Annotated in this window: 189 protein-coding genes, 5 tRNA genes and 13 pseudogenes (2 of these 207 running past the window's edge); 110 read left to right on the forward strand and 97 right to left on the reverse strand. The window is 43.8% G+C overall.

Going from position 1 to position 230,686, the window contains the following annotated elements; all coding sequences use genetic code 11:
* A protein-coding gene (locus tag MADE_RS09740) for a response regulator (protein WP_023559705.1) crosses the window boundary here: on the reverse strand, window positions 1–1,176 show its 5' portion. Its footprint begins 360 nt before the window's first position; 1,176 of the gene's 1,536 nt are visible here — the first part of the coding sequence; the start codon lies at window positions 1,174–1,176; the stop codon falls past the left edge of the window.
* Between the two features lie 305 nt (window positions 1,177–1,481).
* Between MADE_RS09740 and MADE_RS09745 the strand changes: the two genes are divergently transcribed.
* The 4 genes from MADE_RS09745 to MADE_RS20865 all read left to right on the forward strand — a co-directional run bounded on the left by MADE_RS09745 (window position 1,482) and on the right by MADE_RS20865 (window position 5,496).
* Entirely contained in the window at window positions 1,482–2,636 is a 1,155-nt protein-coding gene (locus tag MADE_RS09745; RefSeq protein WP_012518393.1) for an acyl-CoA dehydrogenase family protein, read from the forward strand.
* 84 nt (window positions 2,637–2,720) lie between these two features.
* The gene (locus tag MADE_RS09750) at window positions 2,721–3,851 is read left to right on the forward strand and encodes an enoyl-CoA hydratase/isomerase family protein (protein WP_012518394.1); all 1,131 of its coding nucleotides are present in this window, start codon (window positions 2,721–2,723) and stop codon (window positions 3,849–3,851) included.
* A 194-nt stretch (window positions 3,852–4,045) separates the two neighbouring features.
* Complete coding sequence (locus MADE_RS09755) at window positions 4,046–4,918, forward strand: putative RNA methyltransferase (RefSeq protein WP_012518396.1); 873 nt, start codon at window positions 4,046–4,048, stop codon at window positions 4,916–4,918.
* Window positions 4,919–4,980: 62 nt separating this feature from the next.
* On the forward strand, window positions 4,981–5,496 hold the full coding sequence (locus MADE_RS20865) for a D-glycero-alpha-D-manno-heptose-1,7-bisphosphate 7-phosphatase (protein ID WP_080597402.1): 516 nt from the start codon (window positions 4,981–4,983) through the stop codon (window positions 5,494–5,496).
* A gap of 114 nt (window positions 5,497–5,610) precedes the next feature.
* Here the strand turns inward: MADE_RS20865 and MADE_RS09765 are convergent, their stop codons facing one another.
* The gene (locus MADE_RS09765; RefSeq protein WP_012518398.1) at window positions 5,611–7,137 is read right to left on the reverse strand and encodes a DUF3413 domain-containing protein; all 1,527 of its coding nucleotides are present in this window, start codon (window positions 7,135–7,137) and stop codon (window positions 5,611–5,613) included.
* A gap of 8 nt (window positions 7,138–7,145) precedes the next feature.
* Window positions 7,146–7,364 carry a YejL family protein gene (locus tag MADE_RS09770; protein WP_012518399.1) on the reverse strand — a complete coding sequence of 73 codons (219 nt, stop codon included), beginning with the start codon at window positions 7,362–7,364 and terminating at the stop codon, window positions 7,146–7,148.
* Between the two features lie 159 nt (window positions 7,365–7,523).
* On the opposite strand from MADE_RS09770, the gene yejK reads away from it, so the two are divergent.
* The 3 genes from yejK (at window position 7,524) to MADE_RS09785 (ending at window position 10,580) form a co-directional block, all read left to right on the forward strand.
* Window positions 7,524–8,630, forward strand: coding sequence for a nucleoid-associated protein YejK (gene yejK / locus MADE_RS09775; protein ID WP_012518400.1), 1,107 nt, complete (start codon window positions 7,524–7,526; stop codon window positions 8,628–8,630).
* A 115-nt stretch (window positions 8,631–8,745) separates the two neighbouring features.
* Complete coding sequence (locus MADE_RS09780) at window positions 8,746–9,621, forward strand: 6-carboxytetrahydropterin synthase (RefSeq protein ID WP_012518401.1); 876 nt, start codon at window positions 8,746–8,748, stop codon at window positions 9,619–9,621.
* Between the two features lie 41 nt (window positions 9,622–9,662).
* Entirely contained in the window at window positions 9,663–10,580 is a 918-nt protein-coding gene (locus MADE_RS09785) for a M23 family metallopeptidase (RefSeq protein ID WP_012518402.1), read from the forward strand.
* A gap of 80 nt (window positions 10,581–10,660) precedes the next feature.
* Here MADE_RS09785 and MADE_RS09790 read toward each other — a convergent pair whose 3' ends face one another.
* On the reverse strand, window positions 10,661–12,463 hold the full coding sequence (locus MADE_RS09790) for a M61 family metallopeptidase (RefSeq protein ID WP_012518403.1): 1,803 nt from the start codon (window positions 12,461–12,463) through the stop codon (window positions 10,661–10,663).
* A gap of 192 nt (window positions 12,464–12,655) precedes the next feature.
* On the opposite strand from MADE_RS09790, the gene MADE_RS09795 reads away from it, so the two are divergent.
* The 4 genes from MADE_RS09795 (at window position 12,656) to MADE_RS09810 (ending at window position 15,925) form a co-directional block, all read left to right on the forward strand.
* Window positions 12,656–13,339, forward strand: a complete 684-nt coding sequence (locus MADE_RS09795; RefSeq protein ID WP_012518404.1) for a PilZ domain-containing protein — start codon at window positions 12,656–12,658, stop codon at window positions 13,337–13,339.
* Window positions 13,340–13,411: 72 nt separating this feature from the next.
* Window positions 13,412–13,873, forward strand: coding sequence for an Mpo1 family 2-hydroxy fatty acid dioxygenase (locus MADE_RS09800; protein ID WP_012518405.1), 462 nt, complete (start codon window positions 13,412–13,414; stop codon window positions 13,871–13,873).
* A gap of 149 nt (window positions 13,874–14,022) precedes the next feature.
* A complete protein-coding gene (locus MADE_RS09805) occupies window positions 14,023–15,096 on the forward strand; it encodes a sensor histidine kinase (RefSeq protein ID WP_012518406.1) in 1,074 nt (357 codons plus the stop codon).
* A 1-nt stretch (window position 15,097) separates the two neighbouring features.
* Window positions 15,098–15,925 (forward strand): LytR/AlgR family response regulator transcription factor, encoded by an 828-nt coding sequence (locus tag MADE_RS09810; protein ID WP_012518407.1) that lies wholly within the window; start codon window positions 15,098–15,100, stop codon window positions 15,923–15,925.
* A 74-nt stretch (window positions 15,926–15,999) separates the two neighbouring features.
* Here the strand turns inward: MADE_RS09810 and MADE_RS09815 are convergent, their stop codons facing one another.
* Window positions 16,000–17,010, reverse strand: coding sequence for an ATP-dependent 6-phosphofructokinase (locus MADE_RS09815; protein ID WP_041703295.1), 1,011 nt, complete (start codon window positions 17,008–17,010; stop codon window positions 16,000–16,002).
* Between the two features lie 201 nt (window positions 17,011–17,211).
* Between MADE_RS09815 and MADE_RS09820 the strand changes: the two genes are divergently transcribed.
* Window positions 17,212–18,054: a DUF6279 family lipoprotein gene (locus MADE_RS09820; protein ID WP_012518409.1), complete on the forward strand. Its 843-nt coding sequence runs from the start codon at window positions 17,212–17,214 to the stop codon at window positions 18,052–18,054.
* 434 nt (window positions 18,055–18,488) lie between these two features.
* Here MADE_RS09820 and MADE_RS09825 read toward each other — a convergent pair whose 3' ends face one another.
* The 7 genes and pseudogenes from MADE_RS09825 to MADE_RS09855 form a co-directional block, all read right to left on the reverse strand.
* Window positions 18,489–18,944 carry a PaaI family thioesterase gene (locus tag MADE_RS09825; protein WP_012518410.1) on the reverse strand — a complete coding sequence of 152 codons (456 nt, stop codon included), beginning with the start codon at window positions 18,942–18,944 and terminating at the stop codon, window positions 18,489–18,491.
* A gap of 27 nt (window positions 18,945–18,971) precedes the next feature.
* Window positions 18,972–19,196, reverse strand: coding sequence for a GNAT family N-acetyltransferase (locus MADE_RS20780; protein ID WP_012518411.1), 225 nt, complete (start codon window positions 19,194–19,196; stop codon window positions 18,972–18,974).
* 244 nt (window positions 19,197–19,440) lie between these two features.
* A complete protein-coding gene (locus tag MADE_RS09835) occupies window positions 19,441–20,544 on the reverse strand; it encodes an ISAs1-like element ISAma3 family transposase (protein ID WP_012518412.1) in 1,104 nt (367 codons plus the stop codon).
* A gap of 119 nt (window positions 20,545–20,663) precedes the next feature.
* Window positions 20,664–21,080: pseudogene (locus MADE_RS09840) on the reverse strand (transposase); the annotation flags it as partial.
* A gap of 180 nt (window positions 21,081–21,260) precedes the next feature.
* On the reverse strand, window positions 21,261–22,268 hold the full coding sequence (locus MADE_RS09845; protein ID WP_012518414.1) for a zinc-dependent alcohol dehydrogenase family protein: 1,008 nt from the start codon (window positions 22,266–22,268) through the stop codon (window positions 21,261–21,263).
* A gap of 22 nt (window positions 22,269–22,290) precedes the next feature.
* Window positions 22,291–23,298 (reverse strand): zinc-dependent alcohol dehydrogenase family protein, encoded by a 1,008-nt coding sequence (locus MADE_RS09850; protein WP_012518415.1) that lies wholly within the window; start codon window positions 23,296–23,298, stop codon window positions 22,291–22,293.
* Window positions 23,299–23,372: 74 nt separating this feature from the next.
* On the reverse strand, window positions 23,373–24,131 hold the full coding sequence (locus MADE_RS09855; RefSeq protein WP_012518416.1) for an SDR family oxidoreductase: 759 nt from the start codon (window positions 24,129–24,131) through the stop codon (window positions 23,373–23,375).
* A 155-nt stretch (window positions 24,132–24,286) separates the two neighbouring features.
* Here MADE_RS09855 and MADE_RS09860 point away from each other — a divergent pair, with 155 nt between their 5' ends.
* Together MADE_RS09860 and MADE_RS09865 are read left to right on the forward strand one after the other, a co-directional pair.
* Window positions 24,287–25,180, forward strand: coding sequence for a LysR family transcriptional regulator (locus tag MADE_RS09860; RefSeq protein ID WP_041912891.1), 894 nt, complete (start codon window positions 24,287–24,289; stop codon window positions 25,178–25,180).
* Between the two features lie 91 nt (window positions 25,181–25,271).
* On the forward strand, window positions 25,272–25,733 hold the full coding sequence (locus MADE_RS09865; RefSeq protein ID WP_012518418.1) for a site-specific integrase: 462 nt from the start codon (window positions 25,272–25,274) through the stop codon (window positions 25,731–25,733).
* A 508-nt stretch (window positions 25,734–26,241) separates the two neighbouring features.
* On the opposite strand, the gene MADE_RS09870 is transcribed toward MADE_RS09865, so the two are convergent.
* Together MADE_RS09870 and MADE_RS09875 are read right to left on the reverse strand one after the other, a co-directional pair.
* Window positions 26,242–26,655 carry a hypothetical protein gene (locus MADE_RS09870; protein WP_012518419.1) on the reverse strand — a complete coding sequence of 138 codons (414 nt, stop codon included), beginning with the start codon at window positions 26,653–26,655 and terminating at the stop codon, window positions 26,242–26,244.
* A 171-nt stretch (window positions 26,656–26,826) separates the two neighbouring features.
* On the reverse strand, window positions 26,827–27,618 hold the full coding sequence (locus MADE_RS09875; protein WP_023559708.1) for a S1 family peptidase: 792 nt from the start codon (window positions 27,616–27,618) through the stop codon (window positions 26,827–26,829).
* A gap of 387 nt (window positions 27,619–28,005) precedes the next feature.
* Between MADE_RS09875 and MADE_RS09880 the strand changes: the two genes are divergently transcribed.
* Complete coding sequence (locus MADE_RS09880) at window positions 28,006–29,517, forward strand: ISNCY family transposase (protein WP_012518421.1); 1,512 nt, start codon at window positions 28,006–28,008, stop codon at window positions 29,515–29,517.
* 87 nt (window positions 29,518–29,604) lie between these two features.
* On the opposite strand, the gene MADE_RS09885 is transcribed toward MADE_RS09880, so the two are convergent.
* From MADE_RS09885 to MADE_RS09900, 4 genes are all read right to left on the reverse strand, one after another.
* Entirely contained in the window at window positions 29,605–29,991 is a 387-nt protein-coding gene (locus tag MADE_RS09885) for a hypothetical protein (RefSeq protein ID WP_012518422.1), read from the reverse strand.
* Between the two features lie 313 nt (window positions 29,992–30,304).
* Window positions 30,305–31,102: a TIGR03915 family putative DNA repair protein gene (locus MADE_RS09890; RefSeq protein ID WP_012518423.1), complete on the reverse strand. Its 798-nt coding sequence runs from the start codon at window positions 31,100–31,102 to the stop codon at window positions 30,305–30,307.
* A gap of 16 nt (window positions 31,103–31,118) precedes the next feature.
* Entirely contained in the window at window positions 31,119–32,360 is a 1,242-nt protein-coding gene (locus MADE_RS09895) for a putative DNA modification/repair radical SAM protein (RefSeq protein WP_012518424.1), read from the reverse strand.
* Window positions 32,361–32,680: 320 nt separating this feature from the next.
* Entirely contained in the window at window positions 32,681–34,321 is a 1,641-nt protein-coding gene (locus tag MADE_RS09900; RefSeq protein WP_012518425.1) for a tetratricopeptide repeat-containing response regulator, read from the reverse strand.
* 121 nt (window positions 34,322–34,442) lie between these two features.
* Between MADE_RS09900 and MADE_RS09905 the strand changes: the two genes are divergently transcribed.
* The 3 genes from MADE_RS09905 (at window position 34,443) to MADE_RS09915 (ending at window position 36,460) form a co-directional block, all read left to right on the forward strand.
* Complete coding sequence (locus MADE_RS09905; RefSeq protein ID WP_012518426.1) at window positions 34,443–34,997, forward strand: VC2046/SO_2500 family protein; 555 nt, start codon at window positions 34,443–34,445, stop codon at window positions 34,995–34,997.
* A 166-nt stretch (window positions 34,998–35,163) separates the two neighbouring features.
* The gene (gene trhO, locus MADE_RS09910; RefSeq protein WP_012518427.1) at window positions 35,164–36,159 is read left to right on the forward strand and encodes an oxygen-dependent tRNA uridine(34) hydroxylase TrhO; all 996 of its coding nucleotides are present in this window, start codon (window positions 35,164–35,166) and stop codon (window positions 36,157–36,159) included.
* A 52-nt stretch (window positions 36,160–36,211) separates the two neighbouring features.
* The gene (locus MADE_RS09915; protein ID WP_039220280.1) at window positions 36,212–36,460 is read left to right on the forward strand and encodes an EF-hand domain-containing protein; all 249 of its coding nucleotides are present in this window, start codon (window positions 36,212–36,214) and stop codon (window positions 36,458–36,460) included.
* A 241-nt stretch (window positions 36,461–36,701) separates the two neighbouring features.
* Here MADE_RS09915 and MADE_RS09920 read toward each other — a convergent pair whose 3' ends face one another.
* From MADE_RS09920 to MADE_RS09930, 3 genes are all read right to left on the reverse strand, one after another.
* On the reverse strand, window positions 36,702–38,027 hold the full coding sequence (locus tag MADE_RS09920; RefSeq protein ID WP_012518429.1) for a DEAD/DEAH box helicase: 1,326 nt from the start codon (window positions 38,025–38,027) through the stop codon (window positions 36,702–36,704).
* 209 nt (window positions 38,028–38,236) lie between these two features.
* On the reverse strand, window positions 38,237–38,890 hold the full coding sequence (locus MADE_RS09925; RefSeq protein ID WP_012518430.1) for a CoA transferase subunit B: 654 nt from the start codon (window positions 38,888–38,890) through the stop codon (window positions 38,237–38,239).
* Window positions 38,890–39,597: a CoA transferase subunit A gene (locus MADE_RS09930; RefSeq protein ID WP_012518431.1), complete on the reverse strand. Its 708-nt coding sequence runs from the start codon at window positions 39,595–39,597 to the stop codon at window positions 38,890–38,892. The genes MADE_RS09925 and MADE_RS09930 overlap by 1 nt, the downstream gene beginning before the upstream one ends.
* 122 nt (window positions 39,598–39,719) lie before the next feature.
* On the opposite strand from MADE_RS09930, the gene MADE_RS09935 reads away from it, so the two are divergent.
* Entirely contained in the window at window positions 39,720–40,604 is an 885-nt protein-coding gene (locus tag MADE_RS09935) for a LysR family transcriptional regulator (protein WP_023559709.1), read from the forward strand.
* A gap of 70 nt (window positions 40,605–40,674) precedes the next feature.
* On the opposite strand, the gene MADE_RS09940 is transcribed toward MADE_RS09935, so the two are convergent.
* Together MADE_RS09940 and MADE_RS09945 are read right to left on the reverse strand one after the other, a co-directional pair.
* The gene (locus MADE_RS09940) at window positions 40,675–41,433 is read right to left on the reverse strand and encodes a hypothetical protein (protein ID WP_015067249.1); all 759 of its coding nucleotides are present in this window, start codon (window positions 41,431–41,433) and stop codon (window positions 40,675–40,677) included.
* A 95-nt stretch (window positions 41,434–41,528) separates the two neighbouring features.
* Window positions 41,529–42,233: a sensor histidine kinase gene (locus tag MADE_RS09945; RefSeq protein ID WP_012518434.1), complete on the reverse strand. Its 705-nt coding sequence runs from the start codon at window positions 42,231–42,233 to the stop codon at window positions 41,529–41,531.
* 209 nt (window positions 42,234–42,442) lie between these two features.
* On the opposite strand from MADE_RS09945, the gene cysB reads away from it, so the two are divergent.
* A complete protein-coding gene (gene cysB, locus MADE_RS09950) occupies window positions 42,443–43,417 on the forward strand; it encodes an HTH-type transcriptional regulator CysB (protein ID WP_012518435.1) in 975 nt (324 codons plus the stop codon).
* An 83-nt stretch (window positions 43,418–43,500) separates the two neighbouring features.
* On the opposite strand, the pseudogene MADE_RS09955 reads toward cysB, so the two are convergent.
* The 3 genes and pseudogenes from MADE_RS09955 to pabB all read right to left on the reverse strand — a co-directional run bounded on the left by MADE_RS09955 (window position 43,501) and on the right by pabB (window position 47,187).
* Window positions 43,501–44,873, reverse strand: a pseudogene (locus tag MADE_RS09955) (L-serine ammonia-lyase).
* Between the two features lie 232 nt (window positions 44,874–45,105).
* Window positions 45,106–45,678: a CoA pyrophosphatase gene (locus MADE_RS09960; protein ID WP_012518437.1), complete on the reverse strand. Its 573-nt coding sequence runs from the start codon at window positions 45,676–45,678 to the stop codon at window positions 45,106–45,108.
* 48 nt (window positions 45,679–45,726) lie between these two features.
* Window positions 45,727–47,187 (reverse strand): aminodeoxychorismate synthase component I, encoded by a 1,461-nt coding sequence (pabB, locus tag MADE_RS09965; RefSeq protein ID WP_023559710.1) that lies wholly within the window; start codon window positions 47,185–47,187, stop codon window positions 45,727–45,729.
* 287 nt (window positions 47,188–47,474) lie between these two features.
* Here pabB and MADE_RS09970 point away from each other — a divergent pair, with 287 nt between their 5' ends.
* A complete protein-coding gene (locus MADE_RS09970; protein ID WP_012518439.1) occupies window positions 47,475–49,004 on the forward strand; it encodes a fumarate hydratase in 1,530 nt (509 codons plus the stop codon).
* A 224-nt stretch (window positions 49,005–49,228) separates the two neighbouring features.
* The gene (rmuC, locus tag MADE_RS09980) at window positions 49,229–50,518 is read left to right on the forward strand and encodes a DNA recombination protein RmuC (RefSeq protein WP_012518441.1); all 1,290 of its coding nucleotides are present in this window, start codon (window positions 49,229–49,231) and stop codon (window positions 50,516–50,518) included.
* Between the two features lie 44 nt (window positions 50,519–50,562).
* Here rmuC and MADE_RS21100 read toward each other — a convergent pair whose 3' ends face one another.
* Both MADE_RS21100 and MADE_RS09990 read right to left on the reverse strand, forming a co-directional pair.
* Window positions 50,563–54,528 carry a S8 family serine peptidase gene (locus tag MADE_RS21100; RefSeq protein WP_012518442.1) on the reverse strand — a complete coding sequence of 1,322 codons (3,966 nt, stop codon included), beginning with the start codon at window positions 54,526–54,528 and terminating at the stop codon, window positions 50,563–50,565.
* A gap of 248 nt (window positions 54,529–54,776) precedes the next feature.
* Window positions 54,777–55,538, reverse strand: a complete 762-nt coding sequence (locus MADE_RS09990; RefSeq protein WP_012518443.1) for an IS5 family transposase — start codon at window positions 55,536–55,538, stop codon at window positions 54,777–54,779.
* A gap of 406 nt (window positions 55,539–55,944) precedes the next feature.
* Between MADE_RS09990 and MADE_RS09995 the strand changes: the two genes are divergently transcribed.
* The 29 genes and pseudogenes from MADE_RS09995 (at window position 55,945) to rmf (ending at window position 96,120) form a co-directional block, all read left to right on the forward strand.
* Complete coding sequence (locus MADE_RS09995; protein ID WP_012518444.1) at window positions 55,945–57,132, forward strand: thiamine pyrophosphate-dependent dehydrogenase E1 component subunit alpha; 1,188 nt, start codon at window positions 55,945–55,947, stop codon at window positions 57,130–57,132.
* Window positions 57,132–58,109, forward strand: a complete 978-nt coding sequence (locus MADE_RS10000; RefSeq protein WP_012518445.1) for an alpha-ketoacid dehydrogenase subunit beta — start codon at window positions 57,132–57,134, stop codon at window positions 58,107–58,109. Before MADE_RS09995 ends, MADE_RS10000 begins: the two co-directional genes overlap by 1 nt.
* Before the next feature lie 17 nt (window positions 58,110–58,126).
* On the forward strand, window positions 58,127–59,788 hold the full coding sequence (locus MADE_RS10005) for a dihydrolipoyllysine-residue acetyltransferase (RefSeq protein WP_012518446.1): 1,662 nt from the start codon (window positions 58,127–58,129) through the stop codon (window positions 59,786–59,788).
* Between the two features lie 168 nt (window positions 59,789–59,956).
* Entirely contained in the window at window positions 59,957–60,835 is an 879-nt protein-coding gene (locus MADE_RS10010) for a 23S rRNA (adenine(2030)-N(6))-methyltransferase RlmJ (RefSeq protein WP_012518447.1), read from the forward strand.
* Between the two features lie 93 nt (window positions 60,836–60,928).
* Window positions 60,929–62,803, forward strand: coding sequence for a protein kinase domain-containing protein (locus tag MADE_RS10015; RefSeq protein WP_012518448.1), 1,875 nt, complete (start codon window positions 60,929–60,931; stop codon window positions 62,801–62,803).
* Window positions 62,796–63,658, forward strand: a pseudogene (tesB, locus tag MADE_RS10020) (acyl-CoA thioesterase II). Before MADE_RS10015 ends, tesB begins: the two are co-directional and overlap by 8 nt.
* 10 nt (window positions 63,659–63,668) lie before the next feature.
* Window positions 63,669–64,193 carry a gamma carbonic anhydrase family protein gene (locus tag MADE_RS10025; RefSeq protein WP_012518484.1) on the forward strand — a complete coding sequence of 175 codons (525 nt, stop codon included), beginning with the start codon at window positions 63,669–63,671 and terminating at the stop codon, window positions 64,191–64,193.
* 501 nt (window positions 64,194–64,694) lie between these two features.
* Window positions 64,695–65,816, forward strand: coding sequence for a pyridoxal-phosphate-dependent aminotransferase family protein (locus MADE_RS10030; RefSeq protein ID WP_012518485.1), 1,122 nt, complete (start codon window positions 64,695–64,697; stop codon window positions 65,814–65,816).
* A 319-nt stretch (window positions 65,817–66,135) separates the two neighbouring features.
* Window positions 66,136–66,852 carry an SIMPL domain-containing protein gene (locus MADE_RS10035; RefSeq protein WP_020743614.1) on the forward strand — a complete coding sequence of 239 codons (717 nt, stop codon included), beginning with the start codon at window positions 66,136–66,138 and terminating at the stop codon, window positions 66,850–66,852.
* 12 nt (window positions 66,853–66,864) lie between these two features.
* Window positions 66,865–67,320, forward strand: coding sequence for a GAF domain-containing protein (locus MADE_RS10040; RefSeq protein ID WP_012518487.1), 456 nt, complete (start codon window positions 66,865–66,867; stop codon window positions 67,318–67,320).
* 2 nt (window positions 67,321–67,322) lie between these two features.
* Window positions 67,323–67,613 carry a hypothetical protein gene (locus MADE_RS10045; RefSeq protein ID WP_012518488.1) on the forward strand — a complete coding sequence of 97 codons (291 nt, stop codon included), beginning with the start codon at window positions 67,323–67,325 and terminating at the stop codon, window positions 67,611–67,613.
* Between the two features lie 16 nt (window positions 67,614–67,629).
* On the forward strand, window positions 67,630–68,298 hold the full coding sequence (gene proQ / locus MADE_RS10050) for an RNA chaperone ProQ (RefSeq protein ID WP_012518489.1): 669 nt from the start codon (window positions 67,630–67,632) through the stop codon (window positions 68,296–68,298).
* Window positions 68,299–68,300: 2 nt separating this feature from the next.
* A complete protein-coding gene (gene prc, locus MADE_RS10055; protein ID WP_012518490.1) occupies window positions 68,301–70,343 on the forward strand; it encodes a carboxy terminal-processing peptidase in 2,043 nt (680 codons plus the stop codon).
* Between the two features lie 82 nt (window positions 70,344–70,425).
* On the forward strand, window positions 70,426–71,760 hold the full coding sequence (locus tag MADE_RS10060) for a sodium-dependent transporter (protein WP_020743615.1): 1,335 nt from the start codon (window positions 70,426–70,428) through the stop codon (window positions 71,758–71,760).
* A 71-nt stretch (window positions 71,761–71,831) separates the two neighbouring features.
* The gene (nhaC, locus tag MADE_RS10065; protein ID WP_012518492.1) at window positions 71,832–73,307 is read left to right on the forward strand and encodes a Na+/H+ antiporter NhaC; all 1,476 of its coding nucleotides are present in this window, start codon (window positions 71,832–71,834) and stop codon (window positions 73,305–73,307) included.
* A gap of 46 nt (window positions 73,308–73,353) precedes the next feature.
* On the forward strand, window positions 73,354–75,963 hold the full coding sequence (gene pepN, locus MADE_RS10070) for an aminopeptidase N (RefSeq protein ID WP_012518493.1): 2,610 nt from the start codon (window positions 73,354–73,356) through the stop codon (window positions 75,961–75,963).
* A gap of 73 nt (window positions 75,964–76,036) precedes the next feature.
* A complete protein-coding gene (locus tag MADE_RS20885) occupies window positions 76,037–76,192 on the forward strand; it encodes a DUF2835 family protein (protein ID WP_014976595.1) in 156 nt (51 codons plus the stop codon).
* A 332-nt stretch (window positions 76,193–76,524) separates the two neighbouring features.
* Entirely contained in the window at window positions 76,525–78,585 is a 2,061-nt protein-coding gene (locus MADE_RS10080; protein ID WP_023559712.1) for a DUF1302 domain-containing protein, read from the forward strand.
* 11 nt (window positions 78,586–78,596) lie between these two features.
* Complete coding sequence (locus MADE_RS10085; protein ID WP_023559713.1) at window positions 78,597–79,964, forward strand: DUF1329 domain-containing protein; 1,368 nt, start codon at window positions 78,597–78,599, stop codon at window positions 79,962–79,964.
* A gap of 79 nt (window positions 79,965–80,043) precedes the next feature.
* Window positions 80,044–80,703, forward strand: coding sequence for a WD40/YVTN/BNR-like repeat-containing protein (locus tag MADE_RS20890; protein WP_232363054.1), 660 nt, complete (start codon window positions 80,044–80,046; stop codon window positions 80,701–80,703).
* The gene (locus MADE_RS20895; RefSeq protein ID WP_232363055.1) at window positions 80,636–81,088 is read left to right on the forward strand and encodes a beta propeller repeat protein; all 453 of its coding nucleotides are present in this window, start codon (window positions 80,636–80,638) and stop codon (window positions 81,086–81,088) included. The genes MADE_RS20890 and MADE_RS20895 overlap by 68 nt, the downstream gene beginning before the upstream one ends.
* 15 nt (window positions 81,089–81,103) lie before the next feature.
* Entirely contained in the window at window positions 81,104–83,422 is a 2,319-nt protein-coding gene (locus MADE_RS10095) for an efflux RND transporter permease subunit (protein WP_023559714.1), read from the forward strand.
* 196 nt (window positions 83,423–83,618) lie between these two features.
* Window positions 83,619–88,457: an NAD-glutamate dehydrogenase gene (locus MADE_RS10100; protein ID WP_020743621.1), complete on the forward strand. Its 4,839-nt coding sequence runs from the start codon at window positions 83,619–83,621 to the stop codon at window positions 88,455–88,457.
* A 69-nt stretch (window positions 88,458–88,526) separates the two neighbouring features.
* The gene (pyrD, locus tag MADE_RS10105) at window positions 88,527–89,534 is read left to right on the forward strand and encodes a quinone-dependent dihydroorotate dehydrogenase (protein ID WP_020743622.1); all 1,008 of its coding nucleotides are present in this window, start codon (window positions 88,527–88,529) and stop codon (window positions 89,532–89,534) included.
* A gap of 71 nt (window positions 89,535–89,605) precedes the next feature.
* Window positions 89,606–91,705, forward strand: coding sequence for a bifunctional 23S rRNA (guanine(2069)-N(7))-methyltransferase RlmK/23S rRNA (guanine(2445)-N(2))-methyltransferase RlmL (gene rlmKL / locus MADE_RS10110; protein WP_012518498.1), 2,100 nt, complete (start codon window positions 89,606–89,608; stop codon window positions 91,703–91,705).
* Window positions 91,702–91,935, forward strand: coding sequence for a glutaredoxin family protein (locus tag MADE_RS10115; RefSeq protein WP_020743623.1), 234 nt, complete (start codon window positions 91,702–91,704; stop codon window positions 91,933–91,935). The genes rlmKL and MADE_RS10115 overlap by 4 nt, the downstream gene beginning before the upstream one ends.
* A complete protein-coding gene (gene uup / locus MADE_RS10120; protein WP_012518500.1) occupies window positions 91,932–93,872 on the forward strand; it encodes an ATP-binding cassette ATPase Uup in 1,941 nt (646 codons plus the stop codon). Before MADE_RS10115 ends, uup begins: the two co-directional genes overlap by 4 nt.
* Before the next feature lie 12 nt (window positions 93,873–93,884).
* A complete protein-coding gene (locus MADE_RS10125; protein WP_015067274.1) occupies window positions 93,885–95,642 on the forward strand; it encodes a DUF3466 family protein in 1,758 nt (585 codons plus the stop codon).
* Window positions 95,643–95,943: 301 nt separating this feature from the next.
* Entirely contained in the window at window positions 95,944–96,120 is a 177-nt protein-coding gene (rmf, locus tag MADE_RS10130; RefSeq protein ID WP_015067275.1) for a ribosome modulation factor, read from the forward strand.
* Between the two features lie 94 nt (window positions 96,121–96,214).
* Here the strand turns inward: rmf and fabA are convergent, their stop codons facing one another.
* Window positions 96,215–96,733, reverse strand: a complete 519-nt coding sequence (gene fabA / locus MADE_RS10135; RefSeq protein WP_014998413.1) for a bifunctional 3-hydroxydecanoyl-ACP dehydratase/trans-2-decenoyl-ACP isomerase — start codon at window positions 96,731–96,733, stop codon at window positions 96,215–96,217.
* Between the two features lie 206 nt (window positions 96,734–96,939).
* On the opposite strand from fabA, the pseudogene MADE_RS20900 reads away from it, so the two are divergent.
* Window positions 96,940–97,228: pseudogene (locus MADE_RS20900) on the forward strand (hypothetical protein).
* Here MADE_RS20900 and MADE_RS10150 read toward each other — a convergent pair.
* Genes MADE_RS10150 through MADE_RS20910 form a run of 3 tightly spaced genes read right to left on the reverse strand, consistent with a single transcriptional unit; the run spans window position 97,225 to window position 100,174 of the window.
* A complete protein-coding gene (locus MADE_RS10150; protein ID WP_020746012.1) occupies window positions 97,225–98,856 on the reverse strand; it encodes a cryptochrome/deoxyribodipyrimidine photo-lyase family protein in 1,632 nt (543 codons plus the stop codon). The pseudogene MADE_RS20900 and the gene MADE_RS10150 overlap by 4 nt on opposite strands.
* Window positions 98,857–98,867: 11 nt before the next feature.
* Window positions 98,868–99,698 carry a DASH family cryptochrome gene (locus MADE_RS20905; protein ID WP_023559715.1) on the reverse strand — a complete coding sequence of 277 codons (831 nt, stop codon included), beginning with the start codon at window positions 99,696–99,698 and terminating at the stop codon, window positions 98,868–98,870.
* On the reverse strand, window positions 99,662–100,174 hold the full coding sequence (locus MADE_RS20910) for a deoxyribodipyrimidine photo-lyase (RefSeq protein WP_023559716.1): 513 nt from the start codon (window positions 100,172–100,174) through the stop codon (window positions 99,662–99,664). The genes MADE_RS20905 and MADE_RS20910 overlap by 37 nt, the downstream gene beginning before the upstream one ends.
* A 112-nt stretch (window positions 100,175–100,286) precedes the next feature.
* Between MADE_RS20910 and MADE_RS10160 the strand changes: the two genes are divergently transcribed.
* The 4 genes from MADE_RS10160 to MADE_RS10170 are packed head-to-tail and all read left to right on the forward strand — an operon-like array spanning window position 100,287 to window position 104,739.
* Window positions 100,287–101,711, forward strand: coding sequence for a cryptochrome/photolyase family protein (locus MADE_RS10160; protein WP_012518505.1), 1,425 nt, complete (start codon window positions 100,287–100,289; stop codon window positions 101,709–101,711).
* Window positions 101,712–101,714: 3 nt separating this feature from the next.
* Window positions 101,715–103,253, forward strand: coding sequence for a cryptochrome/photolyase family protein (locus MADE_RS10165; protein ID WP_012518506.1), 1,539 nt, complete (start codon window positions 101,715–101,717; stop codon window positions 103,251–103,253).
* On the forward strand, window positions 103,240–103,377 hold the full coding sequence (locus tag MADE_RS20240; RefSeq protein WP_012518507.1) for a DUF2256 domain-containing protein: 138 nt from the start codon (window positions 103,240–103,242) through the stop codon (window positions 103,375–103,377). The genes MADE_RS10165 and MADE_RS20240 overlap by 14 nt, the downstream gene beginning before the upstream one ends.
* Before the next feature lie 54 nt (window positions 103,378–103,431).
* On the forward strand, window positions 103,432–104,739 hold the full coding sequence (locus MADE_RS10170) for a DUF2254 domain-containing protein (protein ID WP_012518508.1): 1,308 nt from the start codon (window positions 103,432–103,434) through the stop codon (window positions 104,737–104,739).
* Between the two features lie 1,019 nt (window positions 104,740–105,758).
* On the opposite strand, the gene MADE_RS10175 is transcribed toward MADE_RS10170, so the two are convergent.
* Window positions 105,759–108,818 carry a Tn3 family transposase gene (locus MADE_RS10175; protein ID WP_012518510.1) on the reverse strand — a complete coding sequence of 1,020 codons (3,060 nt, stop codon included), beginning with the start codon at window positions 108,816–108,818 and terminating at the stop codon, window positions 105,759–105,761.
* 199 nt (window positions 108,819–109,017) lie between these two features.
* On the opposite strand from MADE_RS10175, the gene MADE_RS19995 reads away from it, so the two are divergent.
* Together MADE_RS19995 and MADE_RS10180 are read left to right on the forward strand one after the other, a co-directional pair.
* Window positions 109,018–109,197 (forward strand): hypothetical protein, encoded by a 180-nt coding sequence (locus tag MADE_RS19995; RefSeq protein ID WP_012518511.1) that lies wholly within the window; start codon window positions 109,018–109,020, stop codon window positions 109,195–109,197.
* 2 nt (window positions 109,198–109,199) lie between these two features.
* Window positions 109,200–109,817, forward strand: coding sequence for a SprT-like domain-containing protein (locus MADE_RS10180; RefSeq protein WP_080663234.1), 618 nt, complete (start codon window positions 109,200–109,202; stop codon window positions 109,815–109,817).
* 273 nt (window positions 109,818–110,090) lie between these two features.
* Here the strand turns inward: MADE_RS10180 and cadR are convergent, their stop codons facing one another.
* The gene (cadR, locus tag MADE_RS10185) at window positions 110,091–110,507 is read right to left on the reverse strand and encodes a Cd(II)/Pb(II)-responsive transcriptional regulator (RefSeq protein WP_012518513.1); all 417 of its coding nucleotides are present in this window, start codon (window positions 110,505–110,507) and stop codon (window positions 110,091–110,093) included.
* Between the two features lie 82 nt (window positions 110,508–110,589).
* Here cadR and MADE_RS10190 point away from each other — a divergent pair, with 82 nt between their 5' ends.
* The 11 genes and pseudogenes from MADE_RS10190 to MADE_RS21200 form a co-directional block, all read left to right on the forward strand.
* Complete coding sequence (locus MADE_RS10190; RefSeq protein WP_012518514.1) at window positions 110,590–111,207, forward strand: cation efflux transmembrane domain-containing protein; 618 nt, start codon at window positions 110,590–110,592, stop codon at window positions 111,205–111,207.
* A 451-nt stretch (window positions 111,208–111,658) separates the two neighbouring features.
* Complete coding sequence (locus MADE_RS10200; protein ID WP_012518516.1) at window positions 111,659–112,978, forward strand: TolC family protein; 1,320 nt, start codon at window positions 111,659–111,661, stop codon at window positions 112,976–112,978.
* A gap of 14 nt (window positions 112,979–112,992) precedes the next feature.
* Window positions 112,993–113,928 (forward strand): efflux RND transporter periplasmic adaptor subunit, encoded by a 936-nt coding sequence (locus MADE_RS10205; RefSeq protein ID WP_012518517.1) that lies wholly within the window; start codon window positions 112,993–112,995, stop codon window positions 113,926–113,928.
* 60 nt (window positions 113,929–113,988) lie between these two features.
* On the forward strand, window positions 113,989–117,123 hold the full coding sequence (locus tag MADE_RS10210) for an efflux RND transporter permease subunit (RefSeq protein WP_012518518.1): 3,135 nt from the start codon (window positions 113,989–113,991) through the stop codon (window positions 117,121–117,123).
* 215 nt (window positions 117,124–117,338) lie between these two features.
* Window positions 117,339–118,241 carry a cation diffusion facilitator family transporter gene (locus MADE_RS10215; protein ID WP_023559718.1) on the forward strand — a complete coding sequence of 301 codons (903 nt, stop codon included), beginning with the start codon at window positions 117,339–117,341 and terminating at the stop codon, window positions 118,239–118,241.
* A 22-nt stretch (window positions 118,242–118,263) separates the two neighbouring features.
* On the forward strand, window positions 118,264–118,641 hold the full coding sequence (locus tag MADE_RS10220) for a hypothetical protein (RefSeq protein ID WP_012518520.1): 378 nt from the start codon (window positions 118,264–118,266) through the stop codon (window positions 118,639–118,641).
* 69 nt (window positions 118,642–118,710) lie between these two features.
* The gene (locus MADE_RS10225; RefSeq protein WP_012518521.1) at window positions 118,711–120,075 is read left to right on the forward strand and encodes a TolC family protein; all 1,365 of its coding nucleotides are present in this window, start codon (window positions 118,711–118,713) and stop codon (window positions 120,073–120,075) included.
* A gap of 4 nt (window positions 120,076–120,079) precedes the next feature.
* Entirely contained in the window at window positions 120,080–121,387 is a 1,308-nt protein-coding gene (locus MADE_RS10230) for an efflux RND transporter periplasmic adaptor subunit (RefSeq protein WP_012518522.1), read from the forward strand.
* A 15-nt stretch (window positions 121,388–121,402) separates the two neighbouring features.
* Complete coding sequence (locus MADE_RS10235) at window positions 121,403–124,612, forward strand: efflux RND transporter permease subunit (protein ID WP_012518523.1); 3,210 nt, start codon at window positions 121,403–121,405, stop codon at window positions 124,610–124,612.
* 565 nt (window positions 124,613–125,177) lie between these two features.
* Window positions 125,178–127,247, forward strand: coding sequence for a TonB-dependent receptor family protein (locus MADE_RS10240; protein WP_012518524.1), 2,070 nt, complete (start codon window positions 125,178–125,180; stop codon window positions 127,245–127,247).
* A gap of 305 nt (window positions 127,248–127,552) precedes the next feature.
* Window positions 127,553–127,815 (forward strand): annotated as a pseudogene (locus tag MADE_RS21200) (efflux RND transporter permease subunit); the annotation flags it as partial.
* Window positions 127,816–127,869: 54 nt separating this feature from the next.
* Here MADE_RS21200 and MADE_RS10245 read toward each other — a convergent pair.
* The 4 genes from MADE_RS10245 to MADE_RS10260 form a co-directional block, all read right to left on the reverse strand.
* On the reverse strand, window positions 127,870–128,094 hold the full coding sequence (locus tag MADE_RS10245) for a hypothetical protein (protein WP_012518526.1): 225 nt from the start codon (window positions 128,092–128,094) through the stop codon (window positions 127,870–127,872).
* Window positions 128,095–128,103: 9 nt separating this feature from the next.
* Window positions 128,104–128,817 carry a transglutaminase-like domain-containing protein gene (locus MADE_RS10250; RefSeq protein ID WP_012518527.1) on the reverse strand — a complete coding sequence of 238 codons (714 nt, stop codon included), beginning with the start codon at window positions 128,815–128,817 and terminating at the stop codon, window positions 128,104–128,106.
* On the reverse strand, window positions 128,817–130,181 hold the full coding sequence (locus MADE_RS10255) for an MBL fold metallo-hydrolase (RefSeq protein ID WP_012518528.1): 1,365 nt from the start codon (window positions 130,179–130,181) through the stop codon (window positions 128,817–128,819). Before MADE_RS10255 ends, MADE_RS10250 begins: the two co-directional genes overlap by 1 nt.
* Before the next feature lie 93 nt (window positions 130,182–130,274).
* Window positions 130,275–130,979: a helix-turn-helix domain-containing protein gene (locus tag MADE_RS10260; protein ID WP_015067768.1), complete on the reverse strand. Its 705-nt coding sequence runs from the start codon at window positions 130,977–130,979 to the stop codon at window positions 130,275–130,277.
* A 156-nt stretch (window positions 130,980–131,135) separates the two neighbouring features.
* Between MADE_RS10260 and MADE_RS10265 the strand changes: the two genes are divergently transcribed.
* The 7 genes from MADE_RS10265 to MADE_RS10295 all read left to right on the forward strand — a co-directional run bounded on the left by MADE_RS10265 (window position 131,136) and on the right by MADE_RS10295 (window position 137,889).
* Complete coding sequence (locus MADE_RS10265) at window positions 131,136–132,374, forward strand: tyrosine-type recombinase/integrase (protein ID WP_012518530.1); 1,239 nt, start codon at window positions 131,136–131,138, stop codon at window positions 132,372–132,374.
* A 92-nt stretch (window positions 132,375–132,466) separates the two neighbouring features.
* A complete protein-coding gene (merR, locus tag MADE_RS10270) occupies window positions 132,467–132,856 on the forward strand; it encodes an Hg(II)-responsive transcriptional regulator (protein ID WP_015067767.1) in 390 nt (129 codons plus the stop codon).
* A gap of 123 nt (window positions 132,857–132,979) precedes the next feature.
* The gene (locus tag MADE_RS20250) at window positions 132,980–133,327 is read left to right on the forward strand and encodes a mercuric transporter MerT family protein (protein ID WP_015067766.1); all 348 of its coding nucleotides are present in this window, start codon (window positions 132,980–132,982) and stop codon (window positions 133,325–133,327) included.
* A gap of 50 nt (window positions 133,328–133,377) precedes the next feature.
* A complete protein-coding gene (gene merP, locus MADE_RS10280; RefSeq protein WP_012518533.1) occupies window positions 133,378–133,656 on the forward strand; it encodes a mercury resistance system periplasmic binding protein MerP in 279 nt (92 codons plus the stop codon).
* Between the two features lie 3 nt (window positions 133,657–133,659).
* Window positions 133,660–135,099: a mercury(II) reductase gene (merA, locus tag MADE_RS10285; RefSeq protein WP_012518534.1), complete on the forward strand. Its 1,440-nt coding sequence runs from the start codon at window positions 133,660–133,662 to the stop codon at window positions 135,097–135,099.
* A gap of 1,029 nt (window positions 135,100–136,128) precedes the next feature.
* Window positions 136,129–137,319, forward strand: a complete 1,191-nt coding sequence (locus MADE_RS10290) for a tyrosine-type recombinase/integrase (protein WP_023559719.1) — start codon at window positions 136,129–136,131, stop codon at window positions 137,317–137,319.
* A 219-nt stretch (window positions 137,320–137,538) separates the two neighbouring features.
* A complete protein-coding gene (locus MADE_RS10295) occupies window positions 137,539–137,889 on the forward strand; it encodes a hypothetical protein (RefSeq protein WP_012518536.1) in 351 nt (116 codons plus the stop codon).
* A gap of 23 nt (window positions 137,890–137,912) precedes the next feature.
* Here the strand turns inward: MADE_RS10295 and MADE_RS10300 are convergent, their stop codons facing one another.
* Complete coding sequence (locus tag MADE_RS10300) at window positions 137,913–138,266, reverse strand: diacylglycerol kinase (RefSeq protein ID WP_012518537.1); 354 nt, start codon at window positions 138,264–138,266, stop codon at window positions 137,913–137,915.
* A gap of 68 nt (window positions 138,267–138,334) precedes the next feature.
* On the reverse strand, window positions 138,335–138,544 hold the full coding sequence (locus MADE_RS20920; RefSeq protein ID WP_012518538.1) for a universal stress protein: 210 nt from the start codon (window positions 138,542–138,544) through the stop codon (window positions 138,335–138,337).
* A 407-nt stretch (window positions 138,545–138,951) separates the two neighbouring features.
* On the opposite strand from MADE_RS20920, the gene MADE_RS10310 reads away from it, so the two are divergent.
* The gene (locus tag MADE_RS10310; RefSeq protein WP_012518540.1) at window positions 138,952–139,425 is read left to right on the forward strand and encodes a c-type cytochrome; all 474 of its coding nucleotides are present in this window, start codon (window positions 138,952–138,954) and stop codon (window positions 139,423–139,425) included.
* 92 nt (window positions 139,426–139,517) lie between these two features.
* Here MADE_RS10310 and MADE_RS10315 read toward each other — a convergent pair whose 3' ends face one another.
* Window positions 139,518–141,149 carry an FMN-binding glutamate synthase family protein gene (locus MADE_RS10315; protein WP_012518541.1) on the reverse strand — a complete coding sequence of 544 codons (1,632 nt, stop codon included), beginning with the start codon at window positions 141,147–141,149 and terminating at the stop codon, window positions 139,518–139,520.
* 399 nt (window positions 141,150–141,548) lie between these two features.
* On the opposite strand from MADE_RS10315, the gene MADE_RS10320 reads away from it, so the two are divergent.
* The 3 genes from MADE_RS10320 to bfr (MADE_RS10330) all read left to right on the forward strand — a co-directional run bounded on the left by MADE_RS10320 (window position 141,549) and on the right by bfr (MADE_RS10330) (window position 144,197).
* Window positions 141,549–143,120, forward strand: coding sequence for a cation:proton antiporter family protein (locus MADE_RS10320; RefSeq protein ID WP_015067287.1), 1,572 nt, complete (start codon window positions 141,549–141,551; stop codon window positions 143,118–143,120).
* 133 nt (window positions 143,121–143,253) lie between these two features.
* Complete coding sequence (gene bfr / locus MADE_RS10325; RefSeq protein ID WP_014949586.1) at window positions 143,254–143,730, forward strand: bacterioferritin; 477 nt, start codon at window positions 143,254–143,256, stop codon at window positions 143,728–143,730.
* Window positions 143,730–144,197, forward strand: coding sequence for a bacterioferritin (gene bfr, locus MADE_RS10330; RefSeq protein WP_012518543.1), 468 nt, complete (start codon window positions 143,730–143,732; stop codon window positions 144,195–144,197). Before bfr (MADE_RS10325) ends, bfr (MADE_RS10330) begins: the two co-directional genes overlap by 1 nt.
* A 69-nt stretch (window positions 144,198–144,266) precedes the next feature.
* Here bfr (MADE_RS10330) and MADE_RS10335 read toward each other — a convergent pair whose 3' ends face one another.
* Window positions 144,267–144,746 carry a hypothetical protein gene (locus tag MADE_RS10335; RefSeq protein WP_023559720.1) on the reverse strand — a complete coding sequence of 160 codons (480 nt, stop codon included), beginning with the start codon at window positions 144,744–144,746 and terminating at the stop codon, window positions 144,267–144,269.
* A 229-nt stretch (window positions 144,747–144,975) separates the two neighbouring features.
* On the opposite strand from MADE_RS10335, the gene ccoN reads away from it, so the two are divergent.
* From ccoN to MADE_RS10395, 12 genes and pseudogenes are all read left to right on the forward strand, one after another.
* Window positions 144,976–146,409: a cytochrome-c oxidase, cbb3-type subunit I gene (gene ccoN / locus MADE_RS10340; protein WP_012518545.1), complete on the forward strand. Its 1,434-nt coding sequence runs from the start codon at window positions 144,976–144,978 to the stop codon at window positions 146,407–146,409.
* Window positions 146,410–146,424: 15 nt separating this feature from the next.
* On the forward strand, window positions 146,425–147,030 hold the full coding sequence (ccoO, locus tag MADE_RS10345) for a cytochrome-c oxidase, cbb3-type subunit II (protein ID WP_012518546.1): 606 nt from the start codon (window positions 146,425–146,427) through the stop codon (window positions 147,028–147,030).
* Between the two features lies 1 nt (window position 147,031).
* Entirely contained in the window at window positions 147,032–147,193 is a 162-nt protein-coding gene (locus MADE_RS10350) for a cbb3-type cytochrome oxidase subunit 3 (protein ID WP_012518547.1), read from the forward strand.
* Window positions 147,194–147,209: 16 nt separating this feature from the next.
* A pseudogene (gene ccoP / locus MADE_RS10355) lies at window positions 147,210–148,157 on the forward strand (cytochrome-c oxidase, cbb3-type subunit III).
* Window positions 148,158–148,425: 268 nt separating this feature from the next.
* The gene (locus tag MADE_RS10360) at window positions 148,426–148,905 is read left to right on the forward strand and encodes a FixH family protein (protein ID WP_012518551.1); all 480 of its coding nucleotides are present in this window, start codon (window positions 148,426–148,428) and stop codon (window positions 148,903–148,905) included.
* Window positions 148,905–151,295 (forward strand): heavy metal translocating P-type ATPase, encoded by a 2,391-nt coding sequence (locus MADE_RS10365; protein WP_012518552.1) that lies wholly within the window; start codon window positions 148,905–148,907, stop codon window positions 151,293–151,295. Before MADE_RS10360 ends, MADE_RS10365 begins: the two co-directional genes overlap by 1 nt.
* A 1-nt stretch (window position 151,296) precedes the next feature.
* The gene (ccoS, locus tag MADE_RS10370) at window positions 151,297–151,527 is read left to right on the forward strand and encodes a cbb3-type cytochrome oxidase assembly protein CcoS (RefSeq protein ID WP_012518553.1); all 231 of its coding nucleotides are present in this window, start codon (window positions 151,297–151,299) and stop codon (window positions 151,525–151,527) included.
* Window positions 151,514–152,173 carry a sulfite exporter TauE/SafE family protein gene (locus MADE_RS10375; protein ID WP_012518554.1) on the forward strand — a complete coding sequence of 220 codons (660 nt, stop codon included), beginning with the start codon at window positions 151,514–151,516 and terminating at the stop codon, window positions 152,171–152,173. Before ccoS ends, MADE_RS10375 begins: the two co-directional genes overlap by 14 nt.
* 45 nt (window positions 152,174–152,218) lie before the next feature.
* Entirely contained in the window at window positions 152,219–152,959 is a 741-nt protein-coding gene (fnr, locus tag MADE_RS10380) for a fumarate/nitrate reduction transcriptional regulator Fnr (RefSeq protein ID WP_012518555.1), read from the forward strand.
* A 250-nt stretch (window positions 152,960–153,209) separates the two neighbouring features.
* On the forward strand, window positions 153,210–154,133 hold the full coding sequence (gene uspE, locus MADE_RS10385; RefSeq protein WP_012518556.1) for a universal stress protein UspE: 924 nt from the start codon (window positions 153,210–153,212) through the stop codon (window positions 154,131–154,133).
* Window positions 154,134–154,247: 114 nt separating this feature from the next.
* The gene (gene ttcA, locus MADE_RS10390; protein WP_012518557.1) at window positions 154,248–155,201 is read left to right on the forward strand and encodes a tRNA 2-thiocytidine(32) synthetase TtcA; all 954 of its coding nucleotides are present in this window, start codon (window positions 154,248–154,250) and stop codon (window positions 155,199–155,201) included.
* Window positions 155,202–156,227: a patatin-like phospholipase family protein gene (locus MADE_RS10395; RefSeq protein ID WP_012518558.1), complete on the forward strand. Its 1,026-nt coding sequence runs from the start codon at window positions 155,202–155,204 to the stop codon at window positions 156,225–156,227.
* A gap of 3 nt (window positions 156,228–156,230) precedes the next feature.
* Here MADE_RS10395 and MADE_RS10400 read toward each other — a convergent pair whose 3' ends face one another.
* From MADE_RS10400 to MADE_RS10450, 11 genes are all read right to left on the reverse strand, one after another.
* Window positions 156,231–156,878 (reverse strand): DUF2987 domain-containing protein, encoded by a 648-nt coding sequence (locus MADE_RS10400; protein ID WP_012518559.1) that lies wholly within the window; start codon window positions 156,876–156,878, stop codon window positions 156,231–156,233.
* Complete coding sequence (locus MADE_RS10405; RefSeq protein ID WP_041912893.1) at window positions 156,875–157,666, reverse strand: glucosaminidase domain-containing protein; 792 nt, start codon at window positions 157,664–157,666, stop codon at window positions 156,875–156,877. The genes MADE_RS10400 and MADE_RS10405 overlap by 4 nt, the downstream gene beginning before the upstream one ends.
* Complete coding sequence (locus MADE_RS10410) at window positions 157,659–158,390, reverse strand: hypothetical protein (RefSeq protein WP_023559722.1); 732 nt, start codon at window positions 158,388–158,390, stop codon at window positions 157,659–157,661. Before MADE_RS10410 ends, MADE_RS10405 begins: the two co-directional genes overlap by 8 nt.
* Window positions 158,391–158,472: 82 nt before the next feature.
* A complete protein-coding gene (locus tag MADE_RS10415; protein ID WP_012518563.1) occupies window positions 158,473–159,099 on the reverse strand; it encodes a LysE family translocator in 627 nt (208 codons plus the stop codon).
* Between the two features lie 12 nt (window positions 159,100–159,111).
* Entirely contained in the window at window positions 159,112–159,843 is a 732-nt protein-coding gene (gene cobB / locus MADE_RS10420) for a Sir2 family NAD+-dependent deacetylase (RefSeq protein WP_012518564.1), read from the reverse strand.
* 96 nt (window positions 159,844–159,939) lie between these two features.
* The gene (locus MADE_RS10425) at window positions 159,940–160,770 is read right to left on the reverse strand and encodes a sulfurtransferase (RefSeq protein WP_012518565.1); all 831 of its coding nucleotides are present in this window, start codon (window positions 160,768–160,770) and stop codon (window positions 159,940–159,942) included.
* A gap of 72 nt (window positions 160,771–160,842) precedes the next feature.
* Window positions 160,843–161,343 carry a thiol peroxidase gene (gene tpx, locus MADE_RS10430; RefSeq protein ID WP_012518566.1) on the reverse strand — a complete coding sequence of 167 codons (501 nt, stop codon included), beginning with the start codon at window positions 161,341–161,343 and terminating at the stop codon, window positions 160,843–160,845.
* A 74-nt stretch (window positions 161,344–161,417) separates the two neighbouring features.
* Window positions 161,418–162,110, reverse strand: a complete 693-nt coding sequence (locus MADE_RS10435; RefSeq protein ID WP_012518567.1) for a tRNA-uridine aminocarboxypropyltransferase — start codon at window positions 162,108–162,110, stop codon at window positions 161,418–161,420.
* A gap of 284 nt (window positions 162,111–162,394) precedes the next feature.
* A complete protein-coding gene (locus MADE_RS10440; RefSeq protein WP_012518568.1) occupies window positions 162,395–163,183 on the reverse strand; it encodes a hypothetical protein in 789 nt (262 codons plus the stop codon).
* A 985-nt stretch (window positions 163,184–164,168) separates the two neighbouring features.
* A complete protein-coding gene (locus MADE_RS10445; RefSeq protein ID WP_012518569.1) occupies window positions 164,169–167,108 on the reverse strand; it encodes a DUF927 domain-containing protein in 2,940 nt (979 codons plus the stop codon).
* The gene (locus tag MADE_RS10450; RefSeq protein ID WP_012518570.1) at window positions 167,108–167,494 is read right to left on the reverse strand and encodes a hypothetical protein; all 387 of its coding nucleotides are present in this window, start codon (window positions 167,492–167,494) and stop codon (window positions 167,108–167,110) included. The genes MADE_RS10445 and MADE_RS10450 overlap by 1 nt, the downstream gene beginning before the upstream one ends.
* Before the next feature lie 256 nt (window positions 167,495–167,750).
* Here MADE_RS10450 and MADE_RS10465 point away from each other — a divergent pair.
* A protein-coding gene (locus MADE_RS10465; protein ID WP_085929700.1) for an IS3-like element ISAma1 family transposase occupies window positions 167,751–168,919 on the forward strand; the annotation gives its coding sequence in 2 pieces (ribosomal slippage) (window positions 167,751–168,000 and window positions 168,000–168,919; 1,170 coding nt in all).
* 125 nt (window positions 168,920–169,044) lie between these two features.
* Here MADE_RS10465 and MADE_RS10470 read toward each other — a convergent pair.
* From MADE_RS10470 to MADE_RS10540, 15 genes and pseudogenes are all read right to left on the reverse strand, one after another.
* Window positions 169,045–169,257, reverse strand: a complete 213-nt coding sequence (locus MADE_RS10470) for a helix-turn-helix transcriptional regulator (protein ID WP_012518572.1) — start codon at window positions 169,255–169,257, stop codon at window positions 169,045–169,047.
* A 155-nt stretch (window positions 169,258–169,412) separates the two neighbouring features.
* Entirely contained in the window at window positions 169,413–170,141 is a 729-nt protein-coding gene (locus MADE_RS10475) for a hypothetical protein (RefSeq protein WP_012518573.1), read from the reverse strand.
* A gap of 90 nt (window positions 170,142–170,231) precedes the next feature.
* A complete protein-coding gene (locus tag MADE_RS10480) occupies window positions 170,232–170,696 on the reverse strand; it encodes a hypothetical protein (RefSeq protein WP_012518574.1) in 465 nt (154 codons plus the stop codon).
* A 42-nt stretch (window positions 170,697–170,738) separates the two neighbouring features.
* Window positions 170,739–171,977 carry a tyrosine-type recombinase/integrase gene (locus MADE_RS10485; protein ID WP_012518575.1) on the reverse strand — a complete coding sequence of 413 codons (1,239 nt, stop codon included), beginning with the start codon at window positions 171,975–171,977 and terminating at the stop codon, window positions 170,739–170,741.
* Window positions 171,978–172,194: 217 nt separating this feature from the next.
* A tRNA-Leu gene (locus MADE_RS10490) sits at window positions 172,195–172,281 on the reverse strand.
* Window positions 172,282–172,340: 59 nt separating this feature from the next.
* A tRNA-Cys gene (locus MADE_RS10495) sits at window positions 172,341–172,414 on the reverse strand.
* 41 nt (window positions 172,415–172,455) lie between these two features.
* Window positions 172,456–172,530 (reverse strand) — tRNA-OTHER (locus MADE_RS10500).
* A 169-nt stretch (window positions 172,531–172,699) separates the two neighbouring features.
* Window positions 172,700–173,272 carry a CDP-diacylglycerol--glycerol-3-phosphate 3-phosphatidyltransferase gene (gene pgsA / locus MADE_RS10505; RefSeq protein ID WP_023559723.1) on the reverse strand — a complete coding sequence of 191 codons (573 nt, stop codon included), beginning with the start codon at window positions 173,270–173,272 and terminating at the stop codon, window positions 172,700–172,702.
* Between the two features lie 122 nt (window positions 173,273–173,394).
* Complete coding sequence (gene uvrC, locus MADE_RS10510; RefSeq protein WP_023559724.1) at window positions 173,395–175,212, reverse strand: excinuclease ABC subunit UvrC; 1,818 nt, start codon at window positions 175,210–175,212, stop codon at window positions 173,395–173,397.
* A gap of 31 nt (window positions 175,213–175,243) precedes the next feature.
* Window positions 175,244–175,888, reverse strand: a complete 645-nt coding sequence (uvrY, locus tag MADE_RS10515) for a UvrY/SirA/GacA family response regulator transcription factor (RefSeq protein WP_015067302.1) — start codon at window positions 175,886–175,888, stop codon at window positions 175,244–175,246.
* A 418-nt stretch (window positions 175,889–176,306) separates the two neighbouring features.
* Window positions 176,307–177,857, reverse strand: coding sequence for an aminotransferase class I/II-fold pyridoxal phosphate-dependent enzyme (locus tag MADE_RS10520; protein WP_023559725.1), 1,551 nt, complete (start codon window positions 177,855–177,857; stop codon window positions 176,307–176,309).
* Between the two features lie 119 nt (window positions 177,858–177,976).
* Window positions 177,977–180,089 (reverse strand): annotated as a pseudogene (gene ovoA / locus MADE_RS10525) (5-histidylcysteine sulfoxide synthase).
* A gap of 542 nt (window positions 180,090–180,631) precedes the next feature.
* A tRNA-Ser gene (locus MADE_RS10530) sits at window positions 180,632–180,723 on the reverse strand.
* A gap of 143 nt (window positions 180,724–180,866) precedes the next feature.
* Window positions 180,867–181,727: a DODA-type extradiol aromatic ring-opening family dioxygenase gene (locus MADE_RS10535; protein WP_012518588.1), complete on the reverse strand. Its 861-nt coding sequence runs from the start codon at window positions 181,725–181,727 to the stop codon at window positions 180,867–180,869.
* A gap of 11 nt (window positions 181,728–181,738) precedes the next feature.
* A complete protein-coding gene (locus MADE_RS10540) occupies window positions 181,739–182,194 on the reverse strand; it encodes a DoxX family protein (RefSeq protein ID WP_012518589.1) in 456 nt (151 codons plus the stop codon).
* A 192-nt stretch (window positions 182,195–182,386) separates the two neighbouring features.
* Here MADE_RS10540 and MADE_RS10545 point away from each other — a divergent pair, with 192 nt between their 5' ends.
* Window positions 182,387–183,292: a LysR family transcriptional regulator gene (locus tag MADE_RS10545; protein ID WP_012518590.1), complete on the forward strand. Its 906-nt coding sequence runs from the start codon at window positions 182,387–182,389 to the stop codon at window positions 183,290–183,292.
* Between the two features lie 48 nt (window positions 183,293–183,340).
* Here the strand turns inward: MADE_RS10545 and MADE_RS10550 are convergent, their stop codons facing one another.
* Both MADE_RS10550 and MADE_RS10555 read right to left on the reverse strand, forming a co-directional pair.
* Window positions 183,341–184,807: a DUF3360 family protein gene (locus MADE_RS10550; protein ID WP_012518591.1), complete on the reverse strand. Its 1,467-nt coding sequence runs from the start codon at window positions 184,805–184,807 to the stop codon at window positions 183,341–183,343.
* Window positions 184,808–184,949: 142 nt separating this feature from the next.
* A tRNA-Ser gene (locus MADE_RS10555) sits at window positions 184,950–185,041 on the reverse strand.
* Between the two features lie 239 nt (window positions 185,042–185,280).
* Between MADE_RS10555 and MADE_RS10560 the strand changes: the two genes are divergently transcribed.
* The 7 genes from MADE_RS10560 (at window position 185,281) to MADE_RS10585 (ending at window position 188,236) form a co-directional block, all read left to right on the forward strand.
* Window positions 185,281–185,946, forward strand: coding sequence for a Bax inhibitor-1/YccA family protein (locus MADE_RS10560; protein ID WP_015067308.1), 666 nt, complete (start codon window positions 185,281–185,283; stop codon window positions 185,944–185,946).
* Window positions 185,947–186,001: 55 nt separating this feature from the next.
* Window positions 186,002–186,154 (forward strand): hypothetical protein, encoded by a 153-nt coding sequence (locus MADE_RS20925; protein ID WP_232363056.1) that lies wholly within the window; start codon window positions 186,002–186,004, stop codon window positions 186,152–186,154.
* Entirely contained in the window at window positions 186,132–186,389 is a 258-nt protein-coding gene (locus MADE_RS10565; RefSeq protein WP_232363057.1) for a DsrE family protein, read from the forward strand. The genes MADE_RS20925 and MADE_RS10565 overlap by 23 nt, the downstream gene beginning before the upstream one ends.
* Window positions 186,389–186,757: a DsrE family protein gene (locus MADE_RS10570; RefSeq protein WP_012518594.1), complete on the forward strand. Its 369-nt coding sequence runs from the start codon at window positions 186,389–186,391 to the stop codon at window positions 186,755–186,757. The genes MADE_RS10565 and MADE_RS10570 overlap by 1 nt, the downstream gene beginning before the upstream one ends.
* A complete protein-coding gene (locus MADE_RS10575; protein WP_012518595.1) occupies window positions 186,757–187,101 on the forward strand; it encodes a hypothetical protein in 345 nt (114 codons plus the stop codon). Before MADE_RS10570 ends, MADE_RS10575 begins: the two co-directional genes overlap by 1 nt.
* Window positions 187,098–187,445 carry a TusE/DsrC/DsvC family sulfur relay protein gene (locus MADE_RS10580; protein WP_012518596.1) on the forward strand — a complete coding sequence of 116 codons (348 nt, stop codon included), beginning with the start codon at window positions 187,098–187,100 and terminating at the stop codon, window positions 187,443–187,445. The genes MADE_RS10575 and MADE_RS10580 overlap by 4 nt, the downstream gene beginning before the upstream one ends.
* Before the next feature lie 353 nt (window positions 187,446–187,798).
* Complete coding sequence (locus tag MADE_RS10585) at window positions 187,799–188,236, forward strand: host attachment protein (RefSeq protein ID WP_020746042.1); 438 nt, start codon at window positions 187,799–187,801, stop codon at window positions 188,234–188,236.
* 76 nt (window positions 188,237–188,312) lie between these two features.
* Here the strand turns inward: MADE_RS10585 and MADE_RS10590 are convergent, their stop codons facing one another.
* The 10 genes and pseudogenes from MADE_RS10590 to lrp all read right to left on the reverse strand — a co-directional run bounded on the left by MADE_RS10590 (window position 188,313) and on the right by lrp (window position 199,936).
* Window positions 188,313–189,059 (reverse strand): SOS response-associated peptidase family protein, encoded by a 747-nt coding sequence (locus MADE_RS10590; protein ID WP_012518598.1) that lies wholly within the window; start codon window positions 189,057–189,059, stop codon window positions 188,313–188,315.
* A 110-nt stretch (window positions 189,060–189,169) separates the two neighbouring features.
* Window positions 189,170–191,800, reverse strand: coding sequence for a TonB-dependent receptor domain-containing protein (locus MADE_RS10595; protein WP_335334134.1), 2,631 nt, complete (start codon window positions 191,798–191,800; stop codon window positions 189,170–189,172).
* A gap of 81 nt (window positions 191,801–191,881) precedes the next feature.
* The gene (locus MADE_RS20930; RefSeq protein WP_023559726.1) at window positions 191,882–192,070 is read right to left on the reverse strand and encodes a hypothetical protein; all 189 of its coding nucleotides are present in this window, start codon (window positions 192,068–192,070) and stop codon (window positions 191,882–191,884) included.
* A gap of 499 nt (window positions 192,071–192,569) precedes the next feature.
* Window positions 192,570–193,862 (reverse strand): serine--tRNA ligase, encoded by a 1,293-nt coding sequence (gene serS, locus MADE_RS10600; protein WP_012518600.1) that lies wholly within the window; start codon window positions 193,860–193,862, stop codon window positions 192,570–192,572.
* Window positions 193,863–193,872: 10 nt separating this feature from the next.
* Window positions 193,873–194,256, reverse strand: coding sequence for a fluoride efflux transporter CrcB (gene crcB, locus MADE_RS10605; RefSeq protein WP_012518601.1), 384 nt, complete (start codon window positions 194,254–194,256; stop codon window positions 193,873–193,875).
* A 102-nt stretch (window positions 194,257–194,358) separates the two neighbouring features.
* Complete coding sequence (locus MADE_RS10610; RefSeq protein ID WP_015067316.1) at window positions 194,359–195,666, reverse strand: replication-associated recombination protein A; 1,308 nt, start codon at window positions 195,664–195,666, stop codon at window positions 194,359–194,361.
* On the reverse strand, window positions 195,653–196,411 hold the full coding sequence (gene lolA / locus MADE_RS10615; protein ID WP_015067317.1) for an outer membrane lipoprotein periplasmic chaperone LolA: 759 nt from the start codon (window positions 196,409–196,411) through the stop codon (window positions 195,653–195,655). The genes MADE_RS10610 and lolA overlap by 14 nt, the downstream gene beginning before the upstream one ends.
* Before the next feature lie 16 nt (window positions 196,412–196,427).
* Window positions 196,428–196,631 (reverse strand): annotated as a pseudogene (locus MADE_RS21205) (DNA translocase FtsK); the annotation flags it as partial.
* A gap of 74 nt (window positions 196,632–196,705) precedes the next feature.
* Window positions 196,706–199,189 (reverse strand): annotated as a pseudogene (locus MADE_RS21210) (DNA translocase FtsK); the annotation flags it as partial.
* Window positions 199,190–199,450: 261 nt separating this feature from the next.
* On the reverse strand, window positions 199,451–199,936 hold the full coding sequence (gene lrp / locus MADE_RS10625; protein ID WP_015067319.1) for a leucine-responsive transcriptional regulator Lrp: 486 nt from the start codon (window positions 199,934–199,936) through the stop codon (window positions 199,451–199,453).
* Between the two features lie 186 nt (window positions 199,937–200,122).
* On the opposite strand from lrp, the gene ald reads away from it, so the two are divergent.
* Window positions 200,123–201,256, forward strand: a complete 1,134-nt coding sequence (gene ald, locus MADE_RS10630) for an alanine dehydrogenase (RefSeq protein ID WP_023559727.1) — start codon at window positions 200,123–200,125, stop codon at window positions 201,254–201,256.
* A gap of 174 nt (window positions 201,257–201,430) precedes the next feature.
* Here ald and pyrF read toward each other — a convergent pair whose 3' ends face one another.
* From pyrF to gyrA, 10 genes and pseudogenes are all read right to left on the reverse strand, one after another.
* A complete protein-coding gene (gene pyrF, locus MADE_RS10635) occupies window positions 201,431–202,129 on the reverse strand; it encodes an orotidine-5'-phosphate decarboxylase (RefSeq protein WP_012518606.1) in 699 nt (232 codons plus the stop codon).
* 6 nt (window positions 202,130–202,135) lie between these two features.
* Complete coding sequence (gene lapB, locus MADE_RS10640; RefSeq protein ID WP_012518607.1) at window positions 202,136–203,305, reverse strand: lipopolysaccharide assembly protein LapB; 1,170 nt, start codon at window positions 203,303–203,305, stop codon at window positions 202,136–202,138.
* Complete coding sequence (locus MADE_RS10645; RefSeq protein WP_020744765.1) at window positions 203,305–203,565, reverse strand: LapA family protein; 261 nt, start codon at window positions 203,563–203,565, stop codon at window positions 203,305–203,307. Before MADE_RS10645 ends, lapB begins: the two co-directional genes overlap by 1 nt.
* Window positions 203,566–203,645: 80 nt before the next feature.
* A complete protein-coding gene (locus MADE_RS10650) occupies window positions 203,646–205,988 on the reverse strand; it encodes a PilZ domain-containing protein (RefSeq protein WP_023559728.1) in 2,343 nt (780 codons plus the stop codon).
* Between the two features lie 205 nt (window positions 205,989–206,193).
* Window positions 206,194–206,481, reverse strand: a pseudogene (gene ihfB / locus MADE_RS10655) (integration host factor subunit beta).
* A gap of 76 nt (window positions 206,482–206,557) precedes the next feature.
* A pseudogene (gene rpsA, locus MADE_RS10660) lies at window positions 206,558–208,225 on the reverse strand (30S ribosomal protein S1).
* 119 nt (window positions 208,226–208,344) lie between these two features.
* Window positions 208,345–209,016 carry a (d)CMP kinase gene (gene cmk / locus MADE_RS10665; RefSeq protein WP_015067326.1) on the reverse strand — a complete coding sequence of 224 codons (672 nt, stop codon included), beginning with the start codon at window positions 209,014–209,016 and terminating at the stop codon, window positions 208,345–208,347.
* A gap of 172 nt (window positions 209,017–209,188) precedes the next feature.
* The gene (gene aroA, locus MADE_RS10670) at window positions 209,189–210,472 is read right to left on the reverse strand and encodes a 3-phosphoshikimate 1-carboxyvinyltransferase (protein ID WP_020743699.1); all 1,284 of its coding nucleotides are present in this window, start codon (window positions 210,470–210,472) and stop codon (window positions 209,189–209,191) included.
* 1 nt (window position 210,473) lies between these two features.
* The gene (serC, locus tag MADE_RS10675) at window positions 210,474–211,559 is read right to left on the reverse strand and encodes a 3-phosphoserine/phosphohydroxythreonine transaminase (protein ID WP_015067327.1); all 1,086 of its coding nucleotides are present in this window, start codon (window positions 211,557–211,559) and stop codon (window positions 210,474–210,476) included.
* Window positions 211,560–211,703: 144 nt separating this feature from the next.
* Window positions 211,704–214,404 (reverse strand): annotated as a pseudogene (gene gyrA, locus MADE_RS21215) (DNA topoisomerase (ATP-hydrolyzing) subunit A).
* A 302-nt stretch (window positions 214,405–214,706) separates the two neighbouring features.
* On the opposite strand from gyrA, the gene ubiG reads away from it, so the two are divergent.
* From ubiG to yfaE, 4 genes are all read left to right on the forward strand, one after another.
* Complete coding sequence (gene ubiG, locus MADE_RS10685; protein ID WP_012518614.1) at window positions 214,707–215,411, forward strand: bifunctional 2-polyprenyl-6-hydroxyphenol methylase/3-demethylubiquinol 3-O-methyltransferase UbiG; 705 nt, start codon at window positions 214,707–214,709, stop codon at window positions 215,409–215,411.
* Between the two features lie 548 nt (window positions 215,412–215,959).
* The gene (gene nrdA / locus MADE_RS10690; protein WP_012518615.1) at window positions 215,960–218,281 is read left to right on the forward strand and encodes a class 1a ribonucleoside-diphosphate reductase subunit alpha; all 2,322 of its coding nucleotides are present in this window, start codon (window positions 215,960–215,962) and stop codon (window positions 218,279–218,281) included.
* A 122-nt stretch (window positions 218,282–218,403) separates the two neighbouring features.
* Entirely contained in the window at window positions 218,404–219,534 is a 1,131-nt protein-coding gene (nrdB, locus tag MADE_RS10695; RefSeq protein ID WP_012518616.1) for a class Ia ribonucleoside-diphosphate reductase subunit beta, read from the forward strand.
* Between the two features lie 12 nt (window positions 219,535–219,546).
* Window positions 219,547–219,819, forward strand: a complete 273-nt coding sequence (yfaE, locus tag MADE_RS10700) for a class I ribonucleotide reductase maintenance protein YfaE (RefSeq protein ID WP_012518617.1) — start codon at window positions 219,547–219,549, stop codon at window positions 219,817–219,819.
* Between the two features lie 30 nt (window positions 219,820–219,849).
* Here yfaE and MADE_RS10705 read toward each other — a convergent pair whose 3' ends face one another.
* Complete coding sequence (locus MADE_RS10705; RefSeq protein ID WP_012518618.1) at window positions 219,850–220,092, reverse strand: DUF2164 domain-containing protein; 243 nt, start codon at window positions 220,090–220,092, stop codon at window positions 219,850–219,852.
* 275 nt (window positions 220,093–220,367) lie between these two features.
* On the opposite strand from MADE_RS10705, the gene MADE_RS10710 reads away from it, so the two are divergent.
* Both MADE_RS10710 and MADE_RS10715 read left to right on the forward strand, forming a co-directional pair.
* The gene (locus MADE_RS10710; protein ID WP_012518619.1) at window positions 220,368–220,682 is read left to right on the forward strand and encodes a hypothetical protein; all 315 of its coding nucleotides are present in this window, start codon (window positions 220,368–220,370) and stop codon (window positions 220,680–220,682) included.
* 277 nt (window positions 220,683–220,959) lie between these two features.
* Window positions 220,960–222,057 (forward strand): NADH:flavin oxidoreductase, encoded by a 1,098-nt coding sequence (locus MADE_RS10715; protein WP_012518620.1) that lies wholly within the window; start codon window positions 220,960–220,962, stop codon window positions 222,055–222,057.
* Between the two features lie 45 nt (window positions 222,058–222,102).
* Here the strand turns inward: MADE_RS10715 and MADE_RS10720 are convergent, their stop codons facing one another.
* The 5 genes and pseudogenes from MADE_RS10720 to dapA all read right to left on the reverse strand — a co-directional run bounded on the left by MADE_RS10720 (window position 222,103) and on the right by dapA (window position 228,471).
* A complete protein-coding gene (locus MADE_RS10720; protein WP_012518621.1) occupies window positions 222,103–224,487 on the reverse strand; it encodes a sensor domain-containing phosphodiesterase in 2,385 nt (794 codons plus the stop codon).
* A 193-nt stretch (window positions 224,488–224,680) separates the two neighbouring features.
* The gene (locus tag MADE_RS10725) at window positions 224,681–225,556 is read right to left on the reverse strand and encodes a DMT family transporter (RefSeq protein WP_023559730.1); all 876 of its coding nucleotides are present in this window, start codon (window positions 225,554–225,556) and stop codon (window positions 224,681–224,683) included.
* A 189-nt stretch (window positions 225,557–225,745) separates the two neighbouring features.
* Entirely contained in the window at window positions 225,746–226,459 is a 714-nt protein-coding gene (gene purC / locus MADE_RS10730; RefSeq protein ID WP_012518623.1) for a phosphoribosylaminoimidazolesuccinocarboxamide synthase, read from the reverse strand.
* Between the two features lie 12 nt (window positions 226,460–226,471).
* The gene (gene bamC / locus MADE_RS10735; protein ID WP_012518624.1) at window positions 226,472–227,575 is read right to left on the reverse strand and encodes an outer membrane protein assembly factor BamC; all 1,104 of its coding nucleotides are present in this window, start codon (window positions 227,573–227,575) and stop codon (window positions 226,472–226,474) included.
* A 12-nt stretch (window positions 227,576–227,587) separates the two neighbouring features.
* Window positions 227,588–228,471, reverse strand: a pseudogene (gene dapA, locus MADE_RS10740) (4-hydroxy-tetrahydrodipicolinate synthase).
* Window positions 228,472–228,649: 178 nt separating this feature from the next.
* Between dapA and MADE_RS10745 the strand changes: the two are divergent.
* Window positions 228,650–229,213 (forward strand): glycine cleavage system transcriptional repressor, encoded by a 564-nt coding sequence (locus tag MADE_RS10745; protein WP_012518627.1) that lies wholly within the window; start codon window positions 228,650–228,652, stop codon window positions 229,211–229,213.
* Window positions 229,191–229,655: a thioredoxin-dependent thiol peroxidase gene (gene bcp, locus MADE_RS10750; RefSeq protein ID WP_012518628.1), complete on the forward strand. Its 465-nt coding sequence runs from the start codon at window positions 229,191–229,193 to the stop codon at window positions 229,653–229,655. The genes MADE_RS10745 and bcp overlap by 23 nt, the downstream gene beginning before the upstream one ends.
* Before the next feature lie 154 nt (window positions 229,656–229,809).
* On the opposite strand, the gene MADE_RS10755 is transcribed toward bcp, so the two are convergent.
* Window positions 229,810–230,686, reverse strand: the 3' portion of a protein-coding gene (locus MADE_RS10755) for an AI-2E family transporter (protein ID WP_012518629.1). 197 nt of this gene lie beyond the right edge of the window; the window shows 877 of its 1,074 coding nt (coding positions 198–1,074); the start codon falls outside the window, past its right edge — the gene reads right to left on this strand; the stop codon is at window positions 229,810–229,812.

Raw genomic sequence — 230,686 nt, forward strand, 5'->3', positions numbered from 1 at the left:
ATTCTTTTGCTTTGCCATTAATAACAGTTCACCCGCCTTACGTTCATCACCCAAGCCGTGATGCACTTTAGCAGCAATAACCAAAACAGACGGTTCAGTACGCAAATAATTATCGACATAGTCACCTTCAAGCAGGTGTATGGCTTTTTCTACATCGCCGTCAAGGACTGCGGAGAACGCTAAAAGGTAATCCCGTTTTTGCAAGGCTTGCGGGTCTCCTTGGCTTCTTCCTGCAATACCCACCAATTTTCGCGCTTGAGATAAACTTTCTGAACGATTTGTTTCAGGCGATTCTTCTGCAAGGAAAAGATAGAATTCCGCAAGTTCAAAGGTAAAGTCATTAAACCTGTCTTTTGCACTGCGGTGCATAGCGCGTTTCCTTTGTAGCAGATCTATGGCTTCAACAACCTTGTCCTGCTTTTGAAATGCTATTGTTTTCATCTTTGCTGCGGGTAAACTTAACTCGCTAAAGTTGATTTCATCTAAATACTTTTCAACTTGATCATAAGCGTTTTGCTCAAATGAAATGGACGCCAACCATTCGAATGCTTTATCTCGAGCAAGGCTTGAGTTAACCATATCGCCTAAATGATCTTTGCATTCGGGCCACTGTCCAGACGCATACTGACATTTGACTTTACCCCATTGGGCCCATAAAACTTTGTCTGAACGGGTCAATACATCATCGTAAATACTAAGCGCACGGCGGATTTCTCCGCTTTCAAAAAGAAGTCGGGCGTAAAGCTTTCTTATATCACCAACTAAACGCGGCGGTATGCCATCTTTAATTTTGGCGCGAACAATACTGACTGCGCGTTCTACTTGTTTGTTGTCTAATGCATGCAGTACGTTTTTTACAAAGTCGCGATATGAGAGGTAATGATTGACTTGGCGTGTTAACGACGCAATGGTGTATGGCTTTATTAGTAATACGTCTGGTTGTAAATCCATGACCCGACCAATGGTCTGGGGAGAGCGGTCAGAGGTAAGAAAAATAATGCCGGTACTGGGTCTAATAAAACCCGATTCCCGTAAAATTTGAACCCATTCAACGCCCGATTTTCCTTCGCCTAAATGATAGTCCATTAGCAGTAATTCGAAGTTTTGTTTCTTGAGGGCGGCTTTTAGCTCTACGCCTGATGCAAAACTGCTCACTGATAAATTTGCGATAGACATTAAATGCCCTCGAAGCGCAGTTCGAGCGGTCGCATTGTCCTCTACAATCGCTATTCTAAATTCCACGGTAACCTGACGGGTTATTGTAAAGTAACTAGATTATCAGCAGCAGAATAAAAGTGCATTATTAATAAGGCTAAGATTCCCCCCCAATCGTGCGCACAATTCCCTACCTGACTCATCTCGTCACAAAATATTTACGTTATAGATTATAATATTTAAACAAATATTTACCTTTACGTTTACGTAAGGGGTAGGTATTGGGTATGGTTACCGAAAAGTCCAATATATTAAAGGTAAGAAAAATGAACTTTGATTTAACCGATGATCAGTTAGCCTTTGAAGAAACCGCCCGCCAATTTGCTCAACAAGAGCTTGCGCCAAACGCTGCGATGTGGGACAGAGAGCACCACTTTCCCGTTGATGCTATTAAAAAAGCAGGTGAATTGGGTTTTTGTGGATTGTATGCACCAGAAAGTGCCGGAGGCCTTGGTCTATCGAGGCTCGACTCGTCTATTATCTTTGAGCAGCTTTCTATGGGGTGCACCACCACGACAGCAATGTTAACCATACACAATATGGCAACATGGATGATTGCGACGTGGGGTAGCGACGACGTTAAAGATGCATGGTGCGAGCAGTTGGTAACAGGCAATAAACTAGCGTCTTACTGCCTTACCGAGCCAGGCGCAGGTTCAGATGCGGCTTCACTTAAAACTAAAGCTACAAAAGAAAACGGTGGCTACGTACTAAATGGGGCAAAAGTATTTATTTCTGGCGCAGGCAGTACAGATATCTTAGTGGTTATGGCCAGAACAGGTGAAGACGGCCCTAAAGGAGTATCTGCATTTGCCGTTCCTGCGAATACAGACGGTATTGAATATGGAAAGGCAGAAGAAAAAATGGGCTGGAATGCCCAGCCGACCCGGATGATCACCTTTGATAATGTAAAGTTAGATGAAAGTTGGTTATTAGGTGAGGAAGGGCAAGGCTTCAAAATGGCCATGCAAGGCTTAGATGGCGGCCGTATTAATATTGCCACGTGTTCAGTTGGGACTGCGCAGCAAGCGCTGAATGTAGCGCGCGACTACATGAATGAGCGAGAGCAGTTTGGTAAACCAATTGCCGGGTTTCAAGCGTTACAATTTAAACTTGCAGATATGGCAACGGAGTTAGTTGCGGCGAGACAAATGGTGCGTATGGCGGCTTGTAAATTAGATAATAATGATGCAGATAAAACTACCTACTGCGCTATGGCTAAACGCTTTGCCACCGACGTAGGCTTTAACGTGTGTAACGACGCGCTTCAATTACACGGCGGTTATGGCTATATAAAAGAGTACCCTCTAGAACGACACTTTAGAGATGTTAGAGTGCATCAGATCCTTGAAGGTACAAATGAGATTATGCGCGTTATTATTGGAAGACGTTTGTTGGCGGATGAACGCAGCGTATTGTAGTGCGCTTTTAGTAGCTATGTTAGACGTGGTTTTAATGGAACGTGTTTATGGTTGTAAACACGAAGAAGGAGGCGAGAAATAACGATGATTAATGCCGATTCAGTTGTAGTGGTTGATGAAATTACTACAGCAAGTAAAGACTACAAAATAGGCCGGTTAACGCTTAATAAACCCAAAGCACTGAATGCGTTAGATTTGGAAATGGCAGGTATAATGCTGGACGCACTTCGGCAATGGCAAGCGCGCAGCGACATTGTCGCTGTTGTCATAGACGCTGCAGGTGAGAAGGCGTTTTGTGCAGGTGGCGATATCGTCTCTATGTATAATTCGATGGTAGAGGCCCATGGAGAGATTCCCGCATTCCTCGAAACCTTCTTTGAAACCGAATACACCCTCGATTACACCATTCATAACTACAACAAGCCTATTATTGTTTGGGGCAGCGGCATTGTTATGGGGGGCGGTATGGGGTTACTTTGTGGCGCCAGCCATCGCGTTGTGACAGAAAATTCTCGTTTGGCGATGCCTGAGATTTCTATCGGATTGTATCCTGATGTGGGTGGCAGTTACTTTCTTCCCCGTCTGCCCGGTAAATCGGGTTTATTCTTAGGTTTAACCGGCGGTCAAATGAATGCAGCAGATGCTATGTACGTTGGGCTCGCTGATGTAATGGTTAGTAGTGCTGAAAAAGAAAATTTGCTGCAGGGCCTTGTAGACTACGCGTGGAATGAAACAAGCAGCTCAACCCTTGCAGAAGCAGTAAATACGGTGTTAAGCCGCCTACAAAAGCCTGAAACGGAAGTGCAGAGCAACATAGAGCCCAACATGCCCCTTATCAACGAATTGTGTAGTGCCAACAATGTAAGTGAGGTTGTAAATGCCATATTGACCGCCGATATGCAGGGCGACAAATGGCTATCTAGAGCGCAAAGTACCTTGGCAAAGGGCTCGCCTATAACGATGCACTTGGTATTCGAACAATGTAAAAAGGGCGCTACTATGTCGTTAGCAGACTGCTTTAGAATGGAGGCTGATATGTCCTGTCGATGCGGCGAAAGTGGTGAGTTCCAAGAAGGGGTAAGGGCGCTGTTAATTGACAAAGATATGACGCCCCAATGGAAATTTAAAAAGGTTGAAGACGTACCTGAAGCCGAGATAGCGCATTTCTTCACGTCTCCTTGGTCTAAAGAAGCACACCCGTTGGCTGCTTTGTAGTACAAAGCTTACTAAACGCGAGCGGCAACCAGTTCGGGCAAATTTGTGCATACATAAAGCCGCTACAACCGTGTAAGCGTCATATTTCTATGACTATGCATTAGAAAAGTATGGCGCCAGTCGCACCGCTTATTGCCGTAAAGCTATCGGTTTTGGTATCCTTTACGGCAAATTCAAACACATAAGTACCCGTCATGTGGCACTGCCCACTTTGTAAAGCACCGATATCATTAATAGCCTCTCCAATTCGTTGTCAAAATAGCCACAGCTTCGACAAAGCGAAGTCTGGGTATGTAAATTTGCTCCCTGTTCAGTTCAAAAAGTCGAAAGCGCCTGGTGACGATAAGGAGATGGTTAAAGCGAGACGGGAATTCCATCAGCTAAATGCGTATGGTCCGTTAAAAGAGAAAATGGTGTCGTTGTTGCAACGTTCTCTAAAAGACCTATACGCGGGGCAAGCTACTGTTAATGATCAAGGAAAGCACGGTTGTATCAATATCTTTGACGCAGGTTGCGGTGAGGGGAGTTACCTCGACGCGATAACTCAAGGACTATCGGTACACGGTTTTGATGTACAAGGTGCAGGAAGTGATATCGCCAAAGTTGCGGTTGAACTAGCGGCCAAAGCGTTCAAACAGGCACAATTTGTGGTGGCAAGTAGCTTTGAACTTCCCCTTGAAACAGGTAGTCAGGACGTGATGCTGCAGGTCTTCGCGCCGGGAAGCGACAAAGAATATTTTAGGGTGCTTAAAGATAACGGCCTTTTACTCACCGTTGACCCGGCACAAAAGCATCTATTCGAGCTTAAGCAACAGGTTTACGCTAATCCAAGACCGCATGAGCTGAACGATAGTGTAAAGGAAGGGTTTTCTCGTATAGAAAACGAAACTTTTTCATTTCCTATTGCGTTTGAAAGCCGCGAACATGCCCTTGCGTTAATTAAGATGACGCCTTTCTATTGGAAATTACCCAAAGGTAAAATTGATGAAATTGTCGAAGCCCTAAAAAGCGTTACCGCCGATTTTCACATCCAGCTTTGGAAAAAGCACAGCGATGCAGAAGCGTGATGGCATATATAGTTGAATCTGCCCCAGCGGCAAAAGCATTGTTTTAAGACCGTGACGGCGTAATAAACGTTGACCATGGCTACGTAGGAACGTATGCGGACTTTGAATATAAAAACGGCATATTCGATGTCATCAAGCAGTTTCAGTTAAAAGGCTATCAGCCTGTTATTGTAACGAACCAAAGCGGTATTGCCCGAGGGTTTTATACTGAAACTGAGTTTCAATCGCTCATGAAAAGAGTTCAAAAAGACTTTACTGCAAACAATATAAATAGCATACCTGTGTATTTCTGCCCTCATCATAAACAGGGCTCGATATCACGCTATGCTATTTCCTGCGAATGTAGAAAGCCAGCGCCAGGAATGCTATTAAAAGCTGCAAAAGATTTAAACATAGACCTTTGTAACAGCGTACTTATTGGGGACAGCTGGCGTGACATACAAGCCGCTGATGCAGCGGGCCTTAAACAAAGCATATTCTTGTCAAAAGAGGTCGTCACACCTGAGCAGGCTGAAGGGCTTAGTGAAGGTCACAAAATTAACATCGTTACTTCACTATCAGAAATTTCGCCACCATAATTCACCGCTTAATCTGGTTACGCGTAACGAAGCAGGTAGCTGAAATTAAAGAGTTTTTAAAAACATGATATGAAAAGGCTGCAGTAACTTATGTTGCTGCAGCCTTTTTGAATGCTAATTTTGTGTTGAAAATCGCGAAAGATGCTTAATCGCTTGGCTTAATAAATCAACGTTTAGCGCGTCTTTACTGCGTTTTCCTGTTTCCATATCGCTTATCTCATAGCTGCCGTTACTTAACACATCAGTACGTTTATTATCGTGGAATACGACAATACGTTCGCCTGATGTGCTTACTAGCCACGCTCTAGAAGGGGCTAATAGGCTTTGGCCCGTAGAATAAAAGGTTGCTGGTGCATTACAGCCTAGCGCATTTAAAATGGTCGGCGCTAAGTCTTCAGTGCTGGCTAAATTGGCCTTCAGATTGAGCGTACTGTACAACGCGCCTTTACCTTCCTCACTTCCAAAACCTGTGGCTACGATTACGTCGTGATTGCGTTTAAGCGTATTCTCTACATAACGTGCAATATCATTGCTTTTCATAAACGCAATATGTAGGCCGTCGTGATTATTCGTAATGGGTTGTAAGTACCCAGACAGCTGCGGCAGTGGCAGTGTTTCATCGCTATGAATAGACACAGGCATACCCGAACCTAACGGAAGCGCAAGAAGAACAGGGCGCTTTTTCGATAACGCGTCTTGATAGATTTCCGGTACGCCAAACAGTGTTGACGTTATTAAGCCTTCAATGCTGCTAGCAGTAGAATAATAATTACTCACTTTATTTAAGCTTTTAGCGCCCACGCTAAGTAAATCTACCGACTGCTCGTTGTCTATTTGAACCACTACGGTTAGGTTCTTGTTTGTTTCCACTGAGCAGTAAACCGGTTGTGCTGGATACGTAATGTTGTGAATGTCTGGGCTAAACTGCAGCTGTTTTCGCTCCTCATAGGCCGCGAGGTCAAGAAGCCCGTAACGAGACATAGTCGTCTTAGCCGTAGCAGGATATGAAAGCGGAAACATATTGTCTTGTTTGATTATAGGCTGATAGAGCTTGGCGTCTGCCCATACGTGTATCGCGTGGCTCAGTACAAAGCAGCTTACGAAGAAAGTAGTAACAGGTACGCCGACCTTATAACGAGTGAAGCGCTCAACTCGCTTCCAAATTGCATTGGCTAGCACTAATTGAAAGCCTAACCACACAATAAACAGCAAGAATAAAAACGCCCACTGTTGCCAGCTTTCAATGGTCATACTTGACTGGGCTTCGCTTCTCAATAAGTCTGCAGCGTGAAAACTAATGTGAAAGCCTGTGCGGTTAAATAGAAGGGCATCGAACGCCAGCAGCGCCAAACCGACAGCGGCAATAATCGAGGCGCTGCCTTTTATAACCCTGGGGTTATTGACCAAATAGCACAGGGGGAGAATAAAAATAACGAAGCCAAAAAAGGTCATAAACCCAATATGACCAAACCAATTGGCTAGTAGATACAAAGTGCCGACACCGGTGCCTGGCATAGGTGAAGAGAAAACAAAAATTGAGGCAATAACAATGGCGATAATAATATTCGCCAAGGCAAACCAGTGCCCCCAATTTACCAGTTTAGTAACACGCTGGCGACGAGGTGATTCGGCAAGTATCATGCAGTCCCTTAGCTATTTTTTACGCTTTTCTTAAGAACATCGGCAAACTGCGTTGCCATGGCTTCGCGATCTTCAGGGGCTACCTGAGTGTTTAAAATGTGCGTAATTACGTTTCCTAACACCATAAGTGAAAGATCACGGTTTGCACCGCCTTCTTCAAGCGTTAGAATGACGTTATTCATTAGCGTTTCGAACTGGTCGTTGCTATAGCGGCTCTGTTGGGGCATTGCTACGCCTCTTTTTTATGATTTCTTTGATAAAAAGAATGGTTTTACACGTAAAATGATTATAATCGTTGTTTGAGTGAGTACAATCATTCATTCTAAAATCCCGCAATTCTTTGGATATTTCTGACACTTTTTAAGCAACAGGACACCCGATACTCTATGAGTGCACTGATTCACCACTTTGTTGTACATCGATTGATTGTAAACAAAGAAGAGAAAATTGAAGCGATTCCCCGCGATAACTGCTTAGCAGTGACACCGGAAATCGAGCTTCTTGCCCATCAAATTAACCACAGCTTTAATGCTAAACCAGGCAAAGGTGTGGGGCATTTTGTTAGTGAAGTAACCCGTGAAGCAAAAATAGAAAATGAAGAGGGTGAAACCACCACCGAAAAAAGCACGGAAAATGTGGCAGAGTTTGCTGAAGGTCTAAAGCAATATTTAGAAGTTCAAAAAGAAGCAGGCGATAACGTAGAAGATGCTTTCCATGCTTTTTCGGTGTCTGCTACTCAGCGTTTGGTTCGCACATTAGCGGAAACTGGCACGGTTGAGACAGGTTTTCTAATTTTTTGCCAGTACGAATACCTAGCAACCCAGTATTTAATGATTGCGCTATTAAATACTCGCTCTCATGTAGAGGTTACGAACTCATTAGATTTATCTGCTCGCGAGCATTTAGATTTAGCGAAAATGCAGCTTGCTGTACGTTTTGATTTAACTCAGTGGGATATTCAACCCGAGCAACAGCGCTACGTTAGTTTTATTAAAGGAAGAATGGGGCGCAAGGTATCAGACTTCTTTATGCAGTTTGTTGGCTGCGAAGAGTTGGTTGATGTTAAACAGCAAAATAAGCAACTTATCTCTTCGGTAGATGCGTATCTTGCTAGTGAGTCATTAGACCCACAGGAACAGCATCAACATCGTGAAGAGGTGAAATCTTACTTTAAAGAGAAGATTGATGCGGGCGAAAGCTTGTCTGTTAATGAATTAGCCAACCGTCTACCTCAAAATGAAGAGACCAGCAGCAACTTCAAGGCGTTTACAGAGTCTTTGGAAGTGCCATTAGAAAATGAAATTCAGCCCGATCCTGCTGCGCTTAAACAATTGGCGAAGTTTACTGGTCAGGGTGGCGGCGTGTCTGTGAGCTTTGAGCGCAAACTTATGGGCGATAGGGTATTTTATGACCCAGCGACAGATACACTCACTATCCGTGGAATTCCACCGAATTTGAAAGATCAGCTGAATCGACAATCTTCAATGGACTAGTCGCTGCTAAGGCAAGATAAAAAACGTATACTAGGGGCATAGCTGTTGCTTGCGTGTTAATCAAGCACACACGCCAGCCTCACTTTATAGTAAATAAACTCGACTCAAGGGTGTTATGCAATTATTTGTAAATGATTTGACAGTGATGGACTTTTCTTACCTGTGCCCACAGCGTGGTATGGTAGGAGAAAGTTGGATTGTCGATGTAGTTTTGGACGGAGAGCTCAACGAAGAGAGCATGGTTCAGGACTTTGGTCACGTGAAGAAGAACCTTAAGCGTTTGATTGATGAATATGTCGATCATAAATTGCTAGTGCCTGCAGAGTACAGCGGCTCAGAGGTACTTCACGACGATGAAACCGAACAGGTAGAAACCCGCTTTACCTGCACAGATGGCCGCAGCATTATGTTGCACTGTCCGGCAGAAGCTTATGCTTTTGTCTATTCTGATGAAATTAACATGGATTCAGTAGGTGTTTACCTTAAAGAAGTGCTTGCTACACATCTTCCTGAAAACGTCGAAAACATTACCCTTAATTTACGTGAAGAAGTAATAACCTCGCCGTTTTATCACTATACTCACGGCCTGAAAAAGCATGATGGCAACTGTCAGCGTATTGCCCACGGTCATCGTTCGCGTATTGATATCATTCTTGATGGTAAAGTTAGTGTGGAAAGTCAGCAATATTGGGCAGACCGCTGGGAAGATATTTACATTGCAACTCAAGAAGACGAAATTGCCTACAGCGATAGAAAGTTAAAGGGTACGGTAGACAATGCAGAAGATTACTATTGTTTCGCCTATGAATCGTCTCAAGGTTACTTTGAATTATTAATTCCTAAATCTGATTGCGAAGTGATCGACACCGACTCAACGGTAGAGTGCTTAGCGCAATACTTGCTTGAAGAGCAAAAGAAGCGCACACCAGAAGGTATTTGCCAAGTGATTGCCTATGAAGGCGTAGGTAAAGGTGCCACGGTAAAAGGCTAAACCGCCAAAGCTCGAACGCAGTTAAAGCTAAGGAATAGACCATGAGACTCTCCCAATCAGGTAATGCATTGATAAAAAAAACCGCAAGCTTAGTTATCTCGGCCATGGCATGCACGTTAGCTTTTGGCTTATTGCCTTCGCCATCTGTGGCGACGACAACTGAAGCATCCAATGATTTACGTAACAAAGCTTCGAATGATATTGCTGTTTCTCTTAACGGTAAATTTACCCAGGGGGCACTTTTACGCGGCCAGGCGCCGGTTGAGTCAAAAGTTTTTCTAAACGGTAAGCCGGTACCTACCAATAAAGATGGAAAATTTGTCGTTGGGTTTGAAAGAGAGGCGCCGCTTCAACAAACCCTTACCGTTGAGTATGGGGGTGGGAAAACGTGGCAACGAGAAATTACACTAGAAAAGCGCGAATACAATATCCAACGCATCGACGGTTTAGCGCAAAAAATGGTAACGCCGCCTGCTGAAGTCACGGCGCGTATTAAACAAGATAATATAAACGTGGCTAATGCGCGCAGCGTTAATTCGGATCTCGACGCGCTTTTTACTCGGTTTGAGTGGCCGGCGAAAGGCGTTATCTCAGGGGTTTATGGTAGCCAGCGCATTTTAAACGGGGTACCTAAGTGGCCACACTATGGGCTGGATATAGCGAACGAAACAGGAACGCCTGTGTATGCACCAGTAGACGGCGTTGTGACCATGGCAGACGACCTTTATTATTCAGGCAATACACTTATTCTTGATCATGGCATGCGTGTGTTTTCTACATTTCTGCACATGGATACAATAACAGTAGACGTGGGTGAAAAGGTTAAACAAGGCGAGCAGATCGGTACTATCGGGACAACAGGACGCTCTACAGGTCCGCACTTAGATTGGCGTATAAACTTAGGTAAAATGCGCCTTGATCCTCAAACGATTATCTCTGGCTCCCCTGAAACCCAATAATATTGTCGCTTAAAAGCGTACATTCGAAGTAAATAGAAAGGCTCCACAAGGAGCCTTTTTTACTATGCCAAGATGATAGCTTACCGGCCTAGCCACTGGTTAAGTGTTTGCACATCTTCGATATTAAAATACGCCATTTCAGCGCGTGCTTTAACCACGTTAAGGGGCAGGGTAAGTAGTTTGCCATCCCTAATAAGGGTAACGTCTACAGCTGATTTTTGCGCAGTATCAAGCAGGCGCTGCAGCTTTTGCGCATTAACAATGTGCCCATCAAGGGCAATGATAACGTCGTTTAACAAAATGCCGGCTTGCATAGCGGCCAACCCTTCAAACACCTGTACTACCGTTAAGCCTAGGCTTGCTGGTTTCAATGTCGCCCCAAGTTGATTACGTATTGCTGGCAGCTGCGTCAAACCACCTTTATCTTCAGCAGATACACGAGCACGGGTGTTAAAGCGCACGCCCATTTCACTTACGAAAGAAATTAAGTCAACATCTTCTGTACCGTAAACCACGCGGTTTAGATAATCTGACACATCGATGTCAAAGTGGGTTTTACACAGGTTTTGAATGACGTCATCGGGCGTACCTTTTTCGTCAACACCATAGTGTTCCCAAAGTAGCCTCATTAGCGTATCGAGGTTTACTGAATTATTTGACGCTTTGCGAAGTAAAAGGTCCAGGCCAAGGGCGATTACGCCGCCCTTGGTGTAATAGCTAACAATATTATTAGTAGCACTAGCGTCTTGCTTGTAAAACTTAGTCCAGGCATCGAAGCTACTTTCAGCGGCACTTTGCTTTAATCGCCCAGTGTTTTGGAGTAGCCGGCTGACGTTCTGTGCAACAATATCAAGGTACTTTTGCGGCTCGATAACCCCGGCTCTGGCAAGAGTGACATCGTCATAGAAGCTCGTAAAACCTTCGTATATCCAAAGTTGGTTAGTATAAGTTTCCTGAGATAAATCGGGATTGACCATAACCCTCGGTTTAATTCGTTTTACATGCCAGGTGTGGAAGAATTCGTGGCTACATAAACTTAAAAATGTAATATAGCCATCGGTTTTGTTCTCATTATCTCCCACTTGCGGCAGATCAAAACGCGGGTAGAGCAACGCGGTAGAATATTTATGCTCTAACCCTCCAAAACCGTTGTCGGCAAGCAATGTCATAAAGAGATACTTGTCGATGGGGGGCGGCGCTCCAAATAAGTCAAGGTGGTGCTTGCAGATAGGTGTTAAGTCGTTTGCTATACGCTGATAATCGATATTGTTATTACCCGAAAACAGCAAGGTAAACGTCACGCCATCAACATCAAAGCTATGGGTGTCGGCAATTCCCACATAAATAGGGTGGTCGATAAATGCATCGTAGTTGTCTTCAGCAAAATGCCATTTTGATACGCTTGTGCTATTGCCGTGAGCAGGCATCGATGTATAGGCTTGCCATTTAGCCGTAGTTTCGTCGTTTTCATCTAACTGAATATCAAGCTCACAGCGCGATTGCTCAAAACCAGCTACGCGTAAAAACGCACTTGTGCCGTTAATAAAAGCGTATTCATGGTTCATAAACGCCGAGCGAATAGAGAGGTCGTTGGCATACACGGTATAACGAATGGTACAGGCACTACCGTTCGTTTTAACACGCCACGTTTGTTTATCTAATTTAGTAACTGGAAAAGCGTTTTTGGCATTACTGTTGTCAACCGCGCTTAGGGTGATGATGCTTTTAGCAAAATCTCGCACCATATAACTACCCGGGATCCAGCTAGGTAGTGAAAGCTCAAGGTCAGTTTGCTCGTGTTTTGGCACTGACAAGGCAACAGTGAACTGGTGAGAACGCCAATCAGAAATGGTTAACGCGTAATGAAGAACAGAAGAGGGCATAAACATCCGTTAATATAAACAATGATATCGGTTAACTATAACAACCTATAGGCGTAAGCCCAATAGTAGGTAAGGCTACATAGCGTAATTAGTAAGAAAAACGCTACCACGTTAGAAGCATAAAGTTGATCAAAGTTAAATTGATGCGTACATTGAGGCAATCAACAATATTTCCAGCAATAACAAATACAAATGGCTGAAAAAATACAAAGTAATTTACTCAGTGCAGAAGGCTTGGCGTCGCTTCGTACTCTGGTACCCGGCGATACGGTAGATTTACAAATTGCTATGCCTGCAGCGCCCAAGCGTGTAAAAACTGATTACACAGGCATGCTAATTGATGAATGCATGCTGTTCCATATTCCCACGACCGCGAAGTGGATCACCGTGCGCGATGCGCTGACCGTAGGTAACGATATTGTCGTACGTTCTGTACTTGAAGGTGATACGGGCCAGGTTATTGCATTTAAAGTAAAAGTACTCAAGCTGCTCTCAAAGCCCTCCGGGTTGCTTATAACGTCTTTTCCTAAACGCATTGAAAGCATAGGGCTTCGCGCTGTCAAGCGAGCGCAGCTTGGCGTTTCAGTTTCTCTTGATGCCGAGGTTTACCCCGATGATGAAACAGTCACCGGTATCATTATTGATTTGAGTGAAAAAGGCTGCAAGGTCGCACTACAGGTTAAACCTAACTGGCCCGTTATGCTCGATGAAGCAGATGTTAAGCTAAACTATTCAATAGACGGTAAAGAAGTTGCGCTTACCGCAAAGGTAAAAAATCACAGGTTAGAAAGTGACGTGGTCTACTATGGTCTTGCCTTTACCTGCGATGAAAAATTGATAAAAACGCTGCTGTCCCGACACACGCTATTAACGTAACAATAAACTGTTTTTAAGGCGTGCCGGGTGCTCTTTAGATAATAATCAAAATAACGAGCTAAGGGGAATAATATGAGAAGCATTGAACGACTCTTAATGCAATACGGCGAAAGTCATCAAAATAGAACAAATGTCATCATTCATGCGATAGCGGTACCAAGTATCTATTTTGTTTCACTGGCGTTACTGTGGAGTTTGCCAGTACCCGAATTTATTGCGCAGTTTGACATCACGTGGGCGCATATTATTGCTGTTCCTGTGTTGTATTACTATTTTATGTTATCTGGCCCTATTGGGGCCGCAATGACGTTACTCACCATTTTATGCTTTGGGGCAGTTAATGCCTTAGCTCACTTCAACGTTTCTGTGTGGCTGTTTTCGCTTGTGCTTTTTGTCGTCATGTGGGTACTCCAGTTTATTGGGCACCACATAGAAGGAAAGAAACCTTCGTTTTTTGAAGATTTACGTTTTCTGCTTGTTGGTCCGGCGTGGTGGTGGGTTCACTGGCTAAAACGTATGAACATAAGTTACTAGATGCGTGTAACAAATTAACGCGCTGTTAAAACAACGCTGTTTTCAATATGTTGTCCTGCGACCAGAAGCATAAGGGGCACGACCAAGCCGCTTGGGTCGCAACAAGGCTTGCGTATAATCGTTGTATAAGTTTTTAAATTGGTAATATTGTGAGTCGCTTTCAGCGTGTAATAGAAAGTAATGAACGTTTATTTTGGACGCTCCACAGCGCTGGCTGGGCAGGGTTCGCGATAATTTATTACATTGGTTCTTTCCTACATGATGTGCGCCCAATTTGGGTTTTTATCATCATGCTCAATGCCTATGCAGGGTGGTTATTAACCATTCCTCTTCGCTACATCTACCGGTGGGCAAGAAAACAATCTCCGCTCAACATGATCATTATTGTGATTGTGTCATGCTACTTGATAGCTCTGCTTTGGGCCGTGGTGAAAAACATTAACTACTGGGAAATCTACAAGCACGGCTACCGCCCAGATGAATGGTACATGTACTTTACCAACACCATTAACTCACTCATCATGGTAGGTTGCTGGAGCGGCGTATATTTTGGTATTAAAAATTTCCAGATGCTGCAAAAAGAAAAACAGAATGCGCTAAAAGCCAGCACCATGGCTCATCAGGCACATATAAAGATGCTGCGTTATCAGCTCAACCCACATTTTCTGTTTAATACCCTTAATGCAATTTCAACGTTAGTTTTGCTTAAGGAAAACGACACAGCTGAAGCCATGGTGTCTAGGCTAAGTGACTTTCTGCGCTATTCCTTAGACAATGACCCCATAAAGCGCGTGCCGCTAGGGCAGGAAATTAAAGCGCTTCGCCTTTATCTAGAGATAGAAAAAGTAAGATTTGATGACCGTCTAGAGGTGCTGTGGGACATTGATGAGCAGTGTGAAAGTGCCCTTGTACCTAGCATGATATTGCAGCCCATTATTGAAAATTCGATAAAACACGCCATATCAAAAATGGAAAACGGTGGCCGCATTTCAATTACTGCTCGTACATTTGGCAATGATTTATTAATGGATGTTGCCGACAACGGCCCAGGCGCTGATATCAAAGACGGTACGCTCAGCCGGGAAAACGGTGTAGGGTTAGCCAATATTAAAGAACGCCTGCAGTCGCTCTACCATCGTAATTTTGCATTTTCTATAGAACACAATCAGCCGTCAGGTGTACGAGTGAGAATTCGTATTCCTTACGAAGTTAAGGACGTATAACATGACAAAGCAAGTGATTAAAACCATTGTAGTGGACGACGAACCTTTAGCACGCAAAGGGCTTCGTGCCAGGTTAGAACGTCATGATGATGTACAGGTTCTTGCCGAGTGTCAAAATGGCCTTGAAGCGGTGAGTAGTATCTCTCAGCATCGCCCCGATTTAGTGTTTCTAGATATCCAAATGCCGGGCTTAAACGGGTTTCAGGTAATTCACAAACTGCGTGAACTAAAGCAACCCATCCCAATGATAGTATTTGTAACTGCGTACGATAGCTATGCGATTAAGGCATTCGATGTTCATGCTTTAGACTATCTACTAAAGCCGGCAGACGACGAACGTCTTGGCGCGGCGCTTAACAAGGTTAGAGAATACTTCTCTACTCAACATCAAGATGAGCAATCGCAAAAGCTTGTTAGCCTTGTTGCTGAATTAACCGGTGACGACTGCGAAGAAATCTTGCGCAAGCTTGCTAACGGTGAACCAGTGGAAACTAATCCATACCCAGATGTACTGGCCATTAAAGATGGCTCGGAAGTGACCCGTGTTAATGTTCAGGATATTCAATGGATAGACGCCGCGGGCGATTATATGTGTGTACATGCCCTAGATGGTATGCATATTATGCGTAAGACAATGAAAGAATTAGAGCAAGAACTAAACCCGCAGTTCTTCGTGCGTGTTCACCGTTCGGCTATTGCTAATATCCGCTTTGTCAAAAAGCTAGTTAGCCACATAAGCGGCGAGTATCACTTGATACTGCAAAACGATACTGAACTTAAAGTAAGCCGCAGTCACCGCGACAAAGTAAAAGCGGCAATGAAAATGTAACGGGCGTTACAAAAACGAAAAGCCCTGAGTCGTTTGCTTAAACCGCAACTCGCCACAGGGCTTTTTAATGCACGCTAGTTATCTGCTTGGTTATAACGCTCGTTCATAAGCGTTCGCATGGCGCCGACACGGGCCTCGTTAAGCGGTTTAGTATTTTTCCACGTTTCAGACAATGGCACGGTAACTGGACGCTGATTAACCTCACCAACCATAACATTACTTATGTCTTTTCCCACCAATCGAATGGCCGCTTCTCCGAGCGTAGTCGCTAAAAGTCGGTCTTGCGCTACCGGGGAACCACCGCGCTGAACGTGACCTAAAGTAACCGGCCTTACATCTTGTAGATTTCGTTGTTGAAGGGCATCAGTTAAGCCCGCTAGTCCGTTGGGCCATACGTTCTCTGCAACCACAACAATAAAACTAACAGGGCCTTTCAGCGTTCGCTGAGCGTTGATTTGTGACACGAGTTTTTCTATTTCAGATTCAGCTGAAGAGAAAAATTCTGGAACAATAACATAGTCTGCAGCAGAGGAGAGGGCAGCATTAAGGGCTAAGAAGCCAGCATTGCGCCCCATTACCTCAACTAAAAAGATACGTTCAAAAGCGTCGGCAGTATCGCGTACTTTATCGATAGAGCTCATGGCCGTATCAATAGCCGTGAAATAACCGATAGTTGCGTCTGTTCCCGCAATGTCGTTATCGATAGTGCCAGGGATACCTATAATTTGCCCATCCCAATGCTCGCTTAATTTAGCAGCCCCTTTAAACGAGCCGTCGCCGCCGATAACAATTAATGAATCTATGCGCGCTTTCTTTAAATTATGAGCTGCTTTTAACAGCCCCTCTTCGTGCATAAACTCTTTGCACCTTGCGCTATGTAAAATTGTACCGCCTTGCTGAATAAGGTTATGCGTAGAGTCTAAGGACAATGAAATATATTCTTGCTGCAGTAGCCCATTGTACCCATGCTTATAGCCCAACAGTGTATAACCGGCTTTTTGACAGGCAATGATAGTGGCCCGAATACATGCATTCATACCTGGTGCGTCGCCACCAGATGTTAAAATTGCGACACGTTTTGACACATTAAAGTCCTTCTTTTTACAGGCAATACGGTTAAGGTAAAGTAAAGGGTACGCTACGTAAAGTGGACGTTTGTAATGAAGCATTGAACACCCAAATGATTAAAAAAGTTTTACAACGGTGTTCCATTTTATTTCTCTATTTTTTTAATTGCAGTAAGCGGTTTGACTGCAAGTAACGTAAACAACAAAAAAGGATTGATTATGCGCACGTTGTTTATACTGGTATTCGTTGTCTTTCTCTCTGCCTGTAGTTCAAAACTGGCCTACAACAACCTTGATTGGTGGGTGTATTGGTATTTAGACGACTACATCGAACTCAAAGAGGGACAAGAAGAAAAGTTTGATGACCACCTTCAGAACTGGTTGCGTTGGCATAAAACAACAGAGCTTAGGCGGTATAAAGCACACCTAAGTGAAATTAAAGCCGAAATAAATGAAGGCACGTTAGACTCTAACACAGTGTACAGCCACTTAGTTAAAGCGAGGTCACACTGGGAACGGGTTCGTGATGAAATAAGCCCGGAACTGGCAATTCTCGCTAAGACCTTAGATGACGAGCAAGTTGTTTCGCTTTTTGCCGCGTTAGAAAAAGATAACAAAGAGGAAGAAGAAGAGCGTAAAGAGGCGCTTGAAAAAACAAAAGAAGCGCGCTTAGAGGACCGTATCGAGCGTATTGAAGAAGCGATTAGTGAACGCATTGGCAAACTTAGTCATGAACAAAAACAAATTGTAAGTACTTATGCTACGCAGTTTATCCCTACGGGGGAAGAGTGGCTTAAATATCGCAGAGACATCCAAAACGCGGCAAGAAAGTTATTTGTTACTCGAAGTTTCAACAACAATTTTGAAACAGACTTAATCGAACTTATGCAAAACCCCGACAGCTATAAGAGTGACATATACAAACAAAGCAGTGCGCACAATATGACGGTGACCGCCACATTAATATCAGAAGTGTTTTCCACCCTTAGCCGCAAGCAGCGCGAAGCGCTAATTGAAAATATAGATGAATTGATCGAAACCGTTGAGGACTTTAAAGGCTAACCTTGTTTTCGGTAAAGGTACGTTAAAGTCGACCTTGCAATGGATTAAGTATCATAGAAACTGCGTAAAGTATTTATTGTTAATAGTGAAGGGGGAGTGAAGGAACTACTGTTTATTTCGTGCATAACATTGATTTCTTCAGGTGGGCGGCGGCTTAGTACGTATTGCTGAAGTTTGCACTTTTAGGGACAGAGGTCAGCTATGAGCGTAAAGCGGACATTGGAAGTTACTGACGCGCTTGTCCGTTGTAGACAAGGGACGAACGTTCTACGCCCAAAGCAGCGACAGCGTTAGCTGTCCGACTGACTTTGTTTGTTAGCCTCGAATTGCTTCAATGCCTCCGCTGCAGGCCTGAAGTAGGCGTTTATATTAGATTGCAATTGGTAACCACTAATCTTCCCCTCAAATAACTGCCTATTTTCTTTTAAACGGAGTCAAGCTTTCAGAGAGTTAATTGTTTTAATATTCTCACTTCGTTTCGATGTATAGGGCGGTATAGAGTATGTACCCACAACATGTGCTACTAAATCACTCACCCCCTCAGAGTACAGAGAAACCTCCCCAACCACGAGAGTACGGCCGACTTTTATCAGAGAACATTCCGCAATGATTCGCTCATTTGCCGATGGCTTACGTAAGAAGTTGATGTTAAGGCTAGTTGTTACTGCCAATGGCACGATGCCAATTTTACCAAGTATCGCCACATAAAGTGCCACATCAGCCAGACTCATTAAAACAGGCCCCGAAACCGTTCCGCCAGGACGTAATTCATCCTGACCTACATGATGAGATACAGTCGCTCTACCGTTGCTCACTGCTTCCACAACGCATTTGCTTTGTGGAAACTCCGATTTCATGAAAGCGATAACTTCTTCTTTTGTAGCTGTCATTGAGACTCCTTAAATATTTATTCACGTTTATAGGCACCTGGTGAAGCGTTGCTCCAAGACTTCTATACCCCGTTGTAAGCCTAGTTTCTCTTCCACCAGTGCAAAGCCCTGACTTTCGTAAAGATATCGAGCTGCATTAAACCCTGAGAAAGTCCATGAGTTGATTTGGACGAAACCCTGAGCATCGGCAAAAGCTAATGCAGAATTGAGAAGCTGTTTACCTAGTCCGAAACCTCTTAAAGAGTCGTCCACAATGAACCATCAATGGCAACAGATGGATTTTATCGTCCCGTTTGATCGTCCAAATCTCATTGCTTGGGTTATCTAGCCTTCCAATAAATTCCGCCATGTTACTCGCCACTGAAAATGCAAATTCCCGACCAAAATCAGCCACTGTAGCGTAATAATGGGCATGCATCTCCCTAACACGTGCAATCAACCGGCTTTGTTGCGGAATTCAACTTGAGAGCAGGGCAAAATCATACTTGAATGAAATTTAAGCAAACAAGAGTTTTTCTCTGACTTCATCAGACCACGCCGCCTGCTTTAGCTTACCTTTCATACTGTCTTTAATAGGACTCAAGCGTGCTAAATTCATTGCAAAGCGGCGGAAGGTTGCCATATTTTCGGGCGCATCGCCGCGTCTGATGCGGGAGTCGTCCTCTCGATACGTCATATCCAGTACCCAATGTGATGCATTTTCTATCGACCAATGGCTGCGAATGGCTTTTGCAATTTGAGGTAAGTTAACCTCCAAGGAACTGATGTAATAAGCGGTCTCACTCGTTTCCTTATCTTTAAGGTAGCGTTTTCGGGTGACTTCAATGACCGGCTTAATATTCGTCCAGCCTTGGCTTTGCGTCAACCAAGGCGTAATGGGTAGCTGAACGTAGGTACGCTCCTCGATGCGTCCATGACCATCATTGGTTAAGGTTAAACTGTTTGTTTTGATATCTTGTGGGGTATCACGCCGTGTCTTGTGGAAGTAAGCCGCTATTTCCGTTGCAAGTTTACCTTGGTTATTCTTGACTTGCAGAACATAGTCGCCTCCTTTTGCATTAATGGCTTTAGCGACCTTCTTCAGGCAATGCATGGCATCGGCAGTGACAATACTGCCTTTTAACTCCAGTAATTCAATCAATTCCAGTACCGTCGACACTTCATTTTTCTTACCCTTCGATTTACATTGTGCGAGGACTAAACCTTGTTCCACCGCGTAGGCCGACACGCTGTGAAGGGCGGTTTTCCTATCACCATCGAATGAATGGCGAAGCGTTTTACCATCAAACGCAATCACGGGCTGCCCTTGGTCTTCACGGATTTCATTCACCCAGCTAATGAAGCTCGTTAGCAAGGCGTTGGGCTCTAGCGAGCTGATAATACGGGCAATAGTATCGTCGACGGGTACACCCTCTTTAAAGGCCCTGAACTTACGCAACCAATCCAGTTTGCTGTCCCCAAATTGCTTAATGTCTTTCCATCCTTCAGCACCAGAAAGAATGGCCACCACGGTGAGAAAAATCACATCAAGTAGGTCATGCTTCTTATTGATATGAGAGCGTTTATCTTCAAGTGACTCAAAATGGGTAATAAATGACATCTGTGCTAGCCTAAAAAGCTAGATTTGATCACAGATGCGCTAGTTAACGCAAGTTAGAGTATGATCTTGCCCTGAACTTGAGAGCGAATACTAGCAAAATTGTTTGCATTTTAAACGATTTACTGAGTTTCGGGCATACCTATCTCTGTTAGCTTGTTGAGTGCTTTGATTATGGCGTATGTCTCCCCAACTTGTGCATTGTAATTTCGAAGAGTGAATGAAGCGCCTAGTAGTTGTTTTGCGCGATACTTAGCGGTCTCCGACAATGAACGACTGTGGTAACCATATTTTCGTTTCCACTTTTTGTTCGAACCATAGAGCTTTTGGCAACCAACCGCCAGATTACGTGGATGACCTTTTTCCCAGAAGGCGACTCCTTCACGTGGAGGGATTAGAGGTATTGCTTTCTTAACCCTAATCGCCCTGTGGCACTCCCTTGTATCGTAAGCGCCATCTCCCGAAATTTCCTTGATGGATCGGCGTGTTTGTTTGAGTAAATTTGGGAGTACTTCCGCATCTGTCACGCCTGAAATATTGTACTTGCGCCAGTTTGTGGTTTTGTAGCGAGACTTCGGCATGTAGTCAAAGTCAGTGAATGAATGTCCCTGATCTGATCGTAAGATTCTGATTTAGTTCATTCGATTTCCGCAACAAAGCCCACGCTAATTATTATCAGGCACTGACTGAGTTGAGATACTAGCGGAAGCTACGAACTGTTAATCAAGTTCGACCACTATTTTACCAATCTGCTGATTGGACTCCAGATAGTGATGCGCTGCTACTATCTCTTCAAATTTAAAGCTTCGATCAATGACAGGCTTGAGTGTTCCTTCGGATAAACCCGAGAGGATAAATTGCTTTGCTCTGCGAAAACGCTCGATGTCTTTTATAACTTCAGTAAACACATACCCCCTAACAATCAGACTTTTACGAAGTGCTATTTTTAAGGGAAAAGGAGTTATTTCGGGACTTAATGCTCCGTGTACTATTATTGTTCCTTCAGGGCTCATTGCTTCAGCAATTTCAGCTATCTGCGGCCCACCGACAGCATCAAATGCGATTTTTAAATTGTTTTCTCCCAAGATACTTCTCAAGCTATCCAGCAGCGGTTCTTCTTGGGTTGCAATCACATGGGCCGCGCCAGCCTTGAGCACAGCAGCCTTTTTAGCTCCTGTTAGAGTTGTAGCGATAGGGATACCCCCCCGGGAATTCACAATTTGAATCGCAGCCAATCCAACACTGCTCGATGCGGCGGTTATCAGTACTGCATCGCCTTTTTGCACGTTAGCAATTTCGACCAAAGCGCCATAAGCTGTCAGGTACTGCATCCAAGCTGCTGCGCCTTCAGCAAAGGTTAGCCCTGCTGGTTTGAGTGCCACATATTCACTTGGTACGACAATCTCTTCTGCGTAGCAGCCGTTCTGAGAAAGCCCCATCTGAGGGACAATACAAACCTCGTCCCCAAGGCGTAAATGATTTACCTCTTCCCCGACTTCAATGACTATCCCGGATGCTTCATAGCCGATTCGCGAAGGGAAGTCAGCCTTTTCTATATAGCTGCCTCGCCTAAACATGGCATCAGCACGATTGAGCCCAACAACTTTGACCGCAATACGTACATCAGTGGCCTGCAAACTTGGACTCGCCAGCGAGTCAATAGTTAATACCTCGGGGCCACCTAATTCATGGAAACGAACAGTTCGAATTAGTTTTCTTGGGCTCATATGCATCCTCAACAATGACTTTTTAAGCAATTACATCAATAACGACTTTACCCATGGACCCCAACTCTACGGCATTATGTGCATCCATTGCCGTGTCTAGGGAAAAGCGTAACGGATCGAGTAGTGGCTTAATTTGTCCAGCTTCAACAAGAGCCGTAATTTGCCGCAAAATGTCACCATGATGTTTGCGTCCCTCTCCGCTGAGCTGTGGGTGTAACACAAAAATTCCTGACAATGTTGCAGAACGTATTGACGACGGTGCGAGGTTATGTGAGCTGAATGCAGCACAGCTTAAAATATGGCCGTAATGTGCAATGATACCTAATGAGGCATCGAGTGCAGAGCCACCGACAGTGTCGTAAATGATATCGAATCCTTTGCCTTGGGTGTATGCGTCCATGTAGTCAGCAGGGCTTGCAATGTGATAATCAATTGGCGTGGCACCAAGGGCCTTGAGCAGTTGTTGTTTTCCAGTCGATGCAGTGGCATAAACGTCGGCACCTAAAGCTTTAGCAATTTGCACGGCTAAATGCCCAACTCCGCCAGCTCCACCTTGGATAAGGATTTTCTGGCCCGCTTTAACATTCGCCTTGTCAACCAAACCTTCCCAAGCGGTAAGTGCAACCAGAGGTAAAGCCGCAGCTTCACGCATGGACAAATTTTTCGGTTTGAAAGCAAGTAACTCAGCATCTACGTTGGCATATTCAGCCAATGAGCCTTGCAATCCTCGCACTCCGCCAGTCAGACCATAAACGGCATCGCCTATTGCAAAGTCGGTGACGCCATCGCCGACAGCAACAATTTCTCCAGCTAAATCGGTGCCAAGTACTGCGGGCAATTCCGGCATGGCGTAAGGAGCGATACCTTGGCGGATCTTGTAATCAATAGGATTGACTCCACTTGCAAATATTTTTACTTGCACCTGACCTGCTGATGGAGAGGGTAAGTTAATCAGGGCATCTCGGAATACTGTACCCTCTTCATAGCTATCTAATACCAAAGCACGCATTTGTCTGTTTAACGCTGTCATCAATAACCTCACATACTGAATATTCAGCGGGTGGTTAAATCACCCGCTGGTTAATAGATCTTTTATTAAACGAATTAAAATTCTTGAACTGTTGGGCGCAGAACAATCTCGTTAATATCCACATCCGCAGGCTGCTCAATTGCGTATGCGATAGCACGAGCTACAGATTCAGATGGAATTTCATTTTGCTGATAAAAATCTTTTACAAAGGCTGCACCCTGAGTATCTGAACTTCCATGTTTTAATTCAGATTCGACTGCACCTGGTGAAATGATTGTTGAACGAATTTTACCCCCAACTTCATGGCGCAAGCCTTCGGCAATAGCGCGAACAGCGAATTTGGTTCCGCTATAAACCGTGCCGCCGGGACTGAATACTTTGATACCCGCTACGGACGAAATATTGATAAAGTGGCCGGATCCCTGTTCCTGAAAGATCGGAAGCGCTGCGGCTACTCCATACAGCAGACCTTTAACGTTGATGTCAATCATGCGATCCCATTCGTCAACTCGAGTCTCAGCTAACGGTGCAATCGCCATTAACCCTGCATTGTTGATAACCACATCAACTTTACCGAAGCGCTCTTGTGCAAGATTTACAAGGGCCTTCACTTCGTCCTGGCTAGTCACATCTGTCGCTTGAACCGCAACTTCTCCGCCCGCTGCGCGTATGTCAGCAGCAATAGCTTCAAGCTTGTCGATGCGTCGGGCACCTAAAACAACAGATGCGCCAAGGCTGGCTAAATGTCTTGCCGTGGTCTCGCCTAAACCGCTGCTACCACCAGTGATAACAACGACCTTACCGCTGATGTTATTTGCTAAAACACTGCTCATATTTAATATCCTCAAATAAGTTGAATGACGTTGTCTAAATAACAAGCAAAGTATCTCTTACCTTCAAAAACCAATAAATGGAAATGTTTTAATTTCACAATTCCATATTTTGGAATAATATTTATGTATTCATTTCAAACCTGAATATGACCGTGATGCTTAACAGATTGGAAATGCTCCGGATATTTTGTACTGCTGCTGAGTCTCGCAGCTTTAAAGAAGCGGCTAACCGTCTGGGAATTTCTCCTCAGGCAGTGACGCGAGCAGTGAAGGAGTTAGAGCGATTGCAAGGGGAGCTTTTATTTCATCGAAATACTCGACACATACAAGTGACCCTAGTTGGAGAAAAATTTGCTTTGATAGCAAAAGAACGCCTGCGCGCTGTAGATGAATTGTTTCAAACAAGCGCCCCTAACTCGGGTAATGAATTACAAGGGCGGGTTCGTATCGCAGCGCCTGTTGGCTTTGGTCATAAGTGCTTAATGCCAGTATTACTGGAACTTTCAACAATACATCCTCAACTGGATATAGACCTGACACTCAGTGACGAGCGCGTGGATGTAGTTGACGAAAAAATAGATATTGGGATTCGTATCGGCTTCATGAGAGATAGTCGATTTATTGCCCGCCAGCTCACCAAAATTAATATGTATGTCGTGGCTTCGCCTGACTTAATAAATAGAGTGGGAAGGCCTGCGTCTATTGAAGAACTAAACCACTTGCCGGTTACAGGGTTAGTAGATCGCAATACGGGAAAGCTTTGGCCGTGGGTTTTTTCCATGGACAGACAGTGGACGCCATCCATAACACGTTTTCGAAGTGCCGACACCGAAGCTGAATTAATGGCTATACAAAATGGACTAGGTTTTGCTCAAATTCCTGACTTTTTGGTCCAAGACTTATTACGCCAAGAGAAACTTGTGAGAGTGTTAGAAGAGGTCGAGCCGGTGCCTTGGGATTTATATATTTATCGCCCTCAACGTGGTCCAGTACCACAACGTATTCGATTGGTTTTTGATCACTTGGTGTCAAGATTGAGTGTCCGCTAATGGCACAATTCCGAAGTTTTTGCTCATTTTATTATTATGCTATTTAAACTGACTGTCATACTTTTGGTTCCTACTGAGCAGGAGACAGCTTATGGCAATTCGAATTCATACACCTTGGAATAAAGATCGCATAATTGGGCAGAAGAAACCTCTTCAGATATCGCATATATGGGGCATCCGAATTCGATTAGAAATTGAAGGTCGGACGCGTGATCTTGCACTGTTCAATCTTGGTCTAGATAGCAAGCTACGGGGTTGTGACCTCGTTAAACTAAAAGTTTCAGACGTCGTTTGCGGACGTTCTGCGCTGAGGCGTACAAATGTTGTTCAGCAAAAAACAGATAGCCCCGTCCAATTTGAGATAACACCAACACAAAACACTGGCGAATCGATTTTGGCTTGGGTGAAGAAAGCAGAACTAAAAGCGTCCGACTACCTTTTTAAATCTCGTATACACGGTGCTGAGCACATATCAACTAGACAATATAATCGCATTTTCCACGGATGGATTGACAAACTTGGACTGAATACCTCGCTGTACAGTACCCATTGACTGCGCAGGACCAAACCCTATTTAATTTACAAGATGACTAAAAACCTTCGAGTAGTTCAACTCTTGCTTGGATACAAGAAATTAGAGAGCACAGTTTGTTACTTAGGCATCGAAGTTGATGACGTTTTGGAAATATCGGAGTCTATTGAAATCTAGGCTGTACGGGGCTGCTTGTGCAGCCCCTGTGAGCGTGAAGCGGACATTGGATATAACTTTTTCGCAAGTCCGCTAAAGACAATGAACGGACGTTCGAAGCTTGAGAAATAGGACTAAGGTTATGGTCTACATTAGCCAGCCACGAGTTGAGCCCACAGTGTTAGTCCTATTGACTTGCGAGTTACCTTTTTACAGGGATTTCCCAAGTTCTTTTTATACTTTGCATTGATTCAACAAACTCGAAACTAGCCTCCCAAAAATATTTATTTTTTGAAAAGAACCATTGGGTTTGTGGCTCCTTATCATGCGGGATTACAAACTAAAATCTAAGATTGTTTTACCGTCTACATGATTAATGTTCGGAGTCGCACTCGACTCCCAAACCTATATCGTTTCGGTATTCATCGTCAGCTATCTTTCTTCTTTGCCAAAGAGTAATTGAAATTTCTTTTACACTATTAAAATCTGGCTTTGTAATTTCAATAGAGCCTTTAAATTCCTCGCCAATCGTGCAGACTGACGGGTTTAGTGTTAACGGAGTTTTACCCAGTTTAGAAAATTTCCGTCTCTGATAAGAACCAATCACCCATAGAAGAATTGAGAACGAAAAAAAGCCCGCAAAAAATAAGTATAGAGCAGGCGAGTTTGATTTAGTTGATGTGTGAAGAAGAGGAATTGCAGCGAAAAAACAAACTACGCCAAAAATTTGAATGGCAACACCAGTTTTACTCTCTTTGCTGAATATAACTTTATTAAGTTTTTCCATTTGCATACCTCCGTTGTAAGAAGCCGGTTTACGCTCGTTTCAGTCCCTAAGTGCTAGCTTTATATTGAGACAAAGAGCCGCTGTTCACGCTTTACCTATGGGAATATGAATGCTTGATCAAAATAGGCAAAAAGAAATAGAAACTGAACGATTAGTATTTTGTGGGCTGGCTCACGAGTTGCCCAATACACTTTCAATCCAGCCTCGGTAATTTGACACCCTAACTTGATAAGCGGTAGTACCATATAAACCGCCTTTAAAATTAGCAATATCTCCACGCCAAACTTGCCAACTCGATAAACCAACCAAATAAGCCTTACCGTTTTCAATTATTACTGAAGCTCCGCCACTATCACCAGCAGCGTGCATTCCTTCAAGAGGCAATGCATCAGGCGGCTTATTAAATTTGTATGAGAGCCAGTTTCCTTTTGAAGATTCAATAATGTTTCTAAAATGGTTTAATTCTCGCAATGATTTAGTTTCGAGGTTTTCACCAATTTCTCCGTTACCTGTTGCTCCACGACCAAATACTGTGATCTCTTTACCCGCTTGATCAATGTTTGGGTAGATATCAATTGGTTCACTCGTTGTAACAGGGGAAGATAGCTTTATTAAAGCAATATCACTTCTAGATTCTAAAAACTTCATTAAGGGAGCTGCATCACCTTTAAAGAGAACCTCACCTGGTTCAATATAAAGTGGGTGTATGTGAACCTCTTCTATTTCAAAGACTTTATCGCCAACCCGTAATTTTTTACCTATGTAATTATAAAAAATGGTATGAGCGACTGTCACAACCCATTGAGGTTTTATCAATACCCCATGACCCTCATGAGGTAGATCAATTAAGTATTCGGGTACTTTTTCTAAGACATAATTTCGGGAGGGTATATCGTGCCGTTTCACTACAGCATTACTACTAGTTGCAATGAAAACAGCGAAAAATAAAACCAAAATTTTCATATTACATCCATGTAGATTTAGGGCTAACTAAAAGCTGCCTACCAAGACACCATACTAACACTCGTTTTGCCTGAAATACCACCTAACATTTACTCATGGAGAGGATATTAGACGTCCGCTTTACGTACTTTTCCGCCGTTTAATTACAAATATTCGAACGACTGCTAATGGAACATATGCGACTGTCAGATTTGTTTAAGTCCTATTATTCGAATCTGACAGATCAAGTCGAGACTGATTCAATTGATGCGTGTTAACACCAAGCGATTTTGTCGTACTTTAATTACCACGCGATTCTGTCGTAGTCGCTAATTACCAAGGGAAATTGACGGTTATCTTTAACCGTGTTCTTTAAATGTTTTTTTGTGCATTTGAGGAACGCTAAGGATGATTGTGTTGAATTCCAAAGCTCAATTGACAGTTGATGTCATTGCAAAAGTGGCTGAACGTAAAATTACGATAGCCAATGCCACTAAGCTCCTCAATAAATCCAGACGTACTGTTGAACGTTATTTACAGCGTTACCGAAGCCAAGGGTTACAGTTTATCGTTCACGGAAACACAGGCAGCGAGCCAGTTAATAAAACGCCTGACAGCCTTAAGCAGCAAGTTCAGTCGCTAATCCGCGAGAAATATTATGACCTGAACTTGTTGCACCTCGCCAAGATGCTTGAGACTCACGAACACATTGTTGTTAAGCGCGAGACACTGCGTAAATGGGCACATGATATCCATCATGTAAAACGGGCTAAGCGCAGGCGTAGCCGTGTTCACAAACGCAGAGAGCGAATGGATGCGCCCGGATTAATGCTACAAATGGACGGCAGCACACATCGTTGGTTCGGCGATAAGAAGTCATGTTTAATCGCCATGATTGATGATGCCAATAGCGATATTCATGCTGAGTTCTTTCCGTCAGAAACGACTGAAGGCTGTATGAAAGTCATGCGCTCAGTCGTTGAGAAATACGGTGTATTTAAAACCCTATACGTTGATCGTGCCGGAATATTTGGTGGTCCTAAACGCTGCAACTTCTCCCAGATGCAGCGGGCCTGCGAAGAGTTGGGCATTGAAATCATCTTCGCCAGCTCTCCTCAAGGTAAAGGGCGTATTGAACGTGCCTTCGATACCCTACAGGATAGACTGATACCGGAACTGCGGCTCAGCAATATTACTGACATGACAGGAGCAAACAGCTACTTACAACACGTTTTTATTCCGCAGTTCTGGCGTAAAAATCTGGTTGTAAAAGCAAGAACGCCGGACACTGAATATACGCCTGTATCGCGTCATACTAACCTTGACGATATCTGTACAACAAAGGTCTACCGGAAAATCCGTAACGACCATACGTTTAGTTACAGAAACAAATTCTACTTCATCGAGTCTCCATTGAAGCACTCTATCGCAAAACAAAAAATTGAAATCCGTGCAGGTAAAGATAAGCAGTTTGATGCCTACTTCGCCGGACGAAAGCTACAGGTAACGGAAGTCACTGAGCCTGTTAAGATATCGATGGAGGACAATGATATCCAGACGAAGCTTGAGGTATTAGCTTTGGCTGATAGGCTTGGAAATGTAGCTGAAGCCTCTCGTCTTAGTGGGGTTTCCCGCGAGACCATTTACCGCCATCGTAAGTTGATTAAAAAGGGCGGAACTGAAGCGTTAAAACGTCAGGAAACACCCGCTCTTCATCACAAAAATCGCACAGACAAAGCTATCGAGGAAATCGTCATCGAGTTCTCACTAGCTAATCCACACCTTGGACAGGCGAAAGTGTCTCGGCTGCTTGAGGCTGAAAGAAACGTGATCATACACGCTAGCGGCATCCGCAATATCTGGCTTAGGGAGAGAATGAATACGATCGCATTACGTTTGGCGAAGTCTCAGTCGACATAAAAAGACCTTAATATTTAATAAGTTAAGAAGAGAATTAATCACTTGCGTGATTAATTCTCATGCACATATATAGTGCTGTTGGCGGCGTCAATCTATTATTTTTTTGATTCTCAAAAAGGAGTAGGTTAAGTCTCGACTATTGTTCTGGAATATGACTTGAGGTGCTAGCAAAGCCCTTATTTGCACGGAAAGCGGTGATGTATCAACCCCTACTGCAATATGTTGCGTGCGCCAAATTCCATTCAGGATATATTGTACATCTTTCTGTGAAGCGGTCTGTTTACCTGATTTAGGATGAAGTTCTAAGACCCAGTCGATAGCTAATAGAACAACCCAAGGAGCTGAGATTTCACCTGCTTTTTTCATATTAGGTGTTTGTTGTAAGTATGAAATCAACTCACCAAATAAAGAAATAGTATTGAATTTGCAGATTCTTGATCTGATGGGCATTGCTGCTTCTTCAAAAGTTTTCATTCGCCTGAATCTAACTCCTTACTCAAATTCGCTACATCTCAACCGTAATAATGATGCAACTAGCATAAAGATGAAGTGCAAAAATTGAAAGGTAATGAAACTATTTTCAATCGTACAGATCCCCCTCGTTATCTTTTAGCTTTAGCATTTTCATTTTGACCAATATCAGAAGTAGAAAATCACAAAATTGAATGTCCGTTGTTTGCCTAAAGCAGTCCTCTAATACTCATTTATAAAGAGGTCTGGTTTACGCTTACTTATGCCGAAGAGTCTTAAAAATTTAAAGGGCAGTGGCACACAGTTAACGGGCGTTTTATTTGCGCTTATTCCCATCAGTGATCATTTTGCGAGCTCTAGTGTCTGACTGTTTTATCATATCGTCAATCAGTGACGTTTCAGGCATGTTCTTCCAATATTTTTTGGGCATTGAACTTAGCATGGCGTCTTTTTTGATGCGTGCCGGATTGAAGATGTTAGCGTAATAAGTAAGCCAGTATTTTTCAATATGATCGTTATCTGGAAGCACACTCGAATCAGGGTTGTCTTCTAAAATAAGTGTTTCTGTATCCCAGTGAGCCGCCCGATAAGGCGTGAGTATAGACCATCGCATATTCTTAAAACGGGTTTGAAAGAAGTCGAGCTTTAACTCTAGGCTAAAATGTTCAGGCTCGTACCAAGCGATAAAGTGTTCATTGCCACCGAGGTTAACCTCTCTAAATCTTAAAAACGCGCTCATTTTATACGCGTCTCGCTTTACCGCTTTAGCTAGTGCCATAAGCTGCAATATATCGTCATCAGTTTTTAACCGAACTAGGTTTTTGTTTTCAAACGTAACGCGCCATAACACCCTATAACACAATGCGAAGCGGTGAGCATCGCTATGACACAATGCATATTTGAAAAGCATTAAGACAGATTTAGGAATAGCATGCCTTTTTTGTGGCGTTGTGACCGTAATAGAGGGTTGGCTGTGGCCGAATAGGTCGTCCTGTACTGATTGTGCACTTTGCCAAATGATATTTTCAGGGGGGATAGATTGTGCTAAACACGCTCTTGCAGCCATGCGCCACTCATCAAACCCCGGTACTGAGTTAATTGTAATTGTTTCCATCTCACAGCAACTTCATTTAAGCGCTAAATAGTTCAAACTGCTTCGGCTGCTTGAACTGAAGTTCAAAATTATTACTATCGAGTAAGTGAATATCAGGGGCATAGTCGCCTACGCTAATAAAAGGTTTTAGCTTTTTAAGTGGTAAACGCATTTTAGTCAGATCTATCCAGTTTAGCTTTGTGTGCCGTCTAATCGCCAGAATTTTTTGCACCGTTCGAGCGCCAAGCCCCGGTACTCGTAACAACAGCAATTTGTCCGCCTTATTTAAATCAATCGGAAAGACATGGCGATTGCGTAATGCCCACGCAAGTTTAGGGTCATAATCCATATCAAGCATGTCATCGTGAACAATTTCATCAAGGGTAAACCCATAAAAACGCAACAGCCAATCAGCTTGATAAAGGCGGTGCTCGCGAATTAACGGCGCAGGCTTTAGCGGCAACACTTCAGATGCATCGGGTATTGGCGAGAACGCCGAATAATAAACTCGGCGAAGTTTTTGTTGGTTATAAAGTTTAATGCTGGTCCCTAAAATAACTTTATCATTAGAGTCATCTGCGCCTATGATCATCTGTGTAGACTGCCCACCAGGTGCAAAGCGTGGCAGGCGTTTACCGGTATAGGTTTTATCTGCCTTGTGCTCTGCAATTTTGTCTTTTAGCGTGTTCATTGAGCCATGGATAGCACCGAGATCTTTTTCTGGCGCGTATTTATTTAAAGAGGGTTGAGTCGGCATCTCGACATTAATACTTAACCTATCTGCGTATAAACCAGCTTCTTCTTGTAACTCAGGTGAGGCATTTGGAATGGTTTTGAGGTGTATATACCCTTTAAAACCGTGGTCAAGGCGCAAAGATTTGGCAATACGTACCATACTTTCCATTGTAAGATCGGGTGAGCCTACAATGCCTGAACTAAGAAACAAACCTTCAATGTAGTTGCGCTTGTAAAAATTCAGCGTCAGGTCTACGGTTTCTCTAACGGTGAATCGTGCGCGTCGAACATTGCTAGACACTCTATTTATGCAGTAGTGACAATCGTAGATACAGTAATTAGTCATCAAGATTTTTAGTAAAGAAACACACCGACCATCAGGCGTGAAGCTGTGACATATACCCGAACCGCCGGTAAGCGAACCTATCCCCGTTTTTTCGGTTTTGCCTGCCTTTCGTTTACCCGCCGAACCGCTTGCACAGGAAGCGTCATACTTGGCTGCATCTGAAAGAATTTCGAGTTTTTGTATCAGTTTGTCGTGCATAGCAGATTACTACTTTCTCTAAGCATTTACTTAACATCGGTCAATTTTAAGCGGGATGCTTAAAAGGACCTGTATATTTAGTTTGTGTAGCCATGTGATTTCTGCTCGTTATATCATGTATATATATACAGTACAAATGAGCGTTGGAAGATTTGTGCACTCAATATACGAAATTCAGCTACATTTTCGTATTGAGAAGTTAGAGCGTGTAAGGTTTGATACGAGTAAAAAGCGCTTAATTAAAATAGCCCGGTTTCGCTGACTGTTTCGAATATTTTATTGGAGCAAAGATGAGCCATATAACGGTTAAAGGGGGGGAATCAAAAACCGATGTACTTAGAAAGTTCGTCACGTAGATTAGTATACTTTTCGTTATACGGCGCTTTAAGCGACATATCGTCTATTAACTTAAACAAACGCTTACATTCATTGGTAAGCTTCATTTCTGCTTTATCTTCTTTTATCACTATCTGCAGTAGACACTGAAGTAAATTAAGCGCTACACCCGTATTAACCGGTGCAAAACCTTGTGCTAAGGCAAAGGACGCTTTTGCACGTTCGTAATCTTTTTGCTGATAGTGTTGAATGCCTTCTCGATTAAATTGCTGATAGCTAGCAAGACTTTTCCGTGCATTGTGGGCTTGCGTTTCTAACATATTTGCACTGTTTTGATCGAGCTCGTCGTGACGTGACTCGAGAAATGAAGTTAGCTGCAACGCATCATCAAATTCACCGAGTTTGTACATCACGTTGATACTGTCTGGAATAAAAGCAGTGGGAACCTCGGTGTATTTTTCATCCAGCATGGTTTGTGACGTTGATAAATGCCGCTTCGCGTCAATTAATTTGCCGTCAATGGCGCTAATTCTGGCATTAACAATCGTACCGAAGATATCTACATCAAAGTCCCGGTCCATTTTTTGAAGGTGTTCGTCAAACTTTCCGCGTTGAAGTGTAAGTAGGGCTTCTTGTTGGTATTTATTGCGCTGTTTTTTATCTTCAGCGCACTCAGCTACATCTAATAGACTGCGAATAATACCGCACCAGTGCAGGCTCGTTTTATGAACCGACCGCTTAGACAAATCCCATATAGCTAAACTTGAATTAGCCGCGAGCACTAAGTCATCGTTTAACCTGCCAATTTCGCACGCTTTAAAGTGTCTCGGTAGAGAATAAGGCGAAAGCTTGATAGCTTCTTTAATGGCGTCTAGTGCTTTTTCGCCGTCGTCTAATTTCTGCTGTGCTTGGGCAAGTATGTCATAGGCATCCGCATTAAACCGGTTTCGTTTTAACGTTCGTTTCGCCGTCGTTATTGCTTTGTCGAATTCGTTTAGTTGAAGGTAAGTTTTTGCAATTGCGATCTGTGCCCAAAGCACAGGTTTGCCGTCAATGTAGTCGCTCAATACGTCAAGGGCTTTCTCTGGCTGACCTATACGCCAATAGAGTTCAACCAAAAGTTGCTCGCAGTGCCCTTTGTAATGTGAGGGTGAATCGAGCAAAGACTCGATATGGTCGATTGCACTGTTACATTCACCTTGCTCAATGAGGCTGTACGCCTGTTGCAAAAACTGTCGTTTTTGCCAAGCGCGAATAATCCTGGATTTTAACTGAACCTGAGAGAAGGGCTTAACAAGAAAGTCATCAGGTCGGCGTTCAATAGAGCCTAGCACGATAGGTCGGGCGCTATCAGCGCTTATAAGGATAAAAATAGAAGTAGGGTTAATAAGCCTTCTGGTACGAAGCTCTTCGATTAACTCATACCCACTTTTATTATCTGCTCCTAAATGCAAATCACAGATAATGACATCGAACTTATGTTTTTTGCATAGGGAAACGGCTTGTTCCGCCGATGACTTTGTTACCACGTCACTGGCCCCCATAGAATGCATAAGCCCTTTGAGTAGCAAAAGAAAGGGGCGTTGATCTTCAACAATCAGTACTTGTTTATTGCTAAATTGCATTTCGAATCCATGAATAGGGGCGCTATGGCTTTATTGAAGTATATCTAACTTTAAAAAATAAGCTTAAGAAAAACATTATCTTGCCGACAACATAAGTATACAAATCAAGTAATCAGAATGCATGTCTGTAGACGCTACATCCCAAAATGAGCAAACGCATATTGACCCCAGTATTTATTGGGAGCGCAGCGGTGTGCTTGCGCGTGCATCAACGCAAGGGGCGCTATTTTCACTCTATCTTGCCATGCAGCAACATAGTACAGCAGCGCCCTTTGAGATAGAGGCGGCAGATAGCGAATTATCTCAAAAAGCGGGCATTGATACTGAGCTTACTTCCCTGAGTCACTACCGTCGTTCAAGTCTTGCTGCAAACGAAAGTGAATGGAAAAACATGGACGTAATGTCGGCTTTGGTTGCTGAAGACTTTTCCACGGCGCGACTATATTTAAATATGAATCCGGCACCCTTAGCACAAACCGATGATGCGAAACGGCTGCCTGACGATGTGATAGATAACTGCAGTTTGGCAGCGCAGAAACGTATTAAAAAGCAATATAACAATACGATGAAGGAAGACAACACGCTGCTTTACGATATGCTTGCCGTGAAAGAGACACAAAACCCCGGAAGTAATGCAGATGCTGTTCACACCTCACCATTTGAAAACATCGCTTAGCCGAGCACTGGTTAGTTTACTGCCTATCAACGTACTGAAGCGAATTGTAAAACAGGGCTACTCAATGCGCCAAATACAGCAGGCCTAGTTTTTACCCTGAAGTTTTGTTATATTGCGCGCCGCATTTTTGCACTGGTCTTACGCTCCAATCAGCAAAGGTTAAAATATGTCTAAATATATTGTATGCGCAATGTATAAGTTTGTTGCGCTTGAAAACTATAAAGAAATTCGCCAGCCCCTTCTAGAAGCTATGGAAGCTAACGGTATTAAAGGGACACTTCTTCTAGCCAGCGAAGGTATAAACGGCACGGTATCCGGTACCCGAGAAGGCATAGACGCGCTGTTGGCCTACTTAAACAGCGACGCGCGCATTAACCCCATCTCTTTTAAAGAATCGCTCCACGACGAGCAGCCTTTCTATCGCACGAAAGTAAAGCTTAAAAAAGAAATTGTGACCATGGGTGTAGAGGGCATAGACCCACGCGAAACCGTAGGCACTTACGTTAAGCCAAAAGATTGGAATGCGCTAATTAGCGATCCAGAGGTAACGGTTATCGACACGCGAAACGGCTACGAAATTGAAATTGGTACGTTCAAAAACGCCATCGACCCTAAAACAGAGACTTTCCGCGAATTCCCTGAGTACGTGTCTAAAGAACTCGACCCGTCTAAAAACAAAAAGGTCGCGATGTTTTGCACCGGTGGTATCCGCTGTGAAAAATCTACCGCTTATTTGAAAGAGCAAGGGTTTGAAGAGGTATATCATCTTGAAGGTGGTATTTTGCAATACTTAGACGATGTGCCTAAAGAAGAGTCTATGTGGGAAGGTGATTGCTTTGTTTTTGATAATCGTGTGGCAGTAAACCATGATTTGGAAAAGAGCCATTACGAGCAGTGCTACGCATGTCGACTACCAATTACCGCAGAAGACAAGCAAAGTGATAAATACGAGCCGGGTGTTAGCTGCCCGCATTGCTTCGGCACCCACACTGATGATCAAATTGCACGCTTTAGAGAGCGCGAAAAACAGGTTCAATTAGCCAAAGAGCGCCAACAGGAACACGTGGGTACTGGAGCGCGTTTAACCATGGAACAAAAGCGTAAAGAAAAAGCAGAAGCTCAACGTTTACGCGCACTCAAAGCAAACGAAAATCAGGCATAGACAGCCAGAAAGAAGGGCGTTACACTCGTGTTTATTGCAGTTGATATAAGGAATGCGAGTGAGCACTCAACTTTCAGAATCTAAAATTGAAGAAATTAGGAAGGACTTTAGCTTTTTCGATCGTGATGGCAATGGCCAAATCGATTTGCCGGAGTTCATCGAGCTTCTAACCGTAATTTCACCAAAAACAAAAGCTAGCCACGTACAAGAAGGCTTTAAGCTTATCGATAGTAACGACGATGGTTACATCGACTTTGAAGAGTTTTTGGAGTGGTGGCAAGAAGGGTGGTGGGAATACTAAGCGCTAGCTTGTTTTAACCATCTTTTAATACCGTATGCCCGTGTAATCGTTATTGACGAGTGATTACACCGAAGCAAAAAAACGAGTGACTTTTTAAGCACTCGTTTTTTTATGTCTGCCATTAGTCGGTGAGTATAGTCGATTTAGTTTGAATAAAAGCCTGAAAATCGAACCACCGCGAAGATGCCTTATCTAATTAAACCGGTAAACTAGAAGGGAAAGAGCCCAATAGTTGTTGGTCTTACTCGTCGTCATCCGAGAGCGTTTTGCGTGGTTTGCGTTTCACTGGGACCATACCGATATCTTCACCAGACATGGTATCAACACGCTTTTTAACGTTTGCTTTAACAGGTTTCGCTACGCGCTTTTTGCCATTTTGGGCAGTTGCGCCTTTCGACACTTTTTTCTTAGGCTTGAAACCTTTAAACGAAGCAGAAAATTCGTCGTGCGGGGAACACTCTAAAGCATATTGAAGGTGATTTTTAAGCCCTTCGAAGCTATTCCAATCACGAGGGCCTATTAGTGAGAAAGCTTCGCCTTTTTGCCCCGCGCGTCCGGTACGACCAATACGGTGAATATACTCATCGGCGTTTTTGGGTAGGTCGAAGTTAACTACCAGGCCAACTTTTGACAGATCTAGACCGCGCGAGGCGAGGTCGGTGGTAACTAAAATACTGTGCTGTCCACGAGCAAACGCGCTCATAACCGCTGCACGTTGGCTTTGTAACATGTCACCACGTAGCGCTATGGCTTCTAAGTTTTGTTCGTTAAGCAATGCTGCAATTCTGTCTGTGTCTTCACGGGTCGCAGTAAAAACAATAGCTTGGTTGTAAGTACGATTAGCCAACTCAAACTGTAAAATCTGATCTTTGTTATCAACATTGTCTGCAAAGAAACACTTCTGCTCGATATCGCCATGCTCTGCAGTTGAGTCTCCTACCGCTACGCGTACCGCCCCTTTGGTCAGCTGTGTTGTCATATGCTTAAGCTCAATATTGTCGAGCGTGGCAGAAAACAGCATGGTTTGGCGCTTTCTGTGATCAGCATAGTCGTTGATCATCTTAAGCTGAGCAGAGAAGCCTAAATCTAACATTCGGTCGGCTTCATCAAAAATAAGCAGCTCTAAACCGTTTAGATATACGCTTTTGTCTAAGAGATGGTCGGCAACACGGCCAGCTGTGCCTACAATAATATGAGGGTTACGGCGAAGCGCTTTAACCTGGTCGTTGTAGTTTTCGCCGCCCACAATCAGTGAACACGTTAAGTTCAACCCAGTGCACATTGACTTAGCTTCTATGAAGACTTGTTTCGCAAGTTCCCGCGTGGGCGCTAAAATCAAGGCGCGAGGGTCTTGTCGGCTTAATGCTTTTTGTGCCATTAGCCTGTTGATGGCGGGCACTAGAAAGGCGAAGGTTTTACCTGAACCCGTTTTAGAAGACGCAATAATATCCTTTCCTTGAATAGCAGGAAGCATAGTGCGCTCTTGAATTTCCGTTAGCGTCGAAATATTTTTAGATTCGAGCTTTGAAATAATTTTGTGGTGTACAGGTAAATCAGAAACTAGCAAGAAGGTATAGCCTTTATAAATGAACAGTCGAGCGCATTATCCCTTAATGCAAAACGTATTGAAAGGCTTATCGCAGTGGTTAGTCGATGGGTGAATGCTAGGGGATGATAAAGGCGTACGTACGGCAGCAGTTTTGCTAAATACCGCTTAAGTAACAGGTACGCCTTTTGGTTGGCTTTTTAATTATCTCAGCATTATTTTCTCAAATATTAAAACTGCATTTCGGGCACGCTGTCTGGTGCAACGAGTTTACCACCGGTTTTTTCTTTTATTTCATCAATGGTGACACCAGGTGCACGCTCTTGTAATACAAACGCACCATTTTCAACGCTTAATACCGCTAAGTCGGTAATAATCCGCGTGATACAGTTAACGCCCGTTAGCGGCAGCGTGCACTCCCCAAGCAGTTTAGGGTTACCGTGTTTGTCGGTGTGGGTCATGGTAACAATGATGTTTTTTGCGCCAGCCACTAGGTCCATTGCGCCGCCCATGCCTTTTACTAATTTTCCAGGTATCATCCATGATGCAATATTGCCCGATACATCGACTTCAAATGCGCCTAGCACGGTGAAATCGACATGGCCGCCGCGTATCATTGCGAAGCTTTCTGCGCTACTGAAAATCGATGCCCCGGTGATGGCGGTAACGGTTTCTTTACCCGCATTTATCATGTCTGCGTCTACTTCGCTTTCGGTGGGGTAACGACCCATACCTAATAGCCCGTTTTCTGACTGTAGCATTACGCTAATATCATCCGGTACATAACTTGCCGCAAGGGTAGGGATGCCTATACCTAAATTCACATAGTCGCCATCTTTAAATTCTTGAGCTACGCGCATGGCAATTTGTTCTCTGCTAAGCATTATACTGACTCCTCACTAACTACACGGCGCTCAATTCGTTTTTCAAAAGTCCCTTGAATAACGCGGTTAACATAAATACCAGGAGTATGAATTTCGCTTGGGTTAAGCGTTCCTGGCTCGACAATCTCTTCAGCTTCCACCACGGTAATCTTACCGGCAGTTGCGGCCATAGGATTGAAGTTTTGCGCCGTGTGTCGATATACACAGTTGCCGAACGTATCCGCTTTCCATGCTTTTACGATAGCAAAGTCGCCGGTAATGGCTTCTTCAAGAATATAGGGGCGCCCATTGAATGATTTTACCTCTTTGCCTTCACCTACCGGCGTCCCATAGCCTGTGGCCGTGTAGAAAGCTGGGATACCCGCACCACCTGCACGCATTTTTTCCGCTAGCGTGCCCTGTGGCGTTAACTCTACTTCTAGTTCACCATCAAGTAATTGCTTTTCAAATAGAGCGTTTTCGCCTACGTAAGACGATACCATTTTGGCAATTTGTTTATCTTCTAACAGAAGACCCAAACCGAAGCCATCAACGCCACAATTGTTCGATACTACCGTGAGATTTGAAACACCCAGCGTTTTGATTTGGGCAATTAGCCCCTCAGGTATTCCGCAAAGACCAAACCCACCTGCAATAACGGTCATTCCGTCTTTCAGACCCGCCATTGCGTCTTCATACGACGAAACGACCTTATTAAATCCTGCCATTTATACTCTCCAACCCATTTTGTTAAAAATAAGTATCAACATTGTTGCTTGATTTGTAAAATCGAATTAATCTTTCTATTAATAAATATTATTTATTAATAGCGAGGTCAGAGGGAATAAACGTGGACGTATCCTACCGACAAATGAAAGCGTTTGTAGAAGTGGCGAAATCTTCGACATTTGCTGAAGCTGCAGTTAATTTACACCTTACTCAGCCAGCACTGTCTTCTGCCATTAAGAAAATGGAAGAGCAATTGGGCGGCAAACTCTTTAAGCGTAATACGCGTAATGTAAGCCTGACACCGGAAGGTGAAGTGTTATTCCCAAATGCCTTACGACTGCTTCACGATTGGGATAACACGTTTTCAGACATACAGAACTTGTTTGCCATGGCCAAAGGTCAGCTGACCATTTGCGCAATGCCCTCATTTGCAGAGTCACATTTACCCAGTATTCTATCTGCTTTTCACAAGAGAACGCCAAACGTCAACTTGCGTATCGTCGATGTAGTGATGGAGCAAGTTATTCACGAAGTCACTACAGGTCGAAGTGAAATAGGGTTTTCCTTCGAGCCAGAGCGAAAAGATGGGCTAGTGTTTAAAAGTCTGTTTGCTGACCAGTTTGTTGTAGTGGCTAATTCTTCTCAGGCCAAGTATTTAAGCAACGCGCCAAGCTGGCAAGACTGCTTGCTGCACCCTCTGGTAATGATGAACAGAGGCTCCGCGGTTCGGCATTGGACACAATCTCAATTAGCGCGTTTTGGAGAATTGAACATTATTGCCGAAACGGGTCAGCTATCAACGCTTGGCAAATTAATTCAAAATGGGTTGGGCATTTCAATTATGCCGGCTATTTGCCAATCTCAAATGGAGGGGTTAGGGCTGGTAGTGAGACAAATAACAATCAACCCGTTGATAAAAAATATCGGTATTATAAAGCATGCGCGAAAGGGTTTGTCGCTACCTGCTCAATCTATGTGGGACTTAGCTATCGCGCATTACGCCTAAATTGTAAAACCAAGTACTATGCGACGGAGTCAGTTAACCCACAGGGATAAGCAGGCTAACTAATAGGCCTTTACCACTTTTTCTTAGGGGCGAATAATTCGTCCAGTTCGTCGCGCTCTTCTTCTTGCTTCTTGGCCCGATCTTTCTCGTTTACGCTCTTAAGGTTACTTTGTATTTCGTGAAGCCATTCGCCTAATGTAGCTAGGCGAGACGTGGAATATTCATCTTGTTGTGTTTGGTTTTCCAGCGCATTTTTGGCTTTTTCAAAATACTGTCTGGCCGAGCCTAACATGTTAGTTTGAAGCGCAGCGCGGCCTCGCTTGATCAAGGTTTCTACGTTGACTTTTATCTGTAGTCGCTCTAACTGTTTATCTTCATCCATAAATACTTTCGAGTCTATTTGACCTTTACTGTGCTCTGAGCGCAGCACAATTCGCAGCTTTTTAACTGCTTGTATATATTGAATGATCATTTTGTCGTTATCAGGTAGAGAAAACTCTGACAATGCACCGCTTTTATCAGAAAGCGCTGCCGCCGTCGCCTGTTCGCTACTTGCAATTCGCTGTTTAAGTTCAGCGGTACTCGATAGTTCATTCATCGCTTTAAGCGCGTTGAGAATTCGATTGTGTAGAATCCCCATGATGCGAGAAGAAACTGGGATGTTAACGCAAGCGGCAATAACGTTTTCTGTCTCATCGACAATGGTGCGCTGCTTTGCTAATTCTGTTCTGCGCTCAGCTTCCTGCTTTTGTCGATGCTGTTGTATTGCGTTAATGAATATGGCCGCGATGAGCAAAACAACAATTAATATGATAATAATCACGTACATGCGTGTCTTTCCGTCTGTTTTATATTTTTTACAACGTCAGTGTATTCTTACTTACGGGCGTTACTTTCTGAATTACTTAAGGTTATCGGTCAATACTACGGTATTTTTACTTCAAATACACTTCCACCGAGCAATCCGCCATTAGAAAGTGCGATTGTTCCTTCCATGTCCTCCTGCGAATGGGCCCGTGCTATCAATTTTGCAAAAAACAAACCGAGTCCCGTTCTGCCCTGACTCAGCTCGAAATCAGAGAGAGCTTCGTGACTCTTAGACAACATAGACTCAGGGTAGCCGACACCGTCGTCTTCTATCTTTATCGATAAGTAGGAAGATGCGTCTATGGTTGCACTGACCTGTATTTTAGAAGTGCCGTAACGCATAGCATTAATGATTACGTCATTTAACAGCAAATAAATGAGTTCACTGTCTAAGTACCAGCTCAAGTCATCCTCAATATCAGTGGTTATGGTTATATTTTTTTGCGCTACATAAAGTGCATTTGACCCTACAACGTCTTCCACTAAGTCTTTGATAAAACTCTCGTCAACAGTAATAGGAAGGCTTTCTAACTCTGCCCGATACAGGGAAAGAATTTGGACAAGGTTGGTATTTAGCCGAGACGCTTCGTAGTGAACACTGGCTACTTGTTCTTTCGCTTCAATATTTGTTGGAGACAACGTCTCACTTAATGTTTCGATAGATTGGATAAGAAGAAATAATGAGTTTTTCATATCGTGCACTGCAGCGGCAAGCACAGAAGAAAAATCGATTGTGGAAGAAACCTGTTTACTGCTACTCATTATTTATTAAACGCCGTGCATCTTATTTGCCGTAACCTTAATGTAGTTCAATTTCATTAAGGCCGAAGCTTTACCGAGTAAAATGGTAAAAAATGAATTATTTTCAACTTTATAATGGCATTTTCGTAATAGCAACTAGTAAAAACGAGTAGTTTTGGTTATAACGGTGGGAGTACAGTGTCAGACTATCCCATTTAACGGTGTAAACTATGAAGCTACAGCAACTACGATATATCGTAGAAGTTCTTAACAATAATTTGAATGTTTCAGCTACCGCTGAAAGTTTGTATACCTCACAACCGGGTATCAGTAAACAAGTGCGCATGCTAGAAGATGAATTAGGCGTTCAAATTTTTGGTCGTAGTGGAAAGCACCTTACGCACGTCACTGATGCTGGTAATGATGTAATCAATATCGCGCGAGAAATTCTTGCGAAAGTTGAAAGCATTAAAGCTGTTGCTAGAGAGCATACACTGCCTGACCAAGGCAAATTAAACATTGCTACTACGCATACACAAGCCCGCTATGCATTGCCAGATGTAATACAAGGCTTTATGAGTAAGTACCCAAAGGTATCGCTTCATATGCACCAGGGTACGCCATCTCAAATAAGTGACCTAGCAGCAAAAGGTGAAGCAGATTTTGCCATTGCCACTGAAGCACTTCACTTATATAACGATCTGGTCATGCTGCCTTGCTATCACTGGAATCGCAGTGTCATCGTTAATAAAGATCATCCGCTTTCTAAGAAGGGCACCATAGACATTTCGGATATAGCAAAGTATCCCTTAGTTACTTATGTGTTCGGTTTTACAGGTCGCTCAGAACTCGATCAAGCGTTTGAAAGAGCAGAGCTTACACCTAAAATTGTCTTCACTGCGACAGACGCCGATGTAATTAAAACGTACGTTCGTCTTGGTGTAGGTATAGGCGTTATAGCCTCTATGGCGGTAAGTGAAGAGCTTGATGATGATTTAGTTAAAATAGACGCAAGTCACTTATTCGATTACAGCACAACAAAGATTGGTTTTAGAAAAGGGTCGTTCTTACGAAGCTATATGTATGACTTTATCGAGCGATTTGCACCTCATTTAACTAAAGACAAGGTGGAAAAAGCCATGATGCTGAAAAACAATGACGAAGTAGAAAAAATGTTCAAAGGCGTAACGCTTCCCGTGAAGTAGCGTTGTGAAAAACAAGCATGAATGAAAAAAGGGGCTGTTGCCCCTTTTTTGTATTTTAGTCTTTGTTTACTGCGGGCTAACGATCAACACTCTATGATATTTACTGCCAGTCCGCCTCGTGCCGTTTCTTTATATTTGGTTTTCATATCGTTGCCGGTATCGCGCATGGTCTTAATTACCTTGTCTAACGATACTTTCTGATCGCCCGTCCCGCGTAGTGCAAGTCGCGAAGCATTAATCGCTTTAATCGCGCCCATGGCATTTCGTTCGATACACGGGACTTGTACAAGCCCACCAACCGGGTCACACGTAAGCCCTAGGTTATGCTCCATACCAATTTCTGCTGCGTTTTCTACCGACGCTGCGGTACCGCCCATTATCTCTGCAAGTGCGCCCGCAGCCATTGAACAGGCTACCCCAACTTCGCCCTGACAGCCGACCTCTGCGCCAGATATAGAAGCATTTTCCTTATAAAGAATACCTATTGCACCGGCGGTAAGAAGAAAACGGCTTGCGACTTCTTCATCTACAGGGCGTATAAATTTATCTACGTATTGAAGCACAGCGGGAATAATTCCGGCAGCGCCATTTGTAGGGGCAGTCACCACACGCCCGCCGGCTGCATTTTCTTCGTTAACAGCTAGCGCAAATAAGTTTACCCAGTCCATGGTCTGCATGGGGTCGTTAGTATGCTCCGTTTGAAGGCGGCGATATAAGCCAGGTGCGCGACGGACTACTTTTAGACCGCCAGGTAAAATACCTTCACTTTCAATGCCGCGTTGAATACAGGCTTTCATTACCAGCCATATATTATGCAACTGCTGCTTTACTTCATGCTTCGACCTAAACGTAGACTCATTACGCAGCATTAGCGAGCTAATACTTAACCCATTGGTTTTACATAAAGCAAGTAGCTCCTCGGCTGTTTTAAAGGAAAGGGGACCGAAGCTTGTAGGGTAGCAGCGTGCGCTTTAGTCGCATCAAAGTCTTCGTCTTTTATAATGAAGCCACCGCCGATACTGTAGTATGTTTGCTGTTTTAACAACGCATCTTTGGCGTACGCGTAGAATGTCAGCGCGTTAGCATGTTTAGGTAGCGATTTACGGCGGTGGAAAATGATTGCGTTCTTGTTTGGGAAGCGCACTAGCTGCTGACCATTGAGTCGAAGTTGCTCGCTGTTGCGAATTTCCTCTAGTCTCGATTCAATGCTGTCTACATCAATCACATCGGGGAGTTCGCCGAGTAAACCCAAAATCACTGCTTTTCCTGTACCGTGTCCGATACCTGTTTGACCAAGAGAGCCAAACAATTCCACTTTTACACTATCTACAGTTTCAAAAAGCGCATTATCTTGTGCTAATTCGCCTACAAATTCAGCACCAGCTTTCATTGGACCTACCGTATGCGAACTAGAAGGGCCAATACCCACGCTAAACATATCAAATACACTAATCATAAACTTTCAAAATTAAAACAAAGTAATAATTAGATCATGCATCTACTAGGTAAAAACCACAATACAGAAATGCTAATAGCGAGATTAGTTTTGCTAATACACTGTAAAGATTAATTTATAGCGCAGTAAAGTTTTGAGATACGTTTGGGCATAGAACGTATTGTTAGCGGTATAACCACGTGTGTTTATACGCAGTGCTACGGGCTTAACCTGAAGTATGAATGTACGTGACCTAGGGGTGGATATGATGGGAAAGGTTACGCAGCATCGCTGCTGTCGCCCCCCATATCATTCTTTCTTGCCAAGGAATAAAGTAAATAGGGAAGGCTTTTTTATCTCGGTGGGTTGTATGAACAAGGTGGTTTTTGCGATTTAACACATGAGCTAGGGGAACTTCGAACACGCTCTCTACCTCGTTTTTATCGATAACGGGGGTAAAGTCGGGGTTAACAAAGCCTACTACTGGCGCAATTTCATAGCCGCTGATGGTGCGGTATCTTGGTAGCATGCCTACCACATCAACGTGGCTTGAAGGAAGGCCAACTTCTTCTTCTGCTTCCCTTAGTGCAGCATCGAACAGCGTGTTGTCTGAGCTATCTACCGCGCCGCCTGGGAAGCTTATTTGTCCAGGGTGGTGTTTCAGGTGATGGGCCCGTTCTGTAAGTAATAGTCGAAGTGAATTTCCGTAATCAATCAGTGGGATTAATACCGCAGCCGGACGACCTGTTTTTTGTAAAGGAAAATCAGGTTCAATGTGAGGCTGCCTAAAGTGATGAAATTGAGATAGAAATTCGTTTCGTGTCATGGCCTTCTAATAATAGTTGTAAACAAGGTTGCTTGTATACCCTTTCAATTATTGGTTTATCGATTCAAGTACCGGCAGTATCTTCGAGACTTTGTCGAGGGTTTCTTGGTATTCTTCAGTGGGTACTGAATCTAAAACAATACCACCGCCGGCCCAACAATGTAATCGGTTATTCTCTGCCAATACTGTTCTAATACAAATGCTTGAGTCCATGTCCTCACGGTAACCCATGTAAAAAACACTACCGCAATAAATATTACGTCGGTGTGGCTCTAGTTCATCAATGACTTCCATTGCACGAATTTTAGGGGCGCCAGTAATAGAGCCGCCGGGAAAGGCTGCCGCTAACAACTCAAGTGGTGAGGCGGTTTCGTTTAGCTCTCCGGTAACCGTACTGACTAAATGATGAACCGCTTCATAGCTTTCAAGGGCAAAGAGTGCAGGTACTTTTACCGAATGGGGCTTACAGTGCTTCGAAATGTCGTTTCGCAGCAAATCGACAATCATCAGGTTTTCAGAGCGATCCTTTTCTGCTGATAGCAGACTATCAGCACTCGCTTTATCCTTTAACGGGTTCTTAAATCGTGGACGCGTGCCCTTAATCGGCTTAGTTTCAACTATGCCATCCTTAACCCGCAAAAACCGCTCCGGTGAAATAGAAGCAATACAGCCGTCCGGCAGGTTGAAATACGCAGAGAACGGCGCTTGGTTTTGATTGCGTAGTTCACAGTACGCTTGCCAAATATTACCTTCATATGATGCAGTAAAACGTTGCGCCATATTAACTTGGTAACAGTCCCCAGCACGCAGATAGCCCTCGATGGTGGCTAAACTTTTTTTATACTCATGCTTAGACAGGTTTGATGTAAACGGCGTTGTTAACTTGAAATCTGAAGGCACAGTATCAGTGGCAACTTTTTTACTGCTGTCAGGGGCAGCAAAAAATGATGTTAAGGGGGCGTTATCTACTGAGCAGTAGTAGATATGGCCAGTTTGGGTATCTTCGATAAGCGAACGTAAGTATAGCCCAACGGTAAAGTCAGGCGTCGCGTAGTCGGCTTTCGCAACACTTGGCAATGCTTCATAGAAACGCCCTGTGTCATAACCCGCCATGCCCGCCACACCAACGATAAAGGGTAGGTGGGATGTATCGAAGTCTGCATCTGCATTTATTACTACATTATTTAACTGTGAGTGCAAGTGTTGTTCGACGGCCTCGAAAGGGCGCTGCAGAAGGGCCTCACGCATCGACGTAGAGACATCCACCAAGGTTACTTCATCGCCCTTAGCTTCAATAACGGATACAGGCGAAAATGCCATTATGTTGTAACGACCATCACTTTTTAAAGAGCCTGATGTGTCAAGCAGAAGGGAATAAGGTAGCGATGCCACCTGTTCAAAAAGCGTATTGAATGGCTCATGTGTGTTGTGATGTAAACCAACAATATTTAAGAGCGCTTCTTTCGTATAGCGAGACACATAGACGTGTAAGGGATATGCGTGTGACATAGGTAAATACAATACTTCTTTTTAAGGTCGTGACATTTCTTCAAACGCTTTGTTGAGAACCATTTTTAACTCAATTACAAAGCATTTTACGTGTACAACTACATAACGTTATGTTAATAATCCAGCGCGTCTAATACCGTTTTAGAAAGGCAAGGCGACATAGCTTTTAAAAATAGCTGGAATTAGCATTATGCGTATGGTTTTACATGGTGCGATGCCTTTAGATGCGCTAGTATACGCTTTTTTAGATAGCTAAGACCACGAAAGCCAAATAAAAAGAGGATGTCATGACCGTTATCCGTCAACAAGACTTCATTGACAGCATTGAAGATGCCCTGCAGTTCATTTCTTACTACCACCCACTCGATTACGTAAAAGCCGTAGAAGAAGCGTATAACAAAGAACAGAGCCAAGCTGCGAAAGACGCTATGGCGCAAATTCTTATCAACTCTCGCATGTCAGCAGAGGGCAAACGCCCACTTTGTCAAGACACGGGTATTGTAACCTGCTTTGTTAAAGTGGGGATGGGTGTAATGTGGGATAAAACCGACATGACCGTTCAGGAGATGGTTGATGAAGGTACCCGTCGTGCCTACCTTAATCCAGATAACCCGCTGCGTGCGTCAATTGTGGCAGACCCTGCTGGAGCCCGTAAAAACACCAAAGATAACACGCCATCTGTGGTTCACATTGATATGGTGGCAGGTGAAAAAATTGAGGTGATGATCGCGGCAAAAGGTGGCGGCTCTGAAAACAAATCTAAAATGGTAATGCTTAACCCGAGCGATGATATTGCTGATTGGGTGGTTAAAACGCTACCAACAATGGGGGCGGGCTGGTGTCCACCCGGTATGCTTGGAATAGGTATAGGCGGTACAGCTGAAAAAGCAGCGGTACTTGCTAAAGAAAGCCTGATGGACCCTGTCGATATACAAGAGTTGATTGAACGCGGCCCACAAACTACCGATGAAAAGCTTCGCTTAGAAATTTTTGACCGCGTAAATAAACTCGGTATTGGCGCGCAAGGTTTAGGGGGTTTAACAACGGTAGTGGATGTGAAGATCAAATCCCTGCCTACACACGCCGCTTCTAAGCCTGTAGCCATGATTCCTAACTGCGCTGCGACACGTCATGCACATTTTTATTTAGACGGTTCAGGCCCGGCAGAGCTAACGCCACCTAAGCTTGAAGACTGGCCAGAAGTAACATGGGAAGTGAGTGAAAATACCCGCCGTGTAAACCTTGATGAAGTGACCAAGGATGATATTCAAGAGTGGAAAGTAGGCGAGACCGTATTACTATCGGGTAAAATGCTTACAGGTCGTGATGCAGCGCATAAACGTATTCAAACTATGATGGAAAACGGCGAAGGGCTTCCCGAAGGCGTTGACCTAACCAACCGCTTTATTTATTACGTTGGCCCAGTTGACGCTGTAGGCGATGAAGTTGTAGGCCCTGCTGGCCCCACGACGGCGACGCGTATGGATAAATTCACCGATATGATGTTAGAAGAAACCGGCCTAATCGGCATGATTGGTAAAGCAGAGCGCGGCCCTGCTACGGTTGACTCAATCGCTAAACACAAAGCGGTGTATTTAATGGCAGTGGGTGGTGCAGCTTACTTAGTGTCTAAAGCAATTAAAAACGCGCGCGTTGTCGCTTTTGAAGATTTAGGTATGGAAGCCATCTACGAGTTTGACGTTGTTGATATGCCAGTAACGGTCGCTGTCGATAGTACAGGTGCCAATGCGCATAAAAATGGTCCAGCCATTTGGAAAGCAAAGATTGAAGAGTTAGACGCGTCGCTATCTAAATAGAGGCCAGCTTATGTTGAGCGACTGCATTATATTCGCTTAACTCATGCTCTAGTTCATAAAAAACAGGTGCGTATGCACCTGTTTTTGTATCTTTTATTAACCTTACCGTTAAGAGTGCGTACCAAAAATTCGCACCCTTAGTAGATAACGCGACCGCTGATGTTGGTAAACGCAGTAAGATTTGTTTATAGTGCTGTACAAAATAACAGTATGAAGTTAGCACTATGTTTTCCAACCTTATTTCCAGCGAACCCACTGCATTTTTAATTGCGTTTCTTAGTCTTGGCGTACTCGCGCTCTATTTATTCATTCGTAGCCAGACAGTGGCCGCGAGAATGAAGCATGTCACTAAACAATGTGAACAATTACAAACTGAATTAAATAGTGAGCGAATCGCTAGCGCCAAGTTACACGCACAAAATGAAGCGCATCAAGCACGCATCCAGGCGCTTCACACCGCGCATGAAGATAAACTTGCTGCGATGAACGCGTCTGAGCAGCGCTTACATACCCAGTTTGAAAACCTCGCAAACCGAATATTTGAAGAGAAGCAGCAGCGTTATACACAGCAAACTAAACACAATATTGAAGCGGTGCTTGCACCGTTTAAAAACGAATTAGACGGGTTTAAGCGCCAAATCTCTGAGCAGCATATCCGCGAAGGTCAAGAGCGCGCCTCGCTTAAAACAGAAATATTAAGTCTTAAAGCACTTAATCAGAAAATCACTGAAGAAGCCGCCGCATTAACCAATGCTCTAAAAGGCGACAATAAAAAACAAGGTAATTGGGGCGAGGTAGTATTAGAGCGAATTCTAAAAGAGTCAGGTTTACGAGAAGGTCACGAGTTCGAAACGCAAATGTCTGCTACCTCTGAACAAGGCAAACGCTTCCAGCCTGATGTTGTCGTGCACTTACCCAATGATAAAGACGTCATAATAGATTCGAAAGTGAGCCTCGCCGCTTATGAGCGCTACTTCAACTGTGAAGATGATACAGAAAAAGCCCAACACCTTGCGCAACATGTTGCGTCTATTAAAGGCCACATCAAAGGCCTAGGAGCGAAAGACTATCAAACGTTACAGGGCATTAAAACGCTAGACTATGTGTTGCTTTTCATTCCTATTGAGCCTGCATTTCTTATTGCAGTTGAAGAAGAGCCAGAGCTTGTTACCACCGCGCTTAATCACAATATTATGCTGGTTAGCCCTACAAACTTATTAGTTGCTCTTAGAACGATTAATAACATCTGGCAATACGAATACCAAAACCAAAACGCACAGCTTATCGCCGACCAGGCAGCTAAACTTTATGACAAGTTTGTTGGCTTTGTCACTGATATGGAAAAAGTAGGGAAGTCAATGGACAGTGCCCATACCAGTTACGAACAGGCAATGAATAAACTAACCAGTGGAAGAGGGAATATTGTAAGACAGATAGAGAAGTTTCGGGAGCTAGGGGTGCAGCCTAGTAAACGAATGTCACAACATTTGCAGCAACTTTCTCAAGATGATTAAAAAAGGCCGCTTTAAAAGCGGCCTTTCTAGTTTAACGTAAAACGTTACGAACGTTTCATGCGTCTACGTAGGTATACCGCTGGCGCTAGAAGCAATGCAATCCAGCCCATAGAACCACCAGACTTATCGTTAACTATAATAGTCACGCTGTCTGTTGTCGTATCGATACCGTCTGTTGCTGTTACTTGTACCGTAACACGATTTGCTTGCTCGTGACTTGGTGCAGTACCAGTAAATGACGTTGTTTCAACACCGTCGATAGTAATAGTAACGTCATCACCATCTGCGTCAGTTGCTGAAGCAGTTACAGTAAATGATTCACCTTCATCAACGCTTGATGGCGCAGAGATTGAAAGTACAGGAGCATCTTGTACGCCTGCAACCGCTACTGATACCGTGCCTTCGCCAATGATGTCACCTTCTACCACTTCGCCTTCATCTGTAGTAGTACCCTCTACCTGAACTGTGTAGGTAAATGAGTCTTCACCGAAGAAGTCTGCGTTTGGCGTGTAGGTTACCGTACCATCGTCATTAACCGTCACTGTGCCGTTTGCTGCTTCAGTAGTTACTTCAACAGTTGACGGGTCTAACTCTTCTCTATCAACTTCAATAGGCGTATATGTCCTAAAGTCACCTGATAGTGAATCCATCTCAAACGTATTGAAGATGATATCTTCCTTCTCGTTTGCCAAGATGTTAGCTGTAATAGAGGCATCCTCGTCAACTGAAAGCGTGTCATCCATTAGCTCACCCGCTGGCTTTACTGAACCGCTATAGCTCACTGTAATTTGATCACCCGGGATGGTAACGATACCAAATTCATCACCCTCTACTGGTAGAGAACCTGTAACGCCAGTGCTTAACTGTGCAGCATGAGTATAACCAACGGTACCTGTCGCATCTTCAAAACCTACAACAGCAGGGGTGTTGTTAGGGCTCATAGGTCCATATGCAAACGAGAATGTTTCAGCACTCGCATCGTACCAAATTTGGAAATTTACGCTTGTACCCTCTTGCCCCCATAGCATCGCATTTTCCCATTCAACTACGAAATAGCTATCAGTACCGGCACTCAAGTTTTGAGCATATATATTGCCGGTGCCTATATCATTATCGGCAGTGCCTTTAAGGTTGAGGTCCGTCCAGTAAGGAGCAATAACATTATTAGGCTCTTGAGAACCAGGTAACTCATGGGGTCTGTATTCGGTAACGCTACCCGATGCAGTCCCTAAAGAAATAAATCCATTTGAAGAAATTTGCACACTTGTATACGTTTGACCCATATATTCTATGCCCACAAGTGGTTCAACAGTTATCACTGTATCATCACATTCTGAACTACAGACTAAAGGCTGTGCAAAAGATAGGTTCCGCATTGGAAAATAACCAAACGGCGCTGCTGTTTCAACGAGTTCAAGCGTTGCAGTGTTCAATGCCCCTTCCCAGCGAACTTCACGTTTTTCTGCATCGTAAGTTACTGGCTCTTGGTTGCCGTTTTTAACTGCTGAAATACTAGAAACGTCGATATCGTACTTTTCATCAACGGTTGAAGTTACGCCGATTAGGCCTGTCACACCTTGGTTAGTGACTGATGCAGATGTTCTAACCACTTCATTCTCTGATGCAAACTCATTGCTAACCGAGCTGTTGAATAACTCAGGCTCGTCGGTGTTAATAGGATAAATGGCAATAGGGATGAAGTAATCCGTTGTTTCATCGTTAGTATCCGCCCAGTTAATACCACCAAATAACCATTCTCCAGAATCTACAAGTGATACATCTACCGAAACCATGATCTGTGCAGATGCACCAGCAGGTAAGGTTGCCAATGAAGGCGTAACCGTTGCAACAATATTCTCATCATCAAACATTGTGGTCGCATCAACGGTCACATCAGCGTCGCTTGTATTAGTAACAGTGACAGACATGTCGCAAGTAATATAACACTCAGATGAAACGAGACTTAAATCGCTGTACGTTAGCTCAACTGATGTCGCACGTGGCAAGTCTAGGCGGCCCGCACCCATGTCAAAGTTGTCAGCTTGTGTAGCAGCGTCTTCTTTTAATACGTCACGAATAGATGAAGTAACAAGCGCGCTCTTAATTTGCTGTGCAGTCCAATCTGGGTGCATCTGCTTAATGAGTGCCGCTGCACCAGCCACGTGTGGTGACGCCATAGACGTACCGCCTTTAAACGAGAAGCTCTCGCCTTCGTGATTAGGTGCATCTGGAGATTCACCAGAGAAAATTCTAACGCCAGGCGCAGCAATGTTAGGCTTCAAGAACGTAGGGTCGCCATTAGGACCACGTGAGCTAAAGTCGGCCATGATATCTGCCAAACTATCAGATACAACGCGAACTACTTCAGCACCAATTGTAATGTTAACCGCTTCTTCAGACTCTGAGATCAGTGTTGCTAACTCTTGACCCGGGGTTGCAGGGATCATGAATGAAGGAACCGTCTGGTCTGGGCTAAGGCCGCCCATTAAGATTGGGGCTTCTCCGCGACCATCCACATTGTGAACAACGACCGCAACAGCACCCGCAGCTTCAGCGTTTTCGATCTTTGTTACAAAACCACAAGTACCGCGGCTAACTAGAGCAATCGCTCCTTCAAACACAGAATCATCGGCAAAAGGCTCACATGCTTCAACATTTTCTGCATTAACTGCACCAGCGTAAACAACAGGGGCTGTTAGTGCAGTGTCAAAAACGATGTTAGGGTTTCCAACAGAGTAAAGCGCTGGAATGGTACCAATTGAAGTGTCTCCTTCAATCGTCAACTCGTTAGCAAATAGGCGGGCTGTGGTTGTTGCCGCCACAGTAATAACGTCGTCAGAGCAACCAGGACAACCGATTGAGGTTTCGAGTGGGCCATCGTTACCCGCTGCAAATACCGTAACAACACCGGCATCGTGCATGGCTTCTAATACATCTTCATAAACAGAGCCGTTAGGGTTGCCGCCAGCGCCGCCGCCCCATGAGTTATTTACAACATCAGCGCCGTCTGTCAGTGCAGCTTCAAGCATTGAAAGCAACATAGACGATGCGCCGCTTGAAGACGCGGGGTTTGCAGGCGTTGCATACAGGCCTTTATAAGCCATCAAGTAAGCCGCTGGCGCAACTCCTGAAATTTCTGCCTCTGCGCCATCGCGTTCTGCCATAACGCCGTAGTTACCTACTGCAGTACCGGCTACGTGGGTGCCGTGACCGTTAAAACCTAGCGGGCTTTCATATTCTTCTTCTACAACACTAAAGCCTTCAACGATTTCAGCAGCACGAGCAACGATTAGTTTATTGTTACAAAAGTCAGGAACTTCTGAACAGTAATCATCAGTTGGAAGGGTGTCTGCGGCAGGAGCCGTAAAGTTCTCACCGCTAAACAAAGGGTTCTCTGGGCGAATACCACTATCGATAATGGCTACTTTAACACCAGCACCGGCGCTTTCTTTACCGCCAAACTGTTCCCACGTCTCAACGGCACCAATTAGATCCAAACTTGCGTCCATTTGGGCATGATGAATTACATCAGGATATACCGCTTTTACCGTTGACAGGCTTGAAAGTTTATCAAGCGCACTTTTCGATACGATACCCGCAAAACCGTTGAACGCCGCTGTATAAGACAAATCAGCTTTAAAGGATTTGTCGAATGCTTTAATTGTTTGGATAACAGATTGCTGTTGCGTTTCCAGGAACGATTTATATTCTTTCGCTGCGTTAGACTCAAAGTTAACTTTCTGCCCCTTGTGCGCAGACATACTGTTTACGCTTGGGTTTACTGCGCTGAATTGCGCCATTGGTACGTCATGTAACTGAACGATAACACGTACACTGTCACTGCTAGCTTGAATTGCATTGGCTAGAATATTTTTCTTATCGAAAGAGGCTTCGATTGCATTGCGTTGCTCAACGCTATGGCCGGAAATTTGGTTGGAAATTGCTAACGCGCCAAAAGCAGAACCTGCTAATGCCGTAGCAACTACGGTACTGATTAATGTTTTTTTCATAATTATTCTCGTGTGAATAGTTCCCTGGAGTCCGGCGGCTTTTTAGGTCGATTTTAAAGGTCATTCGCCTTTATTTATGTGCCGTTTGTCGCCGTGACTATCTATTACTAGCACACTTTTATTTGTTTTGTAACGTGTGTTTCAGTAATACACACTTTACACACTTTACACATTTTGTTACATTTGAAGAGGGAATATAATTTTGAAATTTAACTAAGGCCTGTTGATCTTTGCTGTACACATTTCGCTCAGCAATACATCGGCAGCCACATCATTGAAAATGCCAGTGATACCATACTGGCATAGTTTCTCGCTAACTTTTCATATCTAGTTGATACTGAACGATAATGCTTTATTCGAGCAAAGGCATTTTCAACTAAGTGTCGATATTTATAAAGACACCAGTCGACACTCTCTTTGTCTATATCTTGGCCATAATTACGTTTTGGTATGACTGAAATACCGCCTCTGGCTTCAATATATTCCCTTAATGCATCACTATCGTAGCCTTTGTCGCCTACGAAAATATTTACTTCCTGTAAGTGGTCAACCAAACTTTGAGCACGAGCAATGTCATTTCTCTGGCCTTCTGATAGCTCAAAATAAATGGGAAGCCCCCCACTATCCACGGCTAAATGGATTTTTGTCGAATTGCCACCACGGCTCTTTCCTATGCACTCATTGTCTGAAGTCGCAGCACCTGTACTATGCTGATGAGCTTTGACAATCGAACCATCAGCAAAGACCCAGTCATAATCAGCCAGTTTTGCTAACTCATTGAATAAATTATTTAATAAACCTTTCTTCGACCATAAATTGAAGCGTCGATAGATGGTACTCCAGCCTCCAAACTCTGTGGGTAAATCTCGCCACGGGATACCGGTTCTCAACCGGTAAAGTATCCCTTCAAAGGTCATTCTGTGTTCTGGTTTGTTATAAATGCGGCCTGTGCTCTTCATTACTTGAAGTAGCTTTTGCCACCGCTGATCAGTTAGCATTAGTCTCGGCATGGTAGTGAGTTGTTCTTTTACTTTTGGCGAAGCAAATTATAACTCTTTACCATGCCGGTCAAAAACTAATCACGAAAGATCAACAGGCCTTAGATTAGTAAGTGAAAAACGCGGTTCTTTTTGCATTAAATTGTAATTTAATTACATGTTTTCTCTGTCTAATAGAAGAGATAGAACGAAGACGCTCCCTTCAAATGAAACATTTATCCTAACTATTTATCAATAATTTTACATAGCATTTACTTTATTAGGATAGTTATCCCCACAAGAGCACATCATTGAGTATGGCTATCTCATGCATTTGATAAATCGTTGGCGAATAAAAAGGACGCTCCTGCTTCCTCTCTACTAGCATAGTCATTCACTATAAAGTCGCTATTAGCCCTCAGTTTTAAGGGGAACAAACGTGAAAGACAGAAACCATTTGGCCGAAGTAAAAACAACAAATAAGGTCGAGATTATTTCTAAAGGGGTGGTTGATATCCCTATGTTGCAGGTTCTTTCTGAACAGGGAGAACTTATTAAAAACGCCCAAGAGCCTAACATCGACAAGGAAGAGGCATTAAAAATTTTTAATACCATGCATTACATCCGAGTATTAGATGAACGCATGGTAGGTGCACAGCGCCAAGGTCGTATTAGTTTCTATCTCGCCAGTACGGGTGAAGAGGCGGCTTCGGTAGCGAGTGCGGCTGCGCTTTCAAATGATGACATGATCATGTCTCAATACCGCGAACAGGGTGCGCTTGCCTATCGCGGTTACACTACAGATCAGTTCATGAATCAAATGTTCAGCAATAAAGACGACCCAAATAAGGGACGTCAAATGCCTATCCATTACGGAGACAAAACCCTTAATTTCATGACAATTTCTTCGCCCCTAGGGACGCAGATTCCCCAAGCATCCGGTTATGCTTACGGGCAAAAAATGTCGGGTAAAGATGTTGTCACTATATGTTACTTCGGTGAAGGTGCTGCATCAGAGGGAGATTTTCACGCGGGGTTAAATATGGCTGCGGTACTTAATTGCCCGGTTATATTCTTCTGCCGAAATAACGGCTACGCCATTTCAACACCAGCAGAAGAGCAGTTTGCTGGCGACGGTATTGCGTCAAGAGGGCTAGGCTATGGAGTAAAAACCATTCGCGTAGATGGAAACGATGCTCTTGCGATCTATGCGGCAACCAAAGAAGCCCGTCGCATCGCTATAGAAGAAAAATGCCCTGTACTTATCGAAGCAATGACATATCGCTTAGCTGCACACTCTACGTCGGATGACCCGACAGGGTATCGCTCTCGTGAAGAAGAAGACAAATGGCGAGCCAAAGACCCTATTGCTCGAATGGCGAAATGGTTAGAGAGCAAAGGGTGGTACAACGAAGCCGACAATCAAAAACGCGTAGAGAAAGCGCGTCAAGATGTATTGGCTGCAATGAAAAACTGCGAGAAAACCGATATATGTGCCGTTGAGGACATTGTTGAAGACGTGTATGACACACCACCTTGGCACCTAAAAGAACAAATAAACGAGCTTAAGTCACATATCAAAAAGTACCCGAAGATGTACCCTAAAACCGCAGGGAGAGTGAAGTAATGGCGAAGATGAACTTACTACAAGCTATCAATAACGCGCTCATCACAGCCATGACCGACGATGAAAAAGTCATGGTTTTCGGTGAAGATGTAGGCCATTTCGGCGGTGTTTTTCGTGCAACGAGTCATCTACAAGAGAAGTTTGGTAAAGCCCGCTGTTTCAATACGCCGCTAACCGAACAGGGCATCATCGGATTTGCCAATGGTTTGGCATCCCAAGGCTCGGTGCCTGTGGCCGAAATTCAGTTTGGTGATTATATCTTTCCCGCTTTCGATCAAATAGTAAACGAAACCGCAAAATGGCGATATCGCTCTGGTGGACAGTTCGATGTGGGCACGTTAACTATTCGTACTCCTTATGGTGGTGGGATTGCTGGCGGTCATTACCACAGTCAATCGCCGGAAGCCTTTTTTGCCCATTGCCCGGGTTTGAAAATTGTAATCCCACGTAACCCTTACCAGGCCAAGGGGCTGTTACTGGCGTCAATCCGTGATAAAAACCCGGTGTTGTTTATGGAGCCTAAGCGTTTGTACCGCGCTTCGGTGTCTGATGTACCAGAAGAAGATTATGAGTTGCCGTTAGGTAAAGCCGACATAGTACAAGAAGGTAGCGATATTACGTTACTAGGGTGGGGTGCTCAAATCGAAATACTGCAAAAAGCTGCTGAGATGGCGTTAGAAGATGGCGTGTCATGCGAAATAATCGACTTGCGCAGTATTTTACCGTGGGATGCTGAAACCGTTATGCAGTCGGTAATGAAAACAGGACGATTACTGGTTAACCATGAAGCACCGCTTACAGGGGGCTTTGCTAGCGAAATAGCTGCAACCATACAAGAACGCTGTTTCTTGTACCTTGAAGCACCTATAGCTAGGGTCTGTGGTCTTGATACGCCATATCCATTGGCACATGAAAAAGAATATATGCCAGATGAAACTAAAACCTACGAAGCAATTAAGCGTACGCTTCATTATTAAAACCGGGAGACGATGATATGACAATTGAATTTATCTTACCGGATATTGGTGAAGGTATTGTTGAATGTGAACTGCTTGAGTGGTTAGTGTCAGAGGGAGAGCACATAGAGGAAGACCAGCCTGTTGCTGAAGTTATGACAGACAAAGCTACGGTTCAAATTCCTGCTATGCATGCAGGTGTAGTGAACAAACTTCATTACGCCGTTGGCGATATAGCGAAAGTTCACGCGCCGCTTTTTTCCATGACGCCGGATGCAACGGATATAGCGCATAATGAACAGGCATCAGCCGATACTGCTGTAGAAACCACCGATGTGGTTGTAGACCTGCCAACTTCGACTTCAAACGCGAATGCAAATAAACAGGTTGAAGATTTTATCTTACCAGACATTGGTGAGGGAATTGTTGAATGTGAAATCGTTAAGTGGAACGTATCTGAAGGCGATGTCATAGAAGAAGACCAGGCTGTCGTTGAAGTAATGACAGATAAAGCGGTGGTTGAAATACCGGCAAAGAACGCGGGAACGGTACATCGACTGTATTACGCACAAGGTGATATAGCTAAGGTCCATAGCGCGCTGTTTTCATTAGAAGTAGAGGGAGGCACTGACCAGTCAGAAAGTCATTCGACTTATCAAGGCACGAGCGCTGAAAAAGCACGGTCTTCAGAAGCAACAACTAAGCAACAGACGTCAACTACGGTTGAGCTGTCAAAATTTAAAGAAGGTGAGTTTGAGGCTCCGGTTGCGATACCTGGGAAAGTGTTGGCAAGTCCGGCTGTAAGACGGGTTGCTCGAGAAAATAACATCGATTTGAATACCGTTAAGGGTTCCGGGAAGAAAGGCCGTATTCTAAAAACTGATGTTATAAACCTTGATAGCAACAGTAATGAGACGTCGAAAGAGCAAGCAGCACATAGCACAGCAACGCCTAACGCGTCAGCTAAGCGGGACATCAACACAATAACGCCTGGTGACGTAAGAACTGAAAAAGTGCGCGGTATTCAAGCGGCCATGGCGAAACAGATGTCGGCGTCTGTGTATACCATTCCGCACTTTACGGTAAGCGATGAGCTTGTCATGGACAGCTTAATGGCACTACGTAAACTGCTTAAACCCGAGTTTGAAGCAAAAAATATCAAACTTAGCTTTATGCCATTTTTTGTTAAAGCGATGTCGCTTGCGCTGAATGAATTCCCAGCTATCAACAGTCAGCTAAACGAAGATGCTACCGAGATCAGTTATTTTAGCGATCACAATATTGGTTTTGCAGTAGATTCTAAAATTGGCCTACTGGTTCCCAACATCAAACGGGTTCAAGATTTGTCGCTGCTAGATATTGCAGAACAAATGCAAGACATTATTGAGCAGGCAAGAGCAGGGCGCGTTGCGGGCGAACACTTAAAAGGTGGCACAATTAGTATCTCAAATATCGGTGCTATTGGTGGCATTACCGCTACGCCGGTTATCAATAAACCAGAAGCTGCAATTGTAGCGTTAGGGAAAACGCAAAAGTTACCGCGTTTTGATGAAGAAGGAAACGTGAGCGCACAACACATTATGGCTGTGAACTGGTCTGGCGATCACCGCATTATTGATGGTGCGACTATGGTTCGCTTCAATAATTTGTGGATGAGCTACTTAACGCAACCTGAAAAAATGCTGATGCATCTAAGGTAAACCGCGTAAAAATCGCAACCGCTATGGCCTTGGTCAAGTACCAAGCAAATTGCATTAACAACAAAAGGGTTGATACATAGGCGTATTAACCCTTTTTTGTTTTGTGTACCTCGTGCGGCTATGGCGTTATCATAGGCTATATATGAAAAACAATGTTTCAGAGGTTTTGTGCTTAGTTATCAACACGCATTTCACGCTGGTAATCATGCCGATGTTATAAAGCACCTATGTTGGATAGGCGTTATCAATTCACTAAAGAAGAAAGATAAGCCCTTTACTCTTTTCGATACCCATGCAGGTGCTGGTACGTACGACTTAAACGATGCAATGTCATCGAAAAACAAAGAATACGAAACAGGCATTTCGCGAATTATAAACACGGGCGCTGAACATGATTCGCTACCAGAGCTTTTGAAAAATTATCTGACGTTATGTGAACCCTTCTTAGCAAAGCATCAATACCCCGGGTCACCTGCAATAAGTGCGACAGCGAAACGCGCTACCGATAACTTACACTTAATGGAGCTTCACCCCGCCGAGTTCGATAAGTTAGAAGCCAATATGGGTAAATTGCATTTGCGTAAAATGCATGTTCACAAGCGAGATGGCTACGAAGGTTTAAGAGCGCTTACGCCACCTAAACCTAATCGAGGCGCTATTTTAATAGATCCACCCTACGAGCGCGCATCCGAATATGGCGAGGTAATAAAAGGTGTAGAACAAGTTTTCAAACGTTGGCAACAAGCGCAAATCGTAGTTTGGTACCCCCTATTGTCTGAAAGGGCTGGCGCTAAACATGGGGCAAGCGAACTTATGTGCGATAAGCTTGCCGCCTTAGGAAAGCCCTGTTTTAAAGCCGAGATTTGTGTAGAAAAAAATACGCCAGAAGCGGGCATGTATGGTTCTGGGGTTTTTGTTTTGAACCCACCATGGCAGCTTGATAGCCAACTTGAATCAGCGTTACAGAACGTTGTACTGCAATTAGGCGCAAAAAGCAGTGACAGTAGTGCATCAACCCATGTGAGCTGGATAAACGAAGATCACTGATGGTAGTTCGCCCATGCAGCTAGCGCTGAGTATAGCAAAATTAATGCATGGTCACGCTCGCAGGCAGTGAAACGTTAAAGTGAAAATAACACGATGTCGCAACTTAAAGGCCTAAAACACTTTTATATACCAGATGAACAGTCAATTTATCTGCTCTCTCACGCCGACGCAAAAAAGCTGAAAGACTGGGTGAATTTATGTATTTCTCAGTTAGAAAGCTTGGGCTATAGGGATATTGAACTGTTAGGTAAAGGGGCCTTTGGTTTCGCGTTTGCAGGCAGCGACCCAAGCGGTGAAGCAAGGGTTTTTAAATTTTCACGAATAACGCTACCTCAGCACGTACAAGACAGACTAGAAGAGGAAGCGTTTATGCTTTCTCACATCAATCACGAGTTTGTCCCTCGCTTTATCGAATACCAACAAATCCGCAAGCAGTCTATCTTAGTAATGGGCTTAGCCCCAGGTGAAGATTTAGAGAAAGTAAGCCTTAAAACCGGGCCTTTACCGCCGCGTATCATCGTAAAAATTGCCGTTCAGGTGGGAGAGCTTTTATCTAACTTCAGGCAATACAGCGAAAACGGCGAAATAAAACCCATTGTTCATGGAGATATTAAACCGTCAAATTTAGTATGGGATAAAGCTACTGAGACGGTTGGGCTTATAGATTGGGGGTCGTCGGTGTTCGCTCAAACAGACATTTCCGGTCAATATGTTGGCAATAATGTCATGGACTTGATGTCTGGTGAGCTTCACCAAACTAATGCGCGACTTGGTGATGTTTATTTTATTGGCGAGGAGCAGCTAAACGGCGCACTTTCAAGCCCACGTTTTGACGAACAGGGGTTAGCCAGTACCCTTTACGCACTAGCATCGGGTCAATCCTGCCGTTATGGCAGTAAGGTCATTACACCATCGTCGTTAGGCCTGCCTAAAATGTTAGCCAATATATTGGAATATATGCTTAGTGAAGACCCGGTAAAACGGCGCCAGGGCGGTGACTATTTGTTTAATCATCTTCACGTTTTAAAAAACATGGTATTTACCGATGATACGCCTCATCAATACACACCGTTAATTCCTACATGGCTGACTCACACTCGAGCAGATATAGAAACCGTTGTATACAGCTCGAGGAAATCCTATTTAAGGCAGCAAGCGCGTTTAACGGATGGCTTTGATGAAAAAGGTGCAGAGGAATTACGCTATATCGACGATGCTCAGTTCGATCGCTACTATAAAAACTATCTTCAAGGTATGGGCGATACTGAGAAAGCGTTTGTATCTGCAATTAGTAGATTAGGCCGCTATCCTGTTGTTGGCGGCATAGCCGTGCGCTGGGAGCCCGAAGGCATATATGTTGATTCAAGCCTTAATTTATACGATGAAACGTTGAAGGCAGCGTTTGAACTGGCTGTTAATAACGTTATTAACCTGGCTAGCGCCATTCACAAACCCGCCGTCTTTAAGTGCTGTATGTTTAACGCTAAAAATACGCTTCATATTGAGCGTGAGAGCGAGGAAGAAAAATTTATTCCTTCAAAAGCTATGGCTATTCCCTATGAACTATCAAAAGTGTCAGCGCAAAAAGATGAAAGTAGAACTCACTCTTATTTTGAAGATGGCGACGACCCGGATGAGCTACTAAAGCTACCACAAGATATCATTGATACCATTATTCAGCTTAACTCCATACATCACACAGGGTGTATAATATTTGAAGCATTGCCAACTCACCTCAAAATTCACAATTACTATACGTTGCTCGATCATAGTCAAGAGCAGCGGTTTAAAACCCTATTAGCAAAGCTTGTCAAACAAATTCCTAACATAAAAGGGCTAGGCATATCAGGGTTTATGAAGTTACCCTATAAAGATACACGCTTTTTTGAGCACAAAGCAAAATTGCCCGAGAAGTATTATCCGCGAAACCCCAAAGCAGTTATTGAAGAGAACGTACAACATGTCTGAAATTAAACTATCGTCACTATTTGAACTCGAAACAGTGGAAGCTGGCATCTATCGGGGTCAGAGCTGGGATTTAGGCTTTAGAGCTTTATTTGGCGGGCAGGTTTTGGGGCAAGCACTGGCGGCAGCCTATGAGACAGTATCACCAGACAGAGTGGCGCACTCATTTCATACCTACTTCTTATTGCCAGGCGATGCTAAAAAACCGGTTGTTTACGATGTTGAAATAGTACGCGACGGAAGAAGCTTTTCAGCGCGTCGAGTGAAAGCGATACAAGATGGCAGAAATATTTTTTACATGACGGCATCTTTCCAGGTGCCACAAGATGGTATGGAGCATCAAAACCCCACCATGCCAGACGTTCCGGCGCCTGAAGACGTTCAGTCTGACATAGAGTTTTACGAAGCGAACTTCAACAAAATTGCGCGTCCTATGCAAGAAGCATTGAGCTACCATAAACCGGTAGATATTCGCACTGTAGATGCTGCTAATTCATATCACTCAGCTAAGCGTGAGCCTACTCGTTATATTTGGCTAAAAGCAAGAGACACAATGGATGCGCAATTAGCCGTGCACCAAGCTGCACTTGCTTACGCGTCAGATTACCACTTTCTTAGCACATCGCTACAGCCACACGGCGTTGCAGTGACCGATAAGTCTCTTCGAATTGCAACCATTGATCATGCTATGTGGTTTCATCGCCCAATTAGCATGAATGAATGGATGTTATATGCAATGGGAAAGTCCTTTTTAGTGGTGGTTCTAGAGGCTTGGTTAGAGGTCAAATATTTAACCAAAGTGGTGAACTTATTGCCTCAACCATGCAAGAAGGGTTAATGAGAAAAGTAGATGAATAGGGAGATAGGCATGCGTTATAAGTTAGGTTCAGAAACACCTGATGTTCATAAAAGCGTATTTATTGCGCCGGGCGCCCACGTTATTGGTAATGTTGAACTGAAAAAAGGCGCTAGCGTCTGGTTCAATGCCGTAATACGCGGGGATATGGACAAGATAACAGTGGGTGAAAACACTAATGTACAAGACGGTAGTGTGCTTCATACAGACGCGGGTATTCCACTAACTCTTGGTATCGGTGTAACTGTTGGGCACAAAGTCATGCTTCACGGGTGTGAAATTGGCGATTATTCGCTGGTGGGTATCAGTGCTGTTGTGCTGAACGGCGCTAAAATTGGCAAGTATTGTATTATTGGCGCGAACGCACTAATCACCGAAAACATGGAAATTCCCGATTACAGTTTAGTTGTTGGCTCACCCGGAAAAGTAATCAGAAGTTTCGATAGTAGCGTAGAGCCTAAACTACAAGCGTCGGCGGCGCATTATGTTGAGAACGCTAAAAACTATCTAGCGTCACTAACGTTAATAAACGAGTAGTATCTTTTAACTTAACTTTCGCGTACCCCATAAAAAATGCCCAGAACAAACGTTCCGGGCCTAGGGGAATGGCTCATTGCTGAGCCGTGCGCTAACTTTTACTGGGAGAGTTATAACAAAATCTTCCAAACAGAATTTAATTATAGAATACGGTTGGATATTTTTTAAACAATTTTTGTGTGAATTTTATCTTACACACCTTAACTTAGGCTAATTGTAGTACTAAACCTATGCTTATCAAGTGACTACAATCTGGTCGGATGTGCTTCGCTCAACGGCTATTTCACTACCCATTTGCTATCTACTTTTATTTAGCGCTTCTTACTTAGTGTTCTATATATACGATTTAGAATCTATAACCAATTTCCCATTCATGTTATTTATCTTGGGAACAGGTGGTTGTTCCTTTTTATTAACATTGTAGTATGTCGAAAGTTATCGTAACTATGGATTACGATATTAATATTATAAACACGCCTTACATCGCTAAGAGGATGGATTATGCAATCGCTATCTACTTTTATTCCCCCTGAACGCACCTTGATGGGACCTGGACCGTCCGACGTTAACCCTCGCATACTGAATGCTATGGCAAGGCCAACACTTGGTCATTTAGACCCGTTGTTCATTGAATTAATGGACCAGACCAAACAACTACTTCAGTACGCTTTTAAAACCGAGAATGCGTTAACAATGCCAATTTCCGCACCTGGTTCGGCGGGAATGGAAGCGTGTTTTGTGAACCTTGTAGAGCCAGGCGATAAAGTCCTGGTTTGCATAAACGGCGTGTTTGGCATGCGCATGGTCGAAAATGTTGAACGCTGTGGCGGGGTAGCGATAACCGTCAACAATACATGGGGCGAGCAAACCGATTTAAATGCAGTAGAAGATGCGTTAAAAGCAGACCCTGCTATCAAGGTACTTGCTTTCGTACACGCCGAAACGTCCACTGGCGTACGTAATGAAGCCCAGGCACTTTGTGCTCTCGCTAAACAGTACGACTGCCTAAGTATCGTTGATGCCGTTACTTCGTTAGGTGGTATTGAGTTAGATGTAGACGGTTGGGAAATTGATGCAATTTATTCAGGTTCACAAAAATGTTTGAGCTGCGTTCCAGGTATTTCACCTGTTTCATTTAGTGAAAGAGCAGTGAACGTTATACAGAACCGGAAAACCAAAGTACAAAGCTGGTTTTTAGATATGAACCTTATTGTTGGCTATTGGGGGCAAGGCGCTAAGCGCGCTTATCACCACACGGCACCAGTAAATAGTATGTATGCCATGTATGAAGCGCTTCTTATTTTAAGAGAAGAGGGGTTAGAAAATGCGTGGAAACGCCATGCCGATGGCCATGAGAAGCTGGCTGCTGGTTTGCATGATTTAGGATTAGAATTAACCGTAGATAGCAACTACCGTTTACCTCAGTTAAACGTAGTAAAAATTCCAGAAGGCATAGACGATGCTTCGGTTCGCAAGCAACTGTTGGAAGACTTCAACCTAGAAATAGGCGCTGGCTTGGGTGAACACGCAGGCAAAGTATGGCGCATTGGTTTAATGGGATACGCGTGCAAGCCGCGTAACATCGACCACTGCCTTGCTGCGCTTCGAGCTGTATTAAAGTAAAGCCCCAATGCACAGGCTTTTGTCTCGTAAGCTTAAGCGTCGGTGTTCACCCGCTTGTGAACACCGACGCTAGGGCCAGTTGGTTGCCTAAGGGGCAACTATTTTCATCGCTTCCCGGCGCCCTTACCGTGTAAAAACTACGTTTCACCGACGTATCAGATAACCTAGCTCATATTCAGTGCTACTATGCAGTTAGCTCGAGTATTCATAAACTATTCAGTTATAAACGCTTATCCTTGGTATTTAGTAATCATTGTCATTTAAGTCTGATGAGACCTAAGATGATTACATTAAATAACACCATCAATAAGGAAACCCTATGAAACGACTCTCGCTTAATAAAAATGCAATACCTTCAAAAGCGCTTATAGCATCAGCGTTCTTGGCGTTATCAACGCCATTTGTCTGTGCGCACGCCGCCGAGAGCGCTAGCATAAGTGTACAAGGGGTAGGTGCCATAGAGGTGACGCCCAACGCTTACTCTGTAACGCTTGTTGTTGAAGAGCAGGGCAACACCGTAGGCAAACTCAATACCCAGCTCGATTCAGATTTGCGCGCTATTGTTACGTTCCTGCTTGAGCAAGGCATTGAACAAAAGCATATACAAAGTATGCAAGTTCGCTTACAACCGCGCTATATAAATACGCCTCAAGGTAGACAGCAAGAAGGCTTCACGTTATCTCGCGATATCACTGTTACATCGACTGATTTAGAAACCTATGACAAAGTACTCGATGGCGTACTTAAACGAGGCGTTGACCGCATACAACAATTTAACTTTATTTCTGTTGGTGAAGGTGATGCTTATCAAAAAGCACTTATCGCTGCGGTTAAAAACGCAAAGCAACGTGCACACTTATTAGCGAAAGAATTAGAGGTTGAAGTAGGTGAAGTAGTTGCAATCTCTGAATCTGGTGGCAATATGCCGATTCCAGTAATGCGCGCCGAAGCTTTTGCCAAAGACATGTCTATGTCGCTGCCTGGTCAAGAACGTATTGAAGCGCGTGTAAATGTCTCATTTAAAATTGTTCAATAGCAGGAATATCGTTTGAAAGAACCACAGTACAGCCAGTTAATCAATCAAGCTAAAAGCTTGGTTTCTGGTGAACACGACCTTATCGCCAATATGGCCAATATCAGTGCGCTTTTATTCAACCACCTTGAAGAAGTGAATTGGGCTGGTTTTTATCTTTACAAAGAAGAACAGCTGGTATTAGGTCCGTTTCAAGGTCAACCCGCATGTATTCGTATTCCATTAGGGAAAGGCGTTTGCGGTACAAGTGCAAGTACTCGTACCGTACAGCGTATTGCTGATGTCCATCAGTTTGAAGGTCATATTGCATGTGATGCAGCATCAAACTCGGAAATTGTCGTTCCTCTTGTGCTAAATGACAGCCTTGTTGGTGTACTTGATATCGACAGTCCTGTATTTGAACGTTTTACAGAAGAAGACGAAAAAGGGCTTGTTGAAATTGCTCAAATTCTTATGGATTCGCAGAAATAGTTATGAAATCCAGTGTTGATATTCACGTTGTTTTATCCACGTTTGAGGATATGGAAGACTTTCACGATGACCCAGATGAGGCATCTGAACGTTTAAACTTTATTCTACATGCCGTTTATGACAACGCCGAAGAAGATATTGAAACACAGCGTTTAGAGCAAATTTTGCACTACGCATGGGAATCTTGGCAACAAGATAGACATTTATTAGAAATAGATGACGACGAATTGCTTGATTGGGTTGACCACACGCTGGCAACTTGGGATGATGCAGTTAACGATGAAATCTCCTGAATAATTTAGAAAGTTAATGGAATCACCAGAGAAGTTTACCAATAGTAAGGAAGTAATAGCTTTCCTTGCAGAGACCTTTCCGAAATGTTTTAGCATTGAAGGCGAGGCCCGCCCACTCAAGATCGGTATTTTTCAAGATCTTGCCGAACGTTTAGAAGAAGATGAACGCGTAAGTAAAACATTACTTCGTTCAACGCTTCGCCATTACACCAACAGCTGGCGTTATTTGTACAGCATCAAAGAAGGTGCTAATCGCGTGGACTTAGACGGCGTAGAAGGCGATGCTATTGAAAAAGAGCATGCAGACCACGCTAAACAACAGCTAGATGAAAGCAAAGCTAAAGCTGCCGAAAAGCGCAAAGCTAAGCTAGCTCAACAGCCCAAGCGCAAAGATAAACGTCAATTTAACCGTCCAAAAGGTGAAAAATCTGCAAATTCGGACCATGCTGATACTAAGCGTGGAACTAAACCGAAAAATAACAGACCAAACACAACACCACCTGCGAAATTGACAGATAGCGATTTACAACAAGGTACGCAAGTTACCGTTAAATTAGGTAAAGCACCTATGCCAGCAGTAATCACCGAAGTTGCTAAAGATGGTATTCACGTTCAACTAGACTCAGGCATGGTAGTTAAAGTAAACGCAGACGCTTTACGTTTGGCACGCTCCAAGAGGTCGTAAATATGAGAGACATCCTTCGAATTTCCATCGCCAGTGCTTTTCTTACCGTTGGGGTAGGAGCAGGTGCTGTTACGTCAACACCAGAAGTAGACGAGCTTCCTATTTTGCAGCAGGAATCTCAGCACAGTGTTGCGGCTAAGCGAGTAAGCGCACTCTTCACTAGAGCGCATTACAAGGAAATCGCGTTGGATGACGTCCTCTCGGCACGAGTTTATCAGCGCTTTATCGATTCGTTAGATCACAATAAGCAAGTTTTACTGTTATCTGACGTTGTGAGTTTTGAAAAATATCGCACGCTATTCGATGATGCGCTGAGTAAAGGCAACCTGTCAGTCGCTTATGACATGTACAATGTAAGCGCAAAACGCCGTATAGAACGCTATGAATTCGCGTTAGACTTATTAGAAAAAGGGCCGTTCGACTTCGAAAAAGAAGGAGACAAGTTCTTTTATGATAGAGAAGACGCTGAGTGGCCGGCGAATAAAGCCGAGCTAGATGAAATTTGGCGTCAACGTGTTAAATACGATGCGCTGAATCTTATTCTTGCTGACAAGACATGGGAAGAAGCGAAAGCGCTTCTAACTAAACGCTATACACGTGCCATTAAACGTACAAAGCAAGCAAAAAGCGAAGACGTTTTCCAAACGGCAATGAACGCTTTTGCACGCACAATTGAAGCGCACACAAGTTATTTATCTCCCCGCAATGCCGAACGTTTCCAGATGGACATGAACTTGTCTTTCGAAGGAATAGGCGCGGTGTTACAAAGTGAAGACGACTACACCGTTATTAAAAGTGTTGTTCCAGGCGGTCCTGCCGATGAGTCAGGTGCAATTAAGCCGGAAGACAAAATTGTTGGTGTAGCGCAAGACGATGAAGAATTCGTCGATGTTATCGGCTGGCGTTTGGACGAAGTGGTTGAGCTTATAAAAGGGCCAAAAGGTAGTACGGTTCGTCTTCAAGTCGAAAAAGGGGCGACCGAGTCGAAAACCACGTCAGTTGTAAGCCTTACCCGCGATAAGATCAAACTTGAAGATCGGGCTGCTAAGTCTGAGGTTTACGTCCCTGAAACAGGCCCTCACGCAGATGAGCCCCTTGGCGTTATTACTATCCCAAGTTTTTACAACAACCTAAGCATGGATGTTGCAAAAGAAATAGAAAGCTTAAAAGCACAAAATGTTAAAGGGGTAATTGTTGATTTACGCGGTAATGGTGGCGGGTCACTTACCGAAGCTACACTGCTAACAGGTCTATTCATTGAAAAAGGGCCAGTGGTTCAAATTCGTTATGGCCAAAGTAAGGTTAGCGTAAACCGCGATACCGATGGTGAAGTTGCGTACGACGGTCCGCTAACTGTACTTGTTGATAGATACAGCGCCTCTGCGTCGGAAATATTTGCAGCTGCCATGCAAGACTACAACAGAGCATTAATCGTCGGTGAACAAACCTTTGGTAAGGGCACGGTGCAACAACATCGCGGCTTAGGCAAAATTTACGACCTGTACGATAATCCATTAGGTAGTGTTCAATTTACTATTGCTAAGTTCTATCGCATTGATGGCGGAAGCACGCAGCACAAAGGTGTAATTCCAGATATCCTTTATCCATCTGCCGTAGAACCTGCAGAGTGGGGCGAGAGTCAGGCTGAAAATGCATTGCCGTGGGATAGCATTAATCGTGCAAATTACACTACCTTTGCTGATGGCACCGCGGCGCTAGATGTGCTGACTGCTAAACACAATAAGCGTATTATGCAAGATCCTGAATTTTCTTATATTCATGAAGACATCAAGGAATATAAAGAAAATAAAGACAAGGATTTTATTTCATTAGTTAAGTCTGAACGTGAAGCAGAGAAAAAAGAAGCGGAAGAAAAGTCGCTTGCTCGTGCTAACGAACGTTTACAGCGTATGGGAATGGAAACGGTCTCAACATTGGACGACCTACCTGAAGATATGGAAGAATTAGACCCATTCTTAGATGAAGCGGCCAATATAACTTTCGATATGATTGAAACAGGCCGTTACGCAATAACAAGAAACTAAATGATTAGAAGAAAGGGCTGGTCTAGGGCCAGCCCTTTTTTTGTGTCTATAAATTATTAAAACAATAATAAAGGGAAATAACATGGCTATCAGAGGCGAATTTTCCTCTAGAATTGGGTTCGTGCTAGCAGCGGCAGGCTCGGCAGTTGGACTCGGCAATATCTGGGGTTTTCCCACCAAGGTAGCGAGTAACGGTGGTGCAGCGTTTGTCCTCGTCTACTTACTTCTCGCATTCGTACTTGCATACCCCGTTCTAATGGCTGAGCTTATAATAGGGCGCAGCTCACGTTCTAACATGGTTGATGCCTTAGGCAAAATATCCGGTAACTTCATTGGTAGAGCAACTGGTATATGGGGCTGTATTACAGTTTCACTTATTCTTGCTTTTTATGCCATTGTTGGCGGTTGGATGCTGGTTTACTTCGCTGACTCGGCAGTCAATATAGTCGGGCTATCTAGCGCAAGTGACTGGCTGCTTACCTCTTCGGTTACGCGTAACATTTTATTTTGCTTTCTTTTCATGAGCTTAACCGCATTTATTGTTGTCGGTGGGGTAAAAGCAGGTATAGAGAAGTGGTCGGTTCGACTAATGCCCACCTTGGTTATTCTCATTCTTGCGTTGATTGTATATGTAAGTTTGCAACCCGGTGCTTCAGAAGGCTGGGCGGCCTATTTAGTGCCCGACTTTTCACGCGTGTTAGACCCAGAGTTACTTATCAACGCCATGGGGCAGGCGTTCTTTTCCATGTCCTTAGGCGTGGGCACTATGTTGGTTTACGGCTCGTATTTAAGCAAAAAAGAAAACTTACCCACCATTGGTGCATCTGTAGCCTTGGTTGATATTGGCGTGGCAGTTATTGCAGGTATGCTAATTATTCCCGCTATGTACGTCGCTTTAAATAACGGTGTGGAAATCTTTACGCCAGAAGGTGCGTTAATTCAAGGTGACTCACTTATTTTCAAGGTACTGCCTGCCTTATTCGAAACCATTGGCACTGTCGGTCTGTTTGTAGCCTTTACGTTTTTTGCACTCATGGCCATTGCTGCGGTCACGTCGTCAATATCGATGCTAGAAGTCCCGGTCGCCTATATGGTGGAAAGCAAAGGCTTAAAACGCAAAAAAGCCGTGTTGCTGATGGCCACCATTATCTTCATTTTAAGCTGCGTCATTATTCTTAATTTTGAATTGCTGTTTGGCTTTGTTATTGCGCTTACCACCGAGTACAGCCAACCCTTACTAGGGTTAGCGCTTTGCATATTTGCAGGGTGGGTATGGAGACGAGACGCAATATTAGAAGAACTAAAGCAAGGCGATCAGTTTGCTGAGCACAGCATCTTTTGGAAAATCTGGCCGTGGTATGTGCGCTTTGTTTGCCCAGTAATCATAGCGTTGATGTTCTATCGCTCGGTGTTTTAACCCTCGGTGTACAATGAATTCAACACGCGTAGCCCGTTGTAAATACAATAATAAGGTTTTTAAAAACGACAATGACGAATAAAGAATTAAAAACGCCGTCACTTCTCGATGCACTTCTTCCTATACTTGCTCTTATAGTAATGATGGGAAGCGCAGTGTACCTTTTCGCTGATAACTCGTCTTACGGCCCGAACCAAATTGCACTTCTTCTCGCTATGGGTTTAGCTGCTATTATTGGCATGAAAAATGGCTATAGCTGGAAAACGATAGAAAAGGGCATTGTTGACGGTATTTCTATGTCCCTAGGTGCCTGCTTAATTCTTCTTGCTGTTGGGTCACTTATCGGTACTTGGATGCTAGCGGGTACGGTTCCAACCCTAATATATTTTGGTTTAGAGTTACTTAACCCCTCTTTTTTCTATGCCGCAGCATGTTTAATTTGTGCCGTTGTAGCGATGAGTATTGGAAGTTCTTGGACTACCGCAGCTACCGTCGGTGTCGCGCTAATGGGCGTATCCGCAGGTATGGAAATGTCAGCGGCGATAACCGCAGGCGCAGTGGTTTCTGGTGCGTATTTCGGCGACAAGATTTCTCCGTTGTCAGAAACAACAAACTTAGCACCCGCAGTAGCTGGAACCGATTTGTTTGAACATATTCGCTATATGCTTTGGACTACTATCCCAAGCTTTGTTATCGCGCTTATTTTATTTACCATCTTAGGATTCAGTGAAGTAGGCGAAGCTAAGGCAGAGCGCATTGAACAAATGCAGCAGCTTTTAAATGCCTCCTTCGACCTAGGTTGGCACCTGCTTATTCCGTTGGTTGTATTGCTTACACTTGCCATTAAAAAAATGCCTGCGTTTCCTGCGGTATTTATCGGTGCGCTGTTAGGCGGTGTTTGGGCAGTGGTATTTCAGTGGGATGTAGTAATGTCTATGGCAAGCAGCGACGACTCAGCCAATGTTGGCGCACTAAAAGTCGTGTGGACGGCGCTTTTTGACGGCGTAAGCTTTTCTACACCCGACGAGAACTTAAATAGCTTGCTGTCTCGCGGTGGTATGTCATCCATGCTTAATACTATTTGGCTAATCATTTGCGCAATGTCTTTTGGCGCAGTACTTGAACGGGTTGGCCTACTTAAACGCGCGGTATCTGCTATTTTACTTGGCGCAAAATCGGCGGGCGATATGGTCAGCCGTACTATTCTTACTTGTTTTGGTACAAACCTTGTTACTGCTGACCAGTATATATCTATTGTTATGCCAGGGCGTATGTACAAAGAAGAGTTTAAAAAGCGTGGTTTAGATCAACTCAACTTGTCTCGTAGCCTTGAAGATGGCGGCACGCTTACCTCTCCACTTATTCCATGGAACACGTGTGGTGCTTATATGCACAGCGTATTGCTTGTGAATCCGTTTGACTACGTGTTTTATGCTTTCTTTAACGTTATCAATCCGATCCTTGCTATTATCTATGCGTATTTAGGTATTAAGATTTTACGAATCACACCACCTACGGTTGAAGTAAACAGTAAAGAAACCGTTTAAAAAAACGTTCCATTACATCCACGTAGGCTTTCTTTTAGGAGGATCTATGTCAGTTCAAGCTAAACGCCGGGCGGATTATCAGCCGCCCGCTTTTTCAATAGCGACAGTTGACCTACACATTACGCTTCACCCAACCGAAACTAAGGTTGTTAGTACCCTTGCCATCGCGCGTAACGGCGCGCACAACGCTCCCTTAGTGCTAGATGGGGACGGACTAGAGCTTAATGCCATAGCCGTTAATGGCGAAGCTTTATCTGAAGAATTTTACACCCTTGGTGACAATACGCTAAGTATTAACAGCGAACTCGATACGTTTGAGTTAGTCATTACGACAACTATTGCTCCTGAGCACAATAAAGCACTCGAGGGCTTGTACCTTTCAGGCGGCGCATATTGCACACAATGTGAGGCTGAAGGCTTTCGTCGTATTACGTATTTTATGGACCGCCCAGACGTCTTGTCAGTTTATACGGTTACTGTAGTAGCTGATAAATCTATTCCTATGCTGCTAGCCAACGGTAACCCAGTTGACAAAGGAGATATTGGAGCGAGCAGCCACTTTGTTAAATGGCACGACCCCCACCCAAAACCTTGTTACCTTTTTGCGCTTGTTGCCGGTGATTTTGATTTACTTACCGATAGTTATACGACAAGCAGTGGTAAAGAAGTCGCCCTTGAGCTTTATGTTGATAAAGGTAAAAAGTCTCAAGGAGTGTTCGCCTTAGAATCATTGAAACGGGCGATGAAGTGGGATGAAGACGTCTTTGGCCTAGAATACGACCTTGATATCTACATGATAGTGGCCGTCGACTTCTTTAATATGGGGGCAATGGAGAACAAAGGGCTTAATGTTTTTAATAGCAAATTTGTTCTGGCCGACCAAGAAAGCGCGACAGACGATGATTTTTTCAATGTAGAATCTGTGATTGCACACGAATACTTCCATAATTGGACAGGCAACCGCGTCACCTGCAGAGATTGGTTTCAGCTAAGTCTTAAAGAGGGGCTAACGGTATTTAGAGACCAGCAGTTCAGTGCTGATATGACATCAGCGCTTAGTAATCGCATTAAACATGTGCGGGTCATGCGAGAGCACCAATTTGCTGAAGACGCCAGCGCAATGAGTCATCCTATCCGCCCCGAAGAAGTGATTGAAATGAATAACTTCTATACGGTTACGGTATACGATAAAGGCGCTGAGGTGATCCGTATGTTCCATACGCTTTTAGGCCCAGATGGCTTTAGGCGTGGAATGGATGAGTACTTTAAACGCCATGATGGGCAAGCGGTAACATGTGACGACTTTATTTCAGCTATGCAGTCTGCTACTGATTTAGATTTAACCCAGTTTGCACGTTGGTACAGTCAGTCCGGAACACCGGTTATCTCTGTCGAGCATAAAATTCAAAACGATGACAATGATGACGTTATCCATACGTTTACCTTGTCACAACATACGCCCGCCACGTCTGATCAAAGTGAAAAGGAATCGCTGTATATTCCGGTAAACATTGAAATTATTGATGATGAAGGAAATACATACACTGATAATGAGTCGATGATTCAAAATGGCATGGTAATTTTGAATGCGCCCTCGATGAGTTTTACCGTAAATGCCGAAAATGCTTCATTAACGCCTGTGGTGTTGGGTAATTTTTCTGCGCCGGCTAAAGTCGAAAACCCACTTGATACAGCATCACTGCTCACTATCTTTAAGTATGCCAAAGACCCGTTTAATCGTTGGGATGCAATGCAGACCCTATACGACCGCTGTATTAAACAGATTGAAGATGCACCAGGCTGTGCGATTAGCAATGATATTTGGGAAGGCATCAAGCAAGCAATTGCACAAGAGCAAAGTAATCTTGAGTTGTTAGGTGAGTGCTTAGTTACCCCGTCATTTGAAACCTTGTGTCAAAGCCGCAGTAACATTAACGTTTCTGCACTTTCGAAAGCGCGAAAAGCATTTTGTGATCAATTTGCACAAGCGCTTGAGCAAGAATTATTGCAAGTATTTAACAACATAGATGCAGCATCATACAGTTACACGCAAGACGCAGTAAACCAACGTCGCTGCAAGAATGTGGTGCTTGCACACTTAGCACGGTTACCTCAACATGAAGGCGCTATTGTCGCGCAGTTTGATGCTGCAGATAACATGACCGATACACTAGGGGCTCTAAGAAGCGCTCAACATTGTAATTCCGCGACATTTGATACCCTAATGGCACGATTTGAAGCAACGTGGAATCACGACCCACTGGTATTAGACAAGTGGTTTGCGCTTCACGCTACGCAAAATCGTGACGATATTTTTGCCACTATTACCATGCTTTGTGAACACCCGCAGTTCGCAATGAGTAACCCGAATCGCGTACGTTCTGTTATTGGAAGTTTTGCTTTTTATAACAGCGAAAGGTTCCATGCATTAGATGGCAGTGGGTATAAGTTTGTTACCGACTATTTGCTTAAGCTCGATGCAGTTAACCCGCAAGTAGCAGCGCGAATTGTAACACCACTAACGCAGTGGCAAGGGTTTGCAAACGAACATCAAGTATTGATGAAACAGCAGCTTGGGCGTTTATTAAATCATAAAGGCTTAAGTAAAGACGTGTTCGAAAAAGTAAGTAAAAGCCTTGCTTATGACAAGCATTAGCCAAACTGACTCGGTTTTTTACTTTTCAATAAATGCACCTTACAAGCAATGTGAGGTGCTTTATGTTCCATCTATGCCAGATGTGGTCATGGTCAGTGAATCAGGCCTAAGCGTCCAGGTACCGACCAACAGGCTCAGGCAATTTGTTACGTCTGATGGTATTAAAGGTCGTTTTAGGATGATTATTGATGCCAACAAAAAAATAAAATCCTTTGAAAGGCTCGCATAGAGCTTTTTTGTACGCGAAGAATTACTCTTTGGTATACGAGCTTTCACCACTCCCATACATAACACTTATGCGCTTTCTTTTGTCAATGAGCGTTCCAAAATACTAAACGCAACAGTTTCGCAATATTTCTGTACATTTTTTCTGCAAGTTTATAAATGCCCTTTATATTCACAATAAAGCAATAACTATTTGATACGACTAATGTTGTAAATTTTGTTAACTGGTAGGATTAGTTCTTGCGGTTGTGGCAAAATGATGTAATGATTTTGTTAATCGTTATGGTTGGTCATGATGTCACGTATTAAGTCACATCGACTTGGGAGTATAAAAATATGAAAAACGGGCCTAGCGCTTTTAAGATATCACCGGTAGCAGCGGGAGTTCTCTCACTGTTAGGTGCTGCTGCAGTACCTGTACACGCTGCAAATTGGCAGGTAGGTGATGTGAGTATATCTTTAGATTCAACATTTACCTTAGCTACTAGCATTCGAACTGAAGCACGAGATTACGACCTTATCGGTAACAGTAACCACCCTCAGTTCGATTGGAGCGGTTATCACGCAGCATTCAATCCTTTATACCCAAGTGGCGATGTGTGGGGTTTAGCCGATGGTGCTTATTCTACTAATGGTGACCTTGGTAACCTTGCACACGATCCAGGTGACGCGTTTGCAACGCAAATTTCAGGTACACATGAATTAGATATTAACTTCGGCGATTACGGTTTCTTCGCCCGTGGTTTCTGGTTCTACGACTTTGAGCAAATGGACGGCGACCGTCCATACTCTAACCCAATAACGGGTAACCAATACGACTTGTGTCAAGACCCCGAAGCAGAAGACCTACTGTGTACCGATGTACGTCTTTACGACGCATTCTTCTATGGCGATTGGTGGATTGGCGACAAACCATTTACGCTTCGTGTAGGCCGTCAGGTGATCAGTTGGGGTGAAAGTACATTCATCCAGCACGGTATTAATACAACGAACCCTGTTGATGTAACTCGCGCTCGTGCTCCAGGTGCAGAACTTAAAGAAGTATTCCTTCCAGTAGGGATGGTGTACGCGTCTTTAGGTTTGACTGACACAGTGAGTATTTCTGGTTATTACCAGTACGAATGGGAGCGCAGCTGGCTTCCTGTTTCTGGCAGCTACTTCGCGGGCAACGACTTTGCAGGTGAGGGCGGTCAACGCCAGAATATTCAATTAGGTTTTAGTGGTAACCCTGATATTGACCTAGATCATTTATTGACTGCATTGAATGGTTACGGTGATTTATTACGTTCAGGCGCTGATGCTGCAGATATATCTCAGGCTTATCTCGCTTATCCGACAAAAGTTGTCATTCGTGGCTTCTCGGATGATGCGCATAATGATGCAGACGACCAAGGTCAATATGGCTTGCGCTTGACGTGGTTCGCTGAGAATTTGAATGAAACAGAGTTTAGTTTCTATCACATCAATTACCACAGCCAACGCCCGCTTATTTCAGGTAAGACATCAGACTTTACTGCTGAAGGTATTGGCGCAGATCTCGCGTTCCTAGCATCTAATACCGTTACTCGCGACAACATCACTGAACTGGGTGCATTTACACAGTCAGAGTTCTTCTACCCAGAAGATATCAAACTTTATGGTATGAGCTTTAACACTAATATCGGTACTACGGCTCTTGCGGGTGAATTTGCTTACCGCGTGGATGAGCCGCTTCAAATCGATGATGTTGAATTGCTTTACATGGGTATGCCAGAGCAGCTTGCGAATGCTGGGCTACGTCCTGATTTTGGAGGTATTTCACAGCTAAACAATATCGGAAGAGCAGTAGGTCCAGGCGAGATAGCGGAAGGTTATCTATTCTCTGATACATGGCAAATGCAGTTTACTGCCTCACACGTATTTGGCCCTAAATTTGGTTCTGACAACTTCGTACTTCTCGGTGAAGTAGGTTATGTAAACGTTGTTGATATGCCAGACCCAGACGTCATTCGTTTAAATGCACCGGGTACTGCTCGTACACCGTCGCTCGAACCAATTAACGGTAACTCTCGTGAAGGTCTACATATTGGGCTTTCAGACGGCCCAGAGACTAACCCGTTTGCAACTGACGACGCGTGGGGCTATCGCTTATTGGCGGTTGCTGACTACAACTCAATATTCGCTGGCATGAACCTTCGTGTTCGCGGTACTTTCTCTCATGACGTTGAGGGTACTACGCCAGATCCATTATTCCTTTTCACAGAAGATGTTAAGTCTGCTGCACTTTCTTTCACGTTCGACTATTTAAGTAAATGGTCTGCAACGGCGTCTTACAGTGCGTTCTGGGGCGGCATTGGTACAACTAATGCGCTATCTGACAGAGACTTCATTTCATTTAACATCAAATACGCAATCTAAGAGTGGTTTTTATGATTAGAAAAGTAGGAATTATTGCAGCTGCCTTGTCACTGGCTTTATCTGGTGCAAGCGCTATGGCTAAAGTGTCTGAAGCAGACGCAAACAAATTAGGTAACGAACTTACGCCGCTTGGCGCAGAAAAAGCGGGTAATGCTGATGGCAGTATCCCTGCTTGGACTGGCGGTATTACCTCAGCACCGGCTGGTTACACAGTAGGTGATCATCACCCTGACCCATACCCAGAAGATAAGGTGCTTTTTGAGATAACCGCACAAAACTACAAAGAGTATGCGGACTTCTTATCTGAAGGCCAGAAAAAACTGTTTGAAGCGTATCCAGAAACGTTCCGCATGCCGGTTTACCCAACCCGTCGTTCTGCGTCGAACCCTCAGGCGATTTATGATGCAACTAAGGTAAACGCAACACGCGCTGAATTGCTTGACGATGGTAACGGCATTAAGGGTGCAGTATTGGGTATTCCATTCCCTGTACCACAAAATGGCTTAGAAGCGATATGGAACCATATTCTTCGTTATCGCGGAGCAGCGGTTCAGCGTAACGGTGGACAAGCAGCAGTTACTACCGGTGGTGATTACAACGTAATCGGTTTTGATGAGCAGTTGCTTATTAAATATGCAGAAGAAGACGCGACGCCAGAGAAGCTTACAGAAGACAACATTTTGTTTATGTTTAAGCAAAAGGTAACTAAACCAGCACGTTTGGCAGGGACAGCGTTGCTTGTACACGAAACGGTTGACCAAGTTAAAGAGCCGCGTAAAGCGTGGACGTATAACACCGGTCAGCGTCGTGTTCGCCTAGCACCTAATATCGCCTACGACACGCCAGGAACAGCGGCTGATGGCCTACGTACTACCGATGATTTTGATATGTTTAACGGCTCTCCAAACCGTTATGACTGGAACCTCGTTGGTAAGAAAGAAATGTATGTTGCGTATAACAACTATGCACTGCATTCAGATAGTGCTTCTTACGAAGATATTCTAAAGCCAAATCACGTTAACCCAGACCTTACACGTTGGGAAAAACACCGTGTATGGGTTGTTGAAGCAACGCTGAAAGAAGGTTTCCGTCACATTTATCAAAAACGTGTATTCTTCATTGATGAAGATAGCTGGCAAATTCAAGTTGCTGATATGTATGATAATCGTGGCGAACTCTATCGAGTTGGTGTAGCTTATGGTGTGAACTACTATGAAGTTCCTACACAGTGGTCAACGCTAGATGCGTATTACGATTTGAACTCTCGTCGTTACTTGGCCATTGGCCTTGATAACGAAGAGCAGATGTACGACTTCACCGTACGCCCCCGAGACGTAGAATTTACGCCTCAGGCGTTACGACGAGAAGGTATGCGCTAATCGCCTTACACAACAAACGGTTGGCAATGGCCAACCGTTTTTGTATGCAGACAATTATAAATAGGGGGAATGGTTAATTATGAAAAAAACCATTGCAGCGTGCATTGCCGCCACATTCGCAGTTAATTACTCTACAGCTGCACTTGCCGAAGAAGCATTCATGGCACCATTGGTTGAGCAATCGGTTCTTTTGGACATAGACGCTGATTCATTTGTCGTTATTGTCGGTGAACGCGGTCACGTATTAGTGTCAGAAGATGGTAAGGCGTTTAATCAAAAAGCCGTACCAACTCAATCAACGCTTACAGCAACTACGGTTGTTGGAGAAAATATTTGGGCAGTAGGTCACGACGCTGTCATTCTTCACTCTTCAGATAAGGGCGAAACCTGGGAGATACAAAATTATCAACCTGATCTTCAACGCCCATTTTTAGATGTATTATTCTTTGATGATAAGCAAGGTATCGCTACAGGTGCCTATGGCCTGTTTTATCGTACTTTAGACGGTGGGAAGACGTGGGCTGCGGAGCGTCATGCCAGCCTGCTTGACCCCATGGATCAAGAATATCTCGAAGAGGTTCGCAAAGAAGACGAGGCGTTTTATCAACAAGAACTTGAATCTATATTACCCCACCTTAATCGCGTTACCCTTGACGGTGATACGCTTTACCTTGCGGGCGAAGCAGGTTTGTTGCCAAAAGTACCGATATGGGAAGTCGTGGGAGCGCTATTTTGTTGATTACACAGGGTCATTCTTCGATATTAAACCGTTAGATGAAAACACCGTTTTGGCGGTGGGCCTTCGCGGGAACATTTTTGTAAATAAAAACCAAGGTGAGTGGGAGTACGTTCAGACCTGTTCAACCAGTACGCTTAACTCAATTCTTATTGGCTCTGAGTCGAAGGTTTATGCTTTAGGTAACAACGGAATGATGGTTAGCGCACAGCGCCCACTTCCAACTAGCATGCGTGACCCTTATGCCAACCCTTCGGATTGCAAAGCTGACGATGGCATTGTCGTATCTCAGATTAAAGATAAAGCCGCGCTTTTAAATGCCACACAGTTTAACGGTACAAGCATTGCTGTTACCGCAAATGGCATTAAAACGTTGAATTTAAAATAGGGCAGTATAAGAACAATGACCCATTTCCTTGAAAAATTAGTGTTTGGTAACCGAAAGATTGTGGTGGCGTTATTCACCATTGCGACGGTTTTTCTAGGTTACCAAGCCTCACAAATGCGCCTAGACGCAGGTTTTGAAAAAAACATTCCGCTAAATCACGAATACATGAAAACCTATATTGAGCATCGCCAAGATTTTGGTGGGGCAAATAATATTCTAGTATCCGTGTGTGATAAAAACGACAATATCTATAATCAAAACTTCTTCGATACCCTTAAGAATGTTCACGATCAGTTGTTTTTTATTAATGGTGTTAACCGTTCTCTGGTTATTTCTCTTTTTTCTCCGTCAACCCGCTTTACCGAGATTGTAGAGGGCGGATTTGCTGGCGGGCCTGTAATTCCGGCTGATTTCAATTCATCTAATCCCGAAGCCCTAGAGCTTGTTGCAGCAAACGTTGAGAAGGCCAATATTGTTGGTCGACAAGTTTCAAGCGATTACAGCTGCGCCATGGTGACAGCCCAACTGCTTGATATTGACCCTCAAACCGGTGAGCCGCTAGACACCCTAGCACTGGCAGCAGAGCTTGAAGAGCAACTTCGCGGTCAATACGAAAACGATAACACTTCTATTCATATTATCGGCTTCGCGAAAATGATTGGCGATGTGGCGGATGGTGCAAAAGACGTACTGGTCTTTTTCGCCATAGCTATCGCTATCACAGCGGTTATGGTGTATTTCTTCTCTCGAAGCATTATGCTCACTATTTTACCGTTAGTATGTTCGATTATTGCGGTTATTTGGCAGCTCGGGTTATTGACTTCAATTGGCTTTGGTATGGACCCTATGTCAATTTTGGTTCCATTCCTTGTATTTGCGATTGGTGTAAGTCACGGCGTACAGATGATCAATGCGGTAGAAAAGCACGCGGTAACAGGCATTGGTGCAAAACGTGCCTCGATGGCGGCGTTTAGAAACTTGTTGGTTCCAGGCGGAATAGCGCTGTTGTCCGATACAGTAGGCTTTATGACACTACTGGTTATCGATATCGGTATCATTCGTGAACTGGCAATAACAGCGAGTATGGGTGTGGCGGTAATTATACTTACCAACCTATTACTGCTTCCTGTATTGATGAGTTTCTTGAAACTTGACCAAAAGTATGTAGAAAAATTTGCGGGTAAGGAAAACGCCAATTCAAAATTCTGGGAAGTGATTGCATCTTGTTCGCGTAAAAAGCCGGCGGCAATCATCTTAATTGTCACCGCTATCTTATTTGTATTCGGGCACTTCCAAGCTCAGAATATGAAAATAGGGGACTTGCATGCTGGTGCACCTGCACTTCATGAGACGTCGCGATACAACCAAGACACTTTCCTTATTACCGACAAGTACGAAGTTACGGTCGATTACATTTCCATTTTGGTAGAAACTACGCCAGAGGCATGTACATCGCATAGCGTGATGAAGGCCATGGATGACTTCCAGTGGAAAATGGAAAACGTACAAGGTGTTCAATCGGCAGTATCGTTGGCCTCGGTAGCGAAAATTGTAAATGCAGGTTACAACGAAGGTAACGTCAAGTGGCAAGTCATTCCGCGCAACCAGCAAACCTTAGTTCAAGCTATTTCTCGTGTTCCAACATCATCAGGTCTATTAAACGGCGACTGCTCGGTCATGCCTATAATCCTGTTTATGGAAGATCATAAAGCTGAAACGATTTCTCGCGTCGTTGACGCCGTTAAGTCATATCGCGCTGAATACCAAAGTGACGATATGAAGTTTAGCTTAGCGTCTGGCCCAGTGGGTGTAATGGCCGCAACTAATGAAGCAGTGAGTGCAGCGCAAGACCCAATGATGCTTTACGTGTTCGGTGCGGTAATTGCGCTATGTCTTATTAGCTTCCGCTCAATCAGAGCGACCTTAGTAGTGGTTATCCCACTTTACGTGGTGTCAGTATTGGCCCAAGCACTGATGACATACCTTCAAATTGGCCTCACCGTTTCTACGTTACCAGTTATCGCACTTGGCGTGGGCATCGGAGTGGACTATGGTATTTATATACTCTCTACGAAGAGCTTAATGTTGAAGAAAGGTGCGACGGTGCAAGAAGCTTATTTCGCCGCACTTAAAGAGCGTGGAAGCGCTGTTTTATTTACCGGTATTACGCTAGCAATAGGCGTGAGCACATGGGTGTTCTCATCACTTAAGTTCCAGATGGATATGGGTATACTGCTTACATTTATGTTCGTAGTAAACATGCTTGGGGCAATAATTGTACTGCCCGCACTTGCAAGATTCCTATGGTGGAATAAGAACGACCCCGGTGCATAAATTATTTTTGCATAGCTAAGCAGAAAAAAGGGCCGTTAGGCCCTTTTTTTTGGGTCTTTTTTGCATAGTTATCTATGCTGTTAATATAAGGTTAAAAATGGGCTTTCATTAGCGCCATTTATTAGAGAAAATAGTTTGGTACTCGGCACTTATACCAAGTCGGATTGGTATTACGACATTCAAAAAAGGTTAACAAATGACAGTCACCTCACAGCGACACTCAGTACTGCTAGACAATGTATTTGCACTTATCGACAAGAAAGTAGATACCAAGCAGAAGTCTCTTGTGCAGCAATTCGGACGTCTGTTGTATAAAAACATATCAAGCGATGACTTAGAAAATCGCAACGACAGCGACCTGTATGGTGCAACACTTAGTTTATGGAACGGACTAGCAAAGTTCGATAATACATCGCCTTATATTCGCGTTTTTAATCCAGAAATAGCCAAGCATGGATGGCACTCTAGTCATACGATTGTTGAAATTATCGTTTCGGATATGCCATTTTTAGTTGATTCTGTGCGTATGTTGCTGAACCGACTAAATATTACCGCTCATTTATTTCTTCATAGCCCCATTGGCATCAAGCGAGACAACTCAAACAAAGTCGACGCGTTTGCAGAGCCGGGGAAGATTATTAATGGCGCGAAAAAAGAAACCGTTTTGTTTATCGAAATTGATACACAAACGTCGAAAAAAGACATTGATGCATTAACGCAAGAGCTTTATTCAGTGGTTGATGAAGTGTCTCTAGCCGTCAAAGACTGGCAGGGAATGACCAACACACTACAAGAAGTGATAAAAAAGAGCGCTACGTTTAATTGGCCTGTTTCTGCAGACGCGAAAAAGCAAACTAAAGCGTATTTAGAGTGGCTGGGCGATCATAACTTCACCATGATGGGCTATCGTTATTACGACGTTAAAGCTATTGAAGGTGATCATAGATGGATACCGCAAAACGATACTAGCCTTGGGTTGCTAAAAAACTCGATTAATGACCGAGAACGTTTGTTGTCTCGCTTGCCTGCTTCAGCAAGAGCCGAAGCTCTTAGCAAGAATCCGTTAATTCTAACTAAAACCAATTCACGCGCTCGCGTACACCGACCTGCCTACATGGATTACGTGGGTGTTAAAGAGTTTAATAAAGTTGGTCAAGTTGTGGGAGAGCATCGTTTCCTAGGTTTGTATTCGGCTTCTTTTTACAATAATAGCGTTACCCAACTACCTATTCTTCGAGAGAAAATTAAGCGAATCTGTGAGCTCTCAGGTTTTGAACCAGGTACCCATGCCTACAAGGCCTTCGCAAACATTATTGAGACCTATCCTCGTGATGAGCTTCTTCAAACGCCGGCAGAAGAACTTGCTCAAATTGTAATGGGCATCTTTCAGATGCAAGAGCGCGGTATTTCTCGTCTGTTTATTCGAAAAGATACATTTGGCCGCTTTTTCTCATGCATGGTTTTTGTTCCAAGAGAGCGCTACAACACTGAGCTAAGAAAAGAAACACAAGCGCTTTTAAAAGCGTCCTTAGGTGCAGCAGAGGAAGTGGAATTTACTACTTTCTTCTCAGAGTCTGTATATGCCCGTACGCACTATATTGCGAGAGTCAACGACAACAACGCGGAATTCGATGTGAAGGAAATAGAGCAAAACATTATTGAGTTGACCAAAACGTGGAACGACAGACTAGCGTCAGCAATTTCAGCCGCCCACGGTGAGGCGTCAGGCAAAGCGCTAGAACGCAAGTATAACAACGCGTTCTCTCGAAGCTACATGGAACACAACCTTCCATCGGCTGCACTGGTTGATATCGGCAAACTTGAGACCCTAGACGACAACCATACCCTTGATATGCTGTTCTATCGTCCGCAAGAAGAAGGCGCCGACAGTCAGGTGGTTAAGCTTAAGCTTTTCCATCGCGCAGAGCCTATTCACTTATCAGACGTTTTGCCTATGCTTGAGAATTTTGGGTTACGCGTAATCGACGAGAGCCCATATAAAATCACATGTTCAGAAGGTGAGCGTAATTGGGTCATGGACTTCACCATGCTGCACAAAAGCGGCCAGCATTTTGACATGGAAAAGGCGCAAGTCCTGTTCCAAGACGCGTTTGCAAAGGTGTGGTACAAAACGTTAGAAGACGACGCATTCAACCGCCTTATTTTAGGCGCGAACATGACGGGGCGTAAGGTAACCGTATTGCGCGCTTATGCTAAGTACATGCGTCAAACCGGTAGCTCCTTCAGTCGTGACTATATTGCTAATACGTTAGCTAATTACCCAGACATTGCCCGTTTACTGGTGGACTTTTTCGACCAGCGCTTCAATCCGAAGAAAAAGCGTAGTGAGAAAAAAGAAGAGGCACTTTTAGACACCATCAAGGCACAACTAGACAACGTTAGTAACTTAGATGACGACCGTATAATTCGTCGTTACCTTGATATGATGTCTGCCACTTTGCGCACGAACTTCTATCAGAATGATGAAGCAGGCGATGAGAAATCTTATGTCTCATTTAAGATGATGCCTGAACTTATTCCTGAAATGCCGCTGCCTTTACCGAAATTTGAAATTTTTGTTTACAGCCCGCGGGTTGAAGGTGTGCACCTTCGAGGCGGTAAAGTTGCACGCGGTGGCCTACGCTGGTCAGACCGACAAGAAGACTTCAGAACCGAAGTACTTGGCCTGGTAAAAGCACAGCAAGTTAAAAATACGGTTATCGTACCGGTTGGCGCAAAAGGTGGGTTTGTCTGTAAGAATCTGCCTGTAGGCCAAGGGCGCGAGGCTATCCAAGCAGAAGGTCAAGCATGTTATCGCATCTTTATCACCAGCTTACTGGATATTACCGATAACATTGTTAACGGTGAAATTGTTCCACCTAAAGATGTAGTTCGCCTTGACGATGAAGACCCTTACTTGGTGGTTGCGGCCGACAAAGGAACTGCTACGTTCTCTGATATTGCTAACGGTATCGCAGAAGACTTTGGCTTTTGGTTAGGTGATGCGTTTGCCTCTGGTGGTAGCATTGGGTACGACCATAAGAAAATGGGTATCACTGCTCGTGGCGGCTGGGAATCGGTTAAACGCCACTTTAGAGAGATTGGCATAGACTGCCAGACTACTGATTTCACCTGCGCGGGTGTGGGTGATATGGCGGGCGATGTGTTTGGCAACGGTATGCTGCTTTCAGAGCACACCCGTTTGATTGCTGCATTTAACCACATGCACATTTTCTTCGATCCCAACCCGGATGCAGCTGCGAGTTACAAAGAACGCCAACGCCTGTTCGAAAACCCACGCCTTAGCTGGGAAGACTACGATAGCAAGCTGATATCGAAAGGGGGCGGTGTATTTAGTCGTGCGTCAAAATCTATCAAACTAACGCCTGAAATGAAAAAGTGGTTAGGCACACGTCAGTTAACGATGACCCCTAATGAACTTATTCATAACATTCTAAAGATGCCAGTAGATCTTCTTTGGAATGGCGGTATTGGTACCTACATTAAGAGCAAAAAAGAATCGCATTCTGAAGTAGGCGATCGCGCCAACGACGACTTACGCGTTAATGGCCGCGATGTTCAAGCGAAAATTGTAGGCGAGGGTGGCAACCTTGGCCTAACCCAATTAGGTCGAATTGAATATGCCGCAAACGGCGGTCGTGTTAATACCGACTTTATTGACAACGTAGGTGGCGTCGACTGCTCAGATAACGAAGTAAATATTAAAATATTGCTTAATAGTTTGGTTAACGACGGTGAGCTAACCCTTAAGCAGCGCAATAAGTTGCTTTACGATATGACCGACGATGTTAGCGAAATTGTACTTAAAGACTGCTATCGCCAAACCCAGTCTATCTCCATTACCGAGCTAGCTGGCGTTAAGCAGCTAAAAGAGCAACTTCGCTTCATCCATGGCTTAGAGCGCGAAGGCCAGTTAAACCGCGAACTGGAATTTATTCCAAGTGATGATGAGATATCAGACCGCGTGGCGACCGATCAAGGTTTGACGCGTCCCGAGCTGAGCGTTTTGATTGCTTACGGAAAAATGGTGCTTAAAGACGCACTCAATATTCCTGAAATTACTGACAATGCTTACCACGGCAAGCTATTAGTAGAAGCGTTCCCCAAAATACTGCGTGAGAAGTTCGCTACACACATGCAGCAACACCCGCTTCGAAGCGAAATCATTGCAACGAAATTAACCAACAATATGGTTAATGACATGGGCCTTAACTTTGTATTTAGAATGCAAGAAGAAACGGGTGCCAGCGTCAGCGAAATTGCCAATGCCTACGCTATTGTGCACGGTATCTTCAACATGAAGACCTTGTGGGCGCGTATAGAAGAATTAGACAATGCAATTCCAGCAAAACTTCAGCTTAAAATGCTAGATGAAGCGCGCAGAACAATGCGTCGCGCGTCGCGTTGGTACATTCGACACGGCAATAAGTCTCAAAGTATCGAAGAGGCAATTGAAAGCTATCGCGGCACCTTTGATATTCTTTCTAAGAATTTGCAGCACTATTTAGTGGAAAGTGAGTACAAACAGCTTGAAGCTGCCACCCAACAATATATTGATAAGGGTGTGCCACAAGATATCGCCTATCAAGTGGCGAGCTTCTCGAATATGTTCTCTAGTTTCGACCTGGCTCAAATTGTGGAAGCAGACAAGCACGATACGGATGTTGTTGCTAAGCTTTATTATCAACTGGGCTCTCGTTTAGAACTGCATTGGTTCTTAGATCAGATTAACAATCAGGCTGTAAGTAACCATTGGCAAGCGTTAGCACGTGCCTCATATCGAGAAGAGCTTGATTGGCAACAGCGCTCTATCGCCGCTAACTTATTAGCGTCACGTGGGGATATAAGCGACGCTGATCAAATTTTAGATGAATGGATTGAAAGTAATCAGGTACTACTTAAGCGCTGGTATCAAATGATGTCAGAGTTTAAGACCAGTACGACACACGAATTTGCGAAATTTTCTGTCGCTTTACGTGAATTGATGCTTTTAAGCGTGAAGTCTAACCATTAGAATAGGCGCACCTTAAAGATATAAGCCCTGTTTAGCAGGGCTTTTTTTTAGCGAGCGATCGAAACCACCATGCAATCCCTAGTGCAAAAATTTCTACTTCAGTGTGAGCCTGAAAAAAGTCACGATTTCACCATTAACTGGTTAAACAAGACCCAACATACACCGCTGAAATGGATGTACAGCGCACCCACAGTCAAAAAGCCTGTCACTGTGGCTGGCATGACATTCGATAACCCGGTTGGCCTTGCTGCTGGTCTGGATAAAAACGGGGACTGTATTGACGCATTTGCAAGTATGGGTTTTGGTTTCGTTGAAATTGGCACGGTTACACCACGGCCGCAGCCGGGTAATCCGAAGCCTCGTTTGTTTAGAATTCCTGAAAAACACGCCATTATTAACCGCATGGGGTTTAATAATAAAGGTGTCGATCATCTTATCGAGCAAGTTAAAAAAGCGCAGTTTAAGGGCCCGATTGGCATTAACATAGGTAAGAACAAAGACACTGAAGAGGCCAATGCCCTCGATGATTACCTGATTTGTTTAAACAAGGTTTATCCCTATGCCAGTTATGTAACCATCAATATCTCCTCGCCAAATACACCGGGGCTTAGAAACCTTCAATACGGTGAAGCGCTAGATAAGTTACTTGTCGGCCTTAAAGCTGCACAAGAAACCCTTACACAAACGCACAGTAAATATGTGCCGCTTTTTATTAAAATAGCACCAGATTTAAGTGACGTAGAAATTGAAAGCATTGCTGCTTCACTTATAAACAGTAAGATGGATGGCGTTATTGCAACGAACACCACTTTATCGCGAGATGCAGTACAAGGCCTGAAACACGCCGATGAAATGGGTGGCCTAAGCGGCTCGGTCATGACAGATATGAGCCTAGAGGTGACGCGTAAGCTAAATAAAGCGTTAGATCGCGCTATTCCTATAATTGGTGTAGGCGGTATAGACTCCCCAAAGGCGGCGCAGGCACGTCTAGATGCGGGGGCTTCGCTTGTTCAGGTTTACTCGGCTTTTATTTATCAAGGCCCGTCACTCGTTAAACGCATCGTAAACGCGTTATAATACCCCCGAAACCAATTTCTCATGTACGTGTTTATATGATTTAAGCACGTACATAAACTACAGGTACATGAATGAATACTATTCTGGTTACGACCAGTCGCGGTCTTGACGAACTATTAAAACAAGAAGTGCTAACTCTTTGTCCAGACGCTCAGATAAAGCAAGGACCAGGCACTATACAGTTTGAAGGTAGTAAGGAAGACGCTTACAAACTTTGTTTGTGGTCGCGTTTAGCAAATCGCGTGATCTGGGTGTTAGCATCGGGCAAAGCGGGTGATGCTGAAGCACTTTATAACACAGCAATGGGTATCGACTGGCAAATGCAGATGGATTCACGTCATACGTTATCTGTACAGTTTATTGGAACCAACTTCGCTATCAAAAATACCCAATTTGGTGCGGTTCGCGTAAAAGACGCCATTGTTGACTCTTTCGTTGAGCAAGGTCTGCCTCGCCCGTCGGTAGAGCGAAAAACGCCAGATATCTCGGTTTACGCAAGGCTACATCGCGATAACGTGATTTTAGGCATTGATTTAGCTGGAGCAAGTTTGCACCAGCGCGCTTACAGGCAGGAAACTGGTGATGCACCGCTCAAAGAGCATATTGCAAGCGCGATGCTAATGCGAAGTGGCTGGACTGAAAATACCGATGCGCCCCTGGTCGATTTAATGTGCGGGTCGGGAACCATTGCTATAGAAGCCGCCTACATTGCCCGCAATATTGCGCCGGGCATCAAGCGCTCATACTGGGGTTTTACTAAGTGGCTTGGTCATGAAGCGACGTTGTGGGATAGCCTACTTGAAGATGCAATTTCGGTGCAAAAGCCAAGCTGTGGTGGCGGTATATACGCCGGTGATTTTAGCCGCAAAATGGTGGCCATTGCCAAAGCAAATGCCGATTTTGCAGGCGTATTCAACGATATTTCTTTTTCTCAGCAAGACGCTACGAAATCGTCTCCACCTGTGGCTACACCAGGCTATGTGGTGTCTAACCCACCATACGGCGAGCGTTTAGGTGAATTAACGTCGCTCATCCCGCTTTTTAGCGATTGGGGTAAGCGCTTTAAAGAAGCCTGGAAAGGCTGGCATGTATCGCTGCTTAGCAGCAACCGTGACTTGCTACGGGTGTTGAAGCTTCGCGCAACCAAAGACTATGCCATGAATAACGGTAAGTTAGAATGTCGCTTAGCTAACTATGTGTTAGATGAACAAAACACCGTTCAATTTAGTGAAGATGCGGGCAATCACGAATTTGCCAACCGTTTAAAGAAAAACCTGAAACGCATGAAAGGCTGGGTCAAGAGCGCCAATACTAACTGCTATCGCATATACGATGCCGACTTACCTGATTACAATGTAGCGGTGGATAGGTATGGCGACTGGTTGGTCGTACAAGAATACGCACCGCCGAAAACGGTATCTGAAGACAAGGCCCGTAAACGCCTTCAGGAAGTGTTACTTCACCTGCCAGCCGTAACCGGCGTTTCGCCTAAAAATATTGCGCTAAAAGTACGTGCTCAGCAAAAGGGCTCCAAGCAGTACGAGAAAATTAACCAATCTGGCGAAATGATGGAAGTGTTCGAAAATGGCGCACGTTTTCTCGTAAACCTAACCGACTACTTAGATACCGGGCTTTTCCTGGACCATCGAAACACCCGCCAAAAGGTAAAAGCCTTATCTCAAGGTAAAGACGTGCTGAACCTGTTTTCATATACGGGGAGCGTATCAGTGTTTGCGGCTATGGGTGGCGCAAAATCAGTTACCACGGTAGATATGTCTAACACCTACCTGGATTGGGCGAAAAAGAATGTCGCGCTTAATAAACTAAGCGGTCCTCATGCCTTTATCCAGGCTGATTGCACAACATGGCTTGGTACGCATAAAGGCAAATACGATTTGATTTTTATCGACCCACCGTCGTTTTCAAATTCAAAGCGCATGCAAAATACGTGGGATGTGCAGCGTGACCATGTGAAAATGCTCACCGACGCTAAGGCCTGCTTAAAAGAGCAGGGGACAATCATTTTCTCTAACAACAAGCGCGGTTTTAAGCTTGATGAAACTGCGGTTACAGCACTTGGTTTACAGGTAGAAAATATTACCAAGGAAACCATACCCGAAGACTTTGCTCGTAAGGGCAAAATTCACCAGTGCTGGGTGTTGCGTTCATGAAGATATACTTCTATACCGGTCCGCAGTGCAGTTTATGTGATTTAGCCGATATCGAACTTGCGCGCACATCCAGGTTTTCTTCGCTTACCATAGAGAAAGTGAACATTCGAAATAGCACCGAACTGTATCATTTGTACGGTGCGCGTATTCCCGTGTTGAAGCGTGATGATAATAATAAAGAAATTGGTTGGCCATTTTCCGCCGCCGATTTAGAGGAGTTTCTTCAGTGAGCATTTTGCAGTTAAAAAACATCACTGTCATTTATGGAAATCCGCCGCTTTTAGACGGCGTTGAACTTGTCGTGCAGCCAAAAGAGCGGGTTTGTCTAGTTGGCCGAAATGGCAGCGGCAAATCTACCCTGATGAAAGTTATTGCCGGTGATGTTATCGCCGACGATGGGCAACGCATCATCGAAAATAATACGGTCATCGCTCGATTAGAGCAGGACCCACCGCAAACCACAGACGTCACCTTGTTTGACTATGTCGCCGAAGGGCTATCCGATGTAGGTGAAACCTTAAAAGACTACTTTCACCAAACCCGAATTGTTGGTGAGGACCCAAGTGAAGCAAATTTAAACAAGCTTCAGCGTTTGCAGGAACAATTAGAGGCAAGAGACGCGTGGCAGTTCGAGCAGCAAATTGAGCAAACGCTAACAATGCTGAAACTGGACCCAGAAATTTCGTTATCTACGCTATCTGGGGGATGGCGCAGAAAAGCAGCCCTCGCGAGAGCCCTTGTTCGCCAGCCAGACTTATTGCTGTTAGATGAACCAACAAACCATCTTGATATCGAAATGATACGCTGGCTTGAGACAAGCCTGAGTAACTATCAAGGTGCGATAGTATTTGTGAGCCACGACCGTGCATTTATTCGTGCAATGGCTACACGCATTGTGGACCTCGATAGAGGTACGGTAACCAGCTACCCCGGCAACTATGAAACCTACTTAGAGAAAAAGCAGCACGACCTCGATGTTGAAGCCTCTCAAAATGCGGAATTCGATAAAAAGCTAGCACAAGAAGAGGTATGGATCCGTCAAGGTATCAAAGCGCGCCGAACACGTAATGAAGGCCGGGTACGTGCCCTCAAAAAGTTACGAGAAGAACGCAGAGCGCGGCGTGCGGTACAAGGGAATGCTGTGGTTAATCAGCACCAAGGGGCTCGCTCTGGCAAGATGGTGTTTGAGGTTAAAGATTTAAGCTACAGCATTGAAGGTAAACCTATCGTCAAAGGCTTAAATTTAAATGTACTTCGTGGCGACAAGTTGGCGTTAATTGGCCCTAACGGTAGTGGTAAGAGTACGCTAATAAAACTGCTTTTAGGCGAGTTACAACCGGATTCGGGTAATTGTAAGCAAGGCACAAATTTGGAAGTTGCTTATTTCGATCAGCATCGTCACGGTTTAGACTTAGAAAAATCAGTTATTGACGCCGTGGGTGATGGCAAGCGCGACCTTATGGTTAACGGCCATCCCCGTCATGTAATTAGCTACCTGCAAGATTACCTATTTACGCCAGAACGCGTAAATGCGCCTGTGAAGTCACTTTCAGGCGGAGAGAAGAACCGCTTAATGTTAGCGAAACTCATGCTGAAGCCCAGTAATGTACTGGTGCTCGATGAACCAACTAACGACCTTGACGTTGAAACCTTGGAAATGCTCGAAACCTTACTGAACGAGTATGCCGGTACCGTGCTTTTAGTGAGCCACGATAGGGAATTTGTTGATAACGTTGCTAACAGTAGCGTGGTATTTGAAGGCAACGGTTTGTTAAGGGAATTCATTGGGGGTTTCACTGACGTAGAAAACTGGTATAAAGAGCAACAAGAAAAACGTCAGCAAATTGAAAAGGACGAAAAAGCCAAGGTAAAGAATGAAACTAATTCAGGTTCACATAGTCCTAGTGCTAAGTCTTCTCCACGTAAGACGAAAAAGCTATCATACAAAGATCAGCGTGAACTCGAGTCTTTACCTAAAGCGTTAGAAGCGCTAGAGGAAGAGCTAGAGGTCATGCAAGAAAAAGTCAACGATCCCGACTTTTTTAAACAAGACAGCGATACCACTGCCAAGGCATTAGCCGAACTGGCGGAAAAAGAAGAATTACTTTCCCAGAAATATGCGCGCTGGGATGAACTAGAAAGTATGCTGGAAGATAATCAGCAGTAAATAGGATTTTAAATGAAACGAACTCAGCTTGCCGCCGCCGTTCTGTTGGCAACAGGAAGTGTTTCGGCATTCGCCGCGACCTATTCAGTGACGCCTCTTCCTTTACAGGATACCGCTAGAAACAATTTTGCTCGCTCAATTGATAACGCAGGCAAAATGCTGTCTGTGGTTCAACTTGAATACAATCCGCCGATTGACGTTGAGCAACTTGAAGAAGACACCACCTTCTTTGATGTCAGTGGCGATAGCTTAGAGAATGAAGAAGATGCACGACAAGGCGTGTTTTCAGATATTGATTACACGACTATCGTAAATTACCTGCTGCAAAATACCACTGCGACCACAGGTCAAAAGCTTGCTACCTTCAGAACTTATGTGACCGATACGCAAGATATCTCGCTAGTACCAGGCCTTGATGAAGTAACAGATAAGTTCGATGATTATACTCGGTCTGTCGAAGTCACAGGCAGAGATAGCTTAAATGGCAACTTTATTGTTGGTGATTCGACGGGGCTAGTAGTACTAGACCCGTATGAAAACGAAGATGGCGATACGATAAACTACACGTACCGCGAATCAGCAGAGCAAGGTTTTGTTCAAGCGTCAGGTGAAACAAAAGTTCTGCCAGCCATTGACACAACAGCAGGCGGTTTCTCTTCGGCACGTGCAATAAACGCTAATTTGCAGGTAGCTGGGTTTAGTACCGTAAGCTTTCGAGATGATGTCGATGACGCTATAGAGACCTGTACTGATGACGAACTGCGTGGAGACCAGTCTGAAGGCCGTTGTTTGTTTACCGTTTATAATGGCAATTTTGCGGTACCGCGTATTTCTAGCTACTACATCAACACGTCATCAAACTATTTACCTGGCTTTGTTTTACTCTCTGAAGTAAACGCAACTATTTGGCAAATAGACGTAAATGGCGATGTGGTAAGCACTGAAACTTACCCGCTGCTGTTCGAGCCAGATGAAGACGATGAACGTCACTATTTCACCTATGCCTATGACATTAATAATCAAGGTATCGCCGTTGGAGAAGGGCTAACGGGTGACAGAGTTACTATTACTCGCCCTAACGCTTCAGGCCTTAGCGAAAGCGAGCGTGTAGCAACCGTTTTCAGAGATGGCGAAACCATTGAGCTTCTTCCAAGAGAAGAAAATCTTCTCAGCCAAGCCATTGCCATTAATGATGAGAACTGGGTAACAGGGGCAGTACTGCGCTCGCAAAGTGATATCGCTCGTTCGCGCTTATTTGTATATAACTTAGATACCCAAGAGCAACACTACCCATCAGGCTTTTTCTCAAGCGCTGGTGTAACGGCCAACGCAATAAACAACAATAATATTGTTGTGGGTAAAGCCGATGTCGATGCGACAAGCGATACCCTGCGAGAGACGGCAGCGTTCATGTATAACATCGATACTGAAGAGTTTATCGACTTAAATGATTTAGTGTCATGTGATAACAGCTATGAGTTGTTAGAAGCTGTAGACATTAACGATGACAATGAAATTATTGCTAATGCACGTATTAAAGCTACAAGTAAGTATGTAACGGGTGCTGACATTATCAACACTGACGGTGAAACCGTAGAAGTCGATACTGTCGTAGCGGTAAAATTATCACCTATCGCTAATGGCTCTATTGATGAGTGCGAAATTCCAGAAGATGAGCAACCGTTCGAGCGTAGCGGTGCTTCAACGGGCTGGTTAGCTTTCTTCGGCCTATTTGCAGCAACGTTTATGCGTAGACGTGTTAAAAAATAGTTGAATAGTGGCTTAAACTTTAATCCACCTTTAAAAGCCGCACCTACGCGGCTTTTTTTATGCCTAAAAAATACAAATTGCGACATTTTTATGCATAAAAAATGTAACATAAATTTCATAGAAACTTCATCTATTTAAAGTTTGTCAAGGCCTTTAATTTTTTATTTTTCTTGAACCATTTAGTTAATTGCACTATCAAAGTAGTGTACGCAATCACTTTTCCGGCACTATCAAGTGAAATGATGTAGAGCGCTCGAGAAAATGATTTGTTGTACGTCCAACAAACGAAAGAGGCTAATCAATGAAAAGACAAAAAAGAGATAAACTGACACGTGCTCACGCAAAAGGCTATCAAGCTGGTATTAGCGGTCGTGCAAAGGAAAATTGTCCATTTCAGCAAAACGATGCACGTTCACAGTGGTTAGGTGGATGGCGCGAGGCAGTAGAAGATAGGCACTTAGGATTAAGTGTTAAATAACACTTCTCTTTTATCAACTGATTATGCAAAAGGAAAGCCCCTGAAAAGGGGCTTTTTCGTGTTTGATAGCGCTTTGAACTAACTAACGTTTTAACTAGAAGTTAGAGGTATCTTGGAAAAGACCAACTTTAAGATCTTTCGCTACATAAATCTCGCGACCATCAACTTCAACTGTACCGTCGGCCATTCCCATAAATAACTTGCGTTTGATTACGCGTTTCATGGTGATTTTGTATGTTACCTTCTTAGCTGTGGGTAGTATTTGACCGGTGAATTTTACTTCACCCACACCTAGTGCTCGGCCTTTACCCGGGCCGCCGCTCCAGCCTAAGAAAAAGCCCACTAATTGCCACATTGCATCTAAACCAAGGCATCCTGGCATGACCGGATCGCCTGGGAAGTGGCAATCAAAAAACCATAAGTCAGGCGTGATATCCAATTCAGCGATAATTTCGCCTTTGCCATGTTCGCCGCCGTCTTCAGTAATTGAAACGACGCGGTCCATCATAAGCATATTCGGTGCGGGAAGTTGGCTGTTACCCGGACCAAACATTTCGCCACGGCTACATGCTAGTAAATCTTCTCTGTTAAAACTATTTTTCTTCTCTGACATTCCCAACTCGTTGTTGTTTTTAAAGTGACGGTGTTAATTTAGCGAACACTTGTACGCCAAACAACTCTGAACAGTCATTTTTCTGAAGAAAAGCGCGTGCTAATATAGTTTAGTGACTTTAGCCCGTACAAATATCGCTCTACAAGCGCAATATTTAAACAGCCATTACCCTAAGCTCTACCATAACGTAACTTTGTGTGAAAACTATGACAGAACAAACAACAAAAAAGCCCCAAAAAAAAANGTCAGACAGATAGAGCAAAAGCCAATGCTGATAAACAGCGTCGTTTTAGAGAAAGACAAAAAGAAGCTGGTAAAAAGCTAGTTAGGGGCTATGTTAGCCCAGAAGCGAAAGCGTGTTACGATGAAATCCGTGAAAAAACAGGCTGGACTGACAGCGAGGCTATGTCTAATGCCATGCGCTTAATGTATGCCTCTTATAAGTGTGGGCAAATTAAGCTGTTAACCGAATGGCTTCGAAAAAATAACCGCTAGTGGTTTTGAGTCGTCTTGGACTTAAACCACGCTCGGCTGGGGCTATTTTGCATTGTATGACGATGTATGATGCGCTTCGCTTCTTTTATAACATCATCTCGCTCCCGGTAATCCCACAAGCGTTTGGCGGTCGCGCGGTTGTGTTGAGCTATGTCCACAATAGGGGCGATATAGTCACGGTCGAGGGCAAAGTCGAACATTTGCGCTTCAAGCGGTAACAGCGAATAAGGCGCATGTACCGCGTCACTGGGCAGTGAACCAAGCTCAGGTACCCACTTTTTGATGAACTCACCCTCTGGATCTAGCTTTTTAGACTGAGACGCAGGGTTGTATAGGCGAACCGTGTGAATACCGGTCACGCTTGCTTGCATTTGAATTTGAGGGTAGTGAATACCTGGTTCAAAGTCCAAAAACTGCGTAGCAAGATAGTGGGCAGCCTTGATCCAATGTACATTTAAATGATGGCATAAAAAGCTTGTTACCATGGCACGCATGCGAAAGTTGAGATACCCAGTTTGCCTAAGTGCACGCATGCAGGCATCAACCAAAGGATAGCCCGTTTGACCAATACTCCAGTGGTAAAAGCGACGTTCTGCTTCCGGCCCGTCTATGTAAGGGAAGTTTTCATATGCGCTGTTCATAGGGCGCCATTCAATACTATGTTCACTTTCAAATTTTTGAATAAAGTGGCAATGCCAGTGTAACCTTGATGTTAACGCGGACAGGGCACGGCTCCAGCGCTTTTTCTCGTGTATTGGCAACGCTCGTTTCTTATGTTTTTGGCGCTGTACACTTTGATACACTTGCTTAATCGAGATATTGCCCCAAGCAAGGTATGGGCTCAAACGAGAACAAGCACGCCTTGCGTACTCGGGCTTAGAAATGTGTTGGTGATAGTACTGACCGCGATCATTAAAAAAGTCCTTAAGTACTTGCCACGCTCGCCGTTCGCCACCGGGCTGCATTGCGCTAAAATCTATAAGGCCGTCTTCGGATAAAACGCCACAGTATTTTGACAGGTAATCCTTATTTATATATTTTTTTGCCGCATATAAAGCGGAAACCTCACTCAGTGTTAGCGACGCTTTTTGTATATCAACATGCACATTCCATTTAACCCAATTTGCACGCTTTAGGTCGTAATCATAGGTGCTTTCAGCAAAATACTCCTCCCAGTTAGCTTTCCACTGCGCTCGATGAGGCAATCCTCTTATTACCGCGCCACATTTTGCTTCCAAAAAGGGGATGCGCCTATTATTCAAATGGTTAGCGACCCGTAAGTCACGGTTATACGTAACCTTTAAACCTATTTCCTGGTAACTTCTAACCGCGTTAATCGTGTAAAACCGTGAAATAAAGGCTAGGGCATCAACGGCCTCCATATGCAGCGTTAGTACGTTGACATGTTCTGGCAGTTGACCATTTATATCGTCGATACTTTGCTGAATAAAGTGCCAGTGACGCACGCTCATGTGCGGTTCTTCTATTAATGACGGTTCCCAGCAATAAAGTAAGAGAATACGTTCATTAGATGCGACAGCACGAAAAAGGGGTTCATGGTCTCGCAAGCGAAGATCTCGCTTTAACCATATTATTGTAATAGGCGGTTTAGTGTTGTCGCTCAACATACAGCTAGGTACTACAACCACGCCTTACGAAAGCGACCATCGGGGTCATATATTTCCGTTTGTTTTTGTAAATTGAATTGCCTGTGTCCACGAGGGTCGCTTCCAACGCCAGCAAGGTAAAGCCAGTTTCCCCAGTTACTTCCCACGTCATAGTCAATAAGCTGATGTTCAAACCACGCTGCACCATATCGCCAGTCTTGGCGTAATTCATGAACAAAACAACTTGCTACTAGCTGGCGGCCTCGATTTGACATGTAACCGGTTTCGGCAAGTTGGCGCATGCATGCATCTACAATGCGATAACCTGTTTCTCCTTTACACCAGCGAGAGAAGGTTTCCGGGTCGTGACAGGTGGTGGGCTTTCTACCTTGTATGCCACTAAAACGAAACCACTTTGCACCATACTTGCACTGTAACCAATGGAAAAATTCTCGCCATAACAACTCAAAATATACCCAGTATGTTGAGTCGTTTTTCTCTATGGTTTGTTCAAAGCGCTGAACTTGTCTTATAACTTCGCGCGCTGACAGAGACCCATTCGCTAGCCACGCTGAAAGTTTAGTACTGTCTTTCCACGTATCTAAGGTGTTCCGAGTTTCTTTATACGTTGCCGCTGCCTTCCAATCGAATAGGTAGGTTTCTAAATGGTTAAGTGCGGCCGACTCCCCCCCAATAAATGATGAAGGCGAGGGCTTAGGTAAACTCAACTCGATGTCTAAAATATACTGCTTATCAATATTAGGCATAAACCCGTCTGGTAATTGGGCGATGCGCTCTAGAACAGGTAACGGTGTACAGTGCTTTTCTACTTTTCTACGGAACGGACTGAAAACATCAGGCATGTCTTCATATCAAAAGGTAATACTTCGGCGTCAAATAGCCCAAACGTTGGCGTTTCAATAACCCTAAGCGTGTTGAAAAAGCGCTTTACTGTATTGAGTTGGGCAGTTTCATCAAAGCCACAATGCTGACTTACTCCTAAATGCGTGTACCCGCCGGCGTTGAGCAACTGCACTATACATTCAGCAGTATTACCCTTGAGAATAAGGAGTTCATGACCTCGTTGATTAAGTTGCTGTTTTAAATCACTTAAGGTTTGTAATAAAAAAGTATGCCGGTGTTTTCCCATTGGTGAAAAACCGAAAGCGGCATCATCAAAGCATTTGTCATCTAAGATATAGGTGAATGTCACTTGAGAAACCGCTGTGCATAGTTCAGCAATAGCGGGCTGGTCATGAAGTCTTAAATCATGTCGAAACCAAAAAACACCTCTTTGAACATCACTCGAGCCTGCATCTTCAATCTGTTGATTTATCATACTATTTTAATGGTACTTTTTATTTATTTACCGGATCCTGAATCCGGTTTAAGCCGTAATAGTTAAAATACGATAAATATTAGAAATAAGTGCAATATCTGAGGAAAAAAAAGTGACCATTCCTGTAAGCATTATGTGGTTTAGACAAGACCTTCGCGTAAAAGACAACCCTGCATTGAATGCAGCGTGTGACATGGGAAAAATCGTTCCCATCTACATATTTGATGAAAGTGCGCCAGATGGCAGAATGCCTGGCGGTGCAAGCAAGTGGTGGCTTCACCATTCGTTAAAATCTTTAAACAAACGGCTGAACGGTCATCTACAAATTTTTAAAGGCGATCCACAAACTCTCATTCCAAAGCTTATGGAGTCCTTTAATGCATCGTCTATCTTTTGGAACCGGTGTTACGAGCCATGGCAAATTAACCGTGACAAAGCCATTAAAAAGTCACTTCTAGGTAGTGACTACGAGGCGCATAGCTTTAACGGTAGTTCATTGTGGGAGCCAATGAAGGTACTCAAAAAAGATGGCACGCCTTATCGAGTTTTTACCCCTTACTACAAAAATGGCTGTCTACAGATTGAAGAGCCACGCTACCCGAAGGCACCTCCAGCACGTATTACCTATGCAGATGTTGACGATAACAGCGATGGCTTAGCCGCGTTAGCGTTGCTTCCGACCATAAAATGGGATGACACCATTGCCAAGGAGTGGACGCCTGGCGAAGATGGCGCGGCAGATAATCTGTCTGACTTTATTGAAAACTCAGCACGAAGGTATAAAGACGGCAGAGACATTCCTTCGGCGAAAGGAACTTCACGACTGTCACCGCATTTACATTTTGGCGAAGTGTCACCAAACCAAGTTTGGTATGCCATAAAAGATAGGTTCGGGACTAGCGAAGACAAAAGTATCGAGACTTATCTCAGTGAACTTGGTTGGCGAGAATTCAGCTATTACCTTCTGTTTCACTTTCCTACGCTACCGAATAAAAACTTCAACGATAAGTTTGATAAATTTCCATGGCGTACTGACGCAAAAGCGCTAAAAGCGTGGCAAACCGGTAATACAGGAATTCCTATTGTTGATGCGGGTATGCGTGAACTGTGGCAAACAGGCTACATGCACAACCGCGTTCGCATGATTGTGGGGTCATTTTTAGTCAAAAATTTGTTATTGAGCTGGCATGAAGGTGAACGCTGGTTTTGGGATACCTTACTTGATGCCGACTTAGCCAGTAATAGCGCTAGTTGGCAATGGGTAGCAGGCTCAGGGGCAGATGCCGCACCGTACTTCAGAATTTTTAATCCCATCCTCCAAGGTGAAAAGTTTGATAAGAAAGGCGGCTATGTTCGTCAATATTGCCCCGAACTAAATGGACTGTCTGATAAATACATCCACAAGCCCTGGGAAGCACCATCTGCTATATTGAAAGAGGCGGGTGTTGAGCTTGGTAAGGATTACCCTAAGCCTATTGTTGATTTAAAGGCATCACGCCAGCGAGCACTAGACGCGTTTCAAACATTAAAAGAGTAGGGTATGGCAGCACTTATTTTAGTCCTAGGTGACCAGCTCACCGACTCATTACCAGTAATAGCGGGCGCCGTAAAAAGCAAAGACACCATTCTTATGGCAGAAGTGCGGGAAGAAGCTACCTATGTAAAGCATCATAAAAAGAAGATCGCTTTCCTGTTTAGTGCCATGCGTCATTTTGCTGCACATTTGCGCGACAATAACTATCAGGTTAACTACGTCCACTATACCGATGAAGGCAACCAGGGTGATTTACTTGCACAAGTAAAGCATACGTTAAGTCGGCAGCACTTTGATGAAGTTAAGGTAACTGTGCCTGGGGAATATCGGCTGCTTAAAAGCATGCAGCAGTGGCAAAATCAACTAGGTATACCCGTTACTATTTGCGAAGATAATCGCTTTTTCTCTACCCCCAATGAATTTAGTGAATGGGCCGATGGAAAAAAGCAGCTTCGCATGGAGTTCTTTTATCGGGAAATGAGGCGCAAGCACAATGTGTTGATGGATGGCAAAAACCCTATTGGGGGGAAATGGAACTATGACGCGCAAAATCGCGAGTCTATGCCTGAAACCCAAAAGGTGCCAAAACACACCACATTCGCTATTGACGATATTACTTCAGATGTTATCGAATTAGTAAAAAGTGAATTCAGCGAACATTTTGGCGATATTGATAATTTTCACTTTGCGGTCACGCGAAAAGATGCACTCAGCGTTTTGAACACCTTCATCGAAGAGAGGCTACCAAATTTCGGTCAGTATCAAGACGCTATGGTCGAGGGAAAGCCTTGGCTTTATCATTCACATATCGCGTTCTACTTAAACTGTGGCCTTCTTACACCGAAAGAAGCCATTCAAGCCGCCGAACAAGCCTACCACGCAGGGCAAGTGCCGCTAAATTCTGCGGAAGGGTTTATCCGACAAATTCTGGGATGGCGCGAGTATGTTCGCGGTTTCTATTGGCACTTCATGCCTAACTTGAAGACCGATAATTACTTCGATAATAGTAGAGCGTTACCTTCTTTTTTCTGGGATGCGCAGACCAACATGAACTGTATGCGTCAGTGCATTAAAGAGACTCAGCAAAATGCCTATGCTCATCATATTCAACGGCTAATGGTAATAGGCAATTTCAGCTTGTTAACCGAACTGAGCCCTGAAGAGGTACAAGCTTGGTATTTGCTGGTTTATGCCGATGCTTATGAATGGGTTGAACTACCCAATGTCGCGGGAATGATTTTGTACAGCGACGGTGGAAACTTAGCAAGTAAACCCTACGTCGCTAGCGGTAGCTACATTAATAAAATGAGCAATTACTGCAAAAACTGTGGCTATCAGGTGTCGAAAAAGACAGGGCCCAAGGCTTGCCCCTTCAACTACCTATACTGGCATTTCATTGATAAACACAAAGAAAAGCTTAGCAACAATCATCGTATGGCAATGATTTATAAGACCTATGGGCGGATGAAAGAAGAAAATATAGAGACTATGAAGCAGGATGCAGCAATATTCTTAACTAAGCTTACCAACGATGAAGAAGTCTAATTTACCTTCCAAAATATGCCCCGTTTGCGACAGGCCATTCACATGGCGCAAGAAATGGGAAAGAGATTGGGAGAATGTGAAGTACTGCTCCAAACGTTGTGCTTCTGCGAAAAAGCCAAGGTGAATCAAAAATAGAGTAACGCACGTATCAAGAGAATTGAACAATAAGAGTAAAAGAATGGAAGCCCCAATTACCGTAGACAAATTAAGATTTCTCATTTACAGCTTTAAAGAGAAGTTGTGGTTAAAGCCGCTTGTATTTTGTGTGCTATCACTTATCGCTGTATTTATCGCAAAAGTTGTCGACGGCACGTCAGTTGCTGAACATATTCCTGAAATAAAGTCTGAGTCGGTAGAGACATTACTGTCAATCATGGCGTCTAGCATGATGGTAATTGCCACATTCTCTGCAGGAACTATGGTTAACGCCTATGCTTCAGCCAGCCAATCTTCAACGCCGCGCTCGTTAAGCCTAATTATTTCCGATGACGTTTCACAAAATGCACTGTCTGTTTTCATTGGTGCATTCATTTATAGTGCTGTTGGCATTACTGCTATAAGCCACGCTTTTTTCGAAAAAGCTGGGGTCTTTATCTTATTTTGTTTAACGTGTTTGGTCTTCGCTGTTGTTATTTTAACCTTTATACGTTGGGTAGACAGCGTGGCTCGATTGGGCCGTGTCGGCTCCACGTTACTAAAAGTTGAACACGCCACTGGGCGCGCCATAAGCAATAGAATTGAAGCGCCATGTTTAGGTGCAGTGCCGCAAGATGAAATAAAAGAGCAGGGGAGTCATGCCATTTACACGAATGAGGTTGGCTATATTCAATTAATTGATATCGCAAAACTGCACAAGTGGGCCCAAACCAATGGTAACTTTGTAAATGTGGCCATGCTTCCGGGGGAATTTGTTACACCCGATAAGCCCATCGCGTTCGTAAAGTATAATGCAGATTTCGAAGACATTATCAGCGCTTTTAAAATAGGCGAAGCTCGCTCTTTCGAAGCTGACCCGCGCTTCGGCTTTATTGTTTTGGCAGAAATTGCATCTCGTGCTTTATCGCCATCGGTAAACGATCACGGTACGGCTATTAACGCCATTAGCAGTATTACGCGGCTTTTACTTATCTGGTATAAAAATGCCGAACAAGATAGTCGTCAAAACGAGCGTAAAAACATTAAGCCTAAAACTCAAGATAACGGCAAACCACATTATAAGTATGATGCCGTATCTGTCCCGGCATTAAATGTAGATGACTTGTTTGATGATGCTTACACCAGTATAGCGCGCGATGGCGCGGCTAACATTGAAGTAGCGATACGTATTCAAAAGTCACTTAATACGATAAAAGCCTGTTTTGATCGCGTAGATAACACGTTTGTTAAGGCCGCCAATAAATTAGCAATACAAAGCTACGAACGCAGTAAAATGGCGCTAAGCTACGAGGAAGATGTTAAGCGATTAGACAAGGTTTTTAAAAATTAGCAGTAACGCGCAATAAATAACTGGCTTATTTAATTTAATTGTAAGTTTACCAGCTTTTTATATAAACAAAGCCAGGCCATAATTGTGTTTAGTATGACGCCTGGCTTTTTCTTTTTAAGCGTGAACGTTCCTTAAGCCAACCTCAAAAACTCTTCACTTAAAGCACAGTATAAAGCGCGCCTGTCACATTCTCACTCAATCTCTATCTGAATTTCTAATCAGTCGCCGCCATGAGTAGAATTTCATACCGTGACGCTACGTGAATAAAATTAAATAATCAGGGTAATCATGCTGCACATTTTACGTAGCGTACGATTCAATTAATTACGCCTAAATCAAATAATCTGAGCGCTTTTAAATTAAAAGTACTGCTGTAAGCGAAACGTTCACGCACAAGCGTAAACGCCAACGCAGCAGCCACGCATAAAAGTCTGTAAGTAATCACAGCCACAGCCAACAAAACATCCGAATAGAGCGACATCAATGGCCTAATCGCCCATACACTCAATTACGCATAATGTATATTATGTTAAATAGGATATGTAAATACTCTAATAAAAAGAAAATTAAAGCACTATTAATTAGTGCGTTATTAGATGTAGATATTTAAAGCGTTATGAATGGTTTACCGCTGATTAGGAATTAAAAGGTTCTGGTTATAAAACACGAGTTTAAATATAGGTTTTGTTCGTTACGTTTTATTTCTTAAATAAATCTAGCAAACCTTTTATAACCGTATATTTGAGAATGAGTACTACTCGATAGGTTTTAAAAGGCTTCGGTTGATAATAAAGAATACAAGGCTACAATCTTTGTAATCTATCGATAACAATCTTATTTAGTACTTAATACAAAGCACGCTATCTAAATAAGTAATACTTGTTAGGCTAAGTAAAGTGATAAATATAAGGTATTGAGATTAAAGAAATACTCGTTAATAGGCTGAACTACCGTTTAGGTCACTAATTTACGATATTATAATATAAGCCATTGATTAAAATGGCTTAATATTACAAAAATTAAATTGATACGTCTCTCATTTGCTTTAATGTAGATCCAAATTGGCTTCGCACAACTGGGTTAAATTCATATATACCCATAAAGTTAACGTGCGCCCAAGCGATAACAGAGCCAGTCAATATTGATTCAATGACATTCATACGTTCGTCATGTGAATCAAGAGACAAACAATAGTCAGACAAAAATAAGTAGTTCCATAGAATAATCATATTGCGTAACAAGGTATTACTGGCCATGACCAATTGAATCTCGTCCTGCAGACCGACTTGTAACTTACCGTTTCTTCCAAACAGTACTTTGTCTGCAAGTTTTTGACCTAACTCGACTCTGTTAAGCTGCTTCTGAATATTTTGCCTGAGCGCTTCATCGTCTACATAGTTTAAAATGAAGTGGGTCTTTAGCAAGCGTCCGAATTCTTTAAAGGCTTTATATAGTGTGTTGTCTCGCTCACTACTGGATAACATTTTTAACATTTGTGAAGCACTGCAGCGCTTCAATTTCATAGACGCCATAAGCCTTAATATATCATCCCAATTTTCCAATATAAGTTTCTTATTGATTTGCGTCTTTGGCGCTAATGGCGAATCAGAGTATTTGCTGGTTGTTTTAGACTCATAAGCATAAAGAGTCTGATGATGAACATTTTTAATGCGTGGTGCAAAAGACACGTCCATGAAATGCAAGCCCGCAAAAACAGCTTCAGTATAACCATGCGTGTCGGTGCTATGAAAGTGCTCCTCTGTATCGTCTTGCATTAATGCAGGTTTTGATGAAACTAACCCTTCAAGGACATAAGGCGCCTCGCGATCTGATGACGTTAATACATTGACATGAAAAAATGACTGCTTTTCGTCAAGAAAACTATTAACGCTTATCCCTTGTTCTTTGCCGTAATATTTGTATGAATAATTTGCAAGCAAAGAGTTCACGTTAACCACAACTTTCTTACCATCGCTACTTGAATGTAGTCTCCCATCATTTTCATTATATATGGTGGGTAAGGAGAGCGATTGGATCGTTTTGACTAAAAGATCATTTGCTCGTTGGAAATTTTGAGCAGATATCCATGAATTTTCAGTATCTTTTAACGCTTTTTCTGAAAATAACTTACTTGCCCTAGCAAGCTCTGTATGACCCAGGTTTGTCCCTAAACTTAATATTGTGGCAAACAGTAAGCGCACGTCTACTTCAGATTTACCAGCACGTGGAAGACGATTACGAAAACAGCCTGAAAAATCAGTATGCCGGTTTATTTCGAACATGACATCTTGAAGCGTAATTGAGCGGGAAGCTCCCAACAGCGTGGGTATGTATTTCGCGATTGAAAATTCGGGGTCTGGATATTTAATCCGCCAAGTACCATCTTCTTTTGTCGAAAAATGTGAGTTTTCATTGTTGTTAATCCGCTTAATGACGTCCTCAAATTTTCTCGTTACGCTCTGACCAATGTCGGCAAGTAACGCTTTTCCATCTGAAAACTTTTCAAGCGATGCTGCTGCCAACAGCCTTTTTCGATGATGACTCCACTCTTCGATACCAATCATATAACTTGGCGTTTGTCTGTAACGATAGGAATAAGTTAACGTTAATGACTTGTTCTTTAGTCCCTTCGCCACGCTCATGAATAGGAACGCCCGATATTTGTTTATTGGATTGATATCGTCTTCTTCATTTAGGTGAGCCAATTCGATTTTACTTAAGAACGCAGTAGGTGAGTCTTCATCAATACTTTTTGGCTGGGATAAGTAGAAGGTTATGGCATCTAACAGTCCTTGATCTTTGCTTTGCTTGTCAAAGCTCATAGACTTAATAAGCGGACCTAATGTGCGCTGGAGTTTAATGCTGTTTTCAAACAGCGAGCGATAATAATCAGCATGGGTAGCTAGTTTAGTAATACTGTTTCCAACACGTTCAATATGCTTTTCAAAATCAGGGTTTTCGGCATTAAAAAAAGCACTTATTAGCTGGTGTGCGCGCTCGTTTCGTTCTTCAAAAGACAAATCCGCATCTTGGGTGATGGAATATACTAGCTCTAACACTCTCTTGGCATCTTTTGCACTATTTAGTACCGATTTATTAGCCTCAAGTGTACTGACTCGTTGCTCGTCGCGTTTGGTCCGCTCATTACCTTTTGCTTTGTTTGTAAATTGTTTAACTACTTTTAAAATAGCATCAGCAGAAAAATCATGGCGCTTATAAAACTGATCATAAATAAAAGACAAATAGTAAAGCGACTGTTTGTTGTCATTTTTCAATCGCCTAATTTCATCGTTGTTCCCTAAGTAGATCGCATCTGAAAAATGCTTAATCGCTTCGTCTGTGAGCCCCATTTTTTTGTAAACAGGTGATAGTTCAAAAAAGTGCTCGCCAAACACCTGTAGTATTGCCGCATTTTGATTGAGGATCCTCTGGCCAAGGCCTTGATCGATTCTTTTTAGATCTCTGATGCTATATAGATGCGATTGAGCAGAAAAAAACTGCAACAGCGACTTTTTCTTTTTGAGTGATAATGACTTTTCAACCAAATCAAGCATCCGTGTTTCATAAGAATGAAAAGCAGTCGAGATAATGTCAACAAACTGATTATATGAGGGGATTTCGACGCGACGCATCCAACAATAAGAGACAAGTGCAAACAACATATCTTCTTTGTTCATGCGGATGGATACTAAGCTGTCTGCATGTGTTGCTAATAGTGCATTCGTGTTAGATGTCATCGCTTGCCAGTTGTATTGCGCAAGTATTTGTTTCTTTTGCCGAGAGGCAATTTCTGGCGAATACGTCGATAAATCAATAGTGCTTTTAAGTGATAGTACTTTTGTTGCCCTTTTTATATCGGCGTCAATATAGCGACTTGTTTCAAAAAACCGTCCCTTTGCTTGAAAGTAGGCCTTTGACACTAAGTAACCAACCTTGGCAACGTCAGATTGCATTTTGTTCAATATCTTTTTAGTTTCGACATCTAAAGTGAAATAGCCAATAGTTGCTTCTTTCGTTAGTTTTGGTACGCTATCGAACGCTCGCTTTCTCGCTGAAGAAAGTACTTTCATTTTCGCCATTTTATCATTCCTTTTAGTTATTAAAATCAACCTATCAATTACGTTATCTTTAAAAACGTGCAGTGTGCACTGTTGAAATATAAAGAAATGGTAATTAAAAAAGCAATATATATAACTGTATGGTCTTACTAAGCGTGTCATTTTCGTGTAGTGTACAAAAGATAATGTGTCAATAATTCACGGATGTTCATCAGCAAAAATGTCGCCCACTAACGAACTCTACGCGCCTCTGATAAAGGCATTTGACCACTTTAATCGCGCATTATTTAATAACGAATTGCCGCCTGTCATTTTTACTGTCCAGCGTAAGAAGAATGTGATGGGGTTCTTCGCAGCAAAACGGGGGGGAATGCGCAAGGTGAGCTCTGCAGTGAGTTAAGTATCAATCCTTCCTATTTTGCTTCGTCGAGAATAATAGAAGTTTTTCAGACCTTGGTTCATGAGATGGTGCATGCATGGCAATTTCATTTTGGTCTGCCCAGCGAGGGTCATTACCATAATAAAGAGTGGGCGCAGAAGATGATGGACATAGGCTTGATGCCCTCAGATACTGGGGAGCCGGGTGGGGCGATTGTCGGACGCAATATGAGCGACTTTATTATGAAGCAGGGCGCGTTTATGCAAGCGGCTAACGAGCTTCTAGATGACAAAACATTCAATTTACGCTGGGTTGACCGCTTAGCCCTACCTAAACTTCATGAGCCGATAATTGTTGATAATCCAGTATTTAAACCAAATTCGCAAGTTGAACACTGCGCTCATGCAAGTGATCTCATAAATGCAAACGTCATTTCGCTGCGGGATGAAGCGCAGTTCGCATCATTTGCATCTAAGCGCGAGGGCCTTACGTCAATGCCGGATACTTTTTTAATCCCAGAAGTAGCAAAACGCCAAACACGGTCAAAGTATACGTGCCCTGGGTGCAGCACTAAAATTTATGGCAAAGCGTCGCTAAATGTTATTTGCGGTGATTGCGAGTTACCCTTCACAAAGGAATAACCGCTAAACAGGTAGCAGACGATACATACTTTGGTGACGCATTAAAAAAAATGGCGACATCGCAATACTCAACACTCTCTTGCTGTTAAACCAAGACCAACTCTTTCAAAAATTTATATATTTGCACCCAAAACCGATGCTGAAGCCATCACTAACCAGATTGCAGGCGATGATATTGAAGCGAAAAGTGGCGGCGTGCATAAATAGACAAAAAATAAGCAACAGGCTCTGTCGCTTATAAACTAAGTAAACAGTATCAATTTTTATTATTATTTAATTGGATGACGTTCTAGAAGTAACGATATTATCCAACTGCTGTAAGACGCCGCAGTCTTTTACTTTTTTATCATCCTCACAAGCTGAACGAAATGAAAGAAGTGTCTTTTGTAATGCATTCAACTCAATGATGCGACTTTCGATATCCTCAATATGCTTATCAATTGTCGCATTGACACTCTCGCAACTGCTCTCTGGGTTAGCTCGTGTTTTTAGAACCAAATTAATTTCTTCAATCGTCATATCCAGCGCTCGGCATTGCTTAATAAACAGCAACTGCTTTAGCGCTTCGTCCGAGTAAAGTCGATAATTCGATTGCGTGCGCTGTGGTGCTGCTAACAACGCCTTTCGTTCATAAAAGCGAATAGTTTGAATACTTAGGCCTGTTTTATCTGCTAACTGTCCTATTTTCATTTTTCTTTACCTGATGCGCTTGACTCTATACCAAGTATATACTTTATACTAATGTTTTTCATCAGTAAAGAGTGTGTTTCCAATGAGCGGATGTGGGTGCGAAGTTGAAATAAAAGACCAGTCTCAACGACAGGTTTTGTATTGGCTTTTGGGAATAAACGCGACAATGTTTGTTATTGAAATGGGGATCGGGCTGCTTGCTGATTCAACCGCATTAATAGCCGATTCACTTGATATGCTCGCCGACGCAGTTGTCTATGGTGTTGCCCTTTATGCTATTGGTAAGTCGCTATTACACAAAGCGAATGCGGCTAGAATTAGCGGCTTTTTTCAGATGGCACTGGGTCTGTTGATTATCATTGATATTGTAAGACGGTCAATTTACGGTAGCGAACCTGTATCGGGACTAATGATGGCTATGGGGGCAGTTGCACTGGTTGCTAATGTCATTTGTCTTGTGATCATACGCAAACAAAGAAATGAAGAAGTGCATATGCGGGCAAGCTGGATATTTTCAGCCAACGATGTGATTGCCAACTTAGGCGTTATTTTTGCTGGCGTTTTGGTGTTTTGGCTCGATTCTCGATGGCCTGATCTGGTTATCGGTGTGATAGTTTCGTGCGTTGTGTTGCGCGGGGCAAAAATGATCCTCGAAGATGCTGGAAATGAAAGACAGCGAGCGCTTAATGCGCAAAGTTGATAAGAACATGCCAATTTTTAATTGCACATCAAAATTGCGTAGGTTGGCATGGCTACTTATTACTTTGCTCATGTGTCAATCGGGCTTTTCGTTCGCCGCTCAATGCGATGACTACCCGGCGGAGGTATCGTCAGCCCCTGAACAATCAAAGTCCATAGGCACTTATGATGTTCCCGAAAAAAATGTAAATGCTGATGATACGTCGAGTGAAGAGTCTAAGTGTTTCCATTGTGTGCTGTGTCAATGTGGACAGATTAAGTTTCTGGCACAACACCCAATAAATGACGTAGCTAAACCGTTATGTACCAATCAATATAGTTATTCCCGCAACGTCACTGACGGCCTAGTCAAAGGCCTTTTGCGCCCACCTCAACATTAATCCATTCCCTCCTATATGTTTGCATGGGCGCTATCCATGTATGTCGTTATCTTATGAAAAAAAGGTTCTTTTATGAGTTCTTCTCGCCCATTGGGCATAAAAAAAGCTAGCTCAGCGTATCTGAAATTGATATCTGCTGTACTGGTAACCATGAGCATATCTGTTCAATCTGCCAATGCACAAAAGTCTTCAATCACGCTTGAAAATGCGCTCAAACGCACATTATCAAACAACCCAGATTTAATTGTGTTCGAATTTAAATCTTCGGCTTTGGATGGTGAATCAAAAATGGCCAGCTTACGACCTGAAATGTCAGTTGGGGTTGAAGTTGAAAATGTGTTGGGAACAGGCGAAGTGTCTGGTATCAGAGATGCCGAATTGACACTGACCCTATCGTCGGTCATCGAACTGGGCGATAAAATCAGCAGCCGAGTGAATGTGGTGAGTACAAAAAAAGCACAACTGCTTTCTCAACGGCGCATTCGTACGCTGGACATCCTAGGTGAAACAACTCGACGATATATCAATGTCATTGTCCAACAAGCGTTGCACAAGACTGAGCAACGAGCTGAAATGCTGGCTCGCACAATGCTTCAGACAGTCACTACACGGGTTGAAGCGGGAGCCTCTTCACCACTTGAGAAAAAACGTGCAGAGTCAGCGTTGTCGCAGGCGCGTTTGTCGTTATTGATAAGTGAACAAAAACTCAATGAGTATAAACGCGACCTGGCCATCATGTGGGGTGACACTACCGCTGAGTTTACAGAAGTTGAAGGGACACTGTTATCGTTTCCAAATTCACTATCACTTGAGCATATCCTTTTACAGCTTCAAAGCAATCCACACGTTCTGCTTTATGCTGATAACTATCGGGTACAAGAGGCCAGATTGAGAGTGGTTCAGGCCAGTCAGCAGTTCGACATTGCGTGGGAAGCCGGTATCCGAAGAATGCAGGGAATTGATGACACAGCGTTAGTCGCCAGTATTTCGGTGCCGTTAAATACCAAGCAGCGGAATCTAGGTGAATACGAACAACAGCGCGCATTGCTTGACAGTATAGACTATCAAAAACAAGCGAAAATTCGTGAACTCACTCGCCAATTAAATCAAGTCATTAGCGCAAAAGACCAAGCCTTGCTCACTGTTACGACCCTTCAAGACAATGTCGTCCCAACATTGGAATCTGCATTGAAATTGGCGCGGGATGGCTATGAAAGTGGTCGCTACAACTATATAGAGTGGGTGACAACGCAACAGCAACTCATAGATATGCAACGAACACTGATAAAAGCCGCAGGCTTAGTTCACCTTCGAAGCGCAGATCTGGAAGCACTTACAGGTCTTCCAATTTTTACGACGTCCCCGTCGACTTCTGCTCAATCATCACAATGAATAGAGAAAAAATAATGAATAAATCACAATTTACATTAGTTACTAGCGCACGTGACTTGCTTGGCATGTTAGTCATGCTAGTTACTTTACTGTTTGCTTCTGTCGCCCTGGCAGATGATGACGATGAGGAAGCCGAAGAAAGACCCGAGTACGTAGTGTTATCTCAAGAACGGATGCTTGAACACGATATCGTGACTGCATCGGCCGCATCAGGAACATTATCGCTCACAACCAGAACCTTTGGGCGGATAGTTCATGATCCTGCGTCACTGAGTCATATTCGTGCCCGCTTCGACGGTGTTGTAAAACGTATCATGGTGAATATTGGAGATAAAGTAGAAAAAGGTGACACGCTGGCAATCATTGAGTCAAACGAGAGTTTAAATCAATACTCAATCACCTCACCGATGTCTGGAAAAATCATAGCTAGACACGCCAATGATGGTGAGCTCACCAACGGTCAAGTGCTGCTTTCTGTTGCTAATTACTCTCGCGCAATTGCTCAATTGGCTATTTTCCCCAAACAACGTACTCATATTGCCGCTGATATGGAAGTCACTTTAAGGCTTGAGGAATTGCAGCAACAATCAAGTATAAGCCACATTACGTCCTCACCGGATGACAAACCCTATTCTATCGCGTTTGTGAACGTTGATAATGGCAGTGGTTATTGGCCTTTAGGCGCTATGGTAGAGGGTTATATTCAGATTGGTTTCCAAGAAGTCAATCTGGCACTCCCCAAAAGTTCAATACAAGAGTTAGATGGGCAAACCATTGTTTTTGTCAAAGAAGGGGAACGATTTTACCCCCGCCAAGTAAAACTTGGGAACACGGACAACCGTTTAGTAGAGATTGTGAAGGGCGTTCAAATAGGCCAGCAAGTCGTTGTAGAAAATAGCTATCTACTAAAAGCTGATTTATTAAAAATGGAGGCGGGCGATGATGACTAATTACCTGCGCATTTATTGTCAAAAGCAAAGCCAAGTCCATAAAAACGGTGAGGTGAGAGCATGATTGCACGAATACTCCGTCTATCCATTGAGCGCCGTGGTGTCATGATGTTGTTCGCCTTGTTTGTCGCCTTTTTTGGTATGTACAGTTACAAACAACTGCCGATTGATGCTGTGCCTGATATCACCAACGTGCAAGTGCAGATAAATACCGCAACCCCAGGTTACTCGCCTTTGGAGACTGAGCAACGCATAACGTTTATAGTTGAAACCTCGCTGGCCGGTTTGCCTAATTTATCGTATACCCGCTCGATATCACGCTATGGCTTGTCGCAAGTCACAGTCGTGTTTAAAGAGGGCACCGATTTATATTTCGCACGAAATCTCGTCAACGAGCGTCTCACCGCCATCGCGGCGCAATTGCCAACAGGGTTAACCCCTGAAATGGGCCCTATCGCCACAGGCTTGGGTGAAATTTACATGTACTCGTTAAGTGCTGAGCCTCAGGCGCGACAGGACAACGGTCAACCCTATGATGCTATGGCATTAAGGGAGATCCATGATTGGGTAGTTAAGCCCCAATTGTCGCTTGTTGAGGGGGTGACCGAGGTTTATGCGATAGGCGGATTTGAAAAGCAATATCATGTGAATCCTAATCCAGTCGCAATGATAAACTTTGGGATAAGTACAGGTGACCTTCTCAGTGCGCTAGAACGCAACAATGCGAATCAAGGCGCTGGTTTTGTAGAACAAAATGGGCAACAAGTACTGATCAGATCGGAAGCCCAACTGAAGGGCATCGACGATATCGGCCAAGTGGTTGTTAAGATCATTGATGGCGTACCGGTAAAAATTCAAGACATCGCCCAAATCAACCTCGGTAAAGAGCTGCGCTCTGGAGCCGGCACGTTAAATGGCCAAGAAACAGTGATTGGCACGACAATGATGTTAGTGGGAGAAAACTCTCGTACGGTCGCCAAAGCTGTGGACAGTAAGCTCGAAACCATTAAAACAAGCTTACCCGAGGGCGTTATCCTTGAAGCGGTTTACGATAGAACAAGCCTCGTTGACAAAACCATCGACACAGTACAGAAAAACCTCGTCGAGGGCGCTTTACTTGTCATCGTTGTGCTATTCGTTTTGCTTGGGAATGTGCGAGCTGCACTTATTACAGCCGCTGTAATACCCATGGCAATGCTTGCCACGATATCGGGTATGGTCAAAACCGATGTGTCTGCTAACTTAATGAGTTTAGGCGCACTGGATTTTGGCTTGATTGTCGATGGCGCAGTTATCATTGTTGAAAACTGTATCAGACGATTATCCGAATCCCAGAAACAAAACGGCGCTACTCTACCGCTCAAAGAAAGGCTGAATGTTGTTTATGAAGCCACTAATGAAGTCATACGTCCCAGTTTGTTTGGTGTATTGATCATTACCATTGTTTATATCCCCTTGTTCACGCTCACTGGCGTCGAAGGTAAAATGTTCCACCCCATGGCAGCGACCGTGATAATGGCTTTGCTTGCCGCAATGGTATTTTGTTTTACCGTAGTGCCTGCGGCGATAGCAATTTTCATGAGAGGTAAAATTAGCGAAAAAGAAAGCCCAATTATTAAAGGTGCAAAGGCAGTCTATCGTCCTGTTTTAACCGGAGCGCTGCGTTTTAGATGGCTAGTGGTAGTAGCAGCGAGTGCTTTGGTTGTCGGCAGTTTATGGATGGGCAGTAAATTAGGCTCGGAGTTTATTCCTCAGCTCAATGAAGGTGATATCTTAGTACAGGCGATACGCATCCCTGGGACAGGGGTAGAACAAGCAGTTGAAATGCAAAAAACTCTTGAAGCGAAACTTATGCAGTATGAGCAAGTACAGACGGTATTCGGTCGCACGGGTACGGGTGAGGTCGCCACCGACCCTATGCCACCAAACATTACTGATACGTTTGTTATTTTAAAGCCTAGGGAGCAATGGCCCGATCCATCAATGACAAAAGCTGAGTTAGTGAAAACGTTTGAAGAGGACTTGTTTACTTTGCCCGGCAATAATTATGAATTTACGCAACCTATACAAATGCGTTTTAACGAATTGATTAGTGGCGTAAGGGCAGATTTGGGGATAAGGCTATTTGGGGATGACTTAGATACGCTCTTTGCATCTGCTTCTGACATTTTGACCGTTATTTCAACGATTGAAGGGGCTGATGACGCGAGGCTTGAGCAGGTAGAAGGCATTCCAATCTTCACCGTCACACCAAAGCCTGATCAATTGGCACGCTTTGGTTTGGATATAGCCGACTTGCAGTTATGGCTCAATGCTGCGACAGGTGGAGAAACCGCTGGAATGATTTTTGAGGGCGACAGACGCTTTAAAATTGTCGTGCGATATGCCGACGACATTCGAAATGAACTCACTCAGCTTGAGACCATTCCCATAGTCACGCCCTCTGGTGAGCATGTACCAATGAGCGAATTAGCCACACTTGCATTTAAAGAAGTACCTAGCCAAATAAGCCGGGAAAATGGCAAACGTAGTATTGTTGTCACAGCAAATGTGCGTGACAGAGATATTGGCACTTTTGTTGAGGAAGCTCAGGCGAGAATTAATGATGAAGTAAATTTACCTGCTGGTTATTGGCTCGACTATGGTGGAACCTTTGAGCAGCTCGAAAGTGCGAGTCAACGATTGACGATTGTGGTACCGGTTACGTTGTTTGTGATTTTGACTATGCTGGTAATTGCGTTTGGTTCAATACGTGATGCGTTAATTATCTTCACAGGTATCCCTTTGGCATTAACAGGCGGTGTAATGTCTCTTTGGTTAAGGGATATGCCTTTATCCATATCCGCGTCGGTAGGGTTTATCGCACTGTCTGGGATTGCCGTATTAAACGGATTGGTAATGCTGTCATTCATCAAGCAACGTTTGCTAGAAACCGGAGAATTAGTGAATAGCATTGTTGAAGGGGCTCTTATTCGCTTGCGTCCGGTATTAATGACAGCATTAGTTGCAAGCCTTGGATTTGTGCCCATGGCGCTGAATACGGGCATAGGTGCAGAAGTGCAAAGACCGTTGGCCACTGTTGTGATTGGCGGCATTTTGTCCTCGACACTGCTTACTTTGGTTGTTCTACCAGTTCTCTACAGAATTGTGTATGGGAGACATCTAACTAAATTGACGATTAATCACGCTAGTTAATAATAGTTATGGAGAAGGTCGATTCCTAGTATCGACCTTTGAAATACAAACGCTGAAAAGTAATAGTTGATGGTGTCATTGGTTTTTTATAACTATATCGGTAATACTGTTAAGAAAATGAATAGGACGCTCCAAGCAACTACATTAGATATGTAGGAGGGGCTTTATGAACTTTAGTAAAGAAGCAAAACATCATGTGTTTAAAAGGTTAAATCATGCACAGTCACAATCATAGTCACGACCATTCACATGGGCGTTCGAGTGATGCGTCAAAGCGTATTGGTTGGGCGTTTTTCCTAAATGTGGTGTTCACCATTATCGAGTTTATTGGTGGCTGGCTAACGAACAGTACCGCTATTATGGCGGACGCTGTTCATGATTTAGGCGATAGTTTATCGATTGGCACCTCATGGGGCTTAAACAAGCTCAGTGATAAAGATGCTAATCGTACATTTTCGTATGGCTATAAACGATTTTCACTTCTGGGGGCGTTAATTAATGGTGTTGTGCTGACTATTGGTTCCGTTTGGATACTATTTGAAGCCATTCCCAGGCTGGCCGAGCCTGAGATGCCGCAAGTGGAAGGAATGCTGTTATTGTCGATTTTTGGCATGGCAGTGAATGGCTTTGCTGCTTATAAACTCAGTGAGGGTAACTCGCTCAACGAGCGCGTGCTCAATTGGCACCTACTCGAAGATGTCCTGGGTTGGGTGGCCGTATTTATCGTATCGATTGTATTGATGTTCAAGCCTTGGGCGATTTTAGATCCCATTTTATCCATCGGTTTTACCTTATTTATTCTTTTCAATGTGATCCGTAATTTAAAACAAACCTTAATGTTGTTTTTGCAAGCCACGCCCGATAAAGCGCAACTTGAACGCATCCGAGATGATTTGTTGTCAAATGAACACGTCAGTGACCTACACCATTTTCATATTTGGTCGCTCGATGGTGAGCGCAATGTGATGACCGTTCACTTAGTGTTAGTTGGAGATGTGTCCACAGAGCATATTCAAACGCTTAAAAATGACGTACAGCACTCACTCAAGAAATATAATTTTGAGCATACGACAGTCGAGTTTGAGTTTGCGGATGAACAATGCCGTGACGAGGCGTAAAGCAACTGATAGACTACTTGAGATGAAGAAACTTAAACGAACAAGCTACATCATGATCATGCTGATCGTATTTCAGTCGTTTTCTGCTGTAGCTAATTCATTGGATTTTCATGCAATAGACACTGAACACCTGCAACACGAGCATGATCATGCCGAGCATAGCAGCAACGCCTCGGTAAGCCCTGAAATAGATATCAGTGAAGATGACGCAAGGGGTCACCATAATCCTGCCGATTGCCACCACTGCGGACACTGCCACGGCTCACATGCCCAATGGGTAGGTCATCACAGCATCAATAACCTTAATGAGGTGGCGTCCGGCCACAACTTCAACTATTTGGATGCAGTCTTAGACGCAGCCATCAACCGCCTATTACGACCACCCAAATACCAATCCTAGGAAGTATATTGATTGCATCGCGGAACGTGTATCCGCGTTGTCCGTTTTTATCATATTTTAGGATTTATTATGAATTTCACTCATCGTAATGAGCGTGACCAATTATTCATGTGGTCACTTTTCGTCGCGCGATGTATTTTCACGCGAAACACTCAGGCAGAATCAACCAATGTATACAAGGCTCTTGATTCAACGATATTTAACCGACTTAAACTTTTATGCGCTTGCGTATTGTTTCTTCCATTTTTTGCTCACGCTCAAAATCAAAGCTGGGAAAACTGGTTATCATCGCAGATAAATAAACATCCCAACATTATAGCGGCTAAAGAACAATTGTTCAGTACTGGGGCGCTTGCGGAAGCTTCTGAGCAAGCACTTTATAACCCTGAATTGTCAACTGATTATGCGCGAAATGGCGATAACAATGACTACAGCGTAGGTATTGAACAGACAATCGACCTTTGGGACAGGCAAGGCGCAAGGCGACAAAAAGCCGGTTTTATGCGCACTGCTGCACAAGCTCAATACCAAGAAGTCGTTTTAAACAAATCAGCCGATGCTATCGACGCATTAATTAATTGGCATGCAGCAAAACGCGCAGCGTCTATTGCCAAATCACAACAACAGCAACTTAATTCGTTACTTGAATTAGTCGAAATACGCCAAGAAGCCGGTGATCTAGGCAGTATCGATGCAGAGCTTACCTTTTTGTCGTTGTCGAAACAATTTGCTCAGGTGGCGGGATCAGAGGCTCAACTTCAAATGGCCGAAGCAATAGTGCGTGAGTTACTTCCTGATTGGGAGCCAGAGCGAGGGCGGATACCGGACGAGTTTTGGCCTTCTAAAGTTGCATATCCGTCTGATGAAGAATTACTAAAGCACCCCAAAATAGCTAAAGCTTATGCGCAATGGCTCACGCAAAAAGAAGAAGCAGAAGTCACTAGACGTAATGCAAAAGCAAATCCTACTTTTGGTATTAATGCGGGGCGGGAAGAGCGAGAAAACGTCGTTGGACTGACCTTTTCTATACCGTTAAACATTCGTAATAATTACAGTGCAGAAACTCGTTCCGCTGAACGAATGGCGTTAGAAACCGAAGCACGTTTTAGAGCGCAGTATCAGAAACTACGTTTCGATTTACAAGGTGCGTTTGGCGCATGGCAAAGCTACAACCAGCAGTTTTCACAATGGCAATCGCTCGTAAAGAGTCGCATCGAGAGTAGTGCTAATTTGTTAGAAAAGCAGTGGCGAAGTGGCGATTTATCAACAACTAATTACCTGCTAGCACTGAATCAACGCGCAGAAAGCTTACTGTCTGGCATAGAGCTGGAAAAGCAAACGCGCATAGCATTGAAAAATCTCATGCTGCAATCAGGTCGCCTTATCGACTTGCCCCCAGTTCAACACGATTTCTCTATTGATCATCAGGATTAACAAAATGAATAAAACAGTATTAGCAGTTTTCATCGCCTCATATGTCGGCGCTGCACCAAGTTTCGCACAAGAGTCTGATCAAAAGCATGCTCACAATGAAACGGTAACAAGAATTGATAAAAGCATACAAGATAAGCATGACGAACATACTGATGATGGTCATGAAGAACATGAACTACAAGATGGTCAAAAGCATGATGAGCACGGAGGCGAGGGGGCCGATGAACATGATGATCACGAAAGCGAACATGCTCATGATAAAGGTGAAAGCGAGAATAAAGACGATGAAGAGCATGATGAATCTGCTTCTGCATCGCTAGACTCCAATCAAATGGCATTAGCCAACATTAAAGTAAGCACACTAAGCCCCAAAATTGTCAATTATACTTTGTATGCACCGGGTGAAATATTATCAAACGGCTATAGCAGTTATCGAGTATCACCCAGAGTGGCATCCGTTGTCACGCGTCGTCATGTGGCATTGGGAGACAGGGTAAATAAAGGCCAAGTGCTTGTCACGCTTTTTAGCGAAACCGTTGCGCAAGCACAAGCCAATTACCGAACAACATATCCAGAATGGGAAAGAGTAAAAGGACTTGGTCGAAAAACTGTTGGAGAGCAGCGCTACATTGATGCAAAAGCTAATTTTGAAGCGGCTAGTGCAGTATTAATCTCATATGGTTTATCCGATGCAGATTTGAAAACGCTCACCTCACAGCAATCAATAGCATTAGGAGAATATAGCTTACGTGCTGAAATTGATGGCGCGGTACTCAGTGACTCGTTTGAACAAGGTCAGCGTATTGATGCGGGAGAACCGTTGATCTCGTTGGCAGATGAAAGTGAACTTTGGGTAGAAGCGCATCTACCATCGAATATTAACCTGCGGCTAGGAGCAGGTTCTCCGGCACAAATCAAAGTGGGAGACTTCACAGTTGATGCAACAGTTACACAAGAGGCACATACCATTGACCCTGTTACTCGAACGAGAACGGTTCGGCTATTAGTGAGCAACCCTGAACATCGTTTGCATCCAGGCCAATTTGCCGAGGTGTATTTCCGTTTTCTGACTAAAATGCCGGTAATGGCTGTTTCAGAGAGTGCGCTAATGCGTGGTCCTGATGGAGACTGGACGGTATTTGTAGAAGATCATCCTGGCGAGTTTTTACCCGTCGAAGTTGAACTTGGAAGAGCGCTTGGTGGCTTGCGTGAAATTACCGGTGTAGAGCCGGGTTCACGCGTAGTAAGCGAGGGTGCTTTTTTTGTGGCATCACAAATCGCTAAAGGCGGTTTTGACCCACACAACCACTAATTAGGAGGAGTCTTTATGTTTAATAAATTAATTGATTGGGCTGTTACTAGTCGTTTATTAGTGGTGATTGCTCTGACAACGTTAATAGTCAGCGCGGTTTTTGTTATTCCGAAACTGAATTTGGATGCATTTCCAGATGTCACCAATGTGCAAGTATCTGTCAATACAGAAGCACCGGGATTAGCTGCCGAAGAAGTAGAGCAGTTAATTACTTATCCAATAGAAGCGGTGATGTATGCCTTACCTGATGTGATGGAAGTGCGCTCTATTTCTAAAACAGGTCTTTCAGGTGTGACCGTTGTGTTTAGCGAGGGCACAGATATTTATTTTGCACGTCAATTGGTATTCGAGCGTCTGCAAGCGGCTAAAGAGTTAATTCCCGAGGGCGTCGGTACGCCAGAAATGGGACCCAACACATCAGGATTGGGGCAAGTGTATCAGTATCTATTGTTGGCTGAGCCCGATTCAGGCCTAGACGCTATGGCGTTGCGTAGTTTAAATGATTGGGTGGTGAAATTGCTGCTGCTTCCTGCCGATGGCGTAACGGATGTGCTCTCTTTTGGTGGGGAAGTACGCCAATACCAAGTTAACCTCAATCCATCTCAATTACTTGGATATGGCTTGACTCAAGATATAGTGATGGAAGCACTTGAGCGGAATAATACCAATGTGGGGGGGTGGTATATGAACCGAGGGCAGGAGCAACTTGTGATAAGAGGCACTGGCTGGTTAGATCATGGCGAGGAAGGGTTAGAGCAATTACGTCAGGTACCTTTAAAAACCGTAGACGGAACAACGATTACTGTATCCGATGTGGCGAACGTTGAGTTAGGTAGCGAAATTCGTCAGGGTGCTGCCACCATGACCAGAAAAGACGCCGACGGTAACATTCAAAACTTAGGTGAAGTCGTCTCAGGCATTGTACTTAAGCGCATGGGAGCTAACACGAAAGCCACAATTGATGGCGTCAATGCTCGTATTCAGCGAATTAACCAAGCATTGCCTGATGGCGTGAGTTTTGAAGTATTCTACGATCAAGCTGACTTAATTACTCAAGCCGTGGATACGGTTGTAAATGCGCTAATGTTAGCGTTCGTATTTATTATTGTTATTCTAGCTTTATTTTTGATGAATCTACGAGCCACGTTTTTAGTCCTGATTTCGATCCCTATTTCTATTGGTATTGCCTTAATGGTCATGTCGTGGTTTGGACTTTCTGCCAACCTTATGTCGCTTGGGGGCATTGCAGTGGCAATCGGCATGCTAGTAGATGGCTCAGTGGTAATGGTTGAAAACATGTTTAAACACTTGACTCACACTGATGCTGAGCATGATCACAAGAGACAATTGGGTGAACATGTTGAAGATGATGATCCATTAGACTCGTCCCATGATACGCACGGTATCGCTTTGCGATTACAAGAAGCGGGCAAGGAGGTAGCCCGGCCTATCTTCTTCGCAACAGCCATAATCCTTGTGGTATTCATGCCTTTGTTTAGCTTTGAAGGCGTTGAAGCAAAATTATTTCAACCAATGGCTATTAGTATTATGTTGGCCATGCTTTCGGCGGTATTAGTTGCACTGATTATTGTACCGGCATTGGCGACGTATCTATTTAAAAAAGGCGTGAAACCACGAGAAAGCGTTGTGTTGAAACCTTTAGACGCGGGGTATCGCAAAGGGCTATCGTGGGCAATTTTGCATAAAAAAGTAGTGATTGGAATTGCTGCAATTATGGTAGTCGCTGCTGGTGTAGTGCTTCCTCGGCTTGGCACAGAGTTTGTACCAGAACTGGAAGAGGGCACCATTAACTTGCGTGTTACTTTAGCGCCTTCATCTAGTTTAGATACTGCCCTAGAGGTATCCCCGAAATTAGAGAATATATTAATGGGGTTTCCAGAAGTCACCTATACGTTGTCGCGTATCGGTCGCGCCGAAATAGGGGGTGATCCAGAGCCGGTGAACAATATCGAAATTTATATTGGACTAAAGCCTGTGCCTGAATGGACAAGTGCAAATAACCGTTATGAACTGCAAGCGTTAATGGAAGAAAAAATGGAGCAACATCCGGGTTTGCTTTTCAATTTTTCTCAACCTATCGCGACAAGGGTTGACGAGTTATTGTCGGGAGTTAGAGCGCAGCTAGCCATTAAATTGTTTGGGCCTGACCTCAAAGTTCTAGCTGAAAAAGGCCAGGCCATTGAAGCATTAGTAAAAGAAGTTCAAGGTGCACGAGATGTTGCAATGGAACAAATTGCCGGAGAATCTCAGCTCATTGTGACACCGAATCGTCGAGCTCTGTCGCGCTATGGATTGGCCGTGGGTGATGCAATGGAACTTGTACGCGAAGGTTTAGGTGGAGCCAGTGCTGGTCAAATCATTAATGGTAATGAGCGATATGATATTTATGTCAGGCTTGCTGAACAATTCCGAAATGACAGTCAAATGATAGCTGACTTGCGTTTACAAGCTCCATCGGGTGCTTGGGTTCGTTTGGGGGACGTGGCTGAAGTGACTATCGCCTCTGGTCCACCGCAAGTAAGACGTGATGACGTGCAGAGGCGAGTTGTGATCCAGGCGAATGTTCAAGGTCGAGATATGGGTAGCGTTGTGGCAGATATTCGCAAATCTATTGATGAGAAACTAGCACTGCCTACAGGGTATTCGGTGGATATTGGCGGTCAATTTGAGAATCAGCAACGAGCGCAGAAGCGACTATCATTGGTTGTGCCACTTTCTTTGGGGTTAATAGCTTTATTATTGTACTTTGCTTTTGCTTCATTTGGTCAGGCAATGTTGATACTTGTAAATGTACCATTGGCTGTTATCGGGGGGGTATTTTCACTTTGGTTATCAGGTCAATATCTTTCTGTGCCGAGCTCCGTAGGTTTTATTACCCTATTCGGCGTAGCGGTGTTAAACGGAGTCGTGATGGTAGAAAGCATCAATCAGCGTGTTGCAGACGGGTTATCGGTATCTGACGCCGTATTTGATGGTGCTACATCAAGACTGCGCCCTGTATTGATGACAGCGATTACATCTGCGCTAGGCCTTATTCCAATGTTACTGTCTAATGGCGTTGGTGCTGAAATCCAAAAGCCTTTAGCGAGTGTAATCGTTGGTGGCTTGGTAACCGCTACATTTTTAACTCTATTTGTATTACCTGTGCTATTCGCCTGGTTTTCAAAAGGGAAGTTAAAAGATATGGCAAGAGCGCCTTCCTAAGCTCAGCTGGCCTGCTGTGTGCGATGAGCATCGGCAGGCTGATTATCACTTTATAAGGGGTTCACCCATTAAGCTGCCCTGTCAAGTAAACAATAATATGCGTTTCCCCTTGGTTCTGGCGGTTCAAGGGTTTTCGATGTCCAATATCCGCCTCTATTCATCTCGTTTTTTAGTCGGACAGCGTCTATTCTTGCTCGCACCAGTCTACCGCATTAATCATTGCAGAAAACGCCAATTAGATCTGTTCCAGGCTAGGGGAATTGGACACTATTCTGGCATCACTTGAACACCAGTTCAGGTGAGACTTAGCACACTTTTTCCCTGATTTCGAGAATTCAATGTTTAAGTAAATCGGAATACGACCGTCAATCTAGAACTCCCGTTTTAACGTCATACAATTCACGTGTCTAATATTACTCATTACGTGATTTACTAAAGTATAAATTATCAGTCATTGCGACATTGGTTGTGCGCCATATTGCTAATGATAGGTATTCGTATTATCATTAGCTAATTAATGCAACTTCTTTTTTACCTTATCACTACCCACCAAGGAATACTTTTTATGCAAACAAAGCTAACGCGCTTAACTTTGTCAGTTTCGACCGCACTACTATCTTTCAGTTCACTAGCTCAAGAAACACCCGATGTAGGCGAGGCGGGTGACAAAATAATGCCTGCTATAGAAGTTATTCGCGTAATAGGCGACAGCACCTCCGCTCTTTTAAAACAAACGGGTAGCGTTGTTATTATCAATCAAGATCAAATTGATAAAATTCAACCCTTGTCGACACAAGATGTTTTGCGAAGTATTCCCGGTGTGAATATTAAAAGTGAAGAAGAAACTGCCATAGTGTCTAACATTGGTATTCGGGGCCTTTCAGCAAGTGAATCTAAGTCTCTACTTTTAGAAGATGGCGTGCCCGTTGCACCGGGTCTTTTTATTGGTAACGCCCGTTATTTTAATCCCCGTATTCAGCGTGTAAGTCAAATTGAAGTACTGAAAGGCTCAGCTTCACTTCGCTATGGCCCATCCACAATAGGCGGCGTAGTGAATTATAAAACTAAAACACCCGATGATGGTGTCATCCTCACTGGCCGTGCTGGTTCCTTTAATATGCAAGAAATTACTGTAGAAGCGGGTGGCAAAAACGAAGACGAGGATGCATTTGCTGGTGTTTTAGCAACCCGCGCTAGCAGCGATGGCTTTATGGATAAAGGCTATGATATGACCGATGTAATGGCAAAAGCTGGTGTTATTTTTGACAATGGTCAAAAGTTAGGCATTAAACTATCGCGTTATGAAAATGACGCAAATATCTCTTATCGTGGATTATTACTAGCTGAGTATGAAGCGGGTGAAGACTACAACCCTGCACCAGACGATTACTACTTAACCGAGCGTACAGCGTTTGATATTAATCACGAATGGTCATTATCTAACGACGCAACCCTAAACACCCTTGTTTATTGGAGTGACGTGAGCCGCGATTATTGGCGTTATAGTGTTGATACTGAGGCCTCAAACGAGGCCAATAGTTGGGTATATACCGACAGTTTAACCGGAAATAATCGCTCGTTTGAGCGCGTTGGAATAGAAACTCGCTTGACTTTAGAACACAGCCTTATGGGTGTAGAAGCCAACAGTGAATTTGGCTTACGTTTCATGCAAGAGGAGTCAAACGACACCCGAATTCGAGCGCTGCGCAGCTCCGATCGCACAGGAGCAAACGATCGCCACCGTATTGATTCGGCGCAAAGCTATGCCGGCTATGCCCAAAGCCGTATTCAATTAAGCAATGCTTTTGCTTTTACACCCGGCCTTAGAGTAGAGTCCTATGAGCAAAAAAGAATAATACTAACCAACGATAATGCAGAAGCAACAACCAGCAACACCGAAATTCTACCCGGTGTTGGCGCAACTTACGACTTGAATGATTCGGCACAAATTTATGGTGGTGTTTACCGCGCTTTCTCGCCCGCTTCAAACGGTGTGGCACTTGACGGGCTGAGCGATCAAAACTTAGATGGAGAGCGTTCAACTAACTATGAGCTAGGCCTCAGAGGAAAGCAGGGCGACATTACTTATGAAGCAGCCGCTTTTATCATGGACTTTAGCAATCAAGTGGTAACGGGTAATAGCGACCCTAATTTGTCTCAGTCCAACGGCGGTGAAACTGAACATTTAGGTATGGAATTGCTGTTAGCCTATGATATTGGTAGTGGCTTTTATATTGATACTAACGCTACGTTTATCCCAACTTCAGAATTTAAAACAGGAGAAAATAGTGGAAACCGACTTCCGTATGCGCCAAAAGTAATTGCCAATGTTGCTTTGAGTTATGAAAGTGATAAGTTAAGCGGGGCATTAACCGTGCATCATCGAGGCGAACAATATGGTGATGCAAGCAACACAGTAGACATACCTGATGATGCCGCGGGTGGCATTTGGGGTGGCTTGTTACCTGCTTATACCTTGTTAGATGTAAACGCTAGTTATACCGTTAACAAAAATATGAAGGTATTCGGCGCTATCAAAAACCTAACTGATAAACGCTACATCACCGGCATGCGACAAGGTATTTATGTTGGCCCTGAGCGTTCGTTTGAAATTGGCGTAAATTATCGGTTCTAGTGTATACTTTTAGACAGAAATGCACTAATTCCGCATTATTGTTGCGGGATTAGTGTTATGCACCTTTGGTAACCGTTAATTTGTATGTAAAACTAAAACACGGTTAGCAGCTGGAACAAATACACGCAACATGATCAGCCGCCAATACCGAAGAGACTTTTCTTAGTAAGTTCAGCATCGCTTTATTATGGCTTATCGTTGTATCGATAAATCGCTTATTATCATTTTATGTGTCTCTCAGATTTACGCTCTAGCCAAGCTAGAGTGCTTAAACTATTGAGTCATGTCACCTATTCATTGTTCATATCAGACAAATACTGGAAGAAACAGGGGAATTGGTTCGTTCAATTATTGACAGCGCACTAACGCGGTTACGGCCGATATTGATGGCCGCATTGGCAGCAAGCCTTGTGTTCGTGCCCATGCCGATCAACGTGGATACTGGCGCAGAGGTATAACGGCCTTTGGCCACAGTGGTCATCGGCGGATAATATCGTCAACCTTGCTAACACTGGTAGTGCTGCCTGTTTTGTTTCGATTGGTTTACAAAAAGCTTGTTGTGTACTGAGCTGGGGCATTCGATATGAGTTCGAGTGCCCTCTTATTAATTGCGCTGTTTATATTACAGTTTAGAACATTCTCGAGACTGACAATATAGCGCAAAAAGGCCTAATCCGACGAGAATAATCAGAGGATGAAATAGCAAGTTGTGTACAACCGATTGTTCCCAAATAAAGCTATGTGATATAGCGCTGATAATGAATATCAGGCCAATTACCAGCAACCAAATGCGGTTAAAAATGGCATGTGAAATAAAGACTTTACTCTTACGTTGTTGGTTATTCATTGTGCTCTCCTAAAGCTTGTTTGAACGGATGTAGTCGATTCGCCGGTTCAAACTATGCCGTAAAATATTTTCATATAAAAAGGATTTGAATCCCTTTAAATTATTACCATGGGCTTGATAAAACGTATCGGGAGAATCAAAAATGCCAAAATCATCGACAATCCCTTCACTTTGAATGAAAGTGTTTTTTCCACACCAAGCAATGTTAGGTGATTGCAGGTTTTTAGTGGCGATGGCGTAACCTGAAAACGTCGTAGCTTTTGGGAATCGCTTTTGAACACTGTTTAAATAGCCGTTATCGAGAATAAAGCCTTCCAACGAGATCCACTCTTTGTCATGTTGTACTTCTACCCAGCTATGAATGATTAGCCGTGGGGCGAGTATATACAGTAAGCCCGTGATAGCACCTTTTTGCAATCGCTTATCGATGGTAAACCCATGCAAACGACATGCAATACCGGTTGCCCTTAACAGTGCCATCAGTAAGGTTGCCTTGGTATTGCATTGACCAAGACCATCTTTAAGCACCTCCGAAGCAGCTATATCATCACGTTTGTTATACCCAAATGCGACATCGTTTTGTATAAAGTGGTAAATAGCACCAATACGCTCAGAGGTAGTCAGTGACTGCCACTCCTTTTCGGCAATAAGCGTCTGAATAGCGGGCGTATCGAAATCAAGTAGGGGAGTGGCTTGTAAATAAGTGGCGTTGATAGGTGACATTAGCGTGCCTCCTCTAGTCTTGTAACAAACTCATCAAAATGTATGGGTTTACCGGCGCGAACGGGTATGAATTCGCCGGTAAAGTGTTCCTCAACCAATACCAATGCTTGGTCGCTTGTATCGTGAGCACCTAACGCAACTATGTCGAATTTTTGTGACATTAACGCAATATCATTAAGTACATCTTGTTTACTGATGGGAGAAAAAAGCCCGCTACCTGACGCCAAACGACGCTGTATATCTATACCAGCAATATGCAGCCGGCCTGTTTCAAGTGGAAAATGTACATCGCCGATTAACGCATATAGAGGAGCCTCAAAATGTGTTTCAATATGGGTTATCAGCGCAGTCAGTGTTTGATGACCACACCCGACAACTACCACGAGTCCTTTGTTTTCGAGATGGATCACCAAGGCTTGTTCGTCAACTCGGCCCAAGACTAGCTGTCGAGGAATGGGGCCGGTTGACGCCAGTGAATCCATGAGTATCGTCGGCTTGTCGATAGTCGTTACATCCTTGCCAGGATAGCTAAGTGGGATGGGGGCAAAAATAGACGTATTCACCAGTGCTGGTTGGTTAAAACCAAAGCCTATACTGCTTTTTTCTTCCCATGTACGCCCACCAATATGATCACGATGGAAATGACTAATAAAAACAGTATCAAGTTCATCAGTGTTTACATCAAGGCGCTGTAAGTTTTGCTCAAGTGGAGATTCTTGTGCTTGTTGTCGGTTGTGTCCCAGATCAAATAACACGGTGTGCTTATCCGTTTGCACTAAGTATGAAACACCAGCCTCTGTGGCAAACCCCGGCTCCCCATAAAAATTAACCACGGGCGTGACACTCAGTCTGTGTGTACTTTCTCCAATCGATATGGGTGTAAAGCGCTGAGATGTCCAGTATTGCGATAATGCACTAGCGGATGACTGGTGGCGAGCGTCAAAAATAAACAATGAAGCAATCACGCACAGTGCGATCACACAAAAGATTATTGCTCGCTTCATCACATCACGCCATACATTGTAATCGGCTAAAACCGGCGCGAGATCGGGAGGGAGGGGCATAGGTTTGAGCGCCGATACGTTACTACCTCCGGTATTACCTTTTGGCACCCACCCCAAAAGATAGCCTGGGATTGTTGCAACGATCCTGAGCAGTTGTCCAAAAATTTCACGGACATCCCGTTGTTTTAGTCCGATCTTCAACATTAAAAGATGAGCGTGTATATGAGGAATAAGATAACGTTGACCCAGAATATGCGCACGCTCTAACGCGATGAAGGCAGATGATAAATCTCCTGTTGCTTCGAGTTCCCGAGCCAATTTCTTTGAGCGTTCATATTCACGTTTTAGAAGTGGTTTCATAATTTTGCTGCCTTCAAACTGTCTATGAACCGGAATTATTCAAGGTTTTAGTCGAAGGGTATTGAACAAATCGCCTGTATTAAGCAAAAGCGCCTATTGTTTATCCATATTTTGGGTTTGTCCTGGTGTTACGCCAATAGTGTCGCGCAGAATTCGTGTAAAATGAGCTTGATCGGCAAAGCCTGCATCATAAGCGGCATCCGCTAAGGAAGCGCCTTTTGCTAATGATTGAAATGCCAAGTTTACCTGTTTCCATACAATGATTTTTGAAAATGGGACGCCAAGGTAGTGTGTCGATAAGGCGCGAAGTCTAGAGACTGAAAGACCTACATGTTTCCCGATAAGCTCGACAGTCGGGCGCTTATCGATACTGTTGAGATAAGTCATCGCCGAGATTAGTCGTGCGTCAATGACACTGTTATTTTGATGATAAAGTGTTTCCAGCTTATTCATCATGTCACGCAAAGGAATATCCGCTAACAACGTGTCTAACATTTCCAGAGAGAGGCTTTGTACTATTAAACCTTTTTGCTGAGAGGGTTGCAGAGCGTCGGCAAAAAAAGAATCTGGTTCAATAAGTAGAATGACGATGGGTGATGATGTAGTAATTCTATGTTTAACACCTGAGGGAATTAACCACCCATTACCTTGTTTTTCAAATGTGTTGTCATCGGTAACAGTAATGCCTGCGCCTGCAACCAACTGCAGAGCGGCATGGGCATGCAAATTATTTTCTGCGCTCATACCTCGAAACGCAATCCAGGTTTCACCAAAACAATATTCGCCTTGCCATTTCAAATTAAATTTACCTTTGTTCGTCAGAGAGGAAAGGTTTATTATCACCGTCGAACATCCTATCTTTAAAATCCTCCTATGTCTAATACGGTTTAGTATTAGACATAGGGTGCAAGAGTAAGTATAGTGTTGCAACCTTAACCAACAATAAAAACACATTTGGCCATCACTAAACCTACACCGTTGTTTCCCACGTATACTGAGCTGGCAGAACTCAATTTATCTGACTATCCACAACTAAGTTCATTCTTAGATAAGCAACCAACATGGATTAGACAGCACTGGGACTGGGCAAAAGATTACCTTTTGTATATCGGTCGCAACAAATCACAACACACGTATGTGCGTTTTCGAAATGACATCGAAAAGTTTCTACTGTGGGTCTTCATGGTGGATAAGCAGCCAGTGGACGATTTACGCAAAGCAGATATTTTGCGATACATTGATTTTTGTGTGGCGCCACCGGTTAAATGGATAAGTACGCAGCTCCATGACCGATTTAGCTTCAAAAACGGATACTTTGCTTCAAACCTTAAGTGGACGCCGTTCAGGCAAACGCCGCCCAAATACGATAAAGATAGAGTGCTCGATCCGAAAAAGTACCAACCGTCATTGCAGACCCTAGAATCTACCTTTGTGGCATTAAGCTCTTTTTATCGCCATCTCATCGATGAAGAAATTTGTTTCGGCAATCCTATTCCATTAGCAAAACGTGACTGTAAATATATGATAAAAGACAGTCAGGTGAAAACTATCAGTCGATTAACAGAACAGCAATGGCAATATCTCCTAGATACCGCAGTTGAAATGGCTGATAACGATCCGCTTGTGGAACGCAATTTATTCGTTATTGCTACCATGAAAACCCTATTTCTGAGACTTTCAGAGCTCTCAGAACGCCAAGACTGGACACCGTTGATGAGTCATTTTTGGACAGATGAGGACAACAACTGGTGGTTTAAGACCTATGGAAAAGGCAAAAAGATTAGAGATATCACGGTACCACCGGGTTATCTTACGTTTTTGAAACGATATAGAGAATGGCGTGGACTGTCACCGTTGCCATCCAAAGGTGAACAAACCGTGTTGGTCGAAAAAATACGAGGTCGTGGAGGTTTAACAAGCCGTCAAATATCCAGGCTCGTGCAGCAAGTATTTGACGCAGCTTTCGATAAGATGAAGTCAGAACAAGGAGTAGAAGCCGCACAGAAATTAAATGAAGCAACGACACATTACTTGCGTCACACCGGTGCCAGCATGGAGATTGAACGTGACAGGCCTTTGAAAGATTTATCTGAGGATCTAGGTCATTCAAGTAGTGCGACCACTGACACAGTTTATGTGCAAGTGGAGCGAAAACGCCGAGCAGCATCAGGTAAAGATAGAAAAGTTCAATAGCTACATTTGACATTTAGTTAGGCAATATCTCGGCTTAAGCCTTTGATATAACTACTTGTGTCTTACAATTATATTGTAGAGGTGATTCGCTTATGTCAGGGACAATCGGAAAGATTGCAAAACTAATCGGTGTGAATAAAGAAACTATTCGCTTTTATGAGCGCAATGGCTTAATCAGTCAGCCACAAAAGCCCTCTGAGGGTTATCGATTATATCCTAAGGAAACGGTTGATAGGATCCGATTCATAAAACGCGCTCAAGAATTAGGATTTACGCTTAAAGAAATAGAATCTCTGCTGTCGTTAAATAGCGAGTGCTGTAGCAAGGTAGAAGCGCTAGCAAAACAGAGACTTGCATCTGTGCAATCTAAGCTGGAAGACCTAAAACAATTAGAGCATGCGCTATTGGAGAGCATCACTAAGTGTCAGACGAATGATGATGATAGCCATTGCCCCATTATTAATGCCTTGTCACCAAAGTAAATGTATCTAACTATCTAGAGCATCCCGCTAACAAATCACAATGAAATAACTAATCAAGCTTGACTCTGTACTAAGGTACATACTTTATACTCGGTGCTATCTTATGCAATATCGAGATTAAATATGATCAACGACGACTCTAAAATGCCGATGGTGGGAGGTATTATCGCGGCGATCGGGGCAGGCATTTGTTGTGTAGGTCCGTTAGTCCTATTGTTGCTTGGAATAAGTGGCTCATGGATTAGTAGCCTAACCGCTTTTGAACCATACCGTCCAGTTTTTGTAGTGACCGTCATGCTCTTCCTTGGCTATGCAGGTTATAAAATCCATCGGCCGATTGAAAAATGCCAACCAGGCAGTGTCTGCGCAATTCCGCAAACAAGGCGTCGTCGTCAAATTGCCTTTTGGATAACGTCATTAATAGCACTTGTTTTGATCACAAGTAACTATTGGCTAGTTTGGTTAATCTGATTTCGAGAACCTTACACAATCCCTAAAACATTTTAAAACAGGAAAATATTATGAAAAAACTATTACTTACGATGGCTTTACTTTCAAGCACCACCGCGTGGGCAGAGTTAAAAACAGTCACGCTAGAAGTACCTAGCATGAATTGTGTTACTTGTCCCGTTACGGTCAAATTAGCACTGAAAAAAGTGGAAGGTGTGAAAACAGTCGAAGCCACATATGAGCCAAATGAAGCTATTGTTACTTTCGACGATACGAAAACCAATACAAAAGAGTTAATGGCAGCCACCGAGAATGCAGGCTATTCGTCTAACGTAAAAAGTAGCGATTAATCTATGAACGCACAAGGCAGCTCTAATTGTTGTGCAAGCAAGGCGAAGCAACTTCATGTTGCTATTATTGGCAGTGGATCTGCGGCATTCTCGTGCGCCATTAAAGCGGCAGAAAATGGTGCAAGGGTCACCATAATAGAAGGAGCCGACGTTATAGGCGGGTGTTGTGTTAATGTCGGCTGCGTTCCATCTAAAATTCTCATCCGCGCCGCTCAATTAGCACATCAACAACGAAGCAACCCTTTTACAGGCATTGAAGACCACGAACCTAAGATAGACCGCACGCTTTTATCGCATCAACAAATCAGTCGCGTTGACGAATTGAGAACTGCCAAATACCAAAATATACTGAAAAACAATCCGGCATTAACCTTGATTAAGGGGTATGCGCGGTTTAGTAGCAAAAATGCGCTGAACATTACCCATGCTGACGGTACAGAAGTAACACTACTTGCAGACAAATTTCTTATTGCAACAGGCTCAACACCCACTTTCCCTAAAATAGAAGGACTACAAAACACCCCATATTGGACTTCAACAGAAGCGTTGTTCGAAAAAGAGCTACCTAAGAGCCTTGCAGTAATTGGCTCATCGGTTGTCGCTGTAGAAATTGCTCAGGCATATGCTCGATTAGGTTGCCAAGTTACTATTTTAGCGCGCAGTACCTTGTTGAAAAGTGAGGATCCACTGTTGGGTGATAGATTAAGTCAGTGTTTTGAGAAAGAGGGCATTGAAATAATAAATAATACCCAAGTCACTCGAATCACTCATGATGACAATGGTTTTTTCATACAGACCGAAGATGAGCAAGTGCTCTGTGAGAAGTTATTGATATCTACAGGTCGTCACGCAAACACTGTAGGACTTGATTTAGATGTAGTAGGTGTCAGGACCGATGGATCTGGCGCTGTCCTTGTTAATGAAAAGCTTGAGACAAATGTTTCTCATATCTACGCTGCAGGTGATTGCTCAACCATACCTCAATATGTGTATGTTGCGGCGGCTGCAGGCAGCCGTGCCGGTTCAAATATGACTGGTGATAACTTGAAGCTAGACTTATCAATCATGCCTGCCGTTATTTTTACCGATCCGCAAGTTGCTACCGTTGGGTTATCAGAAGGTGAAGCTGAAAATCAGGGAATAAGCGTTATTAGCCGCGTATTAGAAATGGAAAATGTGCCAAGAGCCTTAGCCAACTTTGAGACAGACGGTTTTATAAAGTTAGTGGCAGATAAACAGTCCAATAAGCTTATCGGTGCGCAAATCTTAGCACACGAAGGTGGTGAGCTAATACAAAGTGCAGCCCTTGCTATACACAATCAAATGACAATTGAAGATTTAGCAAACCAGCTTTTTCCTTATCTAACCATGGTTGAAGGTCTGAAACTGTGTGCGCAGACTTTTAATAAAGATGTGAGTGAGTTGTCTTGTTGCGCTGGATAATAAATATAATTCTATTCACGAATTAACGCTACTCGACGGAGTATTTTTATAAAGTCAGTAAGAATCCAACAATAAAATCAGTTGCTTACAAATATTCATCAAAATTTAGGGACCTAAACGGTAGTTCAGCCTTAATAAGCGATAAAAGCAATTTAAAAACGTGTCATTAATAAGTTCAGCATGTTTAATTGCAAGCACTATATTTAATTCGGCGTCAGTACAACAAGGTTAATCATGAATAAAGTATTTACGTAATACACAGAGGAATTTAATGTAAAAGCGGATGACTTATCGTGGTTCAGATATTGAAATACTGCTTACTGAGCGCCAGTCTGAAAGCCGAAAAACGAAAACGGTACGAGTATCGCCATTTAACTGTGGTAGGTAAATTGGCCACGTTGCTATCACCTATTCCGCTAAGATAGCAGTATCAAAAAAGTGATAACCATGAGTATGGATGAAACAAGCCATTCAAGACCTTGTGTTTATATTTAGCGCGTCGTTCTACGGCCAGAGGTCTTCGGTCTGCCACCTATTTTAGTGCATTTTTCAGGCAACGCTACGTGAAATCTATAGGCATAATAAGGGTATTGCCTTATAGATTTCACACAGCGCACGCTTTTATCTGAACATAAATTGCGCGCAAATCGCGAAATTCTATTGCTTCTGTTTAAAAAGGCAGCCGTTAGACAACTAAACTAAGCGGGAATTACCACAAGACTGTATGTAAATACAGCCTTGTGGTAAAGTGGCACCTAATAGGAAATACTACTGAACTAATAGGAAATACTACTGAACTAATAGGAAATACTACTGAACTATCAGGCAAGGTATCCCGATTACGCGTTCTGTAAGCCTATATTTATTGAATAAACGTATGGTTAGACCTGCGCGAATACAAGTATTACCTTGTTACTTCACGCATGATAATTACAGTTATCATGCGTGAATAACTATTTAAATCAATACGTTACAAAATTATTTATAATAGATACAATCTTATTGAACGCGCTACATGCAGGCCAATTCATGTCATCTAAGCAAAAGATAACACATTTACACCCCCATAAAGTGAAGCGGCAAGCGACAAGTGATTCATTGGAATATAGCAATAATAGCAGCCACGCTTCCGGTTATTACGATTCTGGTAGTGGCTCCACTAAAGGAGGTGTCAATTCGCAACTCGTTTCGCCTTCACGTTCTTCATCTACGCATGATGTTGAAAGTTACTACCGAGAAATTTTTACTAAGTTACCGTACAACACGCAACGTGCGTATATTAGTGACTACAACGAATTCGCAATTTTTTGTAAGCAGGCTAATCTGCAAGGCTTCACCGACGATTTTAGCCACAATGAATTATGTATAAAGCAATATGTAGAAGAATTGTGTCGTTCTCCCCTCGCCTACAGAACGATTAAACGTCGTCTGTCTGCGCTCAGTAAATTTTTAGGTGTTGCTAAATTGCCTAACCCCATCATCCGTTCTGCCTATTTAAGAGATTTTATAAGACTGTCTCTTATTGAAAATAGAAAGTATCGTTTGACACACAAACAGGCTGTTCCGCTTACCATTGAAATGGTTGAACAAATAAATAACGCTATTATTCCCGACTCTTTGTTAGAACTAAGAGATATTGCCATTATTAACCTTATGTTCGATGCCTTACTGCGTGCAGACGAATTAGTAAGAGTTTGTGTAGAAGATATTTCTGCCAGGAATAATACATTGCTTGTGGTTTCTTCTAAGAGTGATCAATCTGGACAAGGTCAATATAGGTATGTTTCCTCCAGTACGGTTTCTATGATCCAAGAGTATATAAATGAAGCAAATACTTGCCCTAAAACCAAACAAACCCGACATGTTTCAGATTTACGTGGGCTACACAAAGGCATACTTTTTCGACGATTGACGAATCATAAAACGGCACTATTGCCCTTTGACGAACAAATACCAAGTCATAAAGCAAACGTTCTTAATTACTCAAGTGTCTATCGTATTTGGCGACGCATTGCCCATCGTGCTGGAATTTCCGAAAATATTACGCCACACAGTGGTCGCGTTGGCGGCGCAGTATCGCTTGCAGAAGATGGCGCATCTTTACCCGAACTGCAGCTTGCCGGGGGCTGGCAATCTCCAGAAATGCCGGGGCATTATACTAAACAAGCGAATGTAAAACGGGGCGGCATGGCGAAATTGTCCGCCAAACGCAATCGATAACCCACTGAAAAAAATAAAGTATTTTTCGTTAAATGGTTACGCGTAACATTGGTCAATATCAACAGCACCCTACTCTGCAACGCTTTGTTATCTTTACCAATCTAAATACGTATTCCCTGCGTAACAACTGCATACATTATCGAATCTAGTTTGCGTACGGTGTAGGTATTCAATCACCTCAAGTACGACATGTTTTTGCTTTACGTAAAGGAGTTATATATGAGTAGCGGAATCGATACAAAGCACGGCAAACTACTGGCAGAGTTAGTCGTTCCCTCTTCGTCTTGGCATGTTCAACCAGAGAAACAAGACCCCTTTAAATCGAAAGAAGCAGCGGTTGAGTATCTGAACTCTCATAATGAGCCCTTATATCTTCATGTACCACTGGCACAGTCTGATGATTTCGTACGCATTTGCGTTACCTCACGAGATGACGATGTAGTATTTACGATTAAAGACATCAGTAAGGGTGGCGAAACTTCAATTCACTATTCGCACATAAAGAATTTAGACAGCACTATTCGAACGTTAGTTAATGAGTCGTGTGACAAAAAAATAAAGTCGCTTTAGTAACCCCACGTATTATTACTTGGTTACCATAAAATTGATAACCAAGTAATAATAGCAAGCAAGAGGCTAACGAAGACAGCGGCCGAGCCAATATCTTTTGCTCGTCCAATGAGTTCGTGGAAGTCGGTTGTTATATGATCGCAGAGCTTTTCAATCGCGGTATTGAGAAGCTCTGTGATCAAGACAATAAACAACGACACGATAAGCAGTAATTTTTCTACCGTTGAAATGTTCAAGAGCAAAGCCGTGGGGACTAATAAGCTCATCGCCATTAATTCCTGCCTTATCGCCGCCTCACTTTTAAATGCGGCACGCAGCCCTTTGATTGAATAATGGGTTGCAAAAAGAAGCCTAGAGAACCCTGTCCGTTTGATCATTTTTAGTATTATTCGTTCCCACAAAAATCATCACGCTAGCGAAGCTTCATGACAGTCGAATGACATCGCTATACTTTTACCGCCAACACATCTGTTTTTACACCGTGAAGCACAGCATTTGCGGTTGAACCGAGTAAAAGCCGCAACCCACTTTGACCATGGGTGCCTACAACAATGAGATCGGCGTTAATTTTTTCAGCCATATGGTGAATCTCATCAGCGGGCGAACCTATTTCAACATTGACATGGCTATAGGGAATATCATGCTTTGCTGCCACATCTTTTAGCTGCCTTAAGGCTGCTCTCTTACATCTGTGAAAAATCTTTTCTAAAAGAAACCGTAGGGCTCCATATTAGTTTGGGGGTATGCGACATATAGCAAGTGGAGCTTATGGCTATTACCAGCGATGGAAATCGCTCTTTCTACTACCACGTTGTAATCAGAATACACATCTATAGGTACTAAAATCGTATTGTAGCTTTGCATAGCTTTTCTCCCGTTGTGATAAAAAGTTAACGCCAAATAATCGCTTTGCTTTTGCGTAAACTTGATAACAAAAGATTATCTTGTGTTTATTGTTAATACTTTGCGCTAGGTCAATATAAGTTCCAACAGCTACTTCATACTAAATTTATCAACTGAGCTTTGAGCTATCATATAGTAAAGTAATAGAAGGAATAAGTGATGAAGACCGCAATCATACTGCTAGCTACGCTTCTGCTTTTTGCCTGTGAGCAAGGCGCAAAATCACCCAGAGGGTTTAGTTTACCCGAAGGCAACGCGGAACAAGGTTATCTGGTTTTTAAAAAATATCAGTGCCAAGATTGCCATAGAATTGCTGGCGAAGGCGAAGATGACAGCGCCCAATACTTGTTGGTTAAACCTATACCGCTAGGCGGAAGTAGTGGCAGAATTAAGACTTATGCAGCACTTGTGACAAGCATCATCAATCCTTCACACAAATTGACACCCCGACAGCCTGCAAGCTTTACAAGTGAAGATGGTGTTTCCTTGATGCGCGTTGTTAATGACGAACTCACCGTTTCCGAGCTCATAGATTTGGTGGCATACCTTCAACCAAAATATAAAGTCTCACCTTATAGAACCAGTGACTATCGTCTTTATCAATTACGTATTCCAGAAAAGAAAGTGGAATAGCAAAAAAGCACGTACACGCCTGGTCTTAGAGAAATTGGCCAGGAGTGTAAATGCCTTTTCATGAAATCACCGTTCTCGTTGCTAGTAGCGCTTTACGAAACGTCTTTCGTTTCTTTTTCAATTTCAGCTAACAAACTACACGGCATAAAGCTTTCTGCATTGGCCTCTTTAAGGTGAAGCTTAAACCGTTCAGGTACCTCATCAGTAAGGAAGCTTCCGGTTTTCACTAACGGAAAAATCTCATCATAGCGTGCGACGTGACACTGATCGACCCGCCTGAAAATATGAGTTCGGTTTAGCTCACTGGTTTTAACATGGCCGGTAGAAGATAAAATATCCATCAGTGCGTGAATTGTCTTTCTATGAAAACGGTAAACCCTTTCAAATTTGTCCTCTACATTTAATCCGCGGGCAAGTCTTGGATCCTGTGTTGCTACGCCAGTTGGGCACTTATTCGTATTGCAAGACAGTGATTGAACGCAGCCTAAAGCTAGCATCATGCCTCTCGCACTATTACATAAATCGGCGCCTAAGCTTAGGTTTTTAGCGAGTTGGAACGCCGTAATTATTTTTCCAGATGCGATAATTTTAACCTTCTTCCGAAGGTCGAAACCAGTAAGACAGTCATCTACAAACGCCAGCGCTTCTCGAAGGGGAAAGCCAATGGAATTCGTATACTCTAATGGAGCCGCGCCAGTTCCACCTTCGCCACCGTCTACGGTAATAAAGTCGGGGGTAACGCCCTTTTCCACCATGGCTTTACACATAGCAATAAACTCACTTTTCCTTCCAAGCGCTAATTTAATGCCAACGGGCTTATAGCCACTTAGCTCTCGTAACTCAGTAATGAAATCAATCATCTCCAATGGCGTCGAAAACGCTTTATGTCGTGGCGGAGAATCAACCTGAGTCCCCGGTTCTACCCCTCTTATTTCAGCGATTTCAGGGGTATTTTTATACGCAGGAAGAATTCCGCCATGGCCTGGCTTAGCGCCTTGACTCAATTTTATTTCTATCATTTTAACGTTGTCTAACTGTGCCTTTTCCTTGAACACGTCAGGATCAAAGCCGCCGTCTTTGGTTCTACAGCCGAAGTAACCCGTACCAATTTGCCAAACGATGTCACCACCATGTTTTAAGTGGTAGGGCGTCAGACCGCCCTCACCGGTATTGTGATAAAAGCCACCTTTCTGCGCCCCTTTATTTAGGGCAAGTACTGCGTTTTTAGATAAACTGCCAAAGCTCATTGCACTGATATTCAGCACACTGGCTTCGTAGGGCTGCTTACAATGTGGTCCGCCAACACTAATGCGGGGGTTTTCATCCATTTCCTCAACTTCGCGGGCAGATAACGAGTGGCCAATCCATTCATATCCCTCTTTATAGGTGTCGAGTTGCGTTCCAAATGGAATAGTCTCGCGGCTATTCTTAGCACGCTGATAAACAATTGACCGAAACATCCTCGATATAGGCGCGCCACCCGTATCGGTTTCAATAATATACTGCTGTATATAAGGTCTAAGGCCTTCAACAGTCCATCGGACTCGACCTATCAATGGAAAGTTTTTCAATATGGCATGTTTTGATTGAAACGCGTCGTATAAGCCAAAAATAAGAAGGGTGACAGAGAGTAACAAAAACCACCAAATGGGAGTCCAAAGCAAACCAATTGCTACATTAAAAACAACCAACATGCTAAGCACGCCTAATATTGTAATACGCATTTAAAGTCCTTCTTTATTTTGGTCATGTTTTATTTGCATACTAAGCCACTAACCTTCTTCAATACACCCAAAAGTGAGATCTAGATTTGCCTTGGCGGTAAATAGCTGATTTGAAAACTTAATTTGAACAACCTATTAGGCACACCTATCGGTTACGCGTTACCATTAGTGCGATAGAACACGCATATAACAGAAAAAATACTCAGCAATAAAAACACGCTTTTTAGCTGCGAAAACAAGCTATTGCATGTTAATCTACAGAAAGTATTTACACCTTAAACACTTGGTATCTGATAACCACTATCAATAATAAAAATCGATAGCTTATCCAGATATAAAAGTGTTGTACCCTTATTAAAGGCTACGGTTTTTACGTATAACTATTTTGAAAGGTAATTCATGGAGTATGCATTTCTTCTCTTCGCATTTGCGTGCGGTTTAACGGTTAAGCTTATCGGCATTCCTCCACTTGTCGGCTATCTCGTTGCTGGCTTTTTATTAAATTTCGCAGGCTATACCTTAACCGAAGATTTAACCCAAATAGCTAATTTGGGTATTACTATCATGCTCTTCACCATTGGGTTAAAGCTCAATATTCGTGACTTGAGTCGTCGCGAGGTTTGGGCTGGAAGCATCACACATACCTTAGTTTGGGTAGGTGTAATTACCTGTTGTTTATTTGCTATGGGGACGATAGCAGCTAATTTTGTAGACGGTCTTACTTGGGAAAGTGCTGCTCTTATTGCATTTGCCTTAAGCTTTAGCAGCACCGTTTGCGTGGTAAAGGTGTTAGAAGAAAGTGGTGAAAGCAAAACCCGTCACGGGCGTTTAGCTATTGGCATTTTAGTTATGCAAGACGTGTTCGCCGTAATATTTTTGGTCGTAGCCACAGGCAAGCTTCCTTCGGTATGGGCGCTTGCATTACTTGCCTTATTCCCCGCCATGCCACTCATAAACAAAATGATAAACAAATCAGGACACGGTGAATTATTACCACTCACCGGCTTCATCCTAGCGCTCGGCGGATATCATTTATTTGAACTGGTGAATATAAAGGGCGATTTGGGTGCACTCATATTTGGTATTTTGCTTGCGCAGCATGAAAAAGCATCAGAACTTGCCAAATCATTATTAAGCTTTAAAGATCTGCTGTTAATTGGGTTCTTCCTCACTATAGGGCTAACAGCGCTTCCAGATTTAAATATGATAGTGCTGGCCATCGTATTCTGCTTGTTTATTCCTCTTAAAGCAGCGCTTTTCTTCGGGCTATTTACCTCACTGCGATTAAGAGGCCGTACGGCTTATTTAAGTAGCTTAGTGCTCTCAAACTACAGCGAGTTTGGGCTCATAGTTGGCGCACTTACTGTATCGCTTGGATTGCTGGCTAATTCGTGGTTAGTGGTTATAGCGCTTGCAGTGTCTATTTCATTTATTTTTACCAGCGTGCTGTATCGCAATTCTCATTCTCGCTATCACAAATACAAACAAACAATAAAACGCTTCGAGAAGCCTGAACGATTAAAAGAAGATATCTATCCTACTTTGCACAATGCCGAATTTTTAGTCTTAGGAATGGGCCGCGTAGGCCGTGGAGCATTTAACGCGCTTTCTAAGCTAAGTGAAGTAAACGTATGGGGCATGGATGCTGACAGAGTTAAAATCAAAGAAATGGCAAGCGAAGGCCTTAACGTAATTTGTGGTGATGGCGAAGACGTTGATCTGTGGGATAACCTTGATATACAACAAGTTCAGCTTGTTTTACTGGCGTTACCGTCAATTCAGGATTCCATCAATATTACGCGCCAGCTCAAAAATGCAGGCTATACGGGCAAGGTCGCAGCTATCGCTCGTTACGAAGATGAAGTGTCTCATTTACTAGAAAATGGCGTAGATAAAGTGTTTAACTTCTTCACTGAAGCTGGGCTGGGTTTTGCGGAAGAAAGCCTTGCCTATGCTCATGCGCAACAGTGATGCAGTTCTAAATGCGAACAATGGATGAATTGAGAAACGTTATCGTTTGTAAGCGGCTGTTTTTCAAAGGAATTTTGACGCATCACAAATATTAGTCTATACTTGCGGCAAATACGTCAATAGGGTTTACACAATGCAAGGTGATAAACAAGTAGTTGCAAAATTGAACGAAGTGCTCACAAGCGAACTTACTTCGATAAATCAATACTTTCTGCACGCCCGTATGTTTAAAAACTGGGGCTTTTCCGAGTTAAACGAAAAGAATTACAAGAAGTCCATCAAGGATATGAAGCAAGCCGATGATCTCATTGAGCGTATTCTTTTCCTAGAAGGGCTACCTAACCTTCAAGCGCTAGGTAAACTTTATATTGGTGAAGATACCGTAGAAATGCTGTCGTGCGATGCGCGTTTTCAAAAAGAGCAGCTTCCCCTACTTCGCGAAGCCATCGCATTATGCGAAGAGAAACAAGACTATGTGTCTCGCGATTTATTAGAAGACCTTCTTGAATATGAAGAAGAGCACTTAGACTGGATTGAAACGCAAGAATATCAGATTGATGCGATGGGTATTGAAAACTACCTGCAAGCGCAAGTAATGGGAGATGACTAATGAAAGGCAATCAAGCAATAATCAATGGCTTAAATGAGCTGCTTTCATACGAACTAGCAGCCATGGACCAATACTTTATTCACTCTCAAATGTATCTCGATTGGGGGTTGAATAAGTTGTATGAGCGAATCGATCACGAGTTTGATGACGAACGCGGTCACGCAACAAAGCTCATAGAGCGCATGCTGTTTTTGGAAGGCACCCCTGATATGACAAAGCGCACAGGCTTTAAAGTGGGTAAAGACGTACCAGAAATGCTTGAGAGCGATTTGCGTGTGGAATACGAAGTTGACGCAAAACTACGTGAAGTCATCGCGCTTTGTGAAACTGAGAAAGACTACGTGACCCGCGACATGCTTATTGTTCTTCTTGATGACACAGAAATGGATCACGCGCATTGGTTAGAACAACAGTTAGGGCTGATTAAGCGAATTGGCCTTTCGAACTACTTACAGTCGCAAATGTAAGTTGTGAAAAAAACATAGTAAAGTAATAACGGCTGCATCGCGCAGCCGTTATCTATTGTGCTGCCATACTTATTGTTGCGTCACAAAATATAAATAGTGGGGGTTGTCCTTTCCTTCAATATTTAAGCGCAATTGCCATTTCATAACTGGCTCACTACAACTGCCTAACATAAACCAACCTGACCACTTTCCTTGACCATCGTTATCTAACAGCACGGGAATTTTGCCCATATACATGTTTACCCCTTCAATCCAGGCACTCTCGATTTCTTGATTTTCAGGAATTAAAATTTTCAACGTTACCGACTCTTCAGGTTCAGGCATAGTTGAAAATGTGGCAATGGCCACCTCGCCATCAATTAAGAATTCGCAAGTTTCGTTGACAAAGTTGCAGCTGTTTCCTATTCCATTAATAAGTACGTTCTCGTTCATCGCTGATGATTGAAATTCATGCGCAAGATAAACACACACCGCGACTACGATGATGGCGAGCAACGGCAGTTGAGAATGTAAAAATTCTGATCTTTTATTGTTATTTTTTTTTAGCATTTCTTAAATTTTATATATTTCTTCATTGATGGAGATCAACCTTAGGTAGTTTATGGTATCTTTTTGTAATTAAAAACCTTATCATCCGCGTACCAACTGGCTTGGAGACAATAATTATTACTCTTTCCGAGCTCGGTGTGAAGCGTTATTCCTTAGCTGATACACGTCTCGACCGTACTATTCCGGCAGTTGGAGACCATAGTTCATTTGAAGTGGAAGATTCATTAAAATGAGTGAAATAAGCCAAGCACAACCTGACTACAATTATAAAGTAGTTAGGCAATTTACCATCATGACCATAGTCTGGGGTATCATTGGTATGGGCCTAGGGGTATTTATTGCCGCGCAACTATTTGCACCTATGCTCAACTTTGACACACCATGGCTAACATTCTCACGTTTGCGTCCGTTGCACACTAACGCCGTTATTTTTGCCTTCGGCGGCTGTGCGCTATTTGCAACGTCGTACTACATCGTTCAGCGTACCTGCCAGGTAAGACTGTTCAGTGACAAACTTGCCGCATTTACCTTTTGGGGTTGGCAAGCCGTTATTGTTTTAGCTGTAATTACCCTACCTATGGGCTTAACCAGCACTAAAGAATACGCTGAACTAGAATGGCCAATTGACATCCTTTTGGCACTGGTTTGGGTCGCTTACATCATCAACTTCTTCGGAACCCTAGTAATCCGTAAAGTTTCGCACATTTATGTAGCGAACTGGTTCTTAGGTGCGTTCATGCTAACTGTTGCAATTCTTCATATTGGTAACAGCATGGCTATTCCGGTATCTTTCACTAAATCGTATTCACTGTATGCAGGCGCAGTAGACGCTATGATGCAGTGGTGGTACGGCCATAACGCGGTAGGTTTTTTCCTAACTGCGGGCTTCCTTGGTATGATGTATTACTTCGTGCCTAAGCAAGCTGGTCGCCCGGTTTATTCATACAGACTTTCAATTGTTCACTTCTGGGCACTTATTTCTCTGTATATCTGGGCTGGTCCACACCACCTTCACTACACTGCCCTACCAGACTGGACTCAGTCACTAGGCATGGTGATGTCTATTATCTTATTCGTTCCATCTTGGGGTGGTATGATTAACGGTATCATGACGCTATCTGGCGCGTGGCATAAGCTTCGCACTGACCCAGTACTGCGTTTCTTAATTGTTTCATTGTCTTTCTACGGTATGTCTACTTTCGAAGGCCCAATGATGGCAATTAAAACCGTTAACGCATTATCTCACTACACTGACTGGACAATTGGTCACGTACACTCTGGCGCACTAGGTTGGGTAGCAATGGTCTCAATTGGTTCAATTTACCACTTAATTCCAGTGCTATTTGGTCAGCGTGCAATGTACAGCACCAAGCTAGTTAACGTGCACTTCTGGTTCGCTACTATCGGTGTTGTTCTATACATCGTAGCAATGTGGATGTCTGGTGTACTTCAGGGTCTAATGTGGCGTGCAGTAAATGCTGATGGTACGTTAACCTATAGCTTTGTTGAGTCATTAGAAGCGTCTAAGCCGTTCTATGTGGTTCGTTTCATTGGTGGTTGTTTCGTGGTAGCGGGTATGCTCATTATGGCATACAACACATGGAAAACCGTTCGTGCACCTAAAGGCAGTATCGCTGCAGATCCAGCGACTCAGCCAGCGTAGTTAAGGAGACGAATAATGAAAAACGCACATGAGTTAATTGAAAAAAATGTCGGTCTGTTAACGGTATTAATTCTTATCGCTATCAGCTTTGGTGCCATGGTGCAAATTACGCCGTTGATGTTTCAACAGCAAACCATGGAACCGGTAAAAGGCTTACGTCCATATACCGCGCTTGAGCTAGAAGGCCGTGACATCTACATTCGTGAAGGCTGTGTAGGTTGTCATAGTCAGATGATCCGTCCATTTCGCGCAGAAACAGAGCGTTATGGTCACTACAGCGTTGCTGGTGAGTCAGTATGGGAGCACCCTTTCCTTTGGGGCTCTAAGCGTACTGGTCCTGACCTTGCACGTGTTGGTGGTCGTTACAGCGATGAATGGCATCGTGTTCACCTGCTTAATCCTCGTAACGTAGTACCAGAGTCGAACATGCCAGGTTTCCCTTGGCTTGCGGAAAACACGCTTGACGGCGAGTTAACAGCTAAAAAAATGGAAGTATTCCGTGGATTTGGTGTTCCGTATACCGACGAAGATATTGCGGGTGCGAAAGCGGCAGTAAAGGGTAAAACGGAAATGCAAGCCCTTATTGCTTATCTACAATCTCTTGGCACACATTTGAAATAATATGGATCAAGGAATTGTAGGCAGCATTTTTACTGTCATCGTCTTTGTAAGCTTCATCGGTGTTGTGTGGTGGGCGTTTAGCGGCCGCAACAAGAAGAAATTCGACGAAGCAGCGAACTTACCGTTTGCAGACGAAGAAAAAGAAAAATCAAAAGAAGATTAGCAGGAGTCTCGAACTCATGAGTATGTTTTGGACAATTTGGATTTCAGTGATAACCCTAGGGTTAATCATTGGTTGCTACTTCCTTCTACGCTGGACCCTTGCGAACAAGACCGGTGTACCTGAAGGTGAGTCAATGGGCCACAAATTCGATGGTATTGAGGAGTTGAATAATCAACTTCCTCGCTGGTGGACAATTATGTTCTACATGACCATCGTTTGGGGCTTTTTATATCTAGCGCTTTATCCTGGCCTAGGTGCATATGAAGGTATTTTGGGTTGGAAGAGTTCTAACCAAAATATTCAGTCGCTAGAAGAGTCAGTTCAGGCGCGTATTGACGCAAAAGAGCAAGGCTACCTAGTGGAGTATGACCGTGAACTTGATTTCGCTGCTGAGAAGTTCGACCCGATCTTCGAAGCCTACGCGCAAGTTCCTGTTGAAGAACTGGCTAAAGACCCAGAAGCAAATAAAGTAGGTCAGCGTTTATTCCTACAAAACTGCTCTCAGTGTCACGATCAGATGCACGTGTCAGAATGCGGCTTCCCTACCTAACGGACAACGACTGGTTGTACGGTGGTTCAGGTGCGAAAATCGTAGAAACCTTACGCTTGTCGTCAAGCAGCAATGCATGCATGGCTTGATGCTATGGGTGAAGACGGTATCGAAGAAGTCGTTAACTATGTACTTAGCTTAAGCGGTCGCGATGTAGACCCACAGCTTGCTGAAGCGGGTAAAGCGCGTTTCGCAGCATGTGCGGCATGTCACGGTATGGACGGTAAAGGTAATCAGGCACTAGGTGCACCAAACCTTACTGACAATATCTGGCTATACGGCGGCAGCCACAGAGCGGTCACTGAAACACTAACTTATGGTCGTAACGGTGTAATGCCTTCATTCAAGAAAACCTTGGGTGATGATAAAATTCACGTAGTTGCGGCGTACGTTTACAGCCTTTCAAATGATTAATGATTTAAATCATTAAATATCTCAAAAAGCCTCGTTACTACGGGGCTTTTTTTATGAGAAAATACAGACATATAATTTGCGTACGCTACAACGTTATAAAACGCGTATTTGTCGCTTGGCAGCACGTAGCACACATCCTATTTTAACTAACGTAAATAGTATAAATGCCTATATCCAACGCCATAGTTATGGTTATTGCTTTAACTGAGTTCTGTTTAAGCAGTATTAATACCTATGTTGTTAGCGTAGTAACCACGAGAAAAGTTGAATGAATAGACCCTGGTATAAAGAGTTTTGGCCCTGGTTTTTAATTGCCGTCCCTATCATTACCCTTATTATGGGTGGTGTACTGTTAAACCTAGCCATTTCCACTGAAGATAGTTTAGTGGTCGACGATTACTACAAAGAAGGGAAAGCGATTAATGCGCGCTTGGATAAAGAAGCCATAGCCCGTCGCATGAATATCACTACCGACTTAACCATTAATGATGGAAGTATTGCCCTTGAGTTTCACTCTGGCATTCCACAAGACGGCAATGCGGTGAAACTTAACTTCTATCATGTAACGCTTGAAGAGCGTGATGTCAGCGTACTACTTAGCCGCGATGCTAGTGGTATCTACCGAGGGTATGTTGAAGAAAGCCTCGACGGCAAGTGGCGGGTCTCACTTACGCCTATTGACGATAGCTGGAAAATTCAAAATATCCTCTACCTTCCCCACGCTGGCAAAATGAAATTCAATCCATAATGGCCACGCACGACTGTTATCACTGTGGCCTGCCCATTGCGAGTCACGAGGAAGGAAAGTTTAATACAGTTATTCTAGGTCAGCAGCGCAATATGTGCTGCCCAGGCTGCTTAGCTGTTGCCGAAGCAATCGTAGACAACGGGCTTGAAGACTACTATCAATTCAGAACTGAGCCTGCGCAAAAATCTGACGATGGGATTCTTGAGACCCTCGATAAATTAAAAGTTTATGACGACCCGTCACTGCAAGAAGAATTTGTGTTCGAGGAAGGTCAAGATAAACAAATTCAACTGACCCTTGAGGGTATTACGTGTGCTGCTTGTGGCTGGCTTATTGAAAAGCAGCTGTCTAAGGTAGAAGGCATAAAGCAAGTGGCGGTCAACGTACAAGAGCGCCGCGCACTGGTTACTTGGTCTCCATTTCAAATCAAACTTAGCCAAATTCTTTCTACGCTCAAACGAATCGGCTACGTTGGCTCGCCTTTCCACCCCGATGAACACGAAGCCAGCTATAAGCGAGAACAAAAAACATTTTTAAAAAAACTGGGGCTTGCCGGCATCATGACTATGCAGGTGATGATGCTAATGACCGGGCTTTATTTCGACTGGTTCGGGGCTATAGAACTTGAAACTCGTCAGTATTTCTACTGGGTAGCTCTGACACTTACCACCCCTGTAGTGCTTTATTCAGGCAGTACGTTTTATGTAGGCGCAGCAAAAGCCCTAAGTGCAAGAACAGTTAATATGGATGTGCCGGTCTCACTGGCTATTTTCGGCACCTATATTGCGGGAATTCGCTCTACGGTACTAGAGCAAGGTGAAGTGTATTTCGAATCGATCTGTATGTTCATCTTTTTGTTGCTACTCAGTCGCTTTTTAGAGCATCGCAGCCGTCAACGTGCTGCGCAAATATCCGCCAATATGATGCAATACGTGCCTGTGTCTGCCACTAAGCTAGAAGCTAACGACAGCGTAACAGAATGTTTAGCAAAGCAGTTAAAAATAGATGACATTGTGCTGGTTAAGCCAGGGGAAACCATTCCCATAGACGGTTTGGTAACACAAGGGAGCGCTGCCGTTGACGAGTCGATGCTTACCGGCGAATTCAATCCGGTGCGAAAGTCAGCCAATAGCACCGTTTATGGCGGTACTGTTTGTCAGGACGGCACATTAACGGTAAAAGTTACTCAGACACTTAAAAATGCGTTGGTAAATCAAATTGTCCGCCTTCAGGCAAGCGCTATGGCGAGTAAGCCTAAAGCGGCACAATTAGCCGATAACTTTTCCCGTTATTTCGTGAGCGCCGTACTGGTTATCTCAGCGTTAACTTACGGGTTTTGGTACGTAAACGGCAGTGAAGATGCCTTTTGGATCACTATATCTGTGCTGGTAGCAACCTGTCCTTGCGCGTTAGGTTTAGCCACGCCTTCAGCGCTAACCTGCGCTATGGCGAAATTAAACCGCCAAGGCATTTTGCTAAAACGCGCCGACGCCCTCGAGCAGATCACTAATATCGACACCATAGCATTGGATAAAACCGGCACCCTGACTCAAGGCAAGTTCACGATTTCCAATGCGTGGTTTGCTGACGGAATTGATAGCGAAAGCGCTATGGCGATAGCCTGCGCGCTTGAAGCTCGTTCCGAACACCCAATCGCGAAGGCCTTTAACGGTAAGGTATCACACAAGGTGGATAATTTTACCGTAACGCCTGGGGGTGGCATTAGCGGTGTAATCAATGATACACATTTTTCAATGGGCTCTGCCGCATTTAGCCTGGCTAACTTACCATCATCAGATACTTACCCATCAGCCAATGTATTTTTAACAGTAAAAGGGCAAATCATTGCTGCTTTTGAAGTACGTGACACCCTTCGTGACGATACCCATGAAACTCTAGATATCTTGTCGCAAAGCCATACCCTTGCGGTATTAAGTGGTGACACCCAACAAAACGTTGATACGCTAACCGCGCCTTTGCCCATAAAAACGGCGAAAGGCGGCTTAACACCTGAACAAAAATACGAAGCGGTTCAGCAAATGCAGCAAGGGGGAGCCAAAGTAATGATGATGGGCGACGGCATTAACGATGCACCTGTACTTGCCAGTGCAGATGTTGCCATTGCAGTGGGTAACGCAACGGACGTTGCCAAAACGGCTGCTGACGTTATATTGCTGGGCGATCAACTGTTATCTGTACCAGCGCTAATTAAAACCTCACATCAAGTGAAACAGAAAATAAGACAAAACATCGGCTGGGCTGTGGGATACAACCTTTTAATATTGCCTTTCGCCGTGTCTGGTTTACTTTCTCCATGGATGGCGGTTGTGGGTATGTCATTAAGCAGTATCATTGTAGTTACAAACTCAACGCGACTTTTGAGCAAATAGCATGAGTATTATTTACGTATTAATTCCTATCGCCATCATTATTGTGGCAGTCGCTATTGTCATTTTCTTTTGGGCGGTAAAAACCAATCAGTTCGAGGATTTAGACCGCCAAGGCTATAGCATTCTTTTTGACGATGACTTATCGCCAGAAGAGAAAAAACTGGCCGAACAGCGCAAACAAATACAAGAAGATAAGGCAGCAAAAAGCCAAGAAGATAATGGACGGGATTAATTACTTTTCTGCCTTTCTTATAGGTTTAGCAGGAGGCGTACATTGTGTAGGCATGTGCGGCGGTATTGTTGCAGCGCTTAGAGTGGTATCGCCAAAGGGGGCACCGGCATTGCCCTACACCCTCGCCTACAACATGGGACGCATTACTAGCTATACACTAGCAGGGGCCATTACCGGTGCGCTTGGAAAAATAGCTGCTGACTTCGTACCGCTTGCTAATTATGCCCTCTCTCTTCTAAGCGGCATCATGTTGCTTTTACTCGCTTGTTACTTAGGGAAATGGTGGACGGGTTTATCGGTCTTAGAAAACGCGGGCAAAGGCCTGTTTGCAAAGCTTCAGCCTTTATCAAAACGATTTCTTCCTTTCAAAACGCCGTTAAGCGCGGTTCCCTACGGCTTTATATGGGGCTGGCTACCATGTGGATTGGTCTATTCAACGCTAACCTGGTCTCTGGCAGCGGGTAATGCATTGCAAGGCGCTGGCATTATGTTTTTCTTCGGTTTGGGAACGTTACCCACACTGTTAGCCGCAAGTGCCGGTAGCCAGTATCTTGTTCAAAGCTTTCAGCACAGCTATGTGAGACAAGTCATAGCTGTGATAATGGCCATATACGCCACTTATCTAATTTATGGCGCATTCATGTGAAAATGCGTGTACTATAATCATGTGTACATTAAGAGAGTCAGTCTTATGAGCAAAGGAAGCGAATTTTCAATACATTGTCAGAACTGTAGTTTCAGTCACCTCTGTTTACCTGTTGCATTGAATAAGACAGAAATAGAGTCTCTCGACGATATCATAGAGCGCAAAAAGCCCCTTCATAAAGGTGATACCCTTGTTCAAACCGGCGATAAGTTTGAGTCGTTATATGCAGTAAGAACCGGGTCATTTAAATCGTTTGTGACTAACTCTGAAGGTGAAGAGCAAATAACGGGGTTTCACTTTCCCGGTGACATCATTGGCTTTGATGCCCTTCGAGAAAACAAGCACCAAAGTTACACAATGGCTCTAGAAACCGCCATGGTGTGCGAGTTGCCCTACGAAACGCTTGACGAAATGTCGATGCAGTTTCCTAAATTACGCCATCAAATTATGAGCTTTATGAGTGCAGAGATTAAACATGATCACGATTTGATAATGCTTCTCAACAAACGCACGGCTGAAGAACGCCTTTTGTATTTTATCTCTCATTTATCTCAGCGTTTTGAAGAACGCGGTTTTTCACACAGAGAATTTCACCTTACGATGACGCGTAACGAGATAGGTAACTATCTTGGCTTAACGATAGAGACCATCAGTCGCTTATTAAGTCGTTTCCAAAAAGAAGATATTATTAAAGTTGAAGGTAAACTTATTACGATTGTGGACTTTGAACGCCTTAATACCAAGCTAGAAGTGCTTAACGGCCCGAGTATAGTGTGTAACGGCTAATGTGGTCTAACTCGGTTAAATAGGGTTATCTTCCTAAAAGCGCGCATTCAGCGCGCTTTATACTCCTACTCCCATAACCCTTTTTTCCCATTATTGGCAATGACGCTATACATTGTTGCTTGCCTTGCAATATAAAATACTTGATCTAAAACAACTTACGTTTTCCACATTGTCGTTTATAGTTAGTACAAGTTACTGTTGAACGTTACCGTTCACACAGCCACGACCAAACTTCGTATTAGGGGGAGTTATGATTGAGTGTAAACGAATCCTTGCGGTAGTCGATGCCGAGCGAGATAACCAGCCCGCGTTAAGTCGCGCTTATGAATTAGCATCAAAGACCGGGGCCTCTGTAACTGCGATTATGGTGGTTTACGACTTGTCTTATGATATGACCACTATGTTAAGTCCAGATGAGCGAGAAGCCATGCGAGATGCTGTTACCAATGAGCATGCTAAATGGCTCTCTGGGCAGCTTAAAGAACAAGGCTTCGGTGAAACTGACATCGTGGTTGAATGGAACAATCGTGCCTACGAATCGATTATCTATTACACACTTAAGAATCAAATTGACCTTGTTGTAAAAGCCACTAAAAAGCATGACGACCTGGCTTCCGTTATTTTTACACCTACCGATTGGCATTTAATGCGTAAGTGTCCGCGCCCCGTTTTATTAGTTAAAGAGCATGATTGGCCAGAAGGCGGCGAGATCATTGCCGCTGTAAACGTCGGCAGTGAAGACGAAGAACATGCTGCGCTTAACGACAAGATTACCGTTATCGCCAATGATTATGCGGCCTTGCTAAAAGGTAAGGTTAATTTAGTCAATAGCTTCCCTTCTACGCCACTTAATATTGCTATCGAGGTGCCCGAATTTGACCCTGATACCTATCATGACGCGGTAAAAAATCATCATAAGAAAGAAATGAAAAGCCATGCGTTAAAGTACGGCATTGCAGATGAAAAATGTGTTGTCAGAGAAGGGCTACCTGAAAAAGTCATTCCACAAGTGGCAAAGACATTAGACGCCGAACTCGTCATTATAGGCACTGTAGGCCGCGTTGGTCTTTCTGCCGCGCTCATTGGGAACACGGCAGAGCATGTTATCGATGAGCTAAATTGTGACGTATTAGCTATCAAGCCAGACGGATTCGAGTCGCCGTTAAGTGTGTGATGCCATTAACCTTACGAGCCGCTTTTTATGAGTAAATTTAAGAATACAGGCATGGTCTAGAAAAGGCCCTTTATTGTATAATGCTTGCTTTATCACGAACCAAGCTAGTTAATTATGAGTTTAGGCACAAGCAGTGCTGATGCGTCGGTACTAAACGCAGCGCAAAGTAAGCAAAAGTACAACTTCAACAAACTTCAGAAGCGCCTTCGCCGCAATGTGGGTAAAGCCATAGGCGATTTCGGTATGATTGAAAACAATGACAAAGTCATGGTGTGTTTATCTGGCGGTAAAGATAGTTACACCATGCTGGACATTTTATTGTTTTTAAAGAAGATTGCGCCTATTCACTTCGACATAGTTGCGGTAAACCTTGACCAGAAGCAACCAGGGTTCCCTGAGCATGTATTGCCTGAATATCTAGAGCGTATTGGTGTTGATTACAAAATTGTAGAAGAAGACACCTACTCTATTGTTAAAGATAAAATTCCTGAAGGTAAAACCACCTGTTCACTTTGTTCAAGACTGCGCCGCGGTATTTTATATCGCACCGCAAAAGAACTCGGCGCAACAAAAATAGCCCTTGGTCACCACCGTGACGATATGTTGGAAACCTTTTTCCTAAATATGTTTCACGGCGGAAAGCTGAAGTCCATGCCGCCAAAACTAGTCAGCGATAATGGCGAGCATATCGTTATTCGTCCGCTCGCCTACTGTACAGAAAAAGACATCGTAAAATATTCACAAGCCGTAGAGTTTCCTATTATTCCTTGCAACCTATGCGGTTCCCAAGAGAATTTACAGAGACAAAATATTAAAGCCATGCTTCAAGACTGGAACAAACGCTTTCCGGGCCGAATAGAGTCAATGTTTAGCGCTCTTCAAAATGTAGCGCCATCTCACTTAGTAGATAACAACTTGTACGATTTTAAAGGTATTACCACCCAAGATGGCCCCGTTGAAGATGGCGACATTGGATTTGATCAACCTTCTTTTACCACGAACAGCAACGCTGCTTTAGCAACCGAAGAAAGCGCGATTGAAGTGGTAAACATTGTGGAACCTAAATAGATGAAAATAGGACTTGCGTTAGGCGCTGGTGCAGCACGAGGCTGGACCCATATAGGTATCATTCAAGCCTTAGAAAAGCTGGGCGTTAAAATAGACGTTGTTGCCGGCTGCTCCATTGGCGCTTATGTTGGTGCAGCCTATACAAGTGGCAAGCTGGAAGGCTTAAAAGAGTGGGCGTGTTCATTAAGCGACTGGCAAGTGCTTGCTCTTATGGGAGTTGGGCTTAGGCGTGGTGGCATAGCTAGCGGACAAAAGGTTTTTGACAAGCTTGCTAGCGAGTTTTGTGAATCTAGCTATGAAGATATGATTAAACCTTTTGCGACCGTGGCTACTGACTTATACACAGGTCGTGAAGTGGTGTTTAACTCAGGTCCTATTGGCGATACCATTCAAGCATCTTGCGCTATTCCTGCCCTCTTTGCGCCCGTAGCTCATGGAGACCGTTGGTTAGTCGACGGTGCGGTCGTAAATCCTGTTCCTGTCAATTTGTGCCGTCAATTAGGCGCAGATTTTGTCATCGCGGTTAACCTAAATGCCGACTTTAGGCCTCTTCGCCTTGAAAAGTTAAGACAGGATCACGAAGAAAATCAGCGTAAGACCGAAGACTTTTTTACCAAAAGCCAAAACGTATTGCGTCAATGGTTTTCCCCCGACAGTAAACAAGATGATAAAAGTATCGAGGATAAAGAAGAGCCTAACGCCGATGCAGCCAAAAACGTTAAAACCGAAGAAGGTATTGCCGCAGATGTTATCGATAAAGTAGAAGAAGAGTTCACCGAAGTTCCTGTCAAGGTAAACAAGCGCAACCCACCGGGCATAATGAGCGTGATGAGCAGTTCATTAGAGATCCTGCAGGCGCGCGTTACACGCTCTCGTCTGGCTGGCGATCCGCCGGATATCTTAATTGAACCTCAGTTGACAGACGTGGGTATTATGGAGTTTCACAGAGCTGAAGAGCTGTGCGCTAAGGGAGAAGAGACCATCGCGCGTTTAGCCGAACAGATTAGGTATCAGTTACTTACGTAATAACTAGCTTGACGCCATAGCCGTAACACGAAGGGGCGCATGAGGCAAAGTCAATCCTTTTGCGCCATCAATCCACTCTTGTTCAAGGTGCAATACGCCATTATTTATCTGTACACCTTGCGGGGTAATAAAATCTAAATTCTTATCGTCAAATTGAATCATTAAGCCTTTTACAGAAGGCATCATGAAAGACAAAAAACTCCCCATTTCATTAAAGAAAGCTTCGTATTGCCCGTACAAAAACGTAAGGTCATCTTTTGTATAATATTGCTTTAGGTATTCCGGTTTTGTTTCAAGTTGAACCGACATATCGCACACATTGGCTCGTTCGCCTAAATCAATGCGCACCAGTGCGTTGGCTAGCTTCAGGGCTTTTTCGGTGGGAACGGTAAAGCGCCCTTCTTCACTTACAGTAAGTGCCATCGTTTTCTTATCAGTCACTATAGCTGCGCCATTAACTTCACAGAGGCGCCCTTCGCCTACGCGTACAAAACCAAACGCAAATTGAAGCGCTTGTGTATCTTCGTTATCCAGTTTTTTAACATGGCTATAGAAACGACTGTACTCAACGTCAATCGTTTCTGCAGCTACCGGTGAGATGCCAAAACTGACAAGTAGGGATGAAGCTAAAAATAAGGCAGCGCGTTTCATTCGGATAAAAACTCCTCGTTAAATCGAATCATTGTTTGAAGCTCTTCCACATAAGCGGCTCCGCGCTCTGAGTAGTTCATTAGCCCTTCCGCCAATGCCACTCCAGTAATAGGTATTTGGTTCGCCCTTAATCGACTGCGAATTTCTCTTAAATCGGCATAGGCGTCGTGTCTGTTTAAATTTCGCATGTAGGTATAGGTCGCTCTCGACAAGCTGTCGAATTTAGCCACTTCGTGAGAAGCGCCGTCGTTTCGTCGGCTTGGCACAAAACCACACCCTTTTGAGAAGCACCACAATCCAAAGAAATTGTACCCTTTTCTGGCAAACCGGCTCGTACCCCACGCAGACTCGTTCGCCGCCTGAACTAGTACTAATTCTGCTGGCAATACATCAATTTTTTGCAGTAGCGCTAACAACTTGGTTTTAAGGGGCTGAGTTGCTTTTACTCGATATTCTTCTTCAAGCCACTCAAGTCTTGCAACATCTTCTTCAGTTAAAGGCTCATCTGCCAATGCCTTTCTATAAAGTGTTTGCACATAGTGCCTAAGGGTTAAGAGATAGGCATTTTGCTTTTCTACTTCGGGGCGTAGATAATCAAAAAACGCTTCCTTTTTCTCTTTGACATTGGTGTAAACAGAGAAATCTGGAACTGGCTTTGTCGCCTTTGTCGTTTGGGGTATTGCTAAAATATCAGGTTCGTCTTCGGTAAAGATAATGGCGTTAATAACAATGACCGCCAGCACCCCTAGCGTTATAAGAACAATTTTGAATGTTTCACGTTTATGCATCAAAGCTCGACTCATTTACATCATTTTCAGATGCTTCCGTGCCCACTCCTTGTTCGCCTATTAGTTCCTGATAAAGCAAACCCATTGTACTAAAATAAAAGGGAAGTACCCAAATAAGCGAGAAACCGAAGGTTAACGGCACTGTCGCAAACAGTAAAAAGAACACCCCAAATATGCTGGCTATTTGTGCCCAATAAGCATTAAACACGCGGCAAGAGAGAATGATGGCGCTAATCGGTGTTAGCTTCCTATCGGCAACTAACATCAGCGAAAAAGACGAGGCGAGATAAAAGTAAACGCCAGGCAGAATAAGCAGCACCACACCAAGTTGTACCAGTATGCTATTAACGAGTTGAGTGAGAGCTAACAGCAATAAAAGCGGAAAAAACTGAAATACCGTAAACACCGATGTTTTGACACCACGGGCAACGAAGACCCCCATCATATACAGGCCTGTCAGCAAGGGCGCGACTATACAGATAGCGACAATTTCAATGATAGACTGGTGTTCAAAAACGTATGTTCCGTCGTCGTTTATCGTAATGTACTGCTGCGCAAAAACCCCTAACACAACGAAGGTTAAGAACAGAACAACGCTGCCTTGTAATAACGAAGAAAAGTTAGCTTTGGTTAAACCCGCAGCACGGCGCAATAGCCCTTTAATATCAAATACATACTGTTTAGCTAACGTACTGTTCAGGCGGTCAGGATTTACGTCTCTCACACAACTCTCATATATTTTTGGGAAATCGGCAGTATTATACCAATTCACAAAAACAAATGCCTGTTTGTATGGTAAACAAAAGTTAACCTAATACTAGTTTTGCTGCTAACCCTACTAAAAGTACGCCCATAGCTCGGTCTAACCAGTAACCTTTTTTACCAATAAGCTCGGCAACCTTGCTAGTGCTAAGTAAATATGAAAGAAAGCAAAACCAAAGCCCAGTAGCAATCGCTAAATAAATGCCATAACCAAGCTTAACGCTAAATGGGGTTTCAATGCTGATAATAGCGGTAAAAAGAGACAGGAAGAAAAGCGTTGCCTTCGGGTTAAGCCCATTAGTGAGAAAGCCCATCCACACCGCACGTTTCACTGAAATTTGCGATGTTTTGCTTTCTGAGTTCACTACCTCGTTTTGCTTCACCGGGCCACTTCTTAGCGCACCGAACGCAAGGTAAAGTAAATAGGCGGCGGCGGCATAGCTAAACGTTGTAAATAGCCATGGGGTAGTAGCAATAACCACGCTTAACCCAACAAGCGAATAAGCAACGTGAAGTAAAATGGCTAAACCAATTCCCACGCTAGTAAACATGGCGGTGCGACGACCGTAAGCAACACTATTGCGCACCACAACGGCAAAGTCGGGCCCTGGACTTGCAACAGCAACAAGGTGTACTAGTGCGATGGTGAGAAATTCATTCATATACTGCATGCGTTGCGCCCCCTACAGCGCATAATTTGATAGTAGTTCATTTACCCATTCAGGTACTATTTGAGAAGCCGGCCCTGTTAACGATTGGTCAAATAACGCATTGGTTGCGCCCGGCGCTAGGTTTGCTTCAATCGTGTATGCACCCGACTCTTTCGCGATCTGAACAAAACCTGCAGCCGGATACACGTTGCCCGATGTACCAATAGCAATAAAAATGTCAGCTTGGGCTAACGCCGTGTATATCTCGTCCATATACAGGGGCATTTCACCAAACCACACAATATCGGGTCGCAATGTTACTCGATGACAACAAGGGCACTTTGTAGTATGATCAAAGCTATCGCGCCACACAAAAGACTGGTGCGAAATGGCGCAGCGGGCCGACAGAAGTTTGCCGTGCATATGGTAAACCGACTTGCTGCCACCGCGCTCGTGCAAGTCATCAACGTTTTGTGTAACTACCATGAGATCGTCGCCCAACGCTTGTTCCAATTTAGCTAACGCTTGGTGCGCAGCATTGGGTTGTACATCATCTTGCTGAAGCTGGGCGCGGCGGGCATTGTAAAAGCGATAGACTAAGCTTGGGTTTTGTTCAAAGGCTTCAGGTGTGGCCACTTCTTCAACGCGGTGGTTTTCCCAAAGCCCGTCGTTATCTCGAAACGTTTTTAGCCCTGATTCGGCAGAGATACCCGCCCCAGTAAGCACAACAATTTTAGGGTTCGTTAAGGTATTATCAGCAGGCATGTCAGTCCATCTTTCTCTGCATTTAAATAATGGGTGGGTAATTGTAAACCGATATGTTTAACGGTGAAATACGCATTGTTAAGGTGAGCGCTTTTTTTATTCGTCTGTTACCACAGGATAGTGTGTACCTGCGCCCCACTCTGACCATGAGCCATCGTAAACAGACACTTGTGTTGCGCCGCACATAAGCGCAGCGACACCAATAATACAGGCCGTTACTCCCGAGCCACAGGTGCATATAATAGGTTTTCGCAAATCGATATGAGCCCCCTTAAATACGTTTTCTAGTTCGCTTACGGGCAGAAAATGACCGTTTTTGAGTAGTATATCGAAAGGAACATTGAACGCACCCGGCATGTGCCCTGCTCTTACCCCCTTGCGCGGTTCTGAAATTTCACCTTTAAAACGCGCACTACTGCGCGCATCCACAAGCTGCGCATCAGTATTTAGCGCCTGCAAAACAGCGCTAGAGTTTGAGAACCAACCCGGGCGCGGCGTGGCCTGATACGTTAACTTTCCGTACTGCTGTTGTTCAGAAACAGGTAAGCCGGCATTTTCCCATGCGGGTTGACCACCGTTTAATAGGTAGACATCACTATGGCCTAATGCTTTGAGCATCCACCACACTCGAGGAGCGGTATAAATACCTCGTGTATCGTATACAACGATTGGTGTATTGGCCGTTACACCTTGATTCCCCAAATAAATTGCAAGGTCTTCGGCTGAAGGCATGCTGTGGGGAAAACCCGTGGTGTGATCGCTTCCTTCACTGTCTAAATCAAAATCAACTGATGCGGGTAACACCATCGCTTTTCGCGTATCCGGTGTTTTCGAAACGGGATCGTCCATGAGTGCGCGTAAAAGCGTAATGGGCTTTTGTTGCATTGAACTGGCTAATTCAGCTACTGAAAGCAAAACCGAAGACATGTTATTTCTCCTGAAAGGCACTCAGTTAATTGAGTGCCTTATCACAACTGCCGTTTTTAATTTGGCGGTGCTTTATTCGCTTAGTGCAGCAATAGCTGCATCGTAGTTTGGCTCTTCTGTTGTTTCAGCAACTTGTTCTGTGTAAACAACTTTGCCTTCAGTATCAATAACAACAACCGAACGGGAAAGTAGACCGGTAAGCGGCGCTGACTCAAACGTTACGCCGTAGTCATCGCCGAAGGTTGAGCGGAATGTAGAACCTGTAAGTACGTTTTCAATACCTTCAGCACCGCAAAAACGCCCAGCCGCAAACGGTAGATCTGCTGAAACACAAATAACAGTGGTATTATCTAGTTTTGCCGCTTCCTCATTAAATTTACGAACCGACATAGCGCACGTACCGGTATCGATTGAAGGAAAAATATTTAGAACAATGTTTTTCCCCGCAAGCTCAGACAGTGTTACTTCGCCCAAATCTGCTTTCACTAGAGTGAAGTCAGGTGCTTTCGCGCCAACTTCTGGTAGCTGACCAATAGTTGAAACTGCATTACCTTGAAAAGTAACTGATGCCATTCGCTTTCTCCATGTTTTGTTAAGTTAAAATAGTGGATGTAAAACAATACTTTCGCAAATAAAAGTGACGCTTTTTATACGTTTTCTTTAACCTGCGCTTCTGCAAATGCGAGTTTGTGTTGTAAGTGGGGTTTCCCTTTAAGGTACTCCCGCCTGAAAACACTGAAATAGTGGGCCAAAGTTTCCGCCCCCTTTTTTTGTTCAGCCAACGCCAAGACACTTATCCCAACTTCTGCGGTGCAGTGTTGAAATGCATGTGTTGATTCTCTCAATAAATAATCCGATGCCACTTCACTGCTTACGCCAAGTACTGGCAAGCAATGTAAATAAGGGCTTTTCGAAAACATTTTTTTAGCTTCACGCCACGTACCATCCAAAAAGATAAATAGTAACGTTTTGCCGGTATTCAATGGTGGAGCGTCAATACAACGTTCAACTGCAGCATATTCGTGTGGAAATACCACAATGGGAAAATATTTATCGTCGCTTAACAGTTTCAGTAGCGCTTCATCAGGTTCGGTTCGTCTCCACAAAAACGCATGGTTGTCTTTAACCACATCCGCTATCAAACGACCTGTATTGGTAGGTTTATAGTACTCGCCTTTGTACATTAAAAACAAAACCGCCACGTCTGTGCCAGCTTCAGGTTTAAATTCGCAAATACAATTTTGCGCTGGAAGCAAACACGCATCGCAGCGAATTACTTTACTACCACGGGCGTGAAAGGGACGTTCAGCACGAGATAACTCATCTAAACGCAATGACATAACTGAATTCAAGATAGTAGGTCTTAGCCAAAATTTTTATGGATTTTACCATAGTAATTCATAGCGACTTGAATATTTAAGCTAGTTTGGAATTTGAAACTAAGAAATGGTGCCCGGGGCCGGAGTTAAAAAATAAATCCAATTTATTGATTTAGTTTGTATTTTTTAATGCCAATCTCAAATTATAGCACCAAATGTAGCACCATAAATTTAACCTAGCCTCTTCTAAACAGGTAAGCTCTAACTTAATTCCGTTATTCTAAATTAATCTAAAAACTTTCACTTTAGGCAAGTGAAATAGAGTAGCCGATTACATTTAAAAGGCCACATTTACCACAGGTGAATGTATTACCGTGCTTAATATCTCGCTGCCAGATAGAAACGGAGTTAAGACAGTCTTTCTTTGCGCATGTTGCGCTTACTATATCGGGTTCGTAACTAAGCTGGTGGTTAACAGCATCAAAAGTAACTTCGTATGACGCTGAACACTTAGAGTTTGAGCAGTGCAGATTAAACTCACTAACTGTATAGTTAGGCTCACACCCAACACGCTCACCACACTTTTTACAATCGAACGCAAAAAGACCTGCTTTAGGAGCAAGTTTAGCGATAGGGCTATTGATCACCTCATCCAGTAAGGTGCTTAACCGTTCCAACGATTTATTAACGCTGGTGGTATTAAGAGCGATAGGTTCTAAATCACTGTTAAAGCTAGCGTGAAGATAAGAGCCTATCTTATGGTAATGCTTACTCAATTCTTTCCGCGATAGAACACGTTCAGTCTCATCCATTATAATGTCGTTCTCGTCTTCCTTACTGGCCATAGTGAGCCTAAACCCCTTGTCAGCATATGGCGCAATCTCAAGCAAACGTTTAATAAGTCTGCTTGGCTGCCATTCTTTGAGGTCATCGTTAGACAGCACGCTTTTGTAGCAGCATGCCCTTTCGTATATCAAGCATTCAAGACACTGCCTAAGTTCTAGGGCCGCATACCGTAGTACCTCTTCGCTATTAGACGGTAACATGGCATTAGCGCGATTTAAGCAGCCCCGTGCTACATCCCTATATTTCATGGTAAATCCCTTCTAAATTTGCACTATCGATTCTCAATTTGCACTTTACTTTAGTCATCAACCAAGAGTGCAAACGTTTTATTTAGCTGATAAATATACAGTTATTTCTGTTATTTGCACTATTTGCACTTTTTGCAGTAGAAATATACCTATCTAACCCCGTGCCCCTTAACTTTTTGCTTTCACGCGAAGAGAAGCCCGATTCGACACACTATATTTTAGTCTTGCTGTATTGGGTATGAACAACCATAACGAGGTAAAACTCAGTTACCCTTTGAGTAATATTTATAAATTAGGTCTGGTATACAATACCTTAGTGCAAACATTCAATTTAACGGTGCAATGTGCCCACCATTAAATTGGGCCAAAGCATATAAATCGAACTACGTATGAATTTACATATCATTTAAACCAATGATTTTAATGAAGTTATCTCAATTAAAATATAACCCCCCTTTGAAATTTTCTATAGCTGTTAAAGATATGCGGTTCCGTGTGCCGTACAACCCCCCCTTTCCAAAAGGACCCGTGAAAAAGCATAGGCAAATAGCATTGTGAAGTGAGTTCGTTGGCAAAGGTTATGGTGGTGGGCGTACACCATTGCACCTCACTCGTGTGAAGTCTGTTTAGAAGTCTTTACAACTGAAAGCGCGTTATGCCCCGTTGCGCAGGGTAGAAGGGACAACCCCTGACCTAGTAAAATAGATTGCAAATAGTGCAAATAGTGCAAACGGGAGTCGTAACCCTATGTTTATAAATACATATTTAGCATTTGCACTACTGCAAACGGCTATAAACAAAGTGCAAATAGGTACTGCATAGTGCAAATTTAATAAGATAAATGGTGTGTTATAGGTGCTTACAGAGAAAGAAATGAGCAGTTGGAACAATGCACTTATGTAGTTAATTGCATGGAACAATACTAAACCTGTATATCTAAACAGGCTTAGTATATTAAGCATCATCCATTGATATATACACATAATCAGGCTGACTTAGCGTGTTCAGCATCGTGTTGGTCACTATCGCTTAAAGTCATTCTGTCTACAGCTTCAAAGAGTGAGGAAGCCTTGAACTTAATTACTTGTTGAGGCTTACCACCAGCATTAGGTAGAGTCTCAGAGGTGTTAAGCCTACTTCGTTTTAACTCTGACGGTCTGAGAATAGAAACGTCTAAATTTCTAAGCAGTAGAGCGGCCCGTTTACCATCAAAACCTTTACACATAACATCCATAAATATGTCTTTGTACACGTAATACATATGGTCTGTAGTAGCGTCTTTATCAGGGTGCCTAGTGGTAATTTGCTCTCTATATCCCCATGTTTCCAATTTAGCTGGTACATGCTCATCAATGACCATAGGGTCTTTTGCCCCTCTTCTATCCCACCGTTTAAAGTGCTTTTCACCATAAAGCTTTATTTGCTTCGCCAGGTGATTAAGAAGCTGTATCTCTTCTACATTTCCAGTACCGCCCCGAATATCTACCCACATTCTAAACAACGATATAGCTGATTGAATAGAATGGCCCTCGTTCCATCCAGTAATGCCAAAAGTTGAAGCAAGCTCACCAGCTAAGCCCACCAGCGCAAACTTTTGAAAGGCCCTTACTGCTTGCCCACCAGCATCATTACCAAGCACTCGTTCTCTGTACGTGGCAATCTCTGCATGGTGTACTTTGATTAGTTCGCCTAAGTCGGTACTGGTTAGTTGCTTGATAAACTCTAAGAACGGTTCACCGTGGTACTTTTCACACGCTTTGTTCAAGTGATCAGACAATGCAGCCCCATTTATAAAGTTATGTGTATCGGTGTATATGCCATTACGCTTTTTAAGTGCTTCGTCTTCGTGCTGTGAAGCTGGCAGAGAAAGAAAACGCATATGAACACCACCATTAACCGATTTGCCAATGCTGCCTAAGTAGTCATCAATAGTCTTTTCACCGTTTGACAAGAACGCCAGATTCCAACGTTGTGTTTTCTTCTTAGCATAGTCAGGGCCAGAGCGGTTCTTTCCTTTACCGTTACCAACCATGTATATGATCCCCTCAATAGTAAGGGGGTTAGCTTCGTTCAGCTCATCAAGCGCCAATAGCATGTCTGAGTGCAGAGCTGCGGTATCTTCTAAAGCGTTATCAGTGGTACGCCATGAACCTTTAAATTCACTAGGCTTGCCATACACAGAACAAGCAACATTCATCAACGTTGATTTACCTAAAGAACTATCACCGTAGAAGTGAAATCCAACGTTTTCAGAAAGCCCCATCAAGCTAACTAGGGGGCCAGTAAAGGCTAGAGACACAGCAAGAGTAAGTAACGGGTTTCCTTCGCAATATGACGCTATTTCACGTTGCCAATCTGATATAGCGCCAGCGGCCTTTAATTTACAATCACGGGCGTTTTCATTGTCGTAGAGAAGCGGTGATTCTGTTTCACCTATTGTTTGATCGGGCAAAATGAAAGCGTTTTTATGCCAACCTAACTTTTTAACTAAACCTACTCTATTGGTTATGTCAGGGCAGTTTAGGTAATCAATGAGTTTTCCTTTCTCTTGCGAGCGTGGCTCTATATGAAGCCCCTCTGAAAGCAATTGTTTTCTAATGTCTGAACCACCATCAGTAGCAAACAAGCGTTTAGGAATGTTTAAGCGCTTCTCTTGACCGTCATAGTCTTTAAAGCGCACGAGCACCCCCCAATCTTGACCAGAACCACCAGCATCACGGGTTAAGGCTAACAGTTCTAAAGGGGCGCAAATTCGCCTGTATATCTCATTGCCTTTATCATCTGACTTGTAAAACGCTTCTACACCGTTATCCGTTAATTTAAAGCCTTGAGGTACTTTAGGTTTAATGTCGCTAGGGGCGTGTGTTACCGCTTCTTTTATGAATAGTTCACCACTTTTCTTTAACGCTTCTAAGTGTGCAGCCCCCCAACCTAGTTCAAGCGCGTCAGCGGCATCTGCTTTATCGGGCCACGTGCAATCTTCACCAAATAAAGGGCCACCCTCGCTTTCAGAAAGAGGGGTTTTAGCTAAGCTGTCTAAATTAATAATTCGAATGCTTGCTGCATCTAGTGAAGTGAGTAAGTTCTTTAGCTCTTTAGCGCACTTAATGCCGGCATTATCATTATCGGGCCATATGATTACATTGCGCTTAGCCAATGGTGTAAAATCGGCCTTACTGATAGAATTAGAGCCGTTAGGCCACGTCATACATACACAGCTAGGGAACAATGCTTTTGCAGCGTCTGCGGCCTTCTCACCCTCTGTAAGAACTACTGTGGCTTTAGGGCGCTTGGCTAGTTCATGTAACCCATATAACGGTCGGTCTACTTTAGGCATACGCCAATGCCACTTGATTTCACCTGTCTCATGATTTTTATATAGGGCTAAAGGAGCAAATGCTTTTTCTCTTTCGCCGTCTATTTGTTTATCAAAGCGCAGTACTTTAAGAATAAGCTGATTGTTAGCGTCCCTGTATTCCCATGTAAAAGTAGGTAAGCCATGTTTGTAGTGTTTTTTATAGCAACGTCTAACAAATTCGTTCGGCACAGGCGTTACGTGTAACCATTCTTCGCCATTCCGACGGGCATTTGTGGCGCTATTGTTAGTCTTTGTTGGAACTCTATTACCATAGTTGAGTAAGTCGCTAAGATCTTTGAATGCCTCCCCTTGATGCTCGTAGCGTTTGACGTATGCCACCAGTGATATTATGTCTTGTCCTTTTACTTCTGGAAGCCTTGCAAAGTCAGCCCAAACACCTGTATTGGTATTAATGCTGAATGAACCAGGTTTATTGTCATCTCTTACGGGGTTTAACACCGTGTACTCATGGCCTTCATGCTTTCCCCCAGGTAAGTAATAATTTAATACACTATCGATATTGCTTAACGCATATTCATTTAGGCCTTTAAAATCTAAATTACCCATTAACGTCTCTGCCTTATTGCGTTTTTCATTTTCGCTGCATTAATCTTATTAACGCTTGTGTCTGATTCAATCTGAGAAGCGTAGACAGCATTGTTTTTTTTACTTTTAATTTTCCGCTTTAGGCCCTTAAGCGTAGCCACGAGACACACGACACAAGAGCCCCCACAAGGAAGCTTTACAACCTCTCTGGGTAGATGCGCTAAGGGGCTTTTTTCTAGCGTTGCTGGTGGATATATGAGGTAAGTTAAACCATTTACTATAAACGGCTCTTTTTCCTGAGCCGTGACTTCTTCAGTAACAACTAATGCTATATTTTTAGTTTTAGCAATAACGTGTTCTTGATCAGGTTCCAAGTTCTCTACGCTTAGTTGCTTCAATAACTTCATAGGTCTAACCCCATTTGCTTAGCTTTGTTGCTTACAGAAAGAAGATTGAAAGTTTCGGGGATTTGGTAAACCAAGCATTTGTCACCGTTAGCCAATGCATGGTGTTTAAACTTGAACTGAAATGCTAAGTGACTAGATGGGGCGTATTCCAAATAGTAGCCCTCGTTCTTCGTTTCCATCACTTCGCATGGGCCATGACGTGCTCCAATAGATTCACACACCCAGTTAAGAGATAATTATCTCAACTGGAGTGTATATGAAAACCCGAAAAAGCTACTCGAAAGAATTCAAACTGGATGCGGTGAGTCTGGTTACAGAACAAAATTACAAGATTACTGAGGCTGCTCGCAGTCTTGGTATCAGTGCCAATATGTTAGGCCGCTGGCTTAAAGAGCAAGAATCAGAAGGGGCTCACGCATTTCGTGGCAATGGTAAGTTGACGCCCGAGCAGGAAGAAATTCGCCAACTGCGAGCAGAGAATAAGCGCCTGAAAATGGAGAAAGAGATCTTAAAAAAGGCAACGGTCTTCTTTGCCAAAGAAACCAAGTAAAATACGGTTTCATCACCCAACATAAGAAGACCTGGCCGATTAGCCTGATGTGCGAGATTCTTGGTGTCAGTCGCTGTAATTACTATAGTGCCGTGCGACGCAAGGAACACATTGAACCGGATCCGCAACATGATGAGTTAATTGAGTGGGTACAGAAAGTAGCAGATGCCAGTGACTTTACCTATGGCGTAAGACGTATGAAACGCGCGTTGAATTCGCTTGGTTATCCGGTTGGAAAACAGCGAACGAGAGCCTTGATGAAAGAAGCTGGAGTGAGCGTCAGACGACGTAGAAAATACAAAGTCACGACTAACAGCGACCATCAGCAACCTGTCTTCGATAACGTGCTGTCACGCGACTTTGATGCTCAAAAGCCAGACCAGGCGTATGTCTCTGACATTACCTACATCTGGACGCAAGAAGGCTGGCTGTATCTGGCCGTAGTGATTGACTTATTCTCACGAAAAATCGTGGGCTGGAGTATGGCATCGCGGATGAATGCCCAGCTTGTGTGTGATGCCTTAACGATGGCTTTGTGGCAACGTAAACCTAAAGTGGGCCTGATACATCATTCGGATCGCGGCTCTCAATACGCAAGCCGACAATTTAGACAGTTACTGACGCAATACAAGGTAACAGGTAGCATGAGCAGGAAAGGTGATTGTTGGGACAATGCCGTCGTAGAAAGCTTCTTCGGCACATTGAAACAAGAGCGAGTGCAGTGGCGTCACTACCAGAGTCGCCGTGCTGCCCAGCAGGATATTCTGCAATACATCACTATGTTTTATAACAGTCAGCGAATGCACTCATATCTGGATTACAAGAGTCCAAATCAATATGAGGCTGACATGGCTAACTTACAAAAAGCGGCTTAACTGGGTTGTGTGATTTTGGTTGACCACGTCACCAGTACCGCGAGCAGCTCGAAAGCCTATAACTTGATTTACAGTAGATCCCAGAAAATAGAAGTGATCAGGCTTATACGGGATAGTCTTTTGCATTACTGCCCCCGTGATATTGCTATACGCTCAGCTTTCCATTGATTGATTTCTGAAAGAAGCCAGCCGCTTGCTCTACCGCCTAGATTGATTTGACGTGGAAACTCACCTTTTTTGATGAGCTTGTAGATTGTTGGTTTCTTTAAGCCCACTGTTTTCTCAACATCGGACATTCGTAGAATAGGGTCGTTGATGGTTTGTACTGAGTTTTCCATAGTTATTACTCTCTTAGGTTTCTAGACGTGTACGGGAGTAACAACATATAAAATTTTGACTAGGGGGGTCGTGAATCCCCTAAAATTTGTAATTCTGTTCAGCAAAAAAATAGGGGGAATCGCGTTCCCCCTTATTTCTTGGGTACATAAATCATTTAATCACTTAGCGTAACGAGCTTTTTATATTCTCTTGTATATGTAGGGTACGCTAAGCTCCACACTTCACCGTCATGCGATGTTCTTATAAATAGTCTCTTTCCCTTGCTGGTGGTTTCGCGCCATATCTCAGCGCTTAAGGGGGTGCTTATCGTAAGTGGTGATTGCTTGGTGTAGTTTTTTGCTATCATGTGTTTCAGAAGCTGCCCCTCTGTTAACACGTGGCCAGCTTCTCTACACAGTGCATTGAACAAGTATAGAGCTACTTGTCTTTTATGGCTGTCACCTTTCTTGCTTTGAGATGCCGCCTCCCTAACTCCTTCGAGCTTGCCAAAGTCGTAAGCAAATTTAAGTAACTCAGCATCAGGAATAGCTACCGTTTTAATTAGAACAGTGGCCAAGAGTAAAGAAGACGCTATAGGCAACTCATTTTCACATGACACCTTTAAAGCTTTTAACATTGAATCGATTTTATCGTTCGGTATCCAATGTTTGTCGTTATGAATCCGAAGTTTTTCGTTTAGTGTTTCTAGTAACCCTATATTGGCATCAAGTTTCTTCAATCTTGCTTTATCAGGCTGAGAATTGTTTTCATCAAATGCAAAATCAGAGAACACAGAGTTGAGTAAAATGTCTAACTCAGTTCTCAATTCCTGCCCTTTAATGCTTTCAGAGAATACATAGTCTTTTGTGAGATTAGTTTGTTTTGATTGTTGCTTAGATTTCACGTCCGTACCCCTACGGAATCCCATAAAGAGGAACTGGCACAGGTGATTGGGGTCACTTTTCGGGAGCTACCCTAGCGCCAGTTTATAAGGCTAAGCTGCGGTGATAGTCAGCACGTTATAGTCAGGGTCGATATACTTGTGAAGAATCGCATGATATTCGTGTGAAGCGTCACATATCTGAGAACTAACGCTATAACAGGCACTTCTAAAAGATTGGTACTCTGCAGATGAATCTTTTTGTTGGAATACACCGTTTTCTAGAATTCCCAGCATTTCATCTGCTAGGGCGCTTGAAGCTTCTCTTGTCCTAATGATTAACGCTAGATCTTTAGAACTATCACCCTTACCAATGCTTTCAAGCTGGGTTAACGTACTTTTAAATGCGGGTAACATTAAGCTGAGCGTTTCTGATAACGTTTTAGACTGTGAGTCTGTATAGCTGCGACCACCATCTATAACAAGCTGCATGGTGTTATACAAACTGGTGAACGCTAGTAACTGGCTCTCATGCTCACCTGCGTCTAAGTAATTCTTCAATCTGTTATTGATTTCCATATTAATTCCCTACCGTAGTTAATTGACCCTGCACGACACTCATCAGGCTTGTTTTTTAAAAATGGGCGTAACGTTACCGTTATTCTTAAGACTATCTAAGTAATCACTCCACCATTGCATCATTTCTTTACGTTCTTCTAAGTAACGAGCATGGTGCGTGTAAGCAGCTCTAACCCCATTCCTTTCCATATGTGAAAGCTGACGCTCTATTGCGTCTGGGTTAAAGCCAGTTTCATTTAGTATTGAAGATGCAGTAGCACGGAACCCATGTGGGTTAGCCTTGCTTTTGCCTTTAGTTTCACCATCGTAGCCCATGCGAAAAATAGCCATCCGCATAGTATTGTCAGACATTTGCTTAAACCTATCTCTTTCAGAAGGAAAAACGAACTCGAAACGAGCGCTGAACGGCTTGGTGTTTTCTAATACTGCAAGTGCTTGCCTAGAAAGTGGCACGATGTGATCAGACTTCATTTTCATTCTATGCGCTGGTATGCGCCATAGCTTTTCTTCTAAGTCGAATTCATCCCAACGGGCACCGGCTAACTCACCAGGTCTTACAAAAGTGTGTACCAACAGTTCAATAGCTAGCTTGGTAAGTAAGCGGCCTTGCTGGTGGTAAGCATCTAAATCACGTAGAAACTGTGGTAATTCTTCCCTTGGTAATGAGGCCCTATGCGATGTTTTACGCTTTTCCAGTATTCCTGATAACTCAGAAGCAGGGTTATGGAGTAGAACGCCAGTCTGTACAGCGAAACGACAAACGCGCCTAATGTCTTGAAGTACTCTTTGAGCAACATCGAGCGCTCCACGCGTTTCTATTTTTTGAACGGTTCTAATTATGTCTTGAGGTGTGATTTCACCAATGGGCCGCTTGCCTAGCGTCTTTAACGCATTATCATTTAAGCGTGTCCAAATTCGGGCAGCATGGCCCTCGCTCCACTGGCCCTTTTGCTTATTCCACCAAAGCCGTGCTTGAGTGTTAAACAGTTCTATTTCGCTTACAGAAGAAAGGTGCTTCTTTTCCTGCTTTATAGCGCTAGGGTCAATATCATCTCTTAATTGTCTTCTAGCTTCTGAAACTGCTTCTCGTGCATCCTTTAGTGACACCTCTGGGTAAACCCCAATTGCCAATGTCTTTTGTTTTCCCTGAAAACGATACTTAAGACGCCAGTACTTAGAGCCATTCTTTTTCACGAGCAAGCGCAGGCCCTTCTCATCAGTGAGCCAAATATCCTTTGTGCTTGCTTGAGCTTGTTTTATTTGAATGTCTGTTAAGGGCATGTGGTGCTACCTATCGTCTGATTAATCGACTGGTGCTACCAACATGCTTACTTGCTGGTGCTATTTAGTCGTAATTGAATCTGTGTAGCACCGAATGTAGCACCATGTACCACGAGATGACAATAGACGACAATATACAGGTAGACACTGTAAATACTGATAAATAGGGAGTTTAGAGTGTGAAATTGACTGTAAGAAACTATTAAAAACTATGAAATGGTGCCCGGGGCCGGACTTGAACCGGCACGCTGTTACCAGCGAGGGATTTTAAATCCCTTGTGTCTACCAATTTCACCACCCGGGCATCGGGTTGCTTTTCAGCAAAGGTGTCAGGCGTAGAACCTGATGCTGCGTTGCAGCGTATGGAGGCGGAACCCGGAGTCGAACCGAGATAGACGGATTTGCAATCCGCTGCATAGCCATTCTGCCATTCCGCCAGATGCGTCTGGCGCGTGATTAAAACTTCTCTCTAAGAGATTGGAGCGGGAAACGAGATTCGAACTCGCGACCCCGACCTGGCAAGGTCGTGCTCTACCAACTGAGCTATTCCCGCACGTCTTAATCGACCATTTCGTTTGGTTGATGTCCTCTCGAAATGTGGGGTGCATTCTACCTACCCATTCAAAACTGTCAACACAAAAAAGTGTTTAAATTGAGATAAATGCGGTTTTTTATGATCGTTTGCTATTTTTTTATTCACTTTGATTAAACCGCGATCAATTTTACTTTATTGCACTTCCTCGAAGGTGTGGCCACGCTGCTTTTGTATAAACAAACATTGACCAAATTGACAGCACTGCAGAGAGATATAAAAGAATATAACCTAGAGAAACCCAATAAATTGGAAAGCCCATAAAGGTTTCAAGGCCCGATAAGAGCCCAATTAAGGCTAACATTTGAGCCGTTGTTTTTGCTTTTCCAATAAAAGACACTTTAACTGCTTCTCTTACACCATTCGATCCCATCCACTCTCGTAGCGCAGACACATAAATTTCACGCACTAAAAGCGCAATAGACGGTATCGTTATCCAAAGTGTCGCATAACTATGCGTGATCATAAGTAGCGCAGCACCAACAATAAGCTTATCGGCTACTGGATCTAAAAACGCACCAAAGGGTGTAGATTGCTCAAGCTTTCTAGCGAGATAGCCATCGAACCAGTCAGTGATGGCGGCTAACCAAAAGATAAATGCGCCGGCTTCATGCGCCCACTTCCAATCAAGAAAATATACAACGACAAAAACAGGAATAAGGATTACTCGAAATAAAGTAATACAGTTTGGAACAGTCCACATAAAAAGTACGTCTCAGTGTTATGCCTCTATGGGCGTTTAGCGCTATAGCTTGAAAGTTCTATGCCTTTCATTTGTGTAACACATTACCTTAATTTGCAATGCATTGCTTGTCACTCCGTCAATTATTGATGGAGGTGGTCGTAAATTGTATCGGCCAGTTCCTGGCTGATACCGGGTACACTTGCAATTTCATCCTTACTGGCTTTTTTCAGACCCTGAAGGCCTCCCATAAACTTAAGCAAGGTTTGTCTTCGCTTAGCGCCTATACCCGGAATGCTTTCTAAGCTCGACGTTGTTTTCACCTTTTGTCGACGGTTACGGTGCCCTGTTATGGCAAAGCGGTGAGATTCGTCGCGAATGTGTTGAACAAGGTGAAGCCCGGGCGAATGACTGTCCATTGGCAGCACTTCATGACTTCCCGCTAAAATTAGGGTTTCTAACCCGGGTTTACGCGTGGTGCCTTTAGCTACACCCAACAGCATGGGCTTTTTGTCGTGTGGCCATTCTTCAAAAAACGCTTCGGCTTGTGCCAGTTGCCCTTTACCACCATCAATAAAAAGAAGGTCAGGGATTTTTTGCACCTCTTTTACCGATTTATACCGACGTTTCAGAGCCTGGGCCATCGCAGCATAATCATCGCCTGGGGTTATCCCTTCTATATTGTAACGTCGATAGTCGCTTTTAAGGGGGCCTTCGCGATTAAACACCACGCAAGAAGCAACCGTTTGTTGCCCAGAGGTGTGCGATATATCAAAACACTCCATACGCTGAATAGGCGTATCGACTTCTAGCGCGCCTTCTAGGTCAAGGTATCGGGCAAATACAGACTTTTGCTGACTATACTGTGCATCTAACGCAGCTTGTGCATTTGATTGCGCAAGCTGTAGATATTTACGCTTCTCTTCCCTCGCCCCTTTAAAGAAATGGACCTTGTGACCAGCCTCACTGGCTAACACTTTGGCAATCGCCTCTTCATCGTTTAATGAATTGCTTAGCACTATTTGCTTGGGTATAACCTTGTTTCCTGCAAGGTAGAACTGAAGAAAGAAAGACTCAAAAACTTCTTGTTCATCGGCGATATTCGGCACTTTAGGAAAAAAAGCTTTACTGCCTAGTAGTTGTCCTTCTCGAATAAACATAACTTGGATACAGGCCATATTGCCTTTAAGCGCAAAACCAAACACATCCATTTCGTCTTGAGTACCGGCAACCCATTGTCGCTCTTGTACTTTTCTTAGCGCATTTATTTGGTCTCGATAGCGGGCCGCGGCTTCAAAGTTTAACGCTTCGCTAGCCTTCTCCATCTTCTCCACCAGCTCGCCAATCACTTGTTGATTTTTGCCTTTTAGAAACAAGCGGGCAAAGTTAACCTGTTCTTTATATTCTTCGTCGCTGACGTACCCTTCAACGCAAGGGGCACTGCAGCGCTGCATTTGATATTGAAGACAAGGCCGACTGCGCGCGCGATAATAGCTATCTTCGCACTGACGAACAGGAAATATTCGCTGCATAGAGCGTAAACTTTCGCGTACCGACCATGCGCTTGGATATGGGCCAAAATACTCCCCTTTTTTCTTTTGAGGGCCACGGTGAAATGACAGCCGTGGATGTTCGTGGTCAGATAAAAAGATAAAAGGGTATGATTTGTCGTCACGCATAACCACGTTGTAACGCGGTTTGTATTTCTTAATGAAATTATTTTCCAGTAAGAACGCTTCGGTCTCACTGTTTACCACCGTGACATCCATGTCCGCTATCTGACTGACGAGCGAACGGGTTTTGGCATTATCCAAATGGGTACGGAAATAACTGGATACACGCTTTTTTAGGTTTTTCGCTTTTCCTACATAAATAACCTCACCCTGGCTATTGTACATGCGGTACACGCCAGGCTGAGAGGTTAAATTTTTAAGAAATGCTGCTGAATCGAATGCAGACATAATCACCTTAATGTTGTGCGTCTAGCGACGCTTAAAAGGTGTTAGGATTGATAAGTTTATGACGATAGGCTAAATGCGTTAACTCTACGTCAGAATTCACGCCTAACTTTTGAAACATTCTATAACGATAGGTGTTAACCGTTTTAGAGTTAATACTAAGCTCGCGAGCGATATCAGGCACTTTGTGCCCTTCGGTTAATCGCATTGCTATGGTAAGTTCTCTACTCGATAAATCGTCAAATGGATTATCTGAACTGGGCAATAACTTGCCAATAGCAATACTATTGGCAACTTCGCTATCAAGGTATTTCTGTCCTGCCGCTACTTTACGAATGGCAAGAATTACCTCTTTGGGTTCAGCGTCTTTGGAGAGAAACCCATACGCGCCCGCGTCCATCACTTGCATAGGAATGGGGCTTTCTTTGTGCATAGAAACACAAATCACCCGAGTGTTTTCAGACATACGAACAATTCTTTTCGTTGCCTCTAACCCGCCTATCCCGGGCATATTCACGTCCATGAGTACCACATCTGGGGCATTTTTACGGCACTTCTGTACCGCGTCTTCACCGTTTTTCGCTTCTGCGAGAATCGTGAAGTCTTCCACATCTTCCAGTATCCGGCGTATCCCTGTTCTGACCAAGTCGTGGTCGTCTGCTAGGATTATTTTTATCACTCTAGTATCTCACTGACTTCATTTTTACTTTCGACGGGATTTAAACCCGGCAACTTTTATAACTGCGCATCTTAAACAGCTTTAAATCTTAACCAAGTCATCATACCACGAGATAAGCATACGTGAAGTGAAGTTACACATTTTGAAATAAATTATTGATCTAGATTACTTTTAGCCAGTTAAATTGGTAAATCAAACCAGAGTCTACCAACCCTCTTTCATTTGCCAGCCTGAAATAAATCATTACGTTCTCTTCGCATAACACTATTAGTAAGCCATAGCGCTAAAAGCTCAATACATCTTCTAGAAACTAGGGCTTACGCTCTTAACCTTATCTTAATTCCATTTATTCGAAATAAAATGTCATAAAATTGAGTTTTTCTTTCTAATAAAAAGAATAAAGGCGGAGAAATGAGCGTTACTTAAATTGAGGAATAAAGCATAGGCGCAATAATGCTTCCTCAATTAATGCTGGATGGCAGGCAATATTGAGCCGAATGTGATCTGGTGCACCGAAAGGCGCACCGTCATTACCAATTACGCCTCGTTCAATACAGTCTTCAACGGTTCTAGCGGGAGAGTAATACAATGGAAGCGAACGCTTGATTGACGCGGGCTTGTCGTTTGAGGTTTGAGGGTATTGGCCCCGTGTATGGTTATTGGTGACGGTTTCATAAGAATCCATAGACGACGATAACGAAGAGTGAGAACACGTTGCGTTAAAGGTTTTTAGATCTAACCACAGAAAATAACCCGCACGTCCCATCGTAAATTTAACCGAAATACCGTAGTGTTGAAAAAAGCGTTTAACCAGCTTTCTATTAAAACTTAGCGCCGCCTTTACCTCGTCCAACCAAGTGCTACCTTCACTGTAGGCAGCAATTAGTGCAATTTTGCCTAGATTGCTGGCATTAAGGTGCTTAGCACTAATGGCTTCTGCAAACGTTTCTCTGGTTTGTTTATCTTTTATCACCGCATAAGAAGCACCCGGAATACTGGCTAAGTTAAATGCCTTTGAAACGCTGTTCAAATGAATCGCCCTCGGTAAAACAGAGGGCTTTTTATATTTTTCCGTTTGAGAGTCGAGCTTATTGACCTCGCCTTGATTGTCTAGGCCAAACATTGAAATAATCGTAGGCTCATCTGCCGAGTTAAAGGCAAATTCACTGTGCACTTCGTCTGTTATCAACAAAATGTTGTGCTGCAAGCAAAACTCAAAAACCGCTTGCTGCTCAACGCGCGATAATACAGTGCCAGTTGGATTATTAGGATGGCATATAACAAAGGCTGTCGCAGACTTATCAAGCGAAGATAAATCAATACTGCTTCTCGCAGCGCGTTCAGTATTATCGCCGCTACAACCTTGAGCATGTGAATCATCTTTGACTAAGCTTTGACATCGACTAACGTCATCAAGGTCTGCCTTGGGTGATGACAGAGATTCTGTACATCGAATATAAACAGGCTTTAAGCCATTGCGCTTGATGGATGATGTCAGTGGCTCGTAGGTAGGCGTCAGTACCATTACCTTATCACCTGACTGGCAAAACGTGCGAAGGGCCACATCGACAGCACTAATCACGCTCGCCACATCCACTATGTCTGTGTTTTCAACTTTGTAATTATAATTAGGGGATCTGCTGCGTTCATACCAAGTTGCAACCGCATCACCAATATCACAGGACTGATAACCATAGGTACTGCGTAGATTATTGCTAACGGCACTGATTATATAAGCACAAGGTGGAATATCCATATCGGCAATCCACATTGCGATAGGACTTAGTTCAGAAAACGTGGTTTGTGTATGATGACTTGAGGGAATGTTGAACCGGCGTAGTATGGCAGAATACTTTAATCGCGTTTTGTCACGTCTCAGATGAGATGGTGAATGCCATACATCCTTGTAAGGCATAAATTCATGTTGTAACGACGAAAACAAAGAAAGTTGTTGTAACTCCAGGTCCACGCTTTCACTGCCCTTCTCGGTTGTATCTAGTGAGGTTGTGAGTAAATAAGCTGAGCCAATCCCGTTTTATTCGTTCCTTGTCTCAGCCTTTCACGACACATTTCAATTTTTTTGCTGTATTAGTCTAGCTTTTCAAACACATTAAACTCAGATAACGTGTGCTGATATTTACGTTTAGTCTCGCGAATAACAAACGGAATCTCAGTAGGCTCTCCTACGCGTTTGAATCCATTACCCAATGCGTCTTCTAATGCTTGGGTTGAACTTAAGGTCTCACCGTTCTCATCTTTATAGCCGCCTAGCCATTCGCTTCGTTCGGTGTACTCTTCAAGCCAAGTGAAAGGGCTAGCTACAATCAGCAAACCACCCTTGTTGAGGCGCATGGCCATGTCGCTTAACACTTTTCTAGGGCTGTATACTCTATCAATTAGATTGCCCATAAAAATAAGATCGTACCCAGTAAACTGAGGCTTTAAGTTACACGCATCGCCTTGAGCAAATGTAACCTTATCCTTAGTCTGATCAAGACCTAAGGCCGAGAGTTTGCGCGCTTTGAAAGACGTTAACTCGCCTTCTTCAATTAAATGGTAGCGAATTTCGCCGCGCTCTTGCATATCAAACGCCGTTTTAATGAAACGCGCAGAGAAATCGATACCATCTACATGATCAAAATGCGTAGCCAGTTCAAAGGTAGAGCGGCCTACCGCACAACCTAAGTCTAAAGCCTTAGTATGCTTACGCCCCTGCATTGCGTTAATACAGAACTGAGCGCTTGCCTTTGCAAAGTTAGAAACGCCGTAGTATTCGTCGCCGTAGTGGAATTCGCTGTACTGCGATATTTGTGTATCGCTCTCATAGTCAAAGTCGTTCACTGCTATTACTCGCTTTCCTTGTACATATCTAAAACCGGCATGCTGAAAGAAATGGCGTCTAAATGCATAGCGACTATCTTTCATTGCCTCGTTACCAGCAGAAACCCAGCTACCGCCTTTGATGAGGTTATGTTTATTGTCGTACGTAGGTGTAGTAAAGTCATCATACAGGGGGTGAACTTTAAAGCCATCGAACGGGTAAATAGGCGTTTCAGTCCATTGCCAAACGTTACCGACTACATCAAAAAAAAANCCCTGTCTGGTTTACGTTAACAGGTTCGCTAGACGCATACTTTTGCAGCGCTATATTAAATTCGCTGCCATAAACCGCTTGATAAACCCCAGCATACTGGCGTAGCGCTAACCATTCATTTTCGGTAGGTAAGCGAATAAGCTCACCAGTTTGCTCACTTTTATAATTACAAAAGGCTTTTGCCTCGTGGTAATTAACATCTACCGGCCAGTCTAGTGGAAGTGGATGTTCTTCAAGCATACTTCGATACTTATACCCATCACCCTGTTTAATCCAAAACACTGGGTGCTGGGCTTGGGTGTACTCACGCCACTTATTGCCTTCACCTTCCCAGTACTTTGCGTTTTCATACCCACCTGCTTTGACGAAAGTTAGGAACTCACCGTTACTTACAAGGAATTGTGACGCACTAAATTCACTTACTGACTCCTGTTGAAGGCCGTATTCATTGTCCCAGCCATAGTATTCACTATCCCAAGGTTTATCATTCACAACGTGTTGTGCAGAGACGGGAACAAGTGTATTACTTTCTAATTCCTCTACATTTGTTTTGAAATCGGTACACACAGGCCAATCAGAATGGGAGCGCACCGAGGTAATGGGTAACTGTCTTATCAGTACAGAAGAGGTTTCTAAGTGGATCCGTTCATGTTCTATACCCATAATTACGGGCCACATAGGGCTTTCCCAATCAATAGGCATACTGAACGGCATAGTATCAATGAGATCGCAAACTAAGATGCGTACTTGATTTCGATATTGACGCACCTCTTCAACCTGTGGCCAATCGTAATTTTCATCGTTTAAGTCATCCCAACTCATTTCGTCCACACCTATGGCGAACAAAGACTCGAACTTAGGGTTTATCCGCTCATTAATGGCCTTTGACAACACAAGTTTGTTGATGAAAAACGTTGCAGTATGGCCGAAATAAAAAATCAGAGGGTGACGAAGTTTTTCAGGGCGTTGATAGAATACCTCGTCGCTTTTAAGACAGGAAAAAAGTGACTCATAGGTATTAAAAGAATCGAGGAAATAATTTTTTATTTCCTCTCTTTTTTGCTCGACTGATCCTTCCCTAAGATTTAGCGTGGGCAAAGCCTGCATAATGTCCTCTCATATTATTTTTATGTACTACCAACTGCACAATAATAGTATTGCATTAAAAGAAGCAGGAATACCCCAATAAAGCAGCGTTAATTCAGTTGATTGTTACTCTATTTATTTGTAGCAGCTTTTTGTGAACAAAGCGCGACATACAGAGATTTTTCGTGGAATGTTCTCTCATTACAAAATAGAGACCACTTGAGATCATAAAAAATTTCAGCGTACACCTCGCCTAACCCAATTGACGCGGTGTCCAGTCGATTTATCTTGAAGCAAAATAAAACGCAACGGGGGGAGCTTAACTTCACTTTTTAGAGGCTTAATTGAATCCATAAAAAAAACCGCAACATGTGCGGNTTTTTCGTATTTGGCGGAGAGTGAGGGATGTGCTCGGGTACGTCCTGTACCCGACCCTTCGGGCGCCTGCGGCGGCACAAATCGCTCCCGACGATTGGTCGAACAACGGGGGCTCTCACCCTCACTTTATAAAGGTTTTATTTGACCCATAAAAAAACCCGCAACATGTGCGGGTTTTTCATATTTGGCGGAGAGTGAGGGATTCGAACCCCCGGTGGGTTTGACCCCACGTCTGATTTCAAGTCAGGTGCATTAAACCGGGCTCTGCCAACTCTCCTGAAGTGCTGCGTATCTTAATGATTTAACCGAAGGTGTAAAGCACTTATTTTCGTAACACGGTTCAACCGAACAATTGATAAGCAATGTGTTTAAAATTTAATTCACTGTCGTCAATTTTTCGCCTGAGTAATGCCATATGCCTTACCCTTTCCACAAAAACATACTCGCTGGCTTGGTTAACAATGTAAGTGAAAATGCGTTATCTACCGCTTTGTTATTTGCCCCATAACAAACATGTAGTGGCAATAAATGCTCTTCTTTGGGGTGAGCATACTGTGCCTCAGGCCCGGTAAACCATTCAACAAGCCTGGATTTACGTTCAACTTCACTATATGCGCTGGAGCGCATCGTGGTCTGTAACCAATTGTTGAAACGCGTAGCCTTATGCAATGCCTCTTCAGAGCTATCGAAAAAGCCGTGCATATTGTGAAACGACGAACCAGAACCCAATATCAGAACATGTTCGAAAGCGCCGATGTTATCAATAATCTCTTTTAGCGCTTTGCCTAAAGAAATGTGAAATTGCGCATCGCGCCTTTTGTTTGAGCCAGTAACTAAAGAGACTTGTACGCAAGGAATATCGGCCGCGGGGTACATTATACTAAGTGGAATGAACATGCCGTGGTCAAATCCGCGTGTCCGCTCGGCTTTCGCGGTTATTCCCCTTGTGTTCAAACCGTTAACTATATTATTTGCAAATTCAGCATTACCTTTTGCCGGATATTTAAGTGAATAAGCCTGCTCCGGAAAGCCATAATAATCGTAAATTAAATCTGGTTTGGGGCCGGCAGTTACTTTAACCACAGCTTCTTCCCAATGTGCACTTATAACAATGATCACATCGGGTTTTGCTATCTCCTGAGGTAACGTTATAAGGGTCTCAATCATTTCCGTGTGATAGCGAGTTTGCATTTCCCCCTCTTGCGACTGTATCTCTAGCAGTGGAAGTGGGCCTCCACCATGAGAGATATACGCCGTTGAAATTCGGGTAGGCCCAGTCATTATTGTGGTCCTTATGCTTTAGAAAAATACGTTTTACTAATTAATGAGTCGACAGAGAATTTTCCGCCCCCTTGAACGACTAGTGCAACGGTTACGGCAAGTAGTGAAAGCGCAAACTCATAGCCATTGTTGCTCATAAACAAACCGTTTGAAGCGTGCACGCTGAAAATAGCCACTACCATAGTAAAAGCACTGACTAATGCAGCAGGTCGTGTGAGAAAACCAATTAGAAGCGCTAATCCCCCGAAGAACTCTGCGCTACCCGCTAAAAGCGCCATTAAAAAGCCCGGTGCTAACCCAATACTCTCCATCCACTGCCCTGTTCCTTCCAGGCCGTAACCCCCAAACCATGCAAATAGTTTCTGTGCACCGTGCGCCGCTAAAATAATGCCCACAGGCACCCGCAATACAAGGCTTGCCACACTATTGGTTGATGTAAAAATGGTTTTTAACAGCGTATTGTTCATTGTCGTTTCCTCTCTTGTGTTTACGTTAATGATGTTGGAGCACCTCAGTTTCAAAACAGACGTGATTAGTGCTAAACACGCCAACTTCAACTGCGCTTACCGTTACCGCATAGAATAGTTACCAACAGTCGTTGAATAAAGAATGGAAATATTGAATTATTACCAACACTGCATTGGAAATAGAGAAGAAAAATGGATAGATTGACCCTGTTAAAAACGTTTGTGGTAGTCGCAAATGAAGGCAGCTTTACTAAAGCCGCGGTACGCTTAGATACATCGAACCAGCTTGTAAGCAAATATGTTGCACAGCTTGAAAAGCACTTAGATACTAGGCTGTTTAATAGAACAACCCGAAAAATTCATCTTACAGAGGCGGGGCGTCAGTGTTTGCAACACGCAAACCATATTCTTGAAAGCATTAATGATATGGAAAGCCAGCTAGGCCTTTTTAACACGCAGGCCAAAGGTACTTTACATGTCAGTGCGCCCGTATCCTTTTCTACTTTACATTTAGCAGGGGCAATAGGGGCTTTTCAACACGCTCACCCACATGTATCGATTAACTTGCAGCTTAACGACCGCAAGATTGATGTGATTGACGAAGGGTTTGACGTTGCAATACGCGCCGGTCATCTTGCCAGCTCTAGCTTAGTGGCTAAAAAGATCACCACTATTAATTTAGCGCTATGCGTGTCACCCGCATACCTTAAAAAGTATGGTCGTCCCTTACACCCAAGCGACTTAAAGCCCGAGCACTATTTAGAATACTCGTATGTAAATTATGACAATAATCAGTCAGAACTTATTGCTGCGTTAAAAGCTAACGCCCAAAAGTCGCCTCCAAAGCTCACCGCAAATAATGGAGAGGTGCTGACAAATGTGGCTAAGCAAGGTGAAGGCTATGTGCTTCAACCTACCTTTATAGTTGGCGAAGCTTTAAAAAAAGGAGAGCTAGTTTCTATACTTGACGAGTATATTCCTCAGTCTATCGCTCTGTATGCGGTATACCCACACCGAAAATTAATATCAAATAAGCTGCGGGTTTTTATCGACTTTCTTTGCAACTACTTTGAAGACACTCCTTTTTGGGATAGGTAAGCGCGGCGTATATCAACGCCACGCTCCACAGATTTTTAATAGAACGTCTTAAAGCCTAAACGTCTCCATAATGGCAGGTACCCCCGGGAACATACCAATAAGCGCCATAACGGTGCACAACACCAAGAAAGTGATACCTGGAATAATCCAGCGCCCCGCTTTTCCAAGATCACCGGCCCTATCTTTACAACCGACCAAACCTAAGTTATCTAACAACATAGTGAATGACCACCCAAATACTGGGTTTACCAATACCGAAGAGATAACCACTAAAGCGGCTGACTGGGTTGTTTTACCCTCGCGGGTCATCTGCATGCCTGCCTCCATTAATGGCAAAAACACACCCACAATTAATGCAACGCACAATACCGGTGGCCAAACAGCCAAGTCCATAGGGTAGCCCCAAAGTGCCGCAACAACACACAACAGCCCGGTAACTAATGCGCCACCAGGAATGGGTCTACGTGCGATGGATGCTGGAATAATATAGGTCCCCCACGACGATGAAATATTCCCCCCGCCAAGTAAGCTACCGACGGCCTGACGGCTAGACGCCGCGATCATGGTGTCATCGATGTTCATATGTGCTCGTTCACTTTTCTTAGGGTAACTAAGCTTTTGGAAAACTTGATGCCCTAAAAAGTCTGGCGACCACATAGATACTGCCAACACCGCAAATGGAAGGACGGCGATAAAGTGAGACCAATCCGGCAGCCCCAGTTGCCATCCCGTATTTTCGCCCCACCAATATGCAGGGTTTAAATTTGGCATGCCAGGCGATGTACTAAACTCGAAGGGTGCACCAAAAGAAAACGCAATCACCGCTGCCATCACTGCACCTAAAGGAATTGCCAGCCAACGCTTTTGAATGTGCTCTAACCATGCATACATTAAAATTGTTGCGATAATTACCACAAAAGCCAAATACGCCATATCGAAGCTTTCAGCCCAGGCGAAGAGTTTTTTCACCTGCCCCGTTATGCCGATGAAGCCTAAATACAGTAATAACCCACCACATACACCGTTACTCGTGAGCTTGGCCAGAATACTACCGCCTTTTGTAATACCAAGAATAAATCCGAACAGACCGATGAGGAGCCCCAGCGCCATTGGGTGACCGCCTGAAGCGACGATGAGCGGTACTAGGGGTAAAAGCGGCCCGTGTGTGCCAGCCAGATTAGCCGAAGGGTTGAGAAAGCCAGAAATAAGCACCACAAATAAAACCGCAGCGATAAGAAGCTCAAAGCGCACGTTTTCAATAACAAATTCTGGTGATAACCCCAGAGGCGCAGCAAACGCGCCTACTACAGCGGCCACCATAACAATTTTACCTATGGTGGCTGCCATGCCCGGAACAAAATCTTCCCACTCAACGCGATAGTCTTTACCCGGCAAATTTAAACGCCAACGTTTTGGAGAAATGATTTGTAATTCGTGATTTAAATAGTCTTCTCGAGATGAGAATTCACTGCTTGATTTGTGAAGTTTTTGATAAGAGGAACTTTCTTGTGACACATAACACCTTTAGATTGCGCGAAGAAAACGCAAGCCTAAACATGTGAATGGAATGTAACAATGCGACTGTGGTCTTATACGAAAGTCTAAATTTACAAAGAGGCATAAAAAAACCCGCAACAATGTGCGGGCTTTTCGTATTTGGCGGAGAGTGAGGGATTCGAACCCCCGGTGGGTTTGACCCCACGTCTGATTTCAAGTCAGGTGCATTAAACCGGGCTCTGCCAACTCTCCTGAAGTGCTGCGTATCTTAATGATATTTTAATGACTGTAAAGCGAAAAATGAAAAAAATTGTTTAAGTGCTGAGATTTCAATCAAATAGCGTGTTTCGCCCGTATAAAAGATGTTTTTGTATTCACCTGACACCATTTTCATCTGAAACTACTTGAAAATGGGAACTAAAACCCATACAACATACACTAAATAATTGTGTACCATTTTGGTCATATCATAAGTCCTGTTGGAGGAAACAATGGATCAACGTTCGATGTATTCAAGTGCATCTCAACCATCGGTATTGCAGACGAACAAGGTTCTACGCAACACCTATATGCTGCTTGCGATGACACTAGCGTTTAGTGCGGTTTGTGCTGGTATAGCAATGGCAGTAGGCATTTCTCCTATGATGTCTCTTGTTATGACTATCGGCGCTTTTATTACCCTATTTGTAGTTCAGAAAAAGGCTGATTCAGCGTCTGGCATCTACTGGGTGTTTGCATTCACCGGTTTGATGGGGGCGTCACTTGGTTACACCTTGCAATATTACCTTGCATTTGGTGGCCCAGGCTTAATTATGGAAGCGCTAGGTGCAACAGCCCTTGTGTTCTTCGCCCTATCTGGCTACGCCCTAACCACTAAGAAAGACTTCTCGTTTATGGGCGGCTTCTTGGTTGTAGGTTTAGTTGTAGTGCTTGTTGCGGCAATTGCGAACATCTTCTTCGCGGTTCCAGCGGTAAGCTTAGCAATTAGTGCAGCGATTGTGTTTATAATGTCAGGTTTCATCTTGTTTGATACAAGCCGTATCATTCACGGTGGTGAAACAAACTACATTCGCGCTACAGTTTCGCTATACTTAAACATATACAACTTATTCACCTCTATTCTTCACCTTCTAGGTGCGTTTGGCGGCGACGATTAATTTGGCGTTTAAGGTTTGAGAACAAACACCCCTTAACTGGGGTGTTTTTATTTATATGGCAGAATATTCAATACTTATTACTTCATCACCGTTTGAAGGCGACACGGCTCTGCGCGCCCTCGCCTTCATACAAGGCGTGATAGATAACGGCGACGTAGTTAACAACGTCTTCTTTTACAGCGAAGGTGTACACCATTGTACAGTTTGATGTTGAAACCGGGGATGAACTGTTTGCTTATGACGGCTGGAAGGCCCTTGCTGCCGATCATAACGTAAATCTTATGGTGTGCATCACAGCCGCCGTCAAGCGCGGTATTGTCAGTGAAATGGAAGCGAAAGAAAACGGCATAGCACAGGCAAATTTAACTACTCCCTTTGAGCAAGCTGGCTTAGGCGAGTTTTTTACTGCCCTTCACGAGTGCAATAGGCTGGTGCAATTCTGATGGCAAAGTTACTTATTAGGTTTACACAAAGCCCATTTTCCAATGCGAAAAGCCAAGACGGTTTAGATTTTGCGCTAGCTGCAACAAACTATGGGCACGAGGTAAAAGTGCTCTTTGAAAACCAAGGTGTACTGCAGCTGGTTAAGGCCACGTCTACAAAAGGGCTGAAAAACCACACCAAACGTTTAGCCAGTATGCCATTTTTCGATATCGAAGAATGCTTTGTGTGTAAAGCAAGTGCAGATACCTACGACATAGACCAGGTTCTTGCTAATACAAGTTTAATTGACGAGCTAGATTGTGAGTGGATAACCTCAGAAGAAAAAGTTGCGCTTATACAAAGCGTTGACCATGTGGTGACATTCTAATGCTGATTACTATTACAACGCCAAATTTGAGCAGCGCTGATAAACAGCTGCTAATAGCAACCTTAAAGCAAGCCCCTTATGCTTGTGTTGTATTCGTTGGTGATGGTGTTTACGCCCCAGCGTTAAACACTGCGTTTTTTGAACAACTCGCCAATACGGTAAAAGACACGGTAACAGATACGGTGAAAGGCGCGGTAAAAATCAAATCAACACCTAACCTGTCGTTTGTCAGTACGGATGCGGCTACTAGGGGCGCAAATCTGCCTGAATTTATTAATCCAATTTCCTACAAGGAACTCGCTGCCATATCAGCAAAAAATAAGCACTGGATACCCCTTTTATGATACAAGAAACCTATAGCTTTAATTATAAAGGGAACGAGATCCCTACAGACAAAGCCGGGTATTTACTCGACTATACCCTTTGGGAAGAAGGTATGGTTGACTTACTGGCGCAAGAAGAGAACATTGAACTAACCGAAGCCCACTGGGAAGTGGTGCGTTTCGTGCGCGCATTCTATGAAGAATACGAAACCAGCCCAGCGATTCGTGCCTTGGTGAAAGCCATGGCCAATAAGTTTGGACCGGAAAAAGGTAATAGTCGTTATCTTCAACGATTATTTAAAAAAGGCCCGGCTAAGCAAGCCACAAAATTGGCTGGATTACCAAAACCTGCGAAATGCTTGTAAAGGCGATTACGCATTATATTTAAAGCGCTAGCGCCCCTCTGCTGGCGTTTTTTCTTTCGCACATTCCATAAAATTACTTTCTCCTCTCATCACAGGCATATCAACATGGGTCAAACCCACCTACTAGCCTTCTACTAAAGGTACTCGTTAAATTGCTGCTCGGGTTGAAACCTGATTCAAGGTAGCTATTAGAAGTGCCACCCTATTGTCAATTGTTTTAGCCTTGGTGTTGATATTGCAACAACCTCTTTACATTAGCGTTTTATCTCGGGTTTCAGGCATATTTTTCATACTTGCCTTTTGCCGAACACCATAAACGTGAATGTTTTACATAAATGGACATAGGAGGCTGTATGACAGTTCAGAAACACTACGTAATTGTGGCCAACCACGACAACGCCACAGCTTACACCTATACCAACCACGGAAGCGCACTTGTTGAAGTAAAGAAATGGCACAATGAGTTTAGCGGAGCAAGCGATCAAGATATTTATACGGATAAACCCGGTAGGCAATCGGCTCCCGCTTCGCAAGTGCCAGGTGTCGATAGCATGAATCGAAAAGATGCCGCTGAACTTGAAGATGAACGATTTGCCAGTGACATTGCTGACTGGCTAGATGGCGAGCGTAAACGAGGTGCGCTAGGCTCTATAGATATTATTAGTGGGCCAGGATTTCTAGGGAAACTAAGAAACGGAATGTCATCTCAATGTTCAGAAGTCGTCGACAAAGAAGTGAAAAAGAATGTTTTAGGTGCGGATGAGGAAACCTTGCTTTCCTACCTTAAATAAAACGTTCTTTGGTACACCTATGATTACAGGCGGCGGTCGTTAATGCCGCCTTAATTTTATTCGCTTGTCAGTTAAGTTAGAGGTTTTCGTCAGCCTTTAACATATTAGCTTCAGCGATTGCCTCAGCCTTTAACATATTAGCTTCACCGATTGCCTCAGCACTTTTAAACGTCTTTACTCGCGTGACTTCAAAGTCGGTATAAATACGAGGGTTATTCAAAATATACTCTACCTCATTATTTAATGGGCCTTGTGTGTCAGCGGTTAGCCACGCATTAATAGCGTGACTATCATGAGGAAGAAAGCAAGGGATGGATTTCTCGTGATATTGGCTAAAGCCATCCATGGGCGGGCGCGTCACTACTGCACAGGAAAACAGCCCATTGCTAAATCGCCGGTACACCGCGCCAATAAGCAATGCTCCGCTAGTGGGCTTCATTAAATAATGCGCTTTTCCTTTTCCAAGTGGGTTTGACTCCCCTACCGCTGTTGCCACTACTACTGCTCGTCGCTCTCGAATAAACTTTCCCCAATAAGGGCTATCTAAGTTACGAGCATTAAAAGTTGTCCTATCGCCAATCTCTAACGTGTCGCCAATGGGCTTGGCATCAAACCACCATGTAGCATCTATGGTGCTATCCTCAGACATAATTAAATTGGTAATTTGTCGTTCAGACGCTTTGCCAAATGCTGGGTAGAAGTTAATAACGTTGCTTGAGGATGATTCGTTGACAAAAAGCGGAATGGTTTGTGTTAGCCCTACTTCTTCAAGTAGCGCTATAACATCTGGTGAGTCAGTAATACGTTGAATAAATCCGCACATAAAGAACGCTAGCGAGAGTCTGAATTGACTCTAAAGTACAGAAATATTGAGGGAAGTAAAAGAAAAAGAGCCATCACATAAAAGTGATGGCTCATAGTTTTTAGCAGTATTTATTCGAAGCGAACAGTAATTCCTGCATTCAATCTACGACCTAGTAGATCATATAGTGGATTGAACGTGTAGCCAGGTGGTACTTTATTGAACGCGTTTCTTAAGCCCACATATACATCAACATTTTCGTTGTATGTGTATTCAATGCTAAAGTCATGCGTCCAAATACTTCCAACAAATGCTGGAGATACGTCTTCAGGCGAATCAGCACCGGGTGAAACGTCAAATAACGCAGAGCGGTCTATAAAACGGCTCGTATAGTTGAAGTTCCACTCATCAAGACGATAGTCAACAATTGTTCTTAATTGATATTCAGGATCGCCTACCTCACCCACTTCTACGTTAATCTCATCTGGACGGTCTTGGAACGCATACTCTTCAAGTTCGTTTACTTTGTTACCTTGAAGGTTTAAACGTAGCTCCCCAGGTAGTCCTAAATCACCAAGTTCAGTAGTATAGCGAACCTGAAACTCAACGCCCGACGTTTTAAGTGCCGAAGCATTGATAAAGCCTGAACGTACAACTTCCACGTCGTTGTTTTCGTCACGGTCAATCTGCGAGCAGAATCCTGCGTCAGGGCCACCCGTCGCATCAACACAGTTATCTAGGATATCCTGTGCACCAACTTCTGTGATCGCATCTTCAATTTCAATGTCATAGAAATCAAGTGTTACGGAGAAGTTTTCTAAGAACTCTGGCGTCCAAACTACACCAACCGTTTTTGATTCACTACTTTCAGAGAATAGATCAGGATTACCGCCTGATACCGTTTCGATACTTACGTTATCATTTGCTTCAAAGCCAGCAGGAATACCGAGAGCTAGACAGTTCGCCGCGCGATCTGGATCATCATTAATGTTATCGGCATCACACGGGTCGTTGATATTTGCGAAACCTGGTGATTGAGGAGAAAATGCCTCGTCCACGTTAGGCGCACGAACAGCTTCACCTACCGTACCGCGAATACGTACATCTTCAATTGGCGCCCACATAAAGCCTACTTGCCATGCATCTGCACTACCCGCGTGTGAATAGTCTGCTGTACGATATGCCGCATCAAGTGACAGCTCTTTTGCCAGCATAACGTCACTAAGAAGAGGTAAGCGAAGCTCAACGAAAAACTCACTTACATCATATCCACCGAAGGAATTTGGTGTAGCAGCGTTAGTAAATACGCCTTGTTGCGTTAATTCATCGGTAGTTGTTTCAACTTCTTCTTCACGATATTCATAGCCCAAAGCGATACCCAGCGGGCCACCAGGAAGTTCAAACCATTCAGCAGAATCAAATGCCAGTGTTCCACCAATCATTTCTTGAGTGATTTCATCTTCGCGCTGCACATCACCAGCGATGAAGTCTGCAGAAGCTGCGCTTGCTTGACCGAAACCAAATGGATTAAACGGTGCACAGTTTTCTGGGTTTACTAACGCTGGGTCCTCGTAGTCATCACCCTGAAGTTCTGGAACCTGGCTACGACACGCTGCTTGACCAGTTTCAGGGTCAATTACAGAATCAAGCGCCGCTAGGAAGTTTGTAGGAATTAAGTCGTTTAATGTACGACGCACGTTCGACACTTCGCCTCGCGTGTAATAAACGTCGTAGTCGAACTCGGTGTCGCTTAGTGAGAAATACCCTTCAAAGCCACCGATGAAGCGGAAGAGTTCACGGTCGTTAGACGCTGTTCGATTACCAATGTCAGTAAAGAAGCGTGACATTTCTACCACAGATTGGCCGCCATCAAGAAGACGTGAGCGCGTAGAATCATCTAAGAATGCATTGTCTTCGACATCTACAAAAACACCGCCAAAACGGAAAGAAGGCTGGAATTGCTGCTCAATCTTCTTATCTACGTGTTTAACATCACCATAAAATCGTACGTTGTCGGTAATGTCATAGCGGAACGTACTTGCTAACGTAACTGTTTCTTGGTCAGGGATGTAGTTAACATAGTCTTCACCGAAGAAGACTGTGTCATAACGCTGGTCAAAACTACCAAACGCAAAGCTATTCGTTTCTAGACGAGATACTTGGTCCATAGGTGTGCCGTCTGGCATAAACGTAATTCTAGGGCCACCACCAAATGGGTTGATAACGCCGAACTGGTTAATCATCTCTGAACCAACAAACGGAACACGCAGTCTATCTGCGATTCCATCGTTTTCACCTGTATCTGCAGGGTTTACAATCGTCCCCCACGCGGCAGCCTGTTGAAGATCAGGCTCCATAACTTGGTTTATGTTGTTCTTTTCTGCAAAGAAGGTGATGTTACCTCTGCCGTCGTCAGTCGTGTGACCGTATAGGGCACTAAAGTTGTTAGTTCTGTTACCAACACCTTCGAGATCGGTAGTACCATCAAACCTAAACTCTAGGCCTTCATAGTCATCTCTTAGGATAACGTTAATAACACCCGATACCGCATCAGAACCATAAATAGCCGATGCGCCACCAGTAATAACTTCAATCCGTTCGATCATAGCGGCGGGGATTGAGCCTGTATCTACCGCGTTTGAAAATGGTGAGCCCGCTACGTGGCGTTTGCCGTTAACAAGCGTTAGCGTTCGGTTTTCGCCAAGAGAGCGTAAATCTGGCGAACTCAGTCCAGCATTGGCATTACTATTGTTGTTACCAATTAGGGTTGAGCCTGCAGCATTGCAGGAAGTTCAGCAGATACTACCTAAGTCGGAGTACCGAAGCGCTTTATTCTTCTGCACTTACTGAAACGATTGGTGCTGGCGTTGAAGCTCTGCACGTTTAATGCGTGACCCAGTTACTTTAATTTTTTCGACGGCTTCTTCATCTGGTGCATTTTCTTGTGCCATTGCTGGATAGGCAAGTGATCCTACAAGACCAATCAACGCCGCATTTCGCAACGCATTGGTAATAAGGTTTTTTTTAAACATGTGTGTTCCCTGGAATTTTGTTGAGGAAACGGAAATTCCAAGATGGACATTTTCCTTATCCCCAAACGCAATTGTTGATTCATTAATCAATGTTTTTAAGGCGCGTATGAAATTTGATATTTCATTTTTGTTACGCGGCAAGTAACATTATCCAATTGGATTAGATATGTAAAGAAATGTCAGTAGTGACATTAGTGCATGAAAAATATGAGAATTTTGCTAAAAAACAAACCGTATTTACAATTTGAAACAACTTTCCTTAATTTAAATATCTTTTATAAGCTTTTGAATATATAGGATATATTTTGCTTATTAGTTGTTTTGGCAGAATTCTTAAGACTCTATTGACGAATAGTATTAAATATTATACGGGTTAGGGAGGTAAGATGACCGACACCTTTCTTAGGTGCCGGTAATACGTTTGATATCATCTGCTTGGCTGTTTGGACGTCTACAGATTACAAGTGGGGGCTAATGAACGCTTCGTCAATCAAGCGCTCTACGCCTTAATCACTTCCTGACCAGCCATGTAAGGCACAAGCGCTTTAGGTACAGTAACACTACCGTCTGCCTGTTGGTTATTCTCTAAAATAGCAACAAGTGTACGCCCTACTGCCAAACCAGAACCGTTCAGTGTGTGTAGCAGTTCAGGTTTATTGGTTTCAGGGTTGCGGAACCTTGCCTGCATACGTCGCGCTTGGAAATCCAGCATGTTTGAGCATGAAGAGATTTCGCGGTAAGTATTCTGTGCAGGTAGCCATACTTCAAGATCATAGGTTTTACATGCACCAAAGCCCATGTCACCCGTACATAGCAACACTTTGCGGTAAGGTAGCTCTAGCTTTTGCAGAATAACTTCCGCATGGCCAGTAAGCGCTTCTAGCGCGTCGAAGCTATCTTCTGGCTTAACTAGCTGTACTAGTTCTACCTTGTCGAATTGATGCTGACGAATGAGACCACGGGTGTCACGACCGTACGAACCCGCTTCTGAGCGGAAGCACGGTGTGTGTGCCGTCATTTTCACAGGCAGCGTTTTAGCATCTAAAATTTCATCACGGGCGATGTTTGTTAGCGGTACTTCCGCCGTTGGAATTAGACTTAGCCCCTGCCCCTCTTCCGTTGCTGGCTTAGTGTGGAATAGATCCTCACCAAACTTAGGCAACTGACCTGTACCGTATAGGCTGTCGGCATTGACAAGATAAGGCACGTACATTTCCTGATAGCCATGCTCTTGAGTATGGGTATCTAGCATGAACTGAGCAAGCGCACGGTTTAAACGAGCAATATCGCCACGCATTACCACAAAGCGGCTGCCTGTTAGCTTACTCGCGGTCGCGAAATCTAGGCCGTTGTTTAAGCCTTCAGCTACGTCTACGTGATCTTTTACTTCAAAATCAAACGTACGCGGCTCACCCCAACGGGAAATTTCAACGTTGTCGTCTTCGTCTTTCCCTTCTGGTACCGACTCATGCGGCAAATTAGGAATGCCTTGCGTAAGGGTATTAATTTCTTCTAACAGTTCGCTAAGCTCTGCTTTAGCGGCATCAAGCTCGTCGCCAAGTTTACCCACTTCAGCTAAAAGCGGCGCAATATCTTCACCCTGCGCTTTTGCCTTACCAATGGATTTACTTCGTACATTACGCTCGTTTTGCAGATCCTGTGTTCTGGACTGAAGTGTTTTTCTTTTTTCTTCAAGCGAACTGAAAGCTGCTACGTCGAGGTTAAAACCACGGGCAGCTAATCGCTTAGCTGTTTGTTCTATATCGCTTCGCAAACACTTTGGATCTAACATGTGTTTCTAATTATCCTTTCATTAATTCAATGGCCAGCCACCCAGCTAGCAAGCAGGCGCCAACGTTAAGAAATACATTCGCTGCCGCTTTAAGCCACAGCTCGTTTTCTAATAAAGTTAAGGTTTCAACGGAAAATGTTGAGAATGTGGTAAAGGCCCCTAAAAGCCCAACGCCGATAAGTGCACGGTATGGAGAGTCGCTCAAGTCATAGCGTTCAATAACACCGTAAAGTAACGCAAGTGCAAACGACCCCACCACATTCACCGTTAGTGTACCAAACGGCATGTGTTTTCCAAATAAGGAATCAACACTTGTAGTAACAAAATAACGTAAACATGCGCCGGTCGCCCCGCCAGCGGCAATAAAACAGTACAAAGCTAACCCTTGAGGCACGAATAACTCCCTAGCGCATTTTTTTAAAGTGAGTTGTTTGTTGAAGTGACCCTTTTTGACTAATACACGTTTTAGCGATAAGTCACTGTACAGGTTTGCACTTTACCTTTTATTGTGACTTCTCGCATTAAGTGTGTCGAGAAATTCTCGTTTGGCCTTAAGGGCTTTTTCTAATCCGCGATCATTGGGGTTATAAAGCCGCGTTCCTTCAAGACTTTCCGGAAAGTAAGACTCTCCCGCCGCAAACGCATTGGGTTCATTGTGCGCATAACGATAGCCATCACCGTGGCCTAACTCTTTCATAAGTGACGTGGGCGCATTACGTAAATGCATGGGAACTGGGGCATCGGAGGTTTTGCGCGCTAGTGCTTTGGCTTCATTAAACGCCATATACACTGCATTACTTTTTGCTGCCAATGCACAATATACTGCTGCTTGTGCGATAGCACGCTCACCCTCTGCGGGCCCCACGCGGTGAAATGTATCCCACGCGTTTATACAAAGCTGCATGGCCCTTGGGTCTGCGTTTCCAATATCTTCTGAGGCAATGGCAAGTAGACGTCTTCCGACGTAAAGCGCATCACCGCCGCCGTCTAATATTCTCGCATACCAATACAAAGCTGCATCTGGGTCTGAGCCTCTTACCGACTTATGGAAAGCGGAGATTAAATCGTAAAAGGTATCGCCTTTATTGTCGTAACTGGCAACTTTCTCGCCTACCGCATGCTCGATATCGCTAACGGTAATTTCGTTAGCACTTGTGAAGTCAGCGGCCAGTTCTAAATAAGTAAGAAGGCGCCGGGCATCACCACCGCTTAAATCTATAAGGGCGTTTCTTGCTATATCATCAATACCAAGGGCTCTGTCGCCAAGACCTTTTTCGGTATCACTTAATGCTCTATCGACTAATTCAGAAAGCGCGTGTTGTTCAAGTGTTTGTAGCACATAAACACGTACTCGAGATAAAAGCGCTTTATTTAATTCGAACGACGGGTTTTCTGTGGTTGCGCCAATAAAGGTGACCACCCCAGACTCTACAAAGGGAAGAAAGGCATCTTGTTGGCTTTTATTAAACCTGTGAACTTCGTCTACAAATAAAAGGGTTCGCTGGTTATACCTTGCGTTGTCTTCAGCCTTATCCATGGCGGCTCTGATGTCTTTTACGCCAGACGTAACGGCGGAAATGCGCAAGACAGAGGCATTGGTGTACTGAGCTATGAGTTCTGCAAGGGTGGTTTTTCCAGTGCCGGGCGGCCCCCACAAAATCATTGAATGACAGTGGCCCGCTTCGAGCATTTTGCGAAGGGGTTTACCCTTGCCTAGCAAATGGTCTTGCCCGCTGTACTGCTCTATGGTGATAGGGCGCATACGCGCCGCTAACGGCGCAAATTCTTGATTAACGCTGGTCATCAACTATGTAGCTATCTGGTATTTCAACAGAAAAAGTATCAGCGGCAACAGGAAAGCGAGTTTCAATATTATTAAACACTAAGGTGCTGATTTGCTGTTGCGCGTCTAGCATATTAAGCGAAGCGAGCTCATTATCTTGATTGAAGGTTAAAGTAAGCGTGACAATTTGACCGCCTTCCTCTTTAGGCGTTATCTGATAACTGCGTAATACCCCTTTACTACCCGCACCTTCAGATAGCGATGCGCTTTTTAATTCGCTAATCGAAAATTTAGCCCACGTTGCTTCATCGGTCGCGGTTAGCAAAACAATGGGGTTATCTTTAACAGCATTGTCTTGTGAAAGCACGGTGACCTGCTCTACAAAGGTGTCTACATTCCAAACCGCTTCACCATCGGCAACTAATAAAGTTTCGTCAGGGAACGTGGTTTCCCAGCGCAACTTATTGGGGCGCGTCATTGTTAGCGTGCCTTGCGCTTCGTGCACTACGTTTTGCTGGGCATCGACTACGGTTTGCTCGAAGCCTGCGCGAAATTGTTTCATTTTACCAAGTAAAGCCTGTAGCGATGCTCTGGCCGAACTTTTTAACTCAAGGTTAATGCTTGGGCTTTGCGCGCTTTGTGAAGCGCTTGCCATCTGAGTAGTGGTGCTCGACGCTGTGTTTTGCGCAACGGCACTTTTAACACTAAGCCCAATACTAAGCGTTGTTAGCGCACCTACTAAATAAACCGAAACTGCTTTATTCATTTATTCAATCCGTTTGTTAATCTTTGTGGGGAGGCGGTGCGAGTACCTCGCGATTACCGTTGTGCCCCTGTGCACTTACGACCCCACTCATTTCCATTTGTTCAACTAATCGCGCAGCGCGGTTGTAACCAATTCTAAATTTACGCTGTACGCTAGACACGCTTGCACGGCGCGTTTCGGTTACAAATGCAACAGCCTCGTCATAGAAAGCATCAAACTCTTGGTCTTCGCCTTCTGGCTGCTCACCCGGCAGAAGTACTTCGGCAGATGCCTCGCCATTTAGAATTTCTTCGATATACTCTGGCTCGCCACGTTTTTGCCAATCGGCAACCACAGCGTGTACTTCGTGTCATCCACAAACGCACCGTGAACTCGCGTTGGCACTGGGCTTCCCGGTGGCAAATATAGCATGTCACCCATACCTAACAAGGTTTCAGCACCCTGTTGGTCTAATATGGTTCTAGAGTCGATTTTACTTGAAACCTGGAAGGCACAACGAGTTGGAATGTTTGCTTTAATCAGGCCGGTAATAACGTCAACAGAAGGACGCTGTGTAGCTAAAATAAGGTGAATGCCCGCCGCTCGGGCTTTCTGTGCAATACGCGCAATCAGTTCTTCTACCTTTTTACCCACAATCATCATCATGTCGGCAAATTCATCGACCACCACAACAATCGCCGGAAGCTTGGCTAAATCAGGCGCTTCTGCGTCCATACTTTCTTCATTCTTCCAAAGCGGATCTTTTATGGGCGTGCCGTTAGCAATCGCCTCTTCAACTTTGGCGTTGTAACCTTTTAGGTTACGCACACCAAGTGCGCTCATTAAGCGATAGCGGCGCTCCATCTCCCCTACACACCATCGCAGCGCATTTGCCGCTTCTTTCATGTCGGTAACTACTTCGGCAAGCAAATGAGGGATACCTTCGTAAACAGAAAGCTCGAGCATTTTCGGGTCGATCATGATCATACGAACATCTTCAGGCGTGCTCTTATACAGTAGGCTTAAGATCATAACATTGACCCCAACCGACTTACCTGAACCAGTGGTTCCCGCAACTAATAAGTGGGGCATCTTAGCTAAATCAACCACCACAGGCTTACCTGAGATATCAGAACCTAACACCATCGTCAGCGGCGACTTATTCGCTTGGAACGTATCACAGCTTATGACTTCACTTAAGCGGACCATTTCCCGCTTTTTGTTTGGCAGCTCTAAACCAATCACCGATTTACCAGGAATAACTTCTACCACACGCACAGAAATGGCTGACATTGCTCGGGCCAAATCTTTCGAAAGCCCGGTAATCTTGCTTACTTTTACCCCAGGCGCTAAATCCAATTCGAAGCGGGTAATAACCGGGCCGGGGTAAACGCCCACCACCGTTGCTTCAATGTTGAAGTCAGCAAGCTTTTCTTCAACAAGGCGAGAAATACCCTCTATTTCCTCTGGCGTAAGGGGGTTTTCATGCTTATCAGCGCGTTCGAGTAAGTCGAAGGAAGGCATAGGTGGAAGGTTGGTATCAACGTGACTACCTTTTGCTTTTACAGGCTTTGCCCCTAGAGCCGCCGGTGCAAATTCATTAGCATTCTGGCTTGGTGCAGGTGTCGACGGTACTTGCTGAGGCTCATTTATATCAGCTGCAGTCGTCACGTTATTTGAAGACGCTGCAGGCTTGCTACCTGTTTCATAAGGCAAGTCTTCGTCAAACTCTTCTAATTCATCGAAGTTAATATGTGGGCTCTGCTGTGCACCTTGTTGAGCGTCAGCACTATCAGTGCTTTCAGGCTCTTGCTCGGGCTCTGGGGTAGACTTACCGAAACCTACTTTATCTTTTAGGCTACCAGATACAGCGTCGCGCATACCAGATAGTGAAAATGCAGACTTTTTACTTTCTGGCTGTTCCTCTTCCTTTGCTTGTTCCTGTGTTGGCTTATTCGACGTGCTGTCTGAACCGTCACTATTAACGGGCGTATCGTAGGTATAAAAAGGCGGTTCGTCTTCAACGGTATCAATGCCGAACGTTGGCTCGTTTCGCACCGGGGCGTTTTCTTTGACCGGCGAAGATTTACCCTCGTTGGAGGCTAAGGGTTCAGCACGCATACTGGTTATATCCAGTTCCGCACTATCACTTCGCTCGTTTTGACTTGCTGATTTGTTCGAAAGCGCTAAGCGCGGCATTTCCAGAGCAAGTAAATTTTGCGGTGCGGCAAGGGTTTTACGACCCAGCCACAATGTACCTTCACCTAATCTATCGATTATAGTGAGCCAGCTTATACCCGTTAGTAGTGTAAAGCCGGTACAGAAAAAGCATAGCAGCAATAATATGGTACCTGCCGTATTAAAATACGGGACTAAAGCTGAGCTGATAACGTCGCCGACAAAGCCCCCGGCAGAAAAATTGTATATATCATCGAAGTTAATACTTGCGATACCAGTTGCACCTAGGGCCATCAATAAACCGCCGATAATACGAAGGCCAATGGTAAGATAGTCGAATTCGTCGAGCTCTTTGATATGTTGGAACAAGAACCAACCTAGAAAAGCTGAACCAAAAGGTAGCAAATACGCAAGAAAACCAAATGAAAAGAGTAGCAAGTCGGCTACCCACGCCCCGGTTGCACCAACCCAGTTGTGAACGTCTAATTGTAATCCCGCTTGACTCCAACCTGGGTCGCCCGGATGAAAAGATGCTAGTGCCAGCAATAAGAAGAAGGCGAAAACACAGGCGATAATCATGCCTGCTTCCCACACTCGCTGAACCCCTGTTAATCGCGCCATAACCCTAAAAAACCTTCAATTTCTATCGCATTTACTTTTAAAAGCAATTGCGCTAAACGCAGCAAAGAGCTTAGCGAACCCCTTGCTATCCCTACATAGTTATTATTTATCTACTTTTGGTAAGTGACTGAGTACACAGTTAAATATGTTTCCTTGCCCCCTACCCTTTCACTTGTGCTAATCACTTTTCCCTTGATTAAACACAAACACTGTATTTTTGCACAGCCTACCACAAAACCACATGATTGAGCCATGCTTTCATTACTTCAAATTAATGCGTAAAGACGACGTACTTTTCACTTCTTCCATAACCACATACGTACGCGACTCACTTACCCCCGGTAAGCGCAATAACGTATCGCCCAACAATTTTCGATAGCTCCCCATATCAGCAACGCGCGCTTTTAGTAGAAAATCGAAGTCACCCGATACCAAATGACACTCTTGTATATCGTCGTGTTGTTTCACCGCAGCAGAAAATTCTGCAAAGATATCGACCGAGGTTTTCGTTAATGTTATCTCTACAAATACCAGCATGGCAGCACCTAGCATTTCAGGATTAACCACCGCGTGATAGCCTTTAATGTAGCCTTGTGCCTCTAATCGCTTCACTCTTTCAAGACAAGGGCTTGGGCTTAAACCTACTTCTTTAGCCAGTTCTACGTTAGAAATACGGCCGTTTTTTTGCAGCTGCACCAGGATATTCCTGTCTATTCGGTCAAGGTGTTTAGGGGTCTTTACCAACATATTATGTTTCTTAATATTGCAATTTTACCAAATTATATTTCAAGCACGCTCAATTTTCAGCAGATAGTTCGTTTTTTTATGCCGTATACTCAGCGTAATTATTTATAGGTCTAGGCGACCTTCAATCGCTAAAACTAAGTTCAACCAGAGCCACTTAGAAGCTCATTATATAACTGAGGACTATACATGTTAGTTGGTGTACCAAAAGAGATTAAAAACCACGAATATCGTGTTGGCCTAACGCCAGCAGCTGTAAAAGAGTTCGTTAGCCATGGTCATAGCGTTTTGGTAGAAACCAACGCCGGTGATGCCATTGGTTTCACTGATGAAATGTATGTAGAAGCAGGCGCTGCTATTGCATCTACCGCAGAACAAGTGTTTGCTGAAGCAGAAATGATTGTGAAAGTAAAAGAGCCACAGCCTAATGAATGTAAGATGCTTCGAAAAGGCCAAACGCTTTACACGTACCTTCACCTTGCGCCAGATCCAATGCAAACCCAACTTCTTGTTGAATCAGGTGCGACCTGTATTGCTTATGAAACTGTGACTGACGATCGCAATGGCCTGCCGTTACTTGCGCCTATGAGTGAAGTTGCTGGCCGTATGTCAGTACAAGCGGGCGCGCATTACTTAGAAAAAGCGCACGGCGGAAGCGGTACGCTACTTGGTGGCGTACCAGGTGTTGCACCAGGTAAAGTATTGGTAATTGGTGGCGGTGTTGTAGGTACAAACGCGGCTAAGATGGCGCTAGGCCTTGGTGCAGACGTCACTATTTTGGACCGTTCACTTCCTCGCCTACGTCAACTCGACGATATCTTCAACGGCCAAGTTAAAACGGTTTACTCAACGGTTGATGCTATCGAGCACTACTCTTCAAAAGCTGATCTTGTTGTCGGCGCAGTACTTATTCCAGGTGCAGCTGCACCCAAGCTTCTTACTCGTGAGCAAATTAAAGCGATGAAGCCTGGCTCTGTGCTTGTAGATGTTGCCATTGACCAAGGGGGCTGTTTTGAGACGTCTAAGGCCACTACGCACCAAGACCCAGTTTACATTGTAGATGATGTTGTTCACTACTGTGTAGCGAACATGCCAGGCGGCGTAGCGCGTACTTCTACAATGGCACTTAACAATGCGACCCTGCCATTCGGCTTAGCCCTTGCTAACAAAGGCCCAGCGAAAGCGATGCTAGAAGATAAACACCTGCTTAACGGCCTAAATGTTCACGAAGGTAAAGTAACCTATAAAGCCGTTGTTGACGCACTTGGTGAAGAGCTAGGTCTAACCTACACACCTGCTGACGTTGCGCTTAAAGGCGAGTAAGCCAAAAAAGTAACACGTTAAATTTATAAAAAAGCTCGGACAGTGAAGACTCGTCCGAGCTTTTTTGTTTCAGCCTGCAGTTTTGTATTTAGATACGTTATCAACAAAGCCGTGCTTGTAAACGCACCGCTAATCTAGCTCTAGCGCACTAAACATACCAATACATTGACGGTATCAGCCATTAAGCGAGGCGTTCACCGCTTTTAAAACCGCAATGGGGTCTTCTGCTTTCGTGATGGGCCGCCCCATTACCAAATAGCTCACGCCCGCTTTCATTGCATCAGGAGGTGTCATAACACGTTTTTGGTCGCCAGCGTCAGCGCCTACAGGGCGAATACCTGGCGTAACTAATAGAAAGTCGTCGCTATGTTTTTCACGCAACGCGCTGGCTTCTTGCGCTGAACAAACAATGCCGTCTAGCCCTGCTTTTTCTGTCAGTGCCGCCAAGCGCAGTACTTGTTGTTCTGGTGTTACGCCGCTTACCACATCCGCCAATTGCGCATTATCCATGCTGGTAAGTACGGTAACCGCAATAAGCTTAGTTTGAGGATTACTGCTTGTTGCAATGGCTTCTTTCGCCGCTTGCATCATAGGTAGACCGCCAGAAGCATGTACGTTTACCATCCACACACCAAGTTCCGCAGCGGCTTTACACGCTTTTGCCACAGTATTAGGTATATCGTGAAATTTAAGGTCCAGAAATACATCAAAGCCTTTTGCAATAAGCGCTTTTACGAATTCTGGGCCAAACAACGTGAACATCTCTTTGCCCACTTTTAGCTTGCATAAGCTTGGGTCTAATTTATCTACAAACGCTAATGCAGTGTCTTTATTGTCATAGTCTAAAGCAACAATAACGCGTGGGTCATGCATGTTCTGTTATTCTCCGTCTAGCCCTTTGATAGGTTTTACTACGCCCCACTTTTTACAGCTCGGGCACAGCCAATATAATTTTCGGCCTGAAAAGCCACAACTTCCGCAGCGGTACTTAGGGCGCTGCAACATTTGCTTTTCTACTAACTCTTTTAACAAACGCAGACTGTCTGCCGTGGTTTGATCTGTTAACTGGTCGATGTAAAGGCCCATTAGCGTTTTAAAGCCTCGCATAGTAGGCCTCTTGCGAAGCTGTTCAAGTAAATATTCTGCAGCTTGCGCTGTTTCACCACGCTTCATCAGCACATCTACCATAGCAAGGTATGAGGTGGCGCACTCTTGCCAATGGGCTTCCAAGTTTTTCTGAAAGCTATCCCAGTCGTCGGTTTCTTCCGCGATTTTTTCGAGACTCGGCACAGCTTCGCTGAACCAGTTAATATCGCGCTCTGCAACTTGTGTGAAATAGGCATTCGCGTCAGTAAATCGTTTTTGCTCAAGGGCTATGTCGCCTAGCATTAACCACGGCCTAACGGCATGCTCATCGGCGTTTACCGCTTTTTGCAATAGGGTTAATGCGGCCCCTTGGCTTTCGTTTTTAAGCTCGACCGCTGCCTGTTCGCAATAAAAATGCGCTAAACGTTCACATACATCGTCATTGTCGCCATGACATTGCACCATATGCTCGGCAAGCTCTATCGCTCGTTCCCACTCTTTGGTGGTTTGGTAAATGCTGAATAATTGCTGTTGGGCAACGAGGTAGTGCTTTTCGCTGTTTAATAGCTGAAGGAAGGCATTTTCTGCTCTTTCGAGAAACCCGGCTTGGGTGTAATCGTGACCGAGCTCTCTTAGCGCGTTTTCACGCTGAGCTGGTTGAAGCTCGTCTCGGCTTACTAAGTTCTGATGAACTTTTATCGCGCGGTCAATCTCTCCACGGTGGCGAAAGAAGCTTCCCATCGCAATATGGGTCTCTACCGTATCGCTATTCACATTAATCATTTTGATTAACGTGTCTACCGCTTTATCCGGCTGATCTGACAGCAGGAAATTCAAGCCTTTATAATAGTGCTTAGAAAGAATGCTCGACTGTTTGCGCTGCGCTTGACGGACACTATTTCGGCCCATTATCCAGCCATATCCCGCCGCAACAGGCAAAAGAAGAAACAGCAGTTCGAGCATTAGTGTTCTTGTTCCAAACTCTGTATTTTAGATTGAGCTGACATAAGTTGTACGCGTAATCGCAGCCAACTTACCAGCATGATCAAAATGCCAATACCCACGCCAATGGAGAGTGTAATCGCGATAACCGTAGATAAACGTAAGTTTGCTTGTGCAATCAAGTAATTCACCGTTACTTGCGCTTCATTTTGAGAACCAACCACAAACGCTATGGCAAGCAATACCAAAATAATGAGAAATGCTAGGATCCCTTTCAACACTAAACCCTTTTTTATTGATTTGCTGATAAGAATAGCAAAATGCTAAAAGAGATAACACAAAAAGCGTGAGGGATTTGCGTTTAAGCCGCTCCCTCACCTTCGAGTTCTTGACGCTGAGGTTTTGCGATAAGATTATCGACAACTAAGTCGTGATGCAGTGCAGACATGTTAGTAATGAATATGCAATGTGTATAGCCGGCCTGCATGGTTTCAAGCTTGTCGTACATGGCTTTGTCAATTTTAGAGAGCAGAGCAAGCCGTTTCTTCGTTAGTGGCGTAATCGCGCCGTGACAACGAATAGCGGTAACATCGGTTGCACTAAGTTGTATTTTTCCTTCGTCTAACTGGGTTTTTATTTGGGTCCGTAGGCGAGAAAACAGAAAATCCCGCTCTTTAATGTAAACTAGTCTGTTATCACTCTTTCGCACGCAATGAACCACTAATGCCTGGTTTGACGTCTCTTTAAACATGCCTTCAAGAATTTGAGACTTAGGCTTTGCCTGTGCCTTGTCGGCAAAGAAACCGTGCAGAGGGATAATATTTTGAGTACGAGAAAACGGATACAGGTCGTCTGAGGTGTCGCTTTGATATACGGTTTTCAACCTGTCCAATGTAAACCGGTTCATAACACACAGTACCGACAGCGAAGGCATGTGCCTTACCGCAAGCTCCCAAATATAGCGGTGAGTAGCACGCTGAATACGTGCTATATCTCGCACTTTGAAATACGCTGTGTTCTCTTCCACCATGAGATCGACATTAGAACCGACCTTTGCTTTACGGGTGTCTTCCATAAGGCAAAGTCTTACCGTGCCGGTGTCAGCCTGGTAATGAACGACTTTGTATTTTTCGCCCTTTATTTTAAGTTCCGGTACCGATACCCGTATTTCTTTTTGTAACTCGCTGTTTGGCGGTACGATCAATTTCATACCGCTGGCACTTAAATCTGCCACGCGGGCATCAAGAGAAGAAAGTAACCCTACTTTTATCGACGCGGGCTTATCAATGACATAACGGGTTTCACTTCGCCTGTCCAAGTCCTCTTCCATTACATAGTCAATACGCCAATTACTTCCACTAGCCTTAAGTGTCTTCGACAGGGGCTTAAAATCACACTTAGCCGAAAGCGTTAGATTAGTGAGGTAAGCTGAAACATCTTTGCAATAAAGGACATGAGAGATTTGCGCAAGCTGCTCAAATTCCTTGCTGGCAATATCGTGAATGGCGAAAGCTTTTTGTTTATCTTCTCTATTGACCCCTTCTAAACGGCAGTGGGTACAAATAAAATCGCCACTCTTAACCAGTAAATAAACCAGTGCGTTTAACTGCTTAAGTTCCAATAGCTGACGGTGTGTGGCGGTAATTTGAACGTTTCCACTTTTGGTCTTAATGTTACCGTGAAATACATAGGCTTCGTTATACCTATGCAACTCTTCAACCAGCGTTGCGAAAATGGGTTTATCGTGAAGACTCGACAGGAGCTTTTCTGCGTTGTTATGTTCAACATTGGCCTTAGTAAAAAGCGCGATAAGCGGTTTCAGCGACTTCTTATCTGGCGCGAGAAAAACGGGCAACCATGGGCTATTTTCTAATATGCGATCTCGCTCTAGCTCTTGCATAGCCCGCTCTATTTCTAAATCTCGTTGCAAAGGCTGTTTATAAGAAGTTATTGCCACATAGCGTTTAAGCGTAGCAATGAATGTGTCATCGACATCAGCATGAAATGAGAATGATGACTCATATTTTCCCAGATGTTTGTTGTATTTTACTGATTCCAACTCTAGCTTTATTTCGGTAGGCTCTTTTGTTAAGCCTTTCACTTCGGGAACAGTGAACGTTAGAATGTCTCCGGTCGACGCATTCGGCGGCCTCTTCGTTTCAAGAGAAATACCTTTGTGTGACATCGAACTGATTGAGCAATGACGGCCTTTCTCAAAGTCGGGTGAAGAAATCGTAAAGTTAGGTCGAATGGCAATGTCGTCGCCAAAGTCTATGTCAGTAAAGGACTGGCTTTCGACATTAAAGGCATCGACTATTTTTTTGAACTGCTCTCTTTTTATTTGGTTTTGGTAGAAGTCGGAGTTCATGACCGACTCAAATACACCAACGGTGTATCTATCTTGGTAAAGAGACGTTTCGTTTTTGAGTATTTGCGCGCCAACTTTATCAAGGCGCATTTGCACCCCGAAATGCTTAAACTTCATCACAGGGAATTGCGCGAACGCCGAGTTATCCGCGGGGGCATCGGTTAATGAAGTAAGGCGAACCACTTCTTCTTTCACGACTTTGCGGACACTACTAGGGAGTCGCTTCGAAAACTTGTTAATTCCTTCTAACAGTTTGTTTTGTTGTTCATAAGGAATTAAAGCACGTATGAGCGGCTGGTATTGTTTTATTATTGCTTGTTCATCGCCGGCTGACATTACTTCATGAATACCGTTTTTTGTTATTCAAGTAATATATAACCCTATTAAAGTCAGGGTCAATAGGCATTAAAAATTAAACAAAAGTATATTTACTATAACGTAAACATAGCACCGTAATAATGAACTGACTTATCCACTTATGCTTACCTAACATCAAATGCTAGATACAAAAAAGCCGCTTTCCAGCGGCTTTTAAAATGCATTATGCGATTGAGGCGTCTACCCTTTCGCGAAGTTCCTTACCAGGCTTAAAGTGCGGTACATACTTACCATCTAGCTTACGGTTTCACCCGTTTTAGGGTTTCTACCTACGCGAGGTGCGCGGTAGTGAAGCGAAAAGCTACCAAAACCTCTAATTTCAATACGCTCACCCTTTTGAAGTGTTTGCGCCATTTGTTCTAGAAGTTCTTTAATTGCCAGTTCGAGTTCTTTCGCCGGAATATGACGCGCTTGATCCNGCGAGCCGTTCAATTAATTCAGACTTGGTCATGTTTAACCTCATTGTCAATATTATTGTTTAAACAGCTATCGCGAATAGGGTGTGCGTGTGCACACCCACAAAAGCATTATTCGCCTTTAGCAGCTTTAAATGCTTCTGCCATCGCGTTAGCGAAACCAACATCTTCTTGCTGGTTAACTTTGTCGATAGCTTCTTTTTCGTCAGCTGATCTTTCGCTCTACAGATAGTTAACAGTGCGGTTCTTACGGTCAACGCCCATAAACTTCGCTTCGATGCTATCACCAACGCTTGCTACTTCTGTTGCGTCTTCAACACGCTCTACAGCAAGATCTGCAACGCGGATGTAGCCGTCAACTTCTTCAGCTAGGTTTACAGTAACGCCTTTCGCATCAACTGCTGTTACTGTACCAGTAACGATAGCACCTTTCTTGTTATCTGTCAGATACTTGTTGAAAGGATCTTCTTCGATTTGCTTAACGCCAAGCGAGATACGCTCACGCTCTGGGTCGACTTGTAGTACAACAGCAGAGATTTCGTCGCCTTTCTTGTAGTCGCGAACCGCGTCTTCACCAGACTTGTTCCAGCTGATGTCAGAAAGGTGAACTAGACCGTCGATGCCGCCGTCAAGACCGATGAAGATACCGAAGTCAGTAATTGACTTGATCTTACCAGACACTTTGTCACCTTTTTCGTGTGACTCAGCAAATGTTTCCCAAGGGTTAGCAATACATTGCTTAAGACCTAGAGAAATACGACGACGCTCTTCGTCAATTTCAAGAACCATTACATCTACAGTGTCACCTAGGTTAACAACTTTAGATGGGTGGATGTTCTTGTTAGTCCAGTCCATTTCAGAAACGTGTACAAGACCTTCTACGCCGTCTTCGATTTCTACGAAGCAACCGTAATCAGTTAGGTTAGTAACCTGACCGTTGATCTTAGTACCTTCTGGGTAACGAGACGCAATTTCTTGCCATGGATCGTTGCCCATTTGCTTCATACCAAGAGAAACGCGCTGCTTCTCTTTGTCGAACTTAAGTACTTTAACGTTGATTTCGTCACCAACATTCACGATTTCACTTGGGTGCTTAACGCGCTTCCAAGCCATATCAGTGATGTGTAGAAGACCGTCTACGCCACCAAGGTCAACGAACGCACCGTAATCGGTAAGATTCTTAACGATACCCTTGATTTCGTGACCTTCTTCAAGGTTAGCAAGAAGCGTTTCGCGCTCTGCGCTGCTTTCTGCTTCGATAACTGCACGACGAGAAACAACAACGTTGTTACGCTTAGCGTCTAGCTTGATAACTTTAAATTCAAGCTCTTTGCCTTCAAGGTGTGTAGTGTCACGTACTGGACGTACGTCAACTAGTGAACCAGGAAGGAACGCGCGTACACTGTTAACTTCAACAGTGAAACCGCCTTTAACTTTACCGTTGATAACGCCTTTAATAGTCGCTTTATCATCGTAAGCTTTTTCCAGCTCAACCCACGCTTCGTGACGCTTCGCTTTTTCGCGAGAAAGGATAGTTTCACCGAAACCATCTTCAACTGCATCTAGTGCTACGTCTACTTGGTCACCGATAGCGATTTCTAATTCGCCTTCAGCGTTTTTAAATTGGTCAGCTGGGATAGCACTTTCTGATTTCAAGCCTGCATCAACAAGAACGATGTCTTTGTCGATAGAAACAACAGTACCTTTTACAATTGAACCAGGACGTGTTTCTAGTTCTTGTAAGCTTTCTTCAAAAAGTTGTGCAAAATTTTCAGTCATAAGTCTCAAATAAACTTTTAAGTTGATATCCACGCTTCTTATCCGGATAACGCGGGGTTATTAAATTTAGTCGCCACTTCCTGTAGCAACACTGCTTTGGATGCGATCAGCTCTCGTCATTAAAGGCGTGAGGAAATAATATCCATCGCTTTTTCAAAGACTTGGTCAATGTCCAAGTCCGTTGAATCTATAATTACTGCATCTTGTGCCGGTACCAGTGGAGCCACTGCACGTTGAGTATCGCGCTCGTCTCTTGCCTTGATATCGGTTAAAAGGCGCGCAATATTAACATCCATGCCCTTTGCTTTCAACTGGCTATAACGGCGCTCAGCACGGGCTTCTGCGCTAGCGGTAAGAAAAATCTTTACCGGCGCATCTGGAAATACTACCGTGCCCATGTCGCGGCCATCTGCAACAAGACCTGGATCTTGTTGAAAAGCGCGCTGTCTGCGCAATAAAGCTTCACGTACACGCGGTAGCGCAGCTACTTTAGAAGCCACAGCACCGACTTCTTCTGTGCGAATATCGTCTGTGACATCTTCGCCTTCCAGAATAATGCGCGTTGAATCGCCATTCGTCTCGAAACTCACATCAAGACCGGTTGCTAGAGGAACAACACATTCTTCATCATCACACGGTAGGTCGTGGTGGAGTGCAGCTACTGCCAATACGCGGTAAATTGCACCGCTATCTAGAAAGTGCCACCCTAATTTCTTTGCTAACAAGCTACTTAGCGTACCTTTGCCAGCACCACTAGGACCGTCAACCGTGACTACGGGTGTGGAATGCATACCTGCTCCATCGTTTAAATTACTAAAAAATCGCGCGTAATTATACGCTTTAGTGCAAGATAAGCAATGCCACCTAGCGTAGGTGGCATTGTACATTTGGCTAACGCTGATATAGATCAACCCATCGACTGACCAAAGTTTATTCGATGGGTATTATATTTAAGCGGTTTATTTACGCGCTATATAATGTTTTAAAGCGCGTAAAGTAGTCAGGGAAGGTTTTGCGCGTACAACCTGGGTCGTTAATCGTCACAGGCGTATCGCTAAGCGCAACTAACGAAAAGCACATGGCAATACGATGGTCGTTATACGTATCTATTTCTGCGTGTTTCAGCGAGTCAGTTGGCCACACAGTGATGTAGTCATGGCCCTCTTCCACCTTAGCCCCTAACTTTTGTAACTCTGCAGCCATAGCAGCTAAACGGTCGGTTTCTTTAACGCGCCAGTTATAGATGTTTGTCATGGTGGTTGGACCTTCGGCAAACAGCGCTGTTGTCGCAATGGTCATGGCCGCATCAGGAATATGGTTCATATCCATATTTACCCCTTTAAGCGGTGCGCCGGTGACTTCCACATATTCATCGTTCCAGACTACTTTTGCGCCCATCGCTTCAAGCACATCTGCAAAGCGAATGTCACCTTGAATGCTATTTTGACCGATTCCGGTTACGCGTACCGTGCCGCCTTTAATAGCGCCCGCTGCAAGGAAGTAAGATGCAGACGATGCATCCCCTTCTACCATAAATTTACCGGGCGTAACGTACTTAGCCTCACCAGAAACGGTAAACGTTTGATAGTTGTCGTTGTCTACCGACACGCCAAACTTTGCCATGGTGTCTAACGTAATATCGATATACGGTTTAGACACTAATTCGCCTTTAATACGGATAGTAACATCACCAGAAAAAAGCGGAGCCGCCATTAAAAGCGCAGTTAGAAACTGACTTGATACACTGCCGTCCACCGACATTTCACCGCCGTTTAAGGTCTTGCCCTTAATTTGTAGCGGTGGATAACCTTCGTTTTTTAAGTAGGTAACGTCAGCTTGTGCCTCACGCAGTGCATCTACCAAATCACCAATTGGGCGTTCTTCCATGCGCGGCTCACCGGTTAGCACAGTATCTACATTACTTGCAGCTAGCGCTGCGCACAAAGGACGCATCGCTGTTCCGGCATTACCTAAAAAAAGCTCAAGGGGTTCGGCCACATTAAATGCACCGCCGTTTCCCTGTACCACACATTGGGTTTTATCTTCACTAAGACGATAGTTTATTCCCAACTTAGTCAGGGCATTTAGCATATGCTCAATGTCTTCGCTATCGAGCAAATTGGTCAGTTCAGTTTCACCCTCTGCTAACGCGGCTAGAAGTAGTGCGCGGTTAGACAGACTTTTTGAACCAGGTACATTGACCTCTCCCGATACTTTTGCAATCGGGTCTAATGTTAACTGCTCCATTTTATCCATTCACTCTTTCAAATTCGCGCATAAATTCAACAAGCGCAACAATACCTTCTACTGGCATTGCGTTATAAATACTGGCACGCATGCCCCCTACCGAGCGGTGCCCCTTCAGTGCAAGCAAACCCGCTTCCTGAGATTGTTTCAAAAATAGGCTATCTAGCTCAGGGTCAGCTAAATGAAACGGTACATTCATCTTTGAACGATTGTCTGGGTGTACTTTACTTGAGTAGAAGTCAGAGCTATCGATAGCAGAATATAAAAGTGCAGCCTTCTCGGCATTGCGCTTCGCCATTGCATCAACACCGCCCTTCTCTTTTAGCCATTCAAACACTAACCCTGCTAGGTACCACGAGAAAGTAGGCGGCGTGTTGTACATAGAATCTGACTTTGCCGCTAGTGCATAGTCGAAGATTGAAGGGGTTTCCTTGCGCGCTTTACCCACAAGGTCTTCACGTACAACTACTACAGACAAACCACTCGGACCGATATTTTTTTGTGCGCCAGCGTAAATGACACCATGCTTAGCCACATCCAATGGTTGTGACAAGATAGTAGAAGACATGTCAGAAACAAGCGGTACTTTGCCAGACTCTGGCAGCCAGTCATAAGCGATGCCGTCTACCGTTTCGTTTGGACAGAAGTGATAGTAGGCCGCAGATTGGTCAATATCAGTGAGTTGTGGTGGCGCAATGTAGTGAAGCCCACCTTTTTCAGATACGTTGCCAACTACCACTGCGTTGTTGTACTTTTCTGCCTCGCTAACAGCGCCTTTAGACCACGAGCCGCTCACTAGGTGAAGACTGGTATCATTTGGGTTCGATAGATTGAGGGGTACGGCGGCAAACTGGCCCCGGCCGCCACCATGTGTGAATAACACATGGTAGTTAGCGGGTATAGAGAGAAGATCGCGAAGATCTTGTTCCGCTTTCGCTGCTATTTCAATGAAGTCTTTGCCGCGGTGACTGACTTCCATCACAGAGCAGCCTAAGTCGCGCCAATTTGTAAATTCTGACTGAGCCTGTTCCATTACTTCTTTTGGAAGCATTGCCGGGCCCGCACTAAAGTTAAAAACTTCTTTCATCGCGTTTTTCAACACCTGTAGATAATTACCATTTAACGCACGATTTTTGCAATGTTTCGTGGTCTATTAGGTAAACAAGCGGCAAAAGCCGCTTGTTTTAAAGAACACTGATAATGCGCTACACCTAACGCGAGCGCGCTATCCCTACTCTTCTGTCGTTGAGCCTTCACCGTCTTCTGCGGCGTTATCTTGCTCTTGAACAGCAGTTTCTGCTTGTTCTGATGCATCTTCAGGAATAATCAAGTTACCGTCTTCATCAAACGCTTGTAACTCTTCTACTTCTTCAATGCGTTGTAAACCTACAACATGCTCGCCTTCAACAGTACGTATTAAGCGCACACCTTGCGTGTTTCGACCTACTACTGACACTTCGCTAACACGAGTACGCACTAACGTACCCTGATCACTAATAAGCATAATTTCATTGGTATCGTCCACTTGGACCGCACCAACCACTTTACCGTTACGCTCAGACACCTTAATTGATACAACACCCTGTGTTGCACGGCTCTTCGCTGGGTAATCTTCAAGTGGCGTACGCTTACCAAATCCGTTTTCCGTCGCAGTCAAAACAGGTCCATCACCTTTTGGAACAATCAGTGATACCACTTTTTGACCGTCCTGAAGACGAATACCGCGAACACCGGTTGCGGTACGTCCCATTGGACGTAGTGCTAATAGCTCTTCACCGGTTTCAGGATCGCGTTTCACTTCGCCCGTTTCACTGTCGCGAAGCTTTTCGTTAAAGCGAACCACTTTACCTGCGTCAGAAAACAGCATGATGTCATCGTCACCATGGGTGATATCAACACCAATAAGCTCATCACCTTCATTCAGGTTTACGGCAATAATACCGCTTGAACGTGGGCGAGAATATAGGCTTAGGTCGGTTTTCTTCACTGTACCGTTGGCTGTTGCCATCAGTACATATTTGCCTTCTTCAAACTCTTTAATTGGAAGAATAGCGGTAATACGCTCGTTATCTTCTAATGGAAGAATATTCACAATTGGACGACCGCGCGCATTTCGGCTTGCAAATGGCAATTGATACACTTTCAACCAATATAAGCGACCACGGGTTGAGAAGCACAAAATATGATCGTGGGTATTGGCCACAAGTAGTCGTTCGATGATATCTTCATCTTTCATCTTAGTAGCCGATTTGCCTCGCCCACCACGGCGTTGCGCTTCGTAATCCGTCAGCTTCTGATATTTCACATAGCCTTCGCGAGAAAGCGTAACAACAACGTCTTCCTGCTCAATAAGGTCTTCAATATCTATATCGTGACTTGCAGCGGTAATTTCGGTACGACGCTCGTCGCCGAACTCGTCACGTATCTTTTCAAGCTCTTCTTGAATGACTTCCATCAAACGCTCAGGGCTATTTAGAATGTGAAGTAATTCAGCGATAAGTTCAAGAAGCTGCTTGTATTCTTCAAGGATCTTCTCATGCTCAAGACCCGTTAGCTTGTGTAAACGAAGGTCAAGAATAGCTTGCGCTTGTTGCTCAGTTAAGTAGTACTTGCCGTCGCGAATACCAAACTCAGGCATTAACCAGTCAGGGCGTGCAGCGTCATCACCGGCGCGCTCCAGCATTTGCGCTACATCACCTAAGTCCCAACCTTGCGCAACAAGTGACTTCTTCGCATCTGCCGGGCTTTGTGATGCTTTAATCAACTCGATAATTGGGTCGATGTTGGCAAGCGCGATGGCCAAACCTTCAAGGATGTGGGCACGGTCACGAGCTTTACGCAGTTCAAATACAGTGCGGCGGGTAACCACTTCACGGCGGTGAAGATAAGCATTCTAAGTTCTTAAGTAATACTTTTGGCTGACGTGTCTACGCAACATATTAATACCAATACCGTTTGAAGCTGGGTATGGCATATAAATGATTTAGCAGTACTTCTGCTGATTCGTTGCGTTTAACCTCAATAACAATACGCATACCGTCTTTATCAGACTCGTCGCGCAGTGCAGAAACACCTTCTATACGCTTCTCTTTTACCAGTTCAGCAATCTTTTCGATAAGACGTGCTTTATTGACCTGGTAAGGAATTTCGTTAACAACAATAGTTTCTTTGCCGTTTGCATCGGTTTCTATTTCCGCCTTAGCGCGAAGGTAAATTTTACCACGACCGGTGCGGTACGCATCTTCAATGCCTTTACGACCGCTGATCATTGCCGCTGTTGGGAAATCTGGCCCCGGTATATGCGTCATCAGGTCATCAATCGTAATTGATGGGTCTTGGATTAGCGCAACACAGCCATTAATCACTTCAGTGAGGTTATGCGGTGGAATGTTCGTTGCCATACCAACTGCGATACCTGAAGAACCGTTTACTAGGAGGTTTGGTACTTTGGTAGGTAATACCTCAGGAATATATTCTGTGCCGTCATAGTTAGGCACAAAATCAACGGTTTCCTTATCTAAGTCGGCAAGAAGTTCGTGAGCGATTTTAGCCATGCGAACTTCGGTGTAACGCATTGCCGCTGCAGAATCGCCGTCGACAGAGCCGAAGTTACCTTGCCCATCTACGAGCATGTAGCGAAGTGAGAACGGCTGAGCCATACGAACAATAGTGTCGTAAACTGCAGAGTCACCGTGAGGGTGATATTTACCAATTACGTCACCTACCACACGGGCAGATTTTTTGTATGGCTTGTTAAAGTCGTTTTTAAGTTCGTTCATTGCGAACAGCACACGACGGTGCACTGGCTTCAAGCCATCTCTTACATCAGGCAAGGCTCGCCCGACAATAACGCTCATCGCGTAATCGAGGTAGGAGTTCTTTAACTCTTCCTCAATATTAACGGGGAGGATTTCTTTAGCGTTATCAGACATAAACTGCTTAATCCCTTTATTTTGGTTTGTTCTGCGTTATCCACTACCTCACCTTACATCAATGTTAAAGCGAGGCGTGGGCGCGCACTATTGTTATTATGTGGGTCATAATCGTGCTTCGAGTGTACCACTTGATGACAGAATTATGTAGCGCTTAATTACGCTTATTAATCAACAAAAAGACAAGCGATTATTTTTCGCTCACCCAGGCCTATAAAAAGGCTAATTCTGTTTAAAAACAGTAAAACACAAACCCAATTTGCGATATCTTAAGAAGAGATAGTTTAAGGATTGTTTTAGCCATGACGAATGTAGATCAACAAGAAATAAACAAGTTTTCCGAGCTTGCCTCTCGCTGGTGGGATCCAGAGGGTGAGTTCAAACCATTGCACCTTATTAACCCCCTTCGCTTAGACTTTATCAACCAACATAGTGAAGGGCTTTTCGATAAACAGGTGGTGGATATTGGCTGTGGTGGCGGTATTTTAGCAGAGTCAATGGTGCGTGCGGGCGCTAAGGTGACGGGTCTGGATATGGCTGAAGCCTCGTTAGAAGTAGCTAAATTGCACGGTTTAGAGTCTGGTGTAAAGGTTGACTATGTGTGCTCGACCGCCGAAGCATTTGCAGAAGCGAATGAAGCGAAATTTGACGTAGTAACCTGTATGGAAATGTTAGAGCACGTACCAGACCCTGCATCTGTGGTTATGGCCTGCGCTAAATTAGTTAAACCGGGTGGTCACGTTTTCTTTTCTACGCTAAATAGGAACATAAAGTCCTACTTAATGGGCATAGTGGGCGCTGAATATGTACTTAAATTGGTACCTAAAGGGACGCACGATCACAGTAAGTTCATTAAGCCTTCAGAGCTTATGGCAATGACAGATCAAGCCGGTCTTTTACCAAGAGACATGACAGGCTTGCATATGGACCCGATTTCCCAAGGCTTTTATCTTTCGTCTAATAATGTAGACGTTAACTACTTACTATATACAGTCGCGCAAAACTAAATTAACACTATATATTGGGTTGCGATGATATTTTAAACACCATATATCGTGTTTATCTAAAAATAAAATTCTAAGAATAAATTAATTTTTATCGCGAAGATTTTATTTAAAAGGCTTGCAATCCCGATATTTTACGCTTGTAGAACGCTAAAAAGTTAGTTGTTACTAACATAAATTTCATGCCAGCTTGAGTGCTTGAAATACCACCAGATATTGGGTTGCATTACGGGTCAAACCTCACTATCTTGTGTTTAGTTCAGCACGGGATCCCAACCGTAGAAATCGGGATCGCCCGATCGCACAAAAAAGCAAATGAAGTTATTCATTTAATTAACGCGATATCAATCTCGCTGAAAGATAAAAGCAGTAAAAGAATTTAAAAAGCAGTCTCTACTTTATACTTTTTAAGTATCGGTTTAGGCCGCTTTCGTGTGTGTTGTTACCTGGCGTGAGCCAATTAGCATAACAGCGTCACGTAAATAAATTAAAACGAAAATGGGCATTACATAGCCCACGCATCAAGCGCTAACAGACAAACGGCCAGTAACATGAACAACAACTTATTCGTCACCAAACGCAACGGTGAAAAAGAGTCCATCGACTTAGAAAAGATCCACAAAGTCGTTACATGGGCAGCCAAAGGACTTAACAATGTTTCTGTTTCACAAGTTGAAATAAAGGCACAAATTCAGTTCTATGACGGTATCAATACCAGCGAGATCCACGAAACACTGATTAAGTCAGCGGCTGACCTGATCTCAACCGATGCGCCAGATTATCAGTACTTGGCTGCGCGTTTAGCTATCTTCCACCTTCGCAAAAAAGCCTACGGACAGTTTGAGCCGCCAGCGCTGTTTGAACACGTTGGAAAGATGGTTGATATGGGTAAGTACGACAAGCACTTGCTTGAAGACTACACCCCAGAAGAATTTGCTGAAATGGACACTTACATCGACCATTGGCGCGATATGAACTTCAGCTATGCGGCAGTGAAGCAGCTAGAAGGTAAGTATCTGGTCCAAAACCGTGTTACAGGTGAAATATACGAAAGTGCGCAGTTCTTATATATTTTAGTGGCAGCGTGTCTTTTTGCGAATTATGACAAAGCAACACGAATGGACTATATCCGTCGCTTTTACGATGCTGCTTCAACATTCAAGCTATCGCTACCTACGCCAATCATGGCAGGTGTGCGCACGCCAACCCGTCAGTTCAGTTCATGCGTACTGATTGAAACCGGTGATAGCCTAGACTCTATCAATGCAACAGCAAGTGCTATCGTAAAATACGTAAGTCAACGTGCCGGTATTGGTGTAAATGCGGGCCGCATTCGCGCGCTGGGCAGCCCAATTCGCGGTGGTGAAGCGTTCCACACCGGTTGTATCCCATTTTACAAGTACTTCCAAACTGCCGTAAAAAGCTGTTCACAAGGTGGTGTGCGCGGTGGCGCGGCTACATTGTTCTACCCTATCTGGCATATGGAAGTTGAATCGCTGTTGGTTCTTAAGAACAATCGTGGTGTTGAAGAAAACCGTGTACGTCACCTAGATTACGGTGTTCAGTTCAATAAGCTAATGTACCAGCGCATGATGAAAGATGGCTACATTTCATTATTTAGCCCGTCTGATGTACCTGGTCTTTACGATGCGTTCTTCGCTGATCAAGAGAAATTCGAAGAACTGTACGTAAAATATGAAAACGACGACAGCATTCGCAAAAAGCAAATTAAAGCCATGGAATTGTTTAGCTTGTTCATGCAAGAGCGTGCGAGCACCGGTCGTATCTATCTTCAAAACGTAGACCATTGTAATACACACAGCCCGTTTAACCCTGAAGTTGCACCAGTTCGTCAAAGCAACCTGTGTCTTGAAATTGCACTACCGACTAAGCCACTTCAGCACGTTAATGATGAAAACGGCGAAATTGCCCTTTGTACGCTATCTGCGTTTAACTTAGGTGCCATTAAATCTGTTGATGAGTTTGAAGAACTTGCTGACCTTGCGGTACGCGCGCTAGATAACCTACTTGATTACCAAGACTACCCTGTTCCGGCTGCTTACAATGCAACTATGGGCCGCCGTACACTGGGTGTGGGCGTTATCAACTTTGCATACTACCTAGCTAAAAATGGCGTTAAGTATTCAGATCACAGTGCGAACGGTCTAGTTCATCGTACGTTTGAAGCAATGCAGTACTATCTACTGAAAGCGTCGAACAACCTAGCGAAAGAAAAAGGTGCGTGTCCTAAGTTTAACGAAACCACGTACTCGCAAGGTATCATGCCAATAGACAGCTACAAGAAAGATCTTGATAGCGTGTGTAATGAACCGCTTCATTACGATTGGGATGCGCTACGTGAAGAGATTAAGGCGCATGGCCTGCGTAACTCCACCTTATCTGCACTAATGCCGTCAGAGACATCGTCCCAGATTTCAAATGCGACTAACGGTATCGAGCCACCACGTGGGTTTATCAGTATCAAGTCGAGTAAAGACGGGGTACTTAAACAAGTAGTACCTGAGTACGAAACATTAAGAGACCAATACGAGCTACTTTGGGATATCCCTTCAAACGATGGTTACCTGCAACTTGTGGGTATCATGCAGAAGTTTATCGACCAAACTATCTCAGCGAATACGAACTACGACCCAAGTCGTTACGAAGGTAACAAGGTACCGATGAAATTACTTCTGAAAGACCTTCTTACTACGTACAAGCTTGGTGTTAAAACACTTTATTATCATAACACTCGTGACGGTGCATCAGACACCTCGGCGCTAGACGCTAAAGCCAACGAGCCTATGCCACGTCAAGAAGAAGTGGTTGTAGAGGAAGATGATGATTGTGCAGGCGGCGCGTGTAAGATATAAACCGCGCGCTCCTGTTTAAGTGGCAAGTGCATACAAGGTATTGCTGCACTTGCCATTGACGTTTCGCAGCAAGAACACAAACAATAATACGCGTTAATCATTAAGTTTTTAGTTAGGCCATCATGAAATACACTACGTTTAATCAGCAAAGTACAAATCCATTGATCGAGCCGATGTTTTTCGGTAACCCCGTAAACGTTGCACGCTACGACCAGCAAAAGCATGCCATTTTCGAAAAGCTTATTGAGAAACAAATAAGCTTTTTTTGGCGTCCTGAAGAAGTTGACGTTTCTCGTGACCGGGTTGATTTTCAGAAGTTAACCGATCCAGAAAAGCACATATTCATTTCAAACCTTAAGTACCAGACCCTTTTAGACTCGGTACAAGGTCGTAGTCCGAATATTGCGTTCTTGCCAATTATCTCACTACCCGAGTTAGAAACTTGGGTTGAGACGTGGTCGTTTTTCGAAACGATTCACTCGCGCTCGTATACCCATATTTTGCGTAACCTGTTTTCAGACCCAAGTGAGATATTTGAAGATATCGTGGTTAACGATGAAATTAAGCGCCGTGCGGCGGATATTTCTAAGTATTACGATGACCTCATTTTCGCCACTCAGCTTTGGCAGACACAAGGTGAAGGCGTTCATACCGTTAATGGTACGGCATACACGATTAATATGTATGAGCTTAAAAAGAAGCTATACCTTTGCATGAACTCGGTAAATGCACTTGAAGCCATTCGCTTCTACGTATCTTTTGCCTGTACCTTCGCTTTTGCCGAGCGTAAGTTAATGGAAGGCAACTCTAAAATCATTCGATTGATTGCACGCGATGAGAACCTTCATTTGTCTTCAACACAGCACATTCTTAACCTGTGGGCGAAGGGTAAAGATGACCCTGAAATGGCGCAGATTGCACAAGAGTGCAAAGAAGAAGCGCGCGCTATTTTCATGAATGCGGTTGAGCAAGAAAAAGAGTGGGCGGATTATTTGTTTAAAACCGGTTCGATGATTGGCCTAAACAAAGAAATCCTCTGCCAATATGTTGAATATATTGCTAATCAGCGTATGTCTGCTATTGGCCTGGACACTCCGTTTGATATTAGCAGTAATCCACTTCCATGGATGAACAATTACTTAAACTCAGACAACGTTCAAGTTGCCCCTCAAGAGTCTGAAATTAGCTCTTACCTTGTTGGACAAATTGATTCTGCGGTAAGCGAAGACGACTTTGCTGATTTTGAGCTGTAAAACCACAGCTTAATGAGCAGTGACGAAAAATCCGTCCGCATCGATGTTGTCGATGTGGGCGCGATTCATACCCCCTCTGATAAAACCATTTTAAGCGCTCTTGAAGCAGCAGGCGTCAATATTCACTACCACTGCCGTGAAGGCTTTTGTGGTGCGTGCCGAACAAAGCTGATTGAAGGCGAAGTGGAGTACACCACTGATCCCCTCGCCTTTATTGACGACGATGAAATTCTTCCCTGCTGTTGTGTAGCTAAATGCCCGTTAAAAATCAAAGTACCGCTGTAACCTTTTTATTCATCACGCTTATTATCACTCTCACAGCACTTTTTCGATGGCATATAACTCTTCATCAATAACCTGTAAGCGCGATGCAACGACTGCTCTAGCGTCGTTTACCCCTTTGTTGTAAAACGATGCGCCCATTTCCTTACTAATGAAATCCAGAAGAAACTCGCCGTCGAACTGACCAAGCTCAACACTTAATTCATCATCAAAATATCGTTGCAATTTAGCGACTAATACGCCTTTTTCCTCACGCGAAAATACAATATCACTCATTGCGCTGCCCCAATTCTTGTTTATTAACTATCTGATTAGCAGTAAGTTTAAAACGTAACATAACCGAACGCACGCTTATTAAGCATTTGATAACTTATCTTGTTCACCCTGGTACAGTTTTCGCTGTATCACTATCATGCTGCTATTTTACGTTCGCCAATTTTCAATTTTGAAAAAGGCTTGTAGCGTATAAGATTCAAGGCTCTTGGTCTTAGTACACCTTTGCTGCACGATAAAATTAGTGTAACGCTTTCATGTATTATGTGAGGATGACAATGAAAATTTTACCATTGCTAAGTATTTCCGCAGTATTAGCATTAATTAGCTTGCCCGCGAATTCCACTACGAACAATGGGCACAAGGATAAATCTCTGCCTCCAGGTATAGCGAAAAAATATGATCGAACAGGTGAGTTACCGCCGGGTTGGGAAAAAAAGTTAGCCGTCGGAAAGCGTCTAGACAGAGATATTTATAAACATGCGCGAGTTGTTGTGCCATTAGGTAAAGAAGGTACAGTTACGGTACGTATTGAAAATAAAGTGGTGAGACTCATCCAAGCCACAAGAGAAATTGTTGAAATTTTGGATTAGAGAACGCAATTTCTCAATATGAGGCTTTATTGTTTAATTTTACTTATGGCTTACTATCAACATTAGAAAATTGACTTACCCCCCCGCCTCAGTAGTATCAGGCATACAACGTGAACCTTTTAATTTGCCAATGTTATTAATGGTGTGTAAGGCACTAAGCCATTGAAACATCAGGCTACTTGTCAATTTGGCGCTTCTTAAGCCAAAGCGGCATGTTTTATTTCTATGGGCAAAACGCAGAAGGTCATACAAGCACAACAAAACTCAGGAATAGAAAATGCCAGCAAACGCACTGTTTAAGCCTTATTCACAAGGCAACCTTTCGTTGACCAACCGTATTGTTATGGCCCCGATGACCCGTCAGTTTTCACCTAACGGCGTACCTACCAGCGACGTGGCAGGGTACTACAAACGTCGTGCGCAAGGTGGCACAGGACTAATTATTACCGAGGGCACCACAGTTAACGATAAAGTCGCAACAATGGATGCCAATATTCCCCAATTCCATGGCGAAGAGGCGTTAACGGGTTGGAAAAATGTGGTAGACGAGGTTCACAGTGTAGGTGGGAAAATTATGCCGCAACTGTGGCACGTGGGTATGGCACGGGTTGCAGAAAAAGCGCCCTACCCTGAACTTTCAAGTGCGGGGCCTTCAGGGCTGTTTAAACCCGGTAAACAAGGCGCCGAGCCTATGACTGAAGAACACATTGAATCAGTGATAGCCGCCTTCGCGCAAGCTGCTGCTGATGCCAAGTCTATAGGTATGGATGGTGTCGAGATTCACGGTGCGCATGGTTACCTTATCGACCAGTTCTTCTGGGAAGGCACGAACCAACGCACTGATAGCTGGGGCGGTAGTATGGATAACCGTGGTCGATTTGCTGTAGAGATCATAAAAGCGATACGCGCCGCCACCGGCCCTGACTTTCCTATTGTGCTTCGTTACTCTCAGTGGAAGCAGCAAGATTACACGGCACGACTTGCTACTACCCCTCAAGAGTTAGAGCAATTCCTTATGCCACTCAGTAGCGCTGGTGTAGACATATTTCACTGTTCACAACGCCGTTATTGGGAAAGCGAATTCGATGGAAGCGACCTTAACCTTGCTGGATGGACGAAAAAAATCACAGGGAAACCAACCATCACCGTTGGCTCTGTTGGCCTTAACGACGACTTCTTCGGCGCGTTTAAAGGTCAGGACTCTAGTACTCGAGCTGTAGATGATTTACTCGAGCGTTTAGAGGAGGGTGAGTTTGATTTGGTTGCCGTAGGCAGAGCGCTGCTGCAAGACCCGAACTGGGCAAACAAAATTAAAGAGAACCGAACAGACGAGTTAGAGCAATATTCAGGTAAGGCGCTAGCTAGTTTGTCGTAGTAGCCTAGGCATATCGTGATCAATTCACTAGCGCGTTAGGTCGCGCTAGTGAGCTTTCAGAAAAGCTTCAAAATTTGTTTTACTCATCGGCCTAGCAATAAAGTAACCTTGACCAAAGTCACAGCCCATATTATTGAGTATGTCATATTGCTCTTGGGTTTCGACACCTTCAGCAACCACTTTGATACCGAGCTTTTTCGCCATAACGATAATGGCTTCACACAGCACTTTATCGTTACTAACGTCGGTCATCGTTTTCACAAAGCTTTTATCAATTTTTAAGTAGTCGGTAGGCAACTTTTTCAAATACGATATCGACGAGTAGCCCGTACCAAAGTCATCAAGTGCTATATCTACACCCGCTTGTCTAAATTGAAATAACTTTTTAGAAACATTTGTATCTGCTTCCATCAGAAGGTTTTCTGTCACTTCGAGCAAAATTGACCGTGCCGCAATGTTTTCATCCAATAAGCGAGTGAGCCAATCAGTGATACTCGTTTCTTGCTGAAAATATTGACTGGGCGAAGTATTAATACATATCTGTAATTCACGACAATAGTGAGTTTGCCAGCGCTTCACATTTTTACATACTTCTTCGAACACCCAATTGCTGATTTCGATGATTAAGCCCGACTCTTCCGCTAAGGGAATAAATTCATCTGGCGCAATACGCCCCTTCTCTGGATGCTGCCACCTAAGTAACGCTTCTGCTTTGATTGCCTTACCGTCTTTAAAAGACGTGATAGGCTGATACTCAATGAATAACTCATCGTTTTGAATTGCATAACGAAGGTCGTTCAGCAAGGTTATGCGCTTGACGGCAACCGCTTGCATGTCTTGAGTATAGTATTTATAACTATTCTTACCGAGATCTTTAGCCCCGTACATTGCTTGATCCGCGTTTTTTAACAGCCCTTTTATGTCACGAGCGTCGTCGGGGTATAGCGTAACGCCTAAACTTGCGCTGGTATGTACTCGCTCAACATTTATTAGGTATGGCTTTAAAATAACGTCTAGAATTTTCTGTACAACAATGTCGATAGAACTCAGGGTTTCTATACTGTTTAGAATAACCACAAACTCATCTCCACCTAGCCGGGAAACGGTATCATTGGCTCTTAAACATTGCTTTATTCGCTCAGCGCATTCAATAAGAAGCTGATCTCCTACATCATGACCGAGCGTGTCATTAATATCCTTAAAATTATCTAAATCGAGAAAAGCGACTGCCACTCTGTCACCTTCCCTATCCGCTGTTTTTAAAGCTAACTGGAGGTGGTCGAGCATCAGGTTTCGGTTAGGTAAGCCCGTAAGCGTGTCGAAGTTTGCTTGCTTCCAGATAAGCTCGCTAGCACGCTCCCGTTCAATAGCAATACTGGCTATATGTGCAAATTGTTCAATCAGCACGACTTCTTCAGGGGTGGGTACAGCTTTATAGCGATGATAAATAGCGAATGTACCTATTACCTCTGTGCTGGCACCTCTAATGGGCTGAGACCAACAGGCGGCTACACCAGCCCGAGCCGCTATCTCTTTATAGTCATGCCAAAAGGTATGGGTGCTAATGTCTTCTACGATGGTTGGCGCGTTAGTGGCCGCCGTGTTACCACATGCTCCAACGCCCTCACCAATTTCTACACCATCTATGGCATCGTTATAAAAATCAGGCAATGAAGGTGCCGCGCCTTTCGTGAGCTTCCCATCTTCAAGAAGCAAAATGCTGCAAATTTTTTCTGGATACTCAGATTCAATAGCATTTACGATGTCAAACAGTACGCTGTGTAACGATTCAGCATTAACGACCTTTTCTAATATAGCGCTTCTTACATTCGTAATTTTCTGCGTTTGTGCCAACCGAGTTTGATACTCTTCAAGTTGCTCCGACAGCGCTGAGTATTCTTTTTTACATAGTTCGGATTGCGCCATCTCCGCTAAACTTTTTAATTGGAATATTTCGTCTGCGGAAAAAATACGTGGCTCTGAATCAAATACACACAAAGCCCCTACTGCCTGACCGTCCACAACAAGGCTTACACCTGCGTAAAAGCGAACATAAGGTTCACCAATAACAAACGGGTTTTGTTCAAAGCGCGGATCTTTTTTCGTATCTGGGATAATTAATGCGTCGTCTTGCGAGATAGTATGGTTGCAAAACGCGACTTCTCTACCCGATTCACTCAACTCAAGATTTACAGCAGACTTAAACCACTGTCTGTCCGCGTCAATTAGCGTAATTGAAGAATAACGACAGTTAAATACACTGCTAGCTAAGCGTGTAATTCTATCGAAGCGCTCATCCTTCGGCGTATCCAGCAGACCCAATCGCTTGAGCGTCGCTATCCTCTCAGGCTCATTAGATATGACATTAGATAGACCCAAAGTTTGCTTTCCTTTTAACACTAATACGTTTTCTTTACTCGACACTGCCATCTAAAATATAGTTCGAAAGTCCGAAAACGTTAACATTACTTGTGCATAAAAAACATTTCTCTTTAGTCTACAAGTAGTGAACACATAGGACGTTGCCTACAATCTATTTGGCCCAGACAGCCGCTTTATTACGGCGTGTCGCTATCACAGCGAATTTTTTTACACCTTTTCCACATCAAAACACAGTGCTAAATCAGTTTTTTATTACCAAATAAATACCGCCTAACGTCATCACTGAGGCGATGGTAATTTGCAAGCTTAGTTGCTCTCCTAGAACGGCCCACCCCATTAGTGTGGCAAGTACTGGAACACTTAACTGAACGGTGGCTGCCGTTGTCGACTTTATAAGCGGTAATGCACTATACCAGATAGCATAGCCACAGCCTGACGCTACTACGCCAGAGGCTATGGCGTATAACACCCCCTTGGTGTCTAAAACTAGGTTAAAGCCAATCATAAAATGAACGACAACGCCAAGCACAAAACATAACACGGTGGCGTAAACAAAATTGCCCGACGTAGCTAAAAGCGCAGACGAACTTTTTTTGCCTAATAGAGAATACACTCCCCAAGACATCCCAGCAGCAACCATAATCACACCTGCCAATAGCGGCGGCGCCGACGCGCTAGGTAATAGTAGGATAACCAGCCCCGCAAAAGCTAAAATAAAACCTAGCCATTGGAGGAACTTAAAACGTTCACCAGACGCTAACCCAAAAGAAATCATGGTTAATTGAACCGCGCCAAATAACAACAGCGCACCGGTACCTGTAGACATCGACACATAAGCGTAGGAAAAGCATAAGGCATATAAGAATAATGTTAGGCCACCTAGCAAATTTGCATTATTTTTGAGCCCCTGCCATAGATTCTTATACGGCCCCGTGGTTAAAACCCGGTGCTTTAACACAAAAGATAGGAACAGCAGCGCGCATGCCCCGCTTGATAACCGCACTGCAGTAAAACTAGCTGGATCAATTGACGTATGGGCAAGGGCCATTCTACAAAGCAGTGAGTTTGCCGCAAATGCGACCATGGCAATTGCTACCAGTAAAAGTGGTTTTAACAATGCGCGTCTCCCTTATGCTGGGCATGAATATTAGCTTTTCGGTGGCTTCAACAGCGTCACCCGCAAGGATATAGTGGCTAAAATAAGCCTCTATTGAAAGGGCGAGGCGTGGAAAAAGTAGTGTCGCGCTTAAACGAAAAAAGAGGACGTATTACGTCCTCTTTTTATCAATAACGCTTTGTTCACCAACTACAGCGATAAACCTAAACGCTCAGCTACTTCAATGTAGGTTTCAACAACCGAGCCTAGCCCTTGTCTGAAGCGGTCTTTGTCCATTTTTTTACGGGTTTCTTTATCCCACAAACGACAGCCATCGGGCGTGAATTCATCGCCTAATACAATGTTGCCATCTTTATCGACACCAAACTCGAGTTTATAGTCGACTAGCAACATACCCGCATCGTCAAACAATGCTTTTAGAACGTTGTTCACTTTAAACGTAAGCGCCTTCATTTCAGCAATTTGCTCTTGTGTTGCCCAGCCAAATGACAGAATGTGATAGTCATTTACCATAGGGTCATGAAGCGCATCATTTTTAAGGAAAAACTCGAAAATAGGTGGGTTAAGCGCTTGGCCTTCTTCCACACCTAGTCTGCGAACCAAAGAGCCAGCAGATAAGTTCCTCACCACACACTCAACAGGGATCATGTCGAGCTTTTTAACCAGCGACTCAGTATCAGAAATCAGGGCTTCAACTTGCGTTGCAACGCCTGCTTCTTCAAGCTTTGTCATAATAAAGTGATTAAACTTGTTGTTTACTTCACCTTTGCGATCAAGCTGTTCAATTTTTTCACCGTCGAACGCCGAAGTGTCGTTCCTAAAGTGAAGAATTAATTTATCGCTATCATCAGTGTAATAAACAGTTTTTGCTTTACCGCGGTAAAGCTCGTCGCGTTTTTCCATTCTCAGTCTCAGTTATATATCAAGATTATCTTCTGACATGACCTCAGCGAAGGCACTGTAAAGGTCGGAAACCTGATTTGCTTCAAACGGTACACTTTCATTGTCCATGAAAGTAACAGACGTGCGATTCGCACCCGCTTTTGCAACTTTTAAGCGATAATCACCTTTTTCAAGTAATTCGCTATCGCTTGTGAATAAACCATCCCACCAACTACCTTGATCACCATTGTAAGTAACAAATAGTAGGCCGTTAGATTTATCTAAATCTTTGACGTCAAAACCAAGCTTACGAAGAACTAAAAGCATTCTCGGCCAAGCTACGTCGTACTGCGCTTCAACGAGGTAGGCTGGGTCACCATCAGCATTAAAGCCCATTTCAGTTTGAATACCCTGGCGTATACGCGCAATTCTTCGGGTTTCCGCTAATTGAATTTGGTATTCATAATGACCGATAACTTGGTTGAGTACTTCAACCTCTTCACGGCGCTCTTCCATTGAAGATACGTCGGCAACCACATCGTTACCTAAGGTTTGCATGTAATCTTTAAGCTCTACTGTAAGAGCCGCACTGCGACCGTGAGGTTTTACGTCCAAGCTGAACTCGAAGCGCCTGCCAATTTCACTTTCTTCATCAGCAAAGCTATACCAAGGGCCATCGATTTCTTTAGTGATAACCATCCAGTCGGTTACCAATACTTTGTCTTCTGGACTGAAGCTATCTACACCAATACCCTGCTCGTCTAAATAGCTTAGAAGGGAATTCCAAATCGCCTGACTTAGCGGTTGACTGTCGTCAACTTGGTCAAACCAAATCGTGGCGGAGCTTTTACCCTCTTCAACATGTGACCCGGTCACAAGCGGGAGAACCAACGCAGGCGAGCGGACCATAAGCGATTTGCCAACCAAGTTTTTGTCCGCTTCTTGACCTAGATCAGGTACTGCAAATTCCCGTGAGAAGGTTGGCGCATCTAGTTCAGAGGGTACTTCTAGCGTTTTGTGTTCTTTAGTTTTTAAGTACTCGTAGCTACCCGACGCGGTCTTTCTATCTATTTGGCTTGAACAACCTGCAAGTGCAACCATCGCTACTGAACTTGCTATAGCCAGCGTTCTTTTCATCTGTGTTCCTTATTAACCAGAAATCAATGCGTATTTTTTTAGTAGTTCTTCGATACGTTTTTGGCTTGATAGTTCCGGTAAAACCATAGGTAATCGCATAACAGCGCTTTCCATCATGCCCATTTTATATAATGCCCACTTTGGCATTACTGGATTTGGCTCTATAAATAGTTCGTCGTGAAGCAGCTTAATAGACGCATCAATGTCACGACACTTATCAAATTCTTTGTTCAGTGCAGTTTCGCACATCTGTGCAATCGCTTTAGGCACGATATTGGCGGTTACAGAGATAACGCCATGTCCGCCTTCGCACATAAATTCACAGCTGGTGCCATCATCACCACTAAGAATTACAAAGTCTTCTGGAACAAGGGGCTGTGTTGCTTTTAATCGCGCAATATCGCCGGTGGCGTCTTTAAGACCAACTATATTCTTATGTGTGGCAAGCTCTGCTACAGTTTCAGGTAACATGTCTGCAACTGTACGCCCAGGCACATTGTAAAGAATAACCGGAAGGTCGCTGGCATCTGCAATTGCGTTAAAGTGCGCAACCATACCAGCTTGTTGAGGCTTGTTATAATAAGGCACCACGCTTAAAAAGCCGTCGATACCCGTTGAGCCGAGTTGCTCAGTAAGAAAATGGCCTCTGCAGTAGAGTTTGCTCCGCTGCCTGCTATCACCGGGATCGCGCCCGATGCCATAGCTACTGTTTCTTTGACCACGTTAATGTGCTCATCAAACGGTAGGGTTGCTGACTCACCAGTAGTTCCAACCGACACTATACCGTGGGTGCCCTGCTCTACATGAAACTTCACAAGTTTCTCTAAAGACTTGTAATCAATATCGCCGTTTTCGAACATCGGCGTGACGAGTGCTACGTAACTACCAGTAAACATAATCTCTCCGCAAAATGTGAGCGCACATGGTAAATATGTCAGTGCTTAAACACAAGTAATAGCGCATGTAAAATGACAAGAATTTGACAATATCTTATTCAAAGGCAAGAAAAAGGCGCTGACTTTAAAAAAAACTCTGTGCTAACATCCCGACATCGTTACCATTGAAGTGAAGTAGATGCCGAAACACCAACTTATCGTGACCATACTAGGTACAGACAACAGTGGCATATTGAGCGAAATTGCCACCACGGTATCTGAAGCCCAGTGCAATATTCTTGATAGTAGGCAAGCCATCTATGGCAAGGAGTTTTCTTTGACCATGATCATTGAAGGTACGCAAAGCGCTATAACAAAGGCAGAGTGCATTTTACCCGCTTTGTTTCAACGTCTAGATTTATTATCCATGATGAAACGCACGAGCCATCATGAAAAGCAAAATCTTGCCCACCTTTTTAATGTCGAATTCAGTGGCGAAGACGCCGCTGGGTTGATTAAAGCGGTAACGGGCTTTTTTGCAGAGCGGCAAGCTATGTTAAGTGCATTCAGGCAGCGTACGTATAAAGATAAAGCCACGGGCAAAGACAACATGCAGTGTAAATTCGTTGTTTCGCTTCCGCCGAATGAAAATGTAGATGACTTAGAATCTGATCTAATGGCCCTGTTCACTTCGTTAAATGTGACAGGTAAAGTACAAGACACACAAAAAAAGGATCCCAATGAAAACGTTACAAGCTGGTGATAAAGCGCCGCAATTCTCATTGCAGAACCAAGATGATCAAACCGTATCGCTCTCAGACTACGCAGGTAAAAAAGTCCTCGTTTATTTTTACCCTAAAGCAATGACGCCCGGCTGTACTGTTCAGGCACAAGGTTTGCGCGATGTAAACGATGAACTAAAAGAGAAAAACGTAGTTGTATTAGGTATCAGCCCCGATGCGGTAAAGCGTTTGCCGAAGTTCATTGAGAAAGAAAACCTCAACTTCACCTTGCTGTCAGATGAAGACCACGCGGTGGCGGATGCATTTGGCGTGTGGGGGCCTAAGAAGTTTATGGGCAAAGAGTACGACGGCATTCATCGCCTCACTTTTCTTATCGACGAAAACGGCGTTGTTGAGCATGTGTTTAATAAGTTTAAAACCAAAGAACATCACACGGTTGTGTTGGACTATTTGAACAGCTAATACTGCATTTCAATTTTAAATTGAATCGTTAAATATCAAAAGCCCCGAAAAGGTAAACTTTCCGGGGCTTTTCTTTTAGGGTCTTTGAAGTCATAACGACTATTGTGCTACCACAACCCAGCGCAGTTACACGGCTAGTTCATCAGTAAGTCGTTTATTTCGCTTCTTCTGGGATTACCACAGGGTTGCTAGACCACGCAGTAACCACAGCTTTTACCAAGGTTGCCAGCGGTATGGCGAAAAATACCCCCCAGAACCCCCAAAGGCCGCCAAAGACCAATACAGCAACAATGATATAAAGTGGGTGCAAGCTTACGGCTTCAGAGAAAAGTAAAGGGACTAACAAGTTACCATCAAGGGCTTGTATAATGCCGTAAGCTATCATGAGATACCAAAACTCAGGCGATATCCCCCACTGAAACATTGCAACAACGGCAACAGGTATCGTTACCACCGCCGCGCCAATATAAGGAATAAGTACTGAAAACCCCACCAGCACGCCGAGTAAAATGGCGTAGCGTAAATCCATCAGTACAAATGTTACGCAACTCACCACACCAACGATAATAATCTCAATAACCTTACCGCGAATATAGTTCGCAATTTGAGAATTCATTTCATGCCCTACCTGGGTAATAAGACGACGCTCTTTAGGCAAAAGACGGGAGATGCCGTCTAAAAAAAACAGCTTATCTTTTAACATAAAGAACACCATTAACGGTACCAGAATGACATATACAAGTAGCGCTGCTAGATTTGCAATGTTACTAAATGAGGCAGAAATCAGGGTTTCACCCACTTCAACAAGCTTCTCGTTAATCCCTTCCATCATTTGATGTATTTGAGATACCTGCACATAGTCTGGGTACTTGTCTGGCAGCGTTAAAATCCACTCTTGGGCCTTTTGCCAGATAAGCGGGGTTTCCTGAATGAGGTTAACGCTTTGCTTTGAAATTATGGGTACCAAACCCACAAGCGTTAGAATTGTGATAGTGATAAAGCCAACCATGACAATACCACAGGCTATCGTT

This window comes from Alteromonas mediterranea DE (assembly GCF_000020585.3).
In the GTDB taxonomy this organism is placed as follows: domain Bacteria; phylum Pseudomonadota; class Gammaproteobacteria; order Enterobacterales; family Alteromonadaceae; genus Alteromonas; species Alteromonas mediterranea.

What these genes read in the sequence shown, in the direction of transcription:
- fabA (WP_014998413.1), bottom strand. Translation starts at nt 96,733, where the DNA reads ATGTCAGAGAAGAAAAATAGTTTTAACAGAGAAGATTTACTAGCATGT.
- MADE_RS20910 (WP_023559716.1), bottom strand. Translation starts at nt 100,174, where the DNA reads ATGATAAATCAACAGATTGAAGATGCAGGCTCGAGTGATGTTCAAAGA.
- MADE_RS10245 (WP_012518526.1), bottom strand. Translation starts at nt 128,094, where the DNA reads ATGAATAACCAACAACGTAAGAGTAAAGTCTTTATTTCACATGCCATT.
- pgsA (WP_023559723.1), bottom strand. Translation starts at nt 173,272, where the DNA reads ATGTGGACTGTTCCAAACTGTATTACTTTATTTCGAGTAATCCTTATT.
- MADE_RS10225 (WP_012518521.1), top strand. Translation starts at nt 118,711, where the DNA reads ATGAATTTCACTCATCGTAATGAGCGTGACCAATTATTCATGTGGTCA.
- MADE_RS10045 (WP_012518488.1), top strand. Translation starts at nt 67,323, where the DNA reads ATGAAATCCAGTGTTGATATTCACGTTGTTTTATCCACGTTTGAGGAT.
- MADE_RS10540 (WP_012518589.1), bottom strand. Translation starts at nt 182,194, where the DNA reads ATGAACAATACGCTGTTAAAAACCATTTTTACATCAACCAATAGTGTG.
- cadR (WP_012518513.1), bottom strand. Translation starts at nt 110,507, where the DNA reads ATGAAAATAGGACAGTTAGCAGATAAAACAGGCCTAAGTATTCAAACT.
- MADE_RS19995 (WP_012518511.1), top strand. Translation starts at nt 109,018, where the DNA reads ATGTCGCCCACTAACGAACTCTACGCGCCTCTGATAAAGGCATTTGAC.
- MADE_RS10365 (WP_012518552.1), top strand. Translation starts at nt 148,905, where the DNA reads ATGGCCACGCACGACTGTTATCACTGTGGCCTGCCCATTGCGAGTCAC.
- MADE_RS09835 (WP_012518412.1), bottom strand. Translation starts at nt 20,544, where the DNA reads ATGTCATTTATTACCCATTTTGAGTCACTTGAAGATAAACGCTCTCAT.
- bcp (WP_012518628.1), top strand. Translation starts at nt 229,191, where the DNA reads ATGAAAACGTTACAAGCTGGTGATAAAGCGCCGCAATTCTCATTGCAG.
- MADE_RS10650 (WP_023559728.1), bottom strand. Translation starts at nt 205,988, where the DNA reads ATGTCAGCCGGCGATGAACAAGCAATAATAAAACAATACCAGCCGCTC.
- proQ (WP_012518489.1), top strand. Translation starts at nt 67,630, where the DNA reads ATGGAATCACCAGAGAAGTTTACCAATAGTAAGGAAGTAATAGCTTTC.
- MADE_RS09880 (WP_012518421.1), top strand. Translation starts at nt 28,006, where the DNA reads ATGATTGTGTTGAATTCCAAAGCTCAATTGACAGTTGATGTCATTGCA.
- uvrC (WP_023559724.1), bottom strand. Translation starts at nt 175,212, where the DNA reads ATGTCTGCATTCGATTCAGCAGCATTTCTTAAAAATTTAACCTCTCAG.
- MADE_RS10580 (WP_012518596.1), top strand. Translation starts at nt 187,098, where the DNA reads ATGATACAAGAAACCTATAGCTTTAATTATAAAGGGAACGAGATCCCT.
- MADE_RS09750 (WP_012518394.1), top strand. Translation starts at nt 2,721, where the DNA reads ATGATTAATGCCGATTCAGTTGTAGTGGTTGATGAAATTACTACAGCA.
- MADE_RS10450 (WP_012518570.1), bottom strand. Translation starts at nt 167,494, where the DNA reads ATGAAGTTATTGAAGCAACTAAGCGTAGAGAACTTGGAACCTGATCAA.
- prc (WP_012518490.1), top strand. Translation starts at nt 68,301, where the DNA reads ATGAGAGACATCCTTCGAATTTCCATCGCCAGTGCTTTTCTTACCGTT.
- nrdA (WP_012518615.1), top strand. Translation starts at nt 215,960, where the DNA reads ATGAACAACAACTTATTCGTCACCAAACGCAACGGTGAAAAAGAGTCC.
- MADE_RS09865 (WP_012518418.1), top strand. Translation starts at nt 25,272, where the DNA reads ATGGCAATTCGAATTCATACACCTTGGAATAAAGATCGCATAATTGGG.
- MADE_RS10215 (WP_023559718.1), top strand. Translation starts at nt 117,339, where the DNA reads ATGCACAGTCACAATCATAGTCACGACCATTCACATGGGCGTTCGAGT.
- serS (WP_012518600.1), bottom strand. Translation starts at nt 193,862, where the DNA reads ATGTTAGATCCAAAGTGTTTGCGAAGCGATATAGAACAAACAGCTAAG.
- ubiG (WP_012518614.1), top strand. Translation starts at nt 214,707, where the DNA reads ATGACGAATGTAGATCAACAAGAAATAAACAAGTTTTCCGAGCTTGCC.
- nhaC (WP_012518492.1), top strand. Translation starts at nt 71,832, where the DNA reads ATGACGAATAAAGAATTAAAAACGCCGTCACTTCTCGATGCACTTCTT.
- bfr (WP_012518543.1), top strand. Translation starts at nt 143,730, where the DNA reads ATGAAAGGCAATCAAGCAATAATCAATGGCTTAAATGAGCTGCTTTCA.
- MADE_RS10335 (WP_023559720.1), bottom strand. Translation starts at nt 144,746, where the DNA reads ATGCTAAAAAAAAATAACAATAAAAGATCAGAATTTTTACATTCTCAA.
- MADE_RS10175 (WP_012518510.1), bottom strand. Translation starts at nt 108,818, where the DNA reads ATGGCGAAAATGAAAGTACTTTCTTCAGCGAGAAAGCGAGCGTTCGAT.
- MADE_RS10710 (WP_012518619.1), top strand. Translation starts at nt 220,368, where the DNA reads ATGAAAATTTTACCATTGCTAAGTATTTCCGCAGTATTAGCATTAATT.
- MADE_RS20250 (WP_015067766.1), top strand. Translation starts at nt 132,980, where the DNA reads ATGATCAACGACGACTCTAAAATGCCGATGGTGGGAGGTATTATCGCG.
- MADE_RS10085 (WP_023559713.1), top strand. Translation starts at nt 78,597, where the DNA reads ATGATTAGAAAAGTAGGAATTATTGCAGCTGCCTTGTCACTGGCTTTA.
- MADE_RS10570 (WP_012518594.1), top strand. Translation starts at nt 186,389, where the DNA reads ATGGCAAAGTTACTTATTAGGTTTACACAAAGCCCATTTTCCAATGCG.
- cmk (WP_015067326.1), bottom strand. Translation starts at nt 209,016, where the DNA reads ATGCATTCCACACCCGTAGTCACGGTTGACGGTCCTAGTGGTGCTGGC.
- merP (WP_012518533.1), top strand. Translation starts at nt 133,378, where the DNA reads ATGAAAAAACTATTACTTACGATGGCTTTACTTTCAAGCACCACCGCG.
- MADE_RS10300 (WP_012518537.1), bottom strand. Translation starts at nt 138,266, where the DNA reads ATGATCAAACGGACAGGGTTCTCTAGGCTTCTTTTTGCAACCCATTAT.
- MADE_RS10425 (WP_012518565.1), bottom strand. Translation starts at nt 160,770, where the DNA reads ATGTCTTCGGTTTTGCTTTCAGTAGCTGAATTAGCCAGTTCAATGCAA.
- MADE_RS10240 (WP_012518524.1), top strand. Translation starts at nt 125,178, where the DNA reads ATGCAAACAAAGCTAACGCGCTTAACTTTGTCAGTTTCGACCGCACTA.
- MADE_RS10560 (WP_015067308.1), top strand. Translation starts at nt 185,281, where the DNA reads ATGGATCAACGTTCGATGTATTCAAGTGCATCTCAACCATCGGTATTG.
- MADE_RS10310 (WP_012518540.1), top strand. Translation starts at nt 138,952, where the DNA reads ATGAAGACCGCAATCATACTGCTAGCTACGCTTCTGCTTTTTGCCTGT.
- MADE_RS10585 (WP_020746042.1), top strand. Translation starts at nt 187,799, where the DNA reads ATGACAGTTCAGAAACACTACGTAATTGTGGCCAACCACGACAACGCC.
- MADE_RS10230 (WP_012518522.1), top strand. Translation starts at nt 120,080, where the DNA reads ATGAATAAAACAGTATTAGCAGTTTTCATCGCCTCATATGTCGGCGCT.
- rlmKL (WP_012518498.1), top strand. Translation starts at nt 89,606, where the DNA reads ATGAATACTATTCTGGTTACGACCAGTCGCGGTCTTGACGAACTATTA.
- ttcA (WP_012518557.1), top strand. Translation starts at nt 154,248, where the DNA reads ATGAGTTTAGGCACAAGCAGTGCTGATGCGTCGGTACTAAACGCAGCG.
- yfaE (WP_012518617.1), top strand. Translation starts at nt 219,547, where the DNA reads ATGAGCAGTGACGAAAAATCCGTCCGCATCGATGTTGTCGATGTGGGC.
- uspE (WP_012518556.1), top strand. Translation starts at nt 153,210, where the DNA reads ATGATTGAGTGTAAACGAATCCTTGCGGTAGTCGATGCCGAGCGAGAT.
- MADE_RS10320 (WP_015067287.1), top strand. Translation starts at nt 141,549, where the DNA reads ATGGAGTATGCATTTCTTCTCTTCGCATTTGCGTGCGGTTTAACGGTT.
- MADE_RS09990 (WP_012518443.1), bottom strand. Translation starts at nt 55,538, where the DNA reads ATGCCGAGACTAATGCTAACTGATCAGCGGTGGCAAAAGCTACTTCAA.
- MADE_RS09860 (WP_041912891.1), top strand. Translation starts at nt 24,287, where the DNA reads ATGCTTAACAGATTGGAAATGCTCCGGATATTTTGTACTGCTGCTGAG.
- MADE_RS10360 (WP_012518551.1), top strand. Translation starts at nt 148,426, where the DNA reads ATGAATAGACCCTGGTATAAAGAGTTTTGGCCCTGGTTTTTAATTGCC.
- MADE_RS10015 (WP_012518448.1), top strand. Translation starts at nt 60,929, where the DNA reads ATGTCGCAACTTAAAGGCCTAAAACACTTTTATATACCAGATGAACAG.
- MADE_RS09770 (WP_012518399.1), bottom strand. Translation starts at nt 7,364, where the DNA reads ATGCCCCAACAGAGCCGCTATAGCAACGACCAGTTCGAAACGCTAATG.
- MADE_RS10720 (WP_012518621.1), bottom strand. Translation starts at nt 224,487, where the DNA reads ATGGCAGTGTCGAGTAAAGAAAACGTATTAGTGTTAAAAGGAAAGCAA.
- MADE_RS10255 (WP_012518528.1), bottom strand. Translation starts at nt 130,181, where the DNA reads ATGAAACCACTTCTAAAACGTGAATATGAACGCTCAAAGAAATTGGCT.
- MADE_RS10190 (WP_012518514.1), top strand. Translation starts at nt 110,590, where the DNA reads ATGAGCGGATGTGGGTGCGAAGTTGAAATAAAAGACCAGTCTCAACGA.
- MADE_RS10170 (WP_012518508.1), top strand. Translation starts at nt 103,432, where the DNA reads ATGGAAGCCCCAATTACCGTAGACAAATTAAGATTTCTCATTTACAGC.
- MADE_RS20890 (WP_232363054.1), top strand. Translation starts at nt 80,044, where the DNA reads ATGAAAAAAACCATTGCAGCGTGCATTGCCGCCACATTCGCAGTTAAT.
- yejK (WP_012518400.1), top strand. Translation starts at nt 7,524, where the DNA reads ATGAGTGCACTGATTCACCACTTTGTTGTACATCGATTGATTGTAAAC.
- ccoS (WP_012518553.1), top strand. Translation starts at nt 151,297, where the DNA reads ATGAGTATTATTTACGTATTAATTCCTATCGCCATCATTATTGTGGCA.
- rmf (WP_015067275.1), top strand. Translation starts at nt 95,944, where the DNA reads ATGAAAAGACAAAAAAGAGATAAACTGACACGTGCTCACGCAAAAGGC.
- MADE_RS09755 (WP_012518396.1), top strand. Translation starts at nt 4,046, where the DNA reads ATGTGGCACTGCCCACTTTGTAAAGCACCGATATCATTAATAGCCTCT.
- MADE_RS10295 (WP_012518536.1), top strand. Translation starts at nt 137,539, where the DNA reads ATGAGTAGCGGAATCGATACAAAGCACGGCAAACTACTGGCAGAGTTA.
- pyrD (WP_020743622.1), top strand. Translation starts at nt 88,527, where the DNA reads ATGCAATCCCTAGTGCAAAAATTTCTACTTCAGTGTGAGCCTGAAAAA.
- MADE_RS09785 (WP_012518402.1), top strand. Translation starts at nt 9,663, where the DNA reads ATGAGACTCTCCCAATCAGGTAATGCATTGATAAAAAAAACCGCAAGC.
- MADE_RS09885 (WP_012518422.1), bottom strand. Translation starts at nt 29,991, where the DNA reads ATGAAAACTTTTGAAGAAGCAGCAATGCCCATCAGATCAAGAATCTGC.
- MADE_RS10590 (WP_012518598.1), bottom strand. Translation starts at nt 189,059, where the DNA reads ATGTGCGGATTTATTCAACGTATTACTGACTCACCAGATGTTATAGCG.
- MADE_RS10745 (WP_012518627.1), top strand. Translation starts at nt 228,650, where the DNA reads ATGCCGAAACACCAACTTATCGTGACCATACTAGGTACAGACAACAGT.
- MADE_RS09900 (WP_012518425.1), bottom strand. Translation starts at nt 34,321, where the DNA reads ATGCAATTTAGCAATAAACAAGTACTGATTGTTGAAGATCAACGCCCC.
- MADE_RS09825 (WP_012518410.1), bottom strand. Translation starts at nt 18,944, where the DNA reads ATGACAGCTACAAAAGAAGAAGTTATCGCTTTCATGAAATCGGAGTTT.
- MADE_RS10095 (WP_023559714.1), top strand. Translation starts at nt 81,104, where the DNA reads ATGACCCATTTCCTTGAAAAATTAGTGTTTGGTAACCGAAAGATTGTG.
- MADE_RS20885 (WP_014976595.1), top strand. Translation starts at nt 76,037, where the DNA reads ATGCCAGATGTGGTCATGGTCAGTGAATCAGGCCTAAGCGTCCAGGTA.
- MADE_RS10715 (WP_012518620.1), top strand. Translation starts at nt 220,960, where the DNA reads ATGCCAGCAAACGCACTGTTTAAGCCTTATTCACAAGGCAACCTTTCG.
- lapB (WP_012518607.1), bottom strand. Translation starts at nt 203,305, where the DNA reads ATGCTCGAACTGCTGTTTCTTCTTTTGCCTGTTGCGGCGGGATATGGC.
- MADE_RS09930 (WP_012518431.1), bottom strand. Translation starts at nt 39,597, where the DNA reads ATGGCAGGATTTAATAAGGTCGTTTCGTCGTATGAAGACGCAATGGCG.
- merR (WP_015067767.1), top strand. Translation starts at nt 132,467, where the DNA reads ATGTCAGGGACAATCGGAAAGATTGCAAAACTAATCGGTGTGAATAAA.
- MADE_RS09905 (WP_012518426.1), top strand. Translation starts at nt 34,443, where the DNA reads ATGTCTGTAGACGCTACATCCCAAAATGAGCAAACGCATATTGACCCC.
- MADE_RS09810 (WP_012518407.1), top strand. Translation starts at nt 15,098, where the DNA reads ATGACAAAGCAAGTGATTAAAACCATTGTAGTGGACGACGAACCTTTA.
- bfr (WP_014949586.1), top strand. Translation starts at nt 143,254, where the DNA reads ATGCAAGGTGATAAACAAGTAGTTGCAAAATTGAACGAAGTGCTCACA.
- trhO (WP_012518427.1), top strand. Translation starts at nt 35,164, where the DNA reads ATGTCTAAATATATTGTATGCGCAATGTATAAGTTTGTTGCGCTTGAA.
- pyrF (WP_012518606.1), bottom strand. Translation starts at nt 202,129, where the DNA reads ATGCATGACCCACGCGTTATTGTTGCTTTAGACTATGACAATAAAGAC.
- MADE_RS10415 (WP_012518563.1), bottom strand. Translation starts at nt 159,099, where the DNA reads ATGCAGTATATGAATGAATTTCTCACCATCGCACTAGTACACCTTGTT.
- MADE_RS09960 (WP_012518437.1), bottom strand. Translation starts at nt 45,678, where the DNA reads ATGACACGAAACGAATTTCTATCTCAATTTCATCACTTTAGGCAGCCT.
- MADE_RS09800 (WP_012518405.1), top strand. Translation starts at nt 13,412, where the DNA reads ATGAGAAGCATTGAACGACTCTTAATGCAATACGGCGAAAGTCATCAA.
- MADE_RS20905 (WP_023559715.1), bottom strand. Translation starts at nt 99,698, where the DNA reads ATGCCTGATGTTTTCAGTCCGTTCCGTAGAAAAGTAGAAAAGCACTGT.
- MADE_RS10395 (WP_012518558.1), top strand. Translation starts at nt 155,202, where the DNA reads ATGAAAATAGGACTTGCGTTAGGCGCTGGTGCAGCACGAGGCTGGACC.
- MADE_RS10080 (WP_023559712.1), top strand. Translation starts at nt 76,525, where the DNA reads ATGAAAAACGGGCCTAGCGCTTTTAAGATATCACCGGTAGCAGCGGGA.
- cysB (WP_012518435.1), top strand. Translation starts at nt 42,443, where the DNA reads ATGAAGCTACAGCAACTACGATATATCGTAGAAGTTCTTAACAATAAT.
- nrdB (WP_012518616.1), top strand. Translation starts at nt 218,404, where the DNA reads ATGAAATACACTACGTTTAATCAGCAAAGTACAAATCCATTGATCGAG.
- MADE_RS09790 (WP_012518403.1), bottom strand. Translation starts at nt 12,463, where the DNA reads ATGCCCTCTTCTGTTCTTCATTACGCGTTAACCATTTCTGATTGGCGT.
- MADE_RS09870 (WP_012518419.1), bottom strand. Translation starts at nt 26,655, where the DNA reads ATGGAAAAACTTAATAAAGTTATATTCAGCAAAGAGAGTAAAACTGGT.
- MADE_RS09925 (WP_012518430.1), bottom strand. Translation starts at nt 38,890, where the DNA reads ATGCTTAGCAGAGAACAAATTGCCATGCGCGTAGCTCAAGAATTTAAA.
- MADE_RS09855 (WP_012518416.1), bottom strand. Translation starts at nt 24,131, where the DNA reads ATGAGCAGTGTTTTAGCAAATAACATCAGCGGTAAGGTCGTTGTTATC.
- fnr (WP_012518555.1), top strand. Translation starts at nt 152,219, where the DNA reads ATGAGCAAAGGAAGCGAATTTTCAATACATTGTCAGAACTGTAGTTTC.
- lrp (WP_015067319.1), bottom strand. Translation starts at nt 199,936, where the DNA reads ATGTTGGTAAAGACCCCTAAACACCTTGACCGAATAGACAGGAATATC.
- cobB (WP_012518564.1), bottom strand. Translation starts at nt 159,843, where the DNA reads ATGCCTGCTGATAATACCTTAACGAACCCTAAAATTGTTGTGCTTACT.
- bamC (WP_012518624.1), bottom strand. Translation starts at nt 227,575, where the DNA reads ATGAAAAGAACGCTGGCTATAGCAAGTTCAGTAGCGATGGTTGCACTT.
- MADE_RS09890 (WP_012518423.1), bottom strand. Translation starts at nt 31,102, where the DNA reads ATGGAAACAATTACAATTAACTCAGTACCGGGGTTTGATGAGTGGCGC.
- MADE_RS10350 (WP_012518547.1), top strand. Translation starts at nt 147,032, where the DNA reads ATGGATCAAGGAATTGTAGGCAGCATTTTTACTGTCATCGTCTTTGTA.
- MADE_RS20925 (WP_232363056.1), top strand. Translation starts at nt 186,002, where the DNA reads ATGGCAGAATATTCAATACTTATTACTTCATCACCGTTTGAAGGCGAC.
- lolA (WP_015067317.1), bottom strand. Translation starts at nt 196,411, where the DNA reads ATGAATAAAGCAGTTTCGGTTTATTTAGTAGGTGCGCTAACAACGCTT.
- MADE_RS10150 (WP_020746012.1), bottom strand. Translation starts at nt 98,856, where the DNA reads ATGTTGAGCGACAACACTAAACCGCCTATTACAATAATATGGTTAAAG.
- MADE_RS10435 (WP_012518567.1), bottom strand. Translation starts at nt 162,110, where the DNA reads ATGTCATTGCGTTTAGATGAGTTATCTCGTGCTGAACGTCCCTTTCAC.
- MADE_RS21100 (WP_012518442.1), bottom strand. Translation starts at nt 54,528, where the DNA reads ATGAAAAAAACATTAATCAGTACCGTAGTTGCTACGGCATTAGCAGGT.
- MADE_RS10400 (WP_012518559.1), bottom strand. Translation starts at nt 156,878, where the DNA reads ATGAAACGCGCTGCCTTATTTTTAGCTTCATCCCTACTTGTCAGTTTT.
- MADE_RS10200 (WP_012518516.1), top strand. Translation starts at nt 111,659, where the DNA reads ATGAGTTCTTCTCGCCCATTGGGCATAAAAAAAGCTAGCTCAGCGTAT.
- MADE_RS09845 (WP_012518414.1), bottom strand. Translation starts at nt 22,268, where the DNA reads ATGAGCCCAAGAAAACTAATTCGAACTGTTCGTTTCCATGAATTAGGT.
- purC (WP_012518623.1), bottom strand. Translation starts at nt 226,459, where the DNA reads ATGGAAAAACGCGACGAGCTTTACCGCGGTAAAGCAAAAACTGTTTAT.
- MADE_RS10445 (WP_012518569.1), bottom strand. Translation starts at nt 167,108, where the DNA reads ATGGGTAATTTAGATTTTAAAGGCCTAAATGAATATGCGTTAAGCAAT.
- MADE_RS10315 (WP_012518541.1), bottom strand. Translation starts at nt 141,149, where the DNA reads ATGCGTATTACAATATTAGGCGTGCTTAGCATGTTGGTTGTTTTTAAT.
- MADE_RS09795 (WP_012518404.1), top strand. Translation starts at nt 12,656, where the DNA reads ATGGCTGAAAAAATACAAAGTAATTTACTCAGTGCAGAAGGCTTGGCG.
- MADE_RS10440 (WP_012518568.1), bottom strand. Translation starts at nt 163,183, where the DNA reads ATGAAATATAGGGATGTAGCACGGGGCTGCTTAAATCGCGCTAATGCC.
- serC (WP_015067327.1), bottom strand. Translation starts at nt 211,559, where the DNA reads ATGAAAGAAGTTTTTAACTTTAGTGCGGGCCCGGCAATGCTTCCAAAA.
- MADE_RS10000 (WP_012518445.1), top strand. Translation starts at nt 57,132, where the DNA reads ATGGCGAAGATGAACTTACTACAAGCTATCAATAACGCGCTCATCACA.
- MADE_RS10025 (WP_012518484.1), top strand. Translation starts at nt 63,669, where the DNA reads ATGCGTTATAAGTTAGGTTCAGAAACACCTGATGTTCATAAAAGCGTA.
- merA (WP_012518534.1), top strand. Translation starts at nt 133,660, where the DNA reads ATGAACGCACAAGGCAGCTCTAATTGTTGTGCAAGCAAGGCGAAGCAA.
- MADE_RS10480 (WP_012518574.1), bottom strand. Translation starts at nt 170,696, where the DNA reads ATGGAAATCAATAACAGATTGAAGAATTACTTAGACGCAGGTGAGCAT.
- MADE_RS09915 (WP_039220280.1), top strand. Translation starts at nt 36,212, where the DNA reads ATGCGAGTGAGCACTCAACTTTCAGAATCTAAAATTGAAGAAATTAGG.
- MADE_RS09765 (WP_012518398.1), bottom strand. Translation starts at nt 7,137, where the DNA reads ATGATACTTGCCGAATCACCTCGTCGCCAGCGTGTTACTAAACTGGTA.
- ald (WP_023559727.1), top strand. Translation starts at nt 200,123, where the DNA reads ATGTTAGTTGGTGTACCAAAAGAGATTAAAAACCACGAATATCGTGTT.
- pabB (WP_023559710.1), bottom strand. Translation starts at nt 47,187, where the DNA reads ATGTCACACGCATATCCCTTACACGTCTATGTGTCTCGCTATACGAAA.
- MADE_RS10220 (WP_012518520.1), top strand. Translation starts at nt 118,264, where the DNA reads ATGAAGAAACTTAAACGAACAAGCTACATCATGATCATGCTGATCGTA.
- MADE_RS09945 (WP_012518434.1), bottom strand. Translation starts at nt 42,233, where the DNA reads ATGAGTAGCAGTAAACAGGTTTCTTCCACAATCGATTTTTCTTCTGTG.
- MADE_RS09820 (WP_012518409.1), top strand. Translation starts at nt 17,212, where the DNA reads ATGCGCACGTTGTTTATACTGGTATTCGTTGTCTTTCTCTCTGCCTGT.
- MADE_RS10250 (WP_012518527.1), bottom strand. Translation starts at nt 128,817, where the DNA reads ATGTCACCTATCAACGCCACTTATTTACAAGCCACTCCCCTACTTGAT.
- MADE_RS10405 (WP_041912893.1), bottom strand. Translation starts at nt 157,666, where the DNA reads ATGCATAAACGTGAAACATTCAAAATTGTTCTTATAACGCTAGGGGTG.
- MADE_RS10210 (WP_012518518.1), top strand. Translation starts at nt 113,989, where the DNA reads ATGATTGCACGAATACTCCGTCTATCCATTGAGCGCCGTGGTGTCATG.
- MADE_RS10060 (WP_020743615.1), top strand. Translation starts at nt 70,426, where the DNA reads ATGGCTATCAGAGGCGAATTTTCCTCTAGAATTGGGTTCGTGCTAGCA.
- MADE_RS10470 (WP_012518572.1), bottom strand. Translation starts at nt 169,257, where the DNA reads ATGGAAAACTCAGTACAAACCATCAACGACCCTATTCTACGAATGTCC.
- MADE_RS10005 (WP_012518446.1), top strand. Translation starts at nt 58,127, where the DNA reads ATGACAATTGAATTTATCTTACCGGATATTGGTGAAGGTATTGTTGAA.
- MADE_RS09745 (WP_012518393.1), top strand. Translation starts at nt 1,482, where the DNA reads ATGAACTTTGATTTAACCGATGATCAGTTAGCCTTTGAAGAAACCGCC.
- MADE_RS20240 (WP_012518507.1), top strand. Translation starts at nt 103,240, where the DNA reads ATGAAGAAGTCTAATTTACCTTCCAAAATATGCCCCGTTTGCGACAGG.
- MADE_RS10535 (WP_012518588.1), bottom strand. Translation starts at nt 181,727, where the DNA reads ATGACTGGGCCTACCCGAATTTCAACGGCGTATATCTCTCATGGTGGA.
- MADE_RS10290 (WP_023559719.1), top strand. Translation starts at nt 136,129, where the DNA reads ATGTCATCTAAGCAAAAGATAACACATTTACACCCCCATAAAGTGAAG.
- MADE_RS09875 (WP_023559708.1), bottom strand. Translation starts at nt 27,618, where the DNA reads ATGAAAATTTTGGTTTTATTTTTCGCTGTTTTCATTGCAACTAGTAGT.
- MADE_RS10205 (WP_012518517.1), top strand. Translation starts at nt 112,993, where the DNA reads ATGAATAAATCACAATTTACATTAGTTACTAGCGCACGTGACTTGCTT.
- MADE_RS10485 (WP_012518575.1), bottom strand. Translation starts at nt 171,977, where the DNA reads ATGCCCTTAACAGACATTCAAATAAAACAAGCTCAAGCAAGCACAAAG.
- MADE_RS10235 (WP_012518523.1), top strand. Translation starts at nt 121,403, where the DNA reads ATGTTTAATAAATTAATTGATTGGGCTGTTACTAGTCGTTTATTAGTG.
- MADE_RS10545 (WP_012518590.1), top strand. Translation starts at nt 182,387, where the DNA reads ATGGATAGATTGACCCTGTTAAAAACGTTTGTGGTAGTCGCAAATGAA.
- MADE_RS09895 (WP_012518424.1), bottom strand. Translation starts at nt 32,360, where the DNA reads ATGCACGACAAACTGATACAAAAACTCGAAATTCTTTCAGATGCAGCC.
- MADE_RS10705 (WP_012518618.1), bottom strand. Translation starts at nt 220,092, where the DNA reads ATGAGTGATATTGTATTTTCGCGTGAGGAAAAAGGCGTATTAGTCGCT.
- rmuC (WP_012518441.1), top strand. Translation starts at nt 49,229, where the DNA reads ATGTTTTCCAACCTTATTTCCAGCGAACCCACTGCATTTTTAATTGCG.
- MADE_RS10030 (WP_012518485.1), top strand. Translation starts at nt 64,695, where the DNA reads ATGCAATCGCTATCTACTTTTATTCCCCCTGAACGCACCTTGATGGGA.
- MADE_RS20930 (WP_023559726.1), bottom strand. Translation starts at nt 192,070, where the DNA reads ATGTTTAAAAAAAACCTTATTACCAATGCGTTGCGAAATGCGGCGTTG.
- MADE_RS10035 (WP_020743614.1), top strand. Translation starts at nt 66,136, where the DNA reads ATGAAACGACTCTCGCTTAATAAAAATGCAATACCTTCAAAAGCGCTT.
- MADE_RS09780 (WP_012518401.1), top strand. Translation starts at nt 8,746, where the DNA reads ATGCAATTATTTGTAAATGATTTGACAGTGATGGACTTTTCTTACCTG.
- MADE_RS10610 (WP_015067316.1), bottom strand. Translation starts at nt 195,666, where the DNA reads ATGACCAGCGTTAATCAAGAATTTGCGCCGTTAGCGGCGCGTATGCGC.
- MADE_RS09940 (WP_015067249.1), bottom strand. Translation starts at nt 41,433, where the DNA reads ATGTACGTGATTATTATCATATTAATTGTTGTTTTGCTCATCGCGGCC.
- ccoN (WP_012518545.1), top strand. Translation starts at nt 144,976, where the DNA reads ATGAGTGAAATAAGCCAAGCACAACCTGACTACAATTATAAAGTAGTT.
- MADE_RS10375 (WP_012518554.1), top strand. Translation starts at nt 151,514, where the DNA reads ATGGACGGGATTAATTACTTTTCTGCCTTTCTTATAGGTTTAGCAGGA.
- MADE_RS10100 (WP_020743621.1), top strand. Translation starts at nt 83,619, where the DNA reads ATGACAGTCACCTCACAGCGACACTCAGTACTGCTAGACAATGTATTT.
- MADE_RS09970 (WP_012518439.1), top strand. Translation starts at nt 47,475, where the DNA reads ATGACCGTTATCCGTCAACAAGACTTCATTGACAGCATTGAAGATGCC.
- MADE_RS10575 (WP_012518595.1), top strand. Translation starts at nt 186,757, where the DNA reads ATGCTGATTACTATTACAACGCCAAATTTGAGCAGCGCTGATAAACAG.
- MADE_RS10125 (WP_015067274.1), top strand. Translation starts at nt 93,885, where the DNA reads ATGAAACGAACTCAGCTTGCCGCCGCCGTTCTGTTGGCAACAGGAAGT.
- aroA (WP_020743699.1), bottom strand. Translation starts at nt 210,472, where the DNA reads ATGGAGCAGTTAACATTAGACCCGATTGCAAAAGTATCGGGAGAGGTC.
- MADE_RS10165 (WP_012518506.1), top strand. Translation starts at nt 101,715, where the DNA reads ATGGCAGCACTTATTTTAGTCCTAGGTGACCAGCTCACCGACTCATTA.
- MADE_RS09850 (WP_012518415.1), bottom strand. Translation starts at nt 23,298, where the DNA reads ATGACAGCGTTAAACAGACAAATGCGTGCTTTGGTATTAGATAGCTAT.
- ccoO (WP_012518546.1), top strand. Translation starts at nt 146,425, where the DNA reads ATGAAAAACGCACATGAGTTAATTGAAAAAAATGTCGGTCTGTTAACG.
- tpx (WP_012518566.1), bottom strand. Translation starts at nt 161,343, where the DNA reads ATGGCATCAGTTACTTTTCAAGGTAATGCAGTTTCAACTATTGGTCAG.
- MADE_RS10115 (WP_020743623.1), top strand. Translation starts at nt 91,702, where the DNA reads ATGAAGATATACTTCTATACCGGTCCGCAGTGCAGTTTATGTGATTTA.
- pepN (WP_012518493.1), top strand. Translation starts at nt 73,354, where the DNA reads ATGTCAGTTCAAGCTAAACGCCGGGCGGATTATCAGCCGCCCGCTTTT.